Below are 222,119 nucleotides of genomic sequence, written 5' to 3'. Positions count from 1 at the left end.
AATCATCAGTACCGGCCCTCGCACATCGCGCGCTCGGCCGTGCGGCGGCGCTCCAGGCCCTTGTAGGGCTTGCCACCGGCATTGGCCCAGTTGCTCAACTGGGCACAGGCCAGATCCCAGCGCCCCTGGTTGGCGTAGACGCGGATGCGCGGCTGCTGGCCGTTGCGCAGGGTACACAGGCCGTCCTTGACCCCGGCGCCGCCAGGGCCCACGTTGAAGGTGAAGGACGTCAAGGCAGCCGCCTGATAGTCCGTCATCGGCGCCTTGATGCAGCTCTGTACGGTGTTCCAGGCAACACCAAGGTCCGACTGGAGCAGGCGCTCGCATTCGGCGCGGGTGTAGGTGCGCTGTTCGACGTTTGCCGTATGGCCGTAGCAAACCGTCAGTTTGCCGACTACATCGCGGTAGGGCTGGGCCGAGTAGCCCTCAAAGGGCTGTACCAGCCCGAGCAGCAACGCCAGCATGGTCGCCAGCATTCCACCCGCGATGGGCAGTGCTTTGTTACCGGGTTGCTCTGCTGCCATGCGCCATCTCCAGGGAAAGATGGCCGACGGGCAGACGAGGATGCCCGTCGGCCAGGTGCGCCATGCGCACACCAAACCGATGGGCAGAGTTTCAGTCTTTGACTGATCGTCGTCTTTGAAACTGGTTTCGAGGAACCTCACGCGCGCGCGTGAGAGTGTGGCCTTTCATTGCGATCAACATCACAACGGGCGGACCGTCAGATCTCGATCGCCCCGAGTCAGTCTGGAACAGCTCGTGAATTCACTTGGTTCTGTTGCCTGTGCGCGTGCTCGGCAGCAGGCTGACTGAAAAGCCTCTCGAGATCCTCAGGCGGGAGCTGGATGCCATCCATTTGGAAAATTCTCTGGAATGTTCCATCCGTATTGAAGACCAGGATGACCTGCTTACTGGAGCTGCGCACATTGCCAGTCCAAAGACTGGCTTTCGACTGGATGTATTGCCAGGTGTAGCCAGTAGCGCCGCTTGCCCCAACCGATGATCGCAGTGGCGGCGCTTCCAAGAGGGCGGCCGCCTCGCTCAGCGTTGTTTTTCCGATGACTAGATGCTTGAGATTCTGGTCTTTGAAGTCCTGGCCAATTACCGCCTTTGCACCGAGCAAGACCAACAGAACCGCGAGCGAAAAAACCAGCTTCTTCATGACGCCTCCTTGTCCGATTTGAATTCTGCGCATTGAAAAATGCGCCCTTTAAAGCTCAACAGCAGGTCATCTACGGACTCAGGTCTTTGGCTTACGCAGTCCCCGAGAAGACCCTTCTTGGGTTTCCTTTGCCAGCAGTGCAGTCAGCATGTTCAAGGCCATTACGCGACCGGGATCGGACAGCGCCCAGAACGTATCCACCACGTCATTGAACTGCTCTATCTCAGTGTCCGTCATGCCAGGGCGCGCGATGCTGCGTTGCCCCGTCAGCACGTAAAGCGGATCCACTCCCGCATCAGCAAGCGCAGCCAGCTTGGCGGCAGGAGGGCTGGATGCATCTCTTTGCCAATCAATCACGGTGTTCTTCTTCGCGCCAGCGAGTTCTGCGAACTCAGGCAGCGTGAGGCCCAAGCGTTCCCGCTCGCTCTTCAGACGGGTTCCGATCGTCATACGAAATTCCATGCCATATGTGTTGACAGGCACGGAAATCCGTACCATGATTACTTCCACTGGCAGCGCCCAAAGCAGCCAACCAATGGAACAAGGATCAAAGGATACACGCGATGAGCGAACCCGCCCCCAGCCTGGATCTTCACCTCAAGGTCCGCACCGCCTTCGTTGGCAAGGGCACCAGTCTCCGCGGCTGGTGCATGGAGAACGGCGTCCCGCCGCAGAACGCCCGAGACGTCCTCATCGGACGCTGGAATGGCCCGAAGGGTCAGGCCCTGCGGCGCCGGCTGCTGAAGGCCGCAGGCCTGAGCGCCTCAGCATGAGCACCGCCGGCCGCCCCCTGGACGAAGTCCCGACCCGCGAACTGGAGCTGTTGCTTGCCTCGGCCCGTGACCAGTACGCCACCGCTGTGAACAACTGGCAGTGCGCCGTCGAGTCGGACGAGCCGCTGGCCCACACCCTGCCGCTGGCTGGTGCCGTGGACGCGGCCGATCGCCGCGCCGTTCGCATCCTGAAGGAGCTGGCCCGCCGCCAGCAGGGCGCTGCGGCATGAGCGAGCAAAGCATCTTCGCCCGCCTGCTGTTCGCCTTGGCCGGGCACAGCCGCACCGGCTTGCGCCTGAAACCCATTGCCGACGGCATCGGCGAATCCCCCAGCACCACGCTGCGCAACCTGCAGCGATTGGCCGAGGACGGTCTGGTCGAGCGCTCGCCCTTTGACCAGGACAACTGGCGCCTATCCCCCCGAATTGTCCAGATCGCCTTGGCCCATCAGGCAGAGGTGGCCCGCGAAGAGCGGCAACTGGATGACTTCAAGAACCGCTACAGCCGTAGCCCCAACTGATGACGAGGATCGAAATGGCAGAGAAGCAACCCAACAAGCGCGGCGCCAAGCCGCTCGCCCAGGCCGAGCCGGTAGGCACGGAGCTGGATGCAGGCAAGCTGGCCGATCGCAACCAGGAACTGGTGACGCTGGGCGAGCACCAGAGCGAGGTAGTGGAGCAGTTCGGTGACGGCTTGCCGTGGCACCCGGATCACTATGAGAACGCCATCCGGAGCGAACTGCGCCGCGGCTGCGAAGCCTTCATTCGCGCCGGCCGCTACCTGGTTGTGGCCCGCGAATGCGCAGTTCATGGCGAATGGACTGGGATGCTGCAACGGCTGAGCATTGGGCAGGATCAGGCCTGGCGGATGATGGAGGCAGCGAAGCGGATTTCGGCACTGCCAAATCATGCGCATGCGCATGATTTGATCGTCGCCACCAAAAACCAGAGTCGATTGATCGAACTGCTCTCCTTGCCGGAAGAGCAGTTCGCTGAACTTGCCGAACAGGGCGAGACGGGCGGGCTATCTCTCGATGATATCGAGACGATGTCCCGGAACGAACTGCGCGCCGCCATTCGCGAGGCTCGCGCCGACCTGGACGCAAAGGATCAGCGCATCAACAAGTTGAGCGATGATCTGAACAAGGAGCATGAGAAGACCCTCAAGGCACAGCATCGCTGGAAGAGCGCCACCCCGGACGAACGGCTCGTCACTCTCAAGCAGTCGGTCACCGAAGCTGAGCAGACTGTGCTGGCTGCCATTGGCGGCCAGAGCAATGGCCTTCGCGCGGCGATCCTGGAACTGGCCGACTTCGCCTGCGACAACCACGTCGAGGAAGATGCGGCGCTGTTCCTGGGCGACGTGATCGGCCGCCTCCTCACCTCGGTGCGCATCGCCCGCGACGATGAGGAACTGGCCATCGCGATCCCTGTCACCAACGACGCGGGGATCTGACGTGTCCGAGGTCCTCATCCAGGCTGCGGCCAGCCAGTTGCTGGCGGCGCCGCACGGCAGCAAGGGGCGTATCGCCTCCGCGCTGGCCGAGCAGCTGGGATGCTCGGTCCAGACGGCCTACCGCCACCTGTCGAAGGTGACGGCGGCCCTCAAGCCCCGCAAACGCAGGTCTGATGCGGGCGAACTGTCACTTACCCGTGACGAAGCGGCCTCGATCGCGGCCATCGTGGAGGAAACCCGTCGCCTGACCGGTACCGGCGCGCTGCCGGTCGAGGAGGCCGTGGATGCCTTGCGTGCCAACGGCAGGATCGAGGCAATGCGCGTAGACAAGGCGACGGGCGAGATTGTCCCGCTGAGCACCTCGGCGATCTGTCGCGCCATCCGCCATTACGGTTTCCACCGGGACCAGTTGGCAGCGGCGACACCGGCTGCACGGCTGTCCTCCCCGCATCCCAACCACCTGTGGCAGATCGACGCATCGGTCAGCCGCCAGTTCTACCTGGCCGATGACGGCACGCGGGTGATGGACAAGCGCGAGTTCTATCGCGGCAAGCCCGGCAACTTCACCAAGATCGCAGAACGCCGCCTGTGGCGCTATGCCATCACCGACCACGCCAGCGGTGCGATCGAGCTGTTCTACGTGCTGGGTGCCGAAAGCAGCGCCAACCTGCTGTCGGCCCTGATCCACGCAATGACACGGCGCGAAATCGGCACGATGCACGGTGTTCCCAAGTTGCTGATGATGGATCCCGGCAGTGCCATGACGGCCACCAGCACCAGCAGCTTCCTGGCGGCCTGCGGGATCGAGCCGATCATCAATGAAGTGGGCAATGCACGCGCCAAGGGCCAGGTCGAGAACGCGAACTACCTGATCGAAACCCACTTCGAGGCCCTGCTCAAGCTGCGTGCACCGGTCACCAGTCTGGAGGAAATCAATACCCTGGCACAGCAGTGGGCGCAGGCCTATAACGCCACCCGCACCCACAGCCGCACTGGCTACACGCGTCGTGATGGGTGGTTGCGCATCACCCAGGACCAGCTGCGCCTGGCACCGGCCGTGGAGGTGCTGCGACAGCTGGCCACCAGCGCGCCCAAGGCCTGCACCGTACGCGATTGCATGGTCCGCTTCCGGGCACAGCAGTACGACGTGCGTGGGGTGCCGGGACTGATCAACGGTCAGCGCGTAGACGTAGTGGTCAATGCTCTGGATCCGGAGGGCAGCGTTCGGGTACTGATGCCGGGGACGCAAGACTGCGCGCCTGTGCACTACATCGCACCGCGCATCGGACGTGACGACTGGGGCTTCCTGGACAGCGCTGCCCAGGTTGGCACGGAGTACCGGACCGCTCCGGAGACGCCGGCCGACGCAGCGCGCAAGGAGCTGGATCGGCTGGCCATGCAGGTTCAGACCGATGCGGAGGCCGCTGTGGCACGCAAGGCCAAGCGCGTGGCCTTCGGGGGGCAGGTGGATCCGATGAAGCACCTGCGCGAAGCCAATGTGACGCCGAGCCTGCCGCGCTCGGGCCGCATCGCCCAGGTTGATGCACCGCAGGTACTGGCGGCCCAGCGCATCGAGCCTGCGCCGATCCGCGCCGAGCTGCCGCCGCTGAACCATGTGGAAGCGGCAATGCGCCTGAAGCCACTGGTGGAGGCAGCCGGTTCGACCTGGTCGCCCGACCACTACGCACGCACCGCCCAGCGCTGGCCTGAGGGGCTACCAGTGGATCAGGTCGAATCCTGGGCGCAGGCCTTGGCGTCGCCTGAGCGTGGCGGCCTGCGCCTGGTGGAAGGAGGTGCTGCATGACGCTGCGTCTGAAGCGCCTGCTCACCGATGCAGGTATCAAGCAGGGCGTGCTGGCCACAGCCGCCGGCCTGAGTCGACCGGCCCTCAATGCCCTGATCAATCACGGCCAGCTGCCCACCAGCTGCGATCCGGCAGCGGTGCGCGCTGCCATCAGTTCCTGTCTGACCCAGCACGGCGTGACCGACGCCCACTGGCATGAAAAGGAGGGGCCGACGTGCTCCAACACGCCGGCCCCGGTTTCCCCAACGCAAGACACCGATAACGACAACGACATTCACGACGAGGAAGATCCCATGCTACTGCGTTTTCAGGCATTGACCCCACAGGCCAAGCGCCACTTCGGCCTGACCACCAATCCTTTCGCCGATCCAGCCAGCGCCGAAGACGTGTTCCTCTCTCCGGATATCCGCTATGTCCGCGAGAGCATGTACCAGGTTGCCCGCCACGGCGGCTTCGCTGCGGTGATCGGCGAGAGCGGTGCCGGCAAGAGCACGCTGTGCGAAGACCTGGTCGATCGCATCCAGCGCGAGGAACAGGCCGTCATTGTGATCAAGCCCTACGTGCTGGCCAGCGAAGGCAACGATGCGGTGGGCAAGACCCTGCGCAGCCACCACATCGCCGAGGCGATCATGGCCACCGTCGCGCCACTGGCCAAGCCGAAGAGCAGTCCCGAGGCCCGCTTCCGCCAGTTGCACGAATCGATGCGTGACAGCGCCCGCGCAGGTCACAGCCACGTCCTGGTGATCGAGGAGGCCCACAGCCTGCCGATGCCAACCCTGAATCACCTCAAGCGCTTCCGCGAGCTGAAGGACGGCCTGCGCCCGCTGCTGTCGGTGATCCTGATCGGCCAGCCGGAGCTGGCCGTGAAGCTCTCCGAGCACAACCCGGCAGTACGCGAAGTAGTACAGCGCATCGAGATCATCACACTGCCGCCGCTGGACAACGAGCTGGGTGCCTACCTGGCGCATCGCTTCAAGCGCGCCCAGGTGCCGCTGGACAAGGTGGTGGAACAGAGCGCCATCGACGCGCTGCGCACCAAGCTGGTTCCCTCGCGCGGTGCGGGCTCGCTGCTCTATCCGCTGGCCGTCCAGAACGCGCTCACCGCCGCGATGAACCGCGCCGCTGACCTGGGCGTGCCGACCGTCACCGCCGACGTCGTGCGGGGGGTGTGAGATGGCCATTCGAACTGAAGGCTGGCCGGCGGTAGAAGCAATGGTGAGGGCGCCGCAGGGCGACGTGTGGCCGTTCGCCACCCAAGCCATCCTGATTCCCTTCGAAATGCAGGACAAGCCTGAGCCGATCAACGTGGACATCCTGCAGGTAGTGATCGTGCCGCGCGCCAACTGGGAGCGCATCACCGCGCATGTTCCGGCCGATGTACTGCGGCGTGAAGGGGTGGCTCATGGCTGATTTCAACACCTCTGGGTCGCAGTACCTGCGCAGCTTCGCTTTCTACTTGATGCGCGATGCCGAACTGCCCGACCGGCAGGTAACGGTGATGCACCGCGATCTGTTCCGCCGTGCCGGCATCGAGTGGCGCGACGGCCAGAGCATGGCCTCGCTGCTGGACAACCTCAACCTGCAGCAGCTGCGAGCGCTGGTCGACCAGCTGCGCGACGGCGATGACGACGAGGAGGAATGATGGCCGTTCCGACCCTCCAGCGTTGCCTTGGCCAGGTGCACAACCGCAAGCGCCACAGCGCCCGGCATCCCCAGCGAAAGAAGTCCATCGGGATGCTGGTGCAGGACTGCCACATGTTCCCCACAGCGTCGCGAGTGGGGGCTATCCAGGTACAGGACCCTGACTCCAGGCGTGAGTACCTGATCGAAGTGTGGATCCACACCGGCGTGCTGGTGATCTCGCAGAGCACCAACAAGCGCTGGCTGCTGGAACTGGACGAGATCCTGGACCTGGCGATCGCCGCCGGCATTGATCGGGGGGCCATCTGATATGCAACTGGCCCTGCTACCGCAAGAGCTGTCCCCACAGACGGTGCTTTTGCAGCTGCAGGGCCGTCGCGGCGCTGTCAACGGCATCACCGCCCGCGACCTGGTGCAGCAGATCACCTCACGTACCAGCACCGCCGACGAGCGCCGCCTGCGCCAGATCATCGAGCAGCTGCGGCGCGAGGGGCACCCGATCTGCGCCCACCCGGCTCACGGTTACCACCTTGCCGCCAGTGCGGCCGAACTGGACCGCGCCTGCACCTTCCTGGTCGGGCGCGCCATGACCTCCCTGGAGCAGGTCAGCGCGATGAAGCGCGTTGCGCTCCCGGATCTGTACGGACAACTCGGGCTGGACAAGCCCGCTACCGACGAGGAATCCAACCATGAACCATGAACGTAACTCCGATGTGCTGTATGCCGCCGCGAACACTGCCCGCGAGCTTGAGAACAGCGGCATCGAGATCTTGGGCCTGCACAGCAATGGCCGTCGCGCGGTGCTGATTCTGGACCGCCCTCCCACGATGGTGGGTGGCCACCTCAAGCGCCGCCAGCCCAACGGCAGCGGCGGGCAGGACCGCGTGATGGCCGCCGAGTACCAGGGCGTGCAGCTGGAGTGGACCCAGCGTCGTCCGATGCTGCAGGAGGTGGCTCATGGCTGAGCGCGGCCAGTTCCTGGTGGTCCCTGCTGAGTGGGTGGGTGGCGACACCTTCACCGACTCGGCCAAGGCGATCGAAGACGCCCAGGCCCGCAGCAAGGTCGACGGCAAGCACCGCGCGGTGGTTTGCGTGGTCGCTCGCACCACGCCCAGCCCTGCACCGGTCATCGTGCTGACGCGTACGGAAGCCGGCATCACCCAACCGCAGGTTGTTCAGCCATGAGCGCCATCCCCAGCGTCGCAATGCAGCACGCTATCGCCCTGTCACTGGGCGCCAGCGTGGTCCGTTCTGCGGATCTGATCGACCGGGTGATGGAGCATGGCTTCCACTACCGCGGCTATGTGTCCAACGCGGTCGCCAAGGCGGTGCGATGCGGAATGATCCTGCGCGTCGGCGAAGGGCCGGCCCGCAACTACCGCCTCAACCCCGACTGGAAGATCGACCAGGCGGCGTTGGCGGCCGCGCAGGCGCAGCGTGTGCGTGGTACCCGGCCGGGTATGACTGGGGCGCAGAAGGCCCGATCTGCTGCTGGCGGTTACGAAGGTCCCGCCTTCGACAAAGGCCCGCTGACGCCCTCCATCGGCACCGTGTGTCAGTCCCAAGAGGATCTGGAAGGCGAGCTGCCGCCTTACCTCGGTGGTCGCCTGGTCGATTCGCTGCATAACCACTTCGATCGCATCTTCGGCGGGGTGGAGTGATGGCACGTACCGGCCGCCAGCGCTACGACCACCTGCGCGCGATGCGCTTTGCGCTGTGGGCGCGTACGCAGAACCCGCGCCAGCTCACACCACAGCGCATTTCCGGCCTGCTCGGGATCTCGCTGGATGCCGCCCGCCGTTGGCGCGCCGACTGGTTCACCGCCACCAGCCCTATCCATGTCGAAGGCGTCCCCGATGTCCTTCGGCCCACTCAACCGTTTGTCACCCCCGCCGCCCAAGGAGGCGCCCAATGACCCCATCCATTCCTGAAGGCTACCGCGAGGACCGTAACGGTCGGCTGGTGCCCGAGGCACAGATCAAGCCGATCGATCTGGCGCGTGACCAGCTGGTGCAGGAGAAGATCCAGCGCGCCCTGGAGCTGCGCGAAGCCCTGCGCACCTTCAAAGCGGACACGTTCGCCGATATCGGCGCGTTCGTGCAGCTCAGCGGCGAGCAGTACGGCGCCAAGATCGGCGGCGACAAGGGCAACGTCAGCCTGTATTCCTACGATGGCCGCTTCAAGATCCTGCGCGCCTGCCAGGACACCATCCAGTTCGATGAGCGCCTGCAGGCCGCCAAGGCACTGATCGATGAGTGCCTCAACGACTGGACCGAAGGCTCACGCGCCGAGCTGCGCACCCTGGTCAACAGCGCCTTCAAGGTGGGCCAGGACGGCAGCATCAAGACGGCAGAGGTGCTGTCACTGCGCCGGCTGCAGTTCGATGACGCCCGCTGGCAGCGGGCAATGACCGCGATCAGTGATGCGGTGACGGTGGTGGGCAGCAAGACCTACGTGCGCTTCTACGAGCGCGATGCACGGGGTCAGTACCAGCCGATTTCCCTCGATGTGGCAGGAGTCTGACATGCCGAAGATCCGAGATACCTGCACCTTCCGCTTCGACGGCGTTCGCGGTGCACTCAATGCCAGCACCTTGGCTCTGGCGGTGGAGATCGCTGACCGAGCAGCGCGGGCCGACGTCGAGATCCACGCTCTGGCCGTCGAGCTGGACGGGTTGCGCTTTTTCGACGCCACCTGCGGCAACGTCCAAGGCGAAGACGCGACCGCTGCTCGCTATGCTGTCCGTCAGGCAGTGCGGTACATCGAGGCGCGCGGAGACGCATTGCCCTGGCGCCTGAAGCGTCACATCTCCCAGCCGGCGCTGCTGCACTTCGAAGACCGTACCGACGTTGAGGTGGCCACCTCCGGCCCGCGCCTCTCGTGCGCCAACTGTGACATGCCCACCGGCTCGGCGGAATCGCCGATGTGCGGCCCCTGCGCCCAGCAGGCGGTGGGTGCGATGGCGTCGACCACCGCTGACGCGATCCGGCGTATGGACGGGCTCGACTTCATCTGTGGCCTGCGCGACCCGCAGACAAAGCAGAACGTCGCGGTGGCCATTGCGCGCCAGGTTGGGCATGGCATGGCCGAGAAGTGCGAAGCCCAAGCACAGGCTGCGCTGGACGCCATTCTCGCGCTTCTGCTCCATCCGCCGATGCTGGTCTGGGAGGGTACTTGCCCGCCCGGCCTCATCGATCTCATCAAGAATGGCGCGGCGAAGGAGGTGCAATCGTGATCGCGTACTGCTGGGCCAATGGTCAGATCGGGTTCGGCAACAACGTGCCCGACGGTGCGATTTTTATCGCCGAAGGGAGTGATGCACAGCTGCACAAGGTAATCAGCGTCGTAGCCAGGCACGGGAAGGGAGTGATGCAGGGGATGCTGCTTGTACCGGGTGTGCCAGAGGCGCAGACGCAGCGGGCAAAGGGTGACGCGCTTGGGGCTTGGCTTGCGTGGTGTTCCCAGCATCCGCGTCGACTGCGCTGGGGCGCACTGCGCGCCAGCAACCGCAACTCCGACTCAAAGGAGAACCGCCATGTTCATGCGTAACCTGGTGCTGTTCCGCTTTCCGACCAGCACCGACTTCTCCGAAGTCGAATCCGTGCTGCCGTATGGCGTTCTGAAGCCGGTCGGTCCGCTGGAAATGAACTCGCGCGGCTTCATTTCCCCCTTCGGTCGCGAGGAGCAGGAGCACCTGTCGTGCCGGCAGGGCAACTTCCTCTGGCTGACGGTGGGTGGCGAGGACAAGATTCTGCCCGGAGCGGTGGTCAACCGTGCGCTGGAGAGCCGTCTTCAGGTCATGGAGCAGGAACAGGGGCGCCGACCCGGTGGCCGCGAGCGCAAGCGCATGAAGGACGACATCCTGCACGAGCTGCTGCCCAAGGCCTTCGTCAAGAACACTCGCCACGACGCGATCCTGGACCTCACCCACGGCTATGTGGCCGTGGATACCTCCAGCCGCAAGGTGGGCGAGGCCTTCGTGTCCGATATCCGTGGCCTGCTGGGCAGCTTCCCGGCAATCCCGCTGAATGCCCAGGTCGCGCCGCGCTCGATCCTGACCGGCTGGATCGCTGGCGAGCCGCTGCCGGACGGGCTATCCCTTGGAGAGTCCGCCGAGCTGCGCGATCCGGTCGAGGGTGGCGCCAAGGTGCGCTGCAGCGACCAGGAACTGCGCAGCGACGAGATCGACAAGCACCTGGATGCCGGCAAGCAGGTCACCAAGTTGGCCCTGGTGCTGGAGGACGCGCTGTCCTTCGAGCTGGGCGATGACCTGGTGGTGCGAAAGCTGAAGTTCCTGGACGGTGCGCTCTCGCAGTTGGAGCAAGCCGACGCCGATAGCCATCGCGCCGAGTTCGATGCCCGCTTCGCCCTCCAGAGCGGTGAGATTCGCTACCTGTTCGTGCTGCTGGAACAGGCCTTCCACCTTTCAACGAACCCGTGAGGCCCGGCATGACCATCAAGCGCTACAAGATTGAACGTGACTGGGGCGAAGGCCAGGTACAGCTTGAGATCGACCACAGCATCCTGACGCCGAAGCTGGCGACGGAAATCAACAAGTTCTGGACCGGTGCCGATGAGCGCCTTGGAGAAGCCGACGGCGACGCGGTACTGGCCGTCATCAAGATGGCGGGTGCCGAGTTCATGGGGTGGGTGCTGGACGTGAACTCCAGCTACTCGACCGAGGGTATGCAGCGTGAGTTCGATCAGCTGGAGGGCTGGCCGTCGCCCCACGGCATCCGCTTGGTCGATTGGGACGACCGGCCCGATCTCGATTCCTGCCTCATGCAGGTCGAGGAAGTGGAGGTGTCTCATGGATGAGACCGTGTACGACGCGGCATGGCGGGCCTACAAGGCAGCACCGCGAGCCGTAGCCAATGGCCCCTCCCGTTCTGCAGTGAGGGCCGCAGTGGATGCCGCCCTTGCCGTATGCCAGCCGGCACGGATGGTTGTGCCGTACGAGCGGGCGCTGGACCTCATCGAAGACGCTTACAACTCAGGCGGGCGCCGTAGTGGCTACAACCAGCAGGCAATGGATCTGCAAGACGCCATCCTGGGAGCCACGCCGGCCCAAGGCTGGGTGGTCGCCGACGGGCAAGGCAGCCGCTGGCGGAAGTGGGGCGACTTCGGGCCCGAGTGGACTACCGACAGGGACACAGCGCTGCACTTCGCGCGTCGAACCGACGCCGAGGCCTTCACCAAGGAGGATGAAGACGCATGGCTGATTCAGCCGGTCGTTATGCCGACCAAGGCCTTGGAGCGGCATCACTGTGTGCCGCCGATGTGGTTGAGCGAGCAGATTGGTGGCCCGCTTGATGACCTGACACCAGGTCAGGCATGGCGCGACGGGTTCAACGAATGCCGTAGGCGTTCGCTGCTGCTGATCGAGCAGGAACTGACCGAAGCTGGCCGCGAGGAAGGGGCCGTTGATGCGCCGTGATCCGCTGACGAAGAAGTCCCAGGTAGCCGCCGTCCTGAAGGACGGTGGCCGTGTCGTGCCTGGTGCGCGCGAAGGGCTGCTGCGGCTCTTGGATCATGCCGGTCAGGAAGCGCCAGCATGGCAGACCGCCCTCCGGGCCGCTCAGGGCGCAAGGAGCAAGGCATGACGCGCGTTCGCAAGGCCGGCGACGGCCGTAACCGGGTGCTGGCCGCGATCCACGCCGGCGCCAAGAAGCTCGGCCTCTCCGAGGACGTCTACCGTGACCTAGTTGAGCGCGTCTCCAAGGAGCACGGGGTCGCCCAGCGAAGCGCCGGCAAATGCGATCGCCGGCAACTCGATGCGATCGCCAACGAGCTGCGTCGCCTGGGTGGAATTCCCGCCAAGGCGGCGTACGCAGCCAAACGTTGGGCAGGCCGCCCCAAGGGCGACCTATCCCCTCAGCTGTCCAAGATCGAAGCCCTGCTGGCTGATTCGGGGCGCGAGTGGGAATATGCCCATTCGGTGGCCCGCCACATGTTCAAGGTAGGACGCCTGGAATGGTGCAACCCGGATCAGTTGTCCAAAGTGATTGCCGCTCTTCAGATCGATGCCAATCGCCGCGCCCGGCGGGAGGCCCCTTCGGCATGAAGTCGATGGAGGCCCGCCGCAACGAGCTCTTGGCCAATGCCGCTTCGGCGGCGGCTACGGCTGCGCGTGCGCTCGGCCTCGGCGACGACTTCGCAGAGCAGATCGGCGCGGCGGTGGCGGACACCTTGGCCGAAGACTGGGGCGGCCAGACCATCTACTTTCCCCAGGACGCCTCATTCAAGCTCAGCCCACGCGAGCGTGAGATACTGGACGCCCACCGCAATGGGGCTACAGTTCCGGGCTTGGCGAAGCGATACAGAATGTCTGAGCAAGGGATCCGCAAGCTGCTCGCCAGGGCGAACTTCCGGGATCGTAACCTCAATCAGATGAGTCTGTTCCGCACAGCACCCTGATTGCACCAGGCGCAATGGCTTTCCATCTCGATCCGCCATTGCCAGCTTTCTTCCGGGGTCTTCCGGCTAGATATCTCGCAGCCCCCCCTGATATATCTCACCCCTGAACAGGAGATCCACCATGTCCCGTGTCCCCCTGATCGATGCCGCCAACACCACCGCCGACCGCCAGGCCCTGCTGGGCCAGGTCCACGCCGCGTTCGGCGCCACCCCGGCCATGTTCCGCGCCGTGGCCAACTCGCCGGCCGCCCTGCAGAGCATGTGGGGTTCGTTCGGCGCGCTGGGCGGCGGTCGCCTGTCGCCGCTGCTGGGCGAGCAGATTGCGGTCGCCATCGCCAACCGCAATGCCTGCGAGTACTGCCTCGCGGCGCACACGGCATTGGGCCGCAAGGCCGGCGCCAGCAGCGAGCAGATGGCCGCCGCGCAGATCGGCCAGTCCAGCGATCCGGCCACGTCGGCGGCGCTCGACTTTGCGCTGAAGGTGGTCGAGGAGCGTGCGCAGATCGCCGACGGCGACGTGCAGGCGCTGCGTGCGGCGGGCTTCGATGATGAGCAGATCGTGGAGATCCTCGCGCATGTGGCGCTCAACCTGTTCACCAACTACGTCAACGTCGCGTTCGACGTTCCGGTGGACTTCCCGAAGGTGGCCCTGCGCTGAGGTGTATCAGGCCGGGGGCGCCTTGCTCCCGGCCGTTCTCAGCTGTCGTGGCTGTCGTCCGGCCGAAGCCGTTCGGGATGGGTATACACATTGAACCCGCTCTCCCGCGCGAACCCGACCAGGCACAGGCCGGCGCTGCGGGCCAGGTCGATCGCCAGCGCGGTCGGCGCCGACACCGCAGCCAGCACGCTGGCGCCGGCGCGCACCGCCTTGCTGACCATTTCGTAGCTGGCGCGGCTGGAGATCACCAGCAGGCCGCCGTCGATGGCGTGCTCGTTGTGATGCAGTGCGCCGATCAGCTTGTCCAGCGCATTGTGGCGACCGACGTCCTCGCGCACCCAGCCGATCCGGCCGCTGGCATCGGCCCAGGCCGCGGCATGGGTCGAACCGCTCACCGCATTCATCGGCTGGTGCTGCGCCAAGGTGGCCAACGCCCGCTGCAGGGCGGCGGGCGGGTAACTGCGGCGCTCGCGGATCTGCGGCAGCGGGCGCAGCACTTCTTCCAGCTGGCGCGTACCACACAGGCCACAGCCACCACGACCGGGCAGCAGGCGCCCATTGGCCGGGTCCAGGTCGGCGCCGGGCGCCTCGTCGGCCACGGTCATCTGTAGTTCGATGCCTTCCAGCTGCGGGCGGACGTCGATCGACAGCAGCTGTGCCGGGGTGTCGATCAGCCCTTCGCTGAGCGAAAACCCGAGTGCGAAATCTTCCAGGTCACACGGGGTGGCCATCATCACCGCGAAGGCAGCGCCGTTGTAGCGCAGCGCCACCGGCACCTCTTCGGCCACCACGTCGACCTGCTGCTGGTGCCCCTCGTTGCGCCAGCGCTGCAACGGGCGTTGCGCGGTGCCGGCAGGCGGGGTATGCGGCGGGATCGAATCAGGCATGCAACGCGTCCGGACAAGGGAGAAACGCGGGCGGGCCACCGCCTGCGGTTTCGAGAATAGCGCAGTGGTCGCTCGCAGACGCGGCTGTAACCGTTGCCATGGCAGGGTGTGCTGAAAACAGCCTGTCCCCTCTGGCGAAGCGCCGTGGGCCGTGCTTGACTGAGCGGCTGGTCGTGCTACTGAATGTACCGCCGGACCGCATTGTGCCGTTCGTTGCTGCGTTCCTCCCGCCAGGTTCCCGAACATGTCCGAGCAGAAGCCGCCGCGTTACAAGCCCTACAACCAGCCCGCCGGTGGCTGGGGTGCCGCCGGCGCGACCGCCAAGGTGCTGCTGCAGCAGAGCGTGATCGGCAAGGGGTCGAAGGCGTTGCTGGCGATGAACCAGCCCGGCGGCTTCAAGTGCCCGAGCTGCGCGTTCCCTGATGCTGACGAACGAAAGAAGCTGGAGTTCTGTGAGAACGGCGCCAAGGCGCTGGCCTGGGAAGCCACCCAGTTCCGCGCCGGTCGTGAGCTGTTCGCCCAGCACACCGTCACCGAACTGATGGCGCAGACCGATTACTGGCTGGAGATGCAGGGCCGGCTGACCGAGCCGATGCGCTACGACGCGGCGACCGACCATTACGTGCCGTGCAGCTGGGACGAGGCCTTCGCGCTGATCGGCCGCCACCTGCAGGCGCTGGACAGCCCGCACCAGGCCGAGTTCTACACCTCCGGGCGCACGCCCAACGAAGCCGCGTTCCTGTATTCGATCTTCGTGCGCGAGTTCGGCACCAACAATTTCCCGGACTGCTCGAACATGTGCCACGAGCCGACCAGTCGCGGCCTGCCGCCGGCCATCGGGGTGGGCAAGGGCACCATCGTGCTGCAGGATTTCGAGCATGCCGAGGCGATCTTCGTGATCGGCCAGAACACCGGCACCAATTCGCCGCGGATGATGAGCAACCTGGTCGAGGCGCGCAAACGCGGCATCCCGATCGTGGCGGTCAATCCGATGCCCGAGCGCGCGCTGATCCGTTTCGCCGAACCGCAGGACGTGGTGCAGATGGCCACGTTCGGTTCGACCGAGATCACCAGTGAGTTCGTGCACATCCGCATCGGCGGCGACCTGGCCCTGATCAAGGGCATGATGAAGGTGATGTTCGAGCGCGAAGCGCAGGGCGAGCGCGTGCTCGACCACGACTTCCTGGCCGAACACACCGTGGGCCTGGAGGCGCTGCGCGAGGACGTGCTGGCGCAGGACTGGGACCAGATCGTGCAGGTGTCCGGCATTTCGCAGGCGCAGATCCGCCGGTGCGCGGAGATCTACATCCGTTCCAAGGCCACCGTGATCTGCTACGGCATGGGCCTGACCCAGCACCAGTACGGCTCGCGCCTGCTGCAGCAGGTGGCCAACCTGCTGATGCTGCGCGGCAACTTCGGCAAGCCCGGCGCTGGCATCGGTCCGATCCGTGGGCATTCCAATGTGCAGGGCGACCGCACCGTCGGCATCGACGAGAAGCCCAAACCGGCCTACCTGGACCGCGTGCAGCAGGTGTTCGGCTTCGATCCGCCGCGCGAGCACGGCCATCACGTGGTCGAGTCGATCGAAGCGATGCTGGATGGCAGTGCCAAGGTGTTCATCGGCCTCGGCGGCAACTTCATCCATGCGGTGCCCGACACGCCGCGCGCGTACGAGGCGATGCGCGGCCTGGAGCTGACGGTCGGCATCGCCACCAAGCTCAACCGCGGCCATCTGGTGCACGGCCGCGATGCGCTGATCCTGCCGGTGGTGGCGCGCTCGGAGCGCATCATTACGCCGGCCGGCGAGCAGTTCGTCACCATCGAAGACGCGATGTCGAACGTCACCGCCTCGCGCGGTGTGCTGGAACCGGTCAGTGCGGAGGTATTGCCCGAGGTCGAAATCGTCTGCCGCATGGCGATGGCCACGCTGCCGCACAGCAGGGTCGACTGGGCCGGGTGCATGCATGACTACACACCCATCCGCGAACTGATCGCTGCCGTGTACCCGGAGATCTACACCGGCTTCAACGAGCGCATCCAGCAGCCGCACGGCTTCCATCTGGACATTCCACCGCGTCGCCGCGTGTGGCCTACGCCGAACGGCAAGGCCAACATCCTGGTGATGTCCGGTCTGGACGTGGACGATCCGGTGCACGACCCGGACATGCTGCGGCTGGCCACGGTGCGCTCGCACGATCAGTACAACACCACCATCTACAGCTACAACGACCGCTATCGCGGCGTGTACAACGATCGTATGGTGCTGTTCATGAACATCGAGGACCGGCTGGCGCGCGGGCTGGAGAAGGAAGCGCTGGTCAGCCTGGAGACGATCAGTGGCGATGGCGTGCAGCGGCGCATCGAGGGCCTGACCGTACTGGACTACCCGATGCCGCGCGGCGCGCTGGCCGGCTACTACCCCGAACTGAACCCGTTGTTGCCGCTGGGCTACTACGACCGGATCAGCGGCACGCCCGCGGCCAAGTCGATCCCGGTGCGGATGAGTGCAATGGCGGCGGCGATTGCGTGACACGCGCATCGGCTATCATCAACGGGTGAACCTGCCTGGCCTGCTGCTGCGATGGATGTTGCTTGTTGCCCTGGTGCTGAACGCACCGGCGCTGGCGCTTGCCTCATCGCCGTACACCATGGCCGCCGATGCGGATCACTGCGCCGCACCGCAATCCGCTGCCATGCCCGGATGCTGCGACGAGGCGGCATCAACGGTCTGCCAGAGTGGTGAGTGCGAATGCCCCCCGGCCTGTCTCGGCATGCTGGCCTCTCTGAGCGGAATGCCGGCGTCGCCCTGGCGTGAGGCGCCTTTGCCAGCCAGCGCCCAGCAACGCGCATCGCCGCCAATGCCGGACCCGTTGCGGCCGCCCATCGGTTGATTCCCTGCAGGCCTCAAGCGCCTGCCGTAGTTGCTCGTCTTACTTACGACCTTGTCTGCGCCTTCGATGCGCGGGCAGCGGGCCGCATTGCCCGCATCTGCAAAGGAATCAACACCATGAACCGTTCTCTCTCCCTCGGCCTGCTGCTGGGCACCGTGCTGGCCACCACCGCCTGCGCGCGTGCTGCTGAAGAATCGCCTGCTGCGCCGGTCGCCAGCGAAGCCCCGGCGGCACCGATCAAGGCCAGCCCGTCGCAGGCGGACCCGGCGCTGCCGATCGCCATCGTGCACAAGACCGCCAGCTGTGGCTGCTGCGGCATCTGGGTCGACCACCTGAAGGCCGAAGGCTTCCAGGTGGATGTGCGCGATACCGATGACATGAACCCGGTCAAGGTTCGTCTGGGCGTGCCGGTCGGCAAGGCGTCCTGCCATACCGCCGAGATCGGCGGCTATGTGGTCGAAGGCCATATCCCGGCCGAAGACATCAAGCGCCTGCTGGCCGAAAGCCCGGCCGCGCGCGGGCTGGTGCTGCCCGGCATGCCGGCCGGCTCGCCGGGCATGGAAATGCCGGATGGCTACGTGCAGCCGTATACCGTTGAGCTGGTGCGCACCGATGGCAGCACCGAGCCGTTCGCCCAGCACGGCCAGGGCGGCTGACAGGCCGTGGGTGCCGGTCGTCCTGACCGGCACCCTTCGGTGCGCCCAATGTAGAGCCGAGCCTACGCTCGGCTTGCTCTCTGTAGCGTCGAGCATGGCTCGACGCTACAGAATCAGCGGGCCCCGGCGATTTCCTTGGCCAGCTGTGCGTCGAACTTCTGTTCGGCCGCATCCGCGTAGGCCTTGCAGGTCAGTGCCTTGGCACCGGCCTTGGCACCCGCGGCGTAGTCCCAATTGCTGGCGCCCGGGTGCGGGGTCAGCAACAGGTCGCAGGGAAGGCCGCGCACCGTGGTGAAGCTGCGTCGGTAGTCCTCGACCAGGCGTGGATAGCGGGCGTTCTCCTGCAGCTTGTAACCCGGTGCACTCAGGCTGTCGGCATAGGCGATGCGCACCGGCTTGCCATCGCGGGTATCGGCCCAGGTCCAGGCGGTGCTGCCGGGGGTGTGCCCCGGCATGAAGTGCGCGGTGAACGCGATGCCGCCCACTGTCACCACCTCGCCATCCATGATGATGCGGTCGGTGCTGGCCGGTGGAAAGGTGATGCCGTCGCCAAAGTGCAGGTCGTTGCTGCCGCCGCGCGCCAGCAGCACCGCTGATTCGGCGTTGGCCGCCACCTTCGCACCGGTACGGCGCTTCAGTTCCGCCACCGGGCCTGCATGGTCGGCATGCGCGTGGCTGAGCAGGATCAGCCGCAGATCCTGAGGCGTCACGCCGCGCGCCTTCATGTTGTCCAGCAGGTGGCTGGCCATCTGCGGCATGCCGCCGTCGAGCAGCACCGCGCCGTCGGCGGTCTGCACCAGTAGCGCGGTCAGGTCCTGCGTGCCGATCTGCCACGTGTGGTCGGCGATCTGCAGCGGCGCCATCGGCTGCAGCCACGAGGCGTCCACGGTGTAGGCCCGTAGCTGCGGCAGGGGTGCTTCGGCAGCGCTGGCGTGGGTGATCGGAAGTACTGCGGCGAGCATGAGGGCGAGCATGTGCGGGCGCATGTGAAAGGGGTATCGGGAAGGTGGGTCGAGGCTAGCACGGTGCTTTCCGATGCCGTTTCGATCATTCCTCATGCCTGCCATGAGCCCGGGTTGCGGGTGCCGGAATACTGGCGCGACAACTGCCGTGAAAGGGCGATGCAGTTCGCAACGTGTTCGCATTGCACGGGGTAGCCTGCAGCGACCACAAGGAAGGAGCAGGCGCATGTGCATTGTGTGCAATCCAGGGGCCGCAGCATTCCTGCAGGCACGTCGCGAGTTTCTGGGCGGGATGGTCGGGTTGGGGGCGGCGGTGCTGGCCGGGGCGGCCGTACCGCTGGCGGCGTTCTCCGCTACGCCTGCGCCGAACCTGGCAGGGCCGGCGGATCGGATTTTCCATGGCGGTCCGATCCATACGCTCGGGCCCAAGGGCAAGGTGCAGGCGGTCGCGGTTCGCCAGGGGCGGATCCTGGCCACGGGCAGCCACGAGGAAGTCATGCTGCATCGGGGGCGCCAGACCGATGTGGTCGACCTGCGCGGCAGGGCGCTGCTGCCAGGCTTCATCGACCCGCATATGCACTCGGCGATGGCGATGCTGTCCGACTGGGTGGACGTGACACCGTTCAGTACCGGCACGCTGGCCGAGGCGCTGTCGAAGATCGGTGCTGCAGCGAGTGCGAGCAAGCCCGGCGAATGGGTGGTCGCGCAGGGTATCGACCCCTCGCTGATGCCCGGCAAGGCCATCACGATGCAGGCGCTGGACGATGTGGCGGCCCATAATCCGGTGTTCGTGCTGGAGTCCAATGGGCACATCGCCTACAGCAATACGAAAGGATTCGCTGCAGCCGGTGTCACCGATGCAACGCCCGATCCCGACCAGGGGCGCTACGATCGAGCGGACGGGAAGCTCACGGGGCGCATGCAGGAATCTCCTGCGATGAAACCGTTCATGGCGGCAATGCCGATGCCCAGCCCGGAACGCTATGCCGAGCTGATCCAGCAGTTGTTCGCGGACGCGACCAAGGCGGGCTGCACCAGCCTGCATGACGCAGGTATTGGCACCGGCGGCACGACGGACCTGGACGTGCTCAATGGAGTGATGGCGAAGAATCCTCCCATCCGCTACTCGGGATTCCTCACCTCCGATCTGATGGACGACTGGATCAAGCGCGGCCTCAGGCCCGGCGATGGCAATGATCGATTCCGCCTGACCGGTATCAAGTTCTGGTCCGATGGCTCCAACCAGGCGCAGACGGGCTATCAGCGCGAGAATTATCTGGGTTCGGACAAGCGAGGCGCATTGAACTACACCGAAGCCGAGTTGATAGCCGGGGTGCAGCGCGCGCACGACCTCGGTTGGCAGGTGGGAATCCATGCGAATGGTGATGCGGCAATCGACACCACGCTGAACGTCTATCAGGCGGTGCTTGCAAAGACCCCGCGCGCCGATCATCGCCATCGCATCGAGCACTGCAGCGTGCTGCATCCTGAGCAGATCGTCCGCCTGGGCTATCTGAAGGTTTCGCCTTCGTTCCTGATCGGGCACGTGTACTACTGGGGGAAAGCCTTCCGGGACAACATCCTCGGCCCGCAGCGCGCTGATCTCTACGATCCCTGCCGGTCGGCGCTGGCGGGCGGTCTGCGCATTTCGCTGCACTCCGATTTCAACGTCACCACCATCGAACCGTTGCGCTACATCGACAACGCGGTGAACCGGCGCATGCGTGATGGCGGCGAAGTGTTGAACCCGGAAGAGTGCATCAGTGTCGAGCAGGCGCTGCGCGCAGTGACCATCGATGCGGCATGGCAGTGCCGGGTGGACGACATCGTCGGCAGCCTGGAGCACGGCAAATACGCTGACATGGTCATCCTCGACCGCGATCCGCTCACGATCGATCCGGCGAGGATCATCGACCTGAAGGTGATGGAAACCTGGCTGCAGGGTGAGCGGCGCTACGCCGCCTGATCCGGGGCGTGTGGCCTGGGCCCGGGGCAACATCGCCCCGGGCCCCGTGCAGGTTCAGTACCGGTACTGCCACCCCAGCGTCAGCACCCGGCCGCGCCCGGAGAAGTAGCTCGGGTTCGACGGCGTGGTCTGCGAGTAGTAGCTGATGTACTGCTTGTTGGCGAGGTTCTGCACGCCCAGCGTGAAGGCGTGTTTGTCCAGCGCATAGCGCGCGACCAGGTCTACGGTGGTGTAGCCCTTGAACTCGGCCACGCGTGCCCCCTGCAGGTCGAAGTCGCGGTCGAAGGCATGGCTGGCCTGCAGGCGGGTGCTCAGCTGCGGCGTCCAGTTCTGTTCCCAGAACGCGGTCAGTCGGTTCGGTGCGATGTTGACGCCGGCCAGGTCGCTGTCCAGCTGGCCATCGACGTTGGCGTCGTAGCGGCCGTTGGCGCGCGCATAGCCCAGGCCAAGGCGGCTCCCCCCCAGCCGCAGGCGCAGGTTGCTCTCGAAACCCTCCACGCGGGTGGCCTGGCGCTGCACGTTGTAGGCATCGATGCCTGCGTCGTAGACCAGCACCGAGCCGAGCTTCGATTCAGAGGTGTAGTACGCGATATCGCCGCTGAAGCGTCCATCGTCGTACTCCAGGCCGATCTCGCGGTTGTCCGACACCACCGGTGACAGGTCCACCAGGCTTTCCACGCGCTGGCCGTCCCGGTTGATCGCGCGCAGCACACGGCCGACATCGGCCACGGTGTAACCCTCCGAGTACGAAGCATAGGCATTGAGGAGATCGTTGATGTACCAGACCGCGCCGAAGTTGGGCAGGGTCTCGCTCATGGTCGGCTTGCCGCCGGCCACCTTGCGCGCGCCATAGCGGGGCAGGGTGGTGTAGTCGCCTACTTCCAGTTCGCCCTTTTCGTAGCGCAGGCCGCCGGACAGCATCAGGTGGTCGGTCGGCCACCAGTGCAGCTGCAGCAGCGGCGACAGGCTCTGGTAGGTGGTCAATGGCACCCAGTTCATGCCGCTGGCCAGCAGGACCTGGTGGGTGCGGTCACGCAGGCCGTCCAGGCCCAGGGTCACGTCCAGCGTGGTGCCGGCGATGCGGCTCCAGCTCTGGGTGAGCTTGAAGCCACGCTTGTCCGATTCGTTCTGGGTCTGGTCCCAGGCGGCATTGGCGCCGGTGTTGCCCCACGGGTCCCACTGGCTGGCGCCGTAACGGCCTTCGAAGTCCACCGCGAAGGCCTGGGCCTGGAAGCGGCCACCCAACAGATCGGCGGCGCTGTAGTCCATGGTCAGCGAGCGCGAGCGGTTCATCGGCGGGTCCAGAGGGGTATCGCCGGGCACCGAAAGTGTCGGGCGACCGGTGCGGTAGTCACCGTTCACCGCCAGGTAGTTGTCCAGCCCGCGTAGCTCGTAGCGATTGGCCATAAGCTGCAGGCGGTGGCCCTCGGCAATGTTCCAGCCGAGCTTGGCGAACACGTTCGACGAGGTCGAATCCATCAGTTCGCCCTGCGAGTTGGTGCCGATCGAGCGCCCCTCGCCGTCATGGAACAGTCCCTGGCGCTCGTAGGCCAGGCCAGCCACCAGGTCGAACTGCTCGCCACGCATGCCCACCAGTGACGACGCGCGTTGGCCGTTGTCGTCATGGCGGCGAGGCAGGGCGGCACTGTAGCTGAGGTTGCTGTCGAACAGGAACGCTCCCGGTTCGCTGGGCGCACTGCGGGTGATGATGTTGACGATGCCGCCGGTACCGCCGATGCCCTGCAGGGCGTTGGCACCGTGGATGACTTCGATGCGTTCGATCATCGCCGCATCGATGGTGTGCGAGTCACGCGAGCCATCGCGCAGCGGCGTGGACTGCGGCACGCCGTCGACCATGTACAGGATGCCGCGGCCGCGCATGGTTTCGCCGTAGTTGGACATCTTCTCGCGGGCAGGCGCAAACGCCGGGATCTGTGACGAGAGTACGCGCGAGACATCCGAGCCCAGCGCCAGCTGCTGGGCGATGTCCTCGCGGGTCAGCACGGTGATGGTGTTGGGCATGGCGGTCTCGCCCTGCGGCATGCGTGCGGTGGACGCCGATACAGTGACGCGGGCCAGTGAGGTAGCCGCGGCCTGCGGCGCGGGGCGCGCAGGCGGGGGCGCCTTGGCCGGTGCCGGTGCAGTGGCCGCCGCGCTCAGCACGAAGACGCCCGGCGATCGTTCCTGCAGTGCCAGGCCCTGGCCGGCCAGGAGGCGCTGCAGCGCCTCGCGCGGGGTGTAGCGGCCGTCCAGTGCCGGTGCATTGCGCCCGCCTACGCTTTCCGCGGCGAACAGCAGCTGGATGCCACTCTGCCGGGCCAGCGCGTTGAGCGAGGCCTGCAGGGAGCCTGCGGGCAGGTGGAATTCCACGGCGGCCGGTGCCGATGTCTGAGCGGCGGCGGGCAGTGCCGCACACAGGCAGGCGGCAAGCAGGGTGGGGGCCAACCGGCGCAGTGCGGCAGGCGGAACGGGGCGGGTCATGTAGAGGTCCTTCGGAGGGGTTCAGACACCTGCCGGATGGGAGGGCGCGCAACCCACCCTCGCAACGGCGATCAATCGCGGGCGCGCAGGTGCAGGCTGCCGTCGGCGGCGGTCTGCAGCTGCACCGGCAGGATGTCCGGCAGCAGTGCCACGGCGGTCTCGGCGCGATCGGCATCGAACACGCCCGAGACCAGCAGCGGGCCCAGCGCCGGGTCATCCAGCACGATCGGGCGGTCGTGGTAGCGCTGCAGGATGCGCAGCACCTCCGACAGCGGCAGCCGATCGAACTGCAGCCGCCCGTGGGTCCAGTCGGCCCGGTCCGGGCTGACCGCTTCGGGGGGCGACAGCGATCCTGCCTGGGCCAGCAGGCGCTGGCCCGGCTTCAGCCGTTGCTCGGCCTCGCTGCCGTCGATGTGCACGCCCACCTCGCCGCGCCACAGGGTCACCTCGCTCAGATCACCCTGGCGGTCCACGTCGAACACGGTGCCGTAGTTGCGAACATGCACCGGACCGGCATCGACCTGGAAGCGGCGCCAGGCCGAGTGCTGCACCTCGAAGCGCGCCTGGCCGCGCACCAGCAGCACCTGCCGCGAGCGCAGATGGCGGCGCACCTGCAGGTGGGTACCGGCATCGAGCAGCACCTGGCTGCCGTCGGGCAGGGTGACGTTGCGGCGTTCGCCGACGGCGGTCTGGTAATCGCGTACCTGCCAGGCCGGGTCGGCCGCCAGCAGGGTACCGCCGGCCACCAGCAGCAGCGCCAGCGCGGCCTTGGCGGGGCCAACGCTGCGCCGACGCTGCAGTGCTTCAGGGCTGGGCAGCGGGAAGCGTTGCTTCAAGGCATCGCGGTGCTGCTCCAGCATCTGCTCGGTGCAGGTGGAGGTGGAGGTGGATGGCGGTGGCGGTTCGGAAGGGGCGGGCGTGCGGCTCATTGCAGCCCCGCGTGCAGGCGGCAGTCGGCCATCGCCAGGCGCAGGTGGCGCTCCACCGCCTTCAGGCCGATGCCCATGCGCTGCGCGACCTCCGCCTGTGGCAGCTCGTGGATCTTGTGCAGGATGAAAACCTGCTGGCGCCGGCAGGGCATCCGCTCGATGGTGACGCTCAAGTGCTCAAGCGCGTGCATGCCCTGCGCCTGTTGCTCGGGCCCGGGGCGCGGGCAGGCGCCCTCGGGCAGTTCGGCGCGCGGCTCGACCCAGTGCCGGCGCAGGTCTTCTGCGCGGCAGCGGTCCACCGCCGCGTCGTGGGCGATCCGGCGCAGCAGCGCGATCGGTTGCCGTGCGTCATGCACCGGCGGTCGCTCCAGCAGGCGTACGCAGACGTCGTGGACCACTTCGCGGGCCAGCCCGGGCGAGCGGAAGCGGCGACGCAGGTAATCCACCAGTTCCTCGTAGTGGCGCACCAGCGAAGACACCAGCGGCAGCGCAGGCGGGTGGGGTGAAGGCAGCTGGGACATCCGGACCGGCAGCAAGGACGAAGGGCGGGCGCAGGGCGGGCATCCCTGCGCGATGACGCAATACTAATGGGAACTGTTCGCGTTTGCTATGCGGAGCCGGCGACGCCGATTGTTCGTGGCGGCTGGAAAGTGAAACCACGATCATCGGCTGGAGCGCAGAATCGGCCCGGGCTAGCCTGCCTGGGGATTCAAGGAGATCGACGGATGCATGTGATTCTGGTGATCACCGCAGGCGTGCTGCTGCTGGGGGTGTTCCTGCTGTTCGGCCATCTCTGGAGCGTGGGCACCTCGCAGCTGCCCACGGCGCTGATCGCATTCATCGCCACCTGGCTGCTGGTGGCCGTGGCCAACATGTGGGTGGGGGTCTGCAAGGCCGGTTATGCAGTGCGCGAGGAGCTGCCGATCCTGCTGCTGGTATTCGCCGTGCCGGCGCTGCTGGCCGGTTTCCTGTACTGGCGCCTGGCGCGCTGAAGGAGTTCCATGAGTACCCGACCGCGCCTACCCGCGCTGCGCCACCGCGATGGCCATCATGCCCGCGTGACCTACGAAGAACTGTTCTTCGACCTGGTCTACGTGTTCGCGGTCACCCAGCTCAGCCACCATCTGCTGCACCACCTGGACCTGGCCGGCGTGCTGCAGACGCTGGTGCTGTGGTTCGCGGTCTGGCTCGGCTGGCAGTACGCCTGCTGGGTCAGCAACTGGTTCGACCCTCAGGCGCCGCGCATCCGTGGCCTGTTGTTCGCGACCATGCTACTGGCGTTGTTGATGTCCTCGTCCATTCCCGAGGCATTCGCCGACCGCGCATGGATGTTCGCCGGGGCCTACGCCACGATGCAGGTGGGGCGAACCGCGTTCGTGCTGCTGGAGGTCGGCCGCAACCATCCGTTGGCGCCGAATTTCCGCCGCATGCTGGCCTGGGTCAGCGTCGCGGCCTGCTTCTGGCTGGCCGGCGCAGCGGCCGAGGGCAACCTGCGGCTGGCACTGTGGGCGGTGGCAGTGGCCTGCGAGTACATCTCGCCGATGTTCGGCTTCGCGTTCCCGGGCATGGGGCGTTCGCACACCCGCGACTGGACCATCGAGGGCGGTCACCTGGCCGAACGTTGCCAGCTGTTCGTCATCGTCGCGCTGGGCGAGACGTTGCTGGCCACGGGTGGCGTGCTGAGCGAAGTCGAGCACTGGAGCCTGCAGGTGGTATACGCGGTGCTTGCCACTTTCGCTGGCACGATTGCCATGTGGTGGCTGTACTTCGGCATCTCCAGCCGTGATGCCACCGAGGCCATCACCCACGCCGAAGACCCCGGACGGATGGGCGCCAACTTCCATTACGTGCATGCACTGCTGATCGCCGGCATCATCGCCACGGCAGTGGGCAACGATCTGGTCATGGACCACCCGGGGGCGGCCGTCACCACGGTGTACGCCACCGTGATGGTGGCGGGACCGCTGATCTATCTGCTGGGCAGCGCCCTTTACAAGCGCGTGGTCTATGGGCACGCGCCGCGCTCGCATCTGCTGGGCGCCGCCGCGCTGCTGGTGCTGGGCCTGGCGTTGCCATGGATGCACCTGCTGGCCGCCGGATGGCTGACCAGCCTGGTGCTGCTGGGCGTTGGACTGCTGGACACGCGGCTGAAGCGGCGCACCCGGCAGGTGCAGGGCTAGAACCCGCCGCCGGTCTTGAAGCCACCACCACCGCTGATGCCGCCGCCGCTGTGGAAGCTGCTGCCGCTGGAACTGGAGCTTGAACTCGAGCTCGAGCTGGAGCCGGAGCCGGAGCCGGAGCTGGAACGAGAGCTTGAACTGCTGGATCCACCCGCAAGCAGGTCGAACAGGCTGCCAGAGGAGCGGGTGGTGCTTCGGCTGCTGGTGGTGCTGAAGAAGGATGCGGCGACGGTGGCCGGGGCGGCGGCCCGGTAGCGCGGTGCCTCGTACGCCTGGCGCTCGATATCCGCAGCGGCCTGGTAGCTCCTGCGCGCAGCCTGCAGGCTGTCCAGGCGCTTCTTCAGTACGGCCATTTCGCGGGTGTGCTCGCCCACCATGCCATCGATCTCGCCCAGGCGCAGGCGACTGCGATGGATGCGTTCGAGCACGGCATCGTCCTCGCCGGAGGCGGTGGCGGCGACGCGCCGGTACAGGTCGTCCATGCTCTTGGCCGACAGCGTGCGCGCCAGCGCGGTGAGCAGGGCGCCGCCTTCGGCATCGGTCCAGCTGCGGAAACCATCGATCTGTGCCTGCTTGGCATCCACGGTCTGCCGATGCAGCTGCTCGGCCAACAGCGCCTGCGCCACTGCGCTCTGTGCCGTCTGCAACTGCTGGCGCAGCGGGTCGCCGCCGGCATGGGCGAGTGCGGCGTCGCGGGCCTGCTGCACCGGCTGGCGGGCCGCCTCGACGTCGGCACGGGCCCGTCCGGCATGTTCCTGCAGATAGGGCGGAAGCTCGACCAGCGTGGCGTACTCGCGGCGGGCACGGTCGAAGCCGCACAGCTCGGCCAGCCAGCCATCGACGGTGCGCACCAGCGGCCAGCCGCGATAGGCCGCGCTGCCGAAGCTGCGACGGTGCAGGTACATGAAGATCGGGTCGGCCTGATAGGCGCCGGCCTTGGCGTCATGCTCCGACTGCGCAGAGGCGGCCATGCGCTCCACTGTGTCGGCGCGCGCCTCGGCCAGCTGCAGGTCGTCCTGCAGCACCCTGTAGGTGGGTTCCGCTTCCAGCGTGGTGTCCACCTGCTTCTGCAGGGCCTGCCACTGGCCGCCGGCGGCGTCGCGTGTGGCAACGGCCTCCTGCGAGCGCTGCTGCAGTGACTGTTCGATGTCCAGCAGCGCCTGCAGCTCGTCGGCCAGCACCGCCGCTTTGCGATCGCGGCGCTGCAGGTCGGCGCTGGACTGTTGCAGCAGGTCCCTGGCCACCACCGGCGGCGAATCAGTGGCCGCCTCGGCCTGCAGGCGGGCCAGTGCATTGAAGTCCTCGCGGACCCGGCCGTGCAGCGCTTCCTGTTCCTTGATCAGTTCCCGGCACTGGTCGCCACGCGTGGCCAGTTGTGCCTGCACCTGGCCGATATCGGTTTCGACATCGGCAATCGCGTCGTTCAGATCTCTCATGTCAGTTCCTTACCCATCACCATTCGGTGATGTAGCCGCCGGTGGTGGGCATGCGGAAACGCGGCGACAGGCTGCCGCGCGGCTTGCTGCCGATCTGGTCGTCCTCGATGATGCCGTTGTCCTGCTTGTCCGCGGCAACCCGGTTGTAGGTTGCCTCCGGCACGCGCACGGCGAACAGCGAGGCCCATTCGTCCTTGCCGGTTTCCTCATTGCGGATCAGCAGTTCGGTGGCCTTGCCGGCCTCGTCCAGTGCTTCGGTCACCAGGTAGTAATTGCGGCCACCGTTGGCCTTTTCGTTGTAGCGCCAGACGCCGGTGCGCTCATCGTCGCGGTTGACGATGCGGTAGACCAGGGTCTGCGACAGCAACGCCACCAGCTGGGCGACCTCGTCCATCGCCGGTCCGGCCTCGGCCAGTGTCTCGACGCGGATCAGCTGGGCGGCCTGGTCCAGCGCACGTTCCAGCCGTTTGCGGTCCTCGCCAGCAACGCCCGTGGCCAGGCCGTCGGCCTTGAGCTGGGCCAACCGTTCGTTGAGCGCGGCCAGTTTGTCGGCACTGCCGATCAGGTCCTTCAGGGTGGTCACCGCCTGGCCGGCTGCGGCCATGTCCCCGGCGCGAAGTGCGACGTCGCCGCCGGTGTAGGCGCGTGCCCGTACCTTCTCCGCGTCCGGAGTGAGGCGTGCTGCTTTTGCGGCCGCATTGGTGGTGTCCAGCAGTTCGCTGGCATCGATGGCCTGGCCGAGGGTGGTCACCCGCTCGGTCAGTGTGGGCAGGGTTTCCCTGGCCTGCGCCAGCAGCTGCGCGGCGGCCAGCCGGTGCTGTTCCACCTGGGCGGCTGCCTGTTCGCCGGTGGCGCTGCCGCCGCTGCTGATACGCGTGAGCTTGTCCTTGTGGATCAGGGTGGGCAGGTTCGCCATGGCGGCGGGCACGCCGGCAAAGCGCCGCTGTGCTTCGGCCAGCGCGGCCTGTGCGCCTTCGGTCAGTGGCTGCAGGCGCTCGCCGCTGGCCGTGGCACGTGGCAGCAGCCCCTGCAGGGCCTGTTCCTGCCCGGCCAGAAGGGCGCGCGCTGCGGCAGCCTCCTGTTGCTGCGCGGCCACCTTGTCGTTCAGCACCTGCACGTTCTTCTGCACGTTGCTCTCATGCACGAACGCACCGAAGCTGCGCGCCATCACCAGCAGCATGCCGAGCACCAGCAGCAGGAAGGCCGCCAGCAGCGTCCACTTCAACAGCCGGGCCCGATCGATCCAGCGCCGCGCCAGCCAGGCCTTCCAGCCACGCGGCGCGGCATAGAGGTAGCGCTGCTCACGCTGGGCCTGGATGCCGGCCTCGAGGATCTCGTCGGAGACCTCGATGCCCTGCGAGCGGTACAGCTCAAGCAGGCGCTGCTTCAGCGTCGCCCTGTCATGGCCGCTGTCGGCCAGCGCCTTCATTTCGGCATTGCGGTAGCGCAGCTGGTCGACCACATCCATGGTCAGCAGCGCATCCTGCAGCTCGGCAGGGGCCATCGTCGCACTCACCTCAGCGCGACTCCGGGCTCGGCGGTGCCTGCAGCAGCGCGGCGAAGCGCTGCTTGCCCTGTTCGACATACTCGGCGATCTCGGCCGAATCACGGGTGGCCTGGCCGCGCAGCTGCTCGATCTCCTGCAGCGATGTTTCCTGGAAGCGCACCACCGCATCGACCAGCTTGCGCACCGAATCGACGCCGATGGTGGCGCCGTAGCCTGCCTTCAGGCCCTCGTGCAGTACCTCATCACCGATGTTGGCCACCGCTTCCAGGCCCTTGGAGGTGCCCTCGGTCATCGCATTGAGCGCCTGCGTGGACTCGTGCAGGCCCATCTGCGTGGTGAAGGCCAGGTTCAAGGCGGTGAAGCTGGTTTCATTGGTGGAGAAGAACACCACCGAGCGCTCGTTGACGCGGCGCTTGACCTCGTGCGACTGGTGCACGCGCAGCATGATCGCCTCGGAAGTGGCGTAGTTCACCTGCAGGTTCTCGGCCAGGTCCTTGGCCAGCTGGTAGCGCGATTCCTCGGCCTGGTTGTTGCGCAGGGCTTCATCGCGGGCCATCACCAGGCGGCCGGTGTCGGCGGCATCGGCCGCCGGGTCGGCCGATTCCACGCGCTGCTGCGCCTGCTTCAGCGCCTCGCGCGCATCGGCCAGCACCTGCTCCTGCAGCTTCAACAGCTCATGCGCCTGGATTTCGGCATCCTTGATCGACAGGCGGAAGTCGCCGTACATCTCCAGCACGCGCGATTCGCGCTGCAGCTGCTCGGCCGAATCGCGGCTGACCTCCAGGAACGTACGGCGGATCTTCTCGAACCGGCTCGGGATGTCACCGCGGGTGACCTTCATCCACAGGTTCTGCAGGCGTTCGCCCATGTCGATCTTGCCGTCGCGCACCTGTTCGACCATGGTGCTGGCGTCGTCACGGATGCTGTCGAAGGCGCGGATGATCTCGGTATAGCGGTCGGACACCTTGGCCGAGCTGATTTCATCACGCATCACGGCATTGAAATGGCCGGACTGCTGCAGCACGCGGGCAATGGCCACCACGCGGCCCTGGTCGAGGGTGGACAGCTGCGAGACCAGCGCGATGGCCGGTGCGTTGTTGTCCTGGGGGGCGGCCAGGCCCAGGCTGCGCAGCGTGGCCATGGCGCGGTCGAGGTACTTGATCGGCGCGGTAGCGGCCGGCGTGGCAAGGAGAGTGTTCTCGGGCATTTCGACGGCTCCGGTCAGGACAAGCAATGAGAAACCTGCCGCGCCGAACGGGCAGGTTGCTGCGAAATGAAGGGGAAGGGGAGCGGCAGCCGAGTGCTGCACGGCAGGGCGGCCCGGTCGAGGGCGGCTGGCCCGGCAAGGGCGAGGATGATGTCCTGTTCACGCATGGTGCATTCCCTGCAGATCGCCCCCCTGGCGATTCCGTGCCCATTGTAGCGGCGGTGACGGGCAGGTGAAGCCCCACCGATGGCAGGGTGGAGTAGCGTTGGCGCACATGCCGGTGCAGGCAAGCGAGGCCTTCGTGCAGAACCTACCTCAGTGGTTGATCTGGGCTGGACTGTCTGCCGTGTTCGCGGCGCTGACCGCGCTGTTCGCCAAGGTGGGCGTCAAGGGTGTCGACTCGGACCTGGCCATGGCCATCCGCACCCTGGTGGTGGCGGCGGTGATCCTGCCGCTGGTGGTGGTCACCGGCAAATGGTCCAATCCGTTGCTGCTGCCCGGGCGCACCCAGCTGTTCCTGGTGCTTTCCGCGCTGGCCACTGGCGCGTCGTGGCTGTTCTACTTCCGCGCATTGCAGAGCGGCGAGCTGGCCAAGGTGGCGGTGGTGGACAAGTTCAGCGTGGTGCTGGTGATCGTGCTCGCCTATCTGTTGCTGGGCGAACGGCCGAGCCTGCGGGAGTGGAGCGGCATCGGCCTGGTGCTGGCCGGGGTGATCGTGCTGGCAACGAAGAAGTAGCAGCGTTCAACCGATCAGACGGGAGAGCAGGATGCAGGGCGAAGCACACGGTACGTTTGAAGTGGATCTGCGGCCGATCGGTGGCAACGACGGCCCGATCGCGGTGATGTCGATCAACAAGACCTTCGCCGGCGACCTGCGGGGCAGCAGCGTCGGCCAGATGCTGGCCTTCCGCACGCCGGTGCAGGGCTCGGCCGGCTACGTGGCGATTGAGCGCGTGACGGCCACGCTGGCCGGGCGCGAGGGTGCATTCACCCTGCAGCACAACGGCGTGATGACCCGCGGTGTTCCGGAGCTGAGCGTGATCGTGGTGCCCGATTCCGGCAGCGAAGGGCTGCTCGGCCTGACCGGCACTTTGGAGATCACCATCAGCGACGGTCGCCACGACTACCGGCTGCAGTACACGCTGCCTGACCCGGAGTAGGACTGGCCGGCGTTGCACTCAACTGCTGCCGGCCTGTAAGCGGTCATACATCCGCACCAAGTCGACCAGGGTGCGCGCGCCCATCTTGCGCATCACCTGCGCGCGGCGCACCTTCACGGTGATCTCGCTGACGCCCAGGTCCCCGGCGATCTGCTTGTTGAGACGGCCGCGCACCACGCCATCGACCACCTCGCGCTCGCCGGCATTGAGCGTGTTCCAGCGTTGCTGCAGGGCATCGAGTGCCTCGCCGTCGCGACGGCGCTGGCGGTCGATCTCGATGCCCTTGTGGATCGCATCCAGCAGTTCCTGGTCACGGAAGGGCTTGGTCAGGAATTCGATGGCACCGTCCTTGATCGCGTTGACGCCCATCGCGATGTCGCCGTGGCCGGTGATGAACACCACTGGCAGCTGCAGGCCGTGGCTGCCCATCGTGCGATGGAATTCGAGGCCACTCTGGCCGGGCATGCGCACGTCCAGCACCAGGCAGGCCGGTGCGTCTTCCAGTTCGTGTTCGAGGAACGCCTGGGTGGAGGCGAAGGCCCGTACCTGCAGGCCCATCGAGGCCAGCAGGTCTTCCAGCGCGGCGCGCACCGACGGATCGTCGTCGATCACGTAGACGATGGGGGCCGGGTCGGCAATAGGTGCAGCGGGCTTACGCATGGGGAGAATCCGTGGCGATGGGCAGGTCGAACACGAAGCAGGCACCGCCGCCTGCCGGTCGTTCGGCGCGGATCTGGCCGTCGTTGGCCTCGATCATCGAACGGCTCAGGCTGAGCCCAAGGCCCAGTCCGTGTGACTTGGTGGTCCAGAACGCATCGAACACCCGCTCGGGATGGTCGGCGGGCAGGCCGACGCCGCGGTCACGCACACTGAGACTGACCCGCTGGCCGTCACGCCGGGTCAGCAGCGACAGGCGCCGGTCGGCGGCGGGCACAGCTTCCATCGCGTCCACCGCGTTGAGGATCAGGTTGCCGATCACCTGCTGCACCTGCACGCGGTCGGCCTGCACCAGTGGCAGATCGGCATCGAGCAGCAAGGCCACGGCCACGCCGTGCTGGTCCAGCTCGCTGCGCGACAGCGCCAGCATTTCCTCCACGGCCTGGTTCAGATCGAAGGCGCGCCGCTCCGGTGCCGCGCCCTGGGTCAGGCCGCGGATACGAGCGATCACGTCGCCGGCGCGATGCGCATCGGCCAGGATGCGGGCCACGGTCTGCCGTGCCTTGTCCACGTTTGGTGGGTCCTGCGCCAGCCAGCGCTGGCAGGCTTCGGCGCTGCTGGCGATGGCCGCCAGCGGCTGGTTCACTTCATGCGCAATGGAGGTGGTCAGCTCGCCCACGGTGGAAGCGCGCGCCACCCGCAGCAGGCGGCCCTGCGCTTCCTGCACGGCGGCCTTGGCCGCTTCCATGTTCAGGGCAAGGTAGGTGGTGATGCCGATCACCAGCATGCCGATGACCGAGTTGACCAGGCCGATGCGGTAGGTGCCGAAGCGGGTCAGGAAGAAACTCAGCCCGGTCAGCGCGATGCAGGCGATGGCCAGCGTGATCAGCCCGCGCGCGCTCAGTATGCGCGATGCGGCGAGGATGACCGCTGCGTAGAAGCAGGCGGCGGCGACCGCGTAGTCGGTGACGGTGTCGATCAGGAAGATCGCCGCCATCACGACGATCAGGGCCAGCAGCACCAGGGGGCGACGGGGCGACAGCGATGGCATCGGAACGGCTCCCTGGCGTGGGGGGAAAGGATAGCAAAGCCGCCTTTGGTGGATGCCGGCACGCATCAACGCGATGCCCGGTAGTGCCGGCCGCTGGCCGGCAGCTGCAGGACTTCCCCGGAGATCATGAGGTTGCCAGCCAGCGGCCGGCATAACCGGGGTCTGTGCCGACCAAGGTCGGCACCCACCAAGGCGGTGCACGGTGTTGCCGGCGTCCATGAGGTTGCCGGCCAGCGGCCGGCACTACCGAGCCGCTATTCCTCAAGGCTGGCGTTCCAGAACCCCTGCAACACCCCGGGCGTGGTCGCCAGCGTTGCCAGCACCGCGTCAAGCTCACCGGCATCGACGGTGGTGGCATACAACACCGCTTCAATCTCCACGTCGCGCTCGCCGAACGGGCGCTGGTCCACCGCGCGTACCGGGTAGTGCGCCTGTTCCAGCAGCAGCAACAGCTGGTCCAGCACCTCGGCCTGCTGCTCGCGCTGGCAGACCACGTTGATCGCATAGGTCGCCTCGCTGAACGCCTCCGGCAGCGGCTGCCGCTGGATGCGGTTCACCACTGGCCGCAGCAGGGTGTTGGCGGCCAGCACGAACACCGCCGCCATCACCGCCTCCGGCAGCAGCTTGATGCCCGCACAGGCACCGACCGCCGCCGAGCCCCACAGGGTGGCGGCGGTGTTCAGGCCGGACACCTGCGCACCGTCCTTCATGATCGCGCCCGCGCCGAGGAAGCCGACGCCGGAGATCACATAGGCCACTACATGCAGCGGTGAGGGCGGGCCGCCATACAGGTCATGGAAGCGCACGGCCAGGTCCACGAACACCGCCGCACCGACCGCCACCAGCGTATTGGTACGCAGGCCGGCGGTGCGTTGGCGCAGCTGCCGTTCCAGGCCGATGGCCGTGCCCAGCACGAATGCCACCGACAGGCTGATCAGCGAGCTCAGGGTTGCGCCGGCGTTGAACGCCGGCAGGTTCGGATTGATGTCCATTGTGTTTCTCCCTGGACAAGGCGGCGGGCGCTTACTGCCAGCCGTAGCGACGGATGTAGAACTTCTTCAGTGCGGTGGTCAGCACCGCATAGCCGAACAGGATCGCCACCAGGAACGGCCAGTAGCCGGTCGGCAGGGCCTGCAGCTTGAAGTAGCCAGCCAGCGGGCTCATCGGCAGGGCCACGCCGATGGCCATGATCAGGCCGGTCATCACCAGCAGCGGCGGTGCGGCGATGCTCTGCAGGAACGGCACCTTCGGCGTACGGATCATGTGCACGATCAGGGTCTGGGTCAGCAGGCCCACCACGAACCAGCCGGACTGGAACAGGCCCTGGTCGGCCGGCGTGCGTGCATCGAACACGTACCACATCAAGGCGAAGCAGGTCAGGTCGAAGATCGAGCTGATCGGCCCGAAGAACACCATGAAGCGGCCGATGTCCGCCGGGTTCCACTTCAGCGGCTTGCGCACCAGCTCCTCGTCCACGTTGTCGAACGGAATGGCGATCTGCGAGATGTCATACAGCAGGTTCTGCACCAGCAACTGCAGCGGCAGCATCGGCAGGAACGGCAGGAAGGCCGAGGCCACCAGCACCGAGAACACGTTGCCGAAGTTGGAGCTGGCCGTCATGCGGATGTACTTCAGCATGTTGTTGAACGTGCGCCGGCCCTGGATGACGCCTTCCTCCAGCACCATCAGGTTCTTTTCCAGCAGGATGATGTCGGCGGCCTCCTTGGCGATATCCACCGCGCTGTCCACGCTGATGCCGATGTCGGCCGCACGCAGCGCCGGTGCATCGTTGATGCCGTCGCCGAGGAAGCCGACCACCTTGCCCTGCGCGCGCAGTTCGCGCACCAGGCGCTCCTTGTGCAGCGGCGTCAGGCGGGCGAATACGCGGTGGTGGTGTAGCGCCCGCGACAGCGCGCCGTCATCCATGCGCTCGATCTGCGGGCCGGTCAGGATGGTGTCCGCGTCCAGCCCCACCTGTGCGCAGACACGGGCGGTCACCAGCTCGTTGTCGCCGGTGAACACCTTCACTTCCACACCATGCGCGGCCAGCGCCTGCAGCGCCTGCGCAGCCGATTCCTTCGGCGGGTCCAGGAAGGCCACGTAGCCGACCAGGGTCAACCCGCATTCGTCGGCCTGCGAGTAGGCGGTCTGGCTGGCGGCAGTCTCCTTCATCGCCACCGCCACCACGCGCAGGCCCTGTTCGTTCAGTTCCTCGGTGGTCTGCCGCACCCGCGCCAGGCGGCGCTCGTCCAGCGGCATGTCCTGGCCGTTCTCACGCACGGTGCTGCACACCGCCAGCATCTCTTCCACGGCGCCCTTGCAGATCAGCTCATGGTGATCCTCGCGCTCGGACACCACCACCGACATGCGGCGGCGCTCGAAGTCGAACGGGATCTCATCCACCTTGTGGTAGTCCTGCGACAGCCGCAGCGAACTCTGCAGCTCGACATGCTCCAGCACTGCGCGGTCAAGCAGATTGATCAGGCCGGTCTGGAAGTGGCTGTTGAGGTAGGCGAACTTCAGCACATCCTCCGAATCGTGACCGAACACATCGGTATGCCGCTCCAGCGCGATCTTGTCCTGGGTGAGGGTGCCGGTCTTGTCGGTGCACAGCACTTCCATGGCGCCGAAGTTCTGGATCGCATCCAGGCGCTTGACGATCACCTTGCGCCGCGACAGCAGCACCGCGCCCTTGGCCAGGGTGGAGGTGACGATCATCGGCAGCATTTCCGGGGTCAGGCCTACCGCCACGGACAGTGCAAACAGGAACGCCTCGGTCCAGTCGCCCTTGGTCCAGCCGTTGATCAGCAGCACGAACGGCACCATCACCAGCGCGAAGCGGATCAGCAGCCAGCTGACGCTGTTGACGCCGGCCTGGAACGCGGTGGGCGCGCGGTCGGTGGCAGTGCTGCGCTGGGCCAGGGTGCCGAAGTAGGTGCGGTTGCCGGTGGCCAGCACCACGGCGGTCGCGGTGCCGGACACCACGTTGGTGCCCATGAACAGCAGGTTGTGCTGCTCCAGCAGGCCGGCCAGGCCATCGCCGGGGTGCGCGAACTTCTCCACCGGCAGCGACTCGCCGGTCATCGCCGCCTGCGCCACGAACAGATCCTTGGCGGTCAGCACGCGGCAATCGGCCGGAATCATGTCGCCGGCCGACAGCACGATGTGGTCACCGGGCACCAGCTCGCGGATCGGCAGGTCCAGCAGGCGGGCCGGGCGACGGCTGTGCAGGTGCGCACCGAAGTACTGGTCGGCCACATCGGCGGCTTCGGTACCCGGATTGCGGCGCAGCACGCGTGCGGTATTGCCGACCAGTGCCTTCAGCCGCTCGGCGGCACGGTTGGAGCGGCCTTCCTGCACGAAGCGGATCAGCGTGGACAGCAGCACCATCGCGCCGATCACGATCGTGGCCTTGATGTCCTCGGTCAGCCAGGACACCGCCGCCAGTACGGTCAGCAGCAGGTTGAACGGGTTGCGGTAGCACTGCCACAGGTGCCGCCACCACGGCAGCGGCTTTTCGTGATCGACCTCGTTGGGGCCGAGCGTGGCCAGCCGCTCCTCGGCCTCATGCGGGCTGAGGCCATCGGCATGCGATTCCAGCGTGGCCAGCAGCTGGGCTTCATCCTGCTGGGCAAGGGTGACCAGGCCGGTGGTGAGCGCGAACGGCGCGGCCTCGGCGCTGCCCGGGCCGAAGCCGGCTTCGGGCATCGCGCGGCGGCGGAACAGGTTGCCTGCGCGACGGCTGCGCAGGAAGGCGTTGAACCACGCGTTGAGCAGGCTCATGGGACTCTCCTCGAATGTCAGAGCCGGCCGGGGCCGGAACACGAACGGAACGGATGGAACAGGTCAGGCGTGGCGCATCGCCAGCACCGCGGGCGACCACGGCTGCATGTGCAGGCGCTGGCTGCCACCGATGCACAGCGGCTTCATCGCATCGCGCAGCGGGTAGGGCAGGTGGCGCAGCACGTTGATGCGCTCGCTGATCGGCAGCAGCGACAGCGCGTCGGCCACCACGCGTGGCGAGCCGAGCGACAGCGAACGGGCGAACATGACCGGGCCGTGCTGCAGCAGCTGGCTGCGCAGGGCGGCAACATCGCGCTCACCGATCAGGCGGCGCAGGGTGATGTAGAGGATCTTGTAGGACATGGGGGCGATCTCCAGGCAGGCGGCACCTGGCGATCCCCCGTCACTCAGGCAGGCAGGGACCGGCGGGCAGGCGCCAGGAACAGGCAACAAGCGGGCATCCGGGGCGCGGTGCGCCCGGCAGGGTCGGGGTCCATCTGCGTCTCCATGAGGGGAGGGGCCGGCCAGGGTTGCCCTGGCCAGTGGCGCTATTGTCCGCCCCTGAATGGGGCAGTCCTAGAGGCTCGTGGGTTAGCCCGGCTATACCTTGGTATAGCCGGGCACGCGTCACGCCGATCAGGGGCGCATCACGGGATCAATGCGCGGTGCTGGTCTGCTTGCACACGTCGTACTCGCCGCGGGTCAGCTTCTGGTCGCGGTCGGTATCGCAGGCGTGCAGGCGCTCGGCCCAGTCGGGTGCCACGGCATCCACTTCGGCCAGGGTGACGATGCCGTCCTTGTCCTTGTCGAGCGATTCATAGGCAGGGATGAGCTTCACTTCGGTTACGTCCTCGGCCGCGGTAGCCTTGCTGGCCTCCTGCGTTTTGGAACAACCGCCCAGCAGCAGGCCCGCGCAAAGGGCGAGGGCGACGGGGAGATAGCGAACACCGGTCATGGCAGGCTCCAGAAGTAGGGAGGTAGGCCAGGGTTGTCCGTGGCCACGGCCGGATCATCGGCGCCTGCTTGTAAGCGAGCTGCGAAGAATCCGCCTGCCTGGCCGGTGGCGGTGGGCGGCCATTCACCGGGCTGCCGTGATCGACGGCGCAGAGGCGGCTGGGTAGAGTCGACTATCGCGCGCAGCGCGGGGTTTTCGGCTTCCCGCCGAGAGCAGTCGACTGACAGTCGACTCTACCTACAAGCCCCGGGATGCCGGCCAGCGGCCGGCACTACCCCTTGTCTTCAGAAACGGTCGGCGAACGCATCCGTGGCGCGTACCAGCGCATCCACCGTCGCCGGCTCGTTCGCGCTGTGGCCCGAGGTCACCATCTCCAGCCTGGCTTCCGGCCAGGCCTTGGCCAGATCCCAGGCGCTGCGCGGCGGGCAGATGATGTCGTAGCGGCCTTGCACGATCACGCCGGGCAGGTGGCGGATGCGGTCGATGTTGCGCAGCAGCTGGTCCGGTTCCAGGAAGATGCCGTTGCGGAAGTAGTGCGCTTCGATGCGGGCCTTGGCCAGCGTATCCAGCGGGTCATCGGTGGACACGGCATCCACGTCGTGCTGCAGGGTGGCGGCGTTGTCCTCCCAGCCCAGCCAGGCCTGCGCGGCGGCGATGCGGGTGGCCTCATCGGCGCTGTCCATGCGCGTCCAGTAGGCCGCAATCATGTCGCTGCGTTCCCCTTCCGGGATATAGGCCTCGTAGCGGTCCCAGCGCTCCGGGAAGATCCAGCGCGCACCGCCGTTGGTTTCCGCAAACCAGCGGTTTTCCATCTCGCGGCCGAGGAACACGCCACGCACGATCAGGCCGGTGGCGCGTTCGGGATGTGCCTGCGCATAGGCCAGCGACAGGGTTGAACCCCAGGAGCCGCCATAGACCAGCCAGCGTTCGATGCCCAGGTGCTCGCGCACCTTCTCGATGTCGGCCACCAGGTCCTGCGTGGTGTTGTCGCGCAGTTCGCCGAACGGCGTGGAGCGGCCGCTGCCGCGCTGGTCGATCAGCACGATGCGGTAGCGCGCCGGGTCGAAGAAGCGGCGGTGGGTGGGCGAGATGCCGGCGCCGGGGCCACCATGCAGGTACACCACCGGGATGCCCTCGGGCGTGCCGCACTCTTCGATATGCAGGGTGTGCAGATCGCTCACCGGCAGGGTGAACTCGCGGTAGGGTTCGATGGCGGGGTACAGGGTGCGCATGGCGGGCGTCTCACAAGCAGGGGCGGCCAGCATAGCGCCGCCGCCTGCGGCTTGCAGCGGCCGGCTCCTGCGCGGCGCTGGAAATGGGCTGGCCGATGCGCATAGGCTTCCGCGATGCAAGCGACCACGATCGGGACGTCCACCTTCAACCTCACCCTCGGCAGCGGCGCACGCGAGCTGCTGAAGTGGATCGCACTGCTGACCATGACCGGTGATCACGTGGCCAAGGTGGTCTTCGGTGGCTACGTGCCGGTGGTCAGCGAACTTGGGCGCATTGCCTTCCCGCTGTTCGCGCTGGTGATGGCTTGCAACTTGGCCCAGCCCGGGGCCGACCCGCGTAAATCGATACGCCGGCTCGCGCTATGGGGGCTGATCGCGCAGCCATTGCACGCACTCGCGTTCGGTTCCTGGCTGCCGCTCAACATCCTGTTGACCTTCGCTCTGGCCGCGGTGGCCGTGCATGCGTTGGCGAACAATCGGCCGGTGCAGCTGTTGCTGGCCGCAGGTCTGCTGCCGATGCTGGTGGACTATCAGTGGGCCGGTGTGGGCAGCGTACTGCTGGCCTGGATCGCGTTCCGGCATCGGGCCTGGTGGTTGTTGCTGGCCGCGCTTGCAGCGGTGTGCTGGGCCAACCACAACGGCTGGGCGTTGCTGGCCATTCCGATAGTGCTGCTGGCGGCGCGGATGACGTGGCAACTGCCGCGCTGGCGCTGGGTGTTCTACGGGTACTACGTGGGGCATCTGGCGGTGCTGGCGTTGATTGCCCATCTGCTTGCGTAATGTCGGAACTGGCATCTCGCATGTCTCGAATGCCGGATGCAGTCAAGGAATGCGCGGTGCCAATGCGGGTGGGGAATGCCGCAGATGGTATGGCGCAAGTTGTTGAATCTTCGGATCGATTGACGATATGCGACAATGCCATCGCTGCGTAAACGTCGCTGTCTTTGCACGTGGGTTGTTGGCGCCTGCCATCCCGTTGTGCACATGATGGGGTGCCACCGAATAAGGGTGGCCGGGGCCTGGAAACCCCGTTGAGTAAGTGCTGTTTACGCTTGCCAGCCAGCGTCGCCTTGCGCGGCGTCGGCTGGCATTCCGTTCGCGTTCCATGGCGGGCGGTGCGTGGAGGTGGGCGCAAGCCCACCGCCCGGGTATAGCACTGACTCACGGGATTTCCAGCCACGTACCGTCCGCCGCCTTGATTGTTAAGGGCGGTGGTCCCGCATGCCTTGCAAGGAGACCTGCCATGAACGCATCGGAGTTCCCTCATCAGCACGCCCCGGCCAATGCCGATGAAGGGCACGACATCGCGACTGATCCCAACAGCCTGATGGCCCTGCTGCATCGCATCGGGTTGGGCGCGGCCGCCGACGGCCAGCCCTGGCCCGAGCGCCATCAGCTGCCGGGCCGCTGCCTGGCGTTGGCCGACGCCGACGGTGCGCTGGCCGGGCTGCGTATCGTGCAGGAAATCCTGCTGGCGGCCGAACGCGCCCGCCAGAATGGCGGCCCGGATCAGTACGTGGGCGATCGGGTGATGGAGGGGTTGAAGCTGGCCGCATTGGCGTTGACCAATCAGGCGATTTATCGCCTGCACCCGGAATAGAACTACGCCACGCCCAGCGGCATTCGGGTTCTCTGTAGAGTCGAGCCATGCTCGACTCCTCGGGGAAATCGGAGTCGAGCATGGCTCGACTCTACAGGTGAGGCATGTCTGGCGCGGAGGCCGCCCGGCTCAGAAATCCATCGTGGCCGACAACAACACCGTCCTCGGCGCACCCAATGCGAGGCTCGACAACAACGGCATGCCCCAGTACGCCTTGTTGGTCACGTTGTTCACGCTGGCGCGCAGCGCAAGCGGCCGCCCGGCCATCGTGGTGTTGTAGCGCGCACCCACATCAAACAACGTACGCCCCGGCACCGACAGGCGATTGTCGGCACTGATGTACTGCTTTGACATCGCGGTGGCATTGCCGGTCAGGGTCAAGCCCTCCAGCGCCGGCACATCCCATTCCACACCCAGCTTCGCCTGCCGCTGCGCAACGGCAGTAGCAATACGGCCTTCATTCACGCCACCGGCGGTGCGGGTCAGCTTCGGTTGCACGTAGGCCAAACCGCCGAGCAGGCGCACGCCATCCAGTGGCGAGCCGAAGATGCCCCATTCCACGCCACGGTTACGCTGCTCGCCACCGAACGAGAAGATATTCGTGACCGGATCGGTGTAACTGCTCGGGCGCTTGATCTCGTACACGCTGAAGGTATGCGCGAACCTGCCCAGGTCCAGCTTCAGGCCCAGCTCCTTCTGCTTGGTACGGAACGGTGCGAACACATCGCCGGCATTGGCGGCGGTCATCGGCGCGGTGGCGCCCTGGCTGAGGCCTTCGATGTAATTGGTGTAGACCGAGATCGTGTCGGTGGCCTTCACCAGCAGGGCCGCTGCCGGGGTGGTGGCGCTCTCGTCACAGCGCGAGGTGCTCGCACCGCTGGCCACGTTGAAGGTCTCGCTGACCACCTGCTGGCGGCGCACGCCCAGCGTCAGCTGCACGCGGTCATCGGCGAAGGACAACGTGTCGGCGAAGCCGATGCTGTCCAGCCGCAACTCGGTGTGCGAGATATGCGGTGCAACGAACGGCGCGGCAGGGCCCCACACCGGGTTGTACAGGTTGGTGGTCCAGTCCCAGCCCGGCACGCTGCGGCGGCCGTAGTCGTTCTGGGTGTGCTGGTAGTGGGTCACGTTGGCGGCCCATTGATGGCCGACGCTGCCGGTACGGAAGCTGCCGCGCAGCCCGGCATCACCGGATTGCTTCGTGATGTCGAACGCCAGCTGGCCCATCACCGTGGTGAAGTCACCGGCCGGATTGAGGATCTGCGCACTGATCGAACCGTTGTAGCGGTAGTCGGTCTTGCTGGTGCCGTAGGCCAGGTAGGCCATCAGGTGTTCGTTGATGTCCAGCTCGCCGCGCAGCATCGCGCCCTTGTCCTGGCTGTCCACGTAGGCCCAGTCCGGGTTGATCAGGGTGTCGCCACGCGGTGGCCGCGGAATCGCCACGCCCGGTGCCAGGCCGACACCACGGGCGGGGCCATCGACGCGGTCGTCGGCGCTGTACAGATCAGCGGAGAGGCGGGCGCGCTCGCCGCGCCAGTCCAACGCCAGCGAACCCAGCTGCACCTTCTTGCTCTGCTTGCCGACCGCACCGTCACCATCACGGTAAGCGCCGTTGAAGCGGATGCCGAACTGTTTGTCGGCGCCCAAGCGCCGACCCACATCCACGTGGGTGCCGAACTGCGCATCGGAGGCGAAGTTTGCGCTGACCCGCAGCAATGGCTGCTCGCCCGCACGCTTGGGCACCAGGTTGACGCTGCCACCGACCGAGCCGCCCGGCGGCATGCCGTTGAGCAGGGCGGACGGGCCCTTCAAGACCTCGATGCGCTCGAACATTTCCGGCGAGGTGCGGTAGTACGGCGCCATGCCGCTGAGGCCGTTGAAGGTGGTGTCGCTGGTGCTGGAGGCGAAGCCGCGGATGGCGTAGTTCTCGCTCCAGGCGCCGGTGACGCCGTTGCTGAACACCGTGGGGTCGGTGGCGGCGATGACGTCGGTGAGATCCTTGGCCTGACGGTCGCGGATGAAGGCTTCGGTGTAGCTGACCGTACTGAACGGCGTATCCATGAAGTCTTTGTCGCCGAGCAGGCCAACCCGGCCACCCGAGGCCACCTGGCCGCCGGCGTAGTCGCCGGTCACCCGGCGCTGTTCCTGCACCTGCACCGAGGGCAGGGTGGACGGCGCGGAGTCGGCCAGCGCAGCGAACGAGGCCAGCAGCCCCAGCGCCAGAGCCGACATCCGGTAGCGCCGAGCCATCGGCGGATGCATCTGCACGCGGGTCGCGGCGGCCGCTGCAAACTGCAGCGGAGAGGAAAGGTGGTACACGGTCATGCCAGGTTCCTGTGAATCGCAGGTGCGAACGCGCCTGGCGCGCTGCCGACGGCAAGCACGGGGGAGGGCGCAGCGCAGGGTTGTCGGCTGGGTGGGGACCTGGCGGGAAGTGAGCCATGGGCTCGATTGCGGACGGCGGCGGGGTTGCGAACCAGGCGCATTCCGAATTAGTTGAGTAAATTAAACTAAACCATATGAAGCGGACAAGAGGGTCCCTTTGCTGGCACCCTCGCTACGGTATGAACACGCACCCTGAAACCCCGGCGTCGGCCCGTGGCCGTCCGCCCACCATCACCCCCGATCGCCTGGCCGACATCGGCATCAAGCTGGGCCTGCCGAACCTGACCATGGCCAACGTGGCCGCCGAACTGGCGGTGACCCAGGCCGCGCTCTACAAGCGCGTGGCCAACCTGGAGGCCTTGAAGCGGCTGGTGGCCGACACGGTGTTCCAGCGCTGGCAGATTCCGCTTGCCTCGGCCGATGCACCGGGTGGGCTGCAGGCCTACCTGCTGGGGTTCGTCGATTCGCTGTGCGAGGTGGTGAAAGCGCACCCCGGGCTGCCGCCGTACCTGCTGCGCCGTTCGGTGGCGACCGCACCGATGCTGGACAAGATTGCCTCACACCAGGCGCATGTGGCCGAGGTGTTCGGCCTGCCGCTGGACAAGGCACGCTGGCTGCTGGCCACGATCGCGTTCTACTGCATTGCCGGTGCGGATACGGTCTACGGGATTGCCGACGACGAAGAGGGCCAGGTGATCACCGAGTTCAAGCAGGGCATGCGTGCGCTGGTGATCGGTTCGCTGGAGGTATTGGAACTTCGGTAGATCCACGCCATGCGCGGATGCCGTTGCACGGTTCGCCACGGCCCCATCCACGCATGGCGTGGATCTACAATGCGGCCATGCCTGCCACGCCTACCCTCGATGATCTGCGCCGCCACGCGGTGGCGCGCACGCTGTTCAAACCCACCACGCTGCTGACCGCGATCCGGCGCCTGGGCTTCGTGCAGGCCGACCCGATCCGCGCACCGGCACGCGCGCAGGACCTGACCCTGCGCCACCGGGTGAAGGACTACCGCGCCGGTGATCTGGAGCGGCGCTATACGCGCCTGCCGGTGGAAGAAGATTGCCTGGTGAACTACGGCTTCCTGCCGCGCGAGCATCTGGCGTTGATGCATCCGCGCGTGTCCAGGCGCGCATGGGATGCCGAGACCCAGCGCCGAGCGGAGGACGTGCTGGCCTTCGTGCGCGAGCGCGGAAGCGTGCACCCGCGTGAGGTAGAACAGGCGTTCGCGCATGGGCGGGTGACCAACTACTGGGGCGGCACCAGCAATGCCAGCACGCACCTGCTGGACGGCATGCATTACCGCGGCCTGCTGCGCGTGCAGCGGCGCGACAGCGGCACCCGCATCTACGCGGTGGCCGACCACGCGGAGGCGGATGCCAGCGAACAGGCGCAGATCGAACGCGCCGCCGCCTTGATCGATCTGGTGGTGCGCAAGTACGCGCCACTGCCATCGGCCAGCCTGACCTACCTGGTGCGCCTGCTGGGCTACGGCGCACCGCATCTGGCCGAGCAGACCCGGCAGGCCTTGAAGCTGGCCAAGCAACAGCTGGCCAGCTGCACGCTGGACGGCACCACCTGGTACTGGCCGGCGGACGAGAACCCGCGCTCGCGCCGGTATGCACCGGACGAACAGGTGCGCCTGCTGGCGCCGTTCGACCCGGTGGTGTGGGACCGCCGACGTTTCGAGCTGCTGTGGGGCTGGATCTACAAGTTCGAGGCCTACACGCCTGCGCCGAAGCGCCAGTACGGCTACTACGCGCTGCCGGTGCTGTGGCACGACCAGGTGGTGGGCTGGGCCAATCTCAGCGTACGCGACGGTGAACTGGCGTCCAGCGTGGGCTACGCCGGCAAGTCACTGGCCCGCGACAAGGTGTTTCGTGGCGCGCTTGAAGACGAACTGCAGCGCATGGCGGAGTTCCTGTAGCGCCGAGCCATGCTCGGCTGTTCGAGGCAACGTTCATCGCGCCCGGTAGTCGCCAACCTTGGTTGGCGGCCTTGATGCATCGGCGCCCACCAAGGTGGGCATCTACCGGTCAAGTGGCGTCCTTGCGCTCAGCATCTTCGATGCAGGGGCTGACGTGGCGGCCGATGTCCGTCCGCGAGGTGACCGCCAATCCTGGTTGGCACCGTTGCCCCGGTAGTCGCCAACCTTGGTTGGCGCCGTGGTGCATCGTTGCCCACCAAGGTGGGCATCTACCGATCAAGCGGCTTCCTTGTGCTCCGCATCTTCCATGCCCGGGCTGACGCGGCGGCCGATGTCCTTCAACCGCGCCAGCTGATCCACCATCGACGGTGCATCATCCAGGCTGCCGACGAACGTCCACAGGTAGGTCATCACCGCGTACACCTGGCCCGGGGTCACCCCGTCGGTGGTGGCGAGACGGCCGATGGTCAGTGCGAACAGCGCCGCTGCCGCTGCACCAACGACCACGAAGGCACCGGCTTCGCGATCGGAGAGCAGGATGCGCAGCCGCGACAGCGTGGTGTAGTGGCGACGCAGCACCGAGGGACTGACCCGGTCGACCAGGCGGATCTCATGCTCCAACCGATTGTTCAGGCGTCCATGCAGCTGCTCGTTGCGGCGTGCGAACGACGGCAGCAGCAACAGCGCGCCCAACAACGCGACGAGGCTTGCGGCGCCCACCAGCGGTTCGATCGCCAGCAGCATCGCCGCCGCACCGAACATCGATACCAGCGCGGTGGCGATGATCGGCACGTGCTTTTCGAAGAAGTCGACGAACTCACGGGCCAGCACAACGCGCGCAGCCGAGGTGGAGGTGGCCTGGCCCAGCCTGCGCTGCGCCTGCACCACGTTCACCGCCAGGTCGGCATAGATGCGGGTGAAGGTACGGGTATCGACCGCACGGCGGGCAGCACCGACCAGCCAGAACAGCAGGACCACACCGGCGTAGGAGATGGCGTGGCCGATGTTGCCGCGGATGATCGCGTCCACCGCGAAGCCGGCAAACAGCGGATACGCCAGCAGCAGCGCATTCTCCAGCGCCACCAGCGAGAAGGTGCCAGTGAGCTGCCAGGGGTAGGTGCGCAGGATGGCCTTGAGGGTGGCGGCCGCGTTCTGTTGGCCGATGCTCCCGGCCGCGGCCGCTGGATTGTGGGGGTGTTTCATGGGATGTCAGGGTGGGTCGGGGACAGGGCAGGGGACGGATGCCTGCCATCTCCCGGGTCGCGCCCAGTATCTGCAGCCCTTTGGAGCGGGCATGGAGGATCGATGGAGATTGCGTGGAGAAGCCGGCGGCGTTCAGCCACGCGCGTGGTGCCCACCAAGGTGGGCCGCTACCGGAGCAACGTCTTCCGCAATGCTGCGTCCTTAACGACGCGCATGCACCGGCCAGCGGATCTCGAACGAACTGCCACCCCGTTCGGTGGCCCGGCATAGCGCCGTTCCGTGATGGGCCACGGCAATCGCGCGCACCACGGCCAGGCCCAGCCCGGAGCCACCGCTCTGCCGCGAACGCGAGACATCGGTGCGCTGGAACGCTTCGAAAATGCTGTCACGCAGTTCGTCCGGCACGCCGGGGCCACCATCCTCCACAGCCACCGCGCAATGGCCCTGGCCCAGCGTGACGCGCACCCGCAGCGGACAGGGAATGGCATGGCGGCGCGCGTTCTCCAGCAGCGCCAGCACCGCCTGGCGGATGCGCGCCGGATCGCAGTCGGCCAGCGACGGACGCGCATCCAGCGTTACCGAGAACCCGCTTTCGGTCAGTGCCTCGGACATCGCTTCCACCACCGCAGCCACCTGCACGCTGACATCGCTGCGCTGCAGGCGCAGGTCCAGATGACCGCTCTCGGCCAGGCTGACCACGCGCAGGTCTTCGATGATGCGGGTCAGGCCCTCCAGCTGGGTGAGCATGCTGTTGAACTGCTCGGGCCCCGGCTCGAACACGCCTTCGGCGATGCCCTGCAGGCGGCCGCGCAGGATGGTCATCGGCGTGCGCAGTTCATGCGCGATCGCCGCGTTCCAGAACACGCGATTCTCGGACATCCGGCTGAGCCGCTCTGCCATGGAATTGAAATCGCTGACCAGGGTGGCCGCTTCGGCCATCGTGGTGTCGCCGCCGCGCGCACGCGCCTCCAGGTCGCCGCCAGCGACCCGCCGCAGGCTTTCGGCCACCGAGTTCAACGGGGTGATGATGCGCCGGGTCAGGCGCGAGGCGACCAGCGTAGCGAAGATGACGACCACCGTGGCAGTCAAGCCGATCCACAGCCATTCCAGCCCGGATGGCATGATCGTTTCCGGCTCGTCATACCAGCGCGGGTAGAACACCTCCATCAGGTAGTAGAACAGGTAGAAACCGCTGATCGACAGCACCGTCGAACACAGCGAGGCCACCGTGATGGACAGCGTAATCTGGCGGCCGATGCTCTTGCCTTTGGGATTCATCATTCAGTCCAGGAAACGGTAGCCGACGCCGCGGATGGTGGCGGGAATGCCGATCACGCCCACCTCTTCAAGCTTGCGCCGTAGTTTGCTGACATGGCTGTCGACGGTACGTTCCTGCGCATCGCCTTCGGGCAGGCAGGCGTGCAGCAGGTCCACCCGCGCATGTACCTGCCGCGGCGCGCGTGCCATGTGCACCAGCAGCCGGAACTCGGTGAGGGTGAAGTTCAGCGCGTGCACCTGCTCGCCGTTGCGCACCGTTACCTCGTGGCTGCGCAGGTCGATCTCGAACGGGCCCTGGCGGATCAGCCCATTGGGTTCTTCGACCACGGTGCGGGAACTCCGGCGCAGCACGGCCTGGATGCGGGCGACGATCTCGGCCGGATTGAACGGCTTCGCCACGTAGTCGTCGGCGCCGACGCGCAGGCCGGTCAGCTTGTCCACGTCCTGGTCGAGCGCGGTGAGCATGATCACCGGGGTGTTGCCGCGCCGCCGCAGTTCGCTCAGCACCTGCCAGCCATCCAGCTTGGGCATCTGCACATCCAGCAGCACCAGGTCCGGGCGCAGTTGGCGGTGGCTGGCGAGCGCTGCCTCGCCGTCGGCGGCGCGTGCGCTGCGCAGGCCGGAACGGGCCAGGTAGGCACCGAGGATGTCGGCGATTTCGCCTTCATCTTCGGCAATCAGCACCAAGGGGGGCTGTCGGGTACGGAGATCGTGTTTCATTGCGTGCTGCGGGTTCGAGGCCAGGGCGGGCAGGGGCGGGGTCAGGGGCAGGGTCATCGTCGGTATTCCATTTCCTGCGTTTCTTCATTGGCAGCCCAGGCCAGGGTGGCCAGCACCAGCGTGCGCTGCAGGCTGGGCTCCATTGCACCCGCGCCGCGCAGCTGCTGCAGCATCAGCGGGGACACCGACGGCGACAGCTTGCTCCAGCGCGAGGCCATGGGAGTGGCGTCCACCCGGGCCTGCAGCCGCGCGGCCATGCCCACGATGGTGCGCAGGCGCACTGCCAGCAGGGCGGCGACCACGGCGGTGGCAAGGGCAAGCAGCAGATGCAGGGTGACGTTGGCCGCCGGGTGCGCTGTCGCCCAGACCGCCAGGCCGATCAGGGCCAGCGCTGCGAGGGATCCGGCGCGGCGGGTGCGGCCGGGCCCATCACTGCGGAACCCCACCAGCGCGGCGGCCCCGAAGCCGGCCAGCAATGGCAGTACCGGATACGGCGCGACCCACATCCATGTGCTGGTCGATGCCAGCACCAGTGCGATCAACCACGGCGAAGGCGCACACCACGCCAGGTAGGCACGGCGCACGTCGATGGGTGGCAGGTCTGGGTATGAAAGGGACACGGCAGGCTGGCAGTCGGCGAGGCCGACGAGGCTAGCGACCGTTGATGGAGACTCGGTCGAGATTGTGTCGAGATTGCGTGGATGCGAGCTATCGCGTTCAGGCGCGGGGCTGATGCCTGAACGGCCGCTACGCCTCCATGAAATCTCCACGGTGGCTCCAAGAAACGTCCATCGGTGGCTTCCAGACTGCGGTTTCGGTGGTCGCGCTGGGCGACTGCACCCAACCGGGCGTTTCGATGAGCAACCGCAGGACCTGGATCATTGCCGCCGCCGTGGCCACGCTGGCCGCCGGCGCTGGATGGTGGGCGTTTGCCGGCGGCGATGATGCCGCGCTGATCACCGCGCCGGCAAGGGTGGCGGATCTGGAGAAGACCGTACAGGCAGTCGGCCGGGTCCATCCGAAGGAGCTGGTGGCGGTGGGTGCGCAGGTGTCCGGCCAGGTCAAGCGCCTGCATGTGGTGCTGGGCCAGCGCGTGCAGGCCGGCGATCTGATCGCCGAGGTCGATTCGCAGCCGCAGCGTATCGCGCTGCGCAGCGCCGAGGCGGCCACCAACACGCTGCGTGCCCAGCATGCCGCCAGCCAGGCCCGCTATGCGCAGGCCAGTCGTGCTTACCAGCGCCAGTCGCAGCTGGTGGCATCGCGCCTGGTGTCTCAGGAAGGATTCGAAGCCGCGCGCGTGGCACGCGATGCGGCGCTTTCGGAGGTGGCCGCGCTGCAGGCGCAGATCGACCAGGCGGTGACCCAGGTCGAAACCGCACGGATCAACCTGGGCTATACCCGCATCGTGTCGCCCAGCGATGGCTACATCGTGGCCATCGTCACCAAGGCCGGGCAGACGCTGAACTCGATGCAGACCACGCCAACCATCGTGATGCTGGCACAGATGGACACGATGACCGTGCGTGCCGAGATCGCCGAGGCCGATGTCGAGCTGGTAGCGCCGGGACAGGCGCTGTGGTTCTCGACATTGGGGCCGAGCGGCCGTCGCTATGAATCCCATCTGCAGCAGCTGGAGCCTGCGCCATCCTCGATTGCCGACGTCGCCTCCGGCAATGCGGGCGGCTCTGCGCAGACGCCGAAGGCGGTGTACTACGCCGGCCTGTTCGATGTGGCCAATCCTGGCCTGAAGCTGAAGCCTTCGATGACGGTGAAAGTGACCCTGCAGCTGGCGCGGGTCGCCAACGCGCTGCAGGTGCCTTTGACGGCAGTGGCCGGGCCGGATGACAAGGACGGCAACCGCGGCACCGTGCGTGTGGTTGATGCCAAGGGCCGCCCCCAGGAACGTGCGGTGACGACCGGCCTGCGCACCGCCACCGCCGTGCAGATCCTGTCCGGCCTGCGTGAGGGTGAGAACGTGGTGGTCGGCCAGGCACCCAGCGGTGCTGAGCCGGAAGCCGCCAGCCTGTTGGGGATGTGAGCATGGCCGACGCACTGCTTGAACTGCATGGCGTATCGCGCGCCTATCGCTCGGCCGCCGGCGAGGTGGTGGTGCTGAAGGACGTTTCGCTGCGCATCGATGCCGGCGAGTTCATCGCCATCATTGGTCCCTCGGGCTCGGGCAAGTCCACGCTGATGAACATCCTTGGCTGCCTGGACCGGCCGACCGAGGGCAGCTATCGGGTGAACGGCGAGGCCACCGAGCAGATGGCGCCCGACGCGCTGGCACGCCTGCGCCGCGAGCATTTCGGTTTCATCTTCCAGCGCTACAACCTGATGGAGAACCTGAGTGCCACCGAGAACGTGGCGCTGCCGGCGGTCTATGCGGGCGTGGACGCAGAGACGCGTAATGCGCGCGCACGCACACTGCTGGAAACGCTGGGGCTGGGCGAACGCATGGCGAACCGGCCGAGCCAACTGTCCGGCGGCCAGCAGCAGCGCGTGTCCATTGCCCGTTCGCTGATGAACGGCGGCGCGATCGTGTTGGCCGATGAACCGACCGGCGCGCTGGACCACGCCAGTGGTCAGCAGGTGATGGCCGAGCTGAAGCGCCTGCACACGCAAGGCCACACGGTGATCCTGGTGACGCACGACGCAGCGATCGCCGCCAACGCGGCGCGGGTGATCGAGATCGCCGACGGCCGGGTGGTGGCCGACCGCGGCGACCGGGGCCCGCGTGCTGCGGCTGAAACACCCGAGCCCGAACGGGGCGGTTCGCCGGTCACCGAGCGCCGTGCACGCATGGACGCCGTCCGCGAAGCCGCGCGCATGGCCGTGCGCTCGATGCTGGCCCATCGCCTGCGTACGCTGCTGACCATGCTCGGCATCATCATCGGCGTAGCAGCGGTGGTGACCGTGGTTGCGCTGGGCAAGGGCGCACAGGCGCAGGTCGAATCACAGATCAACGAACTGGGCGCCAGCACGCTGGAAATTTTCCCGGGCGCCGATTTCGGTGACCCGCGTTCGGCGGAGATCGAGACACTGGTGGTGGGCGATGCGGACCATCTTGCGGCGTTGAGTTACGTGGACAGCGTGAGCCCGAACCTGAGCGGATCGGTGGCGGCGCTGCAGGGCAACCGGCGTGCCAACACCCAGGTGCTGGGCGTAGGGGCCGACATGCCGCGCGTGCGTGGGCTGCGGCTGAAGGCCGGCCGCTTCTTCACCGACGCCGAAGTCGATGCGCACCGCGCGGTGGGCGTAGTCGACCAGAAGGCCGCCAAAGCGCTGTTCAGCGGCAGCCCGATCGGCAGCACGGTGCTGCTGGGTGGCATGCCGGTGGAGGTGATCGGTGTGGTCGGGGCCAATGCGTTCGCGGGTGGTGCAACCCCGACGGTCTACGTGCCGTACACCTCGGCGGCCTCGCGGCTGCTGGGCAGCCAGCGGCTGGAGAGCATCACCGTGCGCGTACGCGACAACGTGCCCACCAATGCCGCCGAGGCCTCGCTGGGCACCGAGCTGGAGCGCCTGCATGGCCGCCGCGATTTCTTCATCTACAACGCCGACCAGATCCGCAAGGCGGTGATGAAGTCCAGCCAGACCATGGCCGCGCTGGTTTCGGCCATCGCAGCAGTTGCGCTGGTGGTCGGCGGGGTGGGGGTGATGAACATCATGCTGGTCTCGGTGAAGGAGCGCGTGCGCGAGATCGGCGTGCGGCTGGCGGTGGGCGCGCGGCAGGGCGACATCCTGCGCCAGTTCCTGATCGAGGCCGTACTGATCTGCCTGTTCGGTGGCGTGCTGGGCGTGCTGTTCGCATTCGGGGTGGGTGCACTGTCCAGCCTGCTGTCGCTGGGTGTGCCGTTCCTGTTCACCGCGGGCCCGGTGCTGGCCGCACTGGCGTGCTCTTCGGCCATCGGGCTGGGCTTTGGCTACTTCCCGGCACGCAGCGCGGCGCAGCTGGATCCGATCCAGGCGCTTGCGGCGGAATGAACGTGTCAGCGTGGCGGGAAGGCGATGACGATGTCGTTCAGCGGCAATTGGTTGCCGCGCGGCACGAGCACGCCGGGTTTCCAGGCCTCCCCTTGGCCGAACAGCTGCGCCTCGCTTTCAGGCCCGAAATCGTCGAAGGCCTGGAAGACGTACGGAATGCCCTCGGATCCTTCAAATGTGGCCTTGTTGGAGAGCTGGAAGTGCAGGTGGGGCGCGGCGGAGTTGCCCGACTGGCCGAGCTGGGCCAACGCCTGTCCGCGCTGGACCCGTTGCCCGGGCGCTACCTTGATGCTGCCGGTGCGCAGATGGGCGTAGCTGGCAAAGACGCCTGGCGAAATTTCCAGGACAACGTAGTTGCCGAACAGGCCATCCGCTGTCAGTGAGACGGGTTCCGGCTGCGCGGTCAGCGGCGGGTGTTCGGGTTGCCCATCACGGACCGCGCGCACGAGGCCGTCGGCGACGGCCAGCACGGGCGCCGCATAACCCACCCAGTCCGAATGGCGGGTGTGCTGCAGATCGCGGGTCGTTGGGCGCACGGCACGCCCACGGTCGTCGACGCCGACCAGATCGAGCGCGAAGCGCTGCGGAATGGTCAGATCACCATTCACCGCCACCAGGCTGCCCCAGTGGTGCGACTGCGCCGCGCCAGGCCCTTCGTGGGCGAGCCATCGGCCGCCGTGCAGGGGCGGACCGAGCGCCATCACCGGCGCCGCGTTGATCGCAACCCGGGCGCCATCCAGTTCCACGCTGCCGTGCTGCCCGGTGCCCAGCAGCATGCGGTGGCGAAGGACGTGCGGCACGTTATCGGTGGCCGGCAGTGACAGCCACAGGAACACCACCATGCGCTTTCCCGCAGCAATGGAGATGGCGTCATCCTCTGAAGGCGACGGCCGTACCCAATGGCGCAGGGCAGGGGCATCCAGGCTCAGCAGCGGCGTCTCGGCATCGTCGCCGAACACCTGCAGCGATTGCGGCTGCAGCGCCCCGGTGTCGCCGTAGTAGTTGGTGATGTGCAGCTCGTAGGCCAGATGGCGCAGGCCGTCGCTGCCAACGAAGGGAGTCGGTGCGAAGGGCACCCGTGCTTCGACCGGCGCTGGCGCGGGTGCTGACAGCGTGAGGGAAGGAAGCAGCAACAGCAGCAGAGCCAGGCAGACGCTGCGGGTCATGCGTGTTCCCCCAAGGCCAACGGTGGCCGCTGCCGAGCATAACGCTACGCCGGGGGCGCCGGTACACCGGCGGGCGCGTCAGGGCTCCGGACGGGGATGCTGGCGCACGCGTGCGCGCTCGCGATACAGGCGGCTGTCGGCACGCTGCAGGGTATCGGCCACCGATTCGCCCGGGGTGTGGTGGGTCGAACCGAGCGAGAACGGCGTGGGTGACTGCCCCGCCTGCTGCACATACCACTGCTCCAGTGCGGCCAGTCGTCCCGGTTCCGGCGCGGTCAGCACCACCATGAATTCGTCGCCGCCCATGCGCACCACGTTCTCCGCCGCACCCAGCGGCGCACGCAGGAAGGCGGCGAACTCGACCAGTACCGTGTCACCCCGCGCATGGCCCTGGGTGTCGTTGATCTGCTTGAAATGATCCAGATCGAACATCAGGCAGGCCCAGGGCTGGTCGATCAGTTCGTCCAGGCGTGGCAGGAAGCGGCGGTTGTAGCTCTGGGTGAGCGGATCCTTGAAGGACATCTCGCGCAGTTGCTGTTCCTGCATCCGCAGCGCCGTCACGTCCTGCGCATGGCCCAGCACGTATGGGGGATTGGCCTCGCTGTCGAGCACGTTGTGATAGGCCCAGAAATGCCGGGTACCATCGGCGGCGATCAGCTCGATGACGCCGGCATCGGTGTGGTTGACCGCGATGCGTCCCAGATACGCCTTGAAGGCGGCCCGTTTCTCCGGCGGCATCAGGTCGCACAGGCTGCGCCCGATCATGTAGCTCTCATCGAAGCCCAGTGACTGCACGGCCGCCGGGTTCACCGAGGTCAGCACGCCATCCAGCGTATGCGTGCAGATCAGGCCAAGGCTGTAGTGGAACAGCCGCCGGTAGCGGGTTTCGCTGGCCTCCAGGGCATCCAGCGCGGCACGTTCCTCGGTGATGTCCTGGATGGCGCCGACCAGCCGCGGCCGGCCATTGACCTGCTGCCGGCCTCCAACCACGCGGGTCCAGATGGCGCGGCCATCGGCGGTGGTCATCGGCAACTGCACCTCCCACGACGTGCCTTCATCGATGCAGCGCTGCACGGCCGTGCGGATGATGTTGCGGCTGTCCTCGCGATAGAACGAGAGCGCGGTGTCGAGCGTCGGTTCGAAGTTGCTGCGCACGCCATGGATCTGCTTGGTTTCGCGGGTCCAGCGCACTTCGTTGCTGGCCAGGTCCATTTCCCAGCCGCCCACCCGCGCCGCACGGTTGGTGCGTTCCAGGAAGTCCTCGCTGCGCTTCAGTTCACGATGGAGGGCTTTGGCCTGGCCGACCTGCGCCATCAGCGTGCTGCGCTGCTCCAGTACCTGGGTGGTGACCCGCGCCAGATGCACCATCAGTTCGCGCTGCGAGGGAGACAGCACGCCCGGCATCGGGTCAAGCAGGCACAGCGTTCCTATGCGCGCGCCGTGCGCCGAGCCGAGCGAGATGCCGGCGTAGTGACGGATGCGCGGGCCACCGGTGACCAGCGGATTGGTGGCGAATCGCGGGTCCTGGCGCGCGTCCGGGATCTCGAACAGCGCGTCCTGCTGGATGGCATGCGTACAGAACGAAATCTCGCGTGCGGTTTCGCTGACGCCTTCCAGCCCGATGTTGGCCTTGAACCACTGCCGCTCGTCGGCCACCACCGAGATCAGCCCCATGGTCATGCCGGTGGCGGTGCGGGCGGCGGCGACGATCGCATCAAAAACGGGCTCTGGCGGGGTGTCGAGCAGATGCAGGCGGTCGAGTTCAAGCAGTCGTTCGGCTTCGTCCATGGCGCTTTTCAGGGCAGGGTGGCGAGGGCGGCTTCGGCGGCTGTCGGGCACTACGCTAGTGCTTACCGCGTTATGTATCGCCACGACGGGGTGATGCCGACGTGACGCATCCCGGTCAGGGTTTGCGGGGCACGCGCGAAGGGCGTACCGAAACGTGACGGTGGTCGCGAACATTCCAGCGCCAGGGAAAGTCCACCGCACGGGTGATGCCGATACGGGGCCCGACCACCGGATCCCTGGGGGGAGGCACGCCATCGCTGGCAATGACAATGCCGTGGCTGCCGGTCACCAGGTCTGCGCCATCGAAGCTGCGGTCCAGCCCGAAGGCCTGCGAGAGCTTGCCGGGGCCGCTGGCCAGATCATGGTCACGTCGGGCTGCCGGGCGCAGTTCGCGCATTTGTTCCAGCCCCGCCAACGGCTCGGCGGCGCGCAGCAGGACGGCCACGCCTTCACCGATGTGGCCGCAGACCACGTTGCTGCCCCAGTGCATGCCGTAGATGAAGTAGACATACAGATGGCCGGCCTCACCGAACATGCTGGCGGTGCGTGGTGTCTGCCCGCGATAGGAGTGCGCGGCCGGATCGATGCTGCCGGCATAGGCCTCGACCTCGACGATGCGGGCCGCGCGACCATCGTTGCGTACCAGCAGCTTGTTGAGCAGCTCGGGCGCAACGTCGGTAGAAGGGCGCTGGTAGAAGCGGCGCGGAAGAATCTGCAGTGAAGCGGGCAACCAGTCCGGCACGGTAGTGGCAGCCTCAGGTGAAAGAGAGTGGCACTGTGGCATCGGTCAGGTGAAACGGGCGCAGACGCAGCATCATTCCGGCGCAGGCGGCGCGGCCAGTGCCGCTCGCCGCGCGGCATAGACTTCGGGCGTCTGCGGTTTGATGAACAGTGCGACCAGTTCCGGATACTCCCGCTTTACCGCCGTTTCGATGCGGGTGATGCAGGCTTCAATCTGCGGGGTCTGCCGATCGTCCTCGAACTCTGCGCTGAGCATGGCCACGACCTGTTCCGGCCCCATCTGCATGGTGGTCACGCCGTTCGCGCGACGCAGGTCCGGATCGGTTTCGGCCACCGCCATGATCCGCTCGGCCACCGCGGGGTGGGCAGGCTCTCCGACCAGCAGGCCCTTGGTCTCACGCGCCAGAAGGAAGGCCGTTGCGGCCAGCACGCCGGCGATGCACAGTGACGCAACGCCATCAAGCACCGGCATTTCCAGCAACTGGGCGGCCAGCAGCCCGATCAGCGCGAAGCCCAGGCCCAGAAGGGCGGCACTGTCCTCCAGCAACACGGTGAAGGTGGACGGGTCCTTGCTGCGGCGGAAGGCTTCGAAGTAGCCGAGTTTGCCCTTGGTACGCCGGAATTCCCGCAGCGCCACCCACCAGGAAGCGCCCTCGAACAGGATGGAAATGCCCAGCACGCTGTAGCTCAGCGCGTGGTTGCTGGCCGGTTCCGGCCGGCGGATGTGCTGGATGCCCTCGTAGGCCGAGACGCCGGCACCGGCCGCGAACACCAGCAGGGCGACGATGAAGCTCCAGAAGTACAGCTCGCGGCCATAGCCGAAGGGATGTACCGCGTCAGGGGCCTTGCTTGCACGACGCAGGCCGTACAGCAGCAGTACCTCATTGAGGGTGTCGACCAGTGAGTGCACGCCCTCGCTGAGCATGGCCGAGCTGCCGGAGATGCCGGCTGCGATGAATTTGGCCACGGCGATGGCCAGATTGCCCGCAAGGGCTGCATAGATGACGAGACGGGAGCCGGTGGGGGCGGACATTTCGGCGGCGGGGTGAGGCGGACGCCTGATCTTCCCGATCAGCGCGTGCCCACTGCGTGCACGGTGCGATCAGCGGCCCTTGGGATTGAGATACAAGCGCGCGCCATCAGATTCACGGTACCCCGTCCAGCGCCCACCTCCCGAGGCACGGAAGCGCCCGAATACGGTGTTGCTGGTATCGGTAAGCAGCAGCTGGTTGCCCGACAGCACCCAGCGGTTGGCCGAGAAGAAGCCGTCCGGGCAGCCGGCAGGCACGTAGGCACTGTAACCGCCGAACCACGCCATGTTCTTCAGTTCGATGGTGCAGGTGTTGCCGTTCTCCTGGCCCAGTGTCCAGCTGCCGAACAGATCGCTGTCGCGTAGATCGCGGTCATCGCGCCAGTCGTGGTTGTTGTCACGGAAGCCGAAGCCCACGTCGATACCTTTGCTTTCGCTGCGCGACTCGGATTGCGAGCTGTCACTGGTGGTGGTCTGCGTGGTCATAGAGCCACTGTTCTGGATCTCGGTGCTGCTCGATTGGGTGGTCTGGTCGGTGCGGGTGGTCTGCTGGCCGAAGCCGAACGAGGCGTCCTGGGCGAGGGCGGGCAGGGCCAGGCAGCACAGCGCGAGCAGGCAGGTACGGGCGAGCACGGCGGCCATTGCAGCATCCTCGGCAGGTTGGATCGCGCGAGTATCGAACCGGTAGGGCGGGAGGCGGTGTGATGGCGCGCCTCAACGCCCCTCAATCAGCCATCACCCGCCCAATGGCATCGGCCAGCAGGGCGCGTACCCGTTCCGGCGGCAGGTCCGGGTCGCGTACCGCACGCATCGCCAGGCCTTCCACCAGCAGCCGCAGCAGCAGGGTCCGGCCGGCAATCTGCTCTTCGTCCACGATCCGGCCCTGATCGGCATCGCGCTGGCGCAGCCAGGCGTGGATCGCGGCACTGGTCTGCTTGTCATGGGTGCGCAGCACCCCGGCCAGCACCGGGTCGCGATGCGCCTCGGCATTGATCTCCGCATACAGCGCCACGCTGGCGATGGCATTGCCATGGATCGGCAGCACCTCGCCGCGTGCCCATTGCTGGTAGCACTCCAGCAGCCCATCAACCAGATCGGACGCCGCCGGCATCTCGCTGATCGAGGCCTGGTCGTGGCGCAGCTGGCGCTCGATCAGGGCCAGGATCAGGGCGCGTTTGTTGGCGAAATAGCGGTACATCAGCCCCTGGCTGATCTCCGCCTCGGCCGCGATATCGCCGATGGAGCCGGCATGGAAACCGCGGGTGATGAAGCACTTCTGGGCGGCGTCGAGGATGCGCCGGCGCTGGGCTTCGGCATGGGCGGCGGCGGGGGCGTCAGCGGGTGCGGCTACGGCGGTTTTCGGCGTCATTGCGTGAGGTCGGGGCGTCCAGAGGCGGGATAGTACGTCACAAAAGGTGTGAATGAACGGTCATTCATTTGTAATTCCCGCCTCCCAGACTGCGCCGGCCTTCTCCTTCCGCGAATGAGTCCGATGCGCCACGCCCTGCTGCACCGCCCGCTGCTCACCCTCGCCATTGCCGCCGCTCTGCCGGCGCTGGCCCATGCCGAACACACGCCCAGCGCCGACGCTGCCACTTCCGCCGATGCCGCGCGCAGCGTGGTCGCCCTCGACCAGGTGATGGTGACTGCGCAGAAACGCGCCACCAACCTGCAGGAGACCCCGATCTCGGTATCGGTGGTCGATGCCGAAGCGCTGAAGGATCGCAGCGCGATTTCGCTGGGCAGCTTGTCCGACGGCTCCATCCCATCGCTGCGGGTCACGCCGTTCGCTACCCGCAGTTCGGCGCTGAACATCGGCATCCGCGGCATCGGCGCCTCCGGCGACGCCAACCAGCCGGCCCGCGACGCCGGTGTCGGCATCTACGTCGATGGGGTGTTCATGGGCCGCGCACAGGGCCTGGGCAACATGCTCTACGACGTGGAGCGCATCGAAGTGTTGAAGGGCCCGCAGGGCACGCTGTTCGGCCGCAATACAGAAGGCGGCGCGGTGAGCATCGTGACCAAGGCGCCCACTGGTGAATTCGGCGGCAGCGTCAGCGCCGGCGTGTCCAACTTCAGCGGCTACAACAGTGCGCTGCACCTGGACCTGCCCAAGGTGGGCGATGTCAGCTTCAAGATCGACTCCGTGCAGGCCAAGCGCGGTGGCACCACCGACAACCCGATGCGCGGTGAGCGCGATTTCAACAGCTACGACAAGCGCGGCGCTCGCCTGAGTGCGCTGTGGCAGCCGAGCGATGATTTCTCGCTGTTGTACGCGTTCGACCGCTCCTACGACGCCACCACGCCGTACCACACCCAGGTGCTGGTGCCAGGCGCCTACCTCAGCCCGCTGCAGAAGGCGGGTGCCAGCCTGGACCGCCGCGACAGCGCCATCCTCGGTGGACCGCAGGAAGACAACATCGGCCGCACCAGCGGCCATCTGTTGAACCTGTCGTGGACGCTGAATGACAACCTGGAGTTGAAGTCGATCAGTTCCTACCGCGAACTGACTCAGGGCCAGTTCGACATGGGCCTGGTCGATGCGATTTCGGCCTATGGTGGCGCCGGCATGCCGTTCGGGCGTTACAGCCTGGCGCAGGTCTACCAGCACCAGTACAGCCAGGAGTTCCAGCTGATCGGCAACACCTCGCAGGTGCAGTTCCTCGGCGGTGCGTTCTACTACCACGAAACCGCCGGTGACAATGCGCAGACCCCGAACATGCTGGTCTGGGGGCCGGGCGGCAACAGCTACACCGTGAACCCGGCGACCAATCCGCTGGATCTCTCGCGGGTACGCATCGACCGTGCCAGCAAGGCGTGGACCGACAGCCTGGGCGTGTTCGGCCAGGCCACGTGGACGCCGGAGGCACTGCAGCGCCTGCACCTGACTGCCGGCGGTCGCTACACCCGCGATGACAAGAAGGGCAGCCTGTACATCGTCAACGGCGCGGCGACGAATCTCGCCTTCAAGGACCGCTGGAGCCGCTTCGACCCGATGGTCAACATCGCCTACGACCTCGGCGAGCACGCAATGGTCTATGCCAGATACAGCACCGGCTTCAAGGCCGGCGGTGCCAATTCGCGTTCGACCAACTACACCGCGTTCGGTCCGGAAGAAGTGACCGCCTATGAGCTGGGCGTCAAATCGCAGTTCTGGGACAACCGCGCGCGCCTGAACCTGGCCGTGTTCGATTCGACCATCGCGCACAAGCAGATGGATTTCTCGCTGCCGTTCGATCCGAACAGTGGCGAAACCCGCACCACCATGGTCACCACAAATGCGCTGAGCGATGGCAAGTCGCGCGGCGCGGAGCTGGAGTTCAATGTGATGCCGATCGACAACCTCACCCTCGGCCTCAACTACGCTTACACGAAGATCGATGCGCAGACCGCGACCGACCCGTTCGGCGCTGGGGTGCAGGTGACCGTGCAGCCGCTGCTGGCGCCGAAGAACGCGGGCAGCCTATCGGTCGACTATCTGGTGCCATTCGCCAACTTCTCGGCGCTGAAATTCCATGTGGACGGCAACTGGTCCGATGGCTACTACACCAGCGAGTACGACCAGATGCTGACTGACAGCTCGTTCGTGGTGAATGCACGGGTGGCGCTGGTGGACGTTCCGGTCAACAGCACCGGCACCACCATGTCGTTCTCGCTGTGGGCGCGCAACCTGCTGGATGAGCAGCACCTGTTCTACAAGCTCAACAGCCCGGCGTTGGGCCAGACCGGCATCTTCAACGATCCGCGCACCTTCGGCCTGGATGTGGCTGTCAACTTCTGATTCGAACGGAGAACCCCATGAAGCACCGCTCTACCGAACTTGCCCTGGCCCTGATGCTCAGCCTGCCGCTGGCCGTGACCGTCGTTGCGGCCGACGCACCGCAGGCCGCCGCCGCGAAGCCGACGGCCGTAGCCAACGTGAAGCCGGTCGCTGCCGACGCGCAGCGCGTGATCCCGCTCCAGGGGGCCTGGAACGTGCGAACCTTCGCCGGCCTGCAGGGCCGCCATGGCCCGATTCCGGCCGATGCGTTCGTGCGCACCGCCGACCTCGGCCGCCTCACCGATGCCGACCGTGATGCCCTGGCCGCTGCAGGCGTGAAGCTGGACATCGACCTGCGCACCGCCGATGAGGAAGCGCAGTCGCCGGACCTGCTGGCCAGGGATGATCGCTTCGACTACCAGCGCATCTCGCTGATGGGCACCGAGAAGATGGACCTGCAGAAGATGATGAGCAGCTTCCCCGATTCGCTGGGCGAAGCCTACGTGCAGTGGCTGGGCCACAGCCAGCCGCAGTTCAAGCAGGTGTTCCAGCGCATCGCCGCGCAGCAGGATGGCGCCGTGCTGTTCCATTGCACGGCCGGCAAGGACCGCACCGGCATCATCGCCGGCCTGCTGCTGGACCTGGCAGGCGTGCCGAAGGCCGAGATCGTGCACAACTACGCGATCTCCGCGCACTACCTGGAAGGGCAGCCGAAGGACAGCGCGATGAATGCGCAGATCATGGCGCTGATCAAGCAGAACCCCGAGATCGCCCGCAAGATGGCTGGCATGTCCGGTACCGCACCGGACAACATGGAACAGTTCCTGGCCGCACTGCACAGCCAGTACGGTGGTGCGGAAGGGTACCTGAAGTCGATCGGGGTCAGCGAGCAGGAGATCCAGCAGCTGAAGGTGCGGCTGGGGCAGGCGGGCTGAGGGTAGTGCCGGCCGCTGGCCGGCTTCCCTTTGACGTCCAGAGACCGAGGGAATGCCGGCCAGCGGCCGGCACTACCCGCAGCCAGGCATGGCCTGGCACTACTGGTCGGGCTTCACCCGCACCACCCGTTTCCGGTACTCGTACACATTGTCACCGCGGATACGCTTCTCCTCGGTGCCGGTAACCCGGCCCACCTGCTGGTCCGAGCCGGTGACTGGCTTGGCCTCGATCTCGGTCTCGTGCTCGAAGGAATGCGATTTGTCGGTGTTGCGGTAATAGCGGTACAGCGCCCAGTACAGCGCGGTTGCGCCGGCTGGGCCTGCCGCCAACAGCCAGAGGCCACTGTCGTCACTCATGTCGATGCCACCAGGAAGGCAATTACGAGGGCTTCAATGACGGTGCCGGTGGCCAGGGCCGCCAGCAGCATCTTCCATTGCTGCACGGGCACGCTGCCCATGGTTTCACCGGTACGGCCGTTCACCGCGATGTAGTGCAGCATGCCGCCGTTCTTTCCAGGTTGGTGGTAGGAGTACAGCCATACCGGCAGGTACATCGACACCCAGCGCGTGCCATGCACCTCCAGCTGTTCCTGCTCCCAGCGCACGCCGCGGTTGTAGCGCTTCACCGAACCTTCCACCTGGGCGCGGGCGATCGACAACAGCTGGTCTTCCAGCCGCGGCCGCAGCTTTTCCACGTCCAGGTTGCGCTTTTCAGAGGTGAAGCCGGCCAGGTAAGAGGCGTTCCACTTCACCGCGTTCTTGGTATCGAACGGCAGGATGGTGTTGATGATGTTGTTGGTGTTGGCGCGGGTATCCAGGTTGCCGCGCTCTGCCGAGGATTCCAGCGGCAGGTCATCGACGGTGAAATCCACCTGGCGTTCGATCTGGTAGACATCGGCGTCGTACAGGGTGCGCTTGTTCTTCTCGCTGCCGACGGTGTACTCGCGCGTCTTGATCTCGCCCTTGCCGGCCACGGCCGCGCTGACATTACTGTCGACGATCATGTAGGGCAGGAACACGCCCACCACGTTTTCCGGGGTGAACTGGTCCTTGAACGCTTTCAGCGCGAACATGCGGCGCTTGTCGACGAACTGGCGGATGCGCGCGACCGCATCGTCCTTCCTGATATGGAAGGGCAGTACTGCGTCAGGCACCGCGCCATTGCTGATCTGTTCGTTGACGCCGAATACATGCCGGCACCAGTGGCAGCGCGCCGTCATCGTACTTTCGGTGTTGACCGTGACTTCAGCGCCGCAGCCGGGGCACTTGAACGTCATCAGCGCCGAGGTGTCGGCGTCGATGTCGCGTGCGCCGGAGGCGATGACCGTGCCACGCAGCTGGTCGATGGCCTCGCCCAGCCCGAATTCCTCCTCCACGCGTGCGCCATGCCATTCGTGACGGCAATACAGGCAGACCAGGATGTCGGTACCGGCCTTGGGCCGGATGTCGGTGGCGCCGCACTTCGGGCAGCGGTTGAGGCCGTCCTTCAGCTCGCTGGCCGACGTATCGATGGCCACAGGATCGGGCGCTTCCACTTCATCGCGGATGGCCTGCGGCAGTTTCGAGGTATCCAGCGGGAAGCTGCCGGGCAGGGGAGGGACGTCCTGCGGCGAACCGGGCCCATCCAACGACGCCGCCGGCAAGGGCGGCGGCGTCGCGGGCGCGGATCCGGGCAGCGGCGGTGGGCCGTTTCGGGGATCGGACATGTTCGTTGTGCGTCCTGCTGTTACAGGCCCAGTGCCTTGGCTTTCAGGGCGTCATAGTCGCCCTGGGTGATCAGGCCCAGGTCCAGCATTTCCTTGGCCTTCTTCAGCTTGGCCACCGGGTCATCCGCGGCCGGGGTGACCGGCTGCTGCATGCCACCCACACCGAACATGCCAGAGGCCATGCCGACGCCGACCAAGCCAGCCGCTCCGCCGTTCTCGCCGGCCGACTGGATGCCCTGGGCGACACTGGCCTGCAGGTTGGAATTGCCGCGCGAACCCGACAGCGCATCGGCGCGCTGCACGGTCTTCAGCAGTTCGCGGGTATTGGCGTCGTACTCGATCGAGACGATGGCGGTCTTGACGATGGCCAGGCCACGGTCCGACTTCCACTGGTAACCCTGTTCGACGGCGGCCGACAGGCTCTGCGCGAAGCCCAGCGAGTCCTGCTGCAGCTTGGTGATGCGGTTGCCCTTGCCCGGGTCGTTCGTATACAGGCTGAAGGCCGGGGCCAGCGAACCGACCACTTCATTGAACAGCTGGCTGGCGGCGGCGTTGTCCAGGTCGGTGAAGTCGAACACCTGGCCAGGACGCAGATAGCTGGCCGGCACGAAGTTCTTCACGAACAGGATCGGGTCGACGATCTTCAGCGTGTACGAACCACGCGTGACCGCACCCACCTGGGTGTTGAGGAAGCCGTCGTCCCAGTAGATTTCCGACTGGGTACCGAAGCGGTTGTCCGGCAGCTCCTTCAGCGAGACGAAGTAGGCCGCCTGCTGCGAGCCCGGTTGGCCGCCGAACTTGAAGCGCTCCCAGCTCTGCTTGATGAAGGTGCTGACCAGGCCGTCACCGGCGAAGATCGACTGCGAGTTCAGATCGTCCGAGCGCCACTCGTAGCCACCCGGTTCGGCGACGAATGCGGTGATCGCGCCGTCCTGGAACAGCAGCAGGCCGTAGCCCTCCGGCACGATGATCTTCGAGCCGTTGGTGATGATGTTGGACGAGCCGCTGGTGTTGGAGCCGCGGCCGGCGTTGGTGCCCTGCGGCACCGCCGCGAACAGGGCCGCCGTCGAGGGCAGGCCTGTCGGCACGGTGTAGAAGTCCTTCCACTGGTCGGCCAGCACACCACCGACCGCACCCTTCACCGCCTGTACCAGACCCATGTCCAACTCCCTGTGATTCGAGGGCAGGCACCATGCCTGCCGAGCTGGACTGAATATAGCAGCGGGCAGCGGCCACTGTGGTGCCGGAAGATGAATCCGGATCAGGCCCCGCCGGTGGCCGGCGGGCGGCCCCGGATCGCCTGCAGCACGGCCGCCATGTCCAGCCCTCCCAGCCCCATCTGCTGCGCCTGCGCGAACAGTGCATCGCTGGCGTCGATCAGGGGGGCGTGCATGCCTGCCTCCCGCGCGGCGTCGGCCACCAGGCCGCTGTTCTTCAGAACATCGGTGATCGAGGCCTGGACGGCGAAGTCCCCGCGGATCATCTTGTCCAGCTTGATCCGCGATACCTCGCTGGCCATCGGCCCGGCGTTGAGCACTTCGGCGAAGCGCGCCAGGGCAATGCCGTGGCGCTCGGCGAAGTGCACGGCCTCGCCCAGTGCGGTGACCAGCGTGATCAGATACAGGTTGACGGCCAGCTTCATGCGCAACGCCGCTGGCACCTGGCCGCACGCAATGCATTGCCGGCCCAGCGGCGCAAGCAGGGGCGAGGCCTCCGCAACGTCGGCATCCTCGCCGGCCAGCATCACGACCAGTTGCGCGGACTCCGCCTGCACCCGCGAGCCGGAGACCGGTGCCTCCACGTAACGTCCGCCCGCCGCGCGGATCTGTTCACCCAGCGCCTGCGAATAGGCCGCCGAGCTGGTGCCCATGTTGATCACCAGGCGGCCGTGAATGCGGGCAGGGAAGGTCGCCGTGTTCCGCCCCAGCACGCTGTCGATGGCCTCGTCGTTGGCCAGCATGAGAACGAGGGTGCGGCATGCAGAGAACACATCCTGCAGTTGCGTGATGGGCTGTACGCCGGCGATGCGTGCCGCTTCGTGGTTGCGCCCGGAGCGGGACCAGCCCAGCACGGTGTGCCCGGCCCGCGCGAGGTGGCCCGCCATCGGCGTGCCCATCACGCCCAGGCCGATGAATCCCAATGGCATGGCAGGTTCCCGATCATGGCAAGGCGCCCATCATGCCGCAGATCGGCGAAGGGCAGGTTGCGCGCAGCACATGCAGTTCACCACGCCCTGTGCTGCTTCGCAGGCAAAGATAATCCCGGATATTCACGTGATTATCATCACGATTTTAATGAAACTCGCCTTCGATAATCCCGGGGACGAATGCGCGTGTCTGCGCGTGGGGAACCGGGATCCGTCCGACGTCCGCTTCGTCGACCTACCGACGGCAACCCCCTGGGGGCATGGGGGCGGACAGTGTGCACGTTCACCTGCGTGTGCTGTGGCTGGCGCGAGGCGCGGCGGGGGCGTCGCAGCATCACGCAGTGAAGCCGCACGGTACCCATTGCGCGATCGCCCGCTGCAACGGCAGCGGGTTGCCATTCGAAAGGGGAGTTTCAATGCACAGGCAAGTCAGTGAGATGTTGCAGCGCGCCTATCGACCCCACCGGTCCTTGCCCGACCTGTTGGGCGCGTTCGTGAAGGAGTTTTCGCAACACCATGCAGTGCGAGGCGGTCGCGTCCATCTGCGCGGTTCCGGTGCAGGCCATCCGGACGGGACCCCGGTGGCGGACGCGGACCAAGGAACCGGCGCCAGCCAGCGTCTGCCGATCCGCTATGCCGGTGAAGTGCTGGGCGAGCTGCAGCTGGAAACGCAGGCCGGGCGGCTGGACAGCAGTGCCCTGGCACTGGGCGAAGCATTCGCGCATCGCTGCGCGCACCTGATTAAGCGATACGAAGCACAGGCGTGGGCCGAGCAGACGCTGAGCCGCCCGTTGCTGCTGGTGGGTACCTGCGATGCGCTGAAGCGGCTGGAGGAATTCATCGAGCGCGCTGCCGCCAGTTCACTGCCGGTGCTGCTGCGCGGCGAGTTCGGTACCGAGAAGATGGAACTGGCCGCCGCACTGCACAGCGGCAGTCCGCTGCGGCGGGGGCCCTTCATCGAGGTGAACTGCGCCCATCCCCAGGAGGAACCCTCGGACTGGTTCCGTCACGCGCGTGGCGGCACCCTGTACTTCCACGAAGTCGACGAGTTGCCGGTGGCGCTGCAGGGGCAGCTCTCGCATTGCATCCGTGGCCTGCAGCCTGCATCGGGCGAAGCGGGTGCGGCACAGGCCATCCGGGTGATCGCGTCCACCAGCGCCGATCTGGAGCAGCGCGTGCGCGACCGGTTGTTCTCGCGGGCGCTGCTGGCTGGCCTCGAGTTCCTGACAGTGGATGTTCCGCCGCTGCGCGAGCGAACCGAGGACATCGGCGCACTGGTTGCGCGCTCGCTGCAGATGCACGGCTTCAATCCGCAGGTAATCAGCGAGGACGTACTGCAGACGCTGCGCAGCCATGATTGGCCGGGCAACCTCCTGGAGATGGAGCGTGTGGTGGTTCGCCTGGCAGTAATGACCGGCGGCCGGAGCATCCGCCGTGAGGATGTGCTGCGGCATGCCCCCGGGTTGATGGCCGCCGATGATTCCTTCTACGCTGACGAAGGGGCCGAGGCCGGCATGGACACGCTGGAAACGCACGACACCGGGCGCGATGTCGCCACAGCGGCGGCGGCAACGGCACAGGAAGGCCTGCACGATGGCCTGAAACGCGCCCTGGCCTATCTGAGGGACCATGCCGCGGAGCCGCTCACCCTGGGCGACCTCGCTCGCCAGGCGCATGTCAGCCAGTCACACCTGGGGTTCCTGTTCCGCAGCGAGCTGGGCACGACCTTCAAGCTGCTGCTGCAGCAGCTGCGCATCGAACATGCCAAGCGGCTGTTGCGCGATGGGCAACGCCTGCGCATTACCGATGTCGCACTGCAGGTCGGCTTCGGTGACCTGAGCCACTTCGAAAAGAGCTTCCGGCGCGCGGTGGGGGTCAGCCCGCGCAGCTACCGGCGAACGGCGGACCAGTAAAAAAATCGCCCCGGTGCAGGCGCGGGCCTGCCCGGGGCGTTGGGGTGGCAGGCCAGGCGTTAGCGCGCGTTGGCTTCAGCAGCGCGCTGGACGGCCAGTTCGGCGGCTTCGTCCGCACGGCGGGCAGCCTGGTTGGCGGCCTCGACCGCGCGTTGCGAAACCTCCATCGCGGCGCAGATGCCCTTTTCACTGGCGGCCATGGCGGCGTCCGCGAGTTCCTGGGCGATCTCCATCGGGGTTTTTCCCGCCGGATAGGCGGGGGTGGGCATGCCGGGAAGCGGGGTCGGGAAGGTCATCGTCGGTGCTCCTGCTGGGGATGAGGGGGGAACACCGTCGTCACGTTCCCCCAGGATATGGCGCAATGCCGCCTGGGCATCGGCCAGGATCTTCTGCGCCTGGTGCCGGGCCGCCAGGCGTCCGGCAGCAACGGCCGCGCCGGCTGCCGAGGCGAGCGCCTCCGTTGCTGCCTGCACGCCATCGCTTCCCGGCGCTGGAGGCGGGTTCACACCGTACCCGCCCGGTAGCCCACCTGCGCTTCATCGCCCAGGTAGTGACGGGAGCGGCGGTAGTCCTGCAGGGTGATCACATTGTCCTCCACCTGTATCAGCGCCTGCCCTCTGGAGCCATCGACCGCGAACTGCACGCTGGCACCATCCTGCCCGAGCTGGCCACGGGAGACCGGGTGTTCGTTGAGGAATTCCTGCGCATCGCGCAGCTGCCACTGCGCGGCTTCGCGCAGGCCGTGGTCATCCCGCAGCAGGTCGGGGCTGTTGTCGAAGCACAATGCCATCTGCTGGGCGGCCAGTGAGATGCGTGCATAACCGATCTGCCGACTCGCGGCCAGGCTTGCGGCAATCGCCTCGCGCACCTGCTCCGGCGACGGCAGCTGTGGCAGCTGCGGCCCGTCCAGGAAGTCGAACAGCATCGGCAGCAGTTGCTGCAACGCGCGGGTGGCACGATTCATTCGTTGCTCGCTGCTTCCGCCCCCTGCGCTTACGTGCTGGTAGAAACGGAAATAGTCGGCGAACTCAATGGGCCGGCGCGCGTGCAGCAGCGCGAAGCGGGCGGCGTCGGCCAGATCATCGCGCCCTGCGCTGGACATTCCCACCTCACCGGCCAGCTGGTGGAGCGCCACCGATTCACGGAAATCCAGCTGCTGCAGCAGGGGTGCGTCGGCCGCGCCGATCGAGGCCAGGAACGCGCGTGAGGCGCCGAGTTCGGTGTTGGTCAGCAGCCGGTGTCGTGCCAGTACTCCCTGCGCCTCGCTGTGCGAAAGTCGTGTCTCGTCTTCAAACTCCACCTGGCGCAAGGCACTGAGATCGCTGTTGCCGAGGCTGAGCAGCTTGATCGGGCCGACCTGCAACCCGAGGCGCGGCAACCATGTCATGCGCGAACCGTGCAGACCCTGCTGCACCCCATCGAGCATCGTGCCCTCGTCGGAGAAGGCGTAACGGTGCTCATGCGACTCCATGGCCCACTTCAGCCAGTGCTCGCCGCCGTCGATGAACTGAAGGACATGCCTGCAGGATTGACTGATCTGATTGGCCTGGGGGATGGAACGACCGGCAATGAAAACGCTCATGCGTGGCTCTCCTGGCGGCCTCACTGGGCCGGAAATTCCTTGAGGACGGTCGCAGCGGCATTGCCGACCCGGTTGAAGTCGTCGGTGGCCCCCTGCATCATGTTCTGCGCTTGCGTGAGCACCCTCGCATACTTTTCGTCCCCCGTCGCCAGGTACTGGGCCATGGCCACGCCGGCCGCGGTGGTCGCGATGGTTGAGACGTTGCGCAGGGCGTCAGCAGCATCCTGCACGGCGATCGCCGCAGACTGGGCCACCGACTGGTAGGCCTTGCCGGCACCACTGGTCTTCACCACGGTCGCAGACATGGTGGCCGTCTGCACCTGGTTGATCACATCGATGACCTGGGCGTTGACGTTGCTCGGGTCCATACGGGCTCCTTGATGGGCGGGTGGGGCCGCAGGCGGCCTGCAGTCTGTCAGGCCCCGGCGTCAGCGTCGTCTGCCGGGGAAGGGGAAGGGGAGTCTGGCGCGGGATCCTGGGCGGGACCTGCGTCCGGATCCGGACCGGACGCGGGGTCGGGCGCAGGACCGGGCGCGGGCGCTGCTGCATTGCCTGCAAGCGTTTCGAGTGCATGCAGGCTGCTGGTAGCGGCCGCAGCGTCGGCAGTGGCACCGTGGGTCTGTGCCTGCAGGACGCTGATGGCGGTCTTTCCTTCTGCGGTGGCCGCGGCGATCACCGCCGCAGGCGAAGGCGGCGCCGGCACCGGGCCAGGCAGGGGAATGACCTGCGGCGGTGGCGGCGGAGGGGGTTCCGGAGCGGGCGGCGGCACCGGCCAGGGGGCATTGATCATCTTCGCGCAGGTGGCGGTCACCGCTGCGTTGCTGACCATGCCCGCACCCTGCTGGCGCGCGACGGCGTTGTGCATGGCGGTGCCCAGCGTCTCCAGCATCACCATGTCCAGCATGCTGAAGGACTGCGCCGGCCCCTGGGCCACCAGCAGGGTGGAGGCGGCGCTGACGCTGTCGACGATCTGGCTGTTGACGGTGTTCTCACTGCTCATGACGGAACGGCTCCCTTCTGGATGATCAGGGCCAGGACCTGGGCCAGGCTTGCGCCGGCGGTCACCTGGCCGCGTTGCTGGTTGGCCACCGCGTTCTGCATGGCCAGGCCTAGGCTGTCGGCCATCGCCAGGTAGGTGGCGGACATCGCGAACGAGGGGGCGAGGGCGATCGCCAGCCCGGAACCGGTACTGGTTGCAGCCAGCAGGTAGCCGGTGGCGGGCGATGCGGCCATCGATCAGGGGCCCGACGTGACGCCGCCCTGAGCGGGGGCGCGGTGGTTGGCGTCACGCCGGGCCGACACGTCAGCGCAGGCCCAGGATTTCGCGGGTGGCCACGCCGTTGGAGGCGGTGTCGATCGCATACAGCGTGGACACCCCCTGGGTGGTCGACGCCTGCATGGTCACGTAGGACTGCTGCTGGTTGTTGGTGGCGTTGTGCGCGGCGTTGGACAGCGCCTGGCTGGTGGCCACGAACAGGTTGCCCATTGCGATGGCCGGCGCATCACCAAGCACCTTGGTGTTGACCTGCGAGACCGAATCGGTGATCTGGCTGTTGACGGCGGTGGGAAATGCCATGGTGGAAGCTCCTAGGATGGACAGCACTACAGGATCGGAGATTGCCGGCACTCAATGGATTCAGCCGAGAATCTTCCGGGTGGCGGCGCCGGTGGCGCCGGTATCGACGGCGTAGAGCAGCGCAACGCCCATCGTGGTCGCGGCCTGGGCCGTGACATACATCTGCTGCTGGGCGAGCGTCGCGTTGTGGGCGGCATTGGCCAGCGCCTGCGCGGTGGCCTGGTACAGCGTGCCCATTGCCGTGGCAGGCGCCACGCCCAGCACCTGCAGGTTGGCCTGGCTGACCGAGTCGGTGATCTGGTCGTTGACGGCCGTGGGAAATGCCATGGCTCAGCTCCTTGCCTGCCGGCGCATCACGCGCCGAGGATCTGCTTGGTGGCCACGCCGGTGGTGGCGGTGTCGATCGAGTACAGCGTGGCCACGCCCATGGTGGTGGCCGCCTGCGCCGTCACATAGGACTGCTGCTGTGCATTGGTGGCGTTGTGGGCGGCGTTGGCCAGCGCCTGTGCAGTGGCCTGGTACAGATTGCCCATGGCCACGGCGGGCGCGTCGCCCAGCACCTTGGTGTTGGCCTGGGTGACTGAATCGGTGATCTGGTCGTTTACAGCGGTCGGGAATGCCATATCGATCTCCTTGGGGTTGGCGGGTCAGCTACGGAACGACGGATCAGGAACCCAGGCCGCGGACGCGGGTGCTGAGGATCTCCTTGCTCGCTACCGCTGTGGTGGCGGTATCGATCGAGTACAGCGTGGCCACGCCCATGGTGGTGGCCGACTGCGCGGTCACGTAGGACTGCTGCTGCGCGTTGGTGGCGTTGTGGGCGGCATTGGCCAGCGCCTGTGCGGTGGCCTGGTAGAGATTGCCCACCGCCACGGCGGGCGCGTCGCCCAGCACCTTGGTGTTGGCCTGGGTGACCGAATCGGTGATCTGGTCGTTTACCGCGGTTGGAAATGCCATGTCCTGCTCCTGGGAAAGGGTGGAAGTGCGTGGTATCCAGTCTCACGGTGCGTTGCCTGCAGCGGCCTGGGCTTCACCGTGGGGCCAGAGTAGGAAATGGCGTCGCCGCCGGATTGGCGGAATCGACGGAGAATGCGGGCGGATCACCGTGAAGGTGCGGCGTGAATACGGCGGAACTGATGATCAACGCCGTCATCGCCAGCGCTGGCGGGTTGCCCGGGAGCACACACAGGGCCTGCACAGGGGTGCCGCGATTGGGCGACGACGGGCAGCGGCCACGTCGTCGCCGGATCGGGCGGGTCAGAGCATGTACGGAATCTTGAATGCCAGGGTGAAGTCCGGTGCATCCGGGGTCAGCCCGATACCGAGCAGGGTGACCAGCGTGGTGTGCTGGTTGAGCGCATAGGTCACGCCCAGATTCAGTGACGCCGCGTTGGCGTCGCTGCCGATCACCTTCATCCACTTGCCGCCCTGGAAACGGGTGGAGGCGCGGGCGCTGATGCGGTCGCTGAAGGACAGGCTGAGGCTGGTGCGCTCGTTGAACGCAAAGGCCACGCCGGCGCCGAAGTAGACCGAGCCGCCCAGCTTCACGTCACCCGGGTTGACCGTGTCGGGGTTGCTGTCGATGTCACTGAAGCCACGCGGGAACGAATGCACGTAGCCCAGGTTGGCGAACAGGATCGCCGGATCGGCGGTCTTGACCATCGACAACCCCACGTTGGCCTGCCACACGCCATTGCCGGTGGGCTGTTCCTTGGGCACGGCGAAGCGGATGTAGTCATCATCGTCGCGCTCGATCACCTTCCAGTCCAGGCCGTAAGGTGCACGGCCGGTGGGCGCGGTCACTCCGGCGGTGAGTACGGTCTCCGGGCGCCAGCCGCGTTCGCCGAACAAGCGGTAGTTCGCGCTCAGGCCGATATCGCCCAGGCCGTTGCCATTGGTTTCTTCCTGCGCGATCGCCGCCGCCGCGCCGCCGGCGCCGCCCTTCTGGTAGACGGTGCGCCGCGCCAGGTAAGGCACGTCCAGGTTGAGGGTCAGGTTCGGGCTGACGCCCCAACGGGCGGCCAGATTGTAGGTGAGCGAATCGGATTCGACGTTCTCGATGGCGATGTTGCCAAGGAAGATCGCGTCCAGCGCGAGGAAGCCGTTGAGGGTGAGCTGCTTGCGGTCGTAGCGGGCGTAGGTGAGGCTGTTCTCGACGGTGAAGCGTCGCGAGAACAGCGCCGACTGCTGCTGCTTCACGTCATCCACGCTGCGCCGCGATTCCTGCTTTGCCTGCTGCGCCTCGGCGGCGCTGCTGGCGTAGCCCTCGTTGCTCGGCGATGTCTGCAGAGCCGTGCCATGTTCGACTGCCGTAGCCGTAGCCGTAGCCGTAGCCATCGGACCAACCTTCCCACTCAGCCGCGCCTGCATCGCCTGTACCTGCATGTCCAGTTCGCGCAGCCGCCGCACTTCCTGTGCGTAGTTGGATTTCAGCTGCTCCAGCTGGTTGGCCAGTGCCTGCACGTCGGCGCCATCGTCCGCCGCGGGTGGCGCGGCGAAGGCGGTGCCCGCCAGCGCCGCCAGCGCCAACGGGGTGATCCTCATCAGGGTGTGCATGTTCGTGTCCTGCGTTGTGGAACGCTTCCCCCAACGCCGTGCCGTGGTGCTACCGGCCCGGCCCCATGCCGCGGTTCATCGCAATCGCCTGGGCCACGTTCTGGCTCAACGGCAGGTTGCCGCCCGCGGTATCCCGCACCAGCTCCAGCCGCAGCTGGTTGCTGGCGATCTGGCCGTCACCGTTCAGGGCGATGCCCTGGCCGACGCTGCCGTTGCGTATCCATTGCTGGACCAGGCCCTGGCCATCCACCTGCAACAGCAGGCGTGCCTGGTTGCCGTCGAGCACCGCAGAGGCCGAGAGGCCTGCATCCTGCGCACTGAGCGAATGCGCACCGTCACCCGACAGGGCCGGCACCGCGCCATTGCGGACCACCAGCGTGGTCGCATTGCGGGCGACGTTGCCATCGCCGGCCACCTGCACGCTCTGCACCAGGCCGCTGGCATTGGCCAGGCCACTGCTGTCGATGTGGCGACCCTGCGTGTCCGGCAGCGGCGCATCTGCGGCGGTCACGTGCACGCTGGGCTGGAAGCTCAGTTTCGGGCTGCCGCCGCCACGGAAGTCCATGCCCAGGGTCAGCGCCCCCTGCAGCGCACTTCCGTTGCTGGCCTGCCACTGCGAGACCATCGTCACCCCGAACCAGGCCACGGTATTGCCGCCCACGGTGTAGCGGCCGCGCATCAGGTTCAGTTCGGGATCCGGGATTTCCTTCAGGCCGCGGCCGGGCGCAGCATCCGCCGCCTGCACGGGCAGGGCGGGGCACACCAGCAGCAGGACCATCAACAGGGGGCGGCGGAACATGGCGGAGCCTCCTTCAGAACAGGTCGGCGTGGCTGAAGCCGAAGTCGACCAGTTCGGCATCGGTGATCGGCCCCTGCCGCGCGTAGAGCGCGCGGGCACTGGGCCGTTCGCTGGGTTGCAGCAGGACCGTGTTGCGATCGAAATCGCTGCCGATCACCACGAATACCGCACGCGATGGCCACGCAGCGAGGAATTCAGGCAGCGCCAGGCTGCGGTTGCCAAGGATGGGATCAGCCACCTCGACCACACCGTCGCGCACCTGCTTGAGCACCACGAAGTGGCGAAAGCCACGCACGTCCATCAGCACAAGACCGGGAACGCGAAGCGTGCGCAGGCGTGCCTCATCGATGCGATAGCCGCGCCCACGCATGCCCAGCGATTCCACATAGCGCTTGATGTCGAGCAGCGAGAAACCGCGCCCGGCCACCAGCGCCGGATCGGAGACCCCCATCATCCCTTCGATCACCGTAGCCTCGTCGGTATCGAGGTGGTAGGCATGGCGCAGGATGGTCGCCAGGGCCGCGGCACCGCAGCTGTAATCGGTGTGCTGCCGCACCACGTTTCGGTAGCGCCGTTCCTGCATGCTTTCCACTTTCTGCTGCAGCAGTGCGCCGTTGGGCAGCACGCCGGCGAAGCGGACATCGCCCGCCCACGCTGACGCGCTGCCCAGCAACAGCAGGCAGGCCAGCAGGCATATCGAGAGGCGGTAGCGGCTCATCGTGCTCTCCAGCAGCAGGAGGGAGCCCCTGCCCCAAGGGGGAGGAGGGACAGGGGCTCCCGGGAACCCGGCCATTGGCGGACGGCCGGGGTGGTGCGCTTACTCGCCGTTGCCGCCACCACCGCCGGTGCTGGGCTGGGCTACGGCCAGGGCCAGGCTGTTGGCCTGCAGGTTGCCGGTGCCCGCCGCCACGTTCACGCCGATGTTGCCGGAGGCGCCGGAGAAGGCACTGCCGGACAAGGCCGAGGTGTTGGTGGCATCGACGTTCACCCAGCGCGTGGTGCTGACCGTGCCGCTGAGGCTGGCGTACAGATCGGCCACGCCCAGTTCGACGAACTGGCTGGTGCCGCTTTCACGCGTATCGAAGCCCAGGCCGCCCACCCCCGGCCGGTTGGGGTTCATCGTGGCGTTCTGGATCTCGTTGTCTAGGTCGATGTGGCCGGTACTGTTGCCACCCGGATGCGGCAGTGCGCCGTTCCACGTATCCAGGTAGTAGTTGGCCATCTGGTAGGCGTTGCCGGTGCCGCGGTAGGTGCCGGCGCCATAGCCCAGCGTCAGGCCGCTGACGCCGCCATGCATGCCGACCTGCACGGTATCCGTGTAGGACTGCACGAAGCCGGCGTTGCTGACCGTGTTGCCGGTGGAGACCTGGTTGGAGCTGATGCTCGACTGCGCCACTGCGGTGGTCGCTACCGAGGCCGCGAGCGCGTTCTTCTGCTCGTTGTTGTTGCCCGAGGCGATGTTCACGCCGATGTTGCCGGACGCACCGCCGAAGGCATTGCCACTGAGACCCGCGGCATTGGTGACGCCGGAGTTCATGGTGGCGTTGCCGAAGCCGGCCTGGTTGACGAACACCTCGGCGTCGGCCATGCCGAAGCTGAAGGACGCATCGGCAGCGGACAGCGAGGCGGCGTTGTCCTGGGCGTTGTTGTCGCCCGATACCACGTTGAAGCCCAGGTTGCCGGAGGCACCGGCACCCACGCTGTCACCGATGGACGCACTGTTGGTGACCAGGCTGTTGCTGGTGGCGTTGTTGCTGATCGACTGGCGGTTGTCGATCACCGCGATGGCCGCCGAGTCGAGGTCGATGTCGCCGCTGATGGTGGGGTCACCGGAGAAATTGACGTCGGTGCTGAGGCGCAGGTCCTTCTCCAGGTTCACGTCGACGCCGTGGTTGTTCTTTTCCTTGCGCTCGTCGGCCTGGATGGTGCTGTGCTTCTGCACGTTGACGTTGACGTTGACGGTGCGGTTGCGTACGTCGTTGTCGGTATGGTTGTGGGTGTCGTTGCGGGTTTCGCTGACGGTGTGGTTGTGGTTGATGTTCGCGTTGGCGTTCTGGTTGTCCCAGCCATTGGCCGCAGCGGCGGTCGAGGCAGTGGCAATCGCCATGGCGAGCATGGTCCGTTTGACGGTCGCTTTCATGGTGCCCTCTCTCTCATCGGGTGGTGCATCGGTTGGGTGGTTGTCACGGGCGGTCCTGCACGACCAGGCCCAGCACATTGGCCGTGTCGTTGCCGCTGCCCGCGATCTGATTGAGTTGCAGGACCCCGTCGAATCCCCGCAGCGCCGTGTTGGTGACACCAGCGCTGCGGGTGCCCGTCGCGACGCCGCGACCGGCGTCGTCCCGCCCCCCTGCCAACGCGGAACCTTCGGCGGCCAACGCCGTATCGTCGGTTTCGCGTATGCCCTGTCGAGCCAGCGTCGCGCTGACGACGTTGAGCGTCGTGTTGGCGATGCCGCTGGCCTGGTTGATGGATGCGATGCCACTGGCGCCTGCCAGCGCGTTGCCGTCGATGACGGCGGTGGCGTGCACCGGTGCGCTCAGCACGCGGTTGCCGCCCTGCAGTTGCCGGTTGCCGATCGACACGTCGGCACGTTCGCCCGTGGCGATGCCACGCAGGTTGGCCTGCAGGTTGAGGTCGCCAGCGGCCTGGTTCACCGCGATGGCGCCGTTTGCACCCGCCAGGGCGTGACCGTCGATGCGGGCCACGTCGAGGTAGGCGAGCATGCCGCTGTAGTCGTCGGCCTGCGCCATCAACGGCGTGGCAAACAGGACCAGCAGCAGCCAACGTACCCGCTTCACTTGCCACCTGCCGGGGCCGGGCCCTGCAACGGGAACTGGGCGAGCGCGCCGCGCACGGTATCGCCGATGCCGCGGGTACTGTTGCCGACCGCGCCGAGGGGGCCGCCCAGGGCGCCACCGAGGCTGCTGCCGACCATGCCGTCACTGCTGCGGCCCAGCGTCCCGCCCAGGGCCTGCTGGGTAACCCGTTCAACCGTCGTGCCACGCGGCGACGCGGCGGTGGCCGCCTGGCCGGCCCCCATGCCGGCATAGTCCTCATCGCTCAGTTCGTCCATGCCGGTCGAGGCGCCACCGGTGCCCAACGCGCTGGCAATCTCGCGCTGTGGTTTCGGGTCGGCGATCAGCGCCATGCCAGGGGGCGCCATGCGATAGGCCGGCCGTGCAGACACGTCCCGCAACAGGACAATCTCGCCCGGTTGTGCCTTCACGCCCTGGCGGGCGCCGGATGCAGCGGCGTCCGCGCCGATCGCCAGCAGGGTCACTGCCAGTGCTGCGGCCAGGCCGCGAAACAGGGTGGTGCCGTCCATGCCGATCTCCCGCGATGGGTGCGGCGGAACCACGCATCAACCGTGCCAACCCCGGAAGGCCTGTGCGGCCTGCCGGCAGCTGCTGGACGGAGCAGGGTGCTGCTGCCGGGCTGTTACAGCGGCGTGGGAAAAATGTTGGGATTGCGCAGCGCCAAGCGCCGCAGGGCAAGGCGGGCGCCCGACTGTCGCACCGGTGTTACAGGTGCCGCCGCGGACTGTAACGACGCCGCTTCAGCCAGTGTTTTCTTGACGCGCCGCTCATTGCGCCGCCGTTTAGCGCAGCGCTAGGATCCGCCCAACAAAGGCCGCCGCGGTGGCCGTAGAGGTCCCGGCGGGGGGCGGCACGCCGGTGATTGCCTGACAGTCCGCCGACGGTGTCCGGATGCTGGGGGAAGCATGGCGGCGGTCCCGGAGGCTTCAACGTCACGCTGCGTGCTCTGGTTCGGCGAGCCGCAGGCGAACGAACGCAGTGCGCTGGCGGCTGCGGGCTGGTACGTGCGCCGTATCCATCCCGATCCGGCGATGGCCATCGGCCTGCGCGGGCGTGATCGGCTGCTCGCCGTGCTGGATCTTCGCCATCTGGATACACCGGCCCTGCAACTGCTGGCGCCATGGATCGAACAGCACGCGCATCTGCCGTGGCTGGCGGTGCTGCCACCTGGCGCAGGGCCCACGCCGGTTGCCTGGCTGCCCTTGCTGCAGCGCTGCCTTGCGCGGTTCACGCTGCCTTTCGGGCTGCAGGACCTGGTGGCGGCGATGCGCCAACAGTTCGATGCGGACGAACCCGCTGCCGATGACGCCTGCGGGGGACAAGGGCCGCGCGCATTGATCGGCGAAAGCCCTGCGCTGCACGCCGTGCGCACGGTGCTGCACAAGTTCGCGCCGGTTGAACTGCCGGTCCTGGTGACCGGTGAAACCGGCACCGGCAAGGAGTTGGCGGCACATGCACTGCATGCGTTGTCCGGCCGTGCAGGCAAGCCGTTCATCGCGGTCAATTGCGGTGCCATCCCCGCGAACCTGGTGCAGTCGGAGCTGTTCGGCCACGAGCGCGGCTCGTTCACAGGCGCCGACAAGCGCCAGATCGGCGTATTCGAAGCCGCACACGGCGGTACGGTATTCCTCGACGAGGTGGGCGACCTGCCGGCGGAGGCGCAGACCAGCCTGCTGCGCGTGCTGCAGGAGGGCACGTTCGAGCGCGTGGGCAGCAGCCAGCCGTTGCGGGCGGACGTGCGGGTACTCGCCGCCACCCACGTCGAACTGGAGCACGCGGTGGCGCAGGGGCGGTTCCGCAGTGATCTCTACTACCGGCTCAACGTGCTGCGCCTGCTGATGCCGCCACTGCGCGAGCGCGGTGCCGACGTGCAGCTGCTGGCCGGACACTTCCTGCGCTGCTTCCGGCTACGGCACAGCGTGCGAGCGCGCGGCTTCTCACCGGCGGCGCTGCAGGCGCTGCGTCGATTCAGCTGGCCCGGCAACGTGCGTGAACTGCTCAATCGGGTGCAACGGGCAGCGATCATGGCCGAAGGCGAGCTGATCAGTGAACGTGACCTGGAACTGGGCGAGCCGGCGCAGGCGCTGCCGAGCCCGATGCTGCACGATGCCCGCGGCCAGGCCGAGCGCGATGTGCTGCTGCAGACCCTGCGCCAGACCGGCTACAACGTCTCCGAGTGCGCGCGGCAGATGCAGATCTCGCGGGTGACCGTGTATCGGTTGTGCCGCAAGCACCGGCTGGAACTGCCGGCGCAGCGCTGATCAGCCGGCCGCGACGTGCTTGAACAGGCGCAGCGGTGTGCCTGGAATGCGCTCGATCACCCCCTTGGCCTCCAGGTCCAGCTGCACGGCCTTCAACCACCAACCCGCCGTGGCGCCTTCCGGGAACAGCGACGCGGGCAGGTGCGGCAACAGCGCCTGCTTCGCCTGCGCCACCGTCATCCCGGGAGGTTGCCTGGGCAAGGCGCGCAGCAGGGCCGTGCGCATGGCCATGTACTTGCCACGATCCACGCGCTGGAGGTGGCCGGGCGTGGTGATGCTTTCGATCTCGATCCGTTCGCGCTCAGGCATGGGTATCTCCCGCGACGTCGATGCGTGGGCTGCGGAAGCCCATGGCGATCCAGGCCGTCATCAGCCGGGCATAGAACCGCAGCGACCGGGTCTTCAGGTTCGGCACATCGTCTGGAAGGACAGACGCGTCAGGAAGATCACTGACCATCGTCCGCATTTCGACGGCGGGTCGTGTCGAGGTTGGCCATAGCAGGCCATACAGGCTCAACCAATGGCCACCGCTGAACTCCAGGAAGAGCGGTGTATTGCAGCAGCTCGCCAGGACGCGGCGGCTGCCGCCCGTGCTGGACAGCCGCAACGCGTACAGCAGGGAATGCCCGGCGTCGATGCGGACGCGATCCTTGCGCTGCATTACGAAATGCGTCTGTCCCTGTGGCCCCAGCACCTGCGGTGCTCCGGGCATCGACTGCAGCTGGGCGCCGGCCCTGCGGCAGCTGTCGCAGCAGCATTCGACGGTGGCAATGGGACTGCCGGTGGTGGTCAGGCGGACCTGACCACAGGTGCAGGCAAGGGACTGTTGGGAGGGCATCTGCATTTTCTCCTGGGGTATTCATCCTCTCGACGAGCTGGCGCGCTGGAAATCGACACCACCTGCCTTCAGGGTCGCGACATCCGGTAGCGGACGCGGTACAGGTCCAACCCTGCACCGTCCGCGCGCCGCGCCGAATAGGTCAAGGTGCCGGGTTGCGAGCCATCCAGCATCGCGCCGTAGCTGTCGCCGGAGGCCTCGTTCAAGGGCGAGGGCAATGCAAGGCCTGCGTCATAACGGCCTCCACGCGCGTAGGCAATGAACTGGCGCACCGGTGCACTGCCGAAGTCCAGGGCGCGGGCAAACACCACCGTTCGGCCGTCGCCCAGGAACGTGGCATCGAACTCCTGCGCTGCGGTATTGAGGTCTCCCGCCAGCGGCCGTGCCGGCTGCGCGACGCCGCCGATCATCGCCGCGCTGTAGAGGTCATGGCCGCCGGCACCGCCCGCACGATCGCTGGAGAACAACAGCGTACGACCGTCCGGCGAGAGCATCGGCGCGAACTCGTCGGCCGCACTGTTCACCGCAGGCCCCAGATTCTCCGGTTCCCCGAAGCGACCGTGGCGTTCCACGCTCACTCGATATAGATCGTCGCCGCCCTGGCCGCCTGCTCGATCCGAACAGAAATACACCACACGGCCATCGGCGGAAAAGGCGGGATCGAAGTCACGGCCCGGCGTGTTGAACGAGACCGGCGTCGCCGGCCGCCAGCGCTGCCCATCGTGGCGGGAGACCCAGATGTCATACCCGCCCGGACCGCCGGGCCGGTTGCGGCTGAACCACAGTGCGGTTTTTCCGTCCGGGCTCAAGGTCAGTCGAATCTCGTCATGCTGCGTGGATGCAACGCCCGGGGCAAAGCGTTCGGCGGCGCCGACGATCTGCAGCAGCCTAGATGGAGACGCGGGAGGTGACGCAGCAACCAGCAGCACCACGGCCAACAGCGCCTTCATGCCTGTCGCTCGAAGTCGCTGACCCAGTTGGTTTCCCAGCTGCGTCCGCCATCGGCCGAGGCCGCCTGTTCCCAGCGCGCCGAACGTGGGGTAATGCGTGACCAGATCACCCGCGTCTGGATCGCCCGTCCGTCGTGCTGGTCCTCGCCGAAGAAGCGGCCGACACCAGCCTCGAAACCACCGCGCAGCGGCGCGCCGATCCGGGTCGGCTCCCGGCCATCCAGCCACCAGCTCAGCCAGTGCTGCTCCGCCACATTCCAGGCGCGGATGCCCATGCCGCGCAGCGGTGCTCCCGGCACGTCCATCAGGTTGTCACCCACGTTACCGAATCCCCCCAGCACCGGCCAGTTGTGCAGGGTGCCGTTGAACGCGTCCCACGCATCACTGCCTGCCAGCCGAGCGCGCAGGCGGCGATGGCGCACGTTCCAATGGCCCACCAGGAAATCAAAATCACCCGGTGCATCCGGCCGCTTTGGAAGCGGAGAGGGGGCCGCAGCAGTGCGCCGGAACCAGTTGCGCCAGTTCACTTCCCAGTGCGCGCCGGCATCGTCGGAGAACGCCTGTTCCCACCACGGCTCATCGCCATGGATGTCATGCCAGCGGAACCAGACCTCGATGGGGCGCCCTTTGAAGTCATCGCGACCGCGGAAGCTGCCGCCATCGCCTTCGAAGACGCCGCGCACGGGCGCTTCGATATGGGCAGGGTTGCGTCCATCGATCCACCAGATCGACCACGTGGAAGACACCGGATCAAACGCACGCACGCCAAGGCCCCTGTAGGGGCCCGAAGGCAGCGCCATGACGTTGTCATCGATGGTGCCGAGCCCGCCCAGGGTCAGCCAGACCGCGCTGGAGCCGGTGAAGGCTTCCCAGCGGGTATCGCCCACCAGCCGCTCCTTCAGGCGTTGGTGCCGGACCTGCCAGTTGCCCTGCAACCATTTCCAGTCTTCGCTGTGGCTGGCCAGGGCCCATCCGGTGGGCACGGTGCCGGATGCTGCCGCGGCGGCCAGGGTGGCCAGGAACTGCCGTCGATCCATGTGCGTGATCCCATGCCGGAGGTGCCGCCATCGTTGCGGGTAAAAGGGGGATTGACCACGCAGATATCGAGGGTCAGGCTAAGCCACATTTATGGTGACCCAACGCCAGCTGCCATCGCTTGCCGCCATCCGCGCCTTCGAGGCGGCGGCGCGGCTGGGCAGTTTCGCCCGTGCCGCCGAGGAGCTCGACACCAGTGCGGCATCGGTGAGTTACCACGTGCGGCGGCTGGAGGCCCAGACCGGTACCTGCCTGTTCCTGCGCCACGCGCAGCATGTGGAGCTGACGGATGCCGGTGCCAGCGTCGCGCAGGAGGCCACCCGGGCCTTCGACGCGCTTCGTGCCAGTTTCATGCGTGCCGCTGACATGGATGCGACGCGATTGCGCCTGTCCGTATTGCCGACGCTGGGTACCAGCTGGTTGACGCCTCGCCTGGGCAGCTTCCGGGCCCGCCATCGGAACCTCGTGCTGGAACTGGACCTGTCGGCAGAGCCGCAGGACCTGGCCGCAGGGCGTTTCGATGCCGCCATCCGCAATGGGCATGGCGAGTGGCCCGGGCTGCAGGCCACGCCCCTGTTTCCCAGTATTTTCACCCCGTTGTGCGCGCCGGCGCTGCTGCCGGCGGCAGACGGGCTCGGTCGCCGGGCGCTGCGGGTTCCACTGCTCGGCAGGCCCGACTGGTGGGCACTGTGGTTTTCCGCACATGGTGCTGTTCCGCCGCCGTCCAAGGAAAGCTTTGTCACCCCCTTTGCGATGGAGCATCTGGACGTCGGCGCTGCCATTGCCGGGCAGGGCATCGCCATCGGTTCGCCAATCCTGTTCCAGGCCGAACTGGACAGTGGGCGCCTGGTGCAGGCACATCCCGGAGTCGCCAGCGACGGGCGTGGTTTCTGGTTCGTGGCACCGACGGCGCGCAGCCGCAGCACCAAGGTCATTGCATTCGGTGACTGGCTGGGCGAGCAGGCCGCGCAGGCCAGGCATGCGGCGCGACATCATCTGGCGCGCACGGTGACGCCATGAACCAGAGCCCCGAACTGCTGCGACGCCTGCTGCGTGCCAAGGACCGGATGGATCGGGCCAGCCATGAGGAATGGCCGGTCACGCGCCTGGCCGAGGTGAGCGCCGTCTCGCCCGCGCATTTCGCGCGCTCGTTCAAGCAGGCATTCGGCCTGCCACCGCACCGTTACCTGCTCAGCCGCCGCATCGAGCGTGCCGTAGCGCTGCTGCGTGACACCGACCTGCCGGTCACCGAGATCGCCGCGCAGACCGGCTGGCGCAGCCTGGGCACCTTCGGGCGCATCTTCCGTGACATCACCGGCGACAGCCCCGGCAATGTGCGCGAGCGGGAGCGCGCCGGCCAGGCGGCGCCGGCCAGCGTGCCGGAATGCCACGCACGTGCCGCGCAGCGCCCGGACCTGAACATCGCAGTTTTGGAGAAGCGCCGCCGCGAGGCGGTTGCTAACGTGGACCCCACCTGAGGGAGGTCCCATGACAAACACTGTGAACACGGTCGGCCTGTATGTGCGCGACCAGGATGAAGCACTCGCGTTCTACGTCGGCACGCTCGGCTTCGAAGTGCACACCGACGTGCGCAATGGCAGCTATCGTTGGCTGACGGTACGCAGCCCCGGCCAGGACGGTTTCCAGCTGGGGCTGTTCGTGCCCGGTCCGCCCACCCACGACGCGGCCACCGCGCAGGCGCTGCAGCAACTTGTGGCCAAGGGCGCGATGCCGCCATTGGTACTGGCCGTGGATGATTGCCAGGCGCGTTACGCGCAATGGCTGGCGCAGGGCGTCGAGTTCACCCAAGAGCCGGTCGAACGCTACGGCGCCGTCGATGCCGGATTCCGTGACCCGTCCGGCAATGGCTGGAAGATGATCGAAGCCCGCTCTGAAGCGAGGCGCAAGCAATGAGCCGGGGCGCCTGGGCGCGGCCCGTGCATCGCTGGACCTCGATCGTCTTCACCCTGGCGGTGATCGCCAACTTCGCCGTTCGCGGGCTGGGGCAGGGCGAGCCTGCAGCGTGGATCACCTATTCGCCGCTGCCGCCACTGTTCCTGCAGCTGTTCACCGGCCTGTACCTGTTCGTGCTGCACTACGCCGGGAAACGCCGCAGCGCCGCACTGGGCGCTGCGGGCTGAGGCAACGTCAGGCAGCCGCGCTGGCCGCGTAGGCCGCAAGCAATGCCGGCAGCTGGTCCATGCGCTGGAAGATCACTTTCGCACCGGCAGCGCGCAGGGCTTCCGGTGTGCTGTGGTGCGGGCCACCTTCGCTGAAGCCGAACACGGTCGCACCTGCCGCAACGCCGGCGGTCGCGCCGGTCACGGTATCTTCGATCACCGCGCAGCGCTTCGGGTCCACGCCCAGCGCTGCGGCGGCGGCCAGGTACACGTCCGGGTGCGGTTTCGTGTGCGGCATGTCCTGGCCACTGAAGACGTGGTTGCCGAAGGCATCGAGGATGCCGACCTTGCCCAACTGCAGCTTCACCTTGTGCAGGTCGGCGCCGGACGCACAGGCGATCCGGCCGCCGGTGGCGGCGCCGATCGCGCGCACGGCCTCAGGCGCGCCCTGGATCGCAACCAGGTCGCGCTCCAACGCCCGGTTGCGCTGCTGGCGGAATTCCTCCAGCCATTCCTCGGTGAACGGCTTGCCGGTGCGCTCTTCGATCAGCCCGGCCAGATGGGCCACCGACTGGCCGAGGAAGACCTCGCCGGCCTGTGCCGGCGTCAGCGGCCAGCCGCGCTCGGTCAGCATTTCCGAGAGCACACGGGCCACCAGTGGCTCGGAATCGACCAGCACGCCGTCGCAGTCGAACAGCACGGCATCAAAGGGAAAACGGGACATCTACAGCTCCGGGAACAGACAAAGGGACGACGTGCCCGCCATTTTCCCACAGCGGGACGGGCAGGGCACGCTGGCCACAGGAACGCTAGACTGCCGGGGACACCCCGCCCAGCGCCTGCACGGCAATACGCCTTGAAGCGATTGCGATCATTCTTAGGTGCTTACCCCATCCAGTTCGCGATGGCCGCCAAGCTCTATGTGCTCTGCCTGTACCTGCCCGTAGCCCTCCACCTGATCGCATTCGGGTATCGCCTGGGGCCGCCCGAGGCCTCACGTGAAATCGGCAACGCGGTGGCTGAGCTCGGTTTCCGCCTGAGTCTGTTTGCCGGGGCGGCGGTACTGGTGTCGATGCCGCTGTTCGGGCGCCGCGGCGCGCTGCGGATCCGCCACCCGGTGATCGCTTCGATCGCCTTTTTCGGGTTGCTCGTCGTGCTGGATCGCGCCATGCGCATTCCGATGGCGCAGTTGCCGTTTCCGGTCCACAGTGTCGCAGCCATCAGTCTGGTTCCGCTTGCGCATGCACTGGTCCTCACGCTGCTGGCCCTGGTGCCGGCGCTGCTGATGCAGCTGCGCATCCGTGCCGAGGGCGAGCACCATCACCTCATCAGTGCCAGCATCGCCGGCGCGGTGACGCTGGTGGCCGGTAGCTGCCTGCTTCCCATCCTGGCGTTGCACTTGCCTGTGGCAATCTCGCCTGGCGAGTTCATCATGCCGGTTTTCGATGGGCCCGCGCAGTTGCAGATTGCCAGCCTGATCCTGCTGGTGGGCTGCGCGCTTGCCACGTTTGCCGGCCTATGGACCGGTGCGCCGTCGCCGGAACCCGCATCGATGGTGCGCACGATGGTGGTGTCGCTGGTCCTGCTTGCCACGTCCCTGCTGATCAGCCTGGCCAGCGTGGCGTACCTGCTGCGAATGCTGTCCGCTGGGGCGCCGACGATAGGTCGCGGGCTTGTCGTTGCCACCGTCGTCGGCGCCGTATTGCAGTTCCTGCTGGCCAGAGTGCTGGCGTCACGATGGCTGCGTATGCAGGCATCGTGACGTTCTCCCGCCCGTCGCTCAGCTCAGGTCACATCCGGCCGGCTGCGGCCAGGTGGTGGCCGGCAGCATGTTCTTCAGCGAGGCCGGTGCGTTGATCGCCACGTAGCTGGCGCCCAGCAGTTCTTCCAGATCGGCAATGGTCACCAGGTAGTTGTCCAGGCTGCCCAGGTTGGCCTCGTTAGGAATGATCCAGCTGATCGCCTTGGCCGTTCCGGTGTTCGGATCACGGGTGATGATCGTCTTCCAGAAGAACTCCGGTGTGGGAATGCCGTGGCTGGCCAGGAAGTAGTCGTTGGCGGCGTCGCCGTAGACCACGCCACCGTAGACGTCCACCGGCGCGATGTCGCGGTAGCACTCGGCCACGTTCTCGGCCTTCACCCAGATGCCCTGGTTGAAGCTGGACACCTGCGGCACGATGTTGGTCATGTAGTTGGCGCGGCGGATGTAGGTCGCGTCGTAGTCCATGTGGTTGGACGTGACCAGATGGCCGCGGTCATAACCGGACTTGATGCTGGCATAGGACGCGGTACTGGTCTGGCCCAGGCAACCGGCCGGCAGGTCCGGGTCCTTGTAGAAGCTGGACGGCCGTGCAGCCGAACCGGTATCGGCGGTGAGCGTGTACTCGTAGCGGGTGGCGCTGTGGATGCTGCAGTCGTAGGTGAGCACGAAGCCGCCCTTGTTGAGGGTGACCACCTGGGCTTGGGCTGCGCCGGCAAAGGCGCTGAGGACGAAGGCAAAGACGAAGCTTGCAAGGCGCATTGCGATTCTCCAGCAAAGGATTCGGGACGCAGCGACCCGCCACGACCAGGCCGGGCCTGTGTCATGTGAAGGCGTTGCGGATACGGGTGATGCGGAGTGCGGTGGGACTGACCGCGATGACAGGGCCATGGAGGCCGTGCGGTGTCGCAAGCGTCACAAGCTGTCGTCTTTTGGTCAATGACGAAAAGACCAAGCTGTGACCGCGCGCAAGCACTGGAGATGTGTCAGACGGAGCAGGGCGTGGCTGACATGCGCACGTGCTAAGCGACCGACAGGTGTGAAGCGCATACCAGACTACGCATCCTCCGCGGCCCGGTTCTGCAGCGGTTGGCTCTACAAGGAAGCCTCTTGCCCAGCATCAGGCGCCAGGCAGGCGGCCCTGCTTTGCTCGCTCGAGTCCGCAATGACCGCCTCGCTGAAACCGCTGCGGCTCAACCACAGGCGATTCCACCGGTCCAGGGCGTCGCCGTCTCGCGCCCAGCAGGCGAAGCGGGTAATGGTCTCGAGGTTGTCGATGGTCGGGTAGCGCTGCGCGATTTCGTCCAGGCCCTGGCGCATCAGCGGCCAATCGGGCGTCGCCGCGTGGAAGTGATCGGCCGAGTACTCGGTGGCCGACCAATACAGACGTGCGTAGCGCATGGCCCGTTTCTTCTTCGGGGCACTCGCCATCGAGCGCCGTGCGAAGGCTTCCATCTTCTGTGCGCTGCCACCCCAGGCCGGCGTGAAGTGCTGCATGGCAATGAAGTGCAGTGGCTCGTAGTCGGGGAAGGCCTTGGCGGCACGGTCGACGAGCTTCAGTAGTTCTTCGTCATCCGCGCTTTCGCGCAGCGCGATCAGTACGCTCATCTCGTGCCAGAACGGGTCGCCACCGGCAATGCCCTCATGCGATTGCAGGTAGGCCTGCGAAACGGCGTTGTACTCATGAAACTGGGCCCAGTCTTCGGCCTTGACGGTATTGGCGTATCCGTTGCCACGGTAGCTCCAGCCCAGGTTGAGCGGAATCCGTACGGTCATCAGGTGGGCCGCCGGAGACTTTGGAGCGTGCTGAACCCAGCGCGCCGCCCAAGCCGACCAGTGGTTCCAGGCCTCCACCTCCTGCCGCGTCGTGCCGATTGCACGCGACATGCAGATGTAGAAGCGGCCCAGCCGGGATTCGCCCGCGGCGTCGAGTTCTCCGTTGCGCAGACGAGCGGCCATCGCGTCGAGTGCCGCGAAGTCGTCGTTGGCCATCCATTGCGCGATGTCGGCGCAGTCGTTCGTCGGCTCCGGGGCATCCCCGGCCATGACTGAAGGGGCGAACAGACTGGCCACGCTCAAGAGCGTGCCGACGAAGTGCGTCCTGCGCATCGGGGGGCATCCTTGCTTTGATGGGAGTCTGCGGTAGTCCCGCAGTGCCGCGAAGCATACCAAGGAGCGCTTTGCGTCATGCTGCGTCGCAAGGTGCTACCCACCATTCGCACTGGTACGGTCCAACCCGTTGCACCACCACCGACGGGGAGAGACAACGATGCGCAAGGTTCTGCTGCTGTTGATCCTGCTGACCGGGCTGGCGCCCACCGCCTGGGCAGCCACGGTCAAGACCACCCATCGCACCATCCCAAGCTGGGATGGCACGCCCCTCGGGGCCTTCGTCATCGAACCGCAGGATGCCGGCAGTGGCCGCTATCCGCTGCTGGTGATGCCCAGCAGCTGGGCGGTGCCCAGCGTGGAGTACGTGGGGGTGGCACAGTCGCTGGCGCAGCGCGGCTATGTGGTCATCAGCTACAGCTCGCGCGGCTTCTGGGAATCGGGCGGCAGCATCGATATCGCCGGGCCGGCCACGGTCGAGGATGTCAGCGCGCTGATCGACTGGGCGCTGGACAATACCCGCGCCGACCCGGCAAGGATCGGTGTCTCGGGCATCTCCTACGGTGCCGGTACCAGCCTGCTGGCGGCGGCGCGCGACCCACGCATCAAGGCCGTTGCCGCACTGAGCGGCTGGGCCGACCTGCAGGCGTCGCTGTACAGCCATGACACGCCCAGCGCCCAGGGCATCGCCCTGCTGGTGGCAGCCGGCCTGGCCACCGGCCGCCCCGGCGCGGAGCTGGCCACCATCAACCGGAACGTGCTGGTCGGCAATTACCAGGGGGCGGTGGACTCGCTGCTGCCGGTGGCGGCGCAGCGCAGCCCGGCCAGCAGCCTTGACGAGATCAACGCCAACCAGCCGGCGGTGTTCCTTGCCAATGCCTTCAATGACAGCCTGTTCCCGCCGGGCCAGCTGGTCGATTTCTTCAACCGCCTGAAGGTGCCCAAGCAGCTGCAGCTGCGCCATGGCGACCATGCCCTCAACGAGGCCTTCGGTGCGCTCGGCATTCCCAATGAGGTCTATGCCGCCGTGGGCGACTGGTTCGACCACTACCTGAAGGGCGTGGCCAATGGCATCGACCGCCAGGCGGCGGTGCAGCTGAAGTCGCAGAAAGGCAGTTGGAGCCGCTATGCGGACTGGCAGGCCACCAATGCGGGTGCTGTCAGCTACGGGCTGACCGCGCCGACCGGGTTGCTGCTGCCCACCGGCGGGCTGGCGGAGAACGGTGGCGGCACCGGCTGGAATTACCGGATCGGCAGTGGCCTGCTGACCGCCGCCAATTCCGGCGCGGCGATGGCGTCCGGTGCGCTGCAGATGTTCAACCTGCCGCCTGGCGCCTATGTGCCGTTCGTCGGCCGCAACGCCGCAGGCGTCTGGCAGGGCCCGATCCAGTGGAGCGCCAAACGCCTGGACGGTGCGCCGGAAGTGCGCCTGACGGTCACGCCCAGTCGCGCCAACACCACGCTGTATGCCTACCTGTACGCCGAGGATGTGCTGGGCAATGGCCAGCTGATCAGCCACAAGCCGTACACCCTGCGTGGGGCCACGCCCGGCCAACCGAAAACGATCGATCTTCGCCTGGAAGCGAGCAGCTGGAACCTTCCGGCCGGCAGCCGGCTGACCCTGGTGGTCGATACCGTGGACCTGCGCTATGCGGGCATCAGCCAGCTGGGCGGTGCGGTGACCTTCAGCTCGCCGGCCAACGCGCCTTCAGTGCTGACGGTGCCGTTGCATTGACGTGACGCCGCGCCCGTTGCGGCGGGTGCGGCACGACAGACCACGCGCAATTCCCAGCAGCTGACCGACTGGCGCTGGAGGCATGGATCCGCGAGGGAAGGGGGCCGATCAAGCCCGATGGAAACCCGCGCCCCCGCGCAGCGGTGACTGAAGATCACTCGCCCTGCGGCAACAACACCCGGATCATCTCGTGCTGCCTGGACAGATTCGCCCGTTGCACGAACCCCTGGATGATCGAGGCTGCCACCTTGCGCTGGTTGTCCATGTCCAGCAACGATGCGATGGCCTGCCCGGAACCATCGGGGCTGTCACGGAACGGGCAACCGACCGGGCCTGCAGTGGTCAACGTCAGGATCGCCTTGGCCACGCGCGCCGTCGGCGAGCGCGGCGCATCGAAGATCACCAGCGTTCGCTCGTAACTGATCCCCGTCGCACGTACGGTCGAGTGCAGGGAATCCTCGATGGTCATGTCCGCGCCGAGGTCCTGGGCAAGCGCAATGAGGCAGTTGGCCGCCGTCGCATTGCGCAACGTCGCAGGGTCGGTGCGGATGATCATCGCGCAGTCGACGCCGGAGATCGGCACCTGGGTGACATCCAGGTACGGGTTCTGTGCCAGCGTCCCGATCAACGCCAGATCGTCGCTGTAGCCACAGGATGCGGTAGATGTACCCAGGCGTTGCAGCAGCGTTGCGACCCGATGCGCACCCCACTGCCGCCCGTGCAGCAGGCGCTGCGTGTGGTTGGCCGACAGGGCACCGTGATCGAATCCCGAGGATGACGCCTGCATGCGCGCCTTGACCTCACGCATGCAGGCATCGACCTGCTGCATGCAGTTCTTGTCATCGGTGAACACCGGCGCCGCCGAGATGCCATCGATCACCCGGCCGAACGTCGCCAGATCGCCCTGCTGGTCGCGGTACCAGTCGTGGATGCGCTGCACATTACGGCGACGTTTCTCCAGCTTGTCCGCACCCGGCCAGCCGGGATAGGCGGCGATCTCGCACAGCATGGTCAGGCCTTCCCACAGGTGGTACTCCATGCTGGGCAGGGGCAGCCGCCAGCGCTCTTCCGAGCCTGCATCCTCGGCAATCACCAGATGGTTGCGGATGATGTCCGACCACACTGTCACGGCCTCCACGGTATCGCGGCGCGGCGTGGTCACATCGATCAGTTCCATCAGGATCGGCCGCGGGGTCACCGGGTCGTCGCCGGCAGGCGCCTTCGGATCCTTCACCCATCGCGCGTGCCAGGTATAGCCCATGCGATACAGCACGAACGGTTTGATGCCGTCGTTGAGGATGATGCCTGGCGGCGGCGGAGGGGTAGGCGGCAGCTGCACGGGCTGCGGCACCGGCGGCTGCGGAGGGGGCAGCACGGAGGGGCTTGTCACCGGCGTGGCGGTGCCGATGCCCTTCAGCGGGTCGCTGGTGAACAGATGCAGGCCCGCACGGTCGCGCTCGTATACCTTCCGGAACGTCTGCGGAGTGTCACATGTCACCAGGCACTGCTGGCCGGGCGGCACATGGATGTCCACCGATGCAAGGTCCACCACCTGGCCGGCCAACGGATTCTGGTGAGGCGGGAAGACGCTGATCTCCAGCGCGATGTTGAGGCCGGCACCCTGCATCACGTCGATCACGATGTCTTCAACACCGCCGTGCAGGGCATCCTGTGCCGGGATCGGGATCCAGGGGTTGATCACCACCTGCGTATCCCAGTCGGACCTGCCGAAATCGAACAGCGTCGGCGGCGGAACGGCCGGGCGTTCAAGCAGTGCGTCCAGCGCGTTGCCGCCCTTGACGTAGAAGAACATCAACGGCTCACCGGGCTTCAGGCTGTAGTCGCGCCGTACCTTGTTGGAAAGGCTGCGCAGCTGGTCCTTGATGTCCGACAGTGCCTTCACCACGACCGTGCGAACGTCGGGGTACGCCTGCGCGTTGTTGATCTGCGCGGTGAGCTGCTTGCTGATGTAGCGCCGGGCCTCGCGCTCGGGCGTGCTCTCTTTCATGGTGGGGCCTCACTGGGGTTGCAGGGGCGGGCAGGTGCGCGCTGGACGCTCAAGCGGGTGACAGCAGGGCGGCGATCTCCCGGTACCAGCCGATCTCCTGACTGCCGGGCCTGGCGGTGGCCAGGGCCTCGTCGACCTCCAGTGTTCCTGTGCCCGGAACCTCCACCCTTACCCCCAGGACGTTACGCAGATTGGCAACGGCCACCCGTCCGACGCTCGCCACCTCCCAGTCGGTCACCAGGCAGGACTGGGGGCGCGCAGGGTTGATGGCACTGGCCTGGACATTGTTCTCGGCCGTCTGGGCCATCAGCAGAAGCTCCTCGGCAGTTGTGCGGAAGCGAACGAGGGAGAAGCTGCCACCCCCATCCGGGAACAGCCGAGCACGCAGATCGCAAGCGGCGCGTCCCTGCGCAAGCCAGATGCCAAGCTCTTCCTCGAACTCGCGCCGCGCGGCACGCTCCTTGCGTTCGTTGTTCAGCCGGCCGCCGCCGGGTAGGGCGCATTGACCCGCCTGGTTCACCAGCGTCGTGGGCAGACCGTCCGACCACGCACCGACTTCGGCCACGAGACGTTGTGCGAGCACCAACGCACCGGTCCAGTTCGGGGTGCCCCGGGAGGACGGCGGCAACGCGTTTGCGAGCTCTCGCAGGGTTGCACGCGCAGCGCTGGTCGAGGGAGGGGTTCTGGCGTCTTCACCGAACAGGGTCTGCAAAGCGGCCAGCACCTCCATGGCGACGTCATCGGCTTGCGGATGCGTGCGTTCGGCGCTATCAAGCGCTCGGTCCAGCGCGTGCTTGGTGCGGGGTAGCGTACATTCACCGCGATAGGCGACTGATCCCGCGGCGCGCCAGGCACCGGAAAGCAGGTTTCTCACCACGTCCCAGTTCTGCTCGGTGCCGCCGCCGGATGCATTGTGGATGGCCAGCACCGCAGCCATCGCTTCGGCAGAAAGCACGACAACGGAATTGCTGCCCCACCAGCTGTTGAACACACGTTTGCGGACAACCAGATAGTGGGCTCCATCCCAGACTGCGACGTATACCTGGTTCATGCTCCACCCCCACGTTCAACCTGCGTGGAGGGGGCTGGGCGCATCGCCGCTGTGCCAGCGGTAATCCGGGAAAGGCATGCCATGTCTCGCTCCTGCGGGCTCGAAGGGGTGGGCTTGGCGGCGTTGCCATCGGGGCCTGGGCAGTGCGTCGCCGTGGATCCACTGTAGGAGCGGGAGAAGAAGGAGAATCGGCGGTAGCGATGATGTATGCGGTGGAACCGACGGAGCAGGAGGGGTTGAACGTCGATTCCGCCGTGTTGGGCTGGTATCGCCAACCCTGGATCCCGCCGACGGCGGCTGTGACGGTCATTACGGCTGGCCTTCCTTAGTCATGTGTCACGCATCCACATCTTGCGTACATTTCCGTTGCGCTCATGGCCGGCCCATTGACAGGTCATCGGGGCACCACCATGCTACGCGCCGGGGTCGCGCACAACGGAAGCTGCGCACAGGATAGATATGCCACAAGGGGATACGGCGCCGTCGGTGCCGGGGGAAGAGCGCGCGCAGGATGTACAGGATCTGGCGCTGCGCGGCTTGGTGCTGCTGGCTCAGTTCCACGGTATTCCGGCGGACGCCAGCCAGCTGGCGCATGACGCCGGGTTGGGCAGCGACTGTATGGATGAAACGGCATTGGTGCTGGCCGCGCGCAAGCTCGGGTTGAAGGCTAAGGTCGTACCGATGCCGCCCGCACGCTTGGCAATGGCCACACTTCCCGCCCTTGCGTTGGGTGACAACGGTGATGCATTCATCATCGCTCGCATCAGCGACGAGCAGGTGCTGATCCACGATCTGGCGCAGAAACGCCCGCAGAGCATTGACATGACCATGCTCCAGCAGCGCTATCGCGGACGCCTCCTGCAGGTGGCCTCGCGAGCATCCGTACTTGGCGAGCTGGCGCGATTTGATTTCAGCTGGTTCATTCCTGCGGTGATCAAGTACCGGAAGATGTTGCTCGAAGTCTTCGTGGTCTCTTTCTTCATCCAGCTGTTTGCGCTTGTCACGCCCCTGTTCTACCAGGTCGTCATGGACAAGGTGCTGGTACATCGAGGACTGACCACGCTGGACGTGATTGCGATCGGCCTGGTTTCGATTGCCGTGTTCGATATCGTCCTCAGCGGCCTGAGGACGTATGTTTTTGCGCATACCACCAGCAAGATCGACGTCGAACTAGGCGCGCGTCTGTTCCGCCACGTTCTGGCATTGCCGCTGGCCTACTTCGAGTCGCGCCGTGTGGGCGACACCATTGCTCGCGTACGTGAGCTGGAGAACATTCGCAACTTCCTGACAGGACAAGCTCTCACCTCGGTGCTCGATCTGCTGTTCACCGTGGTTTTTCTTGCGGTGATGTTCTACTACAGCGGCTGGCTGACCTTAATCGTGTTGATCTCGCTGCCTGTGTATGCACTCATTTCTGCAGGCGTCACGCCGTTGCTGCGCAAGCGCCTGGATGAAAAGTTCGCACGCGGCGCTGACAATCAGTCTTTCCTCGTCGAGACGATCAGTGGCATTGGTACGGTCAAAGCCAATGCGGTCGATCCCCGTGTCACACGCACATGGGACAACCAGCTGGCCGGCTATGTGAATGCTGGCTTCGGAGTCACCAAGGTCGCTACCGTCGGCCAGCAGAGCGTACAACTGGTACAGAAGCTGGTCAGCATCGCGATCCTGTTCTGGGGCGCCAAGCTGGTTATTGATGGCAAGCTTTCACTGGGTCAGCTGATCGCGTTCAACATGTTGTCCGGGCAGGTGGCTGCACCGATCATCCGATTGGCACAGCTATGGCAGGATTTCCAGCAGGTCGGCATATCCGTCCAACGCCTGGGTGACATTCTCAACACCCGCACTGAGCTGCCAGGGAGCCGAATGGCGTTGCCCCCCATCCAAGGTGATATCACCTTCGAGCAGGTCGGTTTCCGCTATCGTCCGGATACGCCCGAAATCCTTGCAGGCATCGATCTGCACATTCCCGCCGGGCAGGTCATCGGGATAGTCGGACGCTCTGGGTCGGGCAAGAGTACATTGACCAAGCTGGTCCAGCGGCTCTACACCCCGGAGCGGGGTCGGGTAATGGTCGATGGTCATGATCTCGCCCTGGCCGACCCGGCCTGGCTGCGGCGCCAGCTGGGCGTGGTACTGCAGGAGAACTTCCTGTTCAACCGGAGTGTCCGCGAGAACATCGCCCTGAGCGATCCCGGGATCTCGCTGGACCGGGTAATCAAGGCGGCGACACTGGCCGGCGCCCACGAATTCATCTCCACCTTGCCTGAAGGTTACGACACCAAAGTGGGCGAGCATGGCGCCGGACTTTCCGGTGGCCAGCGGCAGCGCGTGGCCATTGCCCGTGCGCTGATCACCGACCCGCGCATACTGATCCTGGACGAGGCTACCAGTGCGCTCGACTATGAATCTGAGCATGCGGTGATGTCCAACATGCGCGAGATATGCAAGGGCCGTACGGTCATCATCATCGCCCATCGGCTGTCCACCGTGCGCAGGGCGAACCGTATCGTCGTCGTGGACCGCGGCCGCATTGTCGAAAGTGGAACGCACGATGAGCTGCTGGCCCAGTCCGACGGGCACTATGCCCAGCTGCACCGGTTGCAGCAGGGGGTCGCATGAAGCACATCCGCGACGGCGTGCGTGATTTCGCTGCACGCTATATCGCGATCTTCCGCGGCGCGTGGCGGGTCCGGCACGCGATGGATCCACCCGCGCGCGCGGCGGACGAACTCGCCTTCCTTCCCGCCCATCTGGAACTGATCGAAACTCCGTCCTCTCCCACCGCCCGCTGGACCATGCGCATCATCATTGCGCTGTTCTGCGTGGCATTGCTCTGGGCCGCGATCGGCAAGCTGGATATTGTCGCCGTGGCGCCCGGCAAGACCGTCGTGGACTCGCGCACCAAGGTGGTGCAGCCGGCGGAGACCGGCGTCGTACGGCGGATCCTGGTACGCGACGGGCAGGTGGTGAGGGCAGGGCAGGTACTGATTGAGCTGGATGCGACTGCCACCGGGGCTGATGTTGCCAAATCAGGCGATGCGCTGCTCAATGCCCGGATGACCGCTATCCGGCTGCGGGCGCTGGGTGAGGCGTTGCAGCGCGGCATTGCCCCAGTGATCCGCGCCGAGCCTGACATGCCCGCTGGCCGCGTCCAAGCCGAGCAGGCGCTGGCACGAAGCCAATACGATGCGCTGCAGGCCAAGCGCCACAATCTACAGGCGCTGATCTCGCAACGTCGCGCCGAACTGGAAACCACCCAGGCCTCGGTCAAGCCACTGGAAGAATCGGCGCGGATCTCCAAGCTGCGTGCCGATGATTACCGAAGCCTGTTGGAAGGCAATTATGTGGGTCGTCACGACTATCTTCTGCGTGAGCAGGAGCGTATTGCCGGCGAGCGGGATCTGGCGGCCCAGCGCAACCGGGTGCAGGAGATCCGATCCGCCCAGTTGGCTGCGGAGGAAGAGTTGAGCGTCCTGGTGGCGGATTTCAGACAGCAGACCCTGGACGGCCTGCGCACCGCACAGGAGCAGATCGGTCAAATGACACCTGAAGTCTCGCGCACTGGCCAGCGCGATCACCAGATGACATTGCGGGCGCCGGTCGATGGTACCGTTCAGCAGTTGGGCATACATACCGTGGGTGGCGTCGTGACCCCGGCACAGCCATTGCTGGCCGTGGTGCCGAGCGAGGAGGCGCTGGAAGTGGAAGCAAGCATTCTTAACAAGGACATCGGCTTCATCCGCAACGGCCAGCCGGTGACCGTGAAGGTGGAGAGCTTCCCCTACACACGCTATGGGTATCTGACAGGCAAGGTAATCAGCGTCTCCCACGACGCGATGCTGGACGAGAAGCTGGGCCCGGTCTTTCCGATTCGCGTGAAGCTCGACAAGGCCACCCTGCAGATTGACGGGGTCACCGTGCGCCTGACGGCCGGCATGAGCTTGAGCGCAGAGATCAAGACCGGGAAACGGCGGGTTATCGACTATCTGCTGAGTCCGCTGCGCCAACATACCGGCGAGGCGATGCGGGAGCGCTAGCGCTGGAAAATCCGCTAAGCGACAACCAGCTTTGGCGTGGGAGTCAGCGGCTGCCGGCAGCTGACTCCGGGTCATGCAGTCCACGCAGCTTCTTCTTGTTGATCTTGCCGACGCTGGTGCGCTCGATCGCATCGACGAAGCGGACGCGTTCCGGAATCGCATAGCGCGAGATATCCCCCGAGCGGCTGCGCGCCGCCACCAACGCGATGATCTCTTCCTCGGTCACGTCACTGCCGGGCTGCCTGACCACCAGCGGCAGCGGCCGCTCGCCCCATTTCGCATCGGCGATGCCGATCACCGCGACTTCGTTCACCGCAGGATGCAGGGCGATGATGTCTTCCAGCGCCAGCGAGGAGATCCATTCGCCACCGGTCTTGATCACGTCCTTGATGCGGTCGGTCACCCGCAGATAGCCGTCTGCATCGATGTTGCCGATGTCCCCGGTGTGCAGGTAGTCGCCCGCCCACAGCGCCGCCGAAGCGTCGGGATCATGCAGGTAGCCCTGGGTAAGCCAGGGCGCGCGCACTACCACCTCGCCGGTGGCGACCCCGTCGTGGGCGACATCCCTCATCTCCGGGTCGACAATGCGCAGGTCCACCAGCGGCACCGGAATGCCGGCCTTGGTCCGCAGTGACAGCGCCTCATCCGGCCCGGCCAATGCATCGGCATCAATCTGTGCAAGGGTGAGCAGCGGGCAGGTTTCAGACATGCCGTAGCCACCGAAGATATCGATGCCACGTGCGAGTGCCCACTGCGCTAGTGCTCGCGGCAGCGCCGCGCCGCCGATGATTACTTTCCAGTTGCGCAGGTCGGTCTGTGCCGCGTCGGGGTGTTCGAGCAGCATGTGTAGGATGGTCGGCACGCAGTGCGAGAAGGTCACCTTCTCGCGGGCGATCAGCGCCAGCAGGGTTGCTGGCAGGTAGCGGCCGGGATAGACCTGCTTGATGCCGAGCAGCGTGGCCACGTAGGGTACGCCCCAGGCGTGTACATGGAACATCGGCGTGATCGGCATGTAGACATCGCCGCGGTGCAGCCGCCCCTGGCTCGGGGCGCTGCCCAGCGCGGCCATCGCCGCCAGGGAGTGCAGCACCAGCTGCCGGTGGCTGAAGTACACGCCTTTGGGCAGGCCGGTGGTGCCGGTCGTATAGAACACCGTGGCACGGGTGTTCTCATCGAAGTCCGGGAAGTCGTCGATCGGCGTTGCCGTGCGCAGTCCGGCTTCATATTCCGTCACGAAGCCCGGTGGCAGTGGCCCTTCCGAGTCGTCCAGCAGCACCCGCGTATGCAGGTCGGGCAGCTGATCTTCCAGACCCTCCAGCAACGGCAGGAACTCGCGGTTGGCCAGGATCACCCGCGCGCCGCTGTGGTTCAGGGTGTAGGCAATCTGCTCCGGCGCCAGGCGGATGTTCACCATCATCAATACCGCACCGATCATCGGCACGGCGAAGTAGGCCTCCAGGTAGCGGTTGCTGTCCCAGTCCATCACCGCCACGGTATCGCCCTGGCGGACGCCCAGCGATGCCAGCAGTCCCGCCAGCTGGCCGATGCGCGCCTGCAGCGTGCGGTAGTCGAAGCGGACCTTGTCGCCGTACACGATCTCCTGCCCGGGACGTGTCGCCAGCGGCGTGAGCAACAGCTGCTTGATCAGCAGCGGGCAGGTATCGGCAGCGGGAGGGAATGGCATGCGGGTTCCTCATGGGTGGCGTATCGGTCGCCGGTCGTCCCCACCCACACTAGCCATCCATGCGCACCGCGCCAGCGTACCTAGGTCCCCTGTCCACGCCCGCGTGATTTGCTAATCTCGCCTTGACATGCCAAGCCTGCTTATCGCCGATGACCACCCCTTGTTCCGCGCCGCGCTGCATCGTGCGGCCGAAGAGGCCGTCGCCGACCTGCAGATCAGCGAGGCCGATTCGCTGGACAGCGTACTGGAAACACTCGAACGCCAGCCGGTCGACCTGATGCTGCTGGACCTGCACATGCCTGGCAATCACGGGCTCGCCGGATTGGCGACCTTGCGCGCACTGCAGCCCGGCCTGGCGATCATCATCGTCTCGGCCAATGAAGAACCGCAGGTGATCCGCCGTGCCATCGATCTGGGCGCCGCCGGCTATCTGCCCAAGAGTTCAGGACTGAGCGAACTGCAGTCCGCGCTGCATTCCGTGCTGGAAGGCGAACGTTGGATTCCGGCATTGCTGCGCGAGCCGGTGGCCAGGGTGGCCCCCTTCAGCAAGGATGCGGATCTCGCCGCGCGGTTGGCCAGCCTGTCCGCGCATCAGTACAAGGTGCTGAGCCTGGTGGCCGAAGGCCTGCTCAACAAGCAGATCGCCGACCGCCTGGGCGTGCAGCTGCGCACGGTCAAGGCACACATGACGCGCATCATGGAACGGTTGGGGGTGCGCAATCGTGCGCAGGCCATCCGCGTGCTGCACGAGATGGGGTTGGCCGATCCATCGCGGCAGCTTGAAGGGTCCCAGGACGCCTGAATCTTCAGGTCGCGGCCGCACCCTTCGTCGCCAACAGATGGTTGATCGCCCAGCGTAATGCCAACGGCTTGAAGGGCTTGCTCAACAACGAAAGCCCGGCTTCGCGTACCGCTTCGCGGGTATCGCTGCCGGTATCGGCACTGAGGATCACGGTCGGCCGCTGCCCGTGCACGGCCACCAGCCGCTTCCAGACCGCCACGCCCGTATCCCCCCCATCGAGGTGATAGTCGAACAGCCAGAGTGCCGCCTCAGCCGCTGACGGCCCGATCGATGCAGCATCGCCCACTGCGGTGACATCGCAGCCCCAGGACGTCAGCAGTTGCCGCATCGCCGCCAGCGCGTCCCGATCGTTGTCGACCACCAGCACGCGGACGCCCTTCAGCGTGCTGCTCCCCGCCACCGCCGGCAGGGCGCACGGTGCGGCTGGCGGAGCAGCCCGTAGCACCTGGATGGAGAATGCCGAGCCGCGGCCAGGGATACTCTGCAGGTGCAGCGGCGCATCCAGCAGTCCGGCGATGCGGTGCGCGATGGCCAGGCCCAGGCCAAGCCCTTGGCCATTGCTGCGATCACCGCGATGGAATTCCTCGAACACGATCGCCTGCTGCTCCGGCACGATGCCGGGGCCGCTGTCATGCACGCCAATCAGCAGTGCGTTGCCCTGCCGCCGCACGCCCAGTAGTACGCCGCCACGATGGGTGTAGCGGATGGCATTGGCCAGGAAGTTCTGCAGCACCCGGCGCAGCAGCAGCGGGTCGCTGTGCACCCAGGCACGGGTCGGTACATAACCGAACTGCAGGCCACGTGCGGCCGCCAGCACGGCGAACTCCTGCGCAAGCGGGTCCAGCACGGTGGACAGCGCGAACGGGCGTGGGTCGACCACCCAGCCACCTGCGTCCAGCCGCGAAATATCGAGCAGGCCCGACAGTAGGTCATCGGTGGAATCCAGCGCGCCGCGGATCTGGCGCAGGAAGCTGCCCAGGAACTCGGACTCGATGTGCTGGGACATCGCATCGGCCAGCAACTGGGCCGCATGCAGTGGCTGGATCAGGTCGTGGCCGACCGCGGTGAGGAACCGCGTCTTGGCCACGTTGGCCCGCTCGGCCTCGTGTACCGCCTGTTCCAGCCGGGCGGTGCGGTCCTGCACGCGAAGCTCCAGCGTCTCATTGCTGCGCTTGAGTGCATCTTCCGCCCGGCGGAACGCGGTGACGTCGGTGAAGGTGGCCACATAGCCGCCGCCTGGCATCGGATTGCCGCGGATTTCCACGATGGTGTCGTCCGGGAAGATGCGCTCGGACAGATGCGGCGTGCCGCGCCGCATGTGGGCGACGCGACGCTGCAATGCCTTTTCAGGCGAGTCGCCAACGGCAACGCCGATGCCCAGTTGCGCCAGCGCCCACGCAGTCAGGTGGACCACCGGCTGGCCCACCTGCAGCAGCTCCGGCGGGAACTTGAACAAGACGGCATAGCGGCTGTTCCAGGCCACCAGCTGCAACTGCGCATCCACCACGCTGATGCCCTGGCTCATGTTCTCCAGTGCGGCTTCCAGCAGGCGCTGGTTGAAGCGCAGCACCTGGGTGGCTTCACCCACGGCACGGGTAACCGCGTCCAATGGCGCCGCGCCACCCTCCCGCGCGGCCTCCACCAGCAGCCGGGCCATGCCTGCGCCGACCACGGCCGTCAGCTCGCGTTCCACCGCGATGACCCGGTCGTCATCCAGCATCTTTCCTGCATGCCCGTCGAGCAGCTGCCGGGCCCGTTCCTGGCCGAGGAAGCGGCCAGCAGTCTTGCGCAGCGATGCCGTGGCCACCGCATCGCGCTGGCGTGGCAGCGACGGGCGGACCGCGCGTGACACCAGCACCACGGCAATCAGGTTTGCCGCCAGGCTGGCGCCCATGCTGATGGCGATATGCCCCGGTTGCAGGCGCATCGACAGCAGCGACAGCCAGTGCAGCCCGTCGGGATGGGTCGACAGCGTTGCAGCGGGCACGATCATGGGCAACAGCACCAGCCACAGCCAGACCAGCGAGCCCACCACAATGCCGGCGATGATCGCTGGTGAGGACGTGCGCGGCCGGTACACCGCCAGCAGCACGGCCGGTGCCAGCTGCGAGAGCGCGGTGAAGGACATCAGGCCGAAGTCGCTGAGCGCCTCGGTATCACTCATCGCCCTGCTGTACAGCCATGCCATCAGGAACACGGCGAGGATGCCGGCGCGGCGCAGGGCCAACACGCGCGGGCGCAGGTCGCCGGCAGCAGGACCGCCATCGATGCCGCCCAGCAGCCGCGAGCCCACGCCGTGATTGCCGAGCATGATCGACAGTGTCAGCCCGGACAGGATCATCATGCCGGTGGCCGCGCTCAGGCTGCCCAGGTACGCCACCAGCGCCAACAGGTGGTGTCCACCAGCCTGCGGCAGGGCCAGCACATATAGATCCGGCGACACCGACGCTGGCAGCTGCGCGGCACCGTACAGTGCCATCGGCACCGACGGCAGCCCGATCAGCAGCAGATACACCGGGAACAGCCAGCGTGCCGTCTTCAGGTCCGAGGACTCTCGCAGCTCGACCACGCCCACGTGGAACTGGTGGGGCAGGGTGAAGGCGGAAATCGCGCCCAGCGCCACCATCGTCAGGTAATCCGGAATGACTGCGGGCGGCGGCAGGTGGGCCATCTTTTCCAGCAGGGGCGTGCCGGCGCGGTGCACCGACAGCCCGGCATACAGGCCGATCGCCAGCAGTGCCACCAGCTTCAGTACCGATTCCAGGCCCAGTGCCACCACGATGCCGCGGTTGTGTTCGGTGGCCGATGCCTTGCGTGCGCCGAACAGCAGGGTAAACGCCGCCATCGTCAGCGCGAACCAGAACGACATGTCCAGCTGCCAGCCGGCAGGTGCGAAACGATCGCCCAGCAGGACCCCCAGGCCCTGGCTGACCGCTTTGAGCTGCAGCGCGATGTAGGGAATGATGCCGAACAGCGCGACCAGGGTGATGGTGATGCCCAGGCCCTGGTCCGCGCGCAGCCGTGCGACCACCAGGTCGGCGATGGTGGCGCTGTTGTGCTGCTTGGCCAACCGCCCCAGCCGTGCCAGGAACGGCAGGCCGAACGCAAAGATCAGCGCCATGCCGACCAGCGTCGGCGGAATCGGGAAGCCCCATTGCACGCCCTGCGAGGCGGCCCCGTAATAGGTCCAGGCCGTGCAATGCACGGCCAGTGACAGCGCATAGATGACCGGCCAGATCCGTGCGAGGCGATGTCCCCGGCGCTCACCCCACAGGGCCACGCCAAACAACAGAACGGTCCACGCAATACAGGCGAACAGGACGATGGAGGGCGTCAACATCACTCCAGTGTAGGGAGAAGCGGGGCAGGGCGGCGCTAGGCGGACACCACGATCAGTGACAACTGCTCGGCGATCACTGCAACCTCGCCATCGTCAGCGAGCTCCACGGTCTTGCGCTGGGTCAGCAGCCACTGCCCCTGCTGCCGCGGCTGCAGGGAGACCAGCTGCGAACGTACCCGTACGTCCGAGCCGCTGGGCACCGGCGCCAGGAAGCGCACCTTGTTCAGGCCGTAATTGAGCACATGCGCGATGCCGGGAAATCCGGCCAGGGCGGCCACATCCTCTTCCACCGTCAATGACAGCAGCAGGAAGCCGTGGGCGATGGTGCGCCCACCCGGCAGCTGCGCCTGTGCACGCACCGGGTCGACGTGGATCCAGTTGTGGTCACCGGTGGCGTCGGCGAAGGCAGTGATCCGCGCCTGCGAAACGTGGGTGATGCTGCCCAGCCGCTCGCCGGCCGCCCATTGCTGGAGAGGGCGCAGGGCGGCCGGCAATGCCTCGGTGGATGCGGCGGTGCTCACCGCACGTCGTCCAGCAGGGCCAGGATGGCATCGCGTGCCTCCGGCTCGTTCAACATCGGCGCATGGCCCACGTCCGGCACTTCAACCAGGCGTGCGCGGGGCGATGTCGCGGCCATCTGCCGGGCAACATCGGCTGGCAGGATGTCGGACAGGGCGCCACGCACCACCAGCACCGGCACGCGTGCGGTCAACCCGCGAACCGCACGCCACAGCACGGGGCGCAGCAGCCACAGCACCCACGGTCGGGTGGTGCGGATCACCGCCGGGTCGTAGTCCAGTTCCAGCATGCCGTCTTCGCGCTGGCGGAACGTGCGCAGGGCCATGGCCCGCCAGTCCTCCACGGTGTAGCGCGGGAATGCCGCCTTGCCGATGGTGCCCATGTAGGCCGCGGCCTGCTGCAGATCCATCGGCGGCACGGGCTTGCCGGCGTACTTGCCGATCCGTGCCAGCGCCTCGCGCGGCACCTTGGGGCCGGCATCGTTCAGTACCGCCGCTGCAATGGTCTGCGGGGCACGCGAGGCCAGGGTGATGGTGACAAGCACACCCAGCGACGTGCCGACGAATACCGCCGAGTCGATGTGCTGCGAGCGCAGCAGCGCCACCATGTCATCGGCATAGGTGCGCGGGTTGTAGCTGGAAGGATCCTGCGCGCGTTCCGAACCGGCACGGCCGCGCAGGTCGACGGCGATCACGCGCCAGCCCACGCCGGCAAGCACGTCGGCCAGCGCGTCGAAATCAGCGCCATTGCGGGTCAGGCCGGGAATGCACACCACGGTCCCGCGCGACGCCTGTCCTGCCCTTGGTGCATGGTCGCGCGCATGCAGGCGCAGGCCATCAGTGCTGTTCCAGTACAGATCTTGGTAAGACTGCGTCATGCAGGGGCTTCCTGGAAATCGTAACGGGCACGCTAGAAATCGTAACGGACGCTGAGGCTATATTGGCGCGGCGGTCCATAGAAGCCAATCAGTGTGCCGACTGCCGGAATGTTGTAACCGGTGGTGCGGTATTCCTTGTCGGCCAGGTTGGTGCCCTGCAACGAGAGCGTCCAGGCATCATCCAGCCGCCAGATCACACCAGCATTCACCAGTCCGTAACCGCCCTGGCGGATCACCGGACTCAGGTCGGTGGTCGGCCACACATCGCTCTGGTAGCTGTAGCTCACCCGCGCCGACAGGTTGCTGCCGTTGGCCAGGTCGGTGCGGTATTCCACGTTCAGCGCCCCCGAGAATTCCGGTGCATTGGTGAACTTCATCTGCCGGGCCACGTTGATGCCGCGGTCCATGTACTCGTCGTACTTCGTGTCCAGCCAGGCCAGGTTGCCGGAAATCAACCAGTGCTGGCTGGGCAGGTACTGGTATTCGACTTCCACGCCCTTGATGGTGCCGGCGCCGGCATTGGTGAAATCACCGAAGAACGAGTCATCGATGCCGTCGCCATTGGTATCCAGGCCGGTGAACACCGACAGCTGGATGTCCTTGTACTTGTTGTAGAAGGCCGACAGGTTCAGGAACAGCCGCTGGTCGAGGAAGGCCATCTTGCTGCCGACCTCGTAGCTGTCCACGGTCTCGTCATCGAACGGCTCGGCCGAGCGGGGCACCGCCACCGCGTTGGCGCGGATGTTGTAGCCGCCGGACTTGAAGCCACGCGTGGCCAGCCCGTAGACCATGATGTCCGGGGTGATCTGGTAGTCCAACGAGACCTTGGGCGAGACGTTCTTGAAATTGGTCTTCTTGTCGAAGTCCGCGGTCACCGCCACCGGCCGGCTGAAACCCGGGTCGGCGTAGAGGCGGTTCAGCACGATCGCGCGCTTGTCTTCATCGGTGTAGCGGGCGCCCACGTCCAGCTTCAGCCTGCTGGTCAGGTCGAAGGTCCAGTCCGCATACAGCGCGATGCTGTCGGTCAGCACCTTGCCCTGGTTGTCGGCGAACTGCGCGCTGAAGTAGTTGTTCTGGATCTGCCCACCGGCCTCGCCGCTGAACTGGTACAGGCCCACCACGCCGCGCACCCGGCCCCCGGCATCGTAGTTCAGCTGCACCTCGTTGCTGACCTGGTTGTCGTTGTAGGTGCCGCTCACGTCGGCCAGCTTGACCGGCGTGGTGTCGAAATCGATGTTGGCTTCACTGTCCGATTCGCGCTTGGCCACCACGTACTTCACTGCGATGTCGTCGTTCGGCCGCCAGTTCACCGTGGCCGACGCGCCCTTGGTTTCCACGTTGTTGAGGTTGCGCATGCCCGAGCGGATGTCATATCGGCTGTCCATCGGCGGGTAGGCGCGCAGGAACGGGTTGGGCGCCAGCATCTTCGAGCCGCGCATGCCCGACTGGTCATCGATCCAGTCCAGAGCGAACTGCACATCGAAGTCATCGCCCGCATACGCCCCCAGGTTCAGGCGCGCCGCGTTGATCTGCTTGTCGCTGACCGGCTGGCCATTGAAGGTGTTCTCGCCGAAGCCGTCGTGGTTCATGCTGGCCACCGCCACGCGTGCTCGCAGGCCACTGTCGGCGCCGCCGATCGGGCCACCGATCGCCGCCTTCGCGTCCAACTGGCTGTAGTTGCCCACGGTGATCTGGGCGAAGCCCTCGGTCTGGGTGGGCAGGCCGCGCGAGATGTACTTGATCGCACCACCAATGGTGTTCTTGCCGTACAGCGTGCCCTGCGGGCCGCGCAGCACCTCGATGCGCGAAACATCAAACACATCCAGCAGCGCGCCCTGCGGGCGGGCGATATAGACGTCATCCAGGTAGATGCCCACGCCCGGATCGGCACCCCAGGTCGGGTCGGACTGGCCGACGCCGCGGATGTAGGCGGTGACCGTGCTGCTGGCGCCGCGCGCCGCATAGATGGTCAGGTTGGGCACCTGCCCATCCAGGTCGCTGATGTCCTGGACATTCATCCGGTCCAGCGCCTCGGAGGTGAACGCGGTGACCGCCACCGGCACTTCCTGCAGGGTTTCTTCGCGCTTGCGCGCGGTGACCTTGATGCTGTCCAGGTTGGTGGGTGATGCATTCCTGCCCACGGTCGCCGCCCCCTGCGGCGCGTCCTGTGCCAGTACCGGGCCAGACGCCAGCAGCGCGCCGATCATCAGGCTCAGACAATTCCGTTTCATTCGATCCTCCCCAGGGCATATCCATTGCAGATGGCCCGATGCCACCTCTGCAGCCAAGGCTAGCGGTGTCATCGGGCAGCGGCGAGTGGACCTAGGTCCAGTCGGCAGCCGCCACCGGATGCGGATACTGGGCTCGCCCCCAGCCGGACGCGTTCCCCGGTACTCCTTCATCCACGACTCACCCATGAGGATCTGGTCATGAAATCCGGAATCGATTCGATCAAAGCGATGGCGCTGGTGCTGTGCACCTGGCTGGCAACGGCGGGCAGCGCGCTTGCCGCAGGCCCGGCAGGGCATTGGGATATCGGCCTGTACGGCAACCTGTTCGGCGCCCGCGAATACCAGGTCTGGGTGCCGGCCGGCTACGACGCGACCCAGCCGCTGCCGCTGCTGCTGGTGCTGCATGGCTGTGTGACCGGCCCGAACCTGATGGGCGAGGCGTCCGGCTTCAATGAGGTCGCCGACAGCGAGGGTTTCATCGTGGTGTATCCGCGCCAGAACGTCACCTCCAATCCCGCACGCTGCTGGAACTGGCAGCTGCCGATCAACCAGGCGCGCGACAGTGGCGAGCCCTCACTGCTGGCCGGCATCGTGGACAAGGTGAAAGCCAGCTACAGCATTGATCCGCACCGGGTCTATGTAACCGGCATTTCTGCCGGCGGTGCGATGACCTCGATCATGCTGGCCTGCTACTCGAATGTGTTCGCTGCCGGCGCCATCCACTCCGGTGGCATGTTCAAGGGCGCGACCACCATTTCCGGCAGTGCCTACGCGTTGTTGGCCGGCAGCATCTACTCACCGGACAGCAACGGTCGGCTGGCCTGGCAGTGCTCGGGTTCGCCTTCGCCGCGCCCGCTGCCGGTGCTGGTGTTCCATGGCAGCGCCGACCTCACCGTCAACCCGGTGAACGGTGAGCAGGCGGTGCGCCAGTTCCTGCAGACCAACGACCTGGCTGACGATGGCCTGGACAACGATTCGGTGAAGTACGTGCCGACCAGCACCTATCACGGCCAGGTGCCGGGCGGACGTGCGTATACGGTGGACACCTACGCCTACGGTGGCAGGACGCTGGTGCAGCACTATGTGGTGCAGGGGATGGGGCATGCGTGGAGTGGCAGCCAGTCGGGCCTGCCGTTCACCGATCCGAAGGGCCCCGATGCCACGCTGATCACCTGGTTGTTCCTGAAGGACTACCAGCGCTGAGTGGCAGCTACTGCAGCGTCAAGCCTGTCGGTCGAGACACCATGCTAGCCTTCCCCTTGGCAGGATTGCCTGACAGGGGGAAGGCATGGATACCGGACGCCGGGATTCCATCGTATTGGCTGCATCCGGGATGCTCGCACTGGCGCTGTCCGCCAATGCGCTCGCGCATCCGGGCGGCCTCGACAAGCAGGGTTGCCACACCAACCGGAAAACGGGTGACTATCACTGCCATCGAGGCGCCCCAGCCGCACCTCGCTACGTCGACACCCCGCGCAGCAGTTTCGCCCCCGGTTCTGCGCGCAGCTCCGGGGTGTTTGCCAACTGTGCGGAGGCCCGCGCCGCCGGGGCTGCGCCGGTACGACGGGGTGATCCGGGGTATGGCCCGCACCTCGATCGTGACAATGACGGCGTGGGCTGCGAACCCTATCGGGGCCGCAGGTAGGGCACGGACCGCCCGGTTTCAACTCCCGTTTCCGCGCATTCGTCGGTCTCCGCCAGGGCTTGGTCGCACAATCTCCCCGTATGGCAGAGCCATGCCCTAGGCTGTTGTGATTGAACTGCAGGGATGAAAGCAATCATGAAGCGCTGGATTTTCCTGGCATTGGCCACGCTCCCGTTCGCTGCCGGTGCCGTGGTCATCCGCGATGATGTTGACGATGCCAGGTACCAGATCGACGCATCGGTGTTCCCGGCACTGGCGGACATGCCAGGCGAGGGGCACGGCGTCCTGATCGCACCGCGCTGGGTGCTGACCGCAGCGCATGCCGCACCGATGGAGGGGATGGGCGCCACCATCACCATCGATGGGAAGGGCTACGGCGTCGAGCGTGTTTTCCTGCACCCCGGCTACCGGAGGATGCCCGAGGCGCTGGGCAGGGAAGCGATGGCAACGGGGAGTGCGTCGAAAATCCACGCGTTTCTGGCGGCGTCGGATGACATCGCACTGATCAGACTTGCCACGCCGGTGAGCGATGTGCCGCCGGTGGCGCTTTATCGTGGCGGCGCCGAGGTTACCCAGATCGCCGCCTTGATCGGGAAGGGCGCTACCGGCAACGGTGCGACTGGACTGGTGCCGGGCGGGCCGCATCGTACGACGCTGCGGCGGGCCTACAACGCGATTACCGGCGGCAACGCGCGCTATCTCTGGTACCGGTTCGATCCGCCTCCGCAGGGCCTGCCCCTTGAAGGCGTGCTCGGCAACGGCGACAGCGGCGGCCCGCTGCTGATCAAGAAAGATGGGGCCTGGCAGCTGGTGGGCCTCGGTTCCTGGATCACCGCCGTGCCCGAGCATGCGCTGGAAGCGGGCTTCTACGGGCAGGTGGTCTACAACGTGCGCGTGTCCCGCTACATCGACTGGATCGAAAGCCTGGTCGACCGTGACGCGTCACATTAATGGTTGTTTTCAAAGGTAGCCAGCACGCGTGCAATGTCGATCGCATGCGGCGATCTTGAACAATTCATCTCCCCGCGAGGGAGTGCGTTTGCATTCTCATCCCATGCGACGGCCGATCGTATGCTTCCGGCCATGCATTCCTCCTTCGATCTTCCCGCGTACATGACCGTCACCCGGCCCTCCGGCTGGGTGCAGAGCGGCGAGCGCTGGGACCTGTGGTGGAACGGGCGCTCGGTGGCCAACATCGTGCCGCACGCCGTGCTTGGCTTCCGGGTGTACCTGGACGCACGCAAGATGTCCCAGACCAAGGTGGTGGCCGCCACGAATGTGCGACAGGCCAGGCGCTACGCAGAACGCTGGTGTGCTGCACGGCTCTGCCCGCAGCTGCGGCTGCGCGAGGCAGTGGCGCGCCTGGTGGACGTAGCGCCGGAGGCGAGCGCTGCGCCGTCGCCGGCACTTTCGGCGGAGCAACGGCAGCAGGCCCGCCGCCTGGCCGAGGCCGGGGCAGGGGAGGTGGCACGGATCAAGCAGGCGCTGGCACCGCGACTGCCCGCGACGGAGGCCAGGCCGGAGCTGCAGGCGCGAGGCGGAACCTGGTCGATACCCGGCCAGGCGCCGTCAAGCCGCCATTCGAACGGCAATGCCTCCTCTGCCGGGGTTATGCCGAGAGTTCCTCGCGCACGATCCTCGCCCCTTCGCTGAGCGCGCGCAGCTTGCCCCTGGCCACGTCGCGCGCCAGCGGCGCCATGCCGCAGTTGGTGCTCGGGTAGAGCTTGTCGGCGTCCACGAACTGCAGCGCCTTGCGCAGGGTGCTGGCTACTTCATCGGCGGTCTCCACCGTGCTGGAGGCCACGTCGATGGCACCGACCATCACTTTCTTGCCGCGCACCAGCTCGATCAGGTCGATCGGCACGTGGGAGTTGTGGCATTCCAGCGAGATGATGTCGATGTTGGAGGCCTGCAGCTTCGGGAACGACTCCTCGTACTGGCGCCATTCCGACCCCAGCGTCTGCTTCCAGTCGGTGTTGGCCTTGATGCCGTAGCCGTAGCAGATGTGCACGGCGGTCTCGCACTTCAGTCCTTCGATCGCACGCTCCAGTGCGGCTACGCCCCAATCATTCACTTCGTCGAAGAATACGTTGAAGGCGGGCTCGTCGAACTGGATGATGTCCACGCCTGCAGCCTCCAGCTCCTTCGCTTCCTCGTTGAGGATCTTCGCGAATTCCCAGGCCAGCTTTTCGCGGCTCTTGTAGTGCGCGTCGTACAGCGTGTCGATCATCGTCATCGGGCCGGGCAGCGCCCACTTGATCGGCCGCGTGGTCTGGCGGCGCAGGAACTTCGCATCCTCGACGAACACCGGCCTGGGGCGACTCACGGCGCCGACCACGGTCGGCACGCTGGCATCGTAGCGGTTGCGGATGCGCACGGTTTCGCGCTTCTCGAAGTCGACGCCGCTGAGGTGCTCGATGAAGGTGGTGACGAAGTGCTGGCGGGTCTGCTCGCCGTCACTGACGATATCGATGCCGGCATGCTGCTGTTCCTGCAGGGACAGGCGCAGGGCGTCCTGCTTGCCCTCGATCAGGCCTTCGTCCTGCAGTTTCCAGGGCGACCAGAGCTTCTCGGGCTCTGCCAGCCAGGAGGGTTTGGGCAGGCTGCCTGCGGTGGAGGTGGGGAGCAGCGTCTTCGTCGGCATTGTGTGGTGTGTCCTGGGGGCGAATGGAAAATCGATGGATCAGCGGGCGGCCCACTGCTCAAGCACGGCGCGGTATGGCTTGATGAAGTGTTCTTCGGTGAACCGGCCCTGCTTGACCGCCAGCTGGCTGCGCTCTTCGCGGTCGTAGACGATGCGGGTGGAGGAGTAATCCTGGTGCTTCAGGCTGGGCTGGTAGACCTTGCCGGCCACGGAATTGGCGTTGTAGATCTCCGGGCGGTAGATCTTCTGGAAGGCTTCCATCGTGCTGATGGTGCCGATCAGTTCCAGGTTCGAGTAATCACCCAGCAGGTCGCCCTGGAAGTAGAAGGCCAGCGGCGCGACGCTGCCCGGCGGCATGAAATAGCGCACCTGCAGGCCCATCTTGTCGAAGTACTGGTCGGTGGGGGAGAACTCACCCTGGCGGTACTCCACGCCCAGGATGGGGTGATGGTTCTCGGTGCGGTGGTAGGTCTTGCTGCTGGAAACGCTGATGCAGATCACCGGCCCCTTGCTGAAGTTGGCGCGGTAGGCGTCCGAGCGCAGGAAGTGCTGGAACAGCTTGCCGTGCAGGTCGCCAAAGCCTTCCGGAATGCCGAAGGTGGCCTTGCCCTCGTTGCTGGCCGGCAGCACTACGCTGAAGTCGTAGTCACGTACGTAGGACGAGAAGTTGTTGCCAACGATGCCCTCGCTGCGCACGCCGGTCTGCGTGTCGACGATGGTCGGCCGCAGCACTTCGATCAACGGGAACGGATCGCTGCCGTCGTCGCCGTCGATGTGCATCTCCACCGAGATGATGTCCAGCTCGACCGCATAGCGGTCCGCGCTCGGGTTGTCCCAATGCGCCAGGCCGTTGAAGCGGTTGTTGATCATGCTGATCGTGTTGCGCAGGTTCTCCTGCCGGGACGCACCGCGGGCCAGGTTGGCGAAATTGGTGGTGATGCGCGTGCCCTCGGCCGGCTGGTAGTCCTCGTTGAAAGGGATGCGCGTGATGCTGAAGGTGAAGGTGTCGGTCGTCATGGGCGGCGTTCCGGTTTGCTGGGTGGCATCCGAATGCAGGGTGCTGGCATCCGGTATTCAGAGAGTTGCGGCGGTCTCGGCGATGGCGGGCGCAGCGCGATGGGACAGGGCAAGCAAGGGCATTGCCCGCTGCACGGCCAGTCGCGCACGTTGGATCAGTGCCTCGTTGTGCACGCGGCCCTCGGCGAAATCGCGATCGGTTGCGTACACGCCCAGGGGCAGGGTGCGGGCCTGGAAGAAGCTGAAGAGCGGCCGCAGCTGATGGTCGATCACCAGCGCGTGGCGCTCGCTGCCGCCGGTGGCGGCCAGCAGGATCGGGGTATCGATCAGCGCATCCTGGTCGATGAAATCGAAGAAGTGCTTGAACAGGCCGGTGTAGGAGCCGCGGTAGACCGGCGTGGCCACCACCAGTACGTCGGCCTGTTCGACAGCGACCAACTGCCGCTCGACCGCCTCGGGCAGCTGCGAGCGCCACAGCGCACCGGCCAGCTGTGGCGCAAGCTCACCGAGCTCGATCAGCTGCTGCTCGCAATGGACGTCTTCGCCGATCAGGCCCAGCAGATGCTCGGCCAGGGTGGCGGCCCGGGAGGGGCGTTGCAGTCCACCGGAAACGGCGACGATACGGAGGGGGCGGGTCATCTGTTCGCTTTCAGCAGGGGAGGGGCTGCTTCGGCGCAATCTGCGGGGGCGCAGTCCTGCGGGCCGGCTGGATCAGCAGGCTGTCAGGCAACCGAAGGCATGACCCGATCCTAGCCATGCCCTTCCATGACGTAAAATGGTATTACTTCACCAATCCATGAATGAGATTCATCGTCATGCTGGAACGGATCCACCTCAGCATCGTGCAGCAGGTCGAACAGCAGGGCTCGCTCACCGCGGCCGCCGGCGTGCTCAACCTGACCCAGTCGGCGCTCAGCCACAGCATGAAAAAGCTGGAACAGCAGCTCGGCACCGATGTCTGGCTGCGCGAAGGCCGCAGCCTGCGGCTTACCCAGGCCGGGCAGTACCTGCTGGCGGTCGCCAACCGGGTGCTGCCGCAGCTGGACCTGGCCGAGGAGCGGCTGGGCCAGTTCGCGCAGGGCGAGCGTGGCGCGCTGCGCATCGGCATGGAGTGCCACCCGTGCTACCAGTGGCTGCTGAAGATCGTCTCGCCGTACCTGGCCGCCTGGCCGGACGTGGATGTGGACGTCAAGCAGAAGTTCCAGTTCGGCGGCATCGGCGCATTGTTCGGCTACGAGATCGACCTGCTGGTCACGCCCGATCCACTGCTGAAGCCGGGCCTGAAGTTCATCCCGGTGTTCGACTACGAGCAGGTGCTGGTGGTCGCCAGCAACCACGCCCTGGCCAAGGTGGACCACGTAAAGCCGCGCCAGCTCAGCCAGGAAGTGCTGATCAGCTACCCGGTGCCGTTCGAGCGCCTGGACATCTACAACCAGTTCCTGCTGCCCGCCGGCATCACGCCGCGGCGCCACAAGGCCATTGAAACCACCGACATCATGATGCAGATGGTGGCCAGCGGCCGCGGCGTGGCTGCCATGCCGCGCTGGCTGGTACAGGAGTACGCCACGCGCATGGACGTGGTGCCCGTACGGCTGGGCGCCAAGGGCATCCCCAAGCAGATCTATCTGGGTGCGCGCGAGGCCGATACCGGTATCGACTACCTGCAGGCCTTCATCGAACTGGCCCGCAACAGCTCGCCGCTTGCCGGCAATGCACGCGAGGCGCGCTGATGCCGGCCGGTACCTCATCGCAGGCGGACGCCTTCATCAACGCCTTTTCACTGGAAGTCAGCGCGAAGGCCATGCCGGCACTACGTGCCGAGGCGGCCCGCATACCGCGCGGCACGGTCATCTCCCTTCCCTGGCTGGCCAGCGAGGACGACGACGCACGCTTGGTTGCCGCGCGCATGGTGCGCGAGCTCGGCTTCGAGCCGATGCCGCATCTCTCTGCCCGCCGCATCGGCTCGCACGCAGCGCTTGAGCGCTTTCTGGAGCGCGCCGCCAGCGAAGCCGGCGTCACCCGCTGCCTGCTGGTCGCGGGCGACCTGGCCACACCCGCCGGGCCGTTTGCCGACAGTGCTTCGATCATCCAGACCGGTCTTCTGGAGCACTTCGGGATCAAGGTCGTTGGTATCGGCGGGCACCCGGAAGGCCACCCGGTGATGAGCGCTGACGACCGCTGGCAGGTGCTTGGGCGTAAATGTCAGGCCATCGAAGCACGCGGCATGGCCCCCTTGATCGTCACCCAGTTCGCGTTCGATGCCGATACCGTGCTGGCCTGGCTGGATGCATTGCGCGCGCGTGACATCTCGGTTCCGGTGCTAGTCGGCGTGCCGGGGCCGGCCAGCATCACCCGGCTGCTGCGCTACGCCGCGATGTGCGGCGTGGGTGCCAGTGCATCGATGCTGGCCAGGTATGGCATCTCGATCGGCCGGCTGCTCGGCACGGCGGGGCCGGAGGTGTTCGTCGATTGCCTGGTGAAGGGGCTGACGGGCGCCCATGGCCCGATCAGCCCGCATTTCTTCCCGTTCGGCGGAATTGCGCCATCGCTGGAGTGGATCGCGCAGTACCAGCGGCGCGTTCGCGGCTCCGGCCGCTGATCCGTATCGATGGCTGTGCTGCCGGGCCTGTCAGCCCGGCAGTTCGCACTTCATCCTGCCGTCCACGTAGTACGGCTTGGGTACGTTCGGGTTCGGGCTGGTCTTCTCGAAGACCACCTCGAACGAGGCGGCATCGGGCGAGCCCTTGCGCTCGGTGCACTCGTCCTGCAGCTTCTTCTTGACCGCAGTGATGCCGGCATCGCGGTTGGCGCCCTCGGCGCTGTTGGTCAGGTTCACGGTCTCGGCCAAGGCCAAAGGGCTCAGCGCAAGCAGGCCGCCGGTCAGCATCAGGGTATGCAGCTTCGTCATGGTTGGTACCTGGCAGGTCTCCAATGAGGCCCCCAGCATAGGGCCGGGCCGTTAACGGTGTGTGCCCGCCGGGGTGAGGGGAGGGCGCGCAACGCCCCCGTAATCCGCGATGGCTGACAGCTGTCACTGGCTGCAACCCGGGCGGACGCGAATAGTGAGCGCCAAGGCGAGGGCACCTCGCCACCACTCAGCCACCACTCACCAAGGGGACCGCTCATGAACATGCTCCAGCAACTCGCCGCGCAGACGCCGATCTGGGTCTGGCTGCTCCTGGCCTTCCTGATCACCCGCGGCATCGCCGCCATGAAGCCGGGGGAGACCTCGCTGCAGAAGCTGGCGATCGTGCCCGCCCTGTTCGCCGTATGGGGTGCGTGGTCGATCAGCCATCGCTTCGGCACGTCGCTGAGCGCCTGGGGTGAATGGCTGGCCGGCATCACTGCGGGTGCCGCACTGGGCTGGCTGCTGCTGAATCGGCTGAAGCTGACGCTGGACAGCTGCACCGGCAAGCTCTGGCGCAACGCGGACTTCAGCCTGCTGCCGCTGCTGCTGGTCACCTTCTTGGTGAAGTACGGCTTCGAAGTCGCATTTGCGGTGTCGCCGTCGCTGACCGCCAATGCTGGCTTCAGTGCCGCCTACCTGCTGTTGGCGGGCGGATTCACCGGCATCTTCGTCGGCAAGTACTGCCGGTACCTGGCCTCGCTGCGGATGGGTGCGGCAGGCAAGGGGCTCGAAACCGCAGGCTGATCGCCCGGGTAGTGCCGGCCGCTGGCCGGCTCCGCCATGCAGGGTTGTGCGGGGCTGGAGCAGGCATCACGATGCCCGCCACTGGCCATCATCGGAAACGCTCACGTCATGAAGCCCACATCCTGGTTCTGGATCAACGTGGCCAGTCACTTCGGCATCGTCGCAGCCCTGGCCTGGCTGCCCGCACGGTGGACGGGGCAACTGGTGGAGGCTCTGGCCGTGACTCAGCCGGCTATCGGCGAAACCCAGCATCTGGCCCTCATTGGCTCCGTTTTCGGCTTCTGCGTGACCGCACTGATCCTGATGGGGGCGCTGACAGTCACCGGCGAACTCCTCGGTTTCTCCAGGCCCTATGCGCGGCGACCGGAACCCCAGAACCAAGCGCAGGTCGTCCACCGGAAGGTGCTGTTGACTGCCTTCGCCACGCTCTCGTGGGTGGCTGTGGGATCGCTCGCAGGTATTGCGTCGATCTTCGCTGTTTCGTGATGAAAGGCGGCCCCGTCAGCGCCCAGCGCGCCGGAACAAGTATCCGGTCGAGAACGGGCAGGACCTGCTCACCCTCGACATCTTCGGATACGCAGACTGAAGCGCCGCGATGGCATTGACGTCGCGCGCCTCTGCCGAGACATGCTTGGCTGGGGTTCGGACAGCACAGGTGCGTGAGACGCGCGCTTGCTCATACCTCCCCGCGCCACTGGCTCATCAGCATCTGAAGAAATCGCTCGGCCGTGGGCGAGAGCAGGGCGCCCCGTCGGCGGACGATGCCGATCGTGCGCGACACGACCGGGTTGCCGATCGCGCGTGTCACCAGGGTGGGGTGATCCCCGTCCGGCGTGGCCATCTTCGGCAGCACCGACACGCCGATACCGGCCTCGACCATGCCCAGTGACGTCGACAGGTGCGTCACTTCATAGTGCCAGCTCAGCTTGAGGTTCTCGCGCGCCAGCGCGCCGTCCAGCAGCGTGCGGTTGCCGCTGGTGCGATGCACGGTGATCAGCTGGTGCTCGGCCAGATCAGCCCATTCCACTTTGCGCTTGCGGGCCAGCGGATGATCGCGCCGGCAAGCGAGGACGAAGGGGTCCTCGGCCAGCACGTCGAAATCGAGATTCGGATCGTTGGCGCCCATGAAGTTGATGCCGAACTCGACTTCGCCACGCTCCACTGCCTGCAGACCCTCCGTGGCCGGGATATCCAGGATGCGGAAGCGCACGTTCGGGTGCGCTTCGTGGAAACGCGCCATCACACTGGGCAGGAAGTAGAACGCCGCCGTCGGCAGGCACGCGATGGTGACGGTGGCGCCGCGGGTGTCGTCCCGGCCGCGCAGTGAGAACAGCGAGCCATCGAATTCCTCCAGCATGCGCCGCACCAATGGCAGCAGGTTCTCGCCGACAGCGGTGGTGCTGACGCTACGCGTGGTGCGCTCCAGCAATGGCGAACCCACGGCCTGCTCCAGTTTCTGTATCCGTCGGCTGAGCGCCGGCTGGGAGACGTGCAGGATTTCCGCGGCGCGATGGAAGCTGCGCGTCTCCGAGACCAGCAGGAAGGCGCGTAGATCCAGGATTTCGCAATTGATGCTCATTGGGTATCAATCATCCAAAAATCAGCAATTCACAGATCAATTGAGGCCATGCCAGTATCGAATCACAGAGGGGTCATTCATCTCCTATACGCATCAATCTAGCACACGTATGTCCAACGATCTGCTCAGCATTCCCTGCGTACTCATGCGCGGTGGCACCTCCAAAGGCCCGTTCTTCCTGGCCAGCGACCTTCCTATGGACATCGCTGAACGCGATCGCCTGCTGCTGGAAGTGATGGGCTCGGGCCATCCGCTGCAGATCGACGGCATCGGCGGTGGCAACGCGCTGACCAGCAAGGTGGCGATCATCGACCGTTCGAGCAGGGCGGACGCCGACGTGGATTACCTGTTCGCCCAAGTACGGGTGGAGCAGCAGGTGGTGGATACCTCGCCCAACTGCGGCAACATGCTGGCGGCCGTGGGCCCGTATGCCATCGAGCGTGGGCTGGTGCAGGCGCAGGATCCGCAGACTGAAGTGCGCATCCACAACGTCAACACCGGCAAGCTGATCATCGCCACGGTGGAAACGCCGGGCGGCCATGTGGTCTACCGCGGTGATACGCGCATTGCCGGCGCGCCGGGCTCGGCCGCGCCGGTCAGGCTCTCCTTCCTTGATGCCGCAGGTGCCCGCACCGGCAAGCTGCTGCCCAGTGGCCACGCGCAGGAAACCATCAATGGCGTGCCGGTCAGCCTGGTGGACTGTGCCATGCCGATGATGCTGGTGCGTGCCGAAGACCTGGGCGTGCACGGGGATGCCTCGCCCGCCGAACTGAACGCGGACGCCGCGTTCATGCGCCGGCTGGAAGCGCTGCGCATCGAGGCGGGCGCCCGCATGGGCATCGCCGACGCCGGCAACAAGGTTATCCCCAAGCCGGTGCTGCTGTCGGCGCCGCAACACGGCGGCGATCTGCAGGTGCGCTACTTCATGCCGCACCAATGCCACACCGCACTGGCGATCACCGGCGCCGTCGGCCTGGCCACCGCCGCCGTCACGCCGGGCACGCTGGCCCACACTTTGGTCGGATGCCTGTCCGTTCCCGGCCGCATTACCCTCGAACATCCGAGCGGGGCCCTGGAGGTGGGCCTCAGTCGCAGTTCGGGCGATGCGCCGGTGATTGCCAGCGTGGTCCGCACCGCGCGCCGCCTGTTCGACGGCCGGGTATATGCAACCTCGCCCGCGCCCGCCCGGGCCAGTACCACCCAAGACCGCCAATGGACGTCAGCGGCATGATCTGAAACCGGCCGGGTCGGCACAGGCGTGCCTGCCCGCCACCACAACGTAGATGCTTCACTCCTGGGAGGGATGATGTACAAGCAGTTCCTGATGGCCGCGCTGTGCGCGGCCGGCCTGGCCGCGGCCGGGTGCAGCAACAGCGGCCGCGCCGAAGGTACGGCCACAGGCAGCGCTGACACCGCACCGGTGCGCATCAGCGTCGGCTCCTACAACCTCAACAACCTGCCGTTCTTCATTGCCGACGCCAAGGGCTATTTCAAGGACGTCGGCCTCGACGTGAAGACCGAGAACTTCGCCCAGGGTGGCTCCAAGGTGCTGCAGGCACTGGTGGCCAACTCCACCGACGTGGCGGTGGGCTTCTACGACCACACCATCCAGATGCAGGCCAAAGGCAAGGACGTGGTTGCCTTCGTGCTGCTCTCGCGCAACTCCGGCCTGGTGATGGCGGGGCGCGAGGACGCCACCTTCGATCCAGCACGCCCGGAGACCATCAAAGGCCAGAAGGTGGGCATCACCGCGCCGGGCTCCTCGTCCGACTTCTTCGTCCGTCACTTCCTCGCACAACACGCTATTCCGGTCGACAGCATCTCGCTGATCGGCGTCGGCTCGGGCGCCGCAGCGGTGGCCGCGCTCGAGCAGGGCAAGATCGACCTGCTGGTCAACTACGACCCGGCCGCCACCCTGATCACCGAACGCAAGGTCGGCAGGATCCTGCTCGACGCGCGCAGCGACGACGGCGCCCGCCAGGTCTATGGCGGCCTGTACCCGACCTCGGTGATGTATGCCAACCAGAGCTTCCTGGAAAAGCGTCCCGAAGCGGCCGAGAAGATCGCCCGCGCCGAGCAGATGGCCTTGAAGTTCATCGCCGACAACAGTGCCGAAGAGATCGTGGCGGCGCTGCCGGACAGCTACGTCTCTGGCGACCGTGCCACTTATGCGCGCGCAGTGGAGAACGCCCGCGCGATCTTCACCCGCGACGGTCACTTCACGCCGGCCGACCTGGAAACGCCGTTGAAGGTGCTGCGCGAGTTCAACACGGATGTGGCCAAGGCCAACATCGATCTGTCCAGGACCTACACCAATGCCTTCGTCGAGCGTGCCAACGCTGCGACGCCGGCTGCCCAACCGTAAGCGGAGGTAACCCCATGGCCCTCAATGCCACCGTGCGCCAGCTCAATGGCGCACCGCAGCTGGAGCCTGCACAGACCATGGTCGCCATCGACAAGGTGACCATGTCCTTCGGCGAATTCACCGCCGTACGCGATGTCGACATCCAGGTGGGTGACGGCGAGTTCCTCGCCATCGTCGGCCCTACAGGCTGTGGCAAGAGCACCATCCTCAATTCCGTGGCGGGCCTGCTGAAGCCGTCTTCCGGACAGGTCAAGATCGACGGCCGTACGGTCAGCGGCGTGCAGGAATCGGTGGGTTACCTGTTCCAGCAGGATGCACTGCTACCGTGGAAGACCGCATTCCAGAACGTCGAGCTCGGCCTGCGCTTCCGTGGCGTGCCCGAAGCAGAGCGCAAGGCCAAGGCCAATGCGTGGCTGGCCAAGGTCGGCCTGGCGGGCTTCGAGCATCGCTATCCGCACCAGTTGTCCGGTGGCCAGCGCAAGCGCGTGCAGATGGCGCAGGCGCTGATCGTTGAGCCGAAGGTGATCCTCATGGATGAGCCGTTCTCGGCGCTGGACATCCATACCCGCCACCTCATGCAGAACGAACTGCTGCGGTTGTGGCAGGAAGACCGGCGCTCGGTGATCCTGATCACCCACGACCTTGAAGAAGCGATCGCCCTCGGTGACCGCGTGGTCGTACTGTCCTCCGGCCCGGCCAGCCGGGTCGTGCGCAGTTTCGATGTGGATCTGGAACGGCCGCGCAATGTGGCCGAAATCAAGCTGGATGACCGTTTCACCGACCTGTACCGCGATATCTGGGCCTGCCTGCGCGGCGAAGTGGAGAAGAGCTATGCACGCCAAGACTGACAAGTTCATCCAGCTGGCCCTGGTGGTCGCCGTGTTCGGTGGCTGGGAAGGCGGCATCGCGCTGGGCGTGATCGACCCGTTCTTCTTCCCGTCGCCGACAGCGATCGTGCAGCAGGCCTGGACCTGGCTGTCGGATACCTCGTTCTACCAGCACGTGTACATCACGCTGACCGAAACCGCGCTGGGCTACATCATCGGCACTGGCCTGGGTGTGGCTGGCGGCGTGTGGTTGGGCCTGAGCCGACGCTCGGCGCGCATCCTGGATCCCTTCATCAAGGGCTTCAACGCGATTCCGCGCGTGGTGCTGGCGCCGATCTTCGTGCTGTGGCTGGGCCTGGGGCTGTGGTCGAAGGTGGCGCTGGCGGTCACGCTGGTGTTCTTCACCACGTTCTTCAACGCCATGCAGGGCGTGCGTGAGGTGAACCCGGTGGTGCTGGCCAATGCCCGCATCCTGGGGGCGAGCCGTAGCGACCTGCTGCGCCACGTCTACTTCCCGGCAGCGGCGAGCTGGATCCTTTCGTCGCTGCGTACCTCGGTCGGCTTCGCGGTGGTCGGCGCGATCATCGGTGAGTACCTCGGCGCCTCGGCGGGCCTGGGCTACCTGATCGCGCAGGCAGAAGGCAACTTCAACGCTGTGGGTGTATTCGCCGGCATCATCATCCTGGCCGCCTTCGTGCTGGTCATCGACGCCCTGCTGGACGTGGTCGAGAACAAGCTGATCACATGGCGCCCCAACGCCCAGGCACAGGCCACCAGCTGACCGGGTTGGGCTGAGCCCGCCTGACGCGCCGCCGGGCCGACCCGGCGGCGCCGCATCCTCCTGATCTTCCCCCGCACCACCGCAACGGGCCAGCGCCAGGCCAGGGGGCCGGCTGGCCGGAGAGAGCCCATGAACCCTCCCACCGTGCTGCCGATGGCAGCGCTGTCGGTCGCGCTCGGCCTGCTGTTGGCCAGCGGCCATGCCGACGCACAATCCACGTCCTCGCTTCCCGCGCCGCTGAGCCAGGCCGAGCTGTCACGCCTGGTGCAGCAGCAGGCGCTGCAGATCCAGCAGCTGGAAGCCCGCCTCCGCGCCGTGGAGGGCGGGCAGGGCAGTGCGGCCGCACCGCCCACGCCGCCCGCGCCTGCACTGGAGACGCGGGTGGCCGCACTGGAGTCCAGCCATTCCAAGCTGCCGAAGGTCTCCTGGGTCAAAGGTGCACCGGAGTTCAGCAGTGCCGACGGCACTACGGTGTTCCGTCCCCGCGGCCGCCTGTTCGTCGATGCCTCCAGCACCGACGGTTCGGCGGTCGCCGGCCGCAACGTTTCGGGTACCGAAATCCGTTCGGTGCGCCTCGGGGCCGAGGGGCGCTACGGCACCCTGGGCTGGGTGGTGGAGGGCGACTTCGCCGACAACGCGGTGGCGTGGAAGTCGGTCTATGCCACGCTGGACCACACGCTGTTCGGCGTGCCGGCCGATCTCACGGTCGGCAACCGCTTGAACGATCGCGGTATCGATGGCTCAAGCAGCACCTCCAACACGCCGTTCCAGGAACGCAACGTGGTCGGCACGCTGCTGCTGCCGCAGCGCGGCCTGTTTGGTGTCGGGCTCACCGAGCGAGTGTATGGAAAGGGCTGGCATGCCAGCCTGTCGGTGGCCGGCAACGATCTCAACAACGCGGGCACCGACAACGACAGCCAGACCTGGGCCACGCGCGTCCATTGGAATCCGCTGGACACCTCGGGCGCTACAGTGCATCTGGGCGCATGGGCCTTCCACGAGAAGATCCCCGCTGGGGCCAACGGCGTGGTGCGCAGTTCGGCCATTGCGGGGCATTTCAACGATCTGGTCAAGATCACGCCAGGCACGCTCCTGGGCGCCGAGCGCAGCACCGCCTACGGCGTGGAACTGGCGGGCTTCTTCGGCCCTGCATGGGCCACTGGCGAATGGGGTACGCGCAGCCTGCGGGGCAGCGATGCCAGCGGTCGCTATGACCGCGATCACGAAGCGTGGGCGATCTCGGCCGGCTGGTTCCTGGCGGGCGCGCAACCGTCCTACGCGGGCAAGACGGGTACCTGGGGGAAGGTGAAGGTCGCCGATCCAGTGACGCGCGGCGGCGGCGGCGCATGGGAGCTGAAGGGCCGCTACGAGGACGTGGACTACGCCGAGCTGCCCAGTGGCAGTACTGGCTACGCGTGGACGCTGGGAGCGAACTGGTACCTCAACGACTTCAGCCGGGTGATGTTCGAGGCGGTCCGCTGGCAGGCGCGCAACCGCAACGGCGCCGGAGAGGGTAGGGACGAAGGCACCACCTTCAATACCCGCCTGCAGGTGGCCTTCTAGCCGCCTGGGGTAGCCAGCGTTCGGCGTTGCGCTGGCCCTGGCCTGCTTGAAATGCAGGGAGATTGGCCAGGGATTGCGCTCCGGCCATCTCCGGGTGGCCCAGACTCCGACGCGGGGCAGTGTTGTGATGTCCCGCGCCGGACACGGCTACTTCGGCATCAGCACGGTGTCGATGACGTGGATAACGCCGTTGGACTGACCAACATCGGCGATGCTGATCCCGGCCTTGCCGCCCTTGGCATCCACAACCCACAGCTTGCCGTCATGAAGCGTCACGGTAAGCGGTTCGCCCTGGACCGTCTTCAGGGTGGCCTTTCCGCCGTGCTTCCTGGCGTCTGCGATGAGTTGGGCCGAGCTGAAGTTGCCCGGGACCACGTGATAGGTCAGGATCCTGGTCAGCTGCGCCTTGTTTTCCGGCTTTACAAGGGTGTCAACCGTGCCCGGGGAAAGCTTGTTGAAGGCTGCATTGGTGGGGGCGAATACGGTGAAGGGTCCCGCTCCGTTGGATGGCGCTGTTCGGCATGCCGATGCCGGTACTTCGACTGGTCGGAACAGTACAATCCGGAGTCGTCCACTCCTTGCTGGCCCATCATGTCGATTCGAGTAGCGTGTCTGTGTGGGAAGGTTGCCATGGATCTGCACGGGCAACCGGTAGCGCGCGCCAACTGCCACTGCGCATCCTGCAGGGACTTCTACGGTGTGGCGATGTTCTCCGCAACGGCATGGGAGCCCGCCTCCGTCCAGATGGAAGCCTCCGAAGTGCGGACGTTCAGTCATCCCGAAAAGCAGTTGAAGAAGGCGTTCTGTGCCCATTGCGGTGAGGTTGTGTTTGGTACCAACCGGCTGGGTATGCACGTTGTTCCCAATGCGATGCTCCACCGCGGCGGCGAAGGGGATTCGCATCTGGCGTGGTCTCCCACAATGCACCTCTACTATCGCCAGCGGGTGGTTGATGTTCTGGATGAGCTGCCGAAGTATCTTGACGGCTGGGATGGCGCGCTCTACTCACCGGAATGACTGAGCAGGTGCAGAAGTGCCTGACTCCGCCCAGCACGACTATCCGTGGGCGCCTGCCGACGTCGGCGGGTCCAGGACGTTAAGCGGCTCAGTCCGCGCTGTTGCGGCCGATTGTGGCTGCCTACAACCAACGGCACAGGTGCCGCTGGTTGAGTCGCCCTAGCATCATCAGCACACTTCCTACAGGAACCTGCGAATGAACGCATGGGTTCTCGGCGCCATTCTCATCTGCTTGCCGTTGCGAGCACTCGCTGTCCCCAACGCAGCCGAAGCGCCGCCGACGCGTGTAATCGTGTTGGGGGTCGATCATGCGGCCCAGCTGGTTTCGCCCAATGACAGCCCAGCAACACTGGCTGCCTTTCTGGATCGTACGAAGCCCGCCGCCATTTGTGTTGAGCGATCGCCGGAAGCTTTTGCCCGGCACAGCTATTACGAGTTCACTTACGAGATCCAGGATGTGATCGTTCCTTTCGCGCGCGCGAGGGGCATAGCCTTGTGTCCTGTGGACTGGGCGCCGCCAGCAGAAGACGCCAGACTTGGATTTGGCCTGGACCTGGAATCCATTCCCGAAGTGCGCCCAGACAAAGGATTCCAAGCCTTCCTCGTGTTCCCGAAGCCAGTCCAGCTGACCAGGGACATCTTCCATGCAGATACTCCATCCAATCTTGCCAACATCCACGAGTGGGCAACCACTGCCGCAAAGCGGGCTGGAGACGACCTCCCACGACGGCTGTACCTTTATCGCACCTACCTGCAGGCCAAGCGCCTGGTTGCGGCAGCCAGGGCGTACGCCGGGGAGACCGTTGTCCTGGTTGTAGGCGAGTTTCACAAGCGCGATATCGAGGCCATTCTCTCGGACGACGCCAGCATTGAAATCGTACAACCCAGCGCGATAGGCAGGCCAACAAAGACACAGGAAACGAAGGCGAACAGCAATGCCTATCGGCATGCAATTGCCAGCTTCAATCTTCTGGGCGTGCAGGCAGAAACCGGCAATATTGACTACGCATTCGTGGAGGAATCGGTGTCTGGGCTGGTCGGTTCCGCACCGCGTGCTGAAACCGAATTGTATCGGACGCGACTGGATCTGCTTCGCAAGCGTATCAGCCCTGAAGAAGCCATCCTGCGGTATCAACGTATTGCAGCTTCCGCCGAAGACGCGCGATTCAGTTGGACGGGGGTGCAGGACCACGACCGCGTCGACTCCTACTTTGACCCCTTCGGAAACCTTACCGTGCGACAACGAGCGCTGCTGGAAAGTGCGCGCGAATGCGGAGCGGTCGGTCGCAAGGACGAGGTTGACAGGGTCTTCGACACCATTTCCAGCGAGCTCCCCCCGGCAAAGGCCCGTCAGTTCGGCGCGTACTTCTCTCGATACATCCGCGCTTGATTCCAGTCAGTGTCCGGTCGAAGAAGGGCAAACGCCTTCTATCGCCCGTTTAACCGCTCGTTGCAACTGGTCGATGTGAAACGGCTTGGCTACGAAAGCCGCGCGCCGGTGGCGCTGCGGCACCAGCTGGTCATACACCGCAGAAACGAAGAGATAAGGGATGCCGAGTTCGGCCAAGCGATCGGCAACCGGAAAGACAACGCCATCGCGAAGCTCCACATCCAGCACGGCGCCATCGAACGATTGTCTTTCCAGTAGGGCCATCGCATCAAACACACTGTAGGCGTGGGTCACCTGGCCACCTTCGTCTTCGAGCGCGCGCTCCATGAGGGCGGCAAGGTCGAATTGGTCCTCCACCAGCAGCAGGTTGCATCTGCGCTGGCTCATATCGCGTTGCATGCGCGCATGCCTGTGTTGCCTCGGGAGCTGCAGTGTGTGCCGTGCCGCATCAATGCCGTGAGTGCGGAGCGTCAGCCCGGCGCGAAGCCACTGACGTGCCGTCAACGCTGTCGGTGGATCGTGGAGAGCGCCCGGGATTTCTTGACGGCATTTTGGCGGGGGGCATGGATACTGCCGCCATCTTCGGCACTGGAGCTTCTGTCATGCATCGACCTGGAACCGATCCTGCTTCACCGCGTGTGCTCCGTGTCGAATGCATGCCCCTGGACCGTGGTGGGGCCGCCGTCGTGGTAGAGCTGGATCGCACGCCTGAACGCGCGTGGATGAAGTCGCTGAAGCGGGCGTTGCACTCTGATGAGATGCTGGATGGCGTGCAGGTCAAGTTCGATGGCCGTTTTGTCTATGTCGTGGGGGTTGAGGTCGGCCTGCACCGGGCGCAGCACCGGGTGATGCGGTGCCTCCTGGGCCTTGAAACAGTGGCCAGCACGGTCTGTTCACAGCCGCGGATGGCCGGTAGTTCCAGCTTCGCGATCGATCCAGGCCGAGGCCGGATGCAGCGCCCTGCGGCGGTGGATGTGCAGCGGGTCGACGCAGCGGCTTCCCGGGAAGGTCGCGACCTCCCAATGGACGGGCTCTGTGCGTAACGCATCGACATGCGCAACCGGTGCGCCGCAGTGAGCAGGTCAGTGGCAGGCGGAGGATACGGTCGGCAGGTGCCTGGCGCTGCGGGCCCACCTTGGCCGATACGCATCGGTTGCGCCGGCTGGTCGCTGTCCCGGTCGGAGCAGGTGGACTTCGGGGAGGGTGACAGCGTGCTTCAGCGCTACGCCACCCGCCTGCCCATGGTCGAGATCAACTCCTCGTTCTATCGCCTGCACGTGGCCGGCACGTACGCACGGTGGGCTGCAAGCGTGCCAGAATACTTCCGTTTTGCAGTGAAGATGCCGCGCTCGATCAGCCATGAACAACGGCTTCGCGATGCAATGCAGCCGCTGGAGCAGTTCCTCGCTGGCGTGCGGGCGCTGGGCAAGAAGCTTGGGCCGCTGTTGCTCCAGTTGCCCCCCAGCCTGGCATACGACCGGGCGACGACGGAGCGCTTTCTGCAGGGCCTGCGTGCACGTAGCGAGCTCGATGTGGCCTGTGAGCCACGCCATCCCAGTTGGTTCACTACGGAAGTGGATGCTCTGCTGAGCGCCCATCGTGTCGCACGGGTTGCGGCGGATCCAGCGCGGGTGCCGGGCGCTGCGATTCCAGGCGGAGACCGCACGTGGAGCTATTGGCGCTGGCACGGGCAGCCGCAGATCTATCGCAGCGCCTACAGTGAACAGGTCCTGGCAGGCCTGGCCCGGGAGCTGCAGCTCGAATCGGATGCGCGACGATCAGTCTGGTTCGTGCTGGACAACACCGCGCTGGGGCACGCCGCCCGCAACGCCCTGCGCCTGCAGGCCCTGCTGCAGCAGGGCCTGCAGGCCTGAGCCCCCCCCCATCGTCCTGCTGCGCGGGGCTGCGAGCCCTTCTATGAATTCCGCGGGGATCAGCGGAACGGTGCGCAATTGGACCATCGCGGGGCATTTCAACAATCTGGTGAAAGACACGCCGTGCCTACCGTCAGCTGGCCTTCCAGGACCAGGCGCGGCCGGCATTCTGGTCACAGCAACAGCAGCGCCGCGATCAACGCAGGTGGCATCACCAGCGCGCCGATACGCATGAAGCCGAGCGCGCTCACATGCTCGCCTTCGCGACGCAACGCCACCAGCCACAGCATCGTGGCCAACGAGCCGGTCACCGACAGGTTGGGCCCCAGGTCCACGCCGATCAGCAGCGCGGCGCGGGTCTGTGCAGGCAGTTCAGCCATCTGGCCCAGCGAACCGGCCCCCAGGCCCACCGGCAGATTGTTGGCGATGTTGCTGAGCAACGCAGCCACGCCTCCAGCCAGCCAGCTGGCCTGGTGCGGCGACGCCTTCGCCAGCGCCTGGAGCGCGCCGGCCGCACTCTGGATGACGCCGGTCTGGGCCACTGCTTCCACCAGCACGAACAGTCCGGCCACCAGCGGCAACACGCCCCAGGAGACATGCCGCAGCAGCGGCAGCGGACTACAACGCTGGCGTATCACCACCACCGCCACGCTCAGCGCGCCGGCGCAGAAGGTGGCCAGGCCCAGGGGTCCGTTCAGCGCGGACGTCACCAGCAGTACGCTGCCAGTGAACAGCACGCCCAGCGCGCTCAGTCGGCCGCCCTCGGTCAGCGGGCGATGCTCCGGCGCAGCGACCAGCGGCTGCGCGATCTCGCGCCGGTGCACCCAGCGCAGCACCAGATAGGTGGCGCCGATCGCAGCCAGCGAGGGCAGCGCGAACTGTGCCAGCCACTGCAGCAGCGGCGGCATGTGCTGGCCGTACACCACCAGGTTGGCCGGGTTGGAGATGGGCAGCACGAAGCTGGCCGCATTGGCGATGAATGCGCAGACGAAGAGATAGGGCAGGGGATTGGCGCGGGCCGCCTTGCAGGCAGCGTAGACCGCCGGCGTCAGCACCACGGCCGTTGCATCGTTGGAAAGAAACACCGTCACCAGCGTGCCGACCAGAAACACCAGGTCGAACAGGCGCCGCCCTGAGCCTCGCGCATGCCGGACTGCATACAGCGCCAGCCAGTCGAACAGGCCTTCGCGCCGGGCCAGCTCGGCCAGCGCCATCATGCCGACCAGGAACAAATAGACATCCCGCCCCTCGGTCACCGCGTGCCAGGCAGTGCCGAATGACATCGTGCCACTGAGCGGAAGCAATGCCGCCGCGCCGAGCGCCCATACGTACTCCGGGATGCGGAACGGACGGATCAGCAGGCCGACGGTGGCGACGGCCACCGCCGTCCAGATGATCAGGGAAGAATGGGAAGCGAGCATGGGGTAGGGATGTGCGTGGTGCCGTCCATCGCGCCCCTCGCCGGCTCTGCGGCGAGTGCGGTCAGCGTGCTGGCACCCGCTGCGAACAGTGCAGGTGCCGGGGTTGCGGCATCATACCGTGCTGGCTGCCCAGCGAATGCCAGGGCGCGGCGCGTTCCGTGACGGTCGTGCCAGGGCATGCACAGCGGCGGGTTGCGCCTTCCATGTTACGGTCAAGCGACACCTCCCGTTGCTTCCCGTTCTACCGCGCATTTTTCGACTTCCCGCAGATCGGGTCAGTCAGAGGACACATTGCGATGGTCGTCATCGAAACGCTCCCGACAGCATCGGAATTCCTCAGCGTGCCCCACGACCCAGGTCCACATCGGGATCATCAGAACCAGCAGCTCCTTGCCCAACGGAGTGATGCTGTACTCCACGCGGGGCGGCACCTCGCGAAAGTCCTGCCTGTGGATCAGCCCGTCCCTTTCCAGCTGTCTGAGGGTACGTGTCAGCATGCGCTGGGTGATTCCCTTCATGCGCCGCGCCACATCGGCGTGACGCAGTGTTCCGTAAACACCCAAGGCATGAATGATTCCCAGGGACCAGCGGCTGCCTGCATGCGCAAGAACCTCACGGCGCAGGCCATCATCGTCCGCGCTCATGCCGTCGCATATCGCTTGTGAATGCCGCAGAAGCTCTTCGGAGCTCATGAACGGTGCGATCGGTATCATCGGTGTGCCTTCTTACGTGGCGATATGGGAGGGAGCAGAATCGCCGCCATCGTACACACACATGGTGGTTTGAATGTCTTCCCCGAATGATTCCCGCTCGATCCTGGTGCTGGGTGCCGGCGAGCTCGGAATGCCCGTCATTCGCAACCTTGCACGATTGGCTGGGATGCATGATGCACGCATCAGCGTGATGCTGAGAGAAGCCTCGATAGAATCCGTGCTTCCGGAGAAGCGCGCTGTAATTGATGAAATACGCTCTTTGGGAGTGACCATCGAGCCAGGCGACCTGGTGGCTTCCACGATCGACCAACTGGCCGTGCTCTTCTCCAGGTATGACACCGTGATCGGTTGCACCGGCTACGCCGCTGGCCGCGACACACCCATGAAGGTAGCGCGCGCCGCCGTGAAGTCAGGTATCGGCAGGTACTTCCCTTGGCAGTTCGGGGTCGACTTTGACGCCATTGGACGCGGTGGACCGCAGGATCTGTTCGATGCCCAGCTCGACGTACGCGACTATCTGCGCTCGCAGTCCGCAATGGACTGGGTCGTCATTTCCACCGGCATGTTCACCAGCTACCTCTTCGAGCCGGAGTTCGGGGTCATCGATCTTCCCGGCAGAAGGGTCAATGCACTGGGTACAGCCTCCAATGCGGTCACGCTGACGACACCTGAGGACATTGGAGCGATGACTGCACAGATCGTCTTCCACTTGCCCCCACTTCGGAACGAGATCGTCTATCTGGCGGGAGACACGGTCCGCTATGAGGAACTGCCTGCCATCCTGGAAGGCTATTTCGGCGCCCACTTCGAGCTTGCCGTCTGGGGGGTTCCTCAGTTGATGAAGGAGTTGGCCGATGATCCGACGAACATGATCAAGAAGTACCGCGCCGCCTTCGCCCAGGGCAGGGGCGTGTCCTGGGGCATGGATGGAACGTTCAATGCCAACGTTGGCGTGAAACTGGCGGGTGTGAACGACTGGCTGAAGGCCAATATAGAGGCCTGATGAACCATCCAGCGGTCATCGCGCTGAGGACCTGTGACTCTCCTACAGACTCCAATCGATCCGCATGCCTGCAATCAGCGCATTCGGCAGGTCACGCTGGCGTGCGGGTTCATTGAACTGGTCGGGATGCACGATGTAGTGCAGGTTCGGCGCAATCCGAAGTTGCGGTGTGACCTGGATGCCATAGCTCAGCTCCATCATCACCTGGCTTCCGTGCGGCGTGCCGCTGCCGCCGGCTGCCGCACGGGCCAGGCGAAGGTTCTCCAGCGCGATGCTGCTGTACTTCTGCTGGGTCACCACAAAAGCGATGCTGTCCTGCGGCCGGCGGGCGAACGTGCCCTTCTGCACCAGGCCGGCCTGCAGGAAATGATCCTCGATCAACTGGCCAGAGGTGCCCTTGAGCACCGCACCGAACAGGGTCAGGCCGCGTCCGGCACCATCACCGGTGAGTTGCTGTTCGAAGCGGGCGAACGCGCCGGAGCGGCCACGACGGGTCGCATGGTCCTGGCCACTGAGAAGTGCCGGAATGCCGTTGGCATCGCGTAGTGGATCGAGATAGGTCGAGTTGTCCTGCCAGCCACCGATTTCGTAGCGGGCTTTCAGTCGTGCCGAAGCAGGGCTGCGCCAGCCGATCGTGTAGGGCACGATCCAGCCCGTGGCCTGGTTCGTATTCCACTTCAGGCCGTGCTGGCCATCCTCCGCCTGGCTGGGATCGACCTGGTACGCGCCGACGCGCACATAGACATCGGGCGTCACCCAGGCCGTGGCATCGGCCATCCAGCTCGATACCGGCCACCAGGTGAAATTGCTGGTACGAAACACGTAGGTCGGGTTGCCGCAGGCCGAGTTGCCCTGGAAGTACTGGCAGAGCTCCGAACCAAGGTGGTGGATGTTGGCGACGCTGCGCCCGGCTTCCACCACCAATCGGTCGTTCAGCAGTTTCTGTTCAAGCGTCAGGTTGGCCAGGCGCGTGCCCTGGCCACCGTAGATTTCCTGCACCGAGGTGCTGTTGCCAGTGCTGCTGTTGGCCAGGTTGGTGCCATGGCGGTTGATGCCGTAGGCCTTGATCGTCGCGCCCCGCCAGCCAAACGCCGCGTCCAGATCCACGTCGGCGCCGAACATCAGCTGGCCAGCATAGGCCGTTCCGCTGCGCTTGCCGCCGTCGAGCGTGGCGGCCGCTTCGCCGGTGTAAGCCAGCTTGGGGGTGAGGACGTCGCTCGCCTCGGCGGCGGCGGCCAGGGGTAGCAGGGCCGGCAGGGTCGCCATCAGCAACAGGCGGCGGGAAGGAGAGGTCATGGGCGAGGTTCCTTTTACAGGGTGGGAGCCGTGACCGGCTTCTTGAGCACGCGCAGCGCGACCGCGGTGACGGTCACGCCGGCCACCAGTGCCAGCAGGTAGACGCCAAGGTGGGTGACCGCGTTCGGGATCGGCAGCACGAACACACCACCGTGCGGCACCTTCAGCTCGACGCCTGCGGCCATCGAGATCGCACCGGCCACGGCCGAGCCGAGGATCAGCGCCGGAATGGTGCGCAACGGGTCGCGCGCGGCGTAAGGGATCGCACCCTCGGTCACGAAGCTGAGGCCAAGCACGCCAGCGGCACCGGCCGTGCCGCGCTCCTCGGCAGTGAAGCGGTTGCTGAACAGCCATGTGGCCAACGCGATGCCCAGCGGCGGCGTCATGCCGCCGATCATCGTCGCCGCCATCGGCGTGTAGACCTGGCTGGAAATCAGTGCGGTGGAGAACGCGTAGGAGGCCTTGTTGACCGGCCCGCCCATGTCCACCGCCATCATGCCGCCCAGCAGCAGGCCGAGCAGAATCGCGCTGCTGCCCTGCATGCCGCGCAGCCAGTCGGTCAGCCAGGCCAGCAGCCCGGCGACCGGCGTGCCGATCACGTACATCATCAACAGGCCGACCAGCAGCGTGCCCAGCACCGGCAGGATCAGCACCGGCTTGAGGCCTTCCAGGCTGCGCGGCAGGCGCAGCGCACGGTTGATCCAATGCACGCCGTAGCCGGCGATGAAACCGGCCAGGATGCCGCCGATGAAGCCCGCATCCATGTTGACTGCCACCAACCCACCGATCATGCCCGGCGCGATGCCCGGGCGATCGGCGATGGAGTAGGCGATGTAACCGGCCAGTGCCGGCACCATCAGCATGAAGCCGGACTTGGCGCCGATCTGGAACAGCGACCAGGCCAGCGTGCCCTTGTGTGCATCGTCGAAGGCATAGATGCCGCCGAGCGCGAACGCCAGTGCGATCAGCAGGCCACCGGCAGTGACGAACGGCAGCATGAACGACACGCCGGTCATCAGGTGCTTGTAGGGGCCGGTGACCCTGGCCTTCTCGGGGGTGCGGCCTGAAGCCGCCGTACCCGCCTGCACGCCGGCCTCGGCCAGCGCCTTGCGGATCAGGTTCTGGCCGTCATTGATCGCCGGCTTGGTGCCGCTCTTGAACAGGCGTTTGCCAGCGAAGCGCGACAGATCGACTTCGCGGTCGGCGGCGATCAGCACCAGGTCAGCGGCAGCGATTTCTTCGTCGCTCAATGCGTCCTGCGCGCCGACCGAGCCCTGGGTTTCCACCCGGATCGCATGGCCCAATGCCTTGGCGGCCTGCTGCAACCCTTCGGCTGCCATGAACGTGTGGGCGATGCCGGTCGGGCAGGAGGTGACGGCGACGATGCGCTTGCCGGCGTCCGCGGTGGAAGCGGTTGCTGATGTTGCTGCGACCAGCGCCAGCGCGGCAAGCGGGTCGTCCAGCACTTCACCGAGGCTGGCGCGCACGATCTGGGCGTTGCCGAAGCGCGCGGCATCTGCCTCGCCATCACCCACCAGCAGCAGCTGCGTTGCGGCGGCGGCCTGCGTTGCCGGCAGTGCCCCGGTCACGCCCTGGTCGCTGCGGATTTCGATCGCCAGTTCAGCCCCTTGCTGGCGGGCGGCGCGGCGCAGCGCTTCGGCGGCAAGAACCGCCTCGATGCTGCGTTCGCCGGCGGCGATGACTACGGTGGAAGCTTGCATGGGAACTCCTGGAATTCTTCGGGTTCGTCCTTGCAGTAGGGGCTATCGGTGGCCCGAGGCCAGCCGCAGCGTCCTCTGCAGGGGTTTCAATCCAACCGCTCGATCAGTACATCGCCGGTCCACGCGCGCACCTGCGCCGGGTCCAGCTGTCGCGCGTCGCCGCTCTCCAGCCGGCTCATCGAGAACGCTGTCGCCAGCCGCGCGCAACCCGCCAGATCCAGGGAGGGCTCCAGCAATGCGGCGGCGATGCCGGCGACCATGGCGTCGCCCGCACCGACCGTACTGCCCTGCGCCAGCCGCGCCGGTCGCGCGACCAGGGCGCCGCTGCGATCAATGAACAGCGCGCCGTTGGTGCCCATCGAGATCGCTACGAGTGCAACTCCGCGTTCGACCAAGGCCTGGCCCGCGGCCCGCAGGGCGCTGCGATCCGGCAGCGGCGTGCCGGCCCAGGCCTCCAGTTCGTGGCGGTTGGGCTTGATCGCGTAGGGCAGTACGCCTTGTGCGCCGCTCAACGCGGCGGCGAGCGCGTCGCCACTGGTATCCAGCAGTACGCGCGCACCAGCGGCGCCAGCCCGCGCCTGCAGTCGCGCCCATGCATCGGCTGGCAGCCCGGACGGCAGGCTGCCGGACAGCACCACCGGCTGGTCCGCCTGGAGCAGTGCGTCGAGTCGGCGTGATACCGCGTCCAGATCGGCGTCACACAGTGACAGGCCGGGCAGGTTGATGTCGGTGGTCTCGCCGTTGGCCTCGTCGACCAGCTTGATGTTGGTGCGGGTGCGGCCCGGAACGCGCAGGCAAGCGTCTGCGATGCCACGCTCGGAGAACAACGCGTTGAACACGCCGTCGTTGCCATCGCCGAGCACGCCCAGCGCGGTGGTCGGCACGCCCCAATCGGCCAGGCAGGCGGCCACGTTGACGCCCTTGCCGCCGGCGTCGTCGCGGGAGCTGCGGGCACGATGCACCTGTCCCGGATGCAGGTGCGGCAGCCGCACGGTCTGGTCGATCGCCGGGTTCAGGGTAACGGTGAGGGCCTGGGCGCTCATGCGTGCGTTCCATCAAGGGCACGCACCTGCTCCGCGGTTTCGCAGTCCAGCGCGGTAGTGGCCAGCGCTTGCAGATCGGCCAGCGCGTTGCCACGCAGGCGTGCCTTCACGGCCGGGATGTCGTTTGGGGTCATCGACAGTTCGTCCACGCCCAGGCCGGCCAGCAGCATTGCGCCGAAGGGATCGCCCGCCAGGCCACCGCAGACGCCAACCCAGCGTCCATGCAGGCGTGCGCCTTCCACCGTGGCGCGGATCGCACGCAGCACGGCCGGGTGCAGGCTGTCGGCCTCGGCGGCGAGTTCCGGGTTCTGGCGGTCGATCGCCAGCACGTACTGGGTCAGGTCGTTGGTGCCGATCGAGAAGAAGTCGGCATGGCGGGCCAGCACATCGCTCTGGGCGGCGGCGGCCGGGACTTCGATCATGATCCCGATCGGTACTTCGGGTGCCTCGAGCGCGGCGCGCAGCCGTTCGCAGATGGCGCGCAGTGCGATCAGCTCGGGCACCGAGGTGATCATCGGGAACATGATGGACAGGCGTGCGCCGTCCTTCGCCGCGCGATACAACGCACGCAGCTGCGGTTCCAGCAGGTCGGGGCGGCGCAGCAGCAGGCGCGCGCCACGCACGCCGAGGAACGGGTTTTCCTCGCGCGGCAACTCCAGGTGAGCAACCTGCTTGTCGCCACCGATATCGAGCGCGCGCACGATCAGCGGGCGGCCGTCGAGTGCCTTGGCCATCGCCACGTACGTGGCGTACTGCTCATCCTCGCTGGGCGTACTGCCACGTTCGAGGAACAGGAACTCGGTGCGCATCAGGCCGACACCTTCCGCGCCTTGCTCCAGCGCCAGTGGCACCTGCTCGGGCAGGTTGACGTTGGCGCCGATGTCGATGCGGTGGCCGTCTGGGGTCTGTGCCGGCTGCGCGCGTTGCGCCGCTTCACGCTCGCGGATCTGCTGCTGTTCGGCGATCCACGCACGGGCCGAGGCGAGATCTGCCTCGGACGGAGACAGGTAGAGCCGCCCGCTGTTGCCATCGATGATCGCCTCGCGGCCCGCGCTGATCGCCAGCAGCTCCGCGCCAGCGGCAACCAGCGCTGGCAAGCCGAGCGTGCGCGAGAGAATCGCGGTGTGCGAGGTCGGCCCGCCCAGCGCGGTGACGAGGCCGAGCACGCGGCCGGTGTCGAGGTTGGCCGTGTCGGACGGCGACAGATCAGCAGCGAGCAGGATGCAAGGATGTGCAGGCAGGTCGGCAAGGCCGCCACCCGCCGCAGACGGATCAAGCTGCGCCAGTACGCGCCGGCCCACGTCACGCAGGTCGGCGGCGCGCGCGGCCAACACCGGGTTGCCCAGTGCCGCCAGGCCGGAGGCGATCTGCTCGATGGCCTGGTGCCAGGACCACGCAACGCCATGGCCTTCGACCATCAGCTGGCAGGTGCGGGTAATCAGATCGGTGTCGTCGAGCAGCGCGGCCTGCGCCTTGAAGATTGCCGCATCCGAAGCGCCTAGCCGGCGCTCGGTGTCATCCTGCAGCGCGGCCAGTTGTTGGCGGGTGCGGCTGAGCGCGTCCTGCAGGTGTGCGCCGCCTTCGCCGAGAGGGGTGGGGCGGTCGGCGACCTCAGCCTGCGTGCTGGCCAGCACATGCACCAGGCCGATCGCCAGGCCAGGGCTGGCGCCGATGCCGACGATCGCCGCCTGTGCGTCGGGCGGATTCCAGCCCGCAACGGGCGCGGCCTTGCGCTGCGCTGCGCGCTCGGCATCGGCCTTTTCCTGTGCCACCAGCCCGTCCATGACCTTGCGCAGGGCGGCCAGCAGGGCTGGGGCATCGGCGCCCTCGGCAGACACGCTGACCGCGTCGCCATGACGCAAGCCGAGCTGCAGCAGCGCCACCAGGCTTTTGGCATCGGCAGCCTGATCGCCCGCGCGAACCTGTACGCGGGCCGCGAAGCCGCGCGCCGTCTCGGCCCAGCGCGTGGCCGGGCGCGCGTGCAGCCCGCTGGGGTAGGCGATGGTCCAGTCGAAACGCTCGGCCAGGTCCGTCACCGGCGCAGTGGGAGCCGTGGTCGAAACATCGCCAGCCAACGCGTTGATGATCTCGCTCGCATCGGCCGTGGTGAACAGGCGCTGCAGGGTCGCGTCATCCTGGATCAGCCGGGTCAGCCGCCGCAGCAGGGTGATGTGGGTATCGGACTGCGCGGCAATGCCGACCACAAGGCGGGTGACCTGGCCCGGGTTCCACTCCACGCCTTGCGGGAACTGCAGCACGGCAATGCCATCGCGGCGCACCAGGTGACGGTCCTCACCCAGCCCGTGCGGAATGGCCACGCCATGGCCGAGGAAGGTATTCGCCAGCGCCTCACGCCGGCCCATGCTCGCCTCGTAACCCGGCGCAACGCAGCCGGCGGCGACAAGCATCTGCGCCACCTGGGCGATGGCGTCGGCCTTGTCGAGCGCACGCGCATCCAGGCGGATCAGTTCCCGGCTGACGGGGGCAGGGGTAGTCAAGGGCTGCAAGGCGGGCTCCGGGAAGAGGGTGCTGTGGCGTATTGGGAACGTTCCCAGTCCTCATTTCAATGTGCACTGCACAAAAAGCCAATACTCCTTTGGGGTTAGCATTGTCCTGGATGGCCATTTGGCCATGATCAGCGACAGTTTCCGGGAACGGTTCCAATGAGCATCAGCATCAACGACGTCGCGCGCGTGGCGGGAGTGTCCAAATCCACGGTGTCGCGGGTGCTCGGTGGCGGCCCAGTCAGCGAAGCGGTACGCGGTCGGGTGGAGGCGGCGATCCGCCAGACCGGGTATCACCCCAACCTGCAGGCACGACGCCTGCGCGCCCGGCACACCGGCATCATCGGGTTGATCGTGGCGGACATCCGCAACCCGTTCTTCACCGCGCTGATCCGCGCGGTGGAGGAGGTGGCCTATCGTGAAGGCCTGCGCGTCACCCTCTGCAACACTGACGAGGACCCCGAGCGTGAGGCGCTCTATCTGCAGTTGATGCACGAGGAGCGCATCAGTGGACTGATCTTTGCGCCCACCCGGACCACAGTGGGGCGCCTGGAACGGCTCGCAATGAACTATCCAACGGTGCTGGTGGACCGCGCCGCACCTGGCGGGTCGATCGACAGCGTGGTGCTCGACAATCCGGCCGCGATGGCGGGCCTGGTCGAGCATCTGGTGGCGCGTGGCTATCGCCGCATCGGCGGCCTGTTCGGCAGCACCAGCACCACGGCGGCGGAGCGGCGGGACGGCTATCTCGCTGCGATGCGCACGCATGGGCTGGATCCGGATTATCGCGAGGTTGAGCCAACGGCTGAAGCGGCCATTGCAACGGTCGATCAGTGGCTGGCCTGCCCGTCGCGGCCGGAGGCGCTGGTCGCCAGCAACAGCCTGCTGCTCATGGGGGCATTGAAGGCCGCCCGCAGCGCAGGGTTGGCAATTCCTGGCGGGTTGGCGCTGGCGGGCTTCGATAACGAACGCTGGACCGAGATGGTCGAACCGGGCATCACCGTGATCGAACAGCCGGTCGAAGAGATGGGGCGCGCAGCGATGTCGTTGCTGCTTGAACGCCTGCGCGCACCGGAGCTACCGGTACGCCGGTTGGTGATGACGGGCCGGTGCGTGGTGAGGGGGTCAACCGCATGGAATCCAGAAGGACGACAACCAAGGTCCAAGGCATGAGAGGACATCAAGGCCGACAGGCGCGTCGTCGCATGAGCCGACTGCTTACGCTTGGAGCCTGCTTCCTGGCCGGATCCTTGCTTGCGGAGACATCACCACCGAAGCGCACCTGGCTTGTAAGCGGCGCAGAGCTGATCACGCTACTGCAGCGAAAAGGGGCTGACGGATTCTGTGCCGGCGAACAGTGCCGGAATCTGTCCAGCGCCCGTGCCAGTGCCTAAATCCAGGGTGCTGCCGATGCCAATCGTGGCCAGTGGTGTGGCCAAGGCCAGATCCTTCCACATGAACTGGTCGATCGTGTTGCCTCCCATCTCCAGCAACTGCCCCAGGACCGCTTGCAACAGAATGCTTCTTCGCTGGTTGTGGAAGGCCTGCGAACAGCGTTTCCTTGCGAACGCCGGGCATCGCGCGGTGGCATCGGACCGTCCAGGAGAAACTGACCCAACCTCATTGAAGTGATCTGCCAGGCTTGTTCCCCGCCGCAACCGGGGTTGGCAGCACGTGCCGCCGTCGAGAAATTCCGCGCGTTGACCGCAGATTGCTTCGGCTCGGGAACAATCCCAGCGCCCCACGTTCCAGACCAGGTAGTCCATAGCCTGCCTTCCTCGTCGAAGTAGCATCGACGCTTGGAGCATTAAGCACTTCCGCTGAATGCGTTCGGTCTACGGAAGCTATTGGATGAACACTGAAAGGACGATGGCGGGCGGGCCCGCCCCCATACGCGATGGTCGCCGGGATACCGAGATCCGTAACTACGTGATGAACCTCGGCCCCCAGCATCCCGCGGCCCACGGGGTCCTGCGCCTTGTGCTTGAGATGGATGGCGAGACAGTCGTGCGCGCGGATCCGCATGTGGGCCTGCTGCACCGGGGCACTGAGAAGCTGGCGGAGTCCAAGCCCTTCAACCAGTCCATCGGCTACATGGATCGGCTGGACTACGTATCCATGATGTGCAATGAACATGCCTACGTACGCGCGATCGAAACCCTTCTGGGAATCGAAGCGCCGATCCGGGCACAGTACATCCGTACGATGTTCGATGAGATCACCCGGATCCTCAATCACCTCATGAACATCGGAACGGGCGCGCTGGACCTTGGTGCCATGGCCGTGATGCTCTATGCATTCCGGGAGCGCGAAGAGCTGATGGACTGCTACGAGGCGGTATCCGGTGCTCGAATGCATGCCACCTACTATCGGCCAGGTGGCGTGTACCGTGACCTGCCTGAGCAGATGCCGAAGTACAAGGAGTCGCGCTGGAAGACGGGGAAGCAGCTGCGGCGGTTGAATGCCGCGAGGGAGGGGTCGCTGCTCGATTTCATCGAGAATTTTACCCGCGAGTTCCCGAACCGGATTGACGAGTACGAAACCCTGCTCACCGACAACAGAATCTGGAAGCAACGTACGGTGGGCATTGGCGTCGTGAGCCCGCAGCAGGCCATGGACTGGGGAATGACCGGGGTGATGCTGAGAGGCTCGGGCGTGGCATGGGATCTGAGGAAGAAGCGCCCCTACGCGAAGTACGTTGCCGTTGACTTCGACATTCCGATCGGCACCGCCGGTGACTGCTATGACCGCTACCTGTGCCGGGTCGCGGAGATGCGGCAGTCCAACCGCATCATCAGGCAATGTGTCGCCTGGCTTCGCGCCAACCCCGGCCCGGTGATGGTCCACAACTTCAAGGTGGCGCCGCCGTCCCGGCAGGAGATGAAGTCCGACATGGAAGCGCTGATCCATCATTTCAAGCTCTTCAGCGAGGGCTACCAGGTGCCGGCAGGTGAAACCTACGCAGCGGTCGAGGCGCCCAAGGGCGAGTTCGGTTGCTACCTGATCTCCGATGGCGCCAACAAGCCGTTCCGGGTGCACCTGCGTGCTCCCGGCTTCGCTCACCTCTCTTCTCTGGATGAAATCGTCAGGGGCCACATGCTGGCGGATGTCGTCGCCATGATTGGCACCTACGACATTGTGTTCGGCGAAGTGGATCGATGAGGAACCGGCTCAGCCCGCACATGGGGTGAACCACGTTCCGGCAGTCGCGAAGGGAACAGCCATGTGCAGCCTGAGCAGGTCTTCCACGGTGCTTGCCGCGCCCATCTCCAGGTCGAGGATACCGGGCTCCAGGATTGATCCCAGCAGAACGCCGACCGCGATCGCATGAAGGCTACGCGCCGCAGTGGCTGTATCAACGCCCTCGCGGAGCTGGCCCAGTGCCCCTGCGCGCTGGTATACAAGCTCCAGCATGCGGACCTCCGGCATGGCGCACGCTGCGAGCACGTCGCCTATGCCGCCCAGCTCACGTGATGCACCAGAGCGCAGGAGAAGCTCAACCGTTCGACGAACGCGTGGGGTGCGGCACGTGTGATCAAAGACCCTGACCAGGTCCGCAAACAGAAGCCTGAACGGGTCACTACACTGCCGGATGGCGACCTCCCGCAGTCCTTCGGATGCATCTGGCCGCCCTCTCGCGAAGAGTTCACCCAGCAGGTTCTGCCGGGACCCGAAGTGCCAGTAGATCGCGCCGCGCGAATGGCCGCACTCGGTGGCGATCAGCTCCAACGTTGCGCCCGCGGCTCCGTGGCGCAGTAGGCACACCAGTGCGGCATCGAGGATCCTCTCACGCGTGGCGTGTGCGTCCTGCCTGGTTCTTCTAGCCATGGCACGGTTGCATCCCTGCCGTTCGATGAGCCCGTGGCCGCGCGTCCTGATCGTCCTTAGACAAGGCGATGGGACGGACCATGGCCACAGCGCTGTACCGGGATCTGCGGCGCTTGAATGTCGATCTTCGGTTCATTGGCGGGGGCAGGGCAGGACAGTGAGCCAAGCCAGAGACCATCGGCGGCGAGACGCGCAGACTTCAGCGCGGGATCGTCCGCCTCGGACGGCTCGGTGGCCAGCTTCTTCTTCATCCACTCGATCCACTGCAACGCCGACAACTGCGTGAGGTCCAGGCGAATGATCAGGGCCGAGAGCATTGCAACGTCGTGCCGTCTGCAGCCTTCCACGACAGATTCCACGTAAGCATTTGTAAAGGCGCCATGCCGGAGGCCGTTGGTACGCATCTTCTGCTCTACATCCAGGCTGAATCCCTGGAGCCAGCTGGCGAAAGTGGCATCGATGAGATCCTGCTTGGAGTAGAAGTGATGGAACATCGCGCCACGGCTCACGCCCGAGAATTCAAGAATCTCACTGACAGTGACCGAAGACCGACCGTTGCGGACGATAAGCGCTGCCGTTTCGCGGATGAGTATGTCGGGCACACGCACGGACGAACTATGGGTAGCGTTCAAGAGAGCTTTCCTCATGTAGCGGGCGACCAACGATCCGCCAGGCCGGTACGGCCTGGCGGATTGCCGTTCGAGCCAGTCAGTGATGCGCCGCGGATGCTTCGCTTTCGGCGCTCTTCCGGGAAGCGATGGGCCTGCCGAATTCAATCTCCGGGTCCGCCTTCTCGGGCTGCCATGCCCCCAGTGCCAGTTGCACCTGCACGTGGGCCATCAGCAGCCCGGCCTGTGCCGCCGCAAGCTCTCTGCGCGCCTTCTCGTGCAGCGCCTGCTGCTGCAGGCCGGCATCCTTCGGTTCGATTCCGGCGTCCACGCGGGAAGAAGCATAGGCCGAAGATCTGCTGCTGAGTGCCTCGGCATTCACCGCCTGTTGCATCCTGACGTTGGAACTCGTCCACGCATGCAGGGAGTCCTCACTCTCCTTCAGCGCAGTCAGCACGGTCTGCTCGAACGCATGCCAGCTCTGATCGCTGCCGGCGCGAGCGGCTTCCTCCCTGGCCTTTTTCCGGCCAAAGCTCAGCCACTCCCACTGAAGCTCCGGGCCGGCAGAGAAGCGCTTTGCACTGGAATCGCCCAGCGAACCGAACGGTGCAAGGATGCCGCCGAAGACATTCAGCGTGAGGCGCGGAAGGTGCGCGCGCTCGGCGAGTACGACGTTGCCAAGGCTTGCTCGCAGCAGTGCATCGGCCTTGGCGACGTCAGGCCGCCTCGCCAGGAGGTCGGTCGGCTGCGCAAGCGATGCAAGACCCGGCGGGGCCGGCAGAGGAGCCGGGGCCAGCAACGCCTCCCAGGTGTCGTCCCGCGCGGTCGGCGAGCGGCCCGCAAGAACCGCCAATGCGGCCCTGTCCGCCTGCAGCCGGGTAACGGTTGCCGCCTCCTGCGCCACCAGCTCGGCATGTTCGGATTCGACCGCAAGCGCCTCCCTGCGATCGACCAGCCCGGCCGCATACCGCGCCTTCACGCGCACAACGCGGGCCTTGCTCAGCTCAACCTCGCGCTCAAGAGAGGACAGGTTGATCTGGTCCATCCTGAGCAGGAAGTAGTTCTTCGCAATCTCGGCCTGGAGCACTGCGGCAGCCGACCTCGCGTCAGCCGCCGCCGCATCGGCCTTGCGATCGGCCATGGCTGCGGCGGTGCCAATGCGCCCGAACAGATCCAGTTCCCAGGAGAACATCTGTCCGGCGGACAGCAGTCTCTGGGAAGGGGGGCGGGGAAGATCCTGGCGATAGGGATCCGCTTCGATCTGGGCGGACTGCATGGCTTCGGCCTTGGCCTGCAGCGCACCGCTCGGCAGATAGTCCTTGCGCGCCGCGCCTGCCAGCGCCCGCGCTTCCACCACGGCGGCAAGGGCAGACTTCAGGTCATGATTCCCACGCATGGCCAAGCTCACCAGTGCATCCAGGTTGGGGTCGGAGAAGTCCTTCCACCATTGCCTGTTGGGCGTCCCGGGCAGGACATCCGCGTCCAGCGCCGCCGGCGTGGGGGCCTGGCCCACATGATGCCGGGCTGCAGCGTCAGGGATCTCGGTCCTGGGGGCCACAGAGGCGCAGCCAGAAGACAGCGCCACGAGCACAGCAATCGACAGGCAGGCAACTCGATTTCCAATAGACATGATCATGCCTCCTCGGCCGGGTGAATGCGGTAGAGCGCGGCATACAGCGCTGGAATGAGACCCAGCGTGATCAGCGTTCCAAGGGCCAGGCCGCCGATCATCACGATCGACATGCTGGTCCACATGGAACCGCCAAACAGCAGCAGCGGGACAAGGCCGAGAATGCAGACCATCTTGGTCATCACGATGGGGCGCAGGCGCTTGGCCGCAGCCTCTTCAATGGCCTGGAGAGGAGGCAAGCCATCGCGCTGGCCTTCGTCGATCGCATCGATGAGCAGAATCGCGTTGTTGACGATGATGCCAGCAAGTGCGAGCAGCCCCAGTGTTCCGATGAAGGTCAGGCTGGTGCCACTCAGCTTGAGTGCCAAGGTCGCGCCGATGACCACGAACGGAATGCTCGCCAGGACGATCAGGCTCTTGCGGATGCTCTCGAACTGCCATACGAACAACAGGAACATGGCAGCAAGGCAGAGCGGGAGCAGCTTCTCGATGCCTTCGTTGGCACTCTTGCTTTCTTCGATCTCGCCACCGAGTTCAACCCGCACGCCCTGCCTGCGGAATTCGGAAAGAAGCGGCTCCACCTTGTCCGCGATCCCCTGGGCCGTCAGCTCGGAGCTCTTTGCAAGTACGGTGACCGCGCGCGTCTGGTTCACTCGCTGGATTGAAGACAGCTGCGGCGCCAACCGAAGCTTGGCCACCTGGCCAAGGGGCACGCTTCCGCTGCCATCCGCCTTCTGGATCGGGAGTGCCTCAAGCTGGCCGATATCCGTGCGCAGCGCCGCCTCTCCGCGGAGGATGACCGGGAGAACGGTGTCGCCCTCACGATAGCGGGAGATCGTCGCGCCGGTCAGCAGCATGTCCATGCTCTTTGCGATGTCCGCACTGCTGATGCCAGCGGCTTGGGCCTTGGGCTGATCGACGTCTACATCAAGCTGGACAACCTGGCGTTCGGCATCGCTGGATACATCCACCATCCCCGGCGTGTCCTGCAGCGTGCGCAGCAGCTTCTCGGCGGCAATCCGATGTGCGCCGTCGCTGCTGGAGATGCGGAACGTCGCAACGCCGGCATCCGAAGATCCCATCGAGAATCGCTTGGGCTCCACCCGCACGTCCGGGAAGTGTGTTGCCATCACAGAACGCAGCCGCTCAATGGCCGCTTCATGCTTGACGCCCTTCGCAAGGGACAGCACGGCATACGCGCGGTGTCCTGCGGGAGTAGGGGGATTCAGTGCCAGGATGAAGCGTGGACCACCATCGCCCATGTACAGGGCATGGCTGGAGATCTCCGGAACGAGCTTCTCGTCGGCCAGTACCTTGCTGATCTGGTGAGCAACCGCCATCGTATTGGCCGGACTGGAATCCGGGGAAAGCTCAATGGCCATCTGCAGCTGATGGCGCTCGGACGGCGGCATCAGCTCGTTGGGGACGGTGGTGAACAACCAGCCGGAGGTTGCCAGCAGTGCAACCATTACGCCGATGTAGATGGCCTTGTGCCCCAGGATCCAGCGGACCTTGCCGCGGTACCAGCCCGTCAGCCGCTCGACCGCGCGTGCGGTGCGGCTGAGTTCGGCATGGTGATGGGCAAAGTACTTGCACAGCAGCGGAATCAGGGTAACGCCGATGACCAGCGACAACAGCAGCGCGATGGCCATCACGATGCCGAGGCTGCGCAGATACTCGCCGGTTTCCGTGCTGGAGATGGCCAGCGGCATGAACGCGAGGATGATCGCCAGCGAAGAAACCAGAAGCGGCACGAACATCGTGCTGCCTGCGTGAGCGGCAGCCTGGTCCGGCGACTCACCCAGCGAGAGCCGCCGCTCCATGTCCTCGGCAACCACGATCGCGTTGTCAACGAACAGGCCCAGGGCAATGATGATTGCACCCACCGAGATCATGTGCAGATCGATGTTCAGGATCTTCATGATTGCCATCGTCCCCAGCACCGTGGTCGGCACGATGGCGCTGACGATCAGGCCGGTCCTCATTCCAAGGAACAGCACGACGACCGCCATGACGATGGCCAGGGTCTCCAGGAAAACCTTGGCAACACGCAGCAGCTGGGTGGAAACAACCTCGGCCTGATCCGTGATCTGGACAAGCTGCATGCCGGCCGGCAGCGTTTCCGAAAGCCGTTCAACGTCGCCGCGCAGCAGATCGGCGAAGCTGACTACGTTGAGTCCTGGTGCCATGGAGACCGCTATTACGACGGCCGGCGTGCCATTGACGAATGCGCCGGTCATCGGCGGGTCCTGGGTCACCCGTTCCACTCGCGCAAGGGCGCCCAGAGGCACCGAGCCACCCTTCGGCAGCGGAATCGGCGTGCTCTTCAGCTGGGAGGGGTTGTCGGCGTCACCGCTCACGTTGAGCGCAATCTCCGACCCCCCGATCTCGACGTAACCCGCCGGCGCGATGACATTGCGCTTGGAAACCGCATCGGCAATCACATTGGGGTTGAGCCCGCGCGCAGCCAGGGAGGGCACGTCCAGGATGATCTGGACCTGCTCGTCCCTCACGCCATGCAGCGAGACACGCTCCACCCCGGGCAGCCGGAACAGTTCATCGCGCAGGCGGCGGGCTTCTGCCCGAAGCTCGCCTGCGCTGTAGCCTTCGCCGGTCAGGCCCATGGTCATCACCGCGACGCGCCCGAATTCGTCGTCCACGACCGGGCCAATCGTTCCCTCGGGAAGCTGGCTCTGGATGTCGCCCATGCGTGAGCGCAAGCGCTGCCACACGATGGGGATCTTTTCCGATTCCACGGTGGGGTAAAGATCAACGTAGGTGAACGCAAAACCTGGACGAACAGTCGTCCGGATGCGCTTGACCTCCGGCATTCCCCGAATGCTCTCCTCGATCGGGCGAGCGACAAGCTGCTCGACCCGGTCCACGCCGGCTCCTGGCATGAAGCTGAGTACCGTCGCCGTGCGAATGGTGATGGGAGGCTCTTCAGTGGACGGGAAGTCCAGCGCCAGAATGAGGCCGGTGAGGACGATCGCCATGATCGCCAGCAGAGTCAGTCGTGGACGCGCCAGTGAGAATGAGGAGAGGCTCATTGTTCTGATCCCATCTTCATGTCGACGGGCTTGATCTGCGTGCCCGGGCGGATGGCCTTGGCACCCGCGACCACGACGCGCTGACCGGCGGATATCTGCCCACTCACCTCGATCCAGTCGCCGTGGTACTGACCCAGGCTCACTTCAGCAATTTCGGTCGTCTTGCCATCTTTTGCCAGCCGAAGCACCTGCCCCTTACCGCCAACGGCAGACGGCAGGACAGCACGAAATGGCACCTGGAGCCTGGCCGGGCCCGCATCCGCGCCAGTGATCTGGACCGACCAGGTCGAGCCCACGGTCGCCGCCTCGGGAACTGCGACGTACGCCGTACGCACGCCGCCGGCGTCGACGCGTCCGTCGACACGCAGCACCTTGCTCGCCACGGTGTCCGAGCCGCTGATCAGATTGACCATCTGCCCAACATCCAGGCGAGCGCTGCCCGGAATCGCGACAGACAGCTCACGGCCCGCACCATCGACCTGGATGGCAACAGCGCCGGGGCCCACGGACTGTCCAACTTCAACGTTGCGGGCAACGACCACTCCATCGAAGGTGGCTCGCAGCGTGGCCTCCCCCTGTGACCAGCCGGCAAGTTCGTGCTGCGCGCGGGCGTTTCGAACAGCCGCCTTGGCGGCCGCCAGTTCGGCCTTCGCTGCGGTCATCTCCGCCGGGCTGAGCGCATCGGCCTTCTCTGCAACATTGAATCGCTCAACGCGACGCTGGACCTCGTCCAATGCCGCCTGCGCCCGCGCAACGTCACCTGCGGCGGATGCCTCCTGTGCTGCGAATGGGATGGAATCCAGGCGGGCCAGCACCTCGCCTTTCTTTACGGCATCGCCAGGTTCAACGAGTACTGCAGATACCTTTCCGGAAACCGGGAAGGACAGCTGTCCTCGCTGCGTGGCGCGTACGGTGCCGATGTAAGAGCGCTGATCGCCAGTGGCCTGTCGAACGGATGCGACGTACGCGGTACGTGCTTCGGGCGCGGCGCTTTCCGGTGTGTCGGAGCATCCCGTCATCGCGGACAGGGCAATGGCCAGTGCGCTGAGACGAGGCACCAACGACCGAGTCATATGGGTCTTCACGTTCGGTTCCTTGCATGGGTGGTCGGTTCCACAGACCGGTTCGGCGCCGTCGGGTCTGCAGGCGGCGTAAATTTAGGGGGACACCTGCACCACGAACAGGACAGTTCTGGACACACAGGGGCTTGAACAGGTCAACTGGGACAGATGGCACACCTGCTGATCCCTCGTGGCAGGAGGCGTCCCCGCCTGAATCTGGTCAACGACGTGAGGGCGTTGTTACTGCTGGTGCCCTCGAAGGGACATTGGAGGACGGGCGGGGGACCCAAAAGGTCAGAATGTGTCCGCCACGTTGAAACAGGTCCCCTCGCGGCCCGACTATGTCGATGTCGAACTACCTTTCGAATACGTGATGGCCCCTATCCCCAAGAATCTGCCGGCATCCATGGACTGGCCTGTCGCCGGCGAGGATGCCGCGCTGGATGCTGTCGCTCTCCATGCTTCTGAAGATCCAAATTCCGCAAGCGAATCGCAGATTGCAGAGATAGTGCCCACGGGGGCGAGGGCGATCCTCGGCCTGGTCGAGGACCGCGGGTTCTCTCCAGAGGAGCTATGCCGCGGGCTCGGCTTCACTTATCGAGATCTATCGATGAGGGACGTGAGGCTGTCCTATCGGCAGATGCGCCAGTTGTTCATGCGGGCTGAGCGTTTGCTGGGCGAACCTGCGCTGGGCCTGGCATTGGGGGCCAGACAGACGCCTATTTCATGGGGCGTACCCGGATTGGCAATGCTCACCTGCGAGACCTACGGCGATGCACTGACATACGGCCTCACCCATCAGCAGGCAATCGGCTCGATGCTGATCCACACGGTGGAGGAGGTGGGAAGGGAAGTGAGAATGGAAGTCCGGTTCAAACGATTCGACATTCAACTGGAGTCAGTACTGGTCGAGGACGCGTTCGCCGGATTCGTTGCGGTCAGCAGATACGTGGTTGGACCATCATTCGCGCCACTCAGGGTTGATTTCTCCCTCCCCAAACCGTCTGATCCTGAAGTCTATCGACGATTCTTCCAGTGCCCTGTGCGCTTCGATGCTGGCGTCAATCGCCTGACCATAGACTCACATTGGTTGAGCGCGCGCTTGCCCGGATTTGATCGGGTCAATTCAAGAATTGTCCGGGAGCAGTTGGATTCACTTCTTCCAACGCGAGGGGGGCGCAATGAGATTGTTGAATCCCTGTCGAGCCATCTTCGATGTGATATCGAGGCAACGACCAAGCAGAGTGAACTTGCGAGCCTGATCAATGTCAGCGAAAGAACGCTCCGCCGCCGCCTGAGCCGGCAGGATTCCAGCTATCGGGAGATTCGGGACGAAGCGAGATATGAATGTGCCCGCGACCTCCTGCTGAACTCAGAGTTGAGCATCGCCGAGATTGCAGAGGCGGTTGGATATTCCGATGCCCGCGCATTCCGGCGCGCATTCAAGCGTTGGGCAGGCTGCCTGCCGACCGAGTTCCGGGAATCCAGGTAGGCAGCATCCCCCTCGGTTCCCGCGCTGCGGAGGGCCATCGTTGGAAGCCTGGCCACCCAACCACACCGGCTCGACGACCAGCTCATGCTGCCGGCGGTGGATGCGCCATCGCGATCAATTGTACCTGTACGTGTTCGGTCCTCCCCAGCCCCCTCCATCACCTGGGTAGAACCATGAAGCGTATACGGCTGTTTGAATCGAAGATCGCCGCGAGATTCCTTCTCGGTTGATTCCTTTCCACACAACCTGCGAAAGCAATGCACTCCGCAAAGCCCCAATACCCTGGTCCTGCATCAGCCATTCATCGATCCGCCACTCTGAAAAATGCACGGCCTGCCAGGCGCGGCACAACAGGCAGCTGGCGGCAGCGGGTCCCATGGATCATTGCAGGCATGGCAATGCTGTTGCTGGCCGCATGCAGCCAGGTTCACGTTGTCAGGTCAAACCAGGCCAGGACCTATGCAGGGCTCACCATGCACGGCGAGCGCCGGATGGAGATCGTGCCAGCGGGCAGCTCGCATGGGCGCTTTCAGACGGTGACTCTCGCACCCGTCCTGCTGATGCCAGAGGTGGCCGCAACGCTGGGCCCGGGCATTGGCGAGCGCCTCAAGGCTGCCGTAAACAGTCAGCTGCAGCGGCAGATCGACAGGCGCCTGGGCCGGAGCCTGACCGGGGCAGGGCAGCCGGGAACAGGGCTGTTGCTGCTTGCAAGGATCACCTCGGTGAAGGAGGCCTCTGCTGGCCTGAACATTGCCACATCGGTCCTTGTGGGGCCGGTAAGCAAGGGGCGGCTTTCCCTCGAGATCGAGGCGATCGACGCTAGCACTGGCAGGCAGGTAGCACTCCTGCTGCTGGCCGACGAGGCGGACATGAGAGACATCCGAAAAAGCTACACACCGGATGGCCATGCCAAGGCGCTTGCCGGTCGGCTTGCGATTGATGTGGTGGAATTCATTGCGCCGATGGTGAGACCACGCCAGCCTGTTTCACCATCGGCCGGATGAAGAGCGCCACCGATGCCGCGGTGGCGGCCCAGCCAAGTACATCGGGGTGCCTGTCGCCCTCCCATCGCGTAGATGGCTCACTCTAGCCCTTGGCCGCGCAACTGCGTACGAAGGGGGAAGTGCAGGGGGTATGCCGCTCGAGGGCAGGGGAAGCCCGTACCCTCACACCATTCACTCCACAGCAGCGAGAATGGCCTACCGGGCGCGCCCATTGTGCGGCCCGCCCACCGAATGCAGGAACGCTGAAATGTCCAACACCCCCTTTGGTGAATCGTCATGCGCTGCCGCCGCCAGCGGTTGCGTCGAGGTGCGCGGTGCGCGCGAGCACAACCTCAAGAATGTCGACGTCTCCATTCCGCGCAATGCACTGGTGGTGTTCTCCGGCGTATCAGGTTCCGGCAAGTCATCGTTGGCCTTCGGTACCGTCTTTGCAGAGGCGCAGCGGCGCTACTTCGAGTCCGTTGCGCCGTATGCCAGGCGCCTGATCGATCAGGCGGGCGTGCCGGATGTGGACGCCATCGATGGCCTGCCGCCGGCAGTGGCCCTGCAGCAGCAGCGCGGGGCCAGCAATGCGCGTTCGTCAGTGGGCAGCGTGACCACCCTGTCCAGCCTGGTGCGCATGATGTACTCGCGTGCGGGTGCGTACCCGGCCAACCAGCCCATGCTGTACGCCGAGGACTTCTCACCCAACACGCCGCAGGGCGCCTGCACCACCTGCCATGGCCTGGGGCATGTCTACGAAGTGACCGAAGCACTGATGGTTCCGGACCCCTCGCTGAGCATCCGCGAGCGCGCCATCGCCTCCTGGCCGCCGGCCTGGCATGGCCAGAACCTGCGCGACATCCTGGTGACGCTGGGCTACGACATCGACGTGCCGTGGAAGAAGTTGCCGAAGAAGGACCGGGACTGGATCCTGTTCACCGAGGAAGCGCCCAGCGTGCCGGTCTATGCAGGTTTCACGCCCGCAGAGACGCGTGCTGCGCTCAAGCGCAAGCAGGAGCCCAGCTACATGGGCACCTATACCGGCGCGCGCCGCTACGTGCTGCACACCTTTGCCAATACCCAGAGCGCGCTGATGCGCAAGCGCGTGTCGCGCTACATGGAAGGCAAGCTGTGCCCGGCCTGCCACGGAAAGCGCCTGAAGCCCGAAGCACTCTCCGTCACCTTTGCCGGCGTGGATATCGGCGAGTTCATGCGGCTGCCGCTGGATCAGCTGGCGGCGCTGCTGGAGCCCATCGCACAAGGTGATTTCGGCGCGCACAGCAAGGGCGCTCGCACCAGCCGGAGCGCGACACCCCGCGATCGCGCCCGGCGGGCCGCGAGTGGCCAGGCGACCCACGAGGGCGCTCCGGACGTGCGGCTGACCTCCGCCCTGTCCGAAGAGAAGCGCCTGGCAGCACAACGACTGGCAGGCGGGGTCATGGCCCGTGTACGCCAATTGCGTGACCTGGGCCTGGGGTATCTCTCGCTGGACCGCGCCACGCCAACCCTGTCGGCCGGCGAACTGCAACGCCTGCGTCTGGCCACCCAGCTCAGCTCGCTGCTGTTTGGCGTGCTGTACGTACTCGACGAACCCTCGGCCGGCCTGCACCCGGCCGACAGCCAGGCGCTGTACGACGCGCTTGAGCGCTTGCGCGATGGTGGAAACTCGGTGTTCGTTGTTGAACATGACCTGGAGTTGATGCGCCGCGCGCAGTGGCTGGTGGATGTTGGGCCCGAGGCGGGCGAGCACGGTGGCCAGGTCCTCTACAGTGGCGAGCCCAACGGCCTGCGCCAGATCCAGCAGTCGCGCACGGCGCGGTATCTGTTCGACCAGGTGCCCGCACCCCCGAGCCGGCAGCGCAACGCGAGCACCTGGCTGGAGCTGCAAGGCATCCATCGCCACAACCTGCAGGGCGTGGACGCACAGGTGCCGCTGGGGCTGCTGACGGCCGTGACCGGCATTTCCGGTTCCGGCAAGTCCAGCCTGATGGCGCAGGCGCTACCCGAGCTGTTGCTGCTGCACCTCGGGCATGAGCCTGCGGACGACAACGCCGATAGCGCGCCCACCGACGGGCCGACCGTGATCGAAACGACGCGGGGCACATTGGCAGGCGATATGGACGCCATCCAGCGGGTGGTGCAGGTCGACCAGAAGCCCATTGGCCGCACGCCACGCTCCAACCTGGCCACCTATACCGGGCTGTTCGATCACGTGCGCAAGCTGTTCGCCGCCACGCCCGCCGCGCGCCGACGCCGTTTCGATGCGGGCCGCTTCTCGTTCAACGTGGCCAAGGGCCGGTGCGAGACCTGCGAGGGCGAGGGGTTCGTCAGCGTCGAACTGCTGTTCATGCCCAGCGTCTATGCGCCGTGCCCGACCTGTCATGGTGCCCGCTACAACGAAGCCACGCTGAAGGTGCAGTGGAACGACCGCAACATCGCCGACGTCCTGCAGATGACGGTTGACCAGGCGCATGCGTTCTTCAATGAAGAGGATGCCATTGCCCGCCCGCTGCAGTTGCTGCAGGAGATCGGCCTGGGCTACCTGCGGCTGGGCCAGCCGGCCACCGAACTTTCAGGCGGCGAGGCCCAGCGCATCAAGCTCGCCACCGAGCTGCAGCGCAGCCAGCGCGGGCGCACGCTGTATGTGCTGGATGAACCCACCACCGGCCTGCATGCATCGGACGCAGACAGGCTGTTGGTGCAGCTGCAGCGGCTGGTGGACGCGGGCAATACGGTGGTGATGATCGAGCATGACATGCGCGCGGTCGCACAGGCGGACTGGGTGATTGATGTAGGCCCCGGCGCTGGCGGGGCAGGGGGCACCATCGTCGCGAAGGGAACGCCGCAACAGGTGGCGCGCGCCAAAGGCAGCAGAACGGCGCCGTTCCTGGCGAAGGAGCTGGCTTCCCTGTAGCGCCGAGCCATGCTCGGCTATCGATGTCCGGCGCCGGAAGGCCAGCATCGAGGCAGCGCCTTTCAACAGGAAACGGGCTCCGGCACATTGCCGGAGCCCCTGTTGTTTACTTTTCCTGCAGGAACGTCAGCAGATCCTGGTTGACCTTGTCCTTGTGGGTGTCGGTCAGGCCATGCGGCGCACCCGGGTACACAATCAGCCGTGCGCCCTTGATCAGCTTCGCCGACTGGCGGCCGGAGATGTCGATCGGCACGATCTGGTCGTCATCACCGTGGATCACCAGCGTCGGCACGTCGAACTTCTTCAGGTCGGCGCGGAAGTCGGTGGCCGAGAACGCGGCGATCGAATCGTAGGTGTTCTTGTGGCCACCCTGCATGCCCTGCGCCCACCATGCATCGATCAGGCCCTGCGACACCTTCGCGCCCGGGCGATTGAAGCCGTAGAAGGGGCCCGACGGGATGTCCTTGTACAGCTGTGCGCGGTTGTCCATCTGCGCCTTGCGGATACCATCGAACACTTCCATCGGCAGGCCATTGGGGTTGTCGGCGGTCTTCAGCATGAGCGGCGGCACCGAACTGATCAGTACCGCCTTCTTCACCCGGCCGGTGCCATGGCGGCCGATGTAGCGCGCCACTTCGCCGCCGCCAGTGGAGAAGCCCACCAGGGTGACATCGTGCAGGTCCAGCGTGTTGATCACCGTGGCCAGGTCATCGGCGTAGTGATCCATGTCGTTGCCATCCCACGGCTGGCTGGAACGGCCGTGGCCACGACGGTCATGGGCGATGACGCGGTAGCCGTGGTTGGCCAGGAAGATCATCTGCGATTCCCAGCTGTCCGAGTTCAACGGCCAGCCGTGGCTGAAGGTAACGACCGGGCCGTCCTTGGGGCCCCAGTCCTTGTAGTAGAGCTGCACGCCATCGGCGGTGGTGATGTAGCTGGCGGTGCGCGCGATGCTGGTGACTGCCGCCGGCGTGGCCGGTTCGGCGGCCTGCGCGGACAGGCCGGCCTGGACCGAGAGGGCGAGGGCGGCAATGGCCAGGGTGCGGGCGAAGGTGTTCATGGGGGAACTCTCATGGGTGGGTGGTGAGGCGTACTTTGCGCCAGCAATCAGGCGCCTGGGTGATGAACTGTCCGGATTTCTTGATAGATCGTCTTGCACGGTTGTGCACACACGAACCGCCAACCATTGCCCGTTGACAAGGGAGAACGCTCGTTCTACCTTGCAGCCATGCACAAGACCGGCACCGACACCGCGCAGAAGATCCTGGCCACGGCCGAGGCGCTGATCTACCAGAACGGGATCCACGCCACCGGCATGGATCTGCTGGTGAAGACCTCCGGCGTTGCCCGGAAGAGCATCTACCGTCACTTCGAAAACAAGGACCAGGTGGCCGCTGCGGCACTGAACGCGCGTGACGTGCGCTGGCTCGCCTGGTTCCAGCAGGAGTGCGACAAGGCTGACACCCCGGAAGCACGCATCCTCGGCATGTTCACCGTGCTCAAGGGCTGGTTCCAGTCCGAGGGCTATCGCGGCTGCGCCTTCATCAACACCGCAGGCGAAGTCGGCGATCCCGACGATCCGATTCGCCACATCGCAAAACATCACAAGCAGAAGCTGCTCGATTACACGCTGGAACTCACCACGCAACTGGATATCAAGCAGCCAGACGCACTGGCGCGGCAGCTGCTGGTTCTCATGGAAGGCGCCATCACCGTCTCGCGCGTGATGGGCGACTACACCGCCGCAGACACTGCAAGGGATGTTGCAAAGGTGTTGTTGGAGCAGGCCAGGCGCTGACGCCTGAGTCATCAAAACCCGTCGAAGCACCCCGTTCATCCACTTGATTGGAGGCTCCACCATGTCCATTGAAGCACCCCGTCCGCCGCTCCCCCCGTTCACCCGTGAATCGGCCATCGAGAAAGTGCGTCTTGCCGAGGATGGCTGGAACTCCCGCGATGCGGACAAGGTTTCGCTGGCCTATTCGCTGGATACCGAGTGGCGAAATCGCGCCGAGTTCACCCATGGCCGCGAGGAGGCCCGGCACTTCCTGGCCCGCAAGTGGAAAAAGGAGCTTGAGTACCGGCTGATCAAGGAGCTATGGGCCTTCACCGACAACCGTATTGCCGTGCGCTACGCCTATGAGTGGCATGACGACTCCGGCAACTGGTTCCGTTCCTATGGAAACGAGAACTGGGAATTCGGCGCCGATGGCCTGATGCAACGCCGCTTTTCGTGCATCAACGACATGCCGATCAAGGAAAGTGACCGCAGGTTCCACTGGCCGCTGGGGCGCCGCCCCGATGATCATCCGGGGCTGTCTGATCTGGGCATGTGATTCGCATTGCTTCCCGGAATGCAACATCACGTCCCCCTCCACGGGCCTACCGCAGCAACGGTGTGCTGCCTAGGCTGATCGCACACGGCACACGCCGTGTTCCTGGCCCACCGCTTGCGCAGTGGCCCGCCTTCCCATGAACCCTTCGGCCCGCTTGGCGGGCCTCTGTAGAGTCGCGCCATGCTCGACTATTGCCTGCCACCACGCCGCGCGCCTCAACCACGCCGCTAGCGTCCGCTTCCGGCCAACGGATGCACTCCTCATGTAAATCCGGCTAAGCTGCGGGGCGTCCACGCGTGGAAACGCCAGATCCCCTCAAGAGGCTGCCATGGAACCGCACTATCAGCTGCTGGCGAGCGTGCTCATGGGGGTGTTTGTCTTCCTGTTCTTTCTTGCACGTGACTACTTCAAGAGCCTCGGCTGGATGCTCGGCCCGTTCGACCCCAATCTAGGGTATCCCTCTGCTGCCAAGCTCATCTCAGCAGCCAACAAGACCATGCTCGTGATTGGGGCGCTCGTGTTGATCTGGGCCTTCATCGGGCCTTCTCCGTACCGCAGGAACTGGGAACTCGAGGCCATGGGCCTGGCCCTGGGGGCGTTGGCCTGCTATGTGCTGCTCATCCTTCTGGCCTCTACCCGCAGTCGATCCACACGGCAATGAGTCCAGCATCACGCACGGCCGTGGCAGCTCGCCCGGACCACAGCGATTGCTGACCACCGACGCGGCACCGTATCCGAGCGCCGCATGATGCAGTTCCGCAGGCCAGCCCACGGCGCGCTGTGGGCCTGTCTGGGCGGCTTTACCCGGGCATCAATACGCTGTCCACCAGGCGCACGTTTGCCAGAGGCGGCGTTGAAGATGACCGGCCAGCAGGCTCGACCGAAGATGCAGGCACACCCTGGACAGGCTTCACAGATCTGTACTACCCAGCCGGGCATAGTGCCCCTTGGGTAGTCTGAGCGCGTCCATCCAGCCACGGGGTTTCCCCGAACGCCAGGAGGTCACTGTGCCAAGTTGGGACGAAGGAATGAAGTTGACGCGTCGCCAGGTGATCGCCGGCGGCGCCACGACCATGGCGATGTCCGCCGCACCGGGGGCGTCATCGCTCGCCGCCGAACTGGCGGCGTCCCCGCCGCCCAGGCCGCCGGTCATCAGCACGGTGGCGTTGACCGTCAACGGCACGCATCGTGAGCTCGAGCTGGACACCCGCACGACGCTGCTCGACGCCCTGCGCGAACATCTGAAACTGACCGGCACCAAGAAGGGCTGCGACCACGGTCAGTGCGGCGCCTGTACCGTGCTGGTCAACGGTGAACGCATCAATGCGTGCCTCAGCCTGGCGGTGCAGCACCAGGGCGATGCCATCACCACCATCGAAGGCCTCGGAACCCCTGATGACCTGCATCCGATGCAGGCCGCCTTCATCAAGCATGACGGTTACCAGTGCGGGTATTGCACGCCGGGGCAGATCTGTTCGGCCGTGGCGGTACTGGACGAGATCAAGCGCGGTGTCCCCAGCCATGCGCAGGCCGATGTCAGCGCACGGCCGCAGGCCACCAACATGGAAATGCGCGAACGCATGAGCGGCAACCTCTGCCGCTGCGGCGCGTATTCCAACATTGCCGAGGCGATGCAAGAGGTCGCTGGCGCGGCCTCTGGAAGGGGGCGCTCATGAAGGTCTTCAGTTACGAGCGCGCGAAGTCTCCTGCCGAGGCCGCCAGGGCCGTCGCCGGCACCGAGGGCGCGAAGTTCCTGGCGGGAGGAACCAACCTGCTCGACCTGATGAAGCTGGAGGTCGAGACGCCCGCGCACCTGGTCGACGTGCAGGACATCGGCCTGGACAGGATCGAACCCACGGACGACGGCGGCCTGCGCATCGGCACGCTGGTCACCAATACCGCGCTGGCCTCGCATGAGCGCGTGCGCCGCGACTACGGTGTGCTGACCCGCGCGATCGTGGCAGGCGCGTCCGGGCAGCTGCGCAACAAGGCCACCACCGGCGGCAACCTGCTGCAGCGCACGCGCTGCCCGTACTTCTACGACCCCCATCTGCCCTGCAACAAGCGCCTGCCCGGATCAGGCTGCGGCGCGCTCGAGGGGTTCTCCCGGCAGATGGGCGTGATCGGCACCTCGGACAGCTGCATCGCGACCTATCCGGGCGACATGGCGGTGGCCTTGCGTGTGCTGGACGCCTCGATCCAGACCATCAAGGGCGATGGCAGCACGCGCAGCATTCCGATTGCCGAGTTCCATCGTTCCCCCGGCGACACGCCGCAGCAGGACAATGTGCTGCAGCGCGGTGAGCTGATCACCCACGTCACGCTGCCGGAACCGCTAGGCGGCCGGCACGTGTACCAGAAGGTGCGTGACCGCGCGTCCTATGCGTTCGCACTGGTGTCGGTCGCCGCGGTCGTGCAGCGTGACGGCTCGGCGCGGTTCGCGTTCGGCGGGGTCGCGCCGAAGCCGTGGCGCATCGAGGCAGCCGAACCGGTGCTGCGCGAGGGCGTGAAGGCCGCGACCCGGCAGGTGTTCGCCGGTGCCCGTCCAACGCAGGAGAACGCGTTCAAGATCGCGCTCGCCGAGCGCACGCTCTCAGCCGTCCTGGCCGAAGGAGAGCGCTGATGCCCCTCGAATTCAACGCCCCCGCCGGCGACAACCTGTTCGACAAGGCCAAGGTGGTCGGCAAGTCGACGCCGCGCATCGATGGCCCACGCAAGACCACTGGCACCGCCCCCTATGCCTACGAGCGCCATGACGTCGCGCCGAATCAGGTCTACGGCTACATCGTCGGCGCGGGCATCGGCAAGGGGCGCATCATCTCGATGGATGTCTCCCGCGCACGTGCCGCCCCCGGCGTGCTGGCGGTCATCACCGCACCGGAAACCAAGCCGGTCGGCAAGTCGAACTGGAACAACGCGCCACTGTTCGGCGGGCCCGAGGTCGCCCATTACCACCAGGCCATTGCCTGCGTGGTGGCCGAGACCTTCGAGCAGGCCCGCGCCGCTGCGGCGTTGATCCGCACCCGTTACGAGCGCGGCAAGGGGCGCTTCGATTTCCCAGCGCTCGCGCCGTCCGCGCCGCTGGCCAAGGGGCGCGGTGGCAAGCCCGACCGGCAGACGCTGGGTGATTTCGACAGCGCTTACGCGAGCGCGGCGGTCAAGCTCGACGAGACCTACCACACAGCCGACGAAAGTCATTCGATGATGGAGCCGCACGCCACCATCGCCGCTTGGGAAGGCGACACGCTCACCCTGTGGACCTCGAACCAGATGATCGACTGGGCCAGGCAGGGCATGGCCGCGATCCTCGGCATCGATGCTGGCAATGTGCGCGTGGACTCGCCCTATATCGGCGGCGGCTTCGGCGGCAAGCTGTTCATCCGCGCCGATGCAGTGCTAGCCGCGCTGGCCGCCAAGCAGGTCGGGCGGCCGGTGAAGATCGCGCTGCAACGCCCGTTGATGCCCAACAACACCACGCACCGGCACGCGACCATCCAACGCGTCCGGATCGGTTGCGCGAAGGACGGCAGGATCTCCGCCATCGCCCATGAGAACTGGTCGGGCAACATCAACGGCGAGGACGGCGAGAACGGCACCCTGCAGACGCCCAAGCTCTATGCAGGCGCCAACCGCCTGGTGGCCAACTACATCGCCACGCTCGACATGCCCGAAGGCAATGCGATGCGCGCGCCGGGCGAAGCGCCGGGCCACATGGCGCTGGAAGTGGCGATGGACGAAATGGCCGAGAAGCTGGGCCTCGACCCGATCGCGTTCCGCATCCTCAACGAGCCCGAGGTCGTACCCGGCGATCCGAGCAAGAAGTTCTCCGACCGCAACCTGGTCCGCTGCCTGCGCGAGGGCGCGGAACGCTTCAACTGGAACAAGCGCAACGCCAAGCCGGCGCAGGTACGGGACGGGCACTGGCTGGTCGGCATGGGCGTGTCCGCAGGTTATCGCGGCGCACCCACGATGAAGTCGGCGGCGCGGGTCCGGCTTGACGGCCAGGGTGGGGTGATCGTGGAAACCGACATGACCGACATCGGCACCGGCTCTTACACGATCATCGCGCAGACGGCGGCCGAGACCATGGGCGTGCCGCTGGACCGGGTCCAGGTCACCCTCGGCGACTCGCGTCATCCCGCCTCCGCCGGTTCCGGCGGCCAGTGGGGCGCGGCAAGCTCCACCGCAGGCGTGTACGCGGCGTGCGTCAGCCTGCGCCGCAAGGTGGGCGAGAAACTGGGCTTCGACGGCGACACCGCAAACTTCGCCAATGGCCGTATCCAGGCGGGTGGACGGACCATCGAGCTGGCCGAAGCGGGGACACTGTCGGCAGAGGACGGCATTGCCTTCGGCAAGTTCAAGCAGGGCTACGACGTCGGCACCTATGCAGCGCATTTCTGCGAGGTCGCCGTGCATGCCTACACGGGAGAGACGCGCATCCGCAGGATGCTTGCCGTATGCGATGGCGGCCGGATCCTCAACCCGCTGTCCGCACGCAGCCAGGTCATCGGCGGCATGGTGATGGGTGCGGGTGCGACCCTGATGGAGGAGCTGGTGGTCGACAAACGGCTTGGTTTGTTCGTCAACCACGACCTTGCGGGTTACGAGGTTCCCGTACACGCCGATATTCCACACCAGCAGGTGGTCTTCCTCGACACGCTGGATCCGGTGATCTCGCCAATGAAGGCCAAGGGCGTGGGTGAGCTGGGCATCTGCGGGGTCGGCGCCGCGATCGCCAATGCGGTCTACAACGCCACCGGCGTGCGCGTGCGCAACTATCCCATCACCCTGGACAAGCTGTTGCCCGGCTTGCCCGACGTAGGCTGACCGTTGCGCATGGACCGACCCGTGGCCTCACCCGCCTTGGAGGCCTCTGCGGCACAGGGAGTGGAGCCCAGGCAGGCTGCCGGGCACCTGTCCGCGGCGCCGGGCTTCCTCACCGAAGGAAGCCCGCGCGGCGTGCTCGAGACGGCCTTGACGCGCGTGCGCGCGGGGGAGCACGCCGTGCTCGCGCTGGTGCTGGAAACCGATGGCTCCACCTACGCCGGTGCCGGTGACATGGTGCTGTTCTGCAACGGCAGCCAGGTCGGCTGGCTCAGCGGCGGATGCCTGGAGCCCGAGCTCGCGCGCCGCGCGGAGCAGGTGAGCGCGGCAGGGCAGGTCGACTGGATCGAGATCGACACCCGCAGTGACGATGACCTGTTGAGTGGGTCCGCGCTCGGCTGCCGCGGCCGGCTTCGGATTGCGCTCCTGCCATTGCGTGCCATGTCCGGCATCGACGCCGTGATCGAGGCATGGCTCCGCGAGGGGGTGCCACTCCAGCGCGACCTTCGCACCTCGGGGCAGATCGTCTTCCGCGCCGGCAATCGCGAGCAGGCATGGCAGCTGCATCCGATGGACGGGGCGCAGCCCTTTGGAGAAGCAGCGTGGCGTTTGCCGTTGCCCCGGCTTCCGCGGGCCCTGCTGTTCGGGGGCGGTCCCGAAACGCCCTTCCTGGTTCCGTTGCTGCGGGGCCTGGGGTGGCGGGTCAGCGTGGCCGAACGACGAGCGCGCTGGTCCTCAGCAGGGCAGGGCGCGGATGCACAGCTCCAGGTGAGCCCGGCCGAGGCCCTCCATGCCGCCCCGTGCGACGCGGTGCTGGTGATGCACCACGACTTCGAGCTGGACCGCGAGGCGCTGGTGGCCCTGGCCGATACCGAGGTTGCCTTCATTGGACTTCTGGGTCCGCGGCGAAGGCGTGAGGATCTGTTCAAACTGCTGACACAGGATCAGCGCAACCGCCTGTCTTCCAGGCTTCGATCACCGGTCGGCCTCAACATCGGCGGGCGGGGGCCGGAGGCGATTTCGCTCAGCATTACCGCGCAGCTGCAGCAATGGCGAAGCACCGCCGGCACGTGACGGCCGCGCATGCGGTCGTCGTGCTTGCTGCGGGCGGCAGCACCCGGCTTGGCCAGCCCAAGCAGCTTCTGACCCGGCAGGGCGAGACCCTGGTGCATCGCGTGGTGCGGCTGGCGCTGGAGCTCGTGCCAGCGCAGGTGTTGGTGGTGGTGGGCGGGAACGCACAGGCCGTGACATCCAGTATTTCCGGACTGGATGCGACTCCGGTAACCAACCACCACTGGGAAAACGGCCTGGCCAGCAGCCTGCAGGTTGCCGGCACACACCTGCTGCCCGCGGTGGCGGCCGTGATGGTTGTGGCATGCGACCAGCCCGCGATCGAGCACGCCCATCTGCAGGCGTTGCTTTTGGGTGCCCGCGCTTCGAAGTCAGGGTGCGCTGGCACCCGTCATGGAGACGCGCTTGGCATTCCTGCAGTAGTGCCGCGTGCATGGTTCAATCAGGTGGGTGCAAGCGGTGACCGCGGCTTCGGAGCGCGCTTGAGGCAGCTTCCCATCGATGCCGTGCATGCCCTTCAAGCGCCGGAGCTGGGCCTGGATATCGACACGCCAGAAGATCTCGTGCGCGCGCGCCTTGCGGGCTGGATCGATGCCGGGAGGTGAGTCGTCGGCTACGATGGTGGCGCCGGCATCTGCGCCGGCGGGCAGGGGGACGCAATGGATATGCAGGCAGAGGGCGGATTCGATTCGCCAGACAGGACGAAGCAACAGGAACTGACCTTCCACTGGCTCTACCAGCGGGTGCAAGGGCTGGTTGAACATAGCATCTACCGTAAGGCGGGCAGGGTGGAGACCTGGTCGTTTCGCATCGGCATGGGTGCGGCGATCATCGGCATACTTACTGCTCAGCTTCCGGATCGATGGTTGCCTATTGGCGCAGTACTCCAGGTGGTTATTGCCTGCCTGGCAATCGAAATCGGGGGCTTCATTGTTGGGGGCGCCCTGGCGGCCCGCAGAGGCATCCGCCAATTCAGTCAGCCACGGCTGTCGCACGCCAAGGAGATGGACGGCGACTTCGCCCACTGGCAAGCGGTGGTTACCGAGCTTCGCCGTTTCCCTCGCATTGAGCGCGAGCGCCGCCTCAAGTATGTCAGTCAGCTGCGCAACAACATGATCGAGCGCATGGGCCTGATGTACGGCGGTCTGCAACGCCTTGGGCCATTCCCGCTGCTCATTGCATTTTATTTGCAGTTCCGGGGATGGAAATGGGGCGACTGGGCAGGCGCCTTCGACGTCAGTCTGGTCGGCGGATTGTTGATCCTCGCCATGGTGCTTCTGTACCTGTTGGGCTGGATGCTGATCAGCATGCGCATCCGCCTGGACACCTACGTCGCCTTGCTCGAAGGCTCCAACCACGAACCTGAGCCGCCGCAGCCCGCGCCTCTGTAGAGTCGAGCAATGCTCGACTACCGCACACCACATCGCGCCCCATCAGACACATCGCAAGCGAGAACCCGCACCCCCTTCTTCAAGACAAGCTCCGGGCATCCAGATCAAGGGAACTGCGGAAAAAACACCCCCATGGGGAAAGCACAACAGCAATCTTGAGGAACAGGTGGATTTCATGAGCAAGGGCGGCGCCATCAGATGACCATATTCAGGGCAACCGGTCTTCTCCTATGCTTGGCAGGCACAGGGTTGGCTAATGCGCAGGCGCCCCCTCAACCGGACAGGCCGATTGTTGAGCTTGACGGGTCGATCGCAACGGATAATGGCGCAGAGCTTGATGACAAGCAGCTACTTACGTTGATTGGGCGCGCAGATGCAGGCGAAGCTGAGGCGGCGTTTCGAATTTCACGCCACTTTGAGGGCAAAGGCATGGCCGGCAGCTCCCATATGTGGCTTGTCTATGCCGCAGCGCTGGGGCACCCGATTGCACAGTACAACGTGTTCTTCATGTTGAGGGACAAACAGGACTGTGAGTCATCCAATGAAGCATACGCATGGCTCAAGAGTGCCGCGCTGAAGGGAGTGAAGGTCGCGGATTCCGAGCTAGAGCAAGCGGCTCGCATGACGGCTCAGCGATGTGCCAAAAAGCGATAGGAAGAGAGAGACCAGCTACCTACGAGGGATGGGAGCATGGCGACTCAGTCAAGCTCGACGTAATTGGGTTGCAGGCGGGAAAAGGGTCCGGTGTTCTTGAGATGAGTAGATACAAAAGATTTCTTCGGGCTTACTACATCATGTTCTTCTGGGCACTCAGGCTGGTGGCCTGCCTCGGGGCTGCCGTGAATTCAGTACTCCTTGCTTTCGTGCTGATTGATCTCGCTAATGGTGGCCGAGACTATGGGTTTGCGGGCTTGGCGTTTGTGGCTTTCTCTCTTTGCATGGCATTTGCCATGTGGAAAGTCGGGTCTGTCGGCCTGCTTCGTCTCCGGCAAGCGAAGGCATCATAGGTCTTGCCAGATCGTACGGTGCTGGAACGCAATCTACCGGCAGGGCCACATCATGCAGCTACGGAGGAAGGGACATAACATGAACGGATTGATTCGAAAGTGCTGTGGCCTGGCTGTGGCGGTCGGGCTCGGAGTGGCGCTGTTCCCGCCTGTCGTGCTTGGGTCGGGAGCAATTCAGACCTCAGAGTCGACTGTGATTTCTGCCTTCTCCAGGGTTTATCAGGACTTTGGCCGGAGGCTGAAGGCACAAGCACATGGCACTACTGGGCTGGATCGCCACTTGGCGGATATTGATAACTACAAGGCAATCATCTACCTGGAGGGTTCAAGTGTGGTTGTGCAGCTCATGCCACTTCCCTATGGCGGCTCCAATATTCGCGGAGGAGGCGGGAAGTACATCGTCGAGGGCGGTCCCGATGGCGGAATGACTTTCGAGCCTTACCGCTAGCCGAGGAGGAGGGTCGAGCCATGCTCGACTACTGCCTGCCACACCGCACTCCATCAGGCACCTCGCCAGCGAACATCTGCAGCACCCGATCCAACAGAACAGGCTCCGGCACGCCAGCCAGCACCTGCTCCAAGTGGCCCAACGGCTGCAGCTGCCATTGAAGCAACGTACGAAGCTGCAGAACGGCGGGCGCCCGCTGCTCCGCGTCCAGTGAGACCTGCAACAGCAGATGTTGCGAGCGCCTCTCCAGCCACAGCACTGGCATGCCTCGGCAATGAACCTGGAACTCGGCATCTCGATGCCGCTCAACAAACTGGAAGCCCTGTCGTGGCCGAGACTCCACGAACTGCATCGCTTGGCGGCGCAGTTGTGAGAATCGATCGTCGTTGATGCTTTGGAACCCGACAGGCGCGGGAACCGGTCGCGCGGACCACTGCGCCTGTGCCGCAACCACCGCCACGAGACAGAGCGCGGTGGCCGCCCAGGAATACCGCGCCACTCAGCCGTCCGGGCGTACCCGTGTGCTGGCGTGTGCTACGAGGCCCAGCCCCGCCATGATCAGCCCCTCCATGACGCGCGGGCCGACGTATTGCTCCAGCTCGCCGTTCTCTCGGGCGCGTTGTGCAGCCAACAGGATTTCCAGCACCACGCGAAGGCCGGCCAGCGAGCAATCGGTGTCCGCCAGGGCGATGCGTCGGCCGGGCATCTGATGGCGCTCAGGCCAAGGCTGGCCGTCGGAGGCGACGCCGGCGCCGATGCTGTGCAGCAGGGCGATGAGCGTGTTCGGATCCAACGCGGAGCCATTGGCGGGCGCGTCATGGATCGGGTGCGGGGCAGGGGAGTGGGGCTGGGTCATGGCTGGGCTCCTTGCATGCATGCGGAAGCCGCCACCGATAAAGGTGGCGGACGATGCGTGGCTCGAAATCCGGTACGCGACTAGGCCCGGTGGGCACAAGGCCCCCACGCACCGCCCGCCATAGCCGGCCGACGGATTGCCAGCCGGCACCACAAGGCGTGGTGCCGGCTGGCAAGCGCAAACTACAGTCGCGTTACCGGGATTTCGAGCCCCGGCCACCGATGTATTGGTGGCACGAAAAGGAATACGCGCGGTCGTCCGTGATGCCAATGCAGTAATGCCGATGCCGACACCACTTTCAACATTTTCAGAATCGTTGCATGCGGCGCAATGAGTCTGAAGCCTTGTGCTGTAAGGCTGTCGGCGATGTCGGTGGTACAGGCCTGCGGGCTGTCGGCATCCGCCCGACGGAGCCATGAGCGAGGCGGATGCGACAGGACTACCAAAGGCTGGCAGGCGTCAGTAGCCCTTCAACGCGACCTTGGTCCGCTCCAGCCACGCGGCATTGTGGCTGCGCGCATGGCGCGACCAATGCTGGGCATCGTCGATGATGCTGGCGAACAGGCTGCGGGCTTGCTCACGATCGTCGGGCTGCGGCTGCGCCATCAGCCACTCGGCGTAGAGGCAGCGGGCGGCCGCATCGTTTCCGCATTCCACGGCGCGCTCGAATGCGGCGCGAGTGCCAGGCGACTGGGTGGCGGCCAATGCCTGCGCATAGAGGAGGGTCTGTTCTGGCTTGCGGCGCACGTCCGGATGGCGGGCGAACAGGCCGTCCAGCGTCTCCACCGCAAGCGCGGGCTGCCCGGAATCCAGGCGGGCACGCGCCAGACCAGTAAGGATGTAGGGGTCGTCACCCAGTGGAGAGCTTGCGGCCTGCTCAAGCAGAGTTCTGGATTCCTCCGCTTGGCCGGCATCCAGCAGCGTCATGCCCAGGCGAACACGGTTCTGCACGGTAGGCGTGCGCGCCAGTTCGGCGCGAGCATTGCGCAGGTCCTGGCCCGGGTCCATGAGCTGCTTGGCGGAGCGGACGACCTGCCGGGCGCCGCGCGAGTGACGGACTTCCGGGAAGTAGATCGCCAGGAAGTAGACAACGCTGCCGAGCAGCGGGAACGAGAAGAGCAGGATGAGCCAATAGAGGCTTTGGCCCGAGCGGATGGCGTGCACCGCGAAGTAGATGGCCGCCAGTACGTGGAGTCCGATTCCGATATAGGGCATGTGTGCCGCCTCGTCCTTGTGAGGGTTGGCACTATAGTGGGGGAGGGGTGGGTCGCCAATGGGCGGGGCGATCGAGCGTGACGCGTCACGCTAATAGGATGGGTTCTGCAGGGCGGAGTGCTGCGTGCGATTATGTGGCGCGGATGAGTGGGTTCATAGCTAGCAGGGTTGATCAGAGTTGCCTGATGGCAGGCGCCACAACGCGCGGCCGCCGGGACCATTTCGAATCGGCTACGACGCCTTAGAAGGCGTAGCAATTGTCTTGCATTCGCTTCTGGGACTCAAACAAGGGCTTTGCCTGCCGATACCCTGTCAGGGCCGCACTTGACGAAGTGGGCGATTGCGCGTGCCCCACGGCGCTTAACTCGCACGTCAGTGGCCGCTGCATCAGAGAGGGCGTGGAAGGAGGATCGCATGCAACTTTACAAAACAAGAGCTGCCATTCGGCTTGCCGAGCGAGCTGTGATTGGACGGACTTGGCTCTGGGAAGAGGATGGAGTGCCACCGGATGGTCGATTGATAGCGCTCGTCGAAGAGCTTCTGGTCGCGCCGTGGCTTGTCCAGGCAGGCCTCAAGGTAATCTGGCAGCGACTTGTCTGGATGGCCGTCCTGACTTCGATCGTCGCATGCGCGTTTTGGTTCATTGAACCGAGTTTTCGTCAGGAAATGGTAGTTGCGTCGTTCATTGTTGGCGCAACATGTGTCTACTTCGGCCTGCCAAGCAGAACCATTTTCTCTGGATTGTCAGCTAAGTCGGTTGCCAGTCTGACAAAGCAGCTAAACAGCCTAAGCGAGTCGTCAGCCGAGTTGGATGGGCTTGAAAGAGGTGTGCAACTAATAAAGGTTCAATCCGTAGACAGGCTGGGCCGTTTCAATGTCTTCGCCGGAATTCTCTGGGCGGCGTTCTTTTGGTTCGTTGGATCACGACTTCTATCCCCCAGTGTAAGCACTGAGGTATTCCGGGAAAGCGCAGTCCCGGTAGTGTTCGGTGGTGCAGCTTTTTTCGCTCTTATGAGCGTGTCGGCCGCATATGCAGTAGCCGTGCGAATTGTATTTCTTGCCTTAGACTTTGCACTTCTGGATGCAAAAGCCAACATTGCCGCCACTTCACCTGCAATCTCCAGGCCTGGGATGTCGGATGCACCGGGAAGCGGGTTGTAGAGTCCCTTGCGCCGCAGGATGTCAGGGCCATTCACCCAGCAGCTTATATCCTGATGAGGACCTCATTTGTCTTGGTCAAAAAGGATAAGGCGGGTCTTTGGACCGAGTACTTCGGCCGCACGGCTGGATGATCTCAATAGCGACCATCTCAGTGGGACGATCACGACCTTGAATCGGGGTATTCATTGCACGCTCCCTTGAGGTGCATGCTGTCTGTCGGATCTGCGCTCAGCAGGTCTACGGGTTAAGACTCGGATGCAGCAGATCTGAGCGTCGAGCCAGCTCTAAGGTTGAAGCATTGTTTAAGGTCAATAGCATGGCGGGAGGATCGTTCAGATAGGTTCGTGCCGCCGGACCTGGCTTGGCATTGCTCCCGCATGACCCATGGGTTAGCGGTGTTTATCCGGGGCGGGGGAGGGCAGCTTTTGACCCAAAGCGGACTTCGACGTCGGTAATGTCGGCCTCCTTGCCCTGGTTACACGTCAGCTTGTCAGCCGGACGCAGTCGACCTAAGATCGAACCGTATCAAGGGGATAGCCCGCCGCATGGTGCGCTGCGGATAAATTGTATAGCTGGATCCCGGGGTCCGGTTACTGGGTGGCTAGAGCCAATACACACAAGGAGGAGTCGTGGATAAGCACTCGTACTACATGACCATCGCAATCGCGGTTCGTGAGAATGCCAACTGCCTTGGGCGAAAAGTGGGGGCGGTAATAGTCCGAGACGACAGAATCGTGTCCACCGGCTATAACGGCACCCCAGAAGGAATTAAGAATTGCTGCGATGGCGGCTGTGTTCGGTGCAAGGATCGAGAAACCTACCAAGCGAGCGTCGGCTATGACGTGTGCATCTGCGTTCATGCTGAGCAGAATGCTATCGTCTCCGCTGCTCGTTTCGGCAACGGCGTTGAAGGCGCCACCGTTTACTCGACCCTTCGGCCTTGCTTTGACTGCACGAAGGCAATGGTCCAAGCGAAAATCAAGGCTATCTACTACCTGCATGACTGGCAGCACCCAATAGCTGCGCTCAGAGAGCAGTACAACGTGCTCCAATCAAAGGGTTTTGATAACCGCGTCCACAAACTGGACATTGAAGATCCAAGAGCTGACTGGGCAAACAATAGACAGCCTGCAGCGTCAGTGGCGGTCAAACCTAAAGCAAAGGCGCCCCCGCGAAGATCCGCTGTCGCAAAGAAGCCAAAGCGCAAGTGAGCTTCCTGGGGTTGGGTCTAACATTCGTTCAAGCTGATGCCGCTTCGCGGCGCGGGCTAACTCAGGTGAGCTGTGTGAAAAGCTCACAAGCATCTACCACGAGCTTTGCCTCCCTAGAACTTTCTGCCATCCTGAGATTGTGTCGCCCGATTTTGATCGACAGTTGATGCTGGAATCCAAAGGAGCCACCCTATGACGGTCGAGCAAGGGCGGGCGTTACTGCGACAGGTAAAGGACCGCATCGGCGCGTGTCGCGCGCTTGGCTTCATTGATGTGGCACACAGGGAATTGAATCGCGAGCCCAACGAAGGGATGCCCTGGCTCCAGCGACTCCCCCATGTTTGGTTGCTGATCATGAAATGGGCGTTGGTAGGCTGGCGCCCGGATGATGATCGACCTGATCCCACCGACGAAGACATCAGCTTCATAGCGCAAGCCACCTGGGATGCGATCGGGCATCTGACTGGCGTCGAAGGACGGCCGGCGATCTTCATGCGTCGAATGGCGCTGCAGCAGATCTGGCTACAACGGTCATTCGATACCAGTGCTATCCCGCGGCAATTTCGAATTCTCGGGGAAATTATGACAGGCGCTGCGACCGCAGAGCTCTTTCGGCAGCAGTACGGCCTCACGTTTACACAGTTCGCCATAGTCATGATGCACATGGCGGCCGATGCAGGCGACCTGTTGAATCTGCCGGCATTGTCAGCGCTGCGGCCCGACACCCCTCGGATACCTGAGCACTGGGCGATCGTGCGAAGGATCCTCGACCGGACGGTGCCCCAACTGCATCGCGACTTTGCCGAAATGGAGGCCAGGAATACGCTTGCCGAGGTCGAGGTATGCGAGCAATCACCCTTGGTTCGAACCCCCTTCCTCGCAAGTCGCAATCTGGGCCCTGTGTGCATCCACCCCATCCTTCTGTTCCGGATGCTAGAGACGGCGTTGTTCGATCTGGCTCGTGCCATCGATGCCCGCCCCTTCATGAACGATTTCGGGCCGGCGTTCGAGAACTATCTGGCAGAGGTGCTGGACGATTTGAACGCACAAGTGATTCGGGAAGACGAACTCCGTCAGCGCCTCGTGGGCCCCGGACAGGTGGTTGACTTTGCCGTAGTCTCGGAGGAAGCCCTGGTTCTGATTGATGCAAAGGGCATAGAGGGGCACTACGACGAGCTGTACCACAACCTGCCCGAGGAACTGGCAGCCCGACTCAGAACGTCCCTGTTGCGTGCAGTCGACCAGGCCATTGCCACGGTGGATAGACTCCCTGCCGATCTTCAACGAAACGAGGTCTACTTCCTTTGCGTTACCTTCAAGCAGGTCGTTGTTACCGACGGCGTTGCACTGAGAGAGCTCACAGCCGGTACGACCGCATGGGAGCATCCACGTTGGGAATCGCACGTGCTCACGCCGGCACGAATGCTCTTTCCCAGTGCCTTCGAGCTTGAATCCATCGTGGCGCTAGCGAACACGCTGCAGGTGCCCATCAGCCAAGTGGTTCGCGACATTGTTGCCGACAATGGAAATACCGAAACGCGAAAGTTTCTTCTGGAGCAACATGTCATGACGCGCCGAGCCCCACTCGACGCTCCAGCAGTGATCCAAGGGGCCGCCATTCGCCTGAAGCAGTAGCAGCGTAGGGCTCGTGATGAAATGGACAATAGGGGCGTGTTCTTCCAATATCCAACCGAAAGCAACGCCAGCAAGTCAAATAACAAGCCCATTACAGGCGAACAGATCGCAGCGCGGGACAAAGATTCGCAAAGCCATCTGAAGGTTCTTTGTGCTCGATCAGAACGATGAGATCGTGGAGGCGTTTCAGTACGAGCCACACATCCTCACGCAGGAACTGGAGACCCCAAAAGGCCGCCTGCGAGTGGCTGAACTGTTTTCACGTATGGCTGCGTGTGGAACTGGCGGGCGGTTGGTGAAGGTCGCGCGAGACCTCATAGATATCCTTCACAGAGCTGTCTGTGATGATATTTTCGTCATACAGCCTCCGGAGTAGAGGGAATTGCCCGAAGCTGATTCATTACCGTTCTACCATACGGCGTAAGTGTCCAGTAGCCGCCACGATCTTTGACGCTGCGATTCTTCATGCTGTGAGTGATGTATCCGAGCGCAAGGAACTGAACAACGACTGTTTCCAGATCGGTGCGCGACACCTTGATATCTGATTTACTGAAAACTCTGTGCCCAACTCGCTCTTCATCCGGCGAGTTCTTTTCTTCGTCATCGGCGAATAGGGCCATAACTCGACCACGAATTTCGCTGGCAAGCCGCGCGTGCACTTGGTCAGTCGTGGCCTCATGAAGTAGCAGCGGACTAACCAAGAAGAACAGCTCATTCCAAGTAAGGGGAATGGTGTGATCCCAAGAATACTCCAAGTACCCTCCATCGCTCCACTTACGAGTGTCGTATTCGACCTCCACGTCAAACACTTCATCATGCTGCGCTAGGCCGACGGCTCCCTTTGGCGGCTCCGTACGCGACCTATTGAGCTCTGCCTCGAGCTCCTCAATACGCTTTCGAAGCTTCAGCATTTCCGCAGTGGCATCGGTAGTAGGCACCTTATCGCCGCGCACCCAGCCCACGCCTGGATGGCTCTTTCTAAGTGCAATCAAACTGCGACTTACGACAGAGCCAAGCTCATGCGCAGTAGTCCACGACTTGCACATCTTCTTCTGCGCCAGATCGCGGAACGCAGCGAGCTTTTTTCGGCCATCGTCGGTGGTTTCGCAGCGCCCTGCGGGAATCTCAGCAGGGACGCCATGCAAGAATGCAATTACCGGCTTTCCGGTTTCGACGGCATATCGATACTCCATTTCGGTATAGCTGAGCCCATCAGGCCCAATACTCCCGTATCGACCACCGATGACTACAATGTAATAGTCACAGTCATCGATCACACCCTTAATAAGAGACCATTGGTCTTCGTTAGCTGCAGGGAACAACTCCATGCCTGAAGGTATGCAGTCGAGCTCAAGCAATGCGTGCATTATCTCTTGGCGTTCTTCCTGAAGGTCTTGGTAGGTCGAGCTAACAAAGACCTGATACTTCGTATCGTCCGTCGACATGATGCCCCATTCAATTGTCGTAGCGCTAAGTCTAGCGACCTCCAAGCCACGCGGTCGCTTACCGCCAGAAGTCAGTTGTAGGTTGTAGACTTCCGGTCCATGTGGGAAGCGAGCCTATCAAAGAAGTCGGTCAAAAGGATTCTGCGATCGGACCACCCTCTAGCTGCCTCGGTTGATTAATCGTCCAGGAGTCGAGCTGCCGGGTTGATGGAGCCTCCTCCCGTTTGAAAATATCCCACTACGCTAGAGACCGCCCGGTGCTCTGTCAGTACCATGATTGCCGGCAGCGCTACGCCTTGGCGACTGGCTTCGGCCACGAACCCCGACCGCAGGCTGTGAGGGCAGGGCCGACGCGCTGTTTCCATAGCCTTCTGAAAATTGCTCCCTCGGCGGCCCCAGATGCCTCCAGCCAGTCCTGCAGGACGAGGGCGGCCCGATCCAGGACCGGCTTTTCCGGAGTCGACGTGGCCCTGACGCTAGCTTGCTGCGTCTTGCTGTGCTCGAGCCGGTTGATATGGCCCTGGTCGCCGATCCGACGCGGGTCGCGAAGGTCGGCGGCGATCTCGCTGCGCCGACGCCCGCCACTGGCAGATCCGAAGCAGAGTAGGGCGCGATCCCTTAGTCCTTCCAGGCTGTCGTAGCAGGTGGCCAGCAAGTCTTCCAGCTCGGGCAGGGTGATCGCCACCTTCTTGCGCGGACGCTCGCCGCGTTTGACTGCGACTCGGGCGGCGCGGCTGAGCACGGTGCGGATCGCCGGCTGCTCGCAGGGATTGGGCATTTGCTTCAGTCGGTGCGCCGTGGACAGCACGGCAAACGGTTGGTGGCAGCACAACACAGCGGGATTGAGAGACAGTTGCGCCAGGATCTCCACGCCGCCCCAGCAGCGACAGCGACGGCGAGCCAAGCCGCGGACATCCTGCGCGGACGGAGTGACGCCCTGGAGCAACAACTTTCGAGTCTGCGAGATCTGCCGGCGCAGCCGCCCGTCTGTTTAGGAGCGTGTCCCTTCGCGCCTCAAAATTCCCGATGAAATGAATGTCTGCCGCACCGAAAACGCCCGGCCTCTAACGCATTGATTTTAGAAGATATGGATGGGGTGAGCTTAGCCTCTTCCTGGCAGCTTCCGTCCACCAAAGATGCCCGATATTTCCGGAAGTCCACCAAAGATGCCCGATATTCCCGGAAGTTCACCAAAGACGCCCGGCATTTCCAGAAGTACATAAATAACGCCCAACAGTTCCGGAAGCCCATAAAACACGCCCACGACTGCCGGGGGTTCATTAGAATTGCCAATTAGCCCACGCGGCGGCAAAGCCTCCCCTTGTGTTGCGTACTCGCATGAAGGCTACTGCCGTTCGCAGTCCGGCACGAGACAGTGCCGTTGCCCCAATGATGGCAAAAATTGCTAAGAACTGCCTGCCTTAGGATTTCTGCTGGATTCTAGCTGTTTTTCGAGGTGTCACCCAGGCGACCCGGACTTCTCTCAAGGAACGGGCGGAACCCTGAAGCTCGATGACCGGATACCCACCTGAAGGCAGTACATCCTTCGGATTCAGCTTGAACACCCTTGCAAGCGTCAACGCCAAGCCTTCCTCATAAGCGGTTGCCAGAACCCACACAAGCGCGTCGACCAAGGCGGATCTTCCCTTAATGCTGTCCAATACCGAAGCGACGATTACGGAAGGGGACCTATCCGGCTTGTCGTTCGCGATACCAAAGGCCGCAGCGGCCAGCTCCAGCGCTGTGCCGCACGCTAACGTTACCATCGGGTCGACAACCGAGAGATTGAGCCAAGTCGCGCCGCTGGCAGAAACACCATAGGGAGCTAGGAACGACTCGTGCCGCTCTACCTCAGTGGGTCCTTGGGTGTCGTAGTGCGTTGAGCGGAAGCTCAGGACAGATAGGCCTTCAAGTCCGACCCTGGCGCATGCCGCTGCAGTGGCCCGCGTCAAAGCATCGTAGGCCATCAATGGGAGCGGAGCGCACATGAGGCCCGAGTTGCCGCCAATCATTGCCCAGCCCCAGAACGCCCCTGGCTCCGGATCGTCAGCGGATGGCTGGAAAGCCTCATACCTTACGTGAGCATTGCCATCGTCCTGGTGGACGGGCGGCATAGGAGTCGTTCTATCAATCAGGCGCGCCAGAGCTGAAGGCCAGCTTTGCGCATCACTGGGGAAGTGAATCACTCGGCCTGCCCGCTGGCGTGATGCCCAATGAAGGTAGTCATCCACCCACTGCGACACTTCACGAGCGGGAAATTGCCTGACGTCCAGTAGCGCTGTGTGGGCGTCGATTGGCTGAAATCCACAAGTACAAGTCCCGAGACCACCGGAGTGGTCAAAACTGGTGCCCAGCGTCCTTCCGCATGCCTCGCAGTGGCTGATGAGCTTCTCGCCATGCCAAGGGCACGCAGAGATGGAAGGAAGGAGAAATAGTGAACAATGGTAGCCGTGAAGTGCGCATGCGGGGCACCGCATATATGGAAGCTCACTACCCGCGAGAAGTCGAAGTGATTGAACTGGAAGCCACGCGGCCGGATTCCATAGATTCTTCGTTGTGACGTCACGGACTTCGATGGCTGACGCAAAAGTATCCTGCACCCGGCCCGGCAGAAGCAAAGGGCGGAGCATGGAGCGCCCAGTCTTACGCCTCACCCCCATGATCATGAGTTGCTCACTTGTTGGCATGCCCAGTGCAACGATCCGCTGCAGCACGCCGTAGCCCGATATGTATGGATAGAACTCATGCTCTGCGCCGACAATCCGAGGCGTAGAAGGATTTACGGCGCGAGAGCTATTCATTGCTTCCCCCTACCTGGTTTGCCGTATTCTGTATCTTCTCAATGATGGCGATTGCCTTGTCGGACATCTTCTCGCGCATGCGAATGAACTCGGTTCGCAGGTACCCGACATGCACAAGCGCAGCACGGACGTCAGATGGAGTGAAGCGTTCGAAACTCTGCTGAAACCAAGCGTTCGTTAGCAGATTCCGCACGGTCGATGTGAAGGAGCACATCGGCCAGCCACTATGTTCGGGAAGTCCCACCTCCCTCCGGAGGGCGGACACAGCATCGCAAATCATCTCCGTTTCAGATTCCAGCCGCCATCCGCGATCAAATGCGTCGGTGGCGAAGTATCTAGAAAATGGCATGTCCTCTGTCGGCCACCATGCTGCGCCGTCGTAGCGCGACAGGGCATGCCTGACCTCATCTCGCGCCGCAAGAGGAAGAAATGGGGCTGAGTCCAGAAACCACCGGCGAACAACATGTGACGGATGGTGCTGCCACATGTCGCCAAGCTCGATGCCCTGCTGGTCACTTTGGTACACAAAGACCAAAAAGAGAGTAAGCCTGTCCTTGCTCATCAAGTTATCAAGATCTTCTAAGCACTGAAACTCAAGATTGGTGAGCCGTTGAGCACTGTCGATGAACAATACGTACCTGCGTACGTCGGCGTGCCCACACGCGGCGCGCATGTGATTGTGTATTCGTGCCCTCAGCTCGTGAGGCCTGGCCGATGACCAGCGCGGCATTCCCAGTTGATGTGAAAGCGCGTGCCAGAAGCTCAGCGGGCTCCTGCATGCATCTGAGGTTGCGACGATTGCCCTGGCCACACCTGCGCGGCGTCCGTCCTCCACGAGCCAGCGCCAGTCGGTTTCGACTAGATAGTCTTGCGCCGTGGATTTGCCAACCCCGCTCTCTGAGTAAAGAGAGCACCCATGATGACCCTGCTGAATGTTGTACAGAACGAAATCCGCCATGCGTTCGACAGGCTTCGTGTTGATACGGTAGCCAGACTCAATGAAAAGTGGATGGTCGGGGTCAAGGCGACGGACGGCCATGATGGCCTCCGCAAGGTCCGATCTAGTCATCAAGATTCACCTTGCCTCCCCGGGGGACTCTTACCGGGATGTGAGCTGGCTGGGACCGAATGTCGGGCAGACGGCCGAAGTGCAACTGCTGCAAGCGCGCAAGTTGGTCGACTGCGGGTTGGGACGTGTCTGCAGTAGATCGAAGATGCGCTATGAAGGCTTCAATTGCACACTCCACGCCAGCGATTGAGAAATCACTGCGCTGTTTGGACCAACGACAGATGATCCTTCGCGTCCTCTCGTCATGCGGCGCGCGCGACCAAGGCGCTCGCGCGGTAGCCACTCCGAATGGCACGGTGGCACTTTGAAGTAGCACGATTGAACGAAGATCGCGCCTATTCACGCGCGCAAGAATCCTGGTGCCAATCAGTCCCCATTTATCGTTAAGGGAAGGGGATCGGTAGTCCGCATACAAGTAGGTGACATGGGGCAACTCCCCATTATCCTTGTTGCCTTTTACGGGCAGGCTTACGATTGTCGAAGCCATATCTGCAGCATCCAGGCCACAGGTTTCCGGCGCAAACGCAAACGCTGACTCTTTGCGATTCGTGAGATACGCTAGCGGCGTCATCTGTCCGAGTGCGGAGTGAGGCGTCGCGTTGTAGTTGGCTATGATGACGTCCAGGAGCTCCTCGAGAAGGTGCATCTGGATGGGATGGGCATCCGGAGAGAAGTTGCTGATCCTGATCTTGTTTTCCCCCAGCCGTTTGGCGGGCTCAAAACCGCCGGGGATCTTACGCAGCGCACCACGTTCCAAGCGCGAGAAGAATTGCTCTACAATGGGTCGTGAGCGCGGTGTGTGCGACTTTCCGAAGATCATCACACCTCCCCGAGCCCTGCAGAATGCTGCTTCGAGTGCATGGGCCGAGTGCGCAAGGAAGTTGTCCAGTGCGACAGCGGCCGAGCGCGTGACTATCGGCGTTGCTGCCTGATAGACGGGCATTCCAGCGCCAGGTGCGTAGAAGAGGTCCGGGATCGTCAGGTCCCTGGGAGCCCAGGGTTCCATTGACTTGGACAAGCAGAGCGCTACATCAAGATTGTCATAGCTCTGGCCGACACAGAGAAGCCATCCCGTTACCGCCCTGGATTCAGTCTCTATTTCGATGAGAAGCCATAGCCGTGACACTTTGCGCGTAACACGCGCGCCATTGGGCATATCGATGGAGATCTTGCATTCAACATCGATTTGGTGCGCGTCAAACTCCGTTCTGGCGAACAGGCCCATCCGTACTGCTTGCTCCAAAGCGACAGGAGCGTTCGATGCCGATTGAGGTTCATAAAGGTCCACGTCGGCTACTGCCGACTGCCGCCGCTTGAGCAAAGCAAGCAGCGAGCGCTTCCCCTTGCCAGGATCGTTCAGGGGGAATTTGTCCTCCAGGTTGTGCTGCTTCAGCTCCGCAAGGACTCGTTGGTGCAATTTTACGAACGCGCTTGGAGGGCGGCCCGGCGGCAGATGGGTTGCAAAGCCATCGATCAAGGCTTTAACACTCGGCACAGCTTCGGAGACTTTGTGCCACGCAAATCTTCCTGGAACCAGCGGCAATTCCGCGGGTTCGAAGGAAAGCTCAGTCGAGTAACTGCCCCATGGAATGCATACGCGAAATCCGTGCGGCATGCCATCGTGGGCTATCGTGGGCGCTTTCATTGCCATGCGCTTCAGGCGTTTGTGGCAGATTCCATATCTCCGGGATATAGCGGTGATGGTGGAACGGCCCAGAAGCAAGGCGGTGAGTGCTTCCTTGGCCACGCGGAACTTGGAGAGATGATCTGGTGCAATATCAACCGGATGTGGGGAGTACCACTCGTCGAGTGTCGCCTGATCATAGATTTCGTACCTAGCCATGACGCACCTCCACGAGGGCATCCGGATCCCCTGGGCGATAGTCCACGAGTTGTACGCGGCCGGTGTAGACGAGGCTTGCCACTGCGCAAGCCACTGCGAACCGGGCCTGGCCCGTCTGCAGTTGTAATGCGCTCATGGTGAGGCGCTCAACGTTCTGGAGCATGTCCTCAATCCTCACTTCCAACTGCCTGGCCCCCGCGATCTTTGCATTGGCCCAGACAAGCGGAAGTAGTTCGTAGGCAACAGCGACCTCGCTGGCGCGAGATGCCAGAGAGTTTTCGTGGACAAGTCGCAATACGAGCCCTTGATTCAAGGCCATGTGGATGAGCTCGTCATCTGCGGGAAGCTTGACTAAGCCAACGCTCAGTGAAGCCACCCGTTTTGTAGGGATTACAAACTGGTAGTGCTGGGTGCCATCCCTCCGCCCGACCCAGAAGCTCAACTCAAGGTCGCGCTTCTCGCCTACCGTGATTCGACGCGGCCTCTCAACATACATCTCCACCTGGGGGTCAAATTCGAGCATCAGCGCCTGGCAAAAGTTGACCAGGTCGGCCACCGTTACGGTCCGCCCATTCTTCGGGGACTGAAATACAAAGATTTCGCGGCGGTCGCGCTTGCCGCGTGCTAGCTCGAGAGGGGAATGGGGCAGATGCCCCTCACGGCGGTCTTCGTCCGTCGGTTTGGCGGTCGCGCTTTTTCCTGCGGTCATCATCCTGCTCCTCAGCCGTCGGCTTGCGAACGTCTGCCCGGTCTCGAGATTGGAACAAGGTGCCCATTCAGGTTCGCCTCCGCCATATGAGATGGGGAGGAAATGGGCGCACCCCTCCGCGCGAACGGGAAGTCGCTTGACTTTGTCAAGGAAAAGGGTGAGCCTCAGGGTACAGGCTGAGTTTCACCACCATCTGCTCCAACAGATGTCACTTGCCCCCGCGCCAACGGGGGCAAGTCATTTCCAGGGTTCGGAGATGTTAGTTTCCGGCTCTTGGTACTCTCCTCGGCGCTCGGCGAGCGCATCTTCGGGGACGTCTTGAGTCTGTTCTTGAAACGCTACAAGCCCGGCCCCTTGAGTTTGGGTTGTGGGGCGTCATTCCTGGTTGGGCTTCAGAGCAGCCGCTTCATCTTGCGGGGTGCCAGATACTGCCGGCGGACTGATTGCGGCCCTCAGCCCAACCATCCAGTCGGCGATGTCCATCGCAAAGGCAAATTTGCCGCGGCGGCCGGGCACTTTGAATATCTTCACGGGCAAGGTTCCGCGTGCCTCTGCTTGGCGGAGCGCGTGGCTGGAGCGATAGCCAAGAGCTCGCGGCAAGTTTTCATAGCCGATGAGAGGCCCGAAATGAAAGGTCAATTCTCTTTCGATCTCACGGCGTTCCGGGGCCAGGATTGATTCGTTGGTCCGCTCCGTCATGGCGTGGTCACACCCCGTCGCTTGTGTCCTCCTGATTCTGCCCCTCTAATACGGATGGTGGAAGGAGTAACAAACTCGCGTTTCGTTACCCATCAAAGGTGAATGGGGAGGGGCACGGCCATGGCGCTCAAAGAGATACCCTTTTACGGCGAGGCGCGACTTGCCCGCATGCGTGCAAGCACGAGCATACTTCCCGCCAACCGAGCCGTGCCGTACTGCCTGCGATCACTCAGTGTCGGATTGTGGTTTGAATGCTTGCGAAGCCGAATGGGCCTATCCAGCGCATACGCGCTCGGACAGTCGATATCCCCGGAGCGTCCCGGCTGCCACTCCAATGTGTGGGTGAAATATGCCCATGCGGAACACGTCCCGTCCCAGGCGACGCAGGCAGCAGCCGAGGCGCGCTATCCCGGCTCCCGCATGGTTCTATGTTCACCGGTCTGGGCCGCTCTGAATGTCCACGAGGCACTTGGCGGTTGTGGAGAATCAATACTCATGTCGCTCAGTGCACCTGTGCAACTGGAAGTGTTCAGCGGAGCGAGCTTGCGAGCCGGCATGTTTGTCCGCCGAGACCGTCGGTTACGAGAGATCACCGAGGGCTTGTGCGGGCTGGGCACTCTGGATAGCCTGGCGGCACTAGTGGTGATGTTGAGGGTCGCCCATGAGCAGGGCAGACGGCATGACTGCTTTGCCTTGGGGCGTGCACTGCACGATTGCCTGCTACTGGTGGGGCAGGATAGTCCCATCCAGCTTATTGCCGAAGAGCTGTTCTGGTACTTCAGCCATTTCGTGCTTCCTTTCACAGGGTGCCGGGGTGTTCGGATTGCATCGTCGCGACGCCGCTTGCTCCTGCAGCATGAGGTTCTCTCCCGCCTCGTACTTGAGCTTGAAGACAGCGGGTTCGACTATCTCCCAGGCATGCGTCACCCGCTCTTGCGGGTAGTCCGCAATCAGCAGCATGCTCCGTCTTTGCGCTTCTTCTCGCCCGGCGTCGGACCCTGCAGCGCAACATCGCGGCAGATGGCGCGGTAGCGCTATCAATACAGAGTCTTGTTGAGACGAGGAGGCATCCAGGATGGTGAGCGCAGAGACTAAAGGCTCGACCGATTACGAAATGAGCCGCTTGTGGTGGGCGGCACGGCTGTCGCAGTCGAGTAGAGGCTCAAGATGATTGCCTATCTTGGTTGGGGGTCGCTGGTATGGCAACCCGACGGTCTACCGGTTCGTGGACAGTGGCTGGCAGACGGGCCAACGGTTTGCGTAGAGTTTTTAAGGCAATCCGGCAATGGACGGCTTACGTTGGTCATGCATGCGGCCGCGTCTGCTGTCACCTCCTTCTGGGTTGAGGCTGGTACCGACGACGAGGGCGACGCCAAGCGAGCCTTGCGTGAGCGGGAAGCCATTCCCTCAAAGAACATGGAGCGACACTTGGGGGTCTGGACACATGGCTGTCCAGCACCGGCGAGTATTCCTGGGCTCGCTGACTGGGCCGCTGCTCGCGGGATTACCACTGTGCTATGGACGGCGCTGCCACCGAAGTTCAACGGGGAAAATCAACGCGTCCCATCAGTGGAAGAAGCAGTTGCCTACCTCGCAAGCCTCTCAGGGCAAACTGCGACGCTCGCAGAAGAGTACGTCCGGCGAGCCCCGCCCCAGATTGACACCGTCTATCGTCGTGAGTTTGCTGCACGTCTAGGCTGGCATCCCCTTCCGAAAGGGAGCTAACTGCGACGTGCGTGTGATAGCCGATGGCCAAACTCCGGCAATGGCCAGCACCGTTTCTCACCTTGGGCCGACTTGGGCCGGAAGGCCCGGCCCTGTCAGCGCTGCCCGGGGCTCCGGCTCAACAACTGGATGAGCAGAAGCCACTTGTGTGTCACTTTGCCGGCGGAGGCAGCACAACGATGAGTGCCATCCATGGGGCGATTGCCAGAACAGTGGCAATGTACGCGTACTTCAAACAGCTGAATTTTGACGAGAGAATCTTGGAATTGCGCCAACATTGACCCAGGAGGTCTTCCTCGAACTCCATCAGCGTACGCTCCGCGCACTTCTGCAAGAACTCGTGCTCGGCCATGCTCGACACCCGTTCAAAGAAGATGAGCGAATTTGACCCGCCTCGCAGTTCCGGAAAATATCCGTACCACAGGTGCCAGAAGCTAACAGTAAGCGGTGTAAGGAACAAAACGCCCACAACCGAGATCAGGGCCGTTAGTTCATCAAGTTTCGGCAGCCGCGTCGCGATCATGGCAAGCATGCCCAGGTTGATACCCAGGCCGACCGAGAGTTTTGTGTCTACACGGGAGAAGAAGCCCAAGACCAAATTCAGCTGCTGCCAAGCGGCACTAACGCGGTCGCTTTGATTTGGCGGGTGGCCGCCAGAATTTTGAGGTTCTTGCACGGGGTGAGTTCTCTGTCTTGAGGGATACGGTTTGTGTTCGTTTGATGGCAGATCGAAGACCGCAGATGTCCAGCGTTCCGCAGCAGCGCGCTCCTGCAGCCGCACAATCCTCAAGGAAAGCTGTGTCGGCCAGCGCACATCGGTGCTGTTCCAAGATGAAAGTGACCAGGGCCGCAGCGTGGTCGCCACATGCAGTGATCGCACCGTCAGGATCGCGGCCACATGGGCAGACTGGGGGTCTCCCGACCAAGGTTTCAGTGCGCGTCGACACCCGAGCAAGGAGTAGTTTGCCGTGCCAGAGCTCGAGCCTCCGCTTCTGAGGGCGCGAATCCTTGCGGACCATGAACTGCCCCGCGAGCACATCTGCCTTGAATGCCGGACCCAGTCGTTCGGCTGCCTGCTCAGCATTGGCCTGATGCTGCGCAGCACGACCGTGCGCGCGGCCGTTCTCCGCTCCAGGAAAGACCCGGCGGGCGTTCGCGCCGATCTGGTAGGTCAGGTACTGGTAGACCGTGGCCCACCAATGCCTCGCTGCTGCTTCGTCTTGGATCCGGCTCGGATTGTCTTCTCCCCAGCCGAGGCAGAAGCTACGGTCACCGTTGATATGCCGATCGGGACAGAACCCCGGCAGCATGCCGGGGTCGGCGATCTCGCGCACTGAGACGTGCTCGCCTGCAACGGAGACGAGCAATCTAAATGCGTACTCGGCTCCGCCGGCCCGAACCACTGTGATCCCAACCAGCCCCCCGACAGGGTCTACGATCAACGTGGCACCGTAGTCCGGTGCCACGCGCTGCAGCAGCTCCAAAGGCCTTGGCGTCACGTCGCGGCCACATGAGGACGGATCGGCTGCGCGAGCGCAGGAGCCACTGCGGGTGCCACTTCAGCGTAGTGTGCCTCCAGTGTTGCCTTCGCCACGCGGTCCCCGGATGCGGCGAGTTCCTCCACCGCTGCGGCATAGTCTAGGTTCGCCGCCTTTCGCTTGTCGGTAAAGACGGTCCGTATCGCGGCGCTGGCGGCCTTGTAGGCATTTTCACCAATGGCCGTCTCCACACCGTCGCAGAGTCGTTGTTGGGCTTCAGATTCCAACACCGCTCGCCCCGTGGCACACCGCAGAAGGCTCCCCTTCATGCCCAGGCGGGAAATGGCAAGGGGGCCAAGTTCGAAGCCAATGGCCAATCCCAGCTCTGCCACTTCCGCGCCTTCGGCGCTCAGTTGCTCCAGGGCAGTGGAGAAACTGCTGCGCAATGCACCCGCGCACTGGGCAGCGGTGCTGACCGTGTCCTGCGCATCTGTCGTCTGTGACGTGCCCTCCAGCAGCACCCCATGAAGGCAGTCGCCAATAAAACGGACACGACGCCCTCCAAAATCCTCGTGTACGACCGCATCCAGCTCAGAGCGCAATACGTGCAGTGTTCGAACCAGATGTTCGGGATCCTCCTCTAAGTGCTTGTCCACGAAGTCGGTGAATCCGTCAATGTCGGCATAGATCGAAACGCCATCAAATCGCCTTGAGTTCGCCGCGCTGAGCAGGGAGAAGTCCAGATCAGAAAGCGGAGGCGTCGGTCGACTGAACTTGAATTCGCCGATAGGGAGCTCGGCCTGTTCATCTTTCCAGAGTTCGATGATGCGCGACTTGGAAATGCCGAGTGCAGCGGCCTCGACGCATGCGGAAATCTGAGCATCGGTCAGCGAAGTGGTGCGGTCCTTGTTGCCGGTCAAGGTAGGCAGTTCAAGCACGGCACGTGCGCCGTGCGTCAGGTAGATGCCTTCAGCCCCTCCATGCCCGGCACACTTGGCCGCCTGATTGGCTGGGGAGCCTAAGAAAAGAGGTTCTCGGCTGGCGCGACGACCATTGTTGACGGCCAACGCCATCCCGCTGTCAATGCCGACACGAACCTGGGCATTGGGGATGTGCGCGTCCGAGTCGCCCGTTTCAGCCAGCACATCGATGGCGAGCTGGGCGATCGCAACCGCGCGCTCGATCCGGGCGCGTTCGTTGGCATCGCCGTACGGCTTGGTCACAACCGCATGCAGCCGCTGGTTGTGAAAGTCCACACGGATGGCATCACTTTCAACGAGGATGCGATGGACGGCGCGGTAGTGCTGATTCAGGAATCGAAGGGCCCGCTTGTGGCAGGTTTCGCCTTCGATGTCAGTGCAGCTAAGCATGTCCGCCAGATTGACGATGTCGATGTAGACATGCGCCCCTTGGACGCGATAGGCGCGATTGACTGGAATATCCACCAGCGAGGTTTCCCGCTTGTAATCGCGGATGTCCACGTCGCGGACTTCGGCGTAACGGGTGGCAATGCGCTTCTTGGTGCGATCTTTTTTCCAGCTGTGTCCCATCGTGCTACTCCCTGCGCCCAAGAGGAGGCCAGGCCGGGCGGGTCGCGTCGCCTACGGCGTGGCTGGCAGCCGGATTCATTCCAGCTCCTTTGGGCGTATATTGGGACCCAGTTCACACTTTCAAGGGGGCAGTATGGGGACTGGGATCGTCGAGCGCCTCGCGGCGGATGATGGCAGGCGACTGATCGCCGCCTTGGCTGAGTTCCGCCTGCTGGCCGGCTTGGACGCGGCCGCAGCCCAGCTGGCACAGGCCGGGGAATTGCTCGACGTGGGGACAGGGCAGGCCTTTATCACTCAGGGCGCCCCAGAGACCGACGTTTTCTTCATTGTCTCCGGCTCCGTGGACGTGCTGGTCAACGGCAAAGTGGTTAATACCCGAAGGGCTGGGGACCACGTCGGCGAAATGGCAGCCATCGAACCGGCGCAACTGCGGGCGGCAACTGTTACTGCACGCGAGCCGACCGTAGTGCTAAAGGTGCCGGAAATCGATTTCAGCAGGATTGCGGATTCACACCCCGTCATCTGGCGGCGGCTGGCCGCGACCCTTTCGCGCCGTCTAAAAGAGCGCAATCACATGATTACCCAACCTCGCGGACAGGTCCGGGTCTTTGTGATGTCGTCGGTGGAGGCGCTCCCTGTCACGCGGTTGCTGGTACAGCACTTCGAGCACGACCCGTTCCTGACGGTGGTATGGGACCACGGGGTGTTCCGCGCCGCCAACTACACACTTGACGAGCTCGAGCGCCAGCTGGAACAGGCAGACTTTGCCATTGCCGTGGCCCACGCGGATGACATGGTCATCAGCCGCGGTGACGAGTGGCCTGTCATGCGCGACAACGTCGTCTTTGAACTGGGTATGTTCATTGGATTCCTGGGGCGTCGGCGCGCCTTCTTGATGGAGCCGCGCGAAGACAAGCTGAAGCTTCCCAGTGATCTCACGGGGCTCACGACCGTCCCCTACCGATACACCCCTGGCCCGGACGCCCGGGCTTTGATTGCACCGGCATGCGAACAAATTCGCTCCCGCATTCTCGAAGCTGGGCCGAGGGACTGACGGTGGCACTGCTGGAAGAGATGACGGCCGCCGTGCAGGCGATAGCACAAACCCGATGGTCTACACGGAGAGGTCAAGTTGTACCCGATCCAGAAGATCTGCGATTGGGCAATGACGCAGTGGAGTTTGATCGTGCCACTGTTTTGTACGCGGACCTGAACGGCTCAACGAATATGGTCGACACCGAAGCCTGGCAGTTGAGTGCAGAGATCTACAAAGCGTTCCTGCACTGTGCAGCGACGATCATCAGGAAAGAGGGCGGCAAGATCACCTCCTACGACGGAGATCGTGTCATGGGCATCTGGGTGGGTGACCGGCAAGCCACGCCGGCGGCTAAGGCCGGGTTGAAAATCAACTATGCGGTCAAGATGATCGTCATGCCAGCGTTGAAAAAGCAGTACCCCGACTGGACAGGTACCGTGAGGCATGTCGTCGGAATCGACAGCAGCCCAATCCGAGCTGCTCGCACGGGTATTCGAGGCGGCAACGACATCGTCTGGGTTGGACGCGCGGCCAATCATGCGGCCAAGCTCACGGACCTGGACCTTGCCCCGTCAACCTGGATTACCGATGAGGTGTTCATCCGGTTGGCTGATGAGTTGAAGTACGGTGGAACGCCGCCGACTCTGATGTGGGAGGCGTTCCGCTGGAACCGGCAGGGTGGTCGCCGCATTCACGGATCAGACTGGGCTTGGCGCGTCTAAAGCGCCCTCTGCGGACCCGGCATTCGCAGGGCCAGCATGGCAGGGAAAGGGCGCACTGTTAGAGGCCGATTTCATGGCGCGGGAGTCAGGCAGCCGAGTCCTGCCCTCCGATGAGTGCGCGCCGGGAGAGGAACCCGCTGCCATTGCGGAGCTCTGGCAGAGGTTCATCTACGCACCGGCCCCTAGCGCCGCATTGATCTCAGCGAAGGCCTTCTCAAAGCGCTCCAGCGTTTCATTGATGGCCGTAGTTTCCGCGGCCAGCACGTGCTGATTCTGGATGAGCCAGTTGGCGGGAGTGAAATGATCCAGGGGCGGAACGGAAGCCCCCATGACATTAAACAGTGCTTCGGCCTGTTTGACCTGGCGCGTCAGGGCACCGTCTTGGCTGAACTGCCGGGCGGAAATTTGCCCTTTTCCCTTCAGACCGTAGGCACCGTTGAGGATGTCGGCGAAGACGGCGGGTGCGAAGAAGTCCTCAATGTCGCTCTCCGCCTTTCCGGTGAAATCCGTGGCTACCAAGACGCCGGAAGTCTTCATGATCTGAGACTCCCTCAGCCGCTGCACCTTGCCTTTATCGCCATTGCCGTAGTCACACAAGGCGACCATGTGGATGCCCTTGCCAGAGAAGAGCGAGGCGAACGATTGCACTTTGTCTATGCCGCCTGTGGGGCAGATCACCCACCGGCTGTCCAAGCCTTGGCGCTTGCGTTGCTTGAGCGCGTGCGATGCCGCCTGAAGATAGAGCACATCCGAAGGTCCTTCGACCAACAGGGTATGCGCTCCCACAAACAGGCTTTGGGTAACCTCGTAACCGAGATGGGCCTGAAGGGGGAACAGCGTGTCCTGATCGACGCTCAGGACGTCCGCGGAGACCTGTGTGCCCTTAACGGTGGGGCGGCGACGCTGGTCGTAGGTGACAACGTCCTCGACGACGCGAACGTCCGCAAGACGATCGGCCGGCACCATAAAGGGCGAGTGGGTGCTGTAGATGACCTGGTGGTCGGGGAGTAGACGCTCAATGATGTAGCGGAGCAGATCAGCTTGCGCCTTTCCATGTAGCGTCAATCCAGGCTCATCCAGAAGGATGATCGCACCGGGGTTCCTCTTTCGCATCTGCTTGAACTGCGACAGGAAGGAGAAGAACCAGACGAATCCGGCGCTGCGCTCAGACAGGGGCACCGAAACCTTGTGGTTGTCATTCCGAATGCGGATTTTGGCAACAGTCCCGCTATTGAAGGGGGCGGGATCCTCGGAGAGGCCTTGGGCAAGCGCTATCTCTACACTGAGCGCGTCGTTCTGACTCCAAAACTCGAAGATCTCATCGGTAATTTCATTGGAGGCGGCTTGGCAACGTGCGTTGAGCTCTTCCAGGCGTGTGCTGGACTGCAATTCGCTGACCGACGTCCCGGCGTACTCGAGGAAGTCGAGGAAAATCTGGTCACCCGGGGAGATCGTCGCGCCGCTTTGGGTGTCACGAGACAGCTTGTCCAGCGATATCTCCCCGGACATGCGATCAAAGTGAGAGGTATAGAAGAACGCCGGCATCCTTTTCTGCAGGATATCGATGGCCGCCAGCACTGGTTTCCCCTTGCGGAAGCCGCTGATGGACCGCTTGACCGCCTGCAATTGGTCAGACGGCTCGGGGTGCGCATCTATCTCGACCACGAGTCGATCCAGCAATATCTTGGAAAACTTCTCCCGCTCTTCGCCTGCCACACCGTGCTGGTCGAGCAGAAACGCGCGCACCACGTTGGGATCGACGTGAATGCTCCAAGTGCTGTGGCCACTGTAATCTGTCGTTACGTCAACGGTCGTACTACTTAACGCGCCGGCACCCAGGACGTCGGCGACCGCCTTTTGGTCTTCGTGGCTGAGCTCCCAGGTCAGGGTGGCAACCGGTGCGGGTTCGTCGTCGTGGCGTTCCTCATACCGCGTGAGGAAGCGGCGGGGGTAATCGCGCACCGTGTCGTAAGCAAACTGGTCGGCGATGGGACGGGTACCAAACAACGCCGTCAGAATTGCAGTCTTGCCCGCCTCGTTCTTACCGACCAAGCAGGTCAGCTCTCCGACATCGAACGTTCCGGAATCCTCTGCAGAACGGAAGTTTCGGATCCGTGCCTTGACTAGCTTCATGCTGCCCCCTGATTCCTGCCGTGGATGGTGCGCGTCTTGTGCAGGATAGGGCCCGAGCGGGGCACATTCAACGCGCACTGCTGGCCGCTCGGGCCGGAGGCTCAGTCCTCATCCATCAGGCGCGCGGCGGGGTTGCTGCCGACGCCGCCCTGCTGGAAATATCCGATCACGCTGGCCACGGAGCGGTGATCGGTCATCGCCATCAGCGCCGGCAGGGCCACCCCACGCCGCGCACCTTCGGTAACAAAGCCCGAGCGCAGGCTGTGGCCGGCAAAGTCCCCGTCCAGACCGGCCAACCGCGCCCGGTCCTTAACGATGGCGGCGACCGCCTTGCCGCTGAGCGCGCCGCCCAATGACCGTGGCCAGACGCGCCGGAACAGGGGGCCGTCGGTAATCTCGGCCACGTCCAGCCAGTCCTGCAGTGCGGTGGCTGCCTCTCCCAGGATGGGCTTGTCGGGGCTGCTGCCAACCACTGGCCCGGACTGCAAGGTTTTTCCGTGATCCAAGCGATAGGTGTAGCCGCCTTCGGGCAGTCGGGTGAGGTGATTCACCGTCGCCTCGGCGACTTCGCTGCGGCGGCGCCCGCCGCTAGCAAAGGCAAAGTAGAGCAGGGCGCGATCGCGCTTCCCCTTGAGCGAGGTGTCGCAGGTGGCCGCCATTGCGCGCAGATCTGCGGCTGACAGCGCGGTCTTCTTGGCCGGGCGCTCGCCTCGTTTGTGAGAAGCCCTGCGCCCCTTGGACAGTAGGGTCCTCACGGCGCGATTCTCGCAAGGGTTGTCTTGGCGGGCCTGCTTGTGGGCCGCCGACAAGACCGCCACCCGGTGGACCAGGCTGGAGAACGCCAGCGGCCCAGGCTTCTTCTTCAGGCCCGCATGCACCAAGGCACTATCCAAGTCTGCAGGCAGATCCCAACGAAGCCCCAAATCGCCTGAGCGCCCCATGTGATCCACGATGAACTGAACCACTGCCGCCGGGGGGACGGGTAGGGCGATGGGCCTGCCATAGCGCCCTTCGAACCAGCCCGCCCAATAGCGCAGGGCGCCGGCGTAGCTGCGAATGGTGTTAGGCGCTTCGGCCTCCTGCAGGATGTCTCGCACCGCTTCTGCGGCGGAAGTGGCCAGCCGCTCCGGAACCAGCCCCGAAACGAGTTCCCCTGACGCAGCAGTGATATTATTCATATGTACTATGTATTGTGCACTATGATTAGGTTGAGCTACATCTGATAAATATGCCTTATCAGACATGGCCTGCCAATTCTCACCGTTCCGCAGAAGGACACCCAATGGCCAAGGGCATCAGCGAACTGGATGTGCACCAGGCAGCGGACGACATCATCGCCGCCGGCGAACGTCCCACCGTCGAGCGAATCCGAGCCCACTTGGGCACCGGCTCGCCCAACACCGTCACGCGTTGGCTGGAGACCTGGTGGCAGACCGTAGGCTTTCGCCTGCGCCAGCGCGCCATTGAGGCGGCGGTTCCAGGCATCCCAGAGCGGGTAGCTCACCTGAGCCAGCGTTTGTGGCAGGCCGCGCTGCAGGATGCCGGCGAGCTCGCTCAGACCCAGCTGGAGTCGACCAGGCACGCACTGGAGGAACGCGAGCGCCTGCTGGAGGAGGACCGGGTGGCCCTGACGCTGGCGATTGAGGCCAGCCAGAAGCGCGAAAGGGAGGCTCAGGTCCAGACTCAGGCCGCCGCCACCACCGCGGAGCAGTTGGCGGCACAGGTCTCCCAGATGACGGCACAAGTACAAGACCTGCTGCGCCAACGCGATGGAGCCTATGGACGGGCGGAGCGACTCGAGCAGGAACTGGATGCCGTACGCCGCAGTCTGGGCGAGGCCGCGGCCGCTCACGAAGAAGAGAGGAGGGCGCTCCAGGCGCACGTCAGGGCAGTGGAGGATCGTGCCCATACGGAGGTTGACCGGCATCGCCAGGCGTTGCGGTCAGCCGAGCAGGAGTGGGGGCGGGAGCGCATGGCCTTGGCCACCTCATTGCGAGAGAGCGAGCAACAAGCCATTGCTGCTGCCAACCGCGAGCAACAGGCATTGCGCCGACTGGAAGGCGTGAACGCGCGGGCTGATGGCTTGGAGGCGCAGCTGACGTCACTGAAGGAAACCACTCGGCAAGTTACCGAGGCACTCCGACAAGGGAGAGCGAACACGGCAACGCCAAGCAGGCAAAGCAAGCCACGCCGCACCGCGCCCAGAAGAGTGGGCGAGCCGACACAAGAACCCAATAGCAGGAAATCTAAGACTTGAGGCCATCCATTCGATCAAGGCTTCTTTCCCCGAAAGACTTGGAGGACGTACACGCCCCCCCCAAAGTTCATCCTCGACCGCGCCCGAGAGCACGGCGCGACAGGCCCCGTACGAACGGTAGAAACCAGCACGCCGGAGGAGGAACGCCATGAAGCAGGGAAGAACTGACAGAGATTGGGCGGTGGTCGCTGTGATGACCTTTGCCGCAGGAGCCGTCTTGACTTGGGCACTCATGAGCAAGCCGAGTCCCAAATCCGCCACGTTAGCGCTTGACTGGCCGGCGTGGGTGCAAGCGATCGGCAGCATCGCAGCCATCATCGCCGCGGGACTGATCCCCCTTTGGCACGCCAGAGTCAGGAGACGGGAGGTCACACAGTCCCTCATAGAGCTGATTTCCTATGCGCGATTTCCAGCGACACTGATGCTGGCGCAGTTCGAGGGAGGATTCGGCGGCCCCCGGCTGATCTTGGCGCATCTGACCCAGCTTCATAAGGCTTTCGATTCAGTCAACTATGTTGACGTGCCGAGCCGATCCTTGGCGATTGCGCTGCAGCAATCAGCAACGGCTGTGAGTGCACTTAAGGAGATCCAGGAACTCTTTCTGAGAAAAGAAGAGATGAAAAAGGGGCGGGGGAGCGAGATCGTTAAAAAGTACCTGCTCATGCTCGATAGAGCCGTCGAAGAAGCAATCAAGGCAACCGGTCAGCGGCCTCGAGACTTCAACTACGACACAATCGTGCTGCCTAATGAATAGCCCATGCAAATGCTGTTCGTTACAACTACGCGGTAATAGTCACAAACCTCTCTCTAGTAATCCACTGCCGAGGGCTATCCGGCAAATCGTGCGGAGTCGGAGGGAGTAGCTGGCGTCTGAACGGGGGAACTCGCCTGGCGATGTAGCAGGGGCCTGGTGCACTGGACTGTAACAGAGCAGTTTCACTGTCACCGCGCCTTGTTACGGTAAAGAACCTCCGTTACATTCGCTGCTATGAACGACCTCGACGCCGCAGCCCGCTATCTTCAGGGTCTACTACCCGACATGGTCGGTGAGCTCGAGCCCTGGCCCAGCTCCAAGACGCGCGGCTTACCCCACTTCCTCGCCACCCTATTCGGCCTGGCCGAGCTTGACCTGCTCGGCCACAGGGTGCTGCTGGCCACCGTCCCGGCGCAGACGGAACCGTTGCCACCTTTGCGGCTGATCGCGCAGGTGCATCGATTGGCGGAAAAGGCCGGCTTGAGGGTCATTCTCGTGCTCTCCGGCGTTTCGCCCTACATTCGCTCCAAGCTCATCGAGTCTCGGGTGGATTTCGTTGTGCCTGGTAGCCAACTGTTCGCTCCGAGCTTCCTGATGAGCTTACGCGAGCGCGATTCGTCTCCAAGGGTGCTCACATCCGCTGGGGAGCGGTTGAGCCATCCGGCACAAGCGGTTCTGATCGCGGCCCTGTTGCGGCCCGACTTGGAGGAGCGCGGCATCCCTGGCAGCGTCCCGTGGGTGCCGCTCGACCTGGCGCGCGAGGCAGGCTACTCACGCATGACTGCCTCGCGGGTCGCCCGTGAACTGGTGGCGGCTAACCTCGTCAGCGCCCAGCGCGAGGGGCGGGAGACGAAGCTACGGTTCTTGAAAGCGCGCCGCTCCTTGTGGGCGGTCGCGCTGCCGCGGCTGCGCTCGCCGGTGCTGCGCACCACTTGCATCGGCAAAAGTGGCTTGGACATGCTGCTGGCCGATCATTGTCGTGCTGCGGGAGAAACCGGCCTGTCCGTTCTCACCGAACTGGCGGCGCCATCGCGTCCGATCGCTGCGATCGGACGAGACTGCTTCCGTCGGCATCCGGAGCCGGAATGGTTTCCCGTGGCCGGCGAGGGCTATGCAGACGTGCAGCATTGGGCGTACTCCACCCGCCTGGGTGGCGCGGGCACCGTCGTGGACCCGTTGTCGCTGTACCTGTCCTTGCAGGGACAGGGCGACCCGAGGCTGAACGGCGCGCTGCGGGACCTGCTCGATGAGGTCTTCGTCTGATCGCAGGCGCGCGGGAGCTCGGCGAGTGGTGCCTGAACTCCGGTACCAGTCCGCGGTCATCGGGGCCGTTGCGCTGGCCGTCGTAACGCAGGAAGCGAAGCGGCAAGTGGGGCCACGAAGGATCTGGAACGTGGTGCTGAGCGTGGAGGCGCTGACGCTTGCGTTCGGCCAGCGGTTCTCGGGGGGATATCGAGGCAGCGGCTACGAGGTGCGCCAGCCCTCGGACCGACACTCAACGTTCTATCGCTTCCGGCGGCCTGCGCCCAGAAACTGCAGGAGTGGCCGACGGGTCGTTTCGACCTGATCGTCTGCAGCGGGATGGACGACTAACCCGGGCCGGATGCCCTGCTCGAACTGCGTGACGGTGCGCATGGGGCGACGAAGGACGGTAGCCTGCTGGTGGCTTGCCAATGGCTGCCCATCCTTCAAGTAGCAATGCCTTGGGCGCATGCGCTGGCTAGGATTGTGCCGCGCTGAATCTGCTTCTGGCCGGCAGACGATCACCCTCGAAGTCGCAGGGCTAGGACAACTGATCTCAATCATGGAGGGATAGATGTGGCCTAACCCTTAACAACTCCGTGAGGGCGGCTTACATCGCATCCACAGTGATGCCATGAAGGATCATTGAAGCATGCTGGGACGCAAGTTTGTCCAGCGCAGGTGCATGCGGACTCGAGGTCCCGAACAGCTCGTGGAACAGCACACCCATTACGATCGGAGCCATGATTGAAAAGGCCATGAGATTTGAGTCGCCGGCGCGGACGGTCCCCTTGGCCTGCGCCCGCTCGACAGCGCTTGCCACCAGCCGGATCATGCGAGATGCAACTTCGTCATGCCAGATCCTCGCAAGCTCAGGAAACATTCGGCTCTCCGATAGCACCATTCGCAATGCTGCAGACAAGCGGGCATCGCCACCTGATGAGACCGCTCGCTGGAGGAGCGTCGGGATTAGCTCCTCAATCGACCCGTCGAAGGTCGCCTGTGCCGTCTCAAGGCCTTCCAGATTTGTGGAGATCAACTGGCGCGCTGCGGCTCGAAACAGCTCTTCCTTGGTTTCAAAGTAGAGGTAGATCGTGCCCTTCGCGACTCGTGCGCGCTTCGCGATATCAGAGAGCTTTGCGGCAGCAAAGCCGTTCTCAAGGAAAACATCTACCGCAGCGTCTACAATCTCGAGCGGCCGCGCCTCCTTGCGACGACTCCACTTAGGTTGCATCTCGCTCACGTGCTCAATCTCTTGCCCATGCGGGAATCCCAATAGCGCTGCAGCTCGTCTAGGGACTGCGTTGGCTGTGCCAATCCCACCCAAGTGTCAGGCCGCAGAACGTAGACAGCGTCCTGCTGACGTCCAGCGCGGCCATGTTCTTCGTGCCAGGTAAACTCGCGAAGAGCCATGCCGCGGCTGTCGCACCAGCCCTTTAGTTCAGTACTGGCTCGTCCATAGACATGGACCTGCCAGCCGATTTGCTCTGAGATCGCGTAGTTGTCCTCACCACGCGTCTTCACCCAGGGCAGGCGATCGCCGCCTTCAATCTTTCCAGCCTTGCCCTGGCTCAAGGGGCTATGCGATCTACAGCATCATCATGATCAACGTTGTCTTCCACGTGATCCCGCTGATTCTCGGGGTCGGCTACGGCGCGGGAACGCTAACTGCGATCATCATCTTCATCCCCCTCTGCGCTTGGATGATCTACACATCCTTTGGCGCGGGTCGTATGAGCTATCGAGCACTAGCCCTTTTGGTTGGTGCGGGAGTGTTGTTCCATGCCCTACTCACTATTCCGATGATTCTCCTGCTGCAAGGTGCAATCTCAGAGACGTCCGTAGTCATGATTCAGGTAGCCAACCCCTTTGTGCTGATGGTCATCTTGTCGGCGGCGGAGCGCTCGCGCTTGAGCATGCCGGCAAGGCAGCGTCGGCCAAGTGCCTCTCGCTAGCTCGAGTCTTCTTCGGCGCCTAGTCAGACCTCCCATCCCGTCTCGCTCACGCAGCCGCTTCGGTGACCCCTGGCGGACAAGGCGGAGCAACTTTAATGGTGCCTGTCCCCGCCTGTGTTGAGGCGGGGTAGCAGCTTGCAATGGCGTTAGGGATTCTCGATGGGAGCCAGATCATTTGCCCCTATTGCTCGATGGAGGAGGGGGCTGGCTCGCTCCTATTGAGCCGACGCCTTGCCCGGGCCTTTGTATCTGCTCAGCCAATAGCTGTAAGGCGTGGGTAGCACGCTGGCTGGGAGCTCCTGGCCAAGCGCAATGGCCATTTGGTACGGATAGTGCGGATTGGATAGGTGGGCCCGCCCGATCATCACTAGGTCAACCTAACAGTCCGCTACAACGCGCTCGGCAGTCTGTGGATCATCGATGCACCAACCTGTGGCCACCGGAAGCCCAGTTTCATTAGCAAATCGCTCAGCAAGGGGTGCCAGGAACGCCTGTGTACCCCATGGGACGCGGCCACCAAGAGCACTGAAGCCAATGCTCACGTTGAGCAGATCAAGCCCCAACTCTCGCATTTCTTTGCCAATCTCAATGGAGTCGACCAGTGCTTGGCCATCGCGCGAGTTGTACTCCACAACTCCAAAGCGCGCGGTCAGCGGCAGATGCTCGGGCCAAACCTTACGGACGGCCGCCAATGTCTCCAGCAGGAAGCGTGCTCTGTTCTCCGCACTGCCACCGTAGCGATCCTCCCGCTTGTTGCTGTCGGGGCTGAAGAAGCTCTGCGCCAGATAGCCATGAGCGAAGTGAAGCTCCAGCCATTCAAATCCTGCAGCAAGCGCACGCTTGGCTGCAGCGACGAAATCCGCTTGAACGCGATGAATGTCCTCAACCGTCATCTCGTTGGGAACTCTATCGAGCGAGCCGCCAAAGGCGATCGGCGAGGGACCAAGGATCGCCCATCCTGCGGGATCATCGGCTGCGATGTGGTCATCGCCTTGCCATGGCCGATTTGCACTAGCCTTGCGCCCTGCGTGGCCGATCTGGATGCCAGCTACGGCACCGCCTTGCTTGATGGCAGAAGCGATGGCTGCCATTCCTGGAATTTGCTCATCACCCCACAGGCCAGCACATCCCGGGGTGATGCGTCCTTCCGGAGACACGGCGGTAGCCTCGACAATCACGAGCCCAGCGCCTCCGCGCGCAAGCGCGGCATAGTGGCTGAGATGCCAATCGTTGATACGGCCGTCCTCCGCACTGTACTGGCACATGGGCGGCACCGCGATACGATTCTTAAGAGTGACACCTTTGAGCTCGAATGGGCTAAACAGGGCAGACATAAACGGGGCTTTGGGGAGAGCAAGAGGAGCAAGCACGGGGATTTACTCCGGCTTAGGACGTTGACTTGGCGGCTCGAGCTGCTTCCACCAGGCCGTCCAGCCAATCCTGGTGACCATTGATCATTGGATTCGGCTTGGCCAGACGCAGGGCTTCTGCAGGCTGTCCCTTCTGCGTCTCCTGCGTGAGGATCCGCACTCGGCCACCATCAAGGTCTTCGACAATCCACGCATGATGAACGTCAAGTCGATCGGCAGACCCGGGCTCACCGGCCCAGCCATGCCAAGCGATCCGGCCCGGACCCTCGGAGGTAGGAGCCTCATGCTCGACGCATTGAGCCTCCACGGGGAAGCCAAAGGTTTCAAAGTAGAATCGATCCCCGTTTCGCAACAGAGGGCCGGCGCCATCGTGGAAGCGCACATTGGCTGAATTTCCGTAGTAGGTCGGCCACAGACGTGGCTCTTCAAGCAACGGCCAAACATCAGCTGCGGCAAGGCCGAGGACGATCAGCTCATTCGAGACAAAGTTTTCGGTGTAACCAGGAAGGTAGCCTTCCGGCCAACGAATGCCGTTCATTTTCATCATATGCTCCTTAGGGCTAGCGGCGCGGCTCGCCGATGAATCGTTAAAATTACGTTCGCCAGCTTCTAACTTGCAGACCTCTGACTTCTACAGCCGAGACACTTGCTCCGTACCGTCGTGTCTCAGTTTGGCGAGGACTGCCTGGCAGTCGAAAGCTGGCTGAGGGTGTGCGTGGAGCTAGACGTACGCGCCAGCTGAATACGTAAGCTCGTAGCTGTGGCTGTAGATCTCCAGGATGTTGCCCAGCGGATCCTCCATGTAAACCATCCGATAGGGCTTCTCCCCTGGGAAGTACTCTCGAACCGGCATTCGCTGCTTTCCACCAGCTGCCACAATCCGAGCGGCCAGGCCTTCAACGTCCGGATCCTGAATACAGAAGTGGAAGACGCCCGACTTCCAGTACTCGAAGTTGTTCGCGGGACGCTCGGCGTTATTGAACTGGAAGATTTCGACTCCAACCCGGTCACCAGTGGATAGATGTGCAATGCGGAAGCTGCCCCATCCAGGCCCAAACACATCCGTGCACATCACGCCAATTGCGCTTTCGTCTTCAGCAATCCTGGTCGGCGGCATGACGAGGTACCAGCCCAAGACTTCTGTATAGAAGGAAACCGCGGCATCGAGATCGGTAACAGACAGGCCGATGTGGGAGAAGGCGCGAGGGTAGGGAGGGGGTAGGGCAGGCACGGCACACCACTGAAGAGAGGGGTAGCCGCAAGATTAGACCCTGCAACTCAACCATGATCTGATCCATTTTTATCAGATTGATAAAATATTCTTATGCTGAATGAGCATTGGCTCCGATCCTTTCGGGCTATCGCAGAGGTCGGGAGCTTTACCAGGGCCGCAGGCCAGCTGCAGCTCACCCAGGCTGCGGTCAGTCAGCATGTACGTCATCTTGAGCAACAGCTGGGTGCCCTGTTTCTGCGCAGACCACGATTTATTGAGCTGACGCCGGCGGGAATGGCTCTATTGCAGTACTGCCAAGAGATGGATTCGGCCGATCGCCGGCTTCAAGCCAAGCTCGCGAGCGCGGACAGCGATCAGGGGGAGTTTGCGCTGATAACCCCCGGGAGTGTTGGCCTTGCTCTTTACCCGGTGTTGCTGGACTTCCAGCGCACCCATCCCGGCTTGATCATTCGTCATCGCTTCTCGCCGGACCCAGAAATCCTATCGGCGGTACTGGAGAAGAAGTACGAGGTGGGTCTACTTGCACTTCGGCCGGATGACCCTCGGCTGCGGGCTGAGCCCTTCACCGAGGAGGCGCTTGAGCTGGTAGTTCCGAGAGGTGCCTGCGCGGACAGCTGGGCGGATCTTCAAAAGTTGGGTTTCGTTGATCATCCAGATGGCCAGGCTATGGCCACCCGCCTTCTCGCCCGCAAGTTCCCAGGAAATCCAGGCGTACGCGCGCTTCCTATACACGGCTTCACCAATCAGGTTGCGCTCATCCTTGAGCCGGTATCGCTCGGGCTGGGATTCACTGTCATTCCGCGACACGCCCGTGAATCCTTCGCTCGGCAAGACGCAATTGAGGTGGTTGACTGTGGATCTCCGGTGGTTGACACCCTCTGGATGATCCATCGATCCGAATGGCCACTGTCTGGGCCAGCTAAATGGTTGACCCAACAGCTTCGAGGCCTGCCTCGATTCAGCGGGAGGAGGGCTCCACCTCTCGCTGGAGCGGACTGAGGCCCCTTCTATACTGGTCTGGGGTCCGGCCAGAGTGTCGCTTGAACATCTCACTGAAAGACGTTGAGTTTGCATAGCCCAGATCGTCTGCAATCTGCGTAATTGATCGGTCTGAACCCAAGGCATCAATTGCCCTCAGAAAACGAAGCCGACTGCGCCACTCTCCGAACCCCATCCCTAGCTCGCGCTTTGCCAAGCGCTCAAGTGATCGAACACTAATGTGGTGGCGCTCTGCGACCTCAAGTGCCGACGGAGAGTCCTGAAGGGAGGTCTCGGCATAGCTCAGAATCCGCTTTAGCACGTCACCGCTGGCCAGCGGCAGGAAGCTCGACATCACCGGCGCGGCCAGAATCAGGTCAAGGGCGACCGCGGAGAGTCGCCGGTCTTCTGGCTTAACGGCCTCGCCGATGTCACGACGGGCCAGTTCGTCCAAGATCTCCCTAAGCAACGAGCTAACCGCTAACGCAGTCGGAATGCTGGGCATCTGCGCCGACGCGCCGACCGAAAGGTATGCGGATCGATAAGCAACCGCACCACGGTTTCGGGATGAGTGGTGAACACCAGGCGGAATCCATATCGCATAGTGGGTAGGGGACACCATCCAGTCCTCGCCTACCTGTAACTCCATGACACCCTGCGCAACATAGTTGAACTGCCCCCACGGATGCACACGAGCATCCCAGTCGGAGGGAGGCAAAGTCCCTTGCCGAACGTAGATGTCTCCAGGGATGGAGCTGAACGAGGGGACGGGGTCCATTGCCATGTCGCATTCAAGATGAAGATTGGCGCAAATTATGGATGTAACGAAATTCCGCCAAGTCTACGCTACTGGCTGTTGATATCCAGTATCTGAGGATGCCATGTACTACCTGCTCCCCCTCCTGGCCTGCCTTCTCTGGGGCGCCAACACCATCGTTACAAAGCTCGCTGCAGGGACCGTCGGCCCGGTCGATATTAGCTTCTGGCGATGGCTTGCTGCGGCCATCATCTTGCTCCCATTCGCCCTGCCGCGCCTGAAGTCGAACCTAGCGGTCCTGAAAGCCAATTGGGCACGCTTCCTCGTGCTCGGTGCTTTGGGCGGTGTCATGTTCCAATGCCTGGCGTACTACGCCGCACATTTCACTTCTGCGACCAACATGGGCGTTATCCAGGCACTCATCCCGTTGATCGCTCTTGCCTTGTCGCGCATCTTCATGGGTCACGCAGTCCGCGGTGGCGCAGTGATTGGTTCGATCATCTCCTTGGTTGGGGTGATAGCGGTAGTGTCCCATGGTGACTTTGAAGCCTTGGTTTCCCATGGAATCAACAAAGGTGACGCCCTGATGCTGCTGGGCGCTTTGGCTTTTGCCACCTACAATTTGCTGATGCACAAGTGGCGCATTCCCGTAACGCTGATCGAATCCCTGTTTCTTCAAGCCATGTCTGCAACGATCCTGCTGCTACCTCTTTTCCTTGTCGCAGGCACTGGCGTCCAGGGTGGCGCAGCCATCGGCTGCATTGCATTCGCAGCAATCGGCGCTTCGATCATGGCACCGTTGGCATGGATGACCGGCCTGCATCGGCTGGGCTCTGCTCGCGTGGCCGGGTTCTTCAATCTCGTCCCGATCGTCACTGCATTGCTTGCGGTGGTGGTCCTCAAAGAGTCTCTGAGCACCTGGGTCGTGGGTGGCGGTTTGATGGCAGTATTTGGTGTGGTACTGGCGGAGTACGCAGCTCGCAAGAAGCCTGACGAGGTCATGGTCGTGGATGACACCTCGACCAAGCGCTGAAAGACAATTGCATAGCTGCAGTTCAAATGAAAACGGGCCGCTTGAGGCCCGTTCTCCTTGTTCGGGGAACGCTTCTTCGGCTAGCCAGGTTCAAAGGGCCCTCTCCTCAAGGTGAAGTTGCATCTAGACAGCGCTCTTCAGCTGAGTTGGGCACATGCCGGTTAGTCGGCGAAACATTGCAATAAAAGGGGAGGGGCCGCTATAGCCCAGCCGCTTGGCAACATCACCAACTTTGCAGTCGCTCTGGAGGAGAGGGAGGGACGCAGCAAGCTTCAGCCTCTGGCGCCACTCACAACATCCCAGGCCAGTAGCGGCAACCCAGCGTCTTGCAGGAGTCCGAGAGGATACGCCAGCAACTTCTGCCCATTGAACTAGTGACTGGCCACTTCCTGGATCGGCTTGTAGCGCATCGATGATGGGGGCTAACAAGCGCGAAAACGCCAAGAATGCGCGGCCAAAGCTTCTGTTCCGGTAACTCAGCGAATGACCGGGGATCACCCCAAAGCGGAAAGGCTAACAGTAGGAACCGGGGATGCTTCGCGGCCCAGCTGCGCATCTTGCGCTGCCGCCGCCAAGCGATAGCCTTTGCGTCTCGAAGCTTGTGTAGGGCGCAATCCTCCACGTCAGACAGTCGCGCCGAAAGGGTATAGGCCCCGCGACAAGCCCATCGGAGGCATTTAGGGGTTCGCTTTAGCGACCTGTGGAGCTGCTGTGGAGTGGGCCGGAGAAATGTCTTCACATCAACAACTGTAAAGACGTCGCTTCACCCGGATCTACACGAGGGTTCAGACCCCACGGTTCCACAAAACAGCCTAAAGTTTCGACCCGGCACGCCGAGGCCGATCTACGTCACGGATTTCCGGCAGGGCGTGCCCCTTCCATCCGGTTGGCCGTCTGTCACTGGCGTGTGCGCCTGGTCCCGACCGGCCGGCAAGAAGCGCGAACCTACCGCTACACCCTAAGGGGCTTTAGTCTTTGATTCGCTTCTCAAAGTTTGTGATCAACTTGCCCAGCGAAAGGCCTGTCAGGCGGGCGATATCTCTCAGCTCCACCACATCAACCCTTCTCTTGCCTGTTTCGACGTCGCTGATGAATGACTGGCTGCGGCCCAGCATGCTGGACACCTGGGCCTGGGTCAGACCGGCAGCTAGCCGCGCCTCGCGAACAGCCTCAATGAGGGCAGCGTACTCTTTTCGATGGATGGACTTCGACACGACCGCGCCTTGGCTGAGCGGCCTAGAAAGCTATATCCAGTTCTCCGATATCTAAAAACCAGATATTCTGTCTTCTTCATTGACAGGGGGACGCATGAGCGAACAGCCATACCGCTTCATCACCGCGGCCAGAAGCAGAGCAACACTGATCCTGGCAGCATCAGCACTGCTAGCTGCCTGCAGCGGTCCGACAGACAAGAAGATGGTTACGAATGGAACCCAGCAGCAATACCGGCAGTCAATTGACGCTATCGACGCGGAACTCAATGCCCACGAAAGAGCGGCCTTCAACTGGGCAGTCGCTGGGATGAACCTTGAAGAGGGTCGGCAGGGAATCATTACGTACAGGGCCAAAAGCTGCCTAAGCGACTGAATTTCAAAGTTGATTGCTCGTCTCTCGATCAGGTTCTCCCCATCTATGGGGTCTGTTCAAGCACCTTGGCTGTGTAGCTCAGCGGCGCCACTTCCCTTTCAAGATCCAGGTGGTAGTCGCCGAAGCGATTGATGTGGCTGGTCCGATAAGGCGACAGGCCGGCCAGGATCTCGGGCGTCAGTTCAATCCCCTCCTTCCTCATCTCGGCCAAGGTCCGGCTCATGCCTTCCACGTTGTGGAGGATGATCATGTTGGCCACCAGCTGGCTGTACTTGATGATCTTGCGCTGCTCGTGTTGGACGTTCTCAGCAATGATCCCCTGGCTGCCAAAGAACACCCATTTCACGAAGCCGTTGTATTCCTCGCTCTTGTTGGTGGCAGCATGGATCGTTTTGCGGATCTCATTGTCATCAATGTAGCGCAGCAAGAACAGCGTTCGAACGGCCTTGCCAAGTTCCCGGAAGGCGAAGTACAGCTTGTTCTTCCGGCTGTAGGTGCCCAGCCGGCGCAGGATCGAGGACGCGGTGATCTTGCCCAATCGGATTGAGATCACCACCCGCAGCATGTCGTGGAGATGGGTGGCGATCAGTTGCCAGTCGATGCTGTCCCCGAACAGTGCCTGGATGTTCTTATAAGCCCTACCCGGTTCGGGCCGAAAGAATGTCAGGTCCTTGATGTTCCGGATCCGGGGCATCAGCTGGATGCCCAGCATGTGGGCCAGGCCGAAGACCGGATAGCTTTGGGCCTGCGTGTCGCCATGGACGATCTCAGGCTGGATGTCGGAAGTGTTGGCCAACAGACCGTCGAGGATGTAGATGCCCTCGTGCACGCCACAGGGAATGAAGTGGCTGAACGGCGCTACGTATTTGTCGGACACGTGGCAGTAGCCGATGCCACCGTAGCCGCCGTAGCGGATGTGATACTCCGACAGCAGGTTGTCCTCGTAGACGCTCCACTTCGTGCCATCAGCTGATGCGCTCTTGCCGCTGCCCCAATAGCCAGGCAGGTCGAATCTGTTGTAGGTATTGATGACCTCCACGATGGCCTTCTCAAGCACATCCTCGGTCACGTATTTCAGGTTGAGCCAAGCGACTTGGCGCCGGCTGAAGCCCTTGATCGACCGCGCCGTCTGCGTCGGCCCCAGGTTGCAGCCATAGCAGAATAGCGTGGTGATCACACGTCGGGGCAGATCTTCGACCTGGCTCTCGGTGCCGGCGATCGGGCGGAAGAAACGGTGCAGATCCAGCCATTGGCTGGCATCGATCAGGACATCGACGATGCTGGATTCTGGAAGCCGTTCGGCGATGAGGCGATCCACCGTGGTAATCGCGCTGGAGACTTCGGCGCGTTGCCCCTTCCGCAGCACCAGGCGCCCATCCAGGATGTCCGCATGTACGTTCTCCGGGAAACGCGCGTCGACCTCATCGGCCAGGGAGGTCAGTTGTGCACGTAATCCCGCCACGAAAGACTCGGCGTCGGTGGGCAGGCCTGACACCTGGCCGTAGGCTTCCAGTTCCTGGGCCAAGGTGGCTTCATCGACCAGCTGCTCACGGTAGTCATCAAACCGTTCGCTGCTGGGAATGAAGAGATCTCCGGACTTCAGTTCGTCCTTGACCTGCACCAGCACGGCCAGCTCGAAGTACTTACGGTGCATCCAGCCGGCGCCGGCTGCACTGGCCCGCTTGCCGAACACGTGCTGACACCAGAGCTTGGACATCCAGTCAAAGTCCTTTTCCGGGTCCAAACCGAGGGAGGCGACCTCGATCAGCTCACGGCGCTGGTTGCGCAGCGAGAGCACCGCTGCGATCAGCGGCTCCATGCCGGCGTCGTGGCTGGTCGCCCGAAGTTTCATCAGCTCCAGCCCATTGAACAGCAGCGGCCTGACCGCGCCATAGGGCTGCAGCATGAAAGGCAGGTAGTTCTTCCCGGCGTAGGCCATATGTTCTTCGCATTCGGCCAGCAAGGTCGACACTTCCGCTTCCAGGCTGTTGTCGATGGCATCCACGCGCTGACTATCGCTGCCGTCTAGCTGATAGGCCTGCAGGATTTCCTTGAGCTGGCCGATGAGGAAGTCGGCCCGTTTGGCATGTTCGAGCTGGTAGGCCAGCAATTTCTGCTGGGCCGTGTTCTCCAGCCCGCGCACCTGCTTGATGAACAACTCGGCTGCATCATCCAGTGTCTTGGCATGCTGGGCGCGAATGAAGATGGTGGCCAGCGCATAGCGCTTGTCCGGAGCCAGTTCGGCCAGCTCGCTGGCGTCATAGGCCCGAGCCATTGCACGGAACTGCTTGAGCTTGGGCACCGGCACATCGATGGGAGGCAGCTGGTCGGCCAACTGCTGCAGCATGCGGATGTGCTGCAGGTAGAACCGAACTTCCTTGTTGGTGGGCCGGCCGGGCTCGCGCTTGAGTGATTGCCAGCCGGTGAACCTGGACCCTTCCGGTGCGCGCAGCAGTTCGTCGATGAGCGTGCGCGTGGCAGGCGTCAGCGCGTGGCTGATGCTGCGGTAGTAGCCCAGATTGACCCGCTCACGGGCGCCGATGGCGGCCAGCTCCAGAGTGCGGAAACCGGGCAGTTCGTAGCGATGGTGCACCAGCTCTTCGAGCAGGACGTTCACGATGTCCGGGATGGTGTGCTTGGTCTGGGCTGCTCCGGTGGCCACTGTGTCCAGCCAAGCCAAGCCCGATTTATCCAGGGGACGTACCCCGATGAATTGCCGAAGCTGCGGCATATGCCGGCGCTGGCTGCCGGAAGCGTCGTAGCGTTCGAGCTGGTCGGTGTCCAATACGCGCCCGAGTCGGGCGGCCTTGGCGATGTGCTTCCGGATCCGCTCGGGTACGTCGGCCAACAGCGTGAAGTAGCCCAAGCGTTGGAAGAGCTTGAGATGAATCAGTACCGCCAGCTGCGGACCCGGCTGGGTGGTCAGCTGCTTGGCGAATGCAATCTCAGCGGCGGTCGGGGTATAGATCTCCTCCAGTTCCTTGGCGGTGGGATCAGGCTTCAGTCGCGGGTAGGCGGTCTCGTGAAGGGTAGCCATTGGATCCGGAGGGTGTGAGGGGGATCAGTCCCAGTGCCGGCCGTCGTCTGTACTGAGCGACGCTTCCAGGAAGCACTGGTGCGTATCGGCCATGCGGTGCATGTCATCGAGCAACGTGGCCAGGATTTCATCCAGATCCCTTTCGGGATCGGTGGGAGCAGTCAACTGGTACTCGCTGCTGGCGGTGTTCAGGCGCACAGCCTGGAACGGGGCCAAGCAGATCTCTTCAATTCGGCCTCGGGCCTTGGCCGCGCCGCGGCCCGTGCGGGCAAACGGGGTCAGCACCATGCGCAGGCGCAGCTGCAGGGCCGATTTGCCCTCCGGCGCCGGCAGTGCCATCGCCGGTACCGGCACGGTTGGACTGGGCAGGCTTGCTTCAATGCGGTCCCGGGCAAACGGGTCACGCCCGTCCAGGTAACGCATGGCCGACTGCACATCGCGCCAGCCCACGTACTCCATCAAGGCCTTCATGTCCCAGCCTTGGTCGTTGGCCCAGCTGGCAAAGCCGCGGCGCAACGAATGGCTGCTGTGGAGCCCCGCATCGGCAAAGCCTGCACTGGTCAGCAACTCGCGCAGCAGGCGCACCAAGCTGTTGGGATGCAGGCCTTCGGCGCTCACCTGGCCCCATTGGTTGACTGCCCGAAACACCGGCCCTTCTTGCAGGTCGGCCGCCTGCAGCCACGCCTGGGTCGCCTCCACCGGACATAACCGCGACAGCGCCGGCACCTTGTAGGTGACGCCGGCTGCTTGGCGATCACCCTTGCTGCGTGGCAAGAAGCAGGTCATCCCCTGTCCCGGCACCAGCGTGAGATGGGCCACGTCCAGACGCAGCAGTTCATCGCCACGGAATCCCCGCCAGAACCCGAGCAGCACCAGCGCTCGGTCTCGTTGATGGCGCAGCGCCGCCGGCCCATCGCCCCGGGCATGTGCCGCAGCGATCGCCGCGGCCAGCCAGTCATCGAGCTCGACCAGCCGCCGAATCTGGAGCGGCGCGGCTTGCTTGACCTGGCCCGGGTGCAGGGTCTGGATGCCTTTGAGCACCTTGCGCACCAGCGGCGATCGGGTCGGGTCGACAAAGCCGTGGTCGCGGTGCCAAGAGGCGATGGCCGCCAGACGTTGGCGGAGGGTGCTGGTCGCCAAGGTCTGCGCATAAGCGGCCAGGTACCGGGCCACGCTGTCAGGTGTCGCTGGGAGGTGGCCTTGCCATTCAACCTCGAAGTGCCGCAGCGCCGACGCATAGCTGCGCACCGTGTTCTGGCGCGTGGCCGCATCGAGGTAGCGGTCCAGTTCGGTCACTGGCGCGTGGCCTCCACCGAGGTCGTCTGGCGCAGCGTCGACAGGATGGTGCATTCCGCCCGCTGCCCGCCATGGCAACTGGCAATCACCCGTTCCAGCTCGCTGGCCATGCGCTGCAGGTCGGCCATGCGGGCGCGCACGTCGGCCAGATGGCTGCGGGCCAACCGGTCCACGTCCCCGCACGAAAGCTCCTCATCGCCGGCCAGCTGCAGCAGGCTGCGGACCTCCTCCAGGCTGAAGCCCAGGTCCCGGCCACGCGCAATGAAGCGCAGCCGCTCGATGTCGGCCGGGCCATAGACCCGGTAGCCGTTGCCCGTGCGCCCCGGGCGCGGCAGCAACCCGATCCGCTCGTAATAGCGAATCGTCTCCAAGTGGCATCCGCTGGCGTCGGCAGCCTCACTGATTTTCATTCGTAGTACGCTTGACTCCGTAGTAGCTACGGACTTTACGCTGAACCCGTATCCGCCGCCACTCCGGCCGCGGCGCTGCATGTGACGACCATGCCACTGCCCATCGCCTTGATTCGCTACTGCCTGATTGCCTTGCTGATCGGCTGGGTTCTGCCCGCTTCTGCTCAGGCGGAGCCTGCCGCAGCAGACCTGCGCCAAACCTGGCAGATGCTCGATTACATCGCGGTCGACTACCCCGGCGCGGTCCAGGCCGGTCGCGTAATTGCCCCCAACGAATACGCCGAAATGAGCGAGTTTGCCGGCGCCGTGCGCAGTCAGCTGGCAGCATTGCCCAGTGGCCAGAACCAGCAGGAGCTGACGGCCCAGGCCGACCGCCTGGTCCAGGCGGTGGCAGAGAAGGCCGACCCGGCGCAAGTGGCAACGTTGGCGCGCGGGCTCGGCACGACGCTGTTGGCCCGCTACCCGATCGGCGCTGTTCCGGCGAGCGCGCCGAAGACCTCCCAGGCCGCGTCCATCTACAGCCAGCAGTGCGCGGCCTGTCACGGCCCCACAGGTCACGGTGATGGCCCCGCCGCGCAAGCGTTAAGTCCGCCGCCGATCGCGTTCACCGATGCCACTCGCGCCGCGCAGCGAACGCCGCTGTCGTTGTACGAGGTCATTTCCCAGGGTGTGCCGGGTACCGGCATGGTCAGCTTCTCTGGGCTGTCAGAAAGTGATCGCTGGGCGTTGGCATTCTATGTGGGCAGCTTGGGGTACTCCTCGCAAGCCAAGGCTCAAGGTGAGGCGTTATGGCGCACCAGTGCCGAGGCCCATACGCACATTCCCTCGCTCGAAGCGCTGACACGCACGCGAGAGGCCGATCTTGCCACCACGATGCCCGCCGATCAGGCAAACGCGATCATCGCCTACCTGCGTTCGCAGCCACAGGTAGTAAACGAAGCGGTACCAGGAGCCGATCGCTTTGCGGTGGCGCGGCAGCGACTGGCCGCCAGCCAGCGCGCTTACGCTGATGAGGACCTGGCTCAAGCCAAAAAGCTTGCGCTCTCGTCCTATCTGGATGGTGTAGAGCCGCTTGAACCCACGCTGGCCACGCGCAATCCGTCATTGCTGCGAGAGATCGAGACGGCCATGGCAGGCTACCGCGCGCAGCTGGATCAGCATGCGCCCGCGGCTGACGTTGCCGGGCAGGCAGCGCAAATTGCCCAGCTGTTTGATCGCGCGGACGTGGCGCTGCAGGACACCCGAATAGGCGCCAGCACCGCGTTTCTAGGCAGCTTTACCATCTTGGTACGCGAAGGACTGGAAGCGCTGCTGATCGTGATTGGTATCGTGGCGTTCTTGCGTAAAGCCGAGCGGTCTGATGTGTTGCCGTATGTGCATGCGGGTTGGATCTGCGCGTTGTTGGCAGGCGCAGCTACCTGGGCGGTGGCCACTTACTTTGTTGATATCAGCGGTGCGAACCGGGAAGTCACTGAGGGCGTCTCGGCCTTGTTCGCTGCCGCTGTCCTGCTCAGCGTAGGCATCTGGATGCACCAAAAGAGCCTTGCAGGGCGGTGGCAGGAGTACCTGCACGCCAAGCTGACGACTGCGCTGACACGGCGCTCGGCTGTTTTCCTGTTCATGCTGGCCTTTGTCGCGGTGTACCGCGAGGTGTTTGAGACGATCTTGTTCTACATCGCGATGTGGAGCGATCAGGCGTCCACCGCCATCCTCGCAGGCCTGGCGGCGGGAATCGCGGTGTTGGCTGCGGTGGCGTACTGGATGCTGCGCATGAGCAGGCGGCTGCCGATTGGCCGGTTCTTTTCGATCAGCTCGATTCTCATCGCGGTGATGGCGGTCATCCTGATCGGTAAAGGCGTGGCCGCGTTGCAGGAAGCGGGCTGGATCTCTCAAACACCGCTCGCGTTGCCGCGCATCGAGTGGATCGGCCTGTATCCCACCTGGCAGTCGCTGCTGGCGCAGGTATTGGTAGGCACCGCCGCCATCGTGGGGTTCCTCGCCAATGCCCGTTCCGGTGTGCGTAGACAGCCAGGCGCAAACAAGCAATGAAACAACACAGCAGAGGACCAAGACATGAGTGATTGCGGGTGCCACCACGAAGCCAAGAACAAGGAGGAGCGACGCATCCTCTGGATCGCCTTGGTCCTGAATGCAGCGATGGCCGTGATCGGCGGCATTGCCGGCTGGATTGCCCATTCCACCGGGCTGCTGGCTGACGCGCTGGACATGCTGTCTGACGCCACCGCCTATGCCATTGGCCTGGTCGCTATCGGGCGCACGGCGCGCTTCAAGGCCAACGCCGCGTGGGTCAGTGGCAGCGTGCTGCTGGTGCTGGGCGTAGGCGTGCTGGTCGAAGTCGGCCGCCGGGTGATGTACGGCGCCGAGCCGGTCAGCGGTTGGATGATCGGTACCGCTCTGGTCTCGCTGGCCGTGAACCTGAAGGTGCTCCGTATGCTCGCCCCCTTGAAGTCTGGCGAAGTGCATCTGCGAGCGACCTGGCTGTTTACCCGCGCCGATGTGGTGGCCAACGTTGGGGTGATTCTGGCCGGCCTGTTGGTGTGGTGGCTGGCCAGCCCCTACCCGGATTTCGTGATCGGCGCCCTGATCGGCCTGTATGTGATCAAGGAGGCTTTCGAGATCTTGGGTGATGCTCGCCGGGCGCGTGCCGACGCGCGCAAAACGCCTGCATGACAGCGCTTGGCCGGCTGAGCTGTGGCCTGCGCTGGCTGCTGCTGGCGCACTTGGCCGTGGGCCTTGTGACGCAGCCGGTGCTGGCAGTGGTTGGCGAGCTCCATGCTCAAACCCATCTGGCCGCGGCCGACCATGACCCGGCAGTGGCATCACCAGCTTCCGAGCGTGGCGTAGACGCCGCGCTGCACCGGCTACAGCAGCTGGTGCTGTGCTGTAGCCAGGCCGCGCCGGCTCCAGAAATAGTGTTGGCCATTGCTCATATCGGCCGGCATTGGCCGTCGGCGACAGCCCATGCGGACAGATATCGGCATGAGCACCTGCTCGCGCCGTTCCGGCCGCCGATCGCAGGGTGATGCGCGCCGGCGTGCGCCGGATCCCTGTTGGCTATCGAAAATTCTGGAGTACTTCATGCATGTGCGATTGGCGGCCCTGGCCGCGTGGCTACTGTTGAGCGCGGCGGCAACGCCGGCGACAGCAGAAGAGCTGATGACCTTGGACGACGCGTTTGCACGCGTGGCCCAAACCCACCCCGAGCTGCGCCTGGTCGATGCGCGAGCCACGGTGCTCGCTGCCGAGCGCGACCAGGCCGTGCAGCGGCCACCGTGGACGTTGGGGGCGGAGGTTGAAAATGCGCTGGGCACGGGCGCGGCCCGTGGCCTGGACAGCGCGGAGTTGACCTTGAGCCTGAGCTCGGTCCTGGAGCGCGGCGGCAAGCTCGACGCCCGCCGCACCTTGGCCCAAAGCCGGATTGATGCACTGGCCGTGCAGCGCGAGACCAGGCGGCTGGACCTGCTCGCCGAGACGGCGCAGCGCTATTTGGCCGTTGTCGGTGCCGACCGGCAACGCAGCCTGACGAACATGGATGTCGGCCAGCGCCAGCGGACCGTCGCCGCTGCCCGGCAGCGCCTGCAGGCTGGCGCGTCTCCCGAATCGGTGATGCTCACCGCACAAGCAGCACTGGCGAGAGCAGAGTTGACCCGTGATCGGGCCGAGCAGCAGCGCATTGCCGCCCGGCAGCACCTTGCTGCCCTCTGGGGCGAACGTGCTCCGAGCTTCGAGGTGGCCGCGGCGGATCCCATGACCCTGCCGGCGATCGCGTCCATGCAGTCGCTGGCCGAGGAATTGGAGCGCACTCCCGAGTTGGCGCAGTTTGCCGATGCCCGCCGGATCGCGCAGGCACGACTGCAGCTGGCGCGTTCGGCGGCCTCGCCGGACTTGTCGTGGCAGCTGGGCGTGCGCCGCCTGCAGGAGACTGACGACACCGCGCTGGTGGCCAGCCTGTCCATGCCACTGGGCAGCCGCAGCCGCGCGCAGCCGGAGATCCGCGCCGGCGAAGCCGAGCTGGAGGTTCTGACGATCGAGCGCGAGGCCAAGGGCCTGTCGCTGTATTCCACGCTGGTCGAAGCCCATGGTCGCTACACCGTGGCGCAGGCCGAGGTGGCACGGCTGCAAGGCGAGGTGCTGCCGAAGTTGGCCCGGGCTGAGAAGGCCGCCGAGCGCGCCTATCGCGCCGGCGCGATCAGCTACCTGGAATGGGCACAGCTGCAGTCCGAACGCACGGCCATGGCCCAGCAGCAGCTGGACGTGGCGCTCGATGCGCAGCGCGCCCTGATCGAAATTCAACGCCTGACCGGCCAAGCGCTTGTCGCGCCGCCGGCGGCTGCTTCCACCGGAGAGACCCCATGAATCGCTTTTCTTGGACCGCACTGGGCATGGCCCTGATGATGCTGGCCGCCTGCAACGCGTCGGCCCCCAACGAAGCGTCCGAAGGCGGCGCCGCCGCTGAGGGCGAAGAGCACGGCGAGCACGAGGAAGCGCCGCTGGAAACCAAGATTGCCGCCAAAGCTGCGCAGGCAGCGGGTATCCAGGTCGCACCGGCAGGCCCCGGTGAGATTGCTGACGAGCATGAGGTGCAAGGGCTGTTGACCCCGATTGACGGTCGCATCGCGCAGGTCACGGCACGCTTCCCCGGACCGGTCCGCTCCGTGCGTGCGGGCGTGGGTGATCAGGTACGGGCCGGCCAGGCACTGGCCACGGTAGAGAGCAACCTGAGCCTGACCACCTATACCGTCACCGCGCCGATCAGTGGCGTGGTCATGGCGCGCACGGCCGCCGTAGGCATGGCCGCCGCTGAGGGCGCGCCGCTGTTTGAGGTCGCCGACCTGTCCACGCTGTGGGTGGACCTGCACATCTTCGGCGCCGACGCCCAGCACATCGGTGCTGGCGTGCCGGTGACGGTTACCCGCTTGAGCGATGGCGTCACCGCACAGACCACCTTGGAGCGCGTCCTGCCCGGCACCGCCACCGCCAGCCAAAGCACCATTGCGCGCGGCACGGTGGCCAACACCGATGGCCTGTGGCGGCCGGGGTCGGCGGTCAAGGCGCGGGTCACCGTGGATCGCCAATCGGCAGCGTTGGTGGTGCCGATCACGGCGCTGCAGACCGCAGAAGACCAGGACGTGGTCTACGTGCAGCAGGGCGAAACCTACCACACCCGGCCGGTGAAGCTGGGGCGCCGCGACGCCGAACGCGCCGAAGTGCTGGAAGGCCTCAAGGCCGGTGAACAGGTGGTGGTGGCCCAAAGCTTCCTGATCAAGGCCGACATCGAAAAGTCCACCGTGGAAGAAGAATGAGGCCCGCCATGCTCGAACGCCTCATTGGGCTGTCCATCCGCCATCGCTGGCTGACGCTAGTGCTCACCGCTGCGCTGGTTGCGCTGGGCGTGTGGAGCTACCGTCACCTTTCCATTGACGCCACACCCGACATCACCAACGTCCAGGTCCAGATCAACACCCAGGCCCCGGGTTACTCGCCGCTGGAGGCCGAACAACGGGTCACCTTTGCCATCGAAACGGCCATGGCCGGTCTGCCCAAGCTGGACTACAGCCGCTCGCTGTCGCGCTACGGGCTTTCGCAGGTCACCGTCGTCTTCAAGGACGGCACCGACCTGTACTTTGCCCGCCAGCAGGTCGCCGAGCGCCTGCAGCAGATCGCCTCCCAGCTTCCCGAAGGGTTGGACCCGGAAATGGGGCCGATCTCCACCGGGTTGGGCGAGATCTTCATGTACACCGTGGAGGCCGAGCCCAACGCTCGCAAGCCCGACGGCACCCCGTACACGGCCACGGACCTGCGCACCCTGCAGGACTGGGTGATCCGGCCGCAGCTGCGCACCACGCCCGGCGTCACCGAGGTCAACACCATCGGCGGCTTCGAGCGGCAGATCCACATCACTCCCGATCCAGCTCAGTTGGTGGCGCTGGGCTTCACGTTGAACGACGTGGTCGCCGCGGTCATGCGCAACAACCAGAACATCGGCGCCGGCTACATCGAGCGCAACGGACAGCAGTTCCTGGTGCGCGTGCCGGGCCAGCTAGCCAATCTGGAGGCAATCGGCAACATCGTGCTGGACCGGCGCGATGGCGTGCCCATTCGGGTGCGCGACGTCGCTAGCGTGGGCGAAGGCAAGGAGCTGCGCACGGGCGCGGCCACCCAGAATGGCCACGAGGTCGTGGTCGGTACCGCCTTCATGTTGTTCGGCGCCAACAGCCGGGAAGTCTCCCAGGCGGCCGCGGCCAAGCTGGATGCCGCCAACGCCAGCCTGCCTGCCGGCGTCCATGCCAAGGCCGTCTATGACCGCACCGCGCTGGTGGATCGCACCATCGGCACGGTGTCCAAGAACCTGATCGAGGGCGCGCTGCTGGTGGTGGTGGTGCTGTTCCTGCTGCTGGGCAATGTGCGCGCCTCGTTGATCACCGCGGCGGTGATCCCGTTGGCGATGCTGTTCACCATCATCGGCATGGTGCGTGGCGGCGTGTCGGGCAACCTGATGAGCCTGGGCGCGCTGGACTTCGGCCTGATCGTGGACGGGGCGGTGATCATCATCGAGAACTGTCTGCGCCGGTTCGGCGAGGCGCAGCACGCGCTAGGCCGCCAGCTCAACGATGAAGAGCGCTATGACCTGACCGCCTCGGCCACCGCCGAGGTGATCCGTCCCAGCCTGTTTGGCCTGGGCATCATCGCCGCGGTCTACCTGCCGATCTTCTCGCTGTCCGGGGTAGAAGGAAAAATGTTCCACCCGATGGCGATCACGGTGGTGCTGGCCCTGACCGGCGCCATGGTGTTGTCGCTGACCTTCGTGCCGGCGGCGATCGCCAGCTTCCTGCGCGGCCGTGTGGCTGAGCACGACAACCGCCTGATGCGCTGGTCGCGTGCCCGTTATACGCCGCTGCTGGATTGGGCCCTGCGTCGGCGCGTGGTGGTGCTGGCCGGCGCGGCCGTGCTGGTGGTGGGCTGTGGCGTGCTGGCCACCCGCTTGGGTTCGGAGTTCGTGCCGAGCCTGGATGAGGGCGACATCACCTTGCAGCCCATGCGTATTCCCGGCACCAGCTTGGAGCAGTCGGTGGCCATGCAGGAAACGCTGGAGAAGCGCCTGGCCCAGTTCCCGGAGGTGGCCAACATCTTCTCAAAGATCGGCACCGCCGAGGTGGCCACCGATCCTATGCCGCCGTCGATGGCCGACACCTTCCTGATGCTCAAGCCCCGCGACCAGTGGCCCGACCCGCGCAAGCCCAAGGCCGAGCTGGTGGAAGAGCTGGAGGCGGCGGCCAAGGAAATCCCGGGCAGCAACTACGAGTTCACCCAGCCCATCCAGATGCGCACCAACGAGTTGATCTCCGGCGTCCGTTCGGACGTGGCGGTCAAGGTCTACGGCGACAACCTTGACCAGTTGACGCGCCTGGCCAGCCGGGTCGAGCGGGTCATGCGTAGCGTCCCCGGCGCCGAAGACGTCAAGGCCGAGCAGGTCTCCGGCCTGCCGCTGCTGACCATCACGCCAGATCCGGCGGCATTGGCACGGTATGGCCTGAACCCGGGCGATGTGCAGGAAACGGTGGCCACCGCCATTGGGGGCAGTGTTGCCGGCCAGTTGATCGAGGGCGACCGCCGCTTCGACCTGGTCGTGCGCCTGCCCGAAGCGCAGCGCCAAGACCCCGCTGTGCTGGCAGATCTGCCCATTCCGCTGCCGGCAAGCACCAGTGTCGATGAGTCCAGCCGTCTGGCCGCCGGCGCCAATGGGGGGCCTCGCACGGTGCCGCTGCGGGAAGTGGCGAAGATCCAGGTAGAGCGCGGGCCCAATCAGATCAACCGCGAGAACGGCAAGCGCCGCGTGGTGATCACCGCCAACGTGCGCGAGCGCGATCTGGGCGGGTTCGTCGGCGAGTTGCGCACACGCATCGGCCAGGATGTCGCGCTTCCAGAGGGCTACTGGATCGATTACGGCGGCACCTTCGAGCAGCTGATCTCGGCCACCCAACGCCTGGGCGTGGTCGTTCCGGTGACACTGGCGTTGATCTTCGCTCTGCTATTCATGGCCTTCGGCTCGGCCAAGGATGCGGCCATTGTGTTCAGTGGCGTGCCGCTGGCGCTGACCGGCGGTGTGCTGGCACTGGCTCTGCGCGGGATTCCGTTGTCGATCTCTGCCGGCGTGGGCTTCATCGCGCTGTCGGGCGTGGCCGTACTCAACGGGCTGGTCATGATCGCCTTCATCCGCCGTCTGCGCGAACAGGGCGATCCGCTAGACGACGCTGTGCGCGACGGCGCCCTTGGACGCCTGCGACCGGTGTTGATGACCGCCCTGGTAGCCTCGCTGGGCTTCCTACCCATGGCCTTGAATGTCGGTGCTGGCTCGGAAGTGCAGCGGCCGCTGGCCACTGTCGTCATCGGCGGCATCGTCTCATCCACCGCATTGACCTTGTTGGTGCTGCCGGTGCTCTATCGTTGGCTGCATCGCGACCGAGCTCCCCGCGCCGGTAGCACTGCTTTGGAGTCCCCATGAACGAGCTCAACCTGGAACAGGTCCGTGCGGCGATGTTTACCGACCCGGGCGTGAAAGCGGTGGACGACCTGCGCCTGGTCGCCGGTGAGCATGGCCGTGCGATCGCGGCCACCATCACGGTCGCGGCGCCCTCGGTCGACCTGGACCTGGTGCATGCTGTGATTGCCCAGGTCCTGGCCGATCAATTCGGCATCGATCAGATCATGCTGTGTTTCAACGACCCGGGCCCGGTACCGCCGCCGCCCACCGCGGCGCCGTTAAAGAAGATGTGATCGCAGCCCCTGGCTCTATGCGTCTGCGCTGGCAGGCGCATAGAGCTGATGACCCGGCAACGCGCACGCGCCGGCATACACAAAGGCCACGCTTTGCCGCGCCCGGGTGAAGGCCACGTAGTATTTCGGCGGCGCGGTGATACGCGCTGCATCGGCCGTGCGCAGGTACTGCGTCAACGGCCCGTTCGGAAAGATGAGGACCCGACTGTAGGTGCGGCCCTTGCACTGCCCAAAGTTCACCGCCGGCAGTCCGTCGCACGCCTGCCGCCGGTCATGCCGGAGCACGGTGGGGGCGAACTCCTGCATGTACGCGGCCACATCCCCTGGAGCGACGAGGTAGATGCCATCGTGTCCGGTGACCTCGCCATTGCCTGATTGGGTCCGCGGCATCTGCGGATAGAGCGTGTCAGCCATATCGCACAGGGCCTGGACGCAGCGCAGACTGGTGAGGCGGTGATCCAGCCGGCATAAGCCGTCGGCCTCCCAAATCTGAAACAGCGCTGCCAGATTCGGACCACGGTATTGGCTGTACCTTTGCGCATAGTTGGTCGCATACGTGGCTTGGCGCGTATCGCCTACCAACGTGATGGCAATCTCGCTCTTCAACAGCCGTTCGACCAGATCCAGATCAAAGCCGGCCAGATCCTGGACTTCGTCGATGTAGAGCTCGTCGTACATCGCCGCCAATCGCGCCACGACCTGGCCTTGGGTCAGCTCATCGCAGCGCACAGCGAAATCGGCCGCTCGGTCCGAATACATCCGGTTGCCCGCCAGGTAGTGGCGCGCCACCTGGGTGCGTGGGGCGCGGTTGTTGGTGACACCTTCTACGAACAGGATGGTCTCGATGCGAGGCTCAGGGCAAAGCGCAGCCTGGTACGGGCGAATGCACTGGCGCAGCAGAAAGCCATACCAGCTGTGCAAGGTGACATGCGCGGGGACCGCGCCTGCGTGGGCCTCAAACGAGCGCCGGATCTCTTCCAGGTTTTCCAGCGTGTAGGTGACAATCGCGATGCGGCGCTCAGGTCGCTCCAAGGCCTGCCGGACCAGCAACGTGGTCTTGCCCGAGCCGGCTGCCGAGAGCAAGACCCGGTTAGGTGATGGCACGCTGGACATAGTCCGGGAACCTGATCGAGTGCGGGCTATTGAAAATCGCCAAGGCCGTATCGGTCTTATGGCCCTTCATGTACTTGAGCAGCGCCACCTCATCGGCAAAGGCCTTGCCCAGCACGGTATTGAGTTCGGCCAGCGAGTTGGCTTTGATCAGCTGCTCTTCCAGCGAAGGGGCGCTCTCGTCGGAATCGTAATAGATCGCGTTGATGTGCTCGGCATAGCGCTCTTGCACAACTGCGATATCACCGTCGTTGTCGGTGATCACCTTGGCCTGAATCCTCAGTCGATCGGCAATCTGCAAGAAGCGTTTGAATGCCAACGACTTGACCGAAATGATGTCTACGCCGTGAGCCATCGGCGCCACGCCGTGATGGTCACTGTAGGCACGCTGCACGATCAGTTCGTCGGAAGGGCCTTCCACCAGGATCGCCTGCTTGGCCAGGATCAACCGCAGCGTGTCGTGGCCCGGCAGCTTCATGAAATAGTCGTGGGTATCGCTGGGCAGCTGGTCCAGCTTCATCTGGCCTTGCGCGCTGAACAGGATCACGTTGTCCACGCCCAGCTTGTTCAACACGAAGCTGCTGTGGGTGGCGATGATCACCTGCTGGGCGGTGGAGAGGGCCGCAATCTTGTCGATCAGCTGGGTCATGCTGGAATAGGACAGATGGTTCTCCGGCTCCTCGATCAGCAGCACGTGAGCCGCGCCGGCCGCGTGCATCGCCAGCTTCATCTTCACCGCGCTTTGCTCGCCCTTGCCGGCCTGGGTGAACGGGAGCTCATCCAGGTAGGGTGACAGGCTGGTTTCCCACGTTGAGCGCGGCGATGTGTCCACGCCTACCGTCAATGCCCTGTGGCTGATGTCCCCGGTGTGCTCGGTCAAGTAGGCATTGATCGCTGCCACATCCGCTTCTTCGGAAAAGCTCTGCCGCATGCGGCGGAAGCTCAGCGACAGCGAGACGCGCTGCGCAGGCGTCAGTGCCTGCTCGATGATGCCGGCGATATAGCGATCGGCACCGGACAAGGTCTTGATGCCGTGCGTGTCGATGATGGTCGAGTCGAACGGAATACTACGGGCGGTGACGCCATTGTTGGCGAAGGAGTACCAGCGCACCGTGTAGTACTCCACCGGCAGGCTGACCGCGCCCTGGTGCTGCTGCAGGTAGGCGTTGAACTCCTCGCGGTAGTCGTCGTTGAGCTCGACCAGCAGCCGGATGCCGGCGGTATCCAGACGCAGGGAGTTGTTGGTGCCGCGTAACGACGCCAGCGCGGCGTCGGCGCCCAGATAGGCTTCGATGGAGATCCGTGGCGGCGAGGCCGGCGTGCCCGTGGCAAGCGCTCCCAAGTACTCCTGCACCGTGGGCTGGTGGAACAGGTAGGGCGTGAGCTCGTAGGCAAGATTGCGCCCATGCAGCTGGCCGGTGACCACCGCGTGGATGGCCTCCAGCAGGGTGGATTTACCGACCTCGTTGTCGCCCACCACCAGGTTCATGTGGGCATTGAGGGGCAGGTCCAGATGGCGAAACGACTTGAAGTTGTCGATGACGATACGTTCGATCGGCATGCACAGTCCTATGATGGCCAACGGGCTCGGTGGCGGAGCCTGCCTGCACCCTGGCTGGCCTCCTTTCCGCTCTGGGCCATACTACCCAGCGATCGCCGGCCCTGGGCGGTTTCGTACTGCTTGGGACGCCGGGAAGGGTCAGAATCCGCCTTACGCGGGATAATTCAATATTATCCCGTATAACTATTTTCGCCGACGAGCGGTCGTCTACCTGCTTTAATAGTATGTAATTACATGGTATGTAATACATTACGAAATAAAGTGAGGTGGCACGATGGCGCGCGCAGGACTCTATAAGAGTGACGTCCAGAAGGCGCGCGACGCGCTGCTGGCCCAACGCAAGAAGCCGTCAGTCGACGCGGTGCGAGTGGCCTTGGGCAACACGGGCTCCAAGACCACGATCCACCGCTACTTGCGTGAACTGGAAGGAGAGGAAGGCGGCGGTCCGGCGAGGACGGTAGCCGTTAGTGATGCTTTGCAGGACTTGGTTGCGCGCTTGGCCTCGCGGCTCCAGGAGGAAGCAGAGGCCATCCTCACCCAGGAGCGTGAGCGCCATCAGGCTGAGCTCCACAGTCGGCAACAGGCGCTTTCCGGTGCCCAAGAGGAGGCTGCCGCCTTGAGCAGTCGGCTGCAGCGCACCGAAGCAAGCCTGCACCAAGAGCAAGCTGCTCACGCCCTCCTTCAACAGAATCTAGGTGACAGGATCGCGGAAATCGCCCAGTTGAACGAGCGCATCGCTGGCATGACGGTGCGGCTGGCTGATCATGAGGCGCATACGCGTTCTCTGGAGGACAAGCATGCCCATGCCCGGGAAGCGCTTGAGCACTACCGCACTTCAACCAAAGAGCAGCGTGAGCAAGAGCTTCGCCGTCACGAGCATCAGGTCCAAGAGCTGCAAGTAGCCTTACGTCAGGCCAATGAAGCCTTGGGCGCGAAGAATCAGGAGCTGTTGGTGCTGAACCGCGACAATGGTCAATGGCTGGAGCGCCACGGGCGGATTGAGCGTGAGCTTGCCCAGCTACGACAGGCCCACGAAGGCCAACACAGCGAGGTCGTGGCGTTGCGCCAGACCGCGACGGACTATTTGGCACTGCAGGAGCGCTGGAAGACTGACGCCAAGACCTTGGATACCATGCGCAACGAGCTAGCTCAAGTTCAAGACACCCTTGCGCGGGAGCGTGAGCGCCGCGAGAGCGCTGAAGCCGATGCGTTGCGTGCCAATGCACGTCTTGAAGCGCTAGAGCCTCTACTGAATCAACTGACGCCAGCACAAAATGCGGTGAAGAAAACTCGGCGCGGCCATGCGCAAGATGGGGGAGCCGACTGACGAGGCTGCTCGTTTGTCTGCTAGCGGCTGGGGTGGCGCTCACCTGTCCAGTACGCCCATTCCATAGGGACGACCCAATCTACAAACAGTTTGGCTACTGAGGACTCCGGTGCCAAATGATAGGGCTTGAACATGCCTTGCTCGGGCGAACTGGTCATCAGGTAGCGCAGGCGCTTCTGGACCTCCTGAAAGATGGCTTCCCGCACATGGGCGCTGTCGTGCACGCCAAGACGCATCGCCACCGAGGCACCTTGGCGTACCGCCGCCCAGCAGCAGTAACGCCACCGCGCGATCGGCAAGCCCCGCGGTCCGGATTGAAAGACGAACCCCACATCACGTGCCCAGCCTGGGTCGAAGTGATGTTTGAGCAATTGCTGCTCCAGAAACTGCTCGGTCTCCCAGAGTGCAAGTTCATCCCACAGCTCCAGTTTCGCGTCCGCCAAGTCTACATCGTGTGCCATATCGCCGAGTTGGTCTTCCAGCACCGGGAGCAGGTGCCTGCGCTCGTGGGTAGACCAGGCGAAAGCACATTGCGGATCTTCGATGGGCGTGACCTCGGCATCGGGGCGGATCTGCCATCGATCCGCTGGCCAGGGAACTTGGATCAAGGCCAAGTCTCGCAGCGTGTCCAGCACCAGCAAGGTGGAGCGGCGTGTGGGCGCCACCGGTAGGCGTCGTAGCTGCGCGGCTAACAGTGCGGCTAGGAAAAGGGTGCCACGAAGGCCCAACTCCTCGATGCTGGCGACCCCAGATGGCGTCATTGACGAGGTTCCGGGCATGCGGTTTCCGGGGATGAGGGAGCGGCGTGGCTCCTGGGGGGGGGGCGGCGCTACCGGTGTCGCCGGTTGCCTCAAAGCTAAGAATATCTTAGTATGCAAGGCTGGGTACATCCGCCATCCTTATGGGGTCTCCATGGGGTGCGCGCGTGACTTTGTCCGTCGACTCAACACCGACCTTCGCTCGACGCCTCAAACAAGCCCGCCTGCACACGGGTTTGTCGCAGAAGGAGTTGGGCATCCGGGCCGGTCTGGATCCTCACGTGGCCAGCCCCCGAATCAACCAGTACGAGCGTGGCAAGCACGAGCCCATGCTGGAGATTGCTGAGCGGTTGGCCCAAGCGTTGGGGATCCCCGCCGCCTTCCTTTACACCGACGATGATCTGCTGGCCAAGTTGCTCCTGCGCTGGGGCTCGCTAAGCAAGCAGCAGAAGCGCGAGTTGGTGAAGCTGATCGAGGCCACGCCCGAGAAGTAAACCGAACAAGCGCTCGCCCTATGGGCAACTCTTCGCCTCAACCCGCCCTTTGGGCGCTTCTGGAGGGAGCTGCAGTGTCCGCGGCTAGTGCGACTGACAAGTCGCGACATCTCAGGCTTACTTGAGATTTTGTTCACGACCGATACACACGCGCCTTGTCTAAAGTGATATACCATGTCGCCCGTGTCAGCCTCCTCACTTCTACTGCGACTGTTCCTGATCGCCATGCTCGTGCTTAACGGCGCGTGGTCGGCGTTTGCGTCCGTCAGTATGAACCCGGTCATGGAAGAGCAGGCCAGCGAAGTGGCTGCCGCGGTGCAAGTCGACGAAGACTGCTTCGCCCATCACAGTGCTGAGCATCATCCCGATGCCACATCGATTGAAAAGGCTGGCACTGGGCATGGCGACCATGCCGGTCCCGACTGTTGCAAGTCTTCTGCGTGCCGGTGCGCCTGCGTACACGCTTGCGCGAGCGCACTTCCTGCGCGCCTGCATGTTTCGGTGCAACTGGCCTTGGGCCTGGATGTCATGCCGCTGCCCCTAGGGCATGCGGCACCTGCCTTGCCTCATCTGATCCGACCACCGATCGGCTAAGCGTCCCTAGGCGCCGCAATGGCGCCGTTGGTGTGGCTTGCATGCCTGTTTAGGCCAGCCGCCCGCTCTGTACCACCGCCCGCCGGTGGCAACACGACGCTTGGAGCATTTTCATGTCGCATGATGATTTTCGTGGTCCACGCGGTGGACCGCTGCTGCCTTCGCGGCGGCGATTTGTCCAAGGCTTGGCCTTGGGAGGCGCAGTCGCAGGATTAGGTTTCTGGCCCAAAGCCAGTTGGGCGCTCAAGGGGCCGGGACAACCCAACGTACTATCGGGCACTGAGTTTGACCTGACCATTGGCGAGACGCCGATGAACTTCACCGGCAAGACCCGCACCGCGATCACGGTCAACGGGTCCGTTCCGGCGCCGTTGCTGCGGTGGCGGGAAGGCACCACGGTCAACTTGCGCGTCTCTAATGCATTGCCCGCTAACTCCATCCATGGCGCGGACACCTCCATCCATTGGCACGGCATCATTTTGCCGGCCAACATGGACGGCGTGCCGGGTCTGAGCTTTGACGGTATCGGACGTGGTGAGACCTACCACTACCGGTTCACCCTGCATCAGGGCGGAACCTACTGGTACCACAGCCACTCAGGGTTCCAGGAACAAGCCGGGCTCTATGGCCCGATCGTCATCGACCCATTGGAGCCGGAGCCCTTCAGTTTCGATCGCGACTACGTCGTGATGCTGAGCGATTGGACAGACCTGGACCCGACGGCCCTGTTCGATCGTTTGAAGAAGATGCCGGGCCATGACAATTACTACAAGCGCACGGTCCGCGATTTTGCGCGCGATGTGAAGCGCAACGGCCTGTCGGCCACGTTGGAAGATCGCAAGATGTGGGGCGTGATGCGGATGACGCCCACGGACCTGTCCGACGTCAACGCCAACACCTACACCTACCTGATGAACGGCACGACCTCACTGGGCAACTGGACCGGTTTGTTCCGCAGTGGCGAGAAGGTGCGCCTGCGTTTCATCAATGGCTCTGCCATGACGTACTTCGATGTGCGTATTCCGGGGCTGAAGATGACCGTGGTGGCGGCAGATGGCTTGTATGTCCATCCGGTTTCCGTCGACGAGTTCCGCATCGCGGTAGCAGAAACCTTCGATGTGATCGTGGAGCCCTCCGGGCAGGACGCATTCACCATCTTTGCCCAAGACTCCGGTCGCACCGGCTACATCAGCGGCACGCTCGCTGTGCGCGAAGGATTACGCGCGCCCGTTCCGTCTGTGGATCCCCGGCCGCTGCTGACGATGGCAGACATGGGCATGGATCATGGGTCGATGGATATGTCTGGCGGCAGCAAGGGCATGGAAGGCGGCTGTGGTGCGGCCATGGGCATGCCTGGCATGACCCCACCTGTCAGCGGTAACGCGACCTCGGCCCATGCAGGCCATGCGATGCCCGCCGCCGGCGATGGTGCCATGGCAGGCATGCAGCACGGGGGCATGCAATCACACCCTGCTAGCGAGACCAACAATCCCCTGTTGGACAACCAAGCCATGAGCGTGAGTTCGCGCTTGGATGATCCGGGCAATGGCCTGCGCGATAACGGCCGTCATGTGCTGACGTATTCCATGCTCAAGAGCACCTTTGAAGACCCTGACGGACGCGACCCCGGTCGCGAGATCGAGCTGCATCTGACCGGACACATGGAGAAATTCTCCTGGGGCTTCAACGGTCAGAAGTTTTCCGATGTCGAGCCGCTGCGGCTGAACTACGGCGAGCGTATGCGCATCGTATTGGTTAACGACACGATGATGACCCATCCCATCCATTTGCACGGCATGTGGAGTGACGTGGAGGACGACAACGGCAACTTCATGGTGCGCAAGCACACGGTGGATATGCCGCCAGGTAGCCGACGCACGTATCGCGTGCGTGCCGATGCGTTGGGCAGCTGGGCGTTCCATTGCCACCTGCTTTATCACATGGAAGCCGGAATGATGCGCACGGTGAGGGTCGACGAATGAACATCAATAGACGCGATACCACCCTGACTGCGCTGACGGCTATCTCGCTGGCCCTGGCCAATGCGGCCAGCGCCCAATCTATGCAGCACGGCTCCATGCAGATGGAGCAGGGCGCGCAGACCCAGACTCAGGATCACTCTGCACATCAGGCACCGACATCAAAACCTGCGCCAGCCCAAAAGCCTGCAACACCGGCCAAGACGAGCGAAGCGACGATCGATCATGCGGCGATGGGCCACGCCGAGCCGCAGGCTAACGCAGCCGAGCCTGCCATGCAGGGCATGGACCATTCGCAGATGGGGCACGGCTCGCCCGCGAGCACACCTGCGGCGCCCACAGCGCAGGCGCAGTCGATGCAGGGCATGGATCACAGTCAGATGGCACAGCCCGCTGCAGCCGACACCTCCGGCACGGCCACGCCTGCGATGCAGGGGATGGACCATTCGCAGATGGGCCATGATTCGCCCGCGCCCGCTACACCAGAAGCGGGAATGCAATCGATGGAGGGCATGGACCACAGTCAGATGGGACACGGGCCTGCAGCGCCAACGCAGCCGCGCACCCCGATTCCCGCGGTGACGGACGCGGATCGCAAGGCGGCCATCGCGCCGGAACACGCGCATCCGGTGCATGACAACTCGATCAAGAGCTACGTGCTGCTCAATCGCCTGGAAACCTGGGATGCCGATCCGGGCACCGGGCTGGGCTGGGAGGGCCAGGGCTGGATCGGTACGGACCTCAATCGCGTCTGGCTCCGCAGTGAAGGCGAACG

At 64.7% G+C, this 222,119-nt stretch carries 220 protein-coding genes and 1 pseudogene (2 of these 221 cut by a window edge); 108 read left to right on the top strand and 113 right to left on the bottom strand.

What is annotated here, in order from left to right:
• The 4 genes from ACZK1G_RS12330 to ACZK1G_RS12315 form a co-directional block, all read right to left on the bottom strand.
• Positions 1-6, bottom strand: partial view of a lysis system spanin subunit gene (locus ACZK1G_RS12330; RefSeq protein ID WP_478447516.1) — the beginning only. Its footprint begins 501 nt before the window's first position; 6 of the gene's 507 nt are visible here — the first part of the coding sequence; its start codon is at positions 4-6; its stop codon lies beyond the left edge, outside the window.
• Positions 6-665 carry a lysozyme gene (locus tag ACZK1G_RS12325; protein WP_157806634.1) on the bottom strand — a complete coding sequence of 220 codons (660 nt, stop codon included), beginning with the start codon at positions 663-665 and terminating at the stop codon, positions 6-8. The genes ACZK1G_RS12330 and ACZK1G_RS12325 overlap by 1 nt, the downstream gene beginning before the upstream one ends.
• Positions 666-742: 77 nt before the next feature.
• A complete protein-coding gene (locus ACZK1G_RS12320) occupies positions 743-1,162 on the bottom strand; it encodes a hypothetical protein (protein WP_049403063.1) in 420 nt (139 codons plus the stop codon).
• A gap of 78 nt (positions 1,163-1,240) precedes the next feature.
• Positions 1,241-1,612, bottom strand: coding sequence for a helix-turn-helix domain-containing protein (locus ACZK1G_RS12315; protein WP_024957606.1), 372 nt, complete (start codon positions 1,610-1,612; stop codon positions 1,241-1,243).
• 113 nt (positions 1,613-1,725) lie between these two features.
• Between ACZK1G_RS12315 and ACZK1G_RS12310 the strand changes: the two genes are divergently transcribed.
• From ACZK1G_RS12310 to ACZK1G_RS12200, 23 genes are all read left to right on the top strand, one after another.
• Positions 1,726-1,935, top strand: a complete 210-nt coding sequence (locus ACZK1G_RS12310; protein ID WP_024957605.1) for a hypothetical protein — start codon at positions 1,726-1,728, stop codon at positions 1,933-1,935.
• The gene (locus tag ACZK1G_RS12305; protein ID WP_024957604.1) at positions 1,932-2,165 is read left to right on the top strand and encodes a hypothetical protein; all 234 of its coding nucleotides are present in this window, start codon (positions 1,932-1,934) and stop codon (positions 2,163-2,165) included. Before ACZK1G_RS12310 ends, ACZK1G_RS12305 begins: the two co-directional genes overlap by 4 nt.
• Positions 2,162-2,455 (top strand): helix-turn-helix domain-containing protein, encoded by a 294-nt coding sequence (locus ACZK1G_RS12300; protein WP_008267142.1) that lies wholly within the window; start codon positions 2,162-2,164, stop codon positions 2,453-2,455. The genes ACZK1G_RS12305 and ACZK1G_RS12300 overlap by 4 nt, the downstream gene beginning before the upstream one ends.
• Positions 2,456-2,469: 14 nt before the next feature.
• On the top strand, positions 2,470-3,390 hold the full coding sequence (locus ACZK1G_RS12295) for a hypothetical protein (protein ID WP_478447514.1): 921 nt from the start codon (positions 2,470-2,472) through the stop codon (positions 3,388-3,390).
• A gap of 1 nt (position 3,391) precedes the next feature.
• Positions 3,392-5,194 (top strand): hypothetical protein, encoded by a 1,803-nt coding sequence (locus tag ACZK1G_RS12290; RefSeq protein ID WP_478447512.1) that lies wholly within the window; start codon positions 3,392-3,394, stop codon positions 5,192-5,194.
• The gene (locus ACZK1G_RS12285; protein WP_478447511.1) at positions 5,191-6,366 is read left to right on the top strand and encodes an ExeA family protein; all 1,176 of its coding nucleotides are present in this window, start codon (positions 5,191-5,193) and stop codon (positions 6,364-6,366) included. Before ACZK1G_RS12290 ends, ACZK1G_RS12285 begins: the two co-directional genes overlap by 4 nt.
• Before the next feature lies 1 nt (position 6,367).
• Positions 6,368-6,604, top strand: coding sequence for a hypothetical protein (locus ACZK1G_RS12280; RefSeq protein WP_478447510.1), 237 nt, complete (start codon positions 6,368-6,370; stop codon positions 6,602-6,604).
• The gene (locus ACZK1G_RS12275) at positions 6,597-6,836 is read left to right on the top strand and encodes a hypothetical protein (protein WP_024957598.1); all 240 of its coding nucleotides are present in this window, start codon (positions 6,597-6,599) and stop codon (positions 6,834-6,836) included. The genes ACZK1G_RS12280 and ACZK1G_RS12275 overlap by 8 nt, the downstream gene beginning before the upstream one ends.
• Positions 6,836-7,144, top strand: a complete 309-nt coding sequence (locus ACZK1G_RS12270; RefSeq protein WP_478447508.1) for a hypothetical protein — start codon at positions 6,836-6,838, stop codon at positions 7,142-7,144. Before ACZK1G_RS12275 ends, ACZK1G_RS12270 begins: the two co-directional genes overlap by 1 nt.
• Position 7,145: 1 nt before the next feature.
• A complete protein-coding gene (locus ACZK1G_RS12265) occupies positions 7,146-7,535 on the top strand; it encodes a hypothetical protein (RefSeq protein ID WP_024957596.1) in 390 nt (129 codons plus the stop codon).
• A complete protein-coding gene (locus ACZK1G_RS12260) occupies positions 7,525-7,800 on the top strand; it encodes a hypothetical protein (RefSeq protein WP_197597359.1) in 276 nt (91 codons plus the stop codon). The genes ACZK1G_RS12265 and ACZK1G_RS12260 overlap by 11 nt, the downstream gene beginning before the upstream one ends.
• Positions 7,793-8,020 (top strand): hypothetical protein, encoded by a 228-nt coding sequence (locus ACZK1G_RS12255; RefSeq protein WP_049397735.1) that lies wholly within the window; start codon positions 7,793-7,795, stop codon positions 8,018-8,020. The genes ACZK1G_RS12260 and ACZK1G_RS12255 overlap by 8 nt, the downstream gene beginning before the upstream one ends.
• A complete protein-coding gene (locus ACZK1G_RS12250) occupies positions 8,017-8,496 on the top strand; it encodes a hypothetical protein (RefSeq protein WP_478447505.1) in 480 nt (159 codons plus the stop codon). Before ACZK1G_RS12255 ends, ACZK1G_RS12250 begins: the two co-directional genes overlap by 4 nt.
• Positions 8,496-8,750, top strand: coding sequence for a hypothetical protein (locus tag ACZK1G_RS12245; protein WP_049397737.1), 255 nt, complete (start codon positions 8,496-8,498; stop codon positions 8,748-8,750). The genes ACZK1G_RS12250 and ACZK1G_RS12245 overlap by 1 nt, the downstream gene beginning before the upstream one ends.
• Positions 8,747-9,358, top strand: coding sequence for a DUF3164 family protein (locus ACZK1G_RS12240; RefSeq protein ID WP_049403072.1), 612 nt, complete (start codon positions 8,747-8,749; stop codon positions 9,356-9,358). The genes ACZK1G_RS12245 and ACZK1G_RS12240 overlap by 4 nt, the downstream gene beginning before the upstream one ends.
• Before the next feature lies 1 nt (position 9,359).
• A complete protein-coding gene (locus ACZK1G_RS12235; RefSeq protein ID WP_478447504.1) occupies positions 9,360-10,070 on the top strand; it encodes a hypothetical protein in 711 nt (236 codons plus the stop codon).
• The gene (locus tag ACZK1G_RS12230; RefSeq protein ID WP_478447503.1) at positions 10,067-10,384 is read left to right on the top strand and encodes a hypothetical protein; all 318 of its coding nucleotides are present in this window, start codon (positions 10,067-10,069) and stop codon (positions 10,382-10,384) included. Before ACZK1G_RS12235 ends, ACZK1G_RS12230 begins: the two co-directional genes overlap by 4 nt.
• Complete coding sequence (locus ACZK1G_RS12225) at positions 10,371-11,276, top strand: recombination-associated protein RdgC (protein WP_049440562.1); 906 nt, start codon at positions 10,371-10,373, stop codon at positions 11,274-11,276. Before ACZK1G_RS12230 ends, ACZK1G_RS12225 begins: the two co-directional genes overlap by 14 nt.
• 8 nt (positions 11,277-11,284) lie before the next feature.
• Positions 11,285-11,653, top strand: coding sequence for a DUF2528 family protein (locus ACZK1G_RS12220; RefSeq protein WP_049403075.1), 369 nt, complete (start codon positions 11,285-11,287; stop codon positions 11,651-11,653).
• The gene (locus tag ACZK1G_RS12215) at positions 11,646-12,272 is read left to right on the top strand and encodes a hypothetical protein (protein ID WP_478447502.1); all 627 of its coding nucleotides are present in this window, start codon (positions 11,646-11,648) and stop codon (positions 12,270-12,272) included. The genes ACZK1G_RS12220 and ACZK1G_RS12215 overlap by 8 nt, the downstream gene beginning before the upstream one ends.
• Before the next feature lie 162 nt (positions 12,273-12,434).
• Positions 12,435-12,899 (top strand): phage protein GemA/Gp16 family protein, encoded by a 465-nt coding sequence (locus ACZK1G_RS12210; protein ID WP_478447501.1) that lies wholly within the window; start codon positions 12,435-12,437, stop codon positions 12,897-12,899.
• Entirely contained in the window at positions 12,896-13,252 is a 357-nt protein-coding gene (locus tag ACZK1G_RS12205; RefSeq protein WP_152907779.1) for a Mor transcription activator family protein, read from the top strand. The genes ACZK1G_RS12210 and ACZK1G_RS12205 overlap by 4 nt, the downstream gene beginning before the upstream one ends.
• 121 nt (positions 13,253-13,373) lie before the next feature.
• The gene (locus ACZK1G_RS12200) at positions 13,374-13,910 is read left to right on the top strand and encodes a carboxymuconolactone decarboxylase family protein (protein ID WP_049444982.1); all 537 of its coding nucleotides are present in this window, start codon (positions 13,374-13,376) and stop codon (positions 13,908-13,910) included.
• 38 nt (positions 13,911-13,948) lie between these two features.
• On the opposite strand, the gene fdhD is transcribed toward ACZK1G_RS12200, so the two are convergent.
• Positions 13,949-14,797, bottom strand: a complete 849-nt coding sequence (gene fdhD, locus ACZK1G_RS12195; RefSeq protein WP_049444984.1) for a formate dehydrogenase accessory sulfurtransferase FdhD — start codon at positions 14,795-14,797, stop codon at positions 13,949-13,951.
• A gap of 244 nt (positions 14,798-15,041) precedes the next feature.
• Between fdhD and ACZK1G_RS12190 the strand changes: the two genes are divergently transcribed.
• The 3 genes from ACZK1G_RS12190 to ACZK1G_RS12180 all read left to right on the top strand — a co-directional run bounded on the left by ACZK1G_RS12190 (position 15,042) and on the right by ACZK1G_RS12180 (position 18,344).
• A complete protein-coding gene (locus ACZK1G_RS12190; protein WP_101765558.1) occupies positions 15,042-17,327 on the top strand; it encodes an FdhF/YdeP family oxidoreductase in 2,286 nt (761 codons plus the stop codon).
• Positions 17,328-17,352: 25 nt separating this feature from the next.
• Complete coding sequence (locus ACZK1G_RS12185; protein ID WP_080347520.1) at positions 17,353-17,688, top strand: hypothetical protein; 336 nt, start codon at positions 17,353-17,355, stop codon at positions 17,686-17,688.
• 116 nt (positions 17,689-17,804) lie between these two features.
• Entirely contained in the window at positions 17,805-18,344 is a 540-nt protein-coding gene (locus tag ACZK1G_RS12180; protein ID WP_101765557.1) for a DUF411 domain-containing protein, read from the top strand.
• Positions 18,345-18,457: 113 nt separating this feature from the next.
• Here ACZK1G_RS12180 and blaL1 read toward each other — a convergent pair whose 3' ends face one another.
• Positions 18,458-19,330 (bottom strand): L1 family subclass B3 metallo-beta-lactamase, encoded by an 873-nt coding sequence (blaL1, locus tag ACZK1G_RS12175; RefSeq protein ID WP_101765556.1) that lies wholly within the window; start codon positions 19,328-19,330, stop codon positions 18,458-18,460.
• A 277-nt stretch (positions 19,331-19,607) separates the two neighbouring features.
• Here blaL1 and ACZK1G_RS12170 point away from each other — a divergent pair, with 277 nt between their 5' ends.
• Positions 19,608-21,272, top strand: coding sequence for an amidohydrolase (locus ACZK1G_RS12170; protein ID WP_201016757.1), 1,665 nt, complete (start codon positions 19,608-19,610; stop codon positions 21,270-21,272).
• A 54-nt stretch (positions 21,273-21,326) separates the two neighbouring features.
• Here the strand turns inward: ACZK1G_RS12170 and ACZK1G_RS12165 are convergent, their stop codons facing one another.
• The 3 genes from ACZK1G_RS12165 to ACZK1G_RS12155 all read right to left on the bottom strand — a co-directional run bounded on the left by ACZK1G_RS12165 (position 21,327) and on the right by ACZK1G_RS12155 (position 25,203).
• A complete protein-coding gene (locus ACZK1G_RS12165; RefSeq protein WP_197621907.1) occupies positions 21,327-23,753 on the bottom strand; it encodes a TonB-dependent receptor in 2,427 nt (808 codons plus the stop codon).
• Between the two features lie 71 nt (positions 23,754-23,824).
• On the bottom strand, positions 23,825-24,682 hold the full coding sequence (locus ACZK1G_RS12160; RefSeq protein WP_478447498.1) for a FecR family protein: 858 nt from the start codon (positions 24,680-24,682) through the stop codon (positions 23,825-23,827).
• Positions 24,679-25,203, bottom strand: coding sequence for an RNA polymerase sigma factor (locus ACZK1G_RS12155; RefSeq protein WP_014037341.1), 525 nt, complete (start codon positions 25,201-25,203; stop codon positions 24,679-24,681). Before ACZK1G_RS12155 ends, ACZK1G_RS12160 begins: the two co-directional genes overlap by 4 nt.
• A 204-nt stretch (positions 25,204-25,407) precedes the next feature.
• Between ACZK1G_RS12155 and ACZK1G_RS12150 the strand changes: the two genes are divergently transcribed.
• Both ACZK1G_RS12150 and ACZK1G_RS12145 read left to right on the top strand, forming a co-directional pair.
• Complete coding sequence (locus ACZK1G_RS12150) at positions 25,408-25,674, top strand: hypothetical protein (RefSeq protein WP_101765553.1); 267 nt, start codon at positions 25,408-25,410, stop codon at positions 25,672-25,674.
• Positions 25,675-25,683: 9 nt separating this feature from the next.
• Positions 25,684-26,862 carry a low temperature requirement protein A gene (locus ACZK1G_RS12145; RefSeq protein ID WP_101765552.1) on the top strand — a complete coding sequence of 393 codons (1,179 nt, stop codon included), beginning with the start codon at positions 25,684-25,686 and terminating at the stop codon, positions 26,860-26,862.
• On the opposite strand, the gene ACZK1G_RS12140 is transcribed toward ACZK1G_RS12145, so the two are convergent.
• Genes ACZK1G_RS12140 through ACZK1G_RS12130 form a run of 3 tightly spaced genes read right to left on the bottom strand, consistent with a single transcriptional unit; the run spans position 26,859 to position 31,012 of the window.
• Complete coding sequence (locus tag ACZK1G_RS12140; RefSeq protein ID WP_101765551.1) at positions 26,859-28,298, bottom strand: coiled-coil domain-containing protein; 1,440 nt, start codon at positions 28,296-28,298, stop codon at positions 26,859-26,861. The two genes, ACZK1G_RS12145 and ACZK1G_RS12140, sit on opposite strands and share 4 nt — an antisense overlap.
• Positions 28,299-28,314: 16 nt before the next feature.
• Complete coding sequence (locus ACZK1G_RS12135; RefSeq protein ID WP_101765550.1) at positions 28,315-29,802, bottom strand: DUF6384 family protein; 1,488 nt, start codon at positions 29,800-29,802, stop codon at positions 28,315-28,317.
• A gap of 13 nt (positions 29,803-29,815) precedes the next feature.
• Positions 29,816-31,012: a cell surface protein gene (locus tag ACZK1G_RS12130; protein WP_075678181.1), complete on the bottom strand. Its 1,197-nt coding sequence runs from the start codon at positions 31,010-31,012 to the stop codon at positions 29,816-29,818.
• Between the two features lie 301 nt (positions 31,013-31,313).
• Here ACZK1G_RS12130 and ACZK1G_RS12125 point away from each other — a divergent pair, with 301 nt between their 5' ends.
• Together ACZK1G_RS12125 and ACZK1G_RS12120 are read left to right on the top strand one after the other, a co-directional pair.
• A complete protein-coding gene (locus ACZK1G_RS12125) occupies positions 31,314-31,748 on the top strand; it encodes an EamA family transporter (protein ID WP_049445505.1) in 435 nt (144 codons plus the stop codon).
• A 31-nt stretch (positions 31,749-31,779) separates the two neighbouring features.
• Positions 31,780-32,172 (top strand): DUF3224 domain-containing protein, encoded by a 393-nt coding sequence (locus tag ACZK1G_RS12120; RefSeq protein WP_101765549.1) that lies wholly within the window; start codon positions 31,780-31,782, stop codon positions 32,170-32,172.
• A gap of 18 nt (positions 32,173-32,190) precedes the next feature.
• Here ACZK1G_RS12120 and ACZK1G_RS12115 read toward each other — a convergent pair whose 3' ends face one another.
• The 7 genes from ACZK1G_RS12115 to pip form a co-directional block, all read right to left on the bottom strand.
• On the bottom strand, positions 32,191-32,832 hold the full coding sequence (locus ACZK1G_RS12115) for a response regulator transcription factor (protein WP_101765548.1): 642 nt from the start codon (positions 32,830-32,832) through the stop codon (positions 32,191-32,193).
• Complete coding sequence (locus ACZK1G_RS12110; RefSeq protein WP_101765547.1) at positions 32,825-33,880, bottom strand: sensor histidine kinase; 1,056 nt, start codon at positions 33,878-33,880, stop codon at positions 32,825-32,827. The genes ACZK1G_RS12115 and ACZK1G_RS12110 overlap by 8 nt, the downstream gene beginning before the upstream one ends.
• 254 nt (positions 33,881-34,134) lie before the next feature.
• Positions 34,135-34,872, bottom strand: a complete 738-nt coding sequence (locus tag ACZK1G_RS12105) for an MgtC/SapB family protein (RefSeq protein WP_014037331.1) — start codon at positions 34,870-34,872, stop codon at positions 34,135-34,137.
• 31 nt (positions 34,873-34,903) lie between these two features.
• Positions 34,904-37,663: a magnesium-translocating P-type ATPase gene (gene mgtA, locus ACZK1G_RS12100; protein WP_180853911.1), complete on the bottom strand. Its 2,760-nt coding sequence runs from the start codon at positions 37,661-37,663 to the stop codon at positions 34,904-34,906.
• Between the two features lie 63 nt (positions 37,664-37,726).
• The gene (locus tag ACZK1G_RS12095) at positions 37,727-38,026 is read right to left on the bottom strand and encodes a hypothetical protein (protein ID WP_006447714.1); all 300 of its coding nucleotides are present in this window, start codon (positions 38,024-38,026) and stop codon (positions 37,727-37,729) included.
• 292 nt (positions 38,027-38,318) lie between these two features.
• The gene (locus ACZK1G_RS12090) at positions 38,319-38,618 is read right to left on the bottom strand and encodes an EF-hand domain-containing protein (protein WP_049445012.1); all 300 of its coding nucleotides are present in this window, start codon (positions 38,616-38,618) and stop codon (positions 38,319-38,321) included.
• A 284-nt stretch (positions 38,619-38,902) separates the two neighbouring features.
• On the bottom strand, positions 38,903-39,850 hold the full coding sequence (gene pip, locus ACZK1G_RS12085; protein ID WP_049445014.1) for a prolyl aminopeptidase: 948 nt from the start codon (positions 39,848-39,850) through the stop codon (positions 38,903-38,905).
• 114 nt (positions 39,851-39,964) lie between these two features.
• Here pip and ACZK1G_RS12080 point away from each other — a divergent pair, with 114 nt between their 5' ends.
• Both ACZK1G_RS12080 and ACZK1G_RS12075 read left to right on the top strand, forming a co-directional pair.
• Positions 39,965-40,630, top strand: coding sequence for a TraX family protein (locus tag ACZK1G_RS12080; protein ID WP_101765544.1), 666 nt, complete (start codon positions 39,965-39,967; stop codon positions 40,628-40,630).
• Between the two features lie 463 nt (positions 40,631-41,093).
• Positions 41,094-41,450, top strand: coding sequence for a hypothetical protein (locus ACZK1G_RS12075; RefSeq protein WP_049445018.1), 357 nt, complete (start codon positions 41,094-41,096; stop codon positions 41,448-41,450).
• Between the two features lie 129 nt (positions 41,451-41,579).
• Here ACZK1G_RS12075 and ACZK1G_RS12070 read toward each other — a convergent pair whose 3' ends face one another.
• Positions 41,580-43,775 (bottom strand): TonB-dependent receptor, encoded by a 2,196-nt coding sequence (locus tag ACZK1G_RS12070; protein ID WP_101765543.1) that lies wholly within the window; start codon positions 43,773-43,775, stop codon positions 41,580-41,582.
• Positions 43,776-44,014: 239 nt separating this feature from the next.
• On the opposite strand from ACZK1G_RS12070, the gene ACZK1G_RS12065 reads away from it, so the two are divergent.
• On the top strand, positions 44,015-44,599 hold the full coding sequence (locus ACZK1G_RS12065; protein ID WP_101765542.1) for a TetR/AcrR family transcriptional regulator: 585 nt from the start codon (positions 44,015-44,017) through the stop codon (positions 44,597-44,599).
• 77 nt (positions 44,600-44,676) lie between these two features.
• Complete coding sequence (locus tag ACZK1G_RS12060; RefSeq protein WP_049445509.1) at positions 44,677-45,765, top strand: DNA glycosylase AlkZ-like family protein; 1,089 nt, start codon at positions 44,677-44,679, stop codon at positions 45,763-45,765.
• Positions 45,766-46,041: 276 nt separating this feature from the next.
• Here ACZK1G_RS12060 and ACZK1G_RS12055 read toward each other — a convergent pair whose 3' ends face one another.
• The 4 genes from ACZK1G_RS12055 to ACZK1G_RS12040 all read right to left on the bottom strand — a co-directional run bounded on the left by ACZK1G_RS12055 (position 46,042) and on the right by ACZK1G_RS12040 (position 49,586).
• Positions 46,042-46,968, bottom strand: a complete 927-nt coding sequence (locus tag ACZK1G_RS12055; RefSeq protein ID WP_101765541.1) for an ABC transporter six-transmembrane domain-containing protein — start codon at positions 46,966-46,968, stop codon at positions 46,042-46,044.
• Positions 46,969-47,169: 201 nt separating this feature from the next.
• The gene (locus ACZK1G_RS12050) at positions 47,170-48,246 is read right to left on the bottom strand and encodes an ATP-binding protein (protein WP_197621904.1); all 1,077 of its coding nucleotides are present in this window, start codon (positions 48,244-48,246) and stop codon (positions 47,170-47,172) included.
• A 3-nt stretch (positions 48,247-48,249) separates the two neighbouring features.
• The gene (locus ACZK1G_RS12045) at positions 48,250-48,966 is read right to left on the bottom strand and encodes a response regulator (RefSeq protein WP_101766410.1); all 717 of its coding nucleotides are present in this window, start codon (positions 48,964-48,966) and stop codon (positions 48,250-48,252) included.
• Positions 48,967-49,019: 53 nt separating this feature from the next.
• Positions 49,020-49,586 (bottom strand): hypothetical protein, encoded by a 567-nt coding sequence (locus tag ACZK1G_RS12040; protein WP_233490765.1) that lies wholly within the window; start codon positions 49,584-49,586, stop codon positions 49,020-49,022.
• Positions 49,587-49,822: 236 nt separating this feature from the next.
• Here ACZK1G_RS12040 and ACZK1G_RS12035 point away from each other — a divergent pair, with 236 nt between their 5' ends.
• Both ACZK1G_RS12035 and ACZK1G_RS12030 read left to right on the top strand, forming a co-directional pair.
• Entirely contained in the window at positions 49,823-51,004 is a 1,182-nt protein-coding gene (locus ACZK1G_RS12035; protein WP_101765540.1) for an efflux RND transporter periplasmic adaptor subunit, read from the top strand.
• A gap of 2 nt (positions 51,005-51,006) precedes the next feature.
• On the top strand, positions 51,007-52,950 hold the full coding sequence (locus tag ACZK1G_RS12030; protein ID WP_101765539.1) for a MacB family efflux pump subunit: 1,944 nt from the start codon (positions 51,007-51,009) through the stop codon (positions 52,948-52,950).
• A gap of 5 nt (positions 52,951-52,955) precedes the next feature.
• Here ACZK1G_RS12030 and ACZK1G_RS12025 read toward each other — a convergent pair whose 3' ends face one another.
• From ACZK1G_RS12025 to ACZK1G_RS12000, 6 genes are all read right to left on the bottom strand, one after another.
• Positions 52,956-54,116, bottom strand: a complete 1,161-nt coding sequence (locus ACZK1G_RS12025) for a M23 family metallopeptidase (protein WP_101765538.1) — start codon at positions 54,114-54,116, stop codon at positions 52,956-52,958.
• A 78-nt stretch (positions 54,117-54,194) separates the two neighbouring features.
• Positions 54,195-55,904 carry a PAS domain S-box protein gene (locus tag ACZK1G_RS12020; RefSeq protein WP_197621903.1) on the bottom strand — a complete coding sequence of 570 codons (1,710 nt, stop codon included), beginning with the start codon at positions 55,902-55,904 and terminating at the stop codon, positions 54,195-54,197.
• A 115-nt stretch (positions 55,905-56,019) separates the two neighbouring features.
• Positions 56,020-56,646 carry a DNA-3-methyladenine glycosylase gene (locus ACZK1G_RS12015; protein WP_101765536.1) on the bottom strand — a complete coding sequence of 209 codons (627 nt, stop codon included), beginning with the start codon at positions 56,644-56,646 and terminating at the stop codon, positions 56,020-56,022.
• A gap of 72 nt (positions 56,647-56,718) precedes the next feature.
• Positions 56,719-57,678, bottom strand: coding sequence for a cation diffusion facilitator family transporter (locus tag ACZK1G_RS12010; protein WP_049445033.1), 960 nt, complete (start codon positions 57,676-57,678; stop codon positions 56,719-56,721).
• A 69-nt stretch (positions 57,679-57,747) separates the two neighbouring features.
• The gene (locus ACZK1G_RS12005) at positions 57,748-58,317 is read right to left on the bottom strand and encodes an AprI/Inh family metalloprotease inhibitor (protein ID WP_101765535.1); all 570 of its coding nucleotides are present in this window, start codon (positions 58,315-58,317) and stop codon (positions 57,748-57,750) included.
• Between the two features lie 82 nt (positions 58,318-58,399).
• Positions 58,400-59,044, bottom strand: a complete 645-nt coding sequence (locus tag ACZK1G_RS12000) for a TetR/AcrR family transcriptional regulator (RefSeq protein ID WP_101765534.1) — start codon at positions 59,042-59,044, stop codon at positions 58,400-58,402.
• 123 nt (positions 59,045-59,167) lie between these two features.
• Between ACZK1G_RS12000 and ACZK1G_RS11995 the strand changes: the two genes are divergently transcribed.
• The gene (locus ACZK1G_RS11995) at positions 59,168-61,456 is read left to right on the top strand and encodes a TonB-dependent receptor (protein WP_197621902.1); all 2,289 of its coding nucleotides are present in this window, start codon (positions 59,168-59,170) and stop codon (positions 61,454-61,456) included.
• A 17-nt stretch (positions 61,457-61,473) separates the two neighbouring features.
• Complete coding sequence (locus ACZK1G_RS11990) at positions 61,474-62,370, top strand: tyrosine-protein phosphatase (RefSeq protein ID WP_101765532.1); 897 nt, start codon at positions 61,474-61,476, stop codon at positions 62,368-62,370.
• Positions 62,371-62,469: 99 nt separating this feature from the next.
• On the opposite strand, the gene ACZK1G_RS11985 is transcribed toward ACZK1G_RS11990, so the two are convergent.
• The 4 genes from ACZK1G_RS11985 to ACZK1G_RS11970 form a co-directional block, all read right to left on the bottom strand.
• Positions 62,470-62,727, bottom strand: a complete 258-nt coding sequence (locus ACZK1G_RS11985) for a hypothetical protein (protein ID WP_049445043.1) — start codon at positions 62,725-62,727, stop codon at positions 62,470-62,472.
• Entirely contained in the window at positions 62,724-64,076 is a 1,353-nt protein-coding gene (locus ACZK1G_RS11980; protein WP_049445045.1) for a TFIIB-type zinc ribbon-containing protein, read from the bottom strand. Before ACZK1G_RS11980 ends, ACZK1G_RS11985 begins: the two co-directional genes overlap by 4 nt.
• A gap of 20 nt (positions 64,077-64,096) precedes the next feature.
• Positions 64,097-65,236, bottom strand: a complete 1,140-nt coding sequence (locus ACZK1G_RS11975; protein ID WP_014037270.1) for an SPFH domain-containing protein — start codon at positions 65,234-65,236, stop codon at positions 64,097-64,099.
• 101 nt (positions 65,237-65,337) lie between these two features.
• Positions 65,338-66,222: an NAD(P)-dependent oxidoreductase gene (locus ACZK1G_RS11970; protein ID WP_101765531.1), complete on the bottom strand. Its 885-nt coding sequence runs from the start codon at positions 66,220-66,222 to the stop codon at positions 65,338-65,340.
• 416 nt (positions 66,223-66,638) lie between these two features.
• On the opposite strand from ACZK1G_RS11970, the gene ACZK1G_RS11965 reads away from it, so the two are divergent.
• The gene (locus ACZK1G_RS11965; protein ID WP_101765530.1) at positions 66,639-68,135 is read left to right on the top strand and encodes a helix-turn-helix domain-containing protein; all 1,497 of its coding nucleotides are present in this window, start codon (positions 66,639-66,641) and stop codon (positions 68,133-68,135) included.
• Between the two features lie 59 nt (positions 68,136-68,194).
• Here ACZK1G_RS11965 and ACZK1G_RS11960 read toward each other — a convergent pair whose 3' ends face one another.
• From ACZK1G_RS11960 to ACZK1G_RS11890, 15 genes are all read right to left on the bottom strand, one after another.
• The gene (locus tag ACZK1G_RS11960; protein WP_233490763.1) at positions 68,195-68,608 is read right to left on the bottom strand and encodes a hypothetical protein; all 414 of its coding nucleotides are present in this window, start codon (positions 68,606-68,608) and stop codon (positions 68,195-68,197) included.
• A 29-nt stretch (positions 68,609-68,637) separates the two neighbouring features.
• Positions 68,638-69,717, bottom strand: coding sequence for a hypothetical protein (locus ACZK1G_RS11955; protein WP_101765529.1), 1,080 nt, complete (start codon positions 69,715-69,717; stop codon positions 68,638-68,640).
• A gap of 20 nt (positions 69,718-69,737) precedes the next feature.
• Positions 69,738-70,085, bottom strand: coding sequence for a hypothetical protein (locus ACZK1G_RS11950; protein WP_101765528.1), 348 nt, complete (start codon positions 70,083-70,085; stop codon positions 69,738-69,740).
• A gap of 47 nt (positions 70,086-70,132) precedes the next feature.
• Entirely contained in the window at positions 70,133-70,717 is a 585-nt protein-coding gene (locus ACZK1G_RS11945) for a RebB family R body protein (RefSeq protein ID WP_101765527.1), read from the bottom strand.
• The gene (locus ACZK1G_RS11940; RefSeq protein WP_014037263.1) at positions 70,714-70,950 is read right to left on the bottom strand and encodes a RebB family R body protein; all 237 of its coding nucleotides are present in this window, start codon (positions 70,948-70,950) and stop codon (positions 70,714-70,716) included. Before ACZK1G_RS11940 ends, ACZK1G_RS11945 begins: the two co-directional genes overlap by 4 nt.
• 70 nt (positions 70,951-71,020) lie before the next feature.
• Complete coding sequence (locus tag ACZK1G_RS11935) at positions 71,021-71,293, bottom strand: RebB family R body protein (protein ID WP_005416651.1); 273 nt, start codon at positions 71,291-71,293, stop codon at positions 71,021-71,023.
• Positions 71,294-71,353: 60 nt separating this feature from the next.
• Positions 71,354-71,620 carry a RebB family R body protein gene (locus tag ACZK1G_RS11930; protein WP_006446865.1) on the bottom strand — a complete coding sequence of 89 codons (267 nt, stop codon included), beginning with the start codon at positions 71,618-71,620 and terminating at the stop codon, positions 71,354-71,356.
• Between the two features lie 26 nt (positions 71,621-71,646).
• Positions 71,647-71,916 carry a RebB family R body protein gene (locus ACZK1G_RS11925; protein WP_005416649.1) on the bottom strand — a complete coding sequence of 90 codons (270 nt, stop codon included), beginning with the start codon at positions 71,914-71,916 and terminating at the stop codon, positions 71,647-71,649.
• 43 nt (positions 71,917-71,959) lie between these two features.
• Entirely contained in the window at positions 71,960-72,250 is a 291-nt protein-coding gene (locus ACZK1G_RS11920; protein ID WP_005416648.1) for a RebB family R body protein, read from the bottom strand.
• 300 nt (positions 72,251-72,550) lie between these two features.
• A complete protein-coding gene (locus ACZK1G_RS11915) occupies positions 72,551-73,849 on the bottom strand; it encodes a transporter (protein ID WP_101765526.1) in 1,299 nt (432 codons plus the stop codon).
• A gap of 49 nt (positions 73,850-73,898) precedes the next feature.
• Positions 73,899-74,648 (bottom strand): hypothetical protein, encoded by a 750-nt coding sequence (locus tag ACZK1G_RS11910; protein WP_101765525.1) that lies wholly within the window; start codon positions 74,646-74,648, stop codon positions 73,899-73,901.
• Positions 74,649-74,661: 13 nt separating this feature from the next.
• Positions 74,662-75,366 (bottom strand): C39 family peptidase, encoded by a 705-nt coding sequence (locus tag ACZK1G_RS11905; RefSeq protein WP_101765524.1) that lies wholly within the window; start codon positions 75,364-75,366, stop codon positions 74,662-74,664.
• A 99-nt stretch (positions 75,367-75,465) separates the two neighbouring features.
• A complete protein-coding gene (locus ACZK1G_RS11900) occupies positions 75,466-76,788 on the bottom strand; it encodes an adhesin (RefSeq protein WP_101765523.1) in 1,323 nt (440 codons plus the stop codon).
• A gap of 43 nt (positions 76,789-76,831) precedes the next feature.
• Complete coding sequence (locus tag ACZK1G_RS11895) at positions 76,832-77,401, bottom strand: hypothetical protein (RefSeq protein ID WP_236251624.1); 570 nt, start codon at positions 77,399-77,401, stop codon at positions 76,832-76,834.
• A 44-nt stretch (positions 77,402-77,445) separates the two neighbouring features.
• Complete coding sequence (locus ACZK1G_RS11890; protein ID WP_049445071.1) at positions 77,446-77,976, bottom strand: hypothetical protein; 531 nt, start codon at positions 77,974-77,976, stop codon at positions 77,446-77,448.
• A gap of 396 nt (positions 77,977-78,372) precedes the next feature.
• Here ACZK1G_RS11890 and ACZK1G_RS11885 point away from each other — a divergent pair, with 396 nt between their 5' ends.
• Positions 78,373-79,728, top strand: coding sequence for a sigma-54 interaction domain-containing protein (locus ACZK1G_RS11885; protein WP_101765521.1), 1,356 nt, complete (start codon positions 78,373-78,375; stop codon positions 79,726-79,728).
• Here ACZK1G_RS11885 and ACZK1G_RS11880 read toward each other — a convergent pair whose 3' ends face one another.
• The 4 genes from ACZK1G_RS11880 to ACZK1G_RS11865 all read right to left on the bottom strand — a co-directional run bounded on the left by ACZK1G_RS11880 (position 79,729) and on the right by ACZK1G_RS11865 (position 82,553).
• Complete coding sequence (locus tag ACZK1G_RS11880) at positions 79,729-80,037, bottom strand: DUF6958 family protein (RefSeq protein WP_049445075.1); 309 nt, start codon at positions 80,035-80,037, stop codon at positions 79,729-79,731.
• On the bottom strand, positions 80,030-80,572 hold the full coding sequence (locus tag ACZK1G_RS11875; protein ID WP_101765520.1) for a GFA family protein: 543 nt from the start codon (positions 80,570-80,572) through the stop codon (positions 80,030-80,032). The genes ACZK1G_RS11880 and ACZK1G_RS11875 overlap by 8 nt, the downstream gene beginning before the upstream one ends.
• 62 nt (positions 80,573-80,634) lie before the next feature.
• Positions 80,635-81,516, bottom strand: coding sequence for a TolB family protein (locus tag ACZK1G_RS11870; RefSeq protein ID WP_101765519.1), 882 nt, complete (start codon positions 81,514-81,516; stop codon positions 80,635-80,637).
• Positions 81,513-82,553 carry a hypothetical protein gene (locus ACZK1G_RS11865; protein ID WP_101765518.1) on the bottom strand — a complete coding sequence of 347 codons (1,041 nt, stop codon included), beginning with the start codon at positions 82,551-82,553 and terminating at the stop codon, positions 81,513-81,515. Before ACZK1G_RS11865 ends, ACZK1G_RS11870 begins: the two co-directional genes overlap by 4 nt.
• A gap of 91 nt (positions 82,554-82,644) precedes the next feature.
• On the opposite strand from ACZK1G_RS11865, the gene ACZK1G_RS11860 reads away from it, so the two are divergent.
• Genes ACZK1G_RS11860 through ACZK1G_RS11845 form a run of 4 tightly spaced genes read left to right on the top strand, consistent with a single transcriptional unit; the run spans position 82,645 to position 84,692 of the window.
• Positions 82,645-83,571 carry a LysR substrate-binding domain-containing protein gene (locus tag ACZK1G_RS11860; RefSeq protein ID WP_049445083.1) on the top strand — a complete coding sequence of 309 codons (927 nt, stop codon included), beginning with the start codon at positions 82,645-82,647 and terminating at the stop codon, positions 83,569-83,571.
• Positions 83,568-84,029 carry a helix-turn-helix domain-containing protein gene (locus ACZK1G_RS11855; RefSeq protein ID WP_101765517.1) on the top strand — a complete coding sequence of 154 codons (462 nt, stop codon included), beginning with the start codon at positions 83,568-83,570 and terminating at the stop codon, positions 84,027-84,029. Before ACZK1G_RS11860 ends, ACZK1G_RS11855 begins: the two co-directional genes overlap by 4 nt.
• Before the next feature lie 10 nt (positions 84,030-84,039).
• On the top strand, positions 84,040-84,465 hold the full coding sequence (locus tag ACZK1G_RS11850; protein WP_049445088.1) for a VOC family protein: 426 nt from the start codon (positions 84,040-84,042) through the stop codon (positions 84,463-84,465).
• Positions 84,462-84,692 (top strand): hypothetical protein, encoded by a 231-nt coding sequence (locus tag ACZK1G_RS11845; RefSeq protein ID WP_049445090.1) that lies wholly within the window; start codon positions 84,462-84,464, stop codon positions 84,690-84,692. The genes ACZK1G_RS11850 and ACZK1G_RS11845 overlap by 4 nt, the downstream gene beginning before the upstream one ends.
• A 7-nt stretch (positions 84,693-84,699) precedes the next feature.
• Here ACZK1G_RS11845 and ACZK1G_RS11840 read toward each other — a convergent pair whose 3' ends face one another.
• Complete coding sequence (locus ACZK1G_RS11840) at positions 84,700-85,395, bottom strand: HAD family hydrolase (RefSeq protein WP_049445092.1); 696 nt, start codon at positions 85,393-85,395, stop codon at positions 84,700-84,702.
• Positions 85,396-85,575: 180 nt separating this feature from the next.
• On the opposite strand from ACZK1G_RS11840, the gene ACZK1G_RS11835 reads away from it, so the two are divergent.
• A complete protein-coding gene (locus ACZK1G_RS11835) occupies positions 85,576-86,433 on the top strand; it encodes a hypothetical protein (RefSeq protein ID WP_233490762.1) in 858 nt (285 codons plus the stop codon).
• Between the two features lie 18 nt (positions 86,434-86,451).
• On the opposite strand, the gene ACZK1G_RS11830 is transcribed toward ACZK1G_RS11835, so the two are convergent.
• Together ACZK1G_RS11830 and ACZK1G_RS11825 are read right to left on the bottom strand one after the other, a co-directional pair.
• Positions 86,452-87,192: a DNA/RNA non-specific endonuclease gene (locus tag ACZK1G_RS11830; RefSeq protein WP_014037250.1), complete on the bottom strand. Its 741-nt coding sequence runs from the start codon at positions 87,190-87,192 to the stop codon at positions 86,452-86,454.
• A gap of 333 nt (positions 87,193-87,525) precedes the next feature.
• Complete coding sequence (locus ACZK1G_RS11825) at positions 87,526-88,539, bottom strand: DUF4034 domain-containing protein (protein ID WP_101765515.1); 1,014 nt, start codon at positions 88,537-88,539, stop codon at positions 87,526-87,528.
• A 160-nt stretch (positions 88,540-88,699) separates the two neighbouring features.
• On the opposite strand from ACZK1G_RS11825, the gene ACZK1G_RS11820 reads away from it, so the two are divergent.
• Positions 88,700-90,274 carry a S15 peptidase family protein gene (locus tag ACZK1G_RS11820; RefSeq protein ID WP_101765514.1) on the top strand — a complete coding sequence of 525 codons (1,575 nt, stop codon included), beginning with the start codon at positions 88,700-88,702 and terminating at the stop codon, positions 90,272-90,274.
• A 154-nt stretch (positions 90,275-90,428) separates the two neighbouring features.
• Here the strand turns inward: ACZK1G_RS11820 and ACZK1G_RS11815 are convergent, their stop codons facing one another.
• Together ACZK1G_RS11815 and ACZK1G_RS11810 are read right to left on the bottom strand one after the other, a co-directional pair.
• Positions 90,429-92,282, bottom strand: a complete 1,854-nt coding sequence (locus ACZK1G_RS11815) for a hypothetical protein (protein ID WP_197621900.1) — start codon at positions 92,280-92,282, stop codon at positions 90,429-90,431.
• A 49-nt stretch (positions 92,283-92,331) separates the two neighbouring features.
• Complete coding sequence (locus ACZK1G_RS11810) at positions 92,332-93,333, bottom strand: NUDIX hydrolase (RefSeq protein WP_049445107.1); 1,002 nt, start codon at positions 93,331-93,333, stop codon at positions 92,332-92,334.
• 459 nt (positions 93,334-93,792) lie between these two features.
• Between ACZK1G_RS11810 and ACZK1G_RS11805 the strand changes: the two genes are divergently transcribed.
• Both ACZK1G_RS11805 and ACZK1G_RS11800 read left to right on the top strand, forming a co-directional pair.
• Complete coding sequence (locus ACZK1G_RS11805; protein ID WP_049445110.1) at positions 93,793-95,955, top strand: type I secretion system permease/ATPase; 2,163 nt, start codon at positions 93,793-93,795, stop codon at positions 95,953-95,955.
• Positions 95,952-97,373, top strand: a complete 1,422-nt coding sequence (locus ACZK1G_RS11800; protein ID WP_049445112.1) for an HlyD family type I secretion periplasmic adaptor subunit — start codon at positions 95,952-95,954, stop codon at positions 97,371-97,373. Before ACZK1G_RS11805 ends, ACZK1G_RS11800 begins: the two co-directional genes overlap by 4 nt.
• Positions 97,374-97,416: 43 nt before the next feature.
• Here the strand turns inward: ACZK1G_RS11800 and ACZK1G_RS11795 are convergent, their stop codons facing one another.
• The gene (locus tag ACZK1G_RS11795) at positions 97,417-99,057 is read right to left on the bottom strand and encodes a fatty acid--CoA ligase (protein ID WP_101765511.1); all 1,641 of its coding nucleotides are present in this window, start codon (positions 99,055-99,057) and stop codon (positions 97,417-97,419) included.
• A gap of 127 nt (positions 99,058-99,184) precedes the next feature.
• On the opposite strand from ACZK1G_RS11795, the gene ACZK1G_RS11790 reads away from it, so the two are divergent.
• Positions 99,185-99,859, top strand: a complete 675-nt coding sequence (locus tag ACZK1G_RS11790; protein WP_101765510.1) for a response regulator transcription factor — start codon at positions 99,185-99,187, stop codon at positions 99,857-99,859.
• 4 nt (positions 99,860-99,863) lie between these two features.
• Here ACZK1G_RS11790 and ACZK1G_RS11785 read toward each other — a convergent pair whose 3' ends face one another.
• Genes ACZK1G_RS11785 through ACZK1G_RS11770 form a run of 4 tightly spaced genes read right to left on the bottom strand, consistent with a single transcriptional unit; the run spans position 99,864 to position 106,826 of the window.
• Entirely contained in the window at positions 99,864-103,199 is a 3,336-nt protein-coding gene (locus ACZK1G_RS11785) for a hybrid sensor histidine kinase/response regulator (RefSeq protein WP_101765509.1), read from the bottom strand.
• Between the two features lie 35 nt (positions 103,200-103,234).
• The gene (locus ACZK1G_RS11780; protein WP_049445123.1) at positions 103,235-103,720 is read right to left on the bottom strand and encodes a MaoC family dehydratase; all 486 of its coding nucleotides are present in this window, start codon (positions 103,718-103,720) and stop codon (positions 103,235-103,237) included.
• A complete protein-coding gene (locus tag ACZK1G_RS11775) occupies positions 103,717-104,595 on the bottom strand; it encodes an alpha/beta fold hydrolase (RefSeq protein WP_049445126.1) in 879 nt (292 codons plus the stop codon). Before ACZK1G_RS11775 ends, ACZK1G_RS11780 begins: the two co-directional genes overlap by 4 nt.
• A gap of 32 nt (positions 104,596-104,627) precedes the next feature.
• Positions 104,628-106,826 carry a TonB-dependent receptor gene (locus ACZK1G_RS11770; protein ID WP_233490761.1) on the bottom strand — a complete coding sequence of 733 codons (2,199 nt, stop codon included), beginning with the start codon at positions 106,824-106,826 and terminating at the stop codon, positions 104,628-104,630.
• Between the two features lie 198 nt (positions 106,827-107,024).
• Between ACZK1G_RS11770 and ACZK1G_RS11765 the strand changes: the two genes are divergently transcribed.
• From ACZK1G_RS11765 to ACZK1G_RS11750, 4 genes are all read left to right on the top strand, one after another.
• The gene (locus tag ACZK1G_RS11765; protein ID WP_049445131.1) at positions 107,025-108,029 is read left to right on the top strand and encodes an extracellular catalytic domain type 1 short-chain-length polyhydroxyalkanoate depolymerase; all 1,005 of its coding nucleotides are present in this window, start codon (positions 107,025-107,027) and stop codon (positions 108,027-108,029) included.
• Between the two features lie 85 nt (positions 108,030-108,114).
• On the top strand, positions 108,115-108,471 hold the full coding sequence (locus ACZK1G_RS11760; RefSeq protein WP_101765507.1) for an excalibur calcium-binding domain-containing protein: 357 nt from the start codon (positions 108,115-108,117) through the stop codon (positions 108,469-108,471).
• Between the two features lie 135 nt (positions 108,472-108,606).
• Positions 108,607-109,422 (top strand): S1 family peptidase, encoded by an 816-nt coding sequence (locus tag ACZK1G_RS11755; protein ID WP_101766408.1) that lies wholly within the window; start codon positions 108,607-108,609, stop codon positions 109,420-109,422.
• A gap of 33 nt (positions 109,423-109,455) precedes the next feature.
• Positions 109,456-110,124 (top strand): hypothetical protein, encoded by a 669-nt coding sequence (locus tag ACZK1G_RS11750; RefSeq protein WP_101765506.1) that lies wholly within the window; start codon positions 109,456-109,458, stop codon positions 110,122-110,124.
• Here the strand turns inward: ACZK1G_RS11750 and ACZK1G_RS11745 are convergent.
• From ACZK1G_RS11745 to msuE, 3 genes are read right to left on the bottom strand one after another with little or no spacing between them, the layout of a single operon-like run.
• Positions 110,081-111,115 carry a methionine synthase gene (locus tag ACZK1G_RS11745; protein ID WP_049445137.1) on the bottom strand — a complete coding sequence of 345 codons (1,035 nt, stop codon included), beginning with the start codon at positions 111,113-111,115 and terminating at the stop codon, positions 110,081-110,083. The two genes, ACZK1G_RS11750 and ACZK1G_RS11745, sit on opposite strands and share 44 nt — an antisense overlap.
• 39 nt (positions 111,116-111,154) lie before the next feature.
• Positions 111,155-112,132 (bottom strand): DUF1852 domain-containing protein, encoded by a 978-nt coding sequence (locus tag ACZK1G_RS11740; RefSeq protein ID WP_101765505.1) that lies wholly within the window; start codon positions 112,130-112,132, stop codon positions 111,155-111,157.
• 57 nt (positions 112,133-112,189) lie between these two features.
• Positions 112,190-112,771, bottom strand: coding sequence for an FMN reductase (gene msuE, locus ACZK1G_RS11735; RefSeq protein ID WP_101765504.1), 582 nt, complete (start codon positions 112,769-112,771; stop codon positions 112,190-112,192).
• Between the two features lie 176 nt (positions 112,772-112,947).
• Here msuE and ACZK1G_RS11730 point away from each other — a divergent pair, with 176 nt between their 5' ends.
• Entirely contained in the window at positions 112,948-113,862 is a 915-nt protein-coding gene (locus ACZK1G_RS11730; RefSeq protein WP_101765503.1) for a LysR family transcriptional regulator, read from the top strand.
• A complete protein-coding gene (locus tag ACZK1G_RS11725) occupies positions 113,862-114,731 on the top strand; it encodes a methylenetetrahydrofolate reductase (protein WP_049445144.1) in 870 nt (289 codons plus the stop codon). The genes ACZK1G_RS11730 and ACZK1G_RS11725 overlap by 1 nt, the downstream gene beginning before the upstream one ends.
• A gap of 30 nt (positions 114,732-114,761) precedes the next feature.
• Here ACZK1G_RS11725 and ACZK1G_RS11720 read toward each other — a convergent pair whose 3' ends face one another.
• Positions 114,762-115,040 carry a hypothetical protein gene (locus ACZK1G_RS11720; protein WP_049445147.1) on the bottom strand — a complete coding sequence of 93 codons (279 nt, stop codon included), beginning with the start codon at positions 115,038-115,040 and terminating at the stop codon, positions 114,762-114,764.
• Positions 115,041-115,256: 216 nt separating this feature from the next.
• Here ACZK1G_RS11720 and ACZK1G_RS11715 point away from each other — a divergent pair, with 216 nt between their 5' ends.
• On the top strand, positions 115,257-115,784 hold the full coding sequence (locus ACZK1G_RS11715; RefSeq protein ID WP_049445150.1) for a DUF6622 family protein: 528 nt from the start codon (positions 115,257-115,259) through the stop codon (positions 115,782-115,784).
• Positions 115,785-115,892: 108 nt separating this feature from the next.
• Positions 115,893-116,270 carry a hypothetical protein gene (locus ACZK1G_RS11710; protein ID WP_049445154.1) on the top strand — a complete coding sequence of 126 codons (378 nt, stop codon included), beginning with the start codon at positions 115,893-115,895 and terminating at the stop codon, positions 116,268-116,270.
• 190 nt (positions 116,271-116,460) lie between these two features.
• Here ACZK1G_RS11710 and ACZK1G_RS11705 read toward each other — a convergent pair whose 3' ends face one another.
• Positions 116,461-117,363, bottom strand: coding sequence for a LysR family transcriptional regulator (locus ACZK1G_RS11705; protein ID WP_101765502.1), 903 nt, complete (start codon positions 117,361-117,363; stop codon positions 116,461-116,463).
• A 109-nt stretch (positions 117,364-117,472) separates the two neighbouring features.
• Between ACZK1G_RS11705 and ACZK1G_RS11700 the strand changes: the two genes are divergently transcribed.
• The 5 genes from ACZK1G_RS11700 to ACZK1G_RS11680 all read left to right on the top strand — a co-directional run bounded on the left by ACZK1G_RS11700 (position 117,473) and on the right by ACZK1G_RS11680 (position 122,899).
• Positions 117,473-118,594, top strand: a complete 1,122-nt coding sequence (locus ACZK1G_RS11700) for a 4-oxalomesaconate tautomerase (protein WP_049445158.1) — start codon at positions 117,473-117,475, stop codon at positions 118,592-118,594.
• A 75-nt stretch (positions 118,595-118,669) separates the two neighbouring features.
• Entirely contained in the window at positions 118,670-119,728 is a 1,059-nt protein-coding gene (locus tag ACZK1G_RS11695) for an ABC transporter substrate-binding protein (RefSeq protein ID WP_049445519.1), read from the top strand.
• Positions 119,729-119,742: 14 nt separating this feature from the next.
• Positions 119,743-120,576, top strand: coding sequence for an ABC transporter ATP-binding protein (locus ACZK1G_RS11690; protein WP_049445162.1), 834 nt, complete (start codon positions 119,743-119,745; stop codon positions 120,574-120,576).
• Positions 120,560-121,336, top strand: coding sequence for an ABC transporter permease (locus ACZK1G_RS11685; protein WP_005409726.1), 777 nt, complete (start codon positions 120,560-120,562; stop codon positions 121,334-121,336). Before ACZK1G_RS11690 ends, ACZK1G_RS11685 begins: the two co-directional genes overlap by 17 nt.
• 129 nt (positions 121,337-121,465) lie before the next feature.
• Positions 121,466-122,899 carry an OprO/OprP family phosphate-selective porin gene (locus ACZK1G_RS11680; protein ID WP_101765500.1) on the top strand — a complete coding sequence of 478 codons (1,434 nt, stop codon included), beginning with the start codon at positions 121,466-121,468 and terminating at the stop codon, positions 122,897-122,899.
• 147 nt (positions 122,900-123,046) lie between these two features.
• On the opposite strand, the gene ACZK1G_RS11675 is transcribed toward ACZK1G_RS11680, so the two are convergent.
• On the bottom strand, positions 123,047-123,460 hold the full coding sequence (locus ACZK1G_RS11675; protein ID WP_320204377.1) for a fasciclin domain-containing protein: 414 nt from the start codon (positions 123,458-123,460) through the stop codon (positions 123,047-123,049).
• Positions 123,461-123,490: 30 nt separating this feature from the next.
• On the opposite strand from ACZK1G_RS11675, the gene ACZK1G_RS11670 reads away from it, so the two are divergent.
• Together ACZK1G_RS11670 and ACZK1G_RS11665 are read left to right on the top strand one after the other, a co-directional pair.
• Positions 123,491-123,916 (top strand): GFA family protein, encoded by a 426-nt coding sequence (locus tag ACZK1G_RS11670; RefSeq protein WP_101765499.1) that lies wholly within the window; start codon positions 123,491-123,493, stop codon positions 123,914-123,916.
• 196 nt (positions 123,917-124,112) lie between these two features.
• On the top strand, positions 124,113-125,306 hold the full coding sequence (locus tag ACZK1G_RS11665) for a hypothetical protein (protein WP_101765498.1): 1,194 nt from the start codon (positions 124,113-124,115) through the stop codon (positions 125,304-125,306).
• A 6-nt stretch (positions 125,307-125,312) separates the two neighbouring features.
• Here ACZK1G_RS11665 and ACZK1G_RS11660 read toward each other — a convergent pair whose 3' ends face one another.
• Positions 125,313-125,705 (bottom strand): response regulator, encoded by a 393-nt coding sequence (locus ACZK1G_RS11660; RefSeq protein WP_049445174.1) that lies wholly within the window; start codon positions 125,703-125,705, stop codon positions 125,313-125,315.
• Positions 125,706-125,869: 164 nt separating this feature from the next.
• Here ACZK1G_RS11660 and ACZK1G_RS11655 point away from each other — a divergent pair, with 164 nt between their 5' ends.
• Positions 125,870-126,349 carry a hypothetical protein gene (locus ACZK1G_RS11655; protein ID WP_233490759.1) on the top strand — a complete coding sequence of 160 codons (480 nt, stop codon included), beginning with the start codon at positions 125,870-125,872 and terminating at the stop codon, positions 126,347-126,349.
• Between the two features lie 69 nt (positions 126,350-126,418).
• Positions 126,419-127,180: a DUF72 domain-containing protein gene (locus ACZK1G_RS11650; RefSeq protein ID WP_049445179.1), complete on the top strand. Its 762-nt coding sequence runs from the start codon at positions 126,419-126,421 to the stop codon at positions 127,178-127,180.
• Positions 127,181-127,353: 173 nt separating this feature from the next.
• Here the strand turns inward: ACZK1G_RS11650 and ACZK1G_RS11645 are convergent, their stop codons facing one another.
• Both ACZK1G_RS11645 and ACZK1G_RS11640 read right to left on the bottom strand, forming a co-directional pair.
• Positions 127,354-128,601 (bottom strand): arsenic transporter, encoded by a 1,248-nt coding sequence (locus tag ACZK1G_RS11645; RefSeq protein ID WP_101765497.1) that lies wholly within the window; start codon positions 128,599-128,601, stop codon positions 127,354-127,356.
• 275 nt (positions 128,602-128,876) lie between these two features.
• Positions 128,877-129,293, bottom strand: coding sequence for a winged helix-turn-helix transcriptional regulator (locus tag ACZK1G_RS11640; RefSeq protein WP_049445523.1), 417 nt, complete (start codon positions 129,291-129,293; stop codon positions 128,877-128,879).
• A 94-nt stretch (positions 129,294-129,387) separates the two neighbouring features.
• Here ACZK1G_RS11640 and ACZK1G_RS11635 point away from each other — a divergent pair, with 94 nt between their 5' ends.
• On the top strand, positions 129,388-130,317 hold the full coding sequence (locus tag ACZK1G_RS11635) for an aromatic alcohol reductase (protein WP_049445182.1): 930 nt from the start codon (positions 129,388-129,390) through the stop codon (positions 130,315-130,317).
• Positions 130,318-130,359: 42 nt separating this feature from the next.
• On the opposite strand, the gene ACZK1G_RS11630 is transcribed toward ACZK1G_RS11635, so the two are convergent.
• From ACZK1G_RS11630 to ptsP, 4 genes are all read right to left on the bottom strand, one after another.
• Positions 130,360-131,613: a carbohydrate porin gene (locus ACZK1G_RS11630; RefSeq protein ID WP_049445185.1), complete on the bottom strand. Its 1,254-nt coding sequence runs from the start codon at positions 131,611-131,613 to the stop codon at positions 130,360-130,362.
• Positions 131,614-131,627: 14 nt separating this feature from the next.
• Positions 131,628-133,334 (bottom strand): PTS fructose transporter subunit IIC, encoded by a 1,707-nt coding sequence (locus ACZK1G_RS11625; protein WP_049445188.1) that lies wholly within the window; start codon positions 133,332-133,334, stop codon positions 131,628-131,630.
• A gap of 86 nt (positions 133,335-133,420) precedes the next feature.
• The gene (pfkB, locus tag ACZK1G_RS11620) at positions 133,421-134,377 is read right to left on the bottom strand and encodes a 1-phosphofructokinase (protein WP_101765496.1); all 957 of its coding nucleotides are present in this window, start codon (positions 134,375-134,377) and stop codon (positions 133,421-133,423) included.
• The gene (gene ptsP, locus ACZK1G_RS11615; protein ID WP_197621869.1) at positions 134,374-136,884 is read right to left on the bottom strand and encodes a phosphoenolpyruvate--protein phosphotransferase; all 2,511 of its coding nucleotides are present in this window, start codon (positions 136,882-136,884) and stop codon (positions 134,374-134,376) included. Before ptsP ends, pfkB begins: the two co-directional genes overlap by 4 nt.
• A 156-nt stretch (positions 136,885-137,040) precedes the next feature.
• Here ptsP and ACZK1G_RS11610 point away from each other — a divergent pair, with 156 nt between their 5' ends.
• Positions 137,041-138,054: a LacI family DNA-binding transcriptional regulator gene (locus ACZK1G_RS11610; protein WP_101765494.1), complete on the top strand. Its 1,014-nt coding sequence runs from the start codon at positions 137,041-137,043 to the stop codon at positions 138,052-138,054.
• 140 nt (positions 138,055-138,194) lie between these two features.
• On the opposite strand, the gene ACZK1G_RS11605 is transcribed toward ACZK1G_RS11610, so the two are convergent.
• Positions 138,195-138,647 (bottom strand): hypothetical protein, encoded by a 453-nt coding sequence (locus ACZK1G_RS11605; RefSeq protein ID WP_424143853.1) that lies wholly within the window; start codon positions 138,645-138,647, stop codon positions 138,195-138,197.
• A 103-nt stretch (positions 138,648-138,750) separates the two neighbouring features.
• Between ACZK1G_RS11605 and ACZK1G_RS11600 the strand changes: the two genes are divergently transcribed.
• Positions 138,751-140,043, top strand: a complete 1,293-nt coding sequence (locus ACZK1G_RS11600) for an NADH-quinone oxidoreductase subunit D (protein WP_101766407.1) — start codon at positions 138,751-138,753, stop codon at positions 140,041-140,043.
• 9 nt (positions 140,044-140,052) lie between these two features.
• Here the strand turns inward: ACZK1G_RS11600 and ACZK1G_RS11595 are convergent, their stop codons facing one another.
• The 5 genes from ACZK1G_RS11595 to ACZK1G_RS11575 form a co-directional block, all read right to left on the bottom strand.
• Positions 140,053-140,610, bottom strand: a complete 558-nt coding sequence (locus ACZK1G_RS11595) for a TetR family transcriptional regulator (RefSeq protein WP_233490758.1) — start codon at positions 140,608-140,610, stop codon at positions 140,053-140,055.
• A gap of 155 nt (positions 140,611-140,765) precedes the next feature.
• Positions 140,766-141,341, bottom strand: coding sequence for a TetR/AcrR family transcriptional regulator (locus ACZK1G_RS11590; protein WP_233490757.1), 576 nt, complete (start codon positions 141,339-141,341; stop codon positions 140,766-140,768).
• 76 nt (positions 141,342-141,417) lie between these two features.
• On the bottom strand, positions 141,418-142,947 hold the full coding sequence (locus ACZK1G_RS11585) for a TolC family protein (RefSeq protein ID WP_101765491.1): 1,530 nt from the start codon (positions 142,945-142,947) through the stop codon (positions 141,418-141,420).
• A 2-nt stretch (positions 142,948-142,949) separates the two neighbouring features.
• Positions 142,950-145,997 carry an efflux RND transporter permease subunit gene (locus ACZK1G_RS11580; RefSeq protein WP_101765490.1) on the bottom strand — a complete coding sequence of 1,016 codons (3,048 nt, stop codon included), beginning with the start codon at positions 145,995-145,997 and terminating at the stop codon, positions 142,950-142,952.
• The gene (locus tag ACZK1G_RS11575) at positions 145,994-147,082 is read right to left on the bottom strand and encodes an efflux RND transporter periplasmic adaptor subunit (protein ID WP_233490756.1); all 1,089 of its coding nucleotides are present in this window, start codon (positions 147,080-147,082) and stop codon (positions 145,994-145,996) included. The genes ACZK1G_RS11580 and ACZK1G_RS11575 overlap by 4 nt, the downstream gene beginning before the upstream one ends.
• A gap of 382 nt (positions 147,083-147,464) precedes the next feature.
• Here ACZK1G_RS11575 and ACZK1G_RS11570 point away from each other — a divergent pair, with 382 nt between their 5' ends.
• From ACZK1G_RS11570 to ACZK1G_RS11560, 3 genes are all read left to right on the top strand, one after another.
• The gene (locus ACZK1G_RS11570; protein WP_197621894.1) at positions 147,465-148,550 is read left to right on the top strand and encodes an AraC family transcriptional regulator; all 1,086 of its coding nucleotides are present in this window, start codon (positions 147,465-147,467) and stop codon (positions 148,548-148,550) included.
• Positions 148,551-148,942: 392 nt separating this feature from the next.
• Positions 148,943-149,554, top strand: coding sequence for a DUF3313 family protein (locus ACZK1G_RS11565; protein ID WP_233490754.1), 612 nt, complete (start codon positions 148,943-148,945; stop codon positions 149,552-149,554).
• Between the two features lie 247 nt (positions 149,555-149,801).
• Positions 149,802-152,450: an excinuclease ABC subunit UvrA gene (locus ACZK1G_RS11560; protein ID WP_101765487.1), complete on the top strand. Its 2,649-nt coding sequence runs from the start codon at positions 149,802-149,804 to the stop codon at positions 152,448-152,450.
• Positions 152,451-152,556: 106 nt separating this feature from the next.
• On the opposite strand, the gene ACZK1G_RS11555 is transcribed toward ACZK1G_RS11560, so the two are convergent.
• The gene (locus tag ACZK1G_RS11555) at positions 152,557-153,510 is read right to left on the bottom strand and encodes an alpha/beta fold hydrolase (protein ID WP_101765486.1); all 954 of its coding nucleotides are present in this window, start codon (positions 153,508-153,510) and stop codon (positions 152,557-152,559) included.
• Between the two features lie 168 nt (positions 153,511-153,678).
• Here ACZK1G_RS11555 and ACZK1G_RS11550 point away from each other — a divergent pair, with 168 nt between their 5' ends.
• The 11 genes from ACZK1G_RS11550 (at position 153,679) to ACZK1G_RS11500 (ending at position 163,527) form a co-directional block, all read left to right on the top strand.
• Positions 153,679-154,248, top strand: a complete 570-nt coding sequence (locus ACZK1G_RS11550; protein ID WP_101765485.1) for a TetR/AcrR family transcriptional regulator — start codon at positions 153,679-153,681, stop codon at positions 154,246-154,248.
• Positions 154,249-154,309: 61 nt separating this feature from the next.
• Positions 154,310-154,786: a nuclear transport factor 2 family protein gene (locus ACZK1G_RS11545; protein ID WP_101765484.1), complete on the top strand. Its 477-nt coding sequence runs from the start codon at positions 154,310-154,312 to the stop codon at positions 154,784-154,786.
• Positions 154,787-155,114: 328 nt separating this feature from the next.
• Entirely contained in the window at positions 155,115-155,447 is a 333-nt protein-coding gene (locus ACZK1G_RS11540; RefSeq protein ID WP_101765483.1) for a hypothetical protein, read from the top strand.
• 367 nt (positions 155,448-155,814) lie between these two features.
• On the top strand, positions 155,815-156,462 hold the full coding sequence (paoA, locus tag ACZK1G_RS11535) for an aldehyde dehydrogenase iron-sulfur subunit PaoA (RefSeq protein ID WP_032127303.1): 648 nt from the start codon (positions 155,815-155,817) through the stop codon (positions 156,460-156,462).
• On the top strand, positions 156,459-157,409 hold the full coding sequence (locus ACZK1G_RS11530; RefSeq protein WP_197621871.1) for an FAD binding domain-containing protein: 951 nt from the start codon (positions 156,459-156,461) through the stop codon (positions 157,407-157,409). Before paoA ends, ACZK1G_RS11530 begins: the two co-directional genes overlap by 4 nt.
• Positions 157,409-159,613: an aldehyde oxidoreductase molybdenum-binding subunit PaoC gene (gene paoC / locus ACZK1G_RS11525; RefSeq protein WP_101765481.1), complete on the top strand. Its 2,205-nt coding sequence runs from the start codon at positions 157,409-157,411 to the stop codon at positions 159,611-159,613. The genes ACZK1G_RS11530 and paoC overlap by 1 nt, the downstream gene beginning before the upstream one ends.
• A gap of 9 nt (positions 159,614-159,622) precedes the next feature.
• Positions 159,623-160,684, top strand: coding sequence for an XdhC family protein (locus ACZK1G_RS11520; protein ID WP_101765480.1), 1,062 nt, complete (start codon positions 159,623-159,625; stop codon positions 160,682-160,684).
• On the top strand, positions 160,660-161,286 hold the full coding sequence (locus tag ACZK1G_RS11515) for a nucleotidyltransferase family protein (protein WP_101765479.1): 627 nt from the start codon (positions 160,660-160,662) through the stop codon (positions 161,284-161,286). Before ACZK1G_RS11520 ends, ACZK1G_RS11515 begins: the two co-directional genes overlap by 25 nt.
• Positions 161,287-161,340: 54 nt before the next feature.
• The gene (locus tag ACZK1G_RS11510; RefSeq protein ID WP_101765478.1) at positions 161,341-162,072 is read left to right on the top strand and encodes a hypothetical protein; all 732 of its coding nucleotides are present in this window, start codon (positions 161,341-161,343) and stop codon (positions 162,070-162,072) included.
• A gap of 198 nt (positions 162,073-162,270) precedes the next feature.
• Positions 162,271-162,726: an SEL1-like repeat protein gene (locus ACZK1G_RS11505; RefSeq protein WP_101765477.1), complete on the top strand. Its 456-nt coding sequence runs from the start codon at positions 162,271-162,273 to the stop codon at positions 162,724-162,726.
• A gap of 432 nt (positions 162,727-163,158) precedes the next feature.
• Positions 163,159-163,527, top strand: coding sequence for a hypothetical protein (locus ACZK1G_RS11500; RefSeq protein ID WP_158298000.1), 369 nt, complete (start codon positions 163,159-163,161; stop codon positions 163,525-163,527).
• Between the two features lie 28 nt (positions 163,528-163,555).
• Here the strand turns inward: ACZK1G_RS11500 and ACZK1G_RS11495 are convergent, their stop codons facing one another.
• The 3 genes from ACZK1G_RS11495 to ACZK1G_RS11485 all read right to left on the bottom strand — a co-directional run bounded on the left by ACZK1G_RS11495 (position 163,556) and on the right by ACZK1G_RS11485 (position 165,598).
• The gene (locus tag ACZK1G_RS11495; RefSeq protein ID WP_101765475.1) at positions 163,556-164,026 is read right to left on the bottom strand and encodes a hypothetical protein; all 471 of its coding nucleotides are present in this window, start codon (positions 164,024-164,026) and stop codon (positions 163,556-163,558) included.
• Positions 164,027-164,383, bottom strand: coding sequence for a hypothetical protein (locus ACZK1G_RS11490; protein ID WP_101765474.1), 357 nt, complete (start codon positions 164,381-164,383; stop codon positions 164,027-164,029).
• Between the two features lie 459 nt (positions 164,384-164,842).
• Entirely contained in the window at positions 164,843-165,598 is a 756-nt protein-coding gene (locus ACZK1G_RS11485; RefSeq protein ID WP_101765473.1) for a hypothetical protein, read from the bottom strand.
• A 414-nt stretch (positions 165,599-166,012) separates the two neighbouring features.
• On the opposite strand from ACZK1G_RS11485, the gene ACZK1G_RS11480 reads away from it, so the two are divergent.
• The 3 genes from ACZK1G_RS11480 to gapS1 all read left to right on the top strand — a co-directional run bounded on the left by ACZK1G_RS11480 (position 166,013) and on the right by gapS1 (position 169,605).
• Positions 166,013-166,759: a hypothetical protein gene (locus ACZK1G_RS11480; RefSeq protein WP_158297999.1), complete on the top strand. Its 747-nt coding sequence runs from the start codon at positions 166,013-166,015 to the stop codon at positions 166,757-166,759.
• A 650-nt stretch (positions 166,760-167,409) separates the two neighbouring features.
• Positions 167,410-167,970 (top strand): deoxycytidylate deaminase, encoded by a 561-nt coding sequence (locus ACZK1G_RS11475; protein ID WP_101766404.1) that lies wholly within the window; start codon positions 167,410-167,412, stop codon positions 167,968-167,970.
• Positions 167,971-168,162: 192 nt separating this feature from the next.
• Entirely contained in the window at positions 168,163-169,605 is a 1,443-nt protein-coding gene (gene gapS1 / locus ACZK1G_RS11470; protein ID WP_101765472.1) for a GapS1 family protein, read from the top strand.
• A 356-nt stretch (positions 169,606-169,961) separates the two neighbouring features.
• On the opposite strand, the gene ACZK1G_RS11465 is transcribed toward gapS1, so the two are convergent.
• The 11 genes and pseudogenes from ACZK1G_RS11465 to ACZK1G_RS11415 all read right to left on the bottom strand — a co-directional run bounded on the left by ACZK1G_RS11465 (position 169,962) and on the right by ACZK1G_RS11415 (position 182,924).
• Complete coding sequence (locus ACZK1G_RS11465; protein WP_101765471.1) at positions 169,962-171,050, bottom strand: DUF4062 domain-containing protein; 1,089 nt, start codon at positions 171,048-171,050, stop codon at positions 169,962-169,964.
• Positions 171,051-171,226: 176 nt separating this feature from the next.
• Positions 171,227-171,861: pseudogene (locus ACZK1G_RS11460) on the bottom strand (site-specific integrase); the annotation flags it as partial.
• Positions 171,862-172,471: 610 nt separating this feature from the next.
• The gene (locus tag ACZK1G_RS11455; RefSeq protein WP_126412179.1) at positions 172,472-173,017 is read right to left on the bottom strand and encodes a hypothetical protein; all 546 of its coding nucleotides are present in this window, start codon (positions 173,015-173,017) and stop codon (positions 172,472-172,474) included.
• A gap of 826 nt (positions 173,018-173,843) precedes the next feature.
• Positions 173,844-174,890 (bottom strand): ATP-binding protein, encoded by a 1,047-nt coding sequence (locus tag ACZK1G_RS11450; RefSeq protein ID WP_072167141.1) that lies wholly within the window; start codon positions 174,888-174,890, stop codon positions 173,844-173,846.
• Positions 174,891-174,912: 22 nt separating this feature from the next.
• Entirely contained in the window at positions 174,913-176,763 is a 1,851-nt protein-coding gene (locus ACZK1G_RS11445; protein ID WP_024956856.1) for a hypothetical protein, read from the bottom strand.
• A complete protein-coding gene (locus ACZK1G_RS11440; protein WP_049401583.1) occupies positions 176,756-177,472 on the bottom strand; it encodes a hypothetical protein in 717 nt (238 codons plus the stop codon). Before ACZK1G_RS11440 ends, ACZK1G_RS11445 begins: the two co-directional genes overlap by 8 nt.
• A 375-nt stretch (positions 177,473-177,847) precedes the next feature.
• Entirely contained in the window at positions 177,848-178,171 is a 324-nt protein-coding gene (locus tag ACZK1G_RS11435; protein ID WP_024956858.1) for a hypothetical protein, read from the bottom strand.
• Between the two features lie 720 nt (positions 178,172-178,891).
• The gene (locus ACZK1G_RS11430; RefSeq protein ID WP_126412177.1) at positions 178,892-179,131 is read right to left on the bottom strand and encodes a hypothetical protein; all 240 of its coding nucleotides are present in this window, start codon (positions 179,129-179,131) and stop codon (positions 178,892-178,894) included.
• A gap of 916 nt (positions 179,132-180,047) precedes the next feature.
• Positions 180,048-180,572, bottom strand: coding sequence for a Pycsar system effector family protein (locus ACZK1G_RS11425; RefSeq protein ID WP_474752781.1), 525 nt, complete (start codon positions 180,570-180,572; stop codon positions 180,048-180,050).
• The gene (locus ACZK1G_RS11420) at positions 180,517-181,299 is read right to left on the bottom strand and encodes an E2 domain-containing protein (RefSeq protein ID WP_369332838.1); all 783 of its coding nucleotides are present in this window, start codon (positions 181,297-181,299) and stop codon (positions 180,517-180,519) included. Before ACZK1G_RS11420 ends, ACZK1G_RS11425 begins: the two co-directional genes overlap by 56 nt.
• A 92-nt stretch (positions 181,300-181,391) precedes the next feature.
• Positions 181,392-182,924, bottom strand: a complete 1,533-nt coding sequence (locus ACZK1G_RS11415) for an adenylate/guanylate cyclase domain-containing protein (protein WP_043033494.1) — start codon at positions 182,922-182,924, stop codon at positions 181,392-181,394.
• Positions 182,925-183,057: 133 nt separating this feature from the next.
• Here ACZK1G_RS11415 and ACZK1G_RS11410 point away from each other — a divergent pair, with 133 nt between their 5' ends.
• Entirely contained in the window at positions 183,058-183,978 is a 921-nt protein-coding gene (locus ACZK1G_RS11410) for a TIR domain-containing protein (RefSeq protein ID WP_088428977.1), read from the top strand.
• Positions 183,979-183,980: 2 nt separating this feature from the next.
• A complete protein-coding gene (locus ACZK1G_RS11405; protein WP_197621874.1) occupies positions 183,981-184,682 on the top strand; it encodes an adenylate/guanylate cyclase domain-containing protein in 702 nt (233 codons plus the stop codon).
• Positions 184,683-184,850: 168 nt separating this feature from the next.
• Here ACZK1G_RS11405 and ACZK1G_RS11400 read toward each other — a convergent pair whose 3' ends face one another.
• Entirely contained in the window at positions 184,851-186,815 is a 1,965-nt protein-coding gene (locus ACZK1G_RS11400; RefSeq protein ID WP_024956865.1) for an AAA family ATPase, read from the bottom strand.
• Positions 186,816-186,916: 101 nt separating this feature from the next.
• Complete coding sequence (locus tag ACZK1G_RS11395; protein WP_043033496.1) at positions 186,917-187,993, bottom strand: site-specific integrase; 1,077 nt, start codon at positions 187,991-187,993, stop codon at positions 186,917-186,919.
• Between the two features lie 104 nt (positions 187,994-188,097).
• On the opposite strand from ACZK1G_RS11395, the gene ACZK1G_RS11390 reads away from it, so the two are divergent.
• From ACZK1G_RS11390 to ACZK1G_RS11380, 3 genes are all read left to right on the top strand, one after another.
• Positions 188,098-189,072 (top strand): DNA-binding protein, encoded by a 975-nt coding sequence (locus ACZK1G_RS11390; RefSeq protein WP_049402764.1) that lies wholly within the window; start codon positions 188,098-188,100, stop codon positions 189,070-189,072.
• Positions 189,073-189,220: 148 nt separating this feature from the next.
• Positions 189,221-189,826, top strand: coding sequence for a hypothetical protein (locus ACZK1G_RS11385; protein WP_197621875.1), 606 nt, complete (start codon positions 189,221-189,223; stop codon positions 189,824-189,826).
• A 234-nt stretch (positions 189,827-190,060) separates the two neighbouring features.
• Positions 190,061-191,089 (top strand): hypothetical protein, encoded by a 1,029-nt coding sequence (locus tag ACZK1G_RS11380; RefSeq protein WP_049402763.1) that lies wholly within the window; start codon positions 190,061-190,063, stop codon positions 191,087-191,089.
• A 589-nt stretch (positions 191,090-191,678) separates the two neighbouring features.
• Here the strand turns inward: ACZK1G_RS11380 and ACZK1G_RS11375 are convergent.
• Both ACZK1G_RS11375 and ACZK1G_RS11370 read right to left on the bottom strand, forming a co-directional pair.
• The gene (locus ACZK1G_RS11375) at positions 191,679-192,302 is read right to left on the bottom strand and encodes a TetR/AcrR family transcriptional regulator (protein ID WP_043033616.1); all 624 of its coding nucleotides are present in this window, start codon (positions 192,300-192,302) and stop codon (positions 191,679-191,681) included.
• A 5-nt stretch (positions 192,303-192,307) separates the two neighbouring features.
• On the bottom strand, positions 192,308-192,643 hold the full coding sequence (locus ACZK1G_RS11370; RefSeq protein WP_043033500.1) for a hypothetical protein: 336 nt from the start codon (positions 192,641-192,643) through the stop codon (positions 192,308-192,310).
• A 26-nt stretch (positions 192,644-192,669) separates the two neighbouring features.
• Here ACZK1G_RS11370 and ACZK1G_RS11365 point away from each other — a divergent pair, with 26 nt between their 5' ends.
• Positions 192,670-193,023, top strand: coding sequence for a hypothetical protein (locus ACZK1G_RS11365; protein ID WP_043033501.1), 354 nt, complete (start codon positions 192,670-192,672; stop codon positions 193,021-193,023).
• Between the two features lie 377 nt (positions 193,024-193,400).
• Here ACZK1G_RS11365 and ACZK1G_RS11360 read toward each other — a convergent pair whose 3' ends face one another.
• The 3 genes from ACZK1G_RS11360 to ACZK1G_RS11350 all read right to left on the bottom strand — a co-directional run bounded on the left by ACZK1G_RS11360 (position 193,401) and on the right by ACZK1G_RS11350 (position 195,624).
• On the bottom strand, positions 193,401-194,357 hold the full coding sequence (locus tag ACZK1G_RS11360; protein WP_269213927.1) for an NADH:flavin oxidoreductase/NADH oxidase: 957 nt from the start codon (positions 194,355-194,357) through the stop codon (positions 193,401-193,403).
• A 52-nt stretch (positions 194,358-194,409) separates the two neighbouring features.
• Positions 194,410-194,937 carry an SRPBCC family protein gene (locus tag ACZK1G_RS11355; RefSeq protein ID WP_223224789.1) on the bottom strand — a complete coding sequence of 176 codons (528 nt, stop codon included), beginning with the start codon at positions 194,935-194,937 and terminating at the stop codon, positions 194,410-194,412.
• A 177-nt stretch (positions 194,938-195,114) separates the two neighbouring features.
• Positions 195,115-195,624 (bottom strand): lactoylglutathione lyase family protein, encoded by a 510-nt coding sequence (locus ACZK1G_RS11350; protein ID WP_033836000.1) that lies wholly within the window; start codon positions 195,622-195,624, stop codon positions 195,115-195,117.
• 93 nt (positions 195,625-195,717) lie between these two features.
• On the opposite strand from ACZK1G_RS11350, the gene ACZK1G_RS11345 reads away from it, so the two are divergent.
• Positions 195,718-196,626: a LysR family transcriptional regulator gene (locus ACZK1G_RS11345; protein ID WP_033835999.1), complete on the top strand. Its 909-nt coding sequence runs from the start codon at positions 195,718-195,720 to the stop codon at positions 196,624-196,626.
• Here the strand turns inward: ACZK1G_RS11345 and ACZK1G_RS11340 are convergent.
• Positions 196,586-197,389: an AraC family transcriptional regulator gene (locus ACZK1G_RS11340; protein ID WP_043033503.1), complete on the bottom strand. Its 804-nt coding sequence runs from the start codon at positions 197,387-197,389 to the stop codon at positions 196,586-196,588. The genes ACZK1G_RS11345 and ACZK1G_RS11340 overlap by 41 nt on opposite strands.
• Before the next feature lie 97 nt (positions 197,390-197,486).
• Between ACZK1G_RS11340 and ACZK1G_RS11335 the strand changes: the two genes are divergently transcribed.
• Positions 197,487-198,395, top strand: a complete 909-nt coding sequence (locus ACZK1G_RS11335; protein ID WP_043033504.1) for a DMT family transporter — start codon at positions 197,487-197,489, stop codon at positions 198,393-198,395.
• Between the two features lie 123 nt (positions 198,396-198,518).
• Here ACZK1G_RS11335 and ACZK1G_RS11330 read toward each other — a convergent pair whose 3' ends face one another.
• Together ACZK1G_RS11330 and ACZK1G_RS11325 are read right to left on the bottom strand one after the other, a co-directional pair.
• The gene (locus tag ACZK1G_RS11330; protein WP_080334755.1) at positions 198,519-198,893 is read right to left on the bottom strand and encodes a helix-turn-helix domain-containing protein; all 375 of its coding nucleotides are present in this window, start codon (positions 198,891-198,893) and stop codon (positions 198,519-198,521) included.
• 470 nt (positions 198,894-199,363) lie between these two features.
• Positions 199,364-199,609: a helix-turn-helix domain-containing protein gene (locus ACZK1G_RS11325; protein WP_043033505.1), complete on the bottom strand. Its 246-nt coding sequence runs from the start codon at positions 199,607-199,609 to the stop codon at positions 199,364-199,366.
• Positions 199,610-199,703: 94 nt separating this feature from the next.
• Here ACZK1G_RS11325 and ACZK1G_RS11320 point away from each other — a divergent pair, with 94 nt between their 5' ends.
• Positions 199,704-199,982: a hypothetical protein gene (locus ACZK1G_RS11320; RefSeq protein WP_033835997.1), complete on the top strand. Its 279-nt coding sequence runs from the start codon at positions 199,704-199,706 to the stop codon at positions 199,980-199,982.
• Positions 199,983-200,025: 43 nt separating this feature from the next.
• Here the strand turns inward: ACZK1G_RS11320 and ACZK1G_RS11315 are convergent, their stop codons facing one another.
• Genes ACZK1G_RS11315 through ACZK1G_RS11305 form a run of 3 tightly spaced genes read right to left on the bottom strand, consistent with a single transcriptional unit; the run spans position 200,026 to position 204,725 of the window.
• Positions 200,026-203,019, bottom strand: coding sequence for a Tn3 family transposase (locus tag ACZK1G_RS11315; RefSeq protein ID WP_043033507.1), 2,994 nt, complete (start codon positions 203,017-203,019; stop codon positions 200,026-200,028).
• A gap of 24 nt (positions 203,020-203,043) precedes the next feature.
• Complete coding sequence (locus tag ACZK1G_RS11310) at positions 203,044-204,315, bottom strand: site-specific integrase (RefSeq protein ID WP_005413373.1); 1,272 nt, start codon at positions 204,313-204,315, stop codon at positions 203,044-203,046.
• Positions 204,312-204,725: a MerR family transcriptional regulator gene (locus ACZK1G_RS11305; RefSeq protein ID WP_012480230.1), complete on the bottom strand. Its 414-nt coding sequence runs from the start codon at positions 204,723-204,725 to the stop codon at positions 204,312-204,314. Before ACZK1G_RS11305 ends, ACZK1G_RS11310 begins: the two co-directional genes overlap by 4 nt.
• A gap of 90 nt (positions 204,726-204,815) precedes the next feature.
• Between ACZK1G_RS11305 and ACZK1G_RS11300 the strand changes: the two genes are divergently transcribed.
• Genes ACZK1G_RS11300 through ACZK1G_RS11270 form a run of 7 tightly spaced genes read left to right on the top strand, consistent with a single transcriptional unit; the run spans position 204,816 to position 213,521 of the window.
• The gene (locus ACZK1G_RS11300) at positions 204,816-206,774 is read left to right on the top strand and encodes a cytochrome c/FTR1 family iron permease (RefSeq protein ID WP_043033508.1); all 1,959 of its coding nucleotides are present in this window, start codon (positions 204,816-204,818) and stop codon (positions 206,772-206,774) included.
• 24 nt (positions 206,775-206,798) lie between these two features.
• Positions 206,799-207,416, top strand: coding sequence for a cation efflux transmembrane domain-containing protein (locus ACZK1G_RS11295; protein WP_005413376.1), 618 nt, complete (start codon positions 206,799-206,801; stop codon positions 207,414-207,416).
• Positions 207,413-207,769, top strand: a complete 357-nt coding sequence (locus tag ACZK1G_RS11290; protein WP_012480228.1) for a hypothetical protein — start codon at positions 207,413-207,415, stop codon at positions 207,767-207,769. The genes ACZK1G_RS11295 and ACZK1G_RS11290 overlap by 4 nt, the downstream gene beginning before the upstream one ends.
• A gap of 55 nt (positions 207,770-207,824) precedes the next feature.
• Complete coding sequence (locus ACZK1G_RS11285) at positions 207,825-209,102, top strand: TolC family protein (protein WP_043033510.1); 1,278 nt, start codon at positions 207,825-207,827, stop codon at positions 209,100-209,102.
• Positions 209,099-210,049, top strand: coding sequence for an efflux RND transporter periplasmic adaptor subunit (locus ACZK1G_RS11280; RefSeq protein ID WP_021201906.1), 951 nt, complete (start codon positions 209,099-209,101; stop codon positions 210,047-210,049). Before ACZK1G_RS11285 ends, ACZK1G_RS11280 begins: the two co-directional genes overlap by 4 nt.
• Positions 210,050-210,057: 8 nt before the next feature.
• Positions 210,058-213,249: an efflux RND transporter permease subunit gene (locus tag ACZK1G_RS11275; RefSeq protein WP_049402758.1), complete on the top strand. Its 3,192-nt coding sequence runs from the start codon at positions 210,058-210,060 to the stop codon at positions 213,247-213,249.
• The gene (locus ACZK1G_RS11270) at positions 213,246-213,521 is read left to right on the top strand and encodes a hypothetical protein (RefSeq protein WP_019184735.1); all 276 of its coding nucleotides are present in this window, start codon (positions 213,246-213,248) and stop codon (positions 213,519-213,521) included. The genes ACZK1G_RS11275 and ACZK1G_RS11270 overlap by 4 nt, the downstream gene beginning before the upstream one ends.
• Positions 213,522-213,536: 15 nt before the next feature.
• Here the strand turns inward: ACZK1G_RS11270 and ACZK1G_RS11265 are convergent, their stop codons facing one another.
• On the bottom strand, positions 213,537-214,634 hold the full coding sequence (locus tag ACZK1G_RS11265; protein WP_043033512.1) for a UvrD-helicase domain-containing protein: 1,098 nt from the start codon (positions 214,632-214,634) through the stop codon (positions 213,537-213,539).
• Positions 214,612-216,192 (bottom strand): ATP-dependent nuclease, encoded by a 1,581-nt coding sequence (locus ACZK1G_RS11260; RefSeq protein WP_026070029.1) that lies wholly within the window; start codon positions 216,190-216,192, stop codon positions 214,612-214,614. The genes ACZK1G_RS11265 and ACZK1G_RS11260 overlap by 23 nt, the downstream gene beginning before the upstream one ends.
• Before the next feature lie 274 nt (positions 216,193-216,466).
• On the opposite strand from ACZK1G_RS11260, the gene ACZK1G_RS11255 reads away from it, so the two are divergent.
• The gene (locus ACZK1G_RS11255) at positions 216,467-217,519 is read left to right on the top strand and encodes a DNA-binding protein (protein WP_021201903.1); all 1,053 of its coding nucleotides are present in this window, start codon (positions 216,467-216,469) and stop codon (positions 217,517-217,519) included.
• Between the two features lie 20 nt (positions 217,520-217,539).
• Here ACZK1G_RS11255 and ACZK1G_RS11250 read toward each other — a convergent pair whose 3' ends face one another.
• On the bottom strand, positions 217,540-218,298 hold the full coding sequence (locus tag ACZK1G_RS11250) for a hypothetical protein (protein ID WP_231298593.1): 759 nt from the start codon (positions 218,296-218,298) through the stop codon (positions 217,540-217,542).
• A 122-nt stretch (positions 218,299-218,420) separates the two neighbouring features.
• Here ACZK1G_RS11250 and ACZK1G_RS11245 point away from each other — a divergent pair, with 122 nt between their 5' ends.
• From ACZK1G_RS11245 to ACZK1G_RS11230, 4 genes are all read left to right on the top strand, one after another.
• Positions 218,421-218,771 (top strand): helix-turn-helix domain-containing protein, encoded by a 351-nt coding sequence (locus ACZK1G_RS11245; RefSeq protein ID WP_043033515.1) that lies wholly within the window; start codon positions 218,421-218,423, stop codon positions 218,769-218,771.
• 174 nt (positions 218,772-218,945) lie between these two features.
• Positions 218,946-219,365, top strand: a complete 420-nt coding sequence (gene copL, locus ACZK1G_RS11240; RefSeq protein ID WP_012480218.1) for a transcriptional regulator CopL — start codon at positions 218,946-218,948, stop codon at positions 219,363-219,365.
• Between the two features lie 113 nt (positions 219,366-219,478).
• Positions 219,479-221,347, top strand: coding sequence for a copper resistance system multicopper oxidase (locus ACZK1G_RS11235; protein ID WP_478448374.1), 1,869 nt, complete (start codon positions 219,479-219,481; stop codon positions 221,345-221,347).
• Positions 221,344-222,119: the 5' portion of a copper-binding protein CopB gene (locus ACZK1G_RS11230; protein WP_005413421.1), read on the top strand. The gene runs 493 nt beyond the window's last position; only the first 776 of its 1,269 coding nucleotides appear in the window; its start codon is at positions 221,344-221,346; its stop codon lies beyond the right edge, outside the window. Before ACZK1G_RS11235 ends, ACZK1G_RS11230 begins: the two co-directional genes overlap by 4 nt.

The organism is Stenotrophomonas sp. 109824_Sma (genome assembly GCF_056480025.1).
The sequence above is the reverse complement of the archived record's forward strand: the minus strand, read 5'-3'. Positions and strand labels throughout refer to the sequence as shown.

What these genes read in the sequence shown, in the direction of transcription:
- ACZK1G_RS12320 (WP_049403063.1), bottom strand. Translation starts at nt 1,162, where the DNA reads ATGAAGAAGCTGGTTTTTTCGCTCGCGGTTCTGTTGGTCTTGCTCGGT.
- ACZK1G_RS12315 (WP_024957606.1), bottom strand. Translation starts at nt 1,612, where the DNA reads ATGACGATCGGAACCCGTCTGAAGAGCGAGCGGGAACGCTTGGGCCTC.
- ACZK1G_RS12310 (WP_024957605.1), top strand. Translation starts at nt 1,726, where the DNA reads ATGAGCGAACCCGCCCCCAGCCTGGATCTTCACCTCAAGGTCCGCACC.
- ACZK1G_RS12305 (WP_024957604.1), top strand. Translation starts at nt 1,932, where the DNA reads ATGAGCACCGCCGGCCGCCCCCTGGACGAAGTCCCGACCCGCGAACTG.
- ACZK1G_RS12300 (WP_008267142.1), top strand. Translation starts at nt 2,162, where the DNA reads ATGAGCGAGCAAAGCATCTTCGCCCGCCTGCTGTTCGCCTTGGCCGGG.
- ACZK1G_RS12295 (WP_478447514.1), top strand. Translation starts at nt 2,470, where the DNA reads ATGGCAGAGAAGCAACCCAACAAGCGCGGCGCCAAGCCGCTCGCCCAG.
- ACZK1G_RS12285 (WP_478447511.1), top strand. Translation starts at nt 5,191, where the DNA reads ATGACGCTGCGTCTGAAGCGCCTGCTCACCGATGCAGGTATCAAGCAG.
- ACZK1G_RS12280 (WP_478447510.1), top strand. Translation starts at nt 6,368, where the DNA reads ATGGCCATTCGAACTGAAGGCTGGCCGGCGGTAGAAGCAATGGTGAGG.
- ACZK1G_RS12275 (WP_024957598.1), top strand. Translation starts at nt 6,597, where the DNA reads ATGGCTGATTTCAACACCTCTGGGTCGCAGTACCTGCGCAGCTTCGCT.
- ACZK1G_RS12270 (WP_478447508.1), top strand. Translation starts at nt 6,836, where the DNA reads ATGGCCGTTCCGACCCTCCAGCGTTGCCTTGGCCAGGTGCACAACCGC.
- ACZK1G_RS12265 (WP_024957596.1), top strand. Translation starts at nt 7,146, where the DNA reads ATGCAACTGGCCCTGCTACCGCAAGAGCTGTCCCCACAGACGGTGCTT.
- ACZK1G_RS12260 (WP_197597359.1), top strand. Translation starts at nt 7,525, where the DNA reads ATGAACCATGAACGTAACTCCGATGTGCTGTATGCCGCCGCGAACACT.
- ACZK1G_RS12255 (WP_049397735.1), top strand. Translation starts at nt 7,793, where the DNA reads ATGGCTGAGCGCGGCCAGTTCCTGGTGGTCCCTGCTGAGTGGGTGGGT.
- ACZK1G_RS12250 (WP_478447505.1), top strand. Translation starts at nt 8,017, where the DNA reads ATGAGCGCCATCCCCAGCGTCGCAATGCAGCACGCTATCGCCCTGTCA.
- ACZK1G_RS12245 (WP_049397737.1), top strand. Translation starts at nt 8,496, where the DNA reads ATGGCACGTACCGGCCGCCAGCGCTACGACCACCTGCGCGCGATGCGC.
- ACZK1G_RS12240 (WP_049403072.1), top strand. Translation starts at nt 8,747, where the DNA reads ATGACCCCATCCATTCCTGAAGGCTACCGCGAGGACCGTAACGGTCGG.
- ACZK1G_RS12235 (WP_478447504.1), top strand. Translation starts at nt 9,360, where the DNA reads ATGCCGAAGATCCGAGATACCTGCACCTTCCGCTTCGACGGCGTTCGC.
- ACZK1G_RS12225 (WP_049440562.1), top strand. Translation starts at nt 10,371, where the DNA reads ATGTTCATGCGTAACCTGGTGCTGTTCCGCTTTCCGACCAGCACCGAC.
- ACZK1G_RS12220 (WP_049403075.1), top strand. Translation starts at nt 11,285, where the DNA reads ATGACCATCAAGCGCTACAAGATTGAACGTGACTGGGGCGAAGGCCAG.
- ACZK1G_RS12215 (WP_478447502.1), top strand. Translation starts at nt 11,646, where the DNA reads ATGGATGAGACCGTGTACGACGCGGCATGGCGGGCCTACAAGGCAGCA.
- ACZK1G_RS12210 (WP_478447501.1), top strand. Translation starts at nt 12,435, where the DNA reads ATGACGCGCGTTCGCAAGGCCGGCGACGGCCGTAACCGGGTGCTGGCC.
- ACZK1G_RS12205 (WP_152907779.1), top strand. Translation starts at nt 12,896, where the DNA reads ATGAAGTCGATGGAGGCCCGCCGCAACGAGCTCTTGGCCAATGCCGCT.
- ACZK1G_RS12200 (WP_049444982.1), top strand. Translation starts at nt 13,374, where the DNA reads ATGTCCCGTGTCCCCCTGATCGATGCCGCCAACACCACCGCCGACCGC.
- fdhD (WP_049444984.1), bottom strand. Translation starts at nt 14,797, where the DNA reads ATGCCTGATTCGATCCCGCCGCATACCCCGCCTGCCGGCACCGCGCAA.
- ACZK1G_RS12190 (WP_101765558.1), top strand. Translation starts at nt 15,042, where the DNA reads ATGTCCGAGCAGAAGCCGCCGCGTTACAAGCCCTACAACCAGCCCGCC.
- ACZK1G_RS12180 (WP_101765557.1), top strand. Translation starts at nt 17,805, where the DNA reads ATGAACCGTTCTCTCTCCCTCGGCCTGCTGCTGGGCACCGTGCTGGCC.
- blaL1 (WP_101765556.1), bottom strand. Translation starts at nt 19,330, where the DNA reads ATGCGCCCGCACATGCTCGCCCTCATGCTCGCCGCAGTACTTCCGATC.
- ACZK1G_RS12165 (WP_197621907.1), bottom strand. Translation starts at nt 23,753, where the DNA reads ATGACCCGCCCCGTTCCGCCTGCCGCACTGCGCCGGTTGGCCCCCACC.
- ACZK1G_RS12160 (WP_478447498.1), bottom strand. Translation starts at nt 24,682, where the DNA reads ATGAGCCGCACGCCCGCCCCTTCCGAACCGCCACCGCCATCCACCTCC.
- ACZK1G_RS12155 (WP_014037341.1), bottom strand. Translation starts at nt 25,203, where the DNA reads ATGTCCCAGCTGCCTTCACCCCACCCGCCTGCGCTGCCGCTGGTGTCT.
- ACZK1G_RS12150 (WP_101765553.1), top strand. Translation starts at nt 25,408, where the DNA reads ATGCATGTGATTCTGGTGATCACCGCAGGCGTGCTGCTGCTGGGGGTG.
- ACZK1G_RS12145 (WP_101765552.1), top strand. Translation starts at nt 25,684, where the DNA reads ATGAGTACCCGACCGCGCCTACCCGCGCTGCGCCACCGCGATGGCCAT.
- ACZK1G_RS12140 (WP_101765551.1), bottom strand. Translation starts at nt 28,298, where the DNA reads ATGAGAGATCTGAACGACGCGATTGCCGATGTCGAAACCGATATCGGC.
- ACZK1G_RS12135 (WP_101765550.1), bottom strand. Translation starts at nt 29,802, where the DNA reads ATGGCCCCTGCCGAGCTGCAGGATGCGCTGCTGACCATGGATGTGGTC.
- ACZK1G_RS12130 (WP_075678181.1), bottom strand. Translation starts at nt 31,012, where the DNA reads ATGCCCGAGAACACTCTCCTTGCCACGCCGGCCGCTACCGCGCCGATC.
- ACZK1G_RS12120 (WP_101765549.1), top strand. Translation starts at nt 31,780, where the DNA reads ATGCAGGGCGAAGCACACGGTACGTTTGAAGTGGATCTGCGGCCGATC.
- ACZK1G_RS12115 (WP_101765548.1), bottom strand. Translation starts at nt 32,832, where the DNA reads ATGCGTAAGCCCGCTGCACCTATTGCCGACCCGGCCCCCATCGTCTAC.
- ACZK1G_RS12110 (WP_101765547.1), bottom strand. Translation starts at nt 33,880, where the DNA reads ATGCCATCGCTGTCGCCCCGTCGCCCCCTGGTGCTGCTGGCCCTGATC.
- ACZK1G_RS12105 (WP_014037331.1), bottom strand. Translation starts at nt 34,872, where the DNA reads ATGGACATCAATCCGAACCTGCCGGCGTTCAACGCCGGCGCAACCCTG.
- mgtA (WP_180853911.1), bottom strand. Translation starts at nt 37,663, where the DNA reads ATGAGCCTGCTCAACGCGTGGTTCAACGCCTTCCTGCGCAGCCGTCGC.
- ACZK1G_RS12095 (WP_006447714.1), bottom strand. Translation starts at nt 38,026, where the DNA reads ATGTCCTACAAGATCCTCTACATCACCCTGCGCCGCCTGATCGGTGAG.
- ACZK1G_RS12090 (WP_049445012.1), bottom strand. Translation starts at nt 38,618, where the DNA reads ATGACCGGTGTTCGCTATCTCCCCGTCGCCCTCGCCCTTTGCGCGGGC.
- pip (WP_049445014.1), bottom strand. Translation starts at nt 39,850, where the DNA reads ATGCGCACCCTGTACCCCGCCATCGAACCCTACCGCGAGTTCACCCTG.
- ACZK1G_RS12080 (WP_101765544.1), top strand. Translation starts at nt 39,965, where the DNA reads ATGCAAGCGACCACGATCGGGACGTCCACCTTCAACCTCACCCTCGGC.
- ACZK1G_RS12075 (WP_049445018.1), top strand. Translation starts at nt 41,094, where the DNA reads ATGAACGCATCGGAGTTCCCTCATCAGCACGCCCCGGCCAATGCCGAT.
- ACZK1G_RS12070 (WP_101765543.1), bottom strand. Translation starts at nt 43,775, where the DNA reads ATGACCGTGTACCACCTTTCCTCTCCGCTGCAGTTTGCAGCGGCCGCC.
- ACZK1G_RS12065 (WP_101765542.1), top strand. Translation starts at nt 44,015, where the DNA reads ATGAACACGCACCCTGAAACCCCGGCGTCGGCCCGTGGCCGTCCGCCC.
- ACZK1G_RS12060 (WP_049445509.1), top strand. Translation starts at nt 44,677, where the DNA reads ATGCCTGCCACGCCTACCCTCGATGATCTGCGCCGCCACGCGGTGGCG.
- ACZK1G_RS12055 (WP_101765541.1), bottom strand. Translation starts at nt 46,968, where the DNA reads ATGAAACACCCCCACAATCCAGCGGCCGCGGCCGGGAGCATCGGCCAA.
- ACZK1G_RS12050 (WP_197621904.1), bottom strand. Translation starts at nt 48,246, where the DNA reads ATGAATCCCAAAGGCAAGAGCATCGGCCGCCAGATTACGCTGTCCATC.
- ACZK1G_RS12045 (WP_101766410.1), bottom strand. Translation starts at nt 48,966, where the DNA reads ATGAAACACGATCTCCGTACCCGACAGCCCCCCTTGGTGCTGATTGCC.
- ACZK1G_RS12035 (WP_101765540.1), top strand. Translation starts at nt 49,823, where the DNA reads ATGAGCAACCGCAGGACCTGGATCATTGCCGCCGCCGTGGCCACGCTG.
- ACZK1G_RS12030 (WP_101765539.1), top strand. Translation starts at nt 51,007, where the DNA reads ATGGCCGACGCACTGCTTGAACTGCATGGCGTATCGCGCGCCTATCGC.
- ACZK1G_RS12025 (WP_101765538.1), bottom strand. Translation starts at nt 54,116, where the DNA reads ATGACCCGCAGCGTCTGCCTGGCTCTGCTGCTGTTGCTGCTTCCTTCC.
- ACZK1G_RS12020 (WP_197621903.1), bottom strand. Translation starts at nt 55,904, where the DNA reads ATGGACGAAGCCGAACGACTGCTTGAACTCGACCGCCTGCATCTGCTC.
- ACZK1G_RS12010 (WP_049445033.1), bottom strand. Translation starts at nt 57,678, where the DNA reads ATGTCCGCCCCCACCGGCTCCCGTCTCGTCATCTATGCAGCCCTTGCG.
- ACZK1G_RS12005 (WP_101765535.1), bottom strand. Translation starts at nt 58,317, where the DNA reads ATGGCCGCCGTGCTCGCCCGTACCTGCCTGCTCGCGCTGTGCTGCCTG.
- ACZK1G_RS12000 (WP_101765534.1), bottom strand. Translation starts at nt 59,044, where the DNA reads ATGACGCCGAAAACCGCCGTAGCCGCACCCGCTGACGCCCCCGCCGCC.
- ACZK1G_RS11995 (WP_197621902.1), top strand. Translation starts at nt 59,168, where the DNA reads ATGCGCCACGCCCTGCTGCACCGCCCGCTGCTCACCCTCGCCATTGCC.
- ACZK1G_RS11990 (WP_101765532.1), top strand. Translation starts at nt 61,474, where the DNA reads ATGAAGCACCGCTCTACCGAACTTGCCCTGGCCCTGATGCTCAGCCTG.
- ACZK1G_RS11985 (WP_049445043.1), bottom strand. Translation starts at nt 62,727, where the DNA reads ATGAGTGACGACAGTGGCCTCTGGCTGTTGGCGGCAGGCCCAGCCGGC.
- ACZK1G_RS11980 (WP_049445045.1), bottom strand. Translation starts at nt 64,076, where the DNA reads ATGTCCGATCCCCGAAACGGCCCACCGCCGCTGCCCGGATCCGCGCCC.
- ACZK1G_RS11975 (WP_014037270.1), bottom strand. Translation starts at nt 65,236, where the DNA reads ATGGGTCTGGTACAGGCGGTGAAGGGTGCGGTCGGTGGTGTGCTGGCC.
- ACZK1G_RS11970 (WP_101765531.1), bottom strand. Translation starts at nt 66,222, where the DNA reads ATGCCATTGGGATTCATCGGCCTGGGCGTGATGGGCACGCCGATGGCG.
- ACZK1G_RS11965 (WP_101765530.1), top strand. Translation starts at nt 66,639, where the DNA reads ATGCACAGGCAAGTCAGTGAGATGTTGCAGCGCGCCTATCGACCCCAC.
- ACZK1G_RS11955 (WP_101765529.1), bottom strand. Translation starts at nt 69,717, where the DNA reads ATGAGCGTTTTCATTGCCGGTCGTTCCATCCCCCAGGCCAATCAGATC.
- ACZK1G_RS11950 (WP_101765528.1), bottom strand. Translation starts at nt 70,085, where the DNA reads ATGGACCCGAGCAACGTCAACGCCCAGGTCATCGATGTGATCAACCAG.
- ACZK1G_RS11945 (WP_101765527.1), bottom strand. Translation starts at nt 70,717, where the DNA reads ATGAGCAGTGAGAACACCGTCAACAGCCAGATCGTCGACAGCGTCAGC.
- ACZK1G_RS11940 (WP_014037263.1), bottom strand. Translation starts at nt 70,950, where the DNA reads ATGGCCGCATCGCCCGCCACCGGCTACCTGCTGGCTGCAACCAGTACC.
- ACZK1G_RS11935 (WP_005416651.1), bottom strand. Translation starts at nt 71,293, where the DNA reads ATGGCATTTCCCACCGCCGTCAACAGCCAGATCACCGATTCGGTCTCG.
- ACZK1G_RS11930 (WP_006446865.1), bottom strand. Translation starts at nt 71,620, where the DNA reads ATGGCATTTCCCACGGCCGTCAACGACCAGATCACCGACTCGGTCAGC.
- ACZK1G_RS11925 (WP_005416649.1), bottom strand. Translation starts at nt 71,916, where the DNA reads ATGGCATTCCCGACCGCTGTAAACGACCAGATCACCGATTCAGTCACC.
- ACZK1G_RS11920 (WP_005416648.1), bottom strand. Translation starts at nt 72,250, where the DNA reads ATGGCATTTCCAACCGCGGTAAACGACCAGATCACCGATTCGGTCACC.
- ACZK1G_RS11915 (WP_101765526.1), bottom strand. Translation starts at nt 73,849, where the DNA reads ATGCACACCCTGATGAGGATCACCCCGTTGGCGCTGGCGGCGCTGGCG.
- ACZK1G_RS11910 (WP_101765525.1), bottom strand. Translation starts at nt 74,648, where the DNA reads ATGTTCCGCCGCCCCCTGTTGATGGTCCTGCTGCTGGTGTGCCCCGCC.
- ACZK1G_RS11905 (WP_101765524.1), bottom strand. Translation starts at nt 75,366, where the DNA reads ATGAGCCGCTACCGCCTCTCGATATGCCTGCTGGCCTGCCTGCTGTTG.
- ACZK1G_RS11900 (WP_101765523.1), bottom strand. Translation starts at nt 76,788, where the DNA reads ATGAAAGCGACCGTCAAACGGACCATGCTCGCCATGGCGATTGCCACT.
- ACZK1G_RS11895 (WP_236251624.1), bottom strand. Translation starts at nt 77,401, where the DNA reads ATGGCGCAGGCCGACGACTACAGCGGCATGCTCGCCTACCTCGACGTG.
- ACZK1G_RS11890 (WP_049445071.1), bottom strand. Translation starts at nt 77,976, where the DNA reads ATGGACGGCACCACCCTGTTTCGCGGCCTGGCCGCAGCACTGGCAGTG.
- ACZK1G_RS11885 (WP_101765521.1), top strand. Translation starts at nt 78,373, where the DNA reads ATGGCGGCGGTCCCGGAGGCTTCAACGTCACGCTGCGTGCTCTGGTTC.
- ACZK1G_RS11880 (WP_049445075.1), bottom strand. Translation starts at nt 80,037, where the DNA reads ATGCCTGAGCGCGAACGGATCGAGATCGAAAGCATCACCACGCCCGGC.
- ACZK1G_RS11875 (WP_101765520.1), bottom strand. Translation starts at nt 80,572, where the DNA reads ATGCAGATGCCCTCCCAACAGTCCCTTGCCTGCACCTGTGGTCAGGTC.
- ACZK1G_RS11870 (WP_101765519.1), bottom strand. Translation starts at nt 81,516, where the DNA reads ATGAAGGCGCTGTTGGCCGTGGTGCTGCTGGTTGCTGCGTCACCTCCC.
- ACZK1G_RS11865 (WP_101765518.1), bottom strand. Translation starts at nt 82,553, where the DNA reads ATGGATCGACGGCAGTTCCTGGCCACCCTGGCCGCCGCGGCAGCATCC.
- ACZK1G_RS11860 (WP_049445083.1), top strand. Translation starts at nt 82,645, where the DNA reads ATGGTGACCCAACGCCAGCTGCCATCGCTTGCCGCCATCCGCGCCTTC.
- ACZK1G_RS11855 (WP_101765517.1), top strand. Translation starts at nt 83,568, where the DNA reads ATGAACCAGAGCCCCGAACTGCTGCGACGCCTGCTGCGTGCCAAGGAC.
- ACZK1G_RS11850 (WP_049445088.1), top strand. Translation starts at nt 84,040, where the DNA reads ATGACAAACACTGTGAACACGGTCGGCCTGTATGTGCGCGACCAGGAT.
- ACZK1G_RS11845 (WP_049445090.1), top strand. Translation starts at nt 84,462, where the DNA reads ATGAGCCGGGGCGCCTGGGCGCGGCCCGTGCATCGCTGGACCTCGATC.
- ACZK1G_RS11840 (WP_049445092.1), bottom strand. Translation starts at nt 85,395, where the DNA reads ATGTCCCGTTTTCCCTTTGATGCCGTGCTGTTCGACTGCGACGGCGTG.
- ACZK1G_RS11835 (WP_233490762.1), top strand. Translation starts at nt 85,576, where the DNA reads ATGGCCGCCAAGCTCTATGTGCTCTGCCTGTACCTGCCCGTAGCCCTC.
- ACZK1G_RS11830 (WP_014037250.1), bottom strand. Translation starts at nt 87,192, where the DNA reads ATGCGCCTTGCAAGCTTCGTCTTTGCCTTCGTCCTCAGCGCCTTTGCC.
- ACZK1G_RS11825 (WP_101765515.1), bottom strand. Translation starts at nt 88,539, where the DNA reads ATGCGCAGGACGCACTTCGTCGGCACGCTCTTGAGCGTGGCCAGTCTG.
- ACZK1G_RS11820 (WP_101765514.1), top strand. Translation starts at nt 88,700, where the DNA reads ATGCGCAAGGTTCTGCTGCTGTTGATCCTGCTGACCGGGCTGGCGCCC.
- ACZK1G_RS11815 (WP_197621900.1), bottom strand. Translation starts at nt 92,282, where the DNA reads ATGAAAGAGAGCACGCCCGAGCGCGAGGCCCGGCGCTACATCAGCAAG.
- ACZK1G_RS11810 (WP_049445107.1), bottom strand. Translation starts at nt 93,333, where the DNA reads ATGAACCAGGTATACGTCGCAGTCTGGGATGGAGCCCACTATCTGGTT.
- ACZK1G_RS11805 (WP_049445110.1), top strand. Translation starts at nt 93,793, where the DNA reads ATGCCACAAGGGGATACGGCGCCGTCGGTGCCGGGGGAAGAGCGCGCG.
- ACZK1G_RS11800 (WP_049445112.1), top strand. Translation starts at nt 95,952, where the DNA reads ATGAAGCACATCCGCGACGGCGTGCGTGATTTCGCTGCACGCTATATC.
- ACZK1G_RS11795 (WP_101765511.1), bottom strand. Translation starts at nt 99,057, where the DNA reads ATGCCATTCCCTCCCGCTGCCGATACCTGCCCGCTGCTGATCAAGCAG.
- ACZK1G_RS11790 (WP_101765510.1), top strand. Translation starts at nt 99,185, where the DNA reads ATGCCAAGCCTGCTTATCGCCGATGACCACCCCTTGTTCCGCGCCGCG.
- ACZK1G_RS11785 (WP_101765509.1), bottom strand. Translation starts at nt 103,199, where the DNA reads ATGTTGACGCCCTCCATCGTCCTGTTCGCCTGTATTGCGTGGACCGTT.
- ACZK1G_RS11775 (WP_049445126.1), bottom strand. Translation starts at nt 104,595, where the DNA reads ATGACGCAGTCTTACCAAGATCTGTACTGGAACAGCACTGATGGCCTG.
- ACZK1G_RS11770 (WP_233490761.1), bottom strand. Translation starts at nt 106,826, where the DNA reads ATGAAACGGAATTGTCTGAGCCTGATGATCGGCGCGCTGCTGGCGTCT.
- ACZK1G_RS11765 (WP_049445131.1), top strand. Translation starts at nt 107,025, where the DNA reads ATGAAATCCGGAATCGATTCGATCAAAGCGATGGCGCTGGTGCTGTGC.
- ACZK1G_RS11760 (WP_101765507.1), top strand. Translation starts at nt 108,115, where the DNA reads ATGGATACCGGACGCCGGGATTCCATCGTATTGGCTGCATCCGGGATG.
- ACZK1G_RS11755 (WP_101766408.1), top strand. Translation starts at nt 108,607, where the DNA reads ATGAAGCGCTGGATTTTCCTGGCATTGGCCACGCTCCCGTTCGCTGCC.
- ACZK1G_RS11750 (WP_101765506.1), top strand. Translation starts at nt 109,456, where the DNA reads ATGTCGATCGCATGCGGCGATCTTGAACAATTCATCTCCCCGCGAGGG.
- ACZK1G_RS11745 (WP_049445137.1), bottom strand. Translation starts at nt 111,115, where the DNA reads ATGCCGACGAAGACGCTGCTCCCCACCTCCACCGCAGGCAGCCTGCCC.
- ACZK1G_RS11740 (WP_101765505.1), bottom strand. Translation starts at nt 112,132, where the DNA reads ATGACGACCGACACCTTCACCTTCAGCATCACGCGCATCCCTTTCAAC.
- msuE (WP_101765504.1), bottom strand. Translation starts at nt 112,771, where the DNA reads ATGACCCGCCCCCTCCGTATCGTCGCCGTTTCCGGTGGACTGCAACGC.
- ACZK1G_RS11730 (WP_101765503.1), top strand. Translation starts at nt 112,948, where the DNA reads ATGCTGGAACGGATCCACCTCAGCATCGTGCAGCAGGTCGAACAGCAG.
- ACZK1G_RS11725 (WP_049445144.1), top strand. Translation starts at nt 113,862, where the DNA reads ATGCCGGCCGGTACCTCATCGCAGGCGGACGCCTTCATCAACGCCTTT.
- ACZK1G_RS11720 (WP_049445147.1), bottom strand. Translation starts at nt 115,040, where the DNA reads ATGACGAAGCTGCATACCCTGATGCTGACCGGCGGCCTGCTTGCGCTG.
- ACZK1G_RS11715 (WP_049445150.1), top strand. Translation starts at nt 115,257, where the DNA reads ATGAACATGCTCCAGCAACTCGCCGCGCAGACGCCGATCTGGGTCTGG.
- ACZK1G_RS11710 (WP_049445154.1), top strand. Translation starts at nt 115,893, where the DNA reads ATGAAGCCCACATCCTGGTTCTGGATCAACGTGGCCAGTCACTTCGGC.
- ACZK1G_RS11705 (WP_101765502.1), bottom strand. Translation starts at nt 117,363, where the DNA reads ATGAGCATCAATTGCGAAATCCTGGATCTACGCGCCTTCCTGCTGGTC.
- ACZK1G_RS11700 (WP_049445158.1), top strand. Translation starts at nt 117,473, where the DNA reads ATGTCCAACGATCTGCTCAGCATTCCCTGCGTACTCATGCGCGGTGGC.
- ACZK1G_RS11695 (WP_049445519.1), top strand. Translation starts at nt 118,670, where the DNA reads ATGTACAAGCAGTTCCTGATGGCCGCGCTGTGCGCGGCCGGCCTGGCC.
- ACZK1G_RS11690 (WP_049445162.1), top strand. Translation starts at nt 119,743, where the DNA reads ATGGCCCTCAATGCCACCGTGCGCCAGCTCAATGGCGCACCGCAGCTG.
- ACZK1G_RS11685 (WP_005409726.1), top strand. Translation starts at nt 120,560, where the DNA reads ATGCACGCCAAGACTGACAAGTTCATCCAGCTGGCCCTGGTGGTCGCC.
- ACZK1G_RS11680 (WP_101765500.1), top strand. Translation starts at nt 121,466, where the DNA reads ATGAACCCTCCCACCGTGCTGCCGATGGCAGCGCTGTCGGTCGCGCTC.
- ACZK1G_RS11670 (WP_101765499.1), top strand. Translation starts at nt 123,491, where the DNA reads ATGTCGATTCGAGTAGCGTGTCTGTGTGGGAAGGTTGCCATGGATCTG.
- ACZK1G_RS11665 (WP_101765498.1), top strand. Translation starts at nt 124,113, where the DNA reads ATGAACGCATGGGTTCTCGGCGCCATTCTCATCTGCTTGCCGTTGCGA.
- ACZK1G_RS11660 (WP_049445174.1), bottom strand. Translation starts at nt 125,705, where the DNA reads ATGCAACGCGATATGAGCCAGCGCAGATGCAACCTGCTGCTGGTGGAG.
- ACZK1G_RS11655 (WP_233490759.1), top strand. Translation starts at nt 125,870, where the DNA reads ATGGATACTGCCGCCATCTTCGGCACTGGAGCTTCTGTCATGCATCGA.
- ACZK1G_RS11645 (WP_101765497.1), bottom strand. Translation starts at nt 128,601, where the DNA reads ATGCTCGCTTCCCATTCTTCCCTGATCATCTGGACGGCGGTGGCCGTC.
- ACZK1G_RS11640 (WP_049445523.1), bottom strand. Translation starts at nt 129,293, where the DNA reads ATGAGCTCCGAAGAGCTTCTGCGGCATTCACAAGCGATATGCGACGGC.
- ACZK1G_RS11635 (WP_049445182.1), top strand. Translation starts at nt 129,388, where the DNA reads ATGTCTTCCCCGAATGATTCCCGCTCGATCCTGGTGCTGGGTGCCGGC.
- ACZK1G_RS11630 (WP_049445185.1), bottom strand. Translation starts at nt 131,613, where the DNA reads ATGACCTCTCCTTCCCGCCGCCTGTTGCTGATGGCGACCCTGCCGGCC.
- ACZK1G_RS11625 (WP_049445188.1), bottom strand. Translation starts at nt 133,334, where the DNA reads ATGCAAGCTTCCACCGTAGTCATCGCCGCCGGCGAACGCAGCATCGAG.
- pfkB (WP_101765496.1), bottom strand. Translation starts at nt 134,377, where the DNA reads ATGAGCGCCCAGGCCCTCACCGTTACCCTGAACCCGGCGATCGACCAG.
- ACZK1G_RS11610 (WP_101765494.1), top strand. Translation starts at nt 137,041, where the DNA reads ATGAGCATCAGCATCAACGACGTCGCGCGCGTGGCGGGAGTGTCCAAA.
- ACZK1G_RS11605 (WP_424143853.1), bottom strand. Translation starts at nt 138,647, where the DNA reads ATGGACTACCTGGTCTGGAACGTGGGGCGCTGGGATTGTTCCCGAGCC.
- ACZK1G_RS11600 (WP_101766407.1), top strand. Translation starts at nt 138,751, where the DNA reads ATGGCGGGCGGGCCCGCCCCCATACGCGATGGTCGCCGGGATACCGAG.
- ACZK1G_RS11585 (WP_101765491.1), bottom strand. Translation starts at nt 142,947, where the DNA reads ATGTCTATTGGAAATCGAGTTGCCTGCCTGTCGATTGCTGTGCTCGTG.
- ACZK1G_RS11580 (WP_101765490.1), bottom strand. Translation starts at nt 145,997, where the DNA reads ATGAGCCTCTCCTCATTCTCACTGGCGCGTCCACGACTGACTCTGCTG.
- ACZK1G_RS11570 (WP_197621894.1), top strand. Translation starts at nt 147,465, where the DNA reads ATGGACTGGCCTGTCGCCGGCGAGGATGCCGCGCTGGATGCTGTCGCT.
- ACZK1G_RS11565 (WP_233490754.1), top strand. Translation starts at nt 148,943, where the DNA reads ATGGCAATGCTGTTGCTGGCCGCATGCAGCCAGGTTCACGTTGTCAGG.
- ACZK1G_RS11560 (WP_101765487.1), top strand. Translation starts at nt 149,802, where the DNA reads ATGTCCAACACCCCCTTTGGTGAATCGTCATGCGCTGCCGCCGCCAGC.
- ACZK1G_RS11555 (WP_101765486.1), bottom strand. Translation starts at nt 153,510, where the DNA reads ATGAACACCTTCGCCCGCACCCTGGCCATTGCCGCCCTCGCCCTCTCG.
- ACZK1G_RS11550 (WP_101765485.1), top strand. Translation starts at nt 153,679, where the DNA reads ATGCACAAGACCGGCACCGACACCGCGCAGAAGATCCTGGCCACGGCC.
- ACZK1G_RS11545 (WP_101765484.1), top strand. Translation starts at nt 154,310, where the DNA reads ATGTCCATTGAAGCACCCCGTCCGCCGCTCCCCCCGTTCACCCGTGAA.
- ACZK1G_RS11540 (WP_101765483.1), top strand. Translation starts at nt 155,115, where the DNA reads ATGGAACCGCACTATCAGCTGCTGGCGAGCGTGCTCATGGGGGTGTTT.
- paoA (WP_032127303.1), top strand. Translation starts at nt 155,815, where the DNA reads ATGAAGTTGACGCGTCGCCAGGTGATCGCCGGCGGCGCCACGACCATG.
- ACZK1G_RS11530 (WP_197621871.1), top strand. Translation starts at nt 156,459, where the DNA reads ATGAAGGTCTTCAGTTACGAGCGCGCGAAGTCTCCTGCCGAGGCCGCC.
- paoC (WP_101765481.1), top strand. Translation starts at nt 157,409, where the DNA reads ATGCCCCTCGAATTCAACGCCCCCGCCGGCGACAACCTGTTCGACAAG.
- ACZK1G_RS11520 (WP_101765480.1), top strand. Translation starts at nt 159,623, where the DNA reads ATGGACCGACCCGTGGCCTCACCCGCCTTGGAGGCCTCTGCGGCACAG.
- ACZK1G_RS11515 (WP_101765479.1), top strand. Translation starts at nt 160,660, where the DNA reads ATGGCGAAGCACCGCCGGCACGTGACGGCCGCGCATGCGGTCGTCGTG.
- ACZK1G_RS11510 (WP_101765478.1), top strand. Translation starts at nt 161,341, where the DNA reads ATGGATATGCAGGCAGAGGGCGGATTCGATTCGCCAGACAGGACGAAG.
- ACZK1G_RS11505 (WP_101765477.1), top strand. Translation starts at nt 162,271, where the DNA reads ATGACCATATTCAGGGCAACCGGTCTTCTCCTATGCTTGGCAGGCACA.
- ACZK1G_RS11500 (WP_158298000.1), top strand. Translation starts at nt 163,159, where the DNA reads ATGAACGGATTGATTCGAAAGTGCTGTGGCCTGGCTGTGGCGGTCGGG.
- ACZK1G_RS11490 (WP_101765474.1), bottom strand. Translation starts at nt 164,383, where the DNA reads ATGACCCAGCCCCACTCCCCTGCCCCGCACCCGATCCATGACGCGCCC.
- ACZK1G_RS11485 (WP_101765473.1), bottom strand. Translation starts at nt 165,598, where the DNA reads ATGCCCTATATCGGAATCGGACTCCACGTACTGGCGGCCATCTACTTC.
- ACZK1G_RS11480 (WP_158297999.1), top strand. Translation starts at nt 166,013, where the DNA reads ATGCAACTTTACAAAACAAGAGCTGCCATTCGGCTTGCCGAGCGAGCT.
- ACZK1G_RS11475 (WP_101766404.1), top strand. Translation starts at nt 167,410, where the DNA reads ATGACCATCGCAATCGCGGTTCGTGAGAATGCCAACTGCCTTGGGCGA.
- gapS1 (WP_101765472.1), top strand. Translation starts at nt 168,163, where the DNA reads ATGACGGTCGAGCAAGGGCGGGCGTTACTGCGACAGGTAAAGGACCGC.
- ACZK1G_RS11465 (WP_101765471.1), bottom strand. Translation starts at nt 171,050, where the DNA reads ATGTCGACGGACGATACGAAGTATCAGGTCTTTGTTAGCTCGACCTAC.
- ACZK1G_RS11455 (WP_126412179.1), bottom strand. Translation starts at nt 173,017, where the DNA reads ATGGCCTACGATGCTTTGACGCGGGCCACTGCAGCGGCATGCGCCAGG.
- ACZK1G_RS11450 (WP_072167141.1), bottom strand. Translation starts at nt 174,890, where the DNA reads ATGGCCGTCCGTCGCCTTGACCCCGACCATCCACTTTTCATTGAGTCT.
- ACZK1G_RS11445 (WP_024956856.1), bottom strand. Translation starts at nt 176,763, where the DNA reads ATGGCTAGGTACGAAATCTATGATCAGGCGACACTCGACGAGTGGTAC.
- ACZK1G_RS11440 (WP_049401583.1), bottom strand. Translation starts at nt 177,472, where the DNA reads ATGACCGCAGGAAAAAGCGCGACCGCCAAACCGACGGACGAAGACCGC.
- ACZK1G_RS11435 (WP_024956858.1), bottom strand. Translation starts at nt 178,171, where the DNA reads ATGACGGAGCGGACCAACGAATCAATCCTGGCCCCGGAACGCCGTGAG.
- ACZK1G_RS11430 (WP_126412177.1), bottom strand. Translation starts at nt 179,131, where the DNA reads ATGCTGCTGATTGCGGACTACCCGCAAGAGCGGGTGACGCATGCCTGG.
- ACZK1G_RS11415 (WP_043033494.1), bottom strand. Translation starts at nt 182,924, where the DNA reads ATGGGACACAGCTGGAAAAAAGATCGCACCAAGAAGCGCATTGCCACC.
- ACZK1G_RS11410 (WP_088428977.1), top strand. Translation starts at nt 183,058, where the DNA reads ATGGGGACTGGGATCGTCGAGCGCCTCGCGGCGGATGATGGCAGGCGA.
- ACZK1G_RS11400 (WP_024956865.1), bottom strand. Translation starts at nt 186,815, where the DNA reads ATGAAGCTAGTCAAGGCACGGATCCGAAACTTCCGTTCTGCAGAGGAT.
- ACZK1G_RS11395 (WP_043033496.1), bottom strand. Translation starts at nt 187,993, where the DNA reads ATGAATAATATCACTGCTGCGTCAGGGGAACTCGTTTCGGGGCTGGTT.
- ACZK1G_RS11390 (WP_049402764.1), top strand. Translation starts at nt 188,098, where the DNA reads ATGGCCAAGGGCATCAGCGAACTGGATGTGCACCAGGCAGCGGACGAC.
- ACZK1G_RS11385 (WP_197621875.1), top strand. Translation starts at nt 189,221, where the DNA reads ATGAAGCAGGGAAGAACTGACAGAGATTGGGCGGTGGTCGCTGTGATG.
- ACZK1G_RS11380 (WP_049402763.1), top strand. Translation starts at nt 190,061, where the DNA reads ATGAACGACCTCGACGCCGCAGCCCGCTATCTTCAGGGTCTACTACCC.
- ACZK1G_RS11375 (WP_043033616.1), bottom strand. Translation starts at nt 192,302, where the DNA reads ATGCAACCTAAGTGGAGTCGTCGCAAGGAGGCGCGGCCGCTCGAGATT.
- ACZK1G_RS11365 (WP_043033501.1), top strand. Translation starts at nt 192,670, where the DNA reads ATGATCAACGTTGTCTTCCACGTGATCCCGCTGATTCTCGGGGTCGGC.
- ACZK1G_RS11360 (WP_269213927.1), bottom strand. Translation starts at nt 194,357, where the DNA reads ATGTCTGCCCTGTTTAGCCCATTCGAGCTCAAAGGTGTCACTCTTAAG.
- ACZK1G_RS11355 (WP_223224789.1), bottom strand. Translation starts at nt 194,937, where the DNA reads ATGAAAATGAACGGCATTCGTTGGCCGGAAGGCTACCTTCCTGGTTAC.
- ACZK1G_RS11345 (WP_033835999.1), top strand. Translation starts at nt 195,718, where the DNA reads ATGCTGAATGAGCATTGGCTCCGATCCTTTCGGGCTATCGCAGAGGTC.
- ACZK1G_RS11340 (WP_043033503.1), bottom strand. Translation starts at nt 197,389, where the DNA reads ATGGCAATGGACCCCGTCCCCTCGTTCAGCTCCATCCCTGGAGACATC.
- ACZK1G_RS11335 (WP_043033504.1), top strand. Translation starts at nt 197,487, where the DNA reads ATGTACTACCTGCTCCCCCTCCTGGCCTGCCTTCTCTGGGGCGCCAAC.
- ACZK1G_RS11320 (WP_033835997.1), top strand. Translation starts at nt 199,704, where the DNA reads ATGAGCGAACAGCCATACCGCTTCATCACCGCGGCCAGAAGCAGAGCA.
- ACZK1G_RS11315 (WP_043033507.1), bottom strand. Translation starts at nt 203,019, where the DNA reads ATGGCTACCCTTCACGAGACCGCCTACCCGCGACTGAAGCCTGATCCC.
- ACZK1G_RS11305 (WP_012480230.1), bottom strand. Translation starts at nt 204,725, where the DNA reads ATGAAAATCAGTGAGGCTGCCGACGCCAGCGGATGCCACTTGGAGACG.
- ACZK1G_RS11300 (WP_043033508.1), top strand. Translation starts at nt 204,816, where the DNA reads ATGCCACTGCCCATCGCCTTGATTCGCTACTGCCTGATTGCCTTGCTG.
- ACZK1G_RS11295 (WP_005413376.1), top strand. Translation starts at nt 206,799, where the DNA reads ATGAGTGATTGCGGGTGCCACCACGAAGCCAAGAACAAGGAGGAGCGA.
- ACZK1G_RS11290 (WP_012480228.1), top strand. Translation starts at nt 207,413, where the DNA reads ATGACAGCGCTTGGCCGGCTGAGCTGTGGCCTGCGCTGGCTGCTGCTG.
- ACZK1G_RS11285 (WP_043033510.1), top strand. Translation starts at nt 207,825, where the DNA reads ATGCATGTGCGATTGGCGGCCCTGGCCGCGTGGCTACTGTTGAGCGCG.
- ACZK1G_RS11280 (WP_021201906.1), top strand. Translation starts at nt 209,099, where the DNA reads ATGAATCGCTTTTCTTGGACCGCACTGGGCATGGCCCTGATGATGCTG.
- ACZK1G_RS11275 (WP_049402758.1), top strand. Translation starts at nt 210,058, where the DNA reads ATGCTCGAACGCCTCATTGGGCTGTCCATCCGCCATCGCTGGCTGACG.
- ACZK1G_RS11270 (WP_019184735.1), top strand. Translation starts at nt 213,246, where the DNA reads ATGAACGAGCTCAACCTGGAACAGGTCCGTGCGGCGATGTTTACCGAC.
- ACZK1G_RS11265 (WP_043033512.1), bottom strand. Translation starts at nt 214,634, where the DNA reads ATGTCCAGCGTGCCATCACCTAACCGGGTCTTGCTCTCGGCAGCCGGC.
- ACZK1G_RS11260 (WP_026070029.1), bottom strand. Translation starts at nt 216,192, where the DNA reads ATGCCGATCGAACGTATCGTCATCGACAACTTCAAGTCGTTTCGCCAT.
- ACZK1G_RS11255 (WP_021201903.1), top strand. Translation starts at nt 216,467, where the DNA reads ATGGCGCGCGCAGGACTCTATAAGAGTGACGTCCAGAAGGCGCGCGAC.
- ACZK1G_RS11250 (WP_231298593.1), bottom strand. Translation starts at nt 218,298, where the DNA reads ATGCCCGGAACCTCGTCAATGACGCCATCTGGGGTCGCCAGCATCGAG.
- ACZK1G_RS11245 (WP_043033515.1), top strand. Translation starts at nt 218,421, where the DNA reads ATGGGGTCTCCATGGGGTGCGCGCGTGACTTTGTCCGTCGACTCAACA.
- copL (WP_012480218.1), top strand. Translation starts at nt 218,946, where the DNA reads ATGTCGCCCGTGTCAGCCTCCTCACTTCTACTGCGACTGTTCCTGATC.
- ACZK1G_RS11235 (WP_478448374.1), top strand. Translation starts at nt 219,479, where the DNA reads ATGTCGCATGATGATTTTCGTGGTCCACGCGGTGGACCGCTGCTGCCT.